This is a genomic window from Citrobacter sp. RHBSTW-00944, from assembly GCF_013615435.1.
Taxonomy (GTDB): domain Bacteria; phylum Pseudomonadota; class Gammaproteobacteria; order Enterobacterales; family Enterobacteriaceae; genus Citrobacter; species Citrobacter braakii.
Genome location: NZ_CP055418.1, coordinates 2,241,755 through 2,472,440 on the forward strand (window position 1 = coordinate 2,241,755; position 230,686 = coordinate 2,472,440).

The 230,686-nt window shown below is 51.6% G+C and carries 213 protein-coding genes, 2 tRNA genes, 3 other RNA genes, 10 pseudogenes and 1 other annotated feature (2 of these 229 cut by a window edge); of the genes and pseudogenes, 124 read left to right on the forward strand and 104 right to left on the reverse strand.

The window, feature by feature from the left end; translation table 11 throughout:
- The 21 genes from HV334_RS10775 to HV334_RS10875 form a co-directional block, all read left to right on the forward strand.
- Window positions 1-1,176 carry the 3' portion of a phage terminase large subunit family protein gene (locus HV334_RS10775; protein ID WP_181221682.1) on the forward strand. It extends 927 nt beyond the left edge of the window, so the window shows 1,176 of its 2,103 coding nt (coding positions 928-2,103); the start codon falls outside the window, past its left edge; it ends in the stop codon at window positions 1,174-1,176.
- Window positions 1,173-1,388: a hypothetical protein gene (locus HV334_RS10780; protein WP_181221448.1), complete on the forward strand. Its 216-nt coding sequence runs from the start codon at window positions 1,173-1,175 to the stop codon at window positions 1,386-1,388. Before HV334_RS10775 ends, HV334_RS10780 begins: the two co-directional genes overlap by 4 nt.
- On the forward strand, window positions 1,385-2,893 hold the full coding sequence (locus HV334_RS10785; protein WP_181221451.1) for a phage portal protein: 1,509 nt from the start codon (window positions 1,385-1,387) through the stop codon (window positions 2,891-2,893). The genes HV334_RS10780 and HV334_RS10785 overlap by 4 nt, the downstream gene beginning before the upstream one ends.
- Window positions 2,820-4,862, forward strand: coding sequence for a ClpP-like prohead protease/major capsid protein fusion protein (locus HV334_RS10790; protein WP_181221684.1), 2,043 nt, complete (start codon window positions 2,820-2,822; stop codon window positions 4,860-4,862). The genes HV334_RS10785 and HV334_RS10790 overlap by 74 nt, the downstream gene beginning before the upstream one ends.
- A 91-nt stretch (window positions 4,863-4,953) precedes the next feature.
- Window positions 4,954-5,280: a capsid cement protein gene (locus tag HV334_RS10795; protein ID WP_181221686.1), complete on the forward strand. Its 327-nt coding sequence runs from the start codon at window positions 4,954-4,956 to the stop codon at window positions 5,278-5,280.
- Window positions 5,273-5,548 (forward strand): ATP-binding protein, encoded by a 276-nt coding sequence (locus HV334_RS10800; RefSeq protein ID WP_049016073.1) that lies wholly within the window; start codon window positions 5,273-5,275, stop codon window positions 5,546-5,548. The genes HV334_RS10795 and HV334_RS10800 overlap by 8 nt, the downstream gene beginning before the upstream one ends.
- Window positions 5,549-5,560: 12 nt before the next feature.
- A complete protein-coding gene (locus tag HV334_RS10805; RefSeq protein ID WP_148977610.1) occupies window positions 5,561-6,115 on the forward strand; it encodes a phage tail protein in 555 nt (184 codons plus the stop codon).
- Window positions 6,112-6,510: a phage tail terminator protein gene (gene gpU, locus HV334_RS10810; protein ID WP_008784478.1), complete on the forward strand. Its 399-nt coding sequence runs from the start codon at window positions 6,112-6,114 to the stop codon at window positions 6,508-6,510. Before HV334_RS10805 ends, gpU begins: the two co-directional genes overlap by 4 nt.
- 7 nt (window positions 6,511-6,517) lie before the next feature.
- On the forward strand, window positions 6,518-7,255 hold the full coding sequence (locus tag HV334_RS10815) for a phage tail tube protein (RefSeq protein WP_181221688.1): 738 nt from the start codon (window positions 6,518-6,520) through the stop codon (window positions 7,253-7,255).
- 36 nt (window positions 7,256-7,291) lie between these two features.
- Window positions 7,292-7,699 (forward strand): phage minor tail protein G, encoded by a 408-nt coding sequence (locus tag HV334_RS10820; RefSeq protein WP_181221690.1) that lies wholly within the window; start codon window positions 7,292-7,294, stop codon window positions 7,697-7,699.
- A gap of 50 nt (window positions 7,700-7,749) precedes the next feature.
- Window positions 7,750-8,028 (forward strand): phage tail assembly protein T, encoded by a 279-nt coding sequence (locus HV334_RS10825; protein WP_003034817.1) that lies wholly within the window; start codon window positions 7,750-7,752, stop codon window positions 8,026-8,028.
- On the forward strand, window positions 8,006-10,522 hold the full coding sequence (locus tag HV334_RS10830; RefSeq protein WP_181221692.1) for a phage tail tape measure protein: 2,517 nt from the start codon (window positions 8,006-8,008) through the stop codon (window positions 10,520-10,522). The genes HV334_RS10825 and HV334_RS10830 overlap by 23 nt, the downstream gene beginning before the upstream one ends.
- 3 nt (window positions 10,523-10,525) lie before the next feature.
- Window positions 10,526-10,873, forward strand: a complete 348-nt coding sequence (locus tag HV334_RS10835) for a phage tail protein (RefSeq protein ID WP_181221693.1) — start codon at window positions 10,526-10,528, stop codon at window positions 10,871-10,873.
- Entirely contained in the window at window positions 10,870-11,625 is a 756-nt protein-coding gene (locus HV334_RS10840; protein ID WP_181221694.1) for a phage minor tail protein L, read from the forward strand. The genes HV334_RS10835 and HV334_RS10840 overlap by 4 nt, the downstream gene beginning before the upstream one ends.
- A gap of 1 nt (window position 11,626) precedes the next feature.
- Complete coding sequence (locus HV334_RS10845) at window positions 11,627-12,340, forward strand: C40 family peptidase (protein ID WP_181221695.1); 714 nt, start codon at window positions 11,627-11,629, stop codon at window positions 12,338-12,340.
- A gap of 97 nt (window positions 12,341-12,437) precedes the next feature.
- Complete coding sequence (locus HV334_RS10850) at window positions 12,438-12,944, forward strand: hypothetical protein (RefSeq protein WP_181221696.1); 507 nt, start codon at window positions 12,438-12,440, stop codon at window positions 12,942-12,944.
- A gap of 15 nt (window positions 12,945-12,959) precedes the next feature.
- Window positions 12,960-13,295: a hypothetical protein gene (locus HV334_RS10855; RefSeq protein WP_181221697.1), complete on the forward strand. Its 336-nt coding sequence runs from the start codon at window positions 12,960-12,962 to the stop codon at window positions 13,293-13,295.
- 48 nt (window positions 13,296-13,343) lie between these two features.
- The gene (locus HV334_RS10860) at window positions 13,344-13,943 is read left to right on the forward strand and encodes a tail assembly protein (RefSeq protein WP_181221699.1); all 600 of its coding nucleotides are present in this window, start codon (window positions 13,344-13,346) and stop codon (window positions 13,941-13,943) included.
- Window positions 13,944-13,997: 54 nt separating this feature from the next.
- The gene (locus HV334_RS10865) at window positions 13,998-17,201 is read left to right on the forward strand and encodes a host specificity protein J (protein WP_181221701.1); all 3,204 of its coding nucleotides are present in this window, start codon (window positions 13,998-14,000) and stop codon (window positions 17,199-17,201) included.
- 1 nt (window position 17,202) lies between these two features.
- Window positions 17,203-18,147, forward strand: a complete 945-nt coding sequence (locus HV334_RS10870; protein WP_181221377.1) for a DUF6453 family protein — start codon at window positions 17,203-17,205, stop codon at window positions 18,145-18,147.
- Between the two features lie 9 nt (window positions 18,148-18,156).
- On the forward strand, window positions 18,157-19,713 hold the full coding sequence (locus HV334_RS10875; protein ID WP_181221378.1) for a tail fiber domain-containing protein: 1,557 nt from the start codon (window positions 18,157-18,159) through the stop codon (window positions 19,711-19,713).
- Between the two features lie 128 nt (window positions 19,714-19,841).
- Here the strand turns inward: HV334_RS10875 and HV334_RS10880 are convergent, their stop codons facing one another.
- Entirely contained in the window at window positions 19,842-20,084 is a 243-nt protein-coding gene (locus tag HV334_RS10880) for a DinI family protein (RefSeq protein ID WP_038642073.1), read from the reverse strand.
- Window positions 20,085-20,105: 21 nt separating this feature from the next.
- Here HV334_RS10880 and HV334_RS10885 point away from each other — a divergent pair, with 21 nt between their 5' ends.
- Window positions 20,106-20,552, forward strand: coding sequence for a S24 family peptidase (locus HV334_RS10885; RefSeq protein ID WP_247754269.1), 447 nt, complete (start codon window positions 20,106-20,108; stop codon window positions 20,550-20,552).
- 232 nt (window positions 20,553-20,784) lie between these two features.
- On the opposite strand, the gene HV334_RS10890 is transcribed toward HV334_RS10885, so the two are convergent.
- Window positions 20,785-22,605 (reverse strand): DUF4209 domain-containing protein, encoded by a 1,821-nt coding sequence (locus HV334_RS10890; protein WP_181221703.1) that lies wholly within the window; start codon window positions 22,603-22,605, stop codon window positions 20,785-20,787.
- A 596-nt stretch (window positions 22,606-23,201) separates the two neighbouring features.
- Between HV334_RS10890 and HV334_RS10895 the strand changes: the two are divergent.
- A pseudogene (locus HV334_RS10895) lies at window positions 23,202-23,369 on the forward strand (isocitrate/isopropylmalate family dehydrogenase); the annotation flags it as partial.
- A gap of 49 nt (window positions 23,370-23,418) precedes the next feature.
- On the opposite strand, the gene HV334_RS10900 reads toward HV334_RS10895, so the two are convergent.
- Window positions 23,419-24,792 carry an MFS transporter gene (locus tag HV334_RS10900; protein WP_181221705.1) on the reverse strand — a complete coding sequence of 458 codons (1,374 nt, stop codon included), beginning with the start codon at window positions 24,790-24,792 and terminating at the stop codon, window positions 23,419-23,421.
- A 174-nt stretch (window positions 24,793-24,966) separates the two neighbouring features.
- Between HV334_RS10900 and kdgR the strand changes: the two genes are divergently transcribed.
- Complete coding sequence (gene kdgR, locus HV334_RS10905) at window positions 24,967-25,758, forward strand: DNA-binding transcriptional regulator KdgR (RefSeq protein ID WP_016156798.1); 792 nt, start codon at window positions 24,967-24,969, stop codon at window positions 25,756-25,758.
- Window positions 25,759-25,869: 111 nt separating this feature from the next.
- Here kdgR and HV334_RS10910 read toward each other — a convergent pair whose 3' ends face one another.
- A complete protein-coding gene (locus tag HV334_RS10910; RefSeq protein WP_047500606.1) occupies window positions 25,870-26,109 on the reverse strand; it encodes a YobH family protein in 240 nt (79 codons plus the stop codon).
- Between the two features lie 164 nt (window positions 26,110-26,273).
- Here HV334_RS10910 and mgrB point away from each other — a divergent pair, with 164 nt between their 5' ends.
- From mgrB to rlmA, 6 genes are all read left to right on the forward strand, one after another.
- On the forward strand, window positions 26,274-26,417 hold the full coding sequence (gene mgrB / locus HV334_RS10915) for a PhoP/PhoQ regulator MgrB (protein ID WP_016153402.1): 144 nt from the start codon (window positions 26,274-26,276) through the stop codon (window positions 26,415-26,417).
- Between the two features lie 74 nt (window positions 26,418-26,491).
- Entirely contained in the window at window positions 26,492-26,776 is a 285-nt protein-coding gene (locus tag HV334_RS10920) for a YebO family protein (RefSeq protein WP_016156797.1), read from the forward strand.
- Window positions 26,777-27,412: 636 nt separating this feature from the next.
- Window positions 27,413-27,556: a DUF2627 domain-containing protein gene (locus tag HV334_RS10925; protein ID WP_006684179.1), complete on the forward strand. Its 144-nt coding sequence runs from the start codon at window positions 27,413-27,415 to the stop codon at window positions 27,554-27,556.
- A gap of 12 nt (window positions 27,557-27,568) precedes the next feature.
- Window positions 27,569-27,778, forward strand: coding sequence for a transcription antiterminator/RNA stability regulator CspE (cspE, locus tag HV334_RS10930; protein WP_001062678.1), 210 nt, complete (start codon window positions 27,569-27,571; stop codon window positions 27,776-27,778).
- 219 nt (window positions 27,779-27,997) lie between these two features.
- On the forward strand, window positions 27,998-29,743 hold the full coding sequence (ftsI, locus tag HV334_RS10935) for a peptidoglycan glycosyltransferase FtsI (RefSeq protein WP_181221707.1): 1,746 nt from the start codon (window positions 27,998-28,000) through the stop codon (window positions 29,741-29,743).
- 63 nt (window positions 29,744-29,806) lie between these two features.
- Window positions 29,807-30,616 (forward strand): 23S rRNA (guanine(745)-N(1))-methyltransferase, encoded by an 810-nt coding sequence (gene rlmA / locus HV334_RS10940; protein WP_151222589.1) that lies wholly within the window; start codon window positions 29,807-29,809, stop codon window positions 30,614-30,616.
- Here rlmA and mntP read toward each other — a convergent pair.
- From mntP to manX, 5 genes are all read right to left on the reverse strand, one after another.
- The gene (mntP, locus tag HV334_RS10945; protein ID WP_181221708.1) at window positions 30,613-31,179 is read right to left on the reverse strand and encodes a manganese efflux pump MntP; all 567 of its coding nucleotides are present in this window, start codon (window positions 31,177-31,179) and stop codon (window positions 30,613-30,615) included. The two genes, rlmA and mntP, sit on opposite strands and share 4 nt — an antisense overlap.
- Window positions 31,180-31,612: 433 nt before the next feature.
- Complete coding sequence (locus HV334_RS10950) at window positions 31,613-32,071, reverse strand: DUF986 family protein (protein WP_016153397.1); 459 nt, start codon at window positions 32,069-32,071, stop codon at window positions 31,613-31,615.
- 60 nt (window positions 32,072-32,131) lie between these two features.
- Window positions 32,132-32,983 carry a PTS mannose transporter subunit IID gene (locus tag HV334_RS10955; RefSeq protein ID WP_016153396.1) on the reverse strand — a complete coding sequence of 284 codons (852 nt, stop codon included), beginning with the start codon at window positions 32,981-32,983 and terminating at the stop codon, window positions 32,132-32,134.
- A 12-nt stretch (window positions 32,984-32,995) separates the two neighbouring features.
- Window positions 32,996-33,796: a PTS mannose transporter subunit IIC gene (gene manY, locus HV334_RS10960; RefSeq protein ID WP_016153395.1), complete on the reverse strand. Its 801-nt coding sequence runs from the start codon at window positions 33,794-33,796 to the stop codon at window positions 32,996-32,998.
- A gap of 58 nt (window positions 33,797-33,854) precedes the next feature.
- On the reverse strand, window positions 33,855-34,817 hold the full coding sequence (gene manX / locus HV334_RS10965) for a PTS mannose transporter subunit IIAB (protein WP_047416602.1): 963 nt from the start codon (window positions 34,815-34,817) through the stop codon (window positions 33,855-33,857).
- A gap of 459 nt (window positions 34,818-35,276) precedes the next feature.
- Here manX and yoaE point away from each other — a divergent pair, with 459 nt between their 5' ends.
- Window positions 35,277-36,836 carry a CNNM family cation transport protein YoaE gene (gene yoaE, locus HV334_RS10970; protein WP_016153393.1) on the forward strand — a complete coding sequence of 520 codons (1,560 nt, stop codon included), beginning with the start codon at window positions 35,277-35,279 and terminating at the stop codon, window positions 36,834-36,836.
- A 6-nt stretch (window positions 36,837-36,842) separates the two neighbouring features.
- Here the strand turns inward: yoaE and HV334_RS10975 are convergent, their stop codons facing one another.
- The 4 genes from HV334_RS10975 to pabB form a co-directional block, all read right to left on the reverse strand.
- A complete protein-coding gene (locus tag HV334_RS10975; protein WP_019076975.1) occupies window positions 36,843-38,444 on the reverse strand; it encodes an EAL domain-containing protein in 1,602 nt (533 codons plus the stop codon).
- A 130-nt stretch (window positions 38,445-38,574) separates the two neighbouring features.
- The gene (sdaA, locus tag HV334_RS10980; protein ID WP_016153391.1) at window positions 38,575-39,939 is read right to left on the reverse strand and encodes an L-serine ammonia-lyase; all 1,365 of its coding nucleotides are present in this window, start codon (window positions 39,937-39,939) and stop codon (window positions 38,575-38,577) included.
- A gap of 183 nt (window positions 39,940-40,122) precedes the next feature.
- Window positions 40,123-40,701 carry a CoA pyrophosphatase gene (locus HV334_RS10985; protein WP_016153390.1) on the reverse strand — a complete coding sequence of 193 codons (579 nt, stop codon included), beginning with the start codon at window positions 40,699-40,701 and terminating at the stop codon, window positions 40,123-40,125.
- A 3-nt stretch (window positions 40,702-40,704) separates the two neighbouring features.
- Window positions 40,705-42,066 carry an aminodeoxychorismate synthase component 1 gene (pabB, locus tag HV334_RS10990; RefSeq protein WP_181221710.1) on the reverse strand — a complete coding sequence of 454 codons (1,362 nt, stop codon included), beginning with the start codon at window positions 42,064-42,066 and terminating at the stop codon, window positions 40,705-40,707.
- An 83-nt stretch (window positions 42,067-42,149) separates the two neighbouring features.
- Here pabB and HV334_RS10995 point away from each other — a divergent pair, with 83 nt between their 5' ends.
- Complete coding sequence (locus tag HV334_RS10995) at window positions 42,150-42,329, forward strand: YoaH family protein (RefSeq protein WP_016153388.1); 180 nt, start codon at window positions 42,150-42,152, stop codon at window positions 42,327-42,329.
- Window positions 42,330-42,335: 6 nt separating this feature from the next.
- On the opposite strand, the gene HV334_RS11000 is transcribed toward HV334_RS10995, so the two are convergent.
- Window positions 42,336-42,680, reverse strand: a complete 345-nt coding sequence (locus tag HV334_RS11000; RefSeq protein WP_016153387.1) for a RidA family protein — start codon at window positions 42,678-42,680, stop codon at window positions 42,336-42,338.
- A gap of 141 nt (window positions 42,681-42,821) precedes the next feature.
- Between HV334_RS11000 and HV334_RS11005 the strand changes: the two genes are divergently transcribed.
- From HV334_RS11005 to rnd, 5 genes are all read left to right on the forward strand, one after another.
- Window positions 42,822-44,732, forward strand: a complete 1,911-nt coding sequence (locus HV334_RS11005; RefSeq protein WP_016156792.1) for an ATP-dependent DNA helicase — start codon at window positions 42,822-42,824, stop codon at window positions 44,730-44,732.
- A gap of 58 nt (window positions 44,733-44,790) precedes the next feature.
- Window positions 44,791-45,486 (forward strand): tRNA (adenosine(37)-N6)-threonylcarbamoyltransferase complex dimerization subunit type 1 TsaB, encoded by a 696-nt coding sequence (gene tsaB / locus HV334_RS11010; protein WP_047500618.1) that lies wholly within the window; start codon window positions 44,791-44,793, stop codon window positions 45,484-45,486.
- A gap of 94 nt (window positions 45,487-45,580) precedes the next feature.
- On the forward strand, window positions 45,581-46,165 hold the full coding sequence (locus tag HV334_RS11015; RefSeq protein WP_053389065.1) for a Slp family lipoprotein: 585 nt from the start codon (window positions 45,581-45,583) through the stop codon (window positions 46,163-46,165).
- A gap of 204 nt (window positions 46,166-46,369) precedes the next feature.
- A complete protein-coding gene (fadD, locus tag HV334_RS11020; protein ID WP_141875278.1) occupies window positions 46,370-48,055 on the forward strand; it encodes a long-chain-fatty-acid--CoA ligase FadD in 1,686 nt (561 codons plus the stop codon).
- An 84-nt stretch (window positions 48,056-48,139) separates the two neighbouring features.
- On the forward strand, window positions 48,140-49,255 hold the full coding sequence (rnd, locus tag HV334_RS11025) for a ribonuclease D (protein ID WP_047416608.1): 1,116 nt from the start codon (window positions 48,140-48,142) through the stop codon (window positions 49,253-49,255).
- A 49-nt stretch (window positions 49,256-49,304) separates the two neighbouring features.
- On the opposite strand, the gene HV334_RS11030 is transcribed toward rnd, so the two are convergent.
- The 4 genes from HV334_RS11030 to HV334_RS11045 form a co-directional block, all read right to left on the reverse strand.
- Entirely contained in the window at window positions 49,305-50,270 is a 966-nt protein-coding gene (locus HV334_RS11030; RefSeq protein ID WP_131405059.1) for a PDR/VanB family oxidoreductase, read from the reverse strand.
- 70 nt (window positions 50,271-50,340) lie between these two features.
- Window positions 50,341-51,465 carry a carnitine monooxygenase, oxygenase subunit YeaW gene (gene yeaW / locus HV334_RS11035; RefSeq protein ID WP_003833746.1) on the reverse strand — a complete coding sequence of 375 codons (1,125 nt, stop codon included), beginning with the start codon at window positions 51,463-51,465 and terminating at the stop codon, window positions 50,341-50,343.
- A 45-nt stretch (window positions 51,466-51,510) separates the two neighbouring features.
- Window positions 51,511-53,112 carry a BCCT family transporter gene (locus HV334_RS11040; protein ID WP_181221712.1) on the reverse strand — a complete coding sequence of 534 codons (1,602 nt, stop codon included), beginning with the start codon at window positions 53,110-53,112 and terminating at the stop codon, window positions 51,511-51,513.
- Window positions 53,113-53,367: 255 nt separating this feature from the next.
- A complete protein-coding gene (locus HV334_RS11045) occupies window positions 53,368-54,450 on the reverse strand; it encodes a tartrate dehydrogenase (RefSeq protein WP_065554710.1) in 1,083 nt (360 codons plus the stop codon).
- A 103-nt stretch (window positions 54,451-54,553) separates the two neighbouring features.
- Between HV334_RS11045 and HV334_RS11050 the strand changes: the two genes are divergently transcribed.
- Window positions 54,554-55,471 (forward strand): LysR family transcriptional regulator, encoded by a 918-nt coding sequence (locus HV334_RS11050; protein WP_016153377.1) that lies wholly within the window; start codon window positions 54,554-54,556, stop codon window positions 55,469-55,471.
- Window positions 55,472-55,557: 86 nt separating this feature from the next.
- Here the strand turns inward: HV334_RS11050 and minE are convergent, their stop codons facing one another.
- The 3 genes from minE to minC are packed head-to-tail and all read right to left on the reverse strand — an operon-like array spanning window position 55,558 to window position 57,371.
- The gene (minE, locus tag HV334_RS11055) at window positions 55,558-55,824 is read right to left on the reverse strand and encodes a cell division topological specificity factor MinE (RefSeq protein WP_001185666.1); all 267 of its coding nucleotides are present in this window, start codon (window positions 55,822-55,824) and stop codon (window positions 55,558-55,560) included.
- A gap of 3 nt (window positions 55,825-55,827) precedes the next feature.
- Window positions 55,828-56,640, reverse strand: coding sequence for a septum site-determining protein MinD (gene minD, locus HV334_RS11060; protein WP_003020956.1), 813 nt, complete (start codon window positions 56,638-56,640; stop codon window positions 55,828-55,830).
- 23 nt (window positions 56,641-56,663) lie between these two features.
- Complete coding sequence (gene minC, locus HV334_RS11065) at window positions 56,664-57,371, reverse strand: septum site-determining protein MinC (protein WP_049282151.1); 708 nt, start codon at window positions 57,369-57,371, stop codon at window positions 56,664-56,666.
- A 126-nt stretch (window positions 57,372-57,497) separates the two neighbouring features.
- On the opposite strand from minC, the gene HV334_RS11070 reads away from it, so the two are divergent.
- The 3 genes from HV334_RS11070 to HV334_RS11080 all read left to right on the forward strand — a co-directional run bounded on the left by HV334_RS11070 (window position 57,498) and on the right by HV334_RS11080 (window position 59,059).
- On the forward strand, window positions 57,498-57,791 hold the full coding sequence (locus HV334_RS11070) for a YcgL domain-containing protein (protein WP_016153375.1): 294 nt from the start codon (window positions 57,498-57,500) through the stop codon (window positions 57,789-57,791).
- Between the two features lie 69 nt (window positions 57,792-57,860).
- Entirely contained in the window at window positions 57,861-58,520 is a 660-nt protein-coding gene (locus tag HV334_RS11075; RefSeq protein ID WP_016156786.1) for a fumarylacetoacetate hydrolase family protein, read from the forward strand.
- 92 nt (window positions 58,521-58,612) lie between these two features.
- Window positions 58,613-59,059: a YcgN family cysteine cluster protein gene (locus HV334_RS11080; protein ID WP_016153373.1), complete on the forward strand. Its 447-nt coding sequence runs from the start codon at window positions 58,613-58,615 to the stop codon at window positions 59,057-59,059.
- Window positions 59,060-59,088: 29 nt separating this feature from the next.
- Here the strand turns inward: HV334_RS11080 and HV334_RS11085 are convergent, their stop codons facing one another.
- From HV334_RS11085 to nhaB, 3 genes are all read right to left on the reverse strand, one after another.
- Window positions 59,089-59,430 carry a DUF1971 domain-containing protein gene (locus HV334_RS11085; RefSeq protein WP_016153372.1) on the reverse strand — a complete coding sequence of 114 codons (342 nt, stop codon included), beginning with the start codon at window positions 59,428-59,430 and terminating at the stop codon, window positions 59,089-59,091.
- A gap of 110 nt (window positions 59,431-59,540) precedes the next feature.
- A complete protein-coding gene (gene dsbB / locus HV334_RS11090; protein ID WP_049282152.1) occupies window positions 59,541-60,071 on the reverse strand; it encodes a disulfide bond formation protein DsbB in 531 nt (176 codons plus the stop codon).
- Between the two features lie 141 nt (window positions 60,072-60,212).
- Window positions 60,213-61,757, reverse strand: coding sequence for a Na(+)/H(+) antiporter NhaB (nhaB, locus tag HV334_RS11095; protein WP_181221714.1), 1,545 nt, complete (start codon window positions 61,755-61,757; stop codon window positions 60,213-60,215).
- 236 nt (window positions 61,758-61,993) lie between these two features.
- Here nhaB and fadR point away from each other — a divergent pair, with 236 nt between their 5' ends.
- Window positions 61,994-62,713 (forward strand): fatty acid metabolism transcriptional regulator FadR, encoded by a 720-nt coding sequence (gene fadR / locus HV334_RS11100; RefSeq protein ID WP_016153370.1) that lies wholly within the window; start codon window positions 61,994-61,996, stop codon window positions 62,711-62,713.
- A gap of 75 nt (window positions 62,714-62,788) precedes the next feature.
- On the opposite strand, the gene HV334_RS11105 is transcribed toward fadR, so the two are convergent.
- A complete protein-coding gene (locus tag HV334_RS11105) occupies window positions 62,789-64,321 on the reverse strand; it encodes a SpoVR family protein (RefSeq protein ID WP_003833557.1) in 1,533 nt (510 codons plus the stop codon).
- A 322-nt stretch (window positions 64,322-64,643) separates the two neighbouring features.
- Here HV334_RS11105 and HV334_RS11110 point away from each other — a divergent pair, with 322 nt between their 5' ends.
- On the forward strand, window positions 64,644-65,942 hold the full coding sequence (locus tag HV334_RS11110) for a D-amino acid dehydrogenase (protein WP_046275019.1): 1,299 nt from the start codon (window positions 64,644-64,646) through the stop codon (window positions 65,940-65,942).
- Between the two features lie 12 nt (window positions 65,943-65,954).
- A complete protein-coding gene (dadX, locus tag HV334_RS11115; protein ID WP_181221716.1) occupies window positions 65,955-67,025 on the forward strand; it encodes a catabolic alanine racemase DadX in 1,071 nt (356 codons plus the stop codon).
- 107 nt (window positions 67,026-67,132) lie between these two features.
- Here dadX and HV334_RS11120 read toward each other — a convergent pair whose 3' ends face one another.
- Together HV334_RS11120 and ldcA are read right to left on the reverse strand one after the other, a co-directional pair.
- Window positions 67,133-68,872: a potassium/proton antiporter gene (locus HV334_RS11120; RefSeq protein WP_016153367.1), complete on the reverse strand. Its 1,740-nt coding sequence runs from the start codon at window positions 68,870-68,872 to the stop codon at window positions 67,133-67,135.
- A 97-nt stretch (window positions 68,873-68,969) separates the two neighbouring features.
- On the reverse strand, window positions 68,970-69,884 hold the full coding sequence (gene ldcA, locus HV334_RS11125; protein ID WP_181221718.1) for a muramoyltetrapeptide carboxypeptidase: 915 nt from the start codon (window positions 69,882-69,884) through the stop codon (window positions 68,970-68,972).
- A gap of 98 nt (window positions 69,885-69,982) precedes the next feature.
- Here ldcA and emtA point away from each other — a divergent pair, with 98 nt between their 5' ends.
- Window positions 69,983-70,594 (forward strand): membrane-bound lytic murein transglycosylase EmtA, encoded by a 612-nt coding sequence (emtA, locus tag HV334_RS11130; protein ID WP_047502176.1) that lies wholly within the window; start codon window positions 69,983-69,985, stop codon window positions 70,592-70,594.
- 11 nt (window positions 70,595-70,605) lie between these two features.
- Here emtA and ycgR read toward each other — a convergent pair whose 3' ends face one another.
- A complete protein-coding gene (gene ycgR / locus HV334_RS11135; RefSeq protein WP_016153364.1) occupies window positions 70,606-71,340 on the reverse strand; it encodes a flagellar brake protein YcgR in 735 nt (244 codons plus the stop codon).
- Window positions 71,341-71,541: 201 nt separating this feature from the next.
- On the opposite strand from ycgR, the gene HV334_RS11140 reads away from it, so the two are divergent.
- Entirely contained in the window at window positions 71,542-71,796 is a 255-nt protein-coding gene (locus HV334_RS11140) for a GlsB/YeaQ/YmgE family stress response membrane protein (protein WP_181221881.1), read from the forward strand.
- 332 nt (window positions 71,797-72,128) lie between these two features.
- Here the strand turns inward: HV334_RS11140 and HV334_RS11145 are convergent, their stop codons facing one another.
- The 9 genes from HV334_RS11145 to HV334_RS11185 all read right to left on the reverse strand — a co-directional run bounded on the left by HV334_RS11145 (window position 72,129) and on the right by HV334_RS11185 (window position 83,680).
- On the reverse strand, window positions 72,129-73,841 hold the full coding sequence (locus HV334_RS11145; protein ID WP_181221720.1) for an alpha,alpha-trehalase: 1,713 nt from the start codon (window positions 73,839-73,841) through the stop codon (window positions 72,129-72,131).
- A 171-nt stretch (window positions 73,842-74,012) separates the two neighbouring features.
- The gene (gene dhaM / locus HV334_RS11150; protein WP_181221722.1) at window positions 74,013-75,443 is read right to left on the reverse strand and encodes a dihydroxyacetone kinase phosphoryl donor subunit DhaM; all 1,431 of its coding nucleotides are present in this window, start codon (window positions 75,441-75,443) and stop codon (window positions 74,013-74,015) included.
- 10 nt (window positions 75,444-75,453) lie between these two features.
- Window positions 75,454-76,086, reverse strand: coding sequence for a dihydroxyacetone kinase subunit DhaL (dhaL, locus tag HV334_RS11155; protein WP_016153354.1), 633 nt, complete (start codon window positions 76,084-76,086; stop codon window positions 75,454-75,456).
- 11 nt (window positions 76,087-76,097) lie between these two features.
- Window positions 76,098-77,168 carry a dihydroxyacetone kinase subunit DhaK gene (gene dhaK, locus HV334_RS11160; protein WP_103766401.1) on the reverse strand — a complete coding sequence of 357 codons (1,071 nt, stop codon included), beginning with the start codon at window positions 77,166-77,168 and terminating at the stop codon, window positions 76,098-76,100.
- A gap of 325 nt (window positions 77,169-77,493) precedes the next feature.
- Window positions 77,494-78,768: a Glu/Leu/Phe/Val dehydrogenase gene (locus HV334_RS11165; RefSeq protein ID WP_016153352.1), complete on the reverse strand. Its 1,275-nt coding sequence runs from the start codon at window positions 78,766-78,768 to the stop codon at window positions 77,494-77,496.
- 321 nt (window positions 78,769-79,089) lie between these two features.
- Window positions 79,090-80,058 (reverse strand): spore coat protein U domain-containing protein, encoded by a 969-nt coding sequence (locus tag HV334_RS11170; RefSeq protein WP_181221724.1) that lies wholly within the window; start codon window positions 80,056-80,058, stop codon window positions 79,090-79,092.
- Window positions 80,059-80,071: 13 nt separating this feature from the next.
- Window positions 80,072-82,357 (reverse strand): fimbria/pilus outer membrane usher protein, encoded by a 2,286-nt coding sequence (locus HV334_RS11175; protein WP_181221726.1) that lies wholly within the window; start codon window positions 82,355-82,357, stop codon window positions 80,072-80,074.
- A 55-nt stretch (window positions 82,358-82,412) separates the two neighbouring features.
- Window positions 82,413-83,135 carry a molecular chaperone gene (locus HV334_RS11180; protein ID WP_016153349.1) on the reverse strand — a complete coding sequence of 241 codons (723 nt, stop codon included), beginning with the start codon at window positions 83,133-83,135 and terminating at the stop codon, window positions 82,413-82,415.
- Between the two features lie 14 nt (window positions 83,136-83,149).
- Window positions 83,150-83,680, reverse strand: coding sequence for a spore coat protein U domain-containing protein (locus HV334_RS11185; RefSeq protein ID WP_016153348.1), 531 nt, complete (start codon window positions 83,678-83,680; stop codon window positions 83,150-83,152).
- Between the two features lie 105 nt (window positions 83,681-83,785).
- On the opposite strand from HV334_RS11185, the gene HV334_RS11190 reads away from it, so the two are divergent.
- Window positions 83,786-84,933 (forward strand): IS3 family transposase gene (locus tag HV334_RS11190; RefSeq protein ID WP_131020090.1). Its coding sequence is split into 2 segments (ribosomal slippage): window positions 83,786-84,035 and window positions 84,035-84,933, totalling 1,149 coding nucleotides; the frame shifts between segments, so codons are not numbered across the junction.
- A 487-nt stretch (window positions 84,934-85,420) separates the two neighbouring features.
- On the opposite strand, the pseudogene HV334_RS11195 reads toward HV334_RS11190, so the two are convergent.
- The 7 genes and pseudogenes from HV334_RS11195 to HV334_RS11225 form a co-directional block, all read right to left on the reverse strand.
- A pseudogene (locus tag HV334_RS11195) lies at window positions 85,421-85,729 on the reverse strand (integrase core domain-containing protein); the annotation flags it as partial.
- 16 nt (window positions 85,730-85,745) lie between these two features.
- Window positions 85,746-86,822, reverse strand: coding sequence for an IS110 family transposase (locus HV334_RS11200; protein ID WP_000227969.1), 1,077 nt, complete (start codon window positions 86,820-86,822; stop codon window positions 85,746-85,748).
- Window positions 86,823-87,103: 281 nt separating this feature from the next.
- Window positions 87,104-87,712, reverse strand: a pseudogene (locus HV334_RS11205) (IS3-like element ISEc52 family transposase); the annotation flags it as partial.
- A gap of 13 nt (window positions 87,713-87,725) precedes the next feature.
- Window positions 87,726-89,066, reverse strand: a complete 1,341-nt coding sequence (locus HV334_RS11210; protein WP_008786676.1) for an IS110 family transposase — start codon at window positions 89,064-89,066, stop codon at window positions 87,726-87,728.
- A 230-nt stretch (window positions 89,067-89,296) separates the two neighbouring features.
- A pseudogene (locus tag HV334_RS11215) lies at window positions 89,297-89,551 on the reverse strand (IS3 family transposase); the annotation flags it as partial.
- Window positions 89,552-89,620: 69 nt separating this feature from the next.
- A complete protein-coding gene (locus HV334_RS11220; protein ID WP_249415064.1) occupies window positions 89,621-90,841 on the reverse strand; it encodes an FAD/NAD(P)-binding protein in 1,221 nt (406 codons plus the stop codon).
- Window positions 90,838-91,401, reverse strand: a pseudogene (locus HV334_RS11225) (YbfB/YjiJ family MFS transporter); the annotation flags it as partial. The pseudogene HV334_RS11225 and the gene HV334_RS11220, both read right to left, overlap by 4 nt.
- A 98-nt stretch (window positions 91,402-91,499) precedes the next feature.
- Here HV334_RS11225 and HV334_RS11230 point away from each other — a divergent pair.
- Window positions 91,500-92,197 (forward strand): IS1-like element IS1B family transposase gene (locus tag HV334_RS11230; protein ID WP_095033700.1). Its coding sequence is split into 2 segments (ribosomal slippage): window positions 91,500-91,749 and window positions 91,749-92,197, totalling 699 coding nucleotides; the frame shifts between segments, so codons are not numbered across the junction.
- Window positions 92,198-92,213: 16 nt separating this feature from the next.
- Here the strand turns inward: HV334_RS11230 and HV334_RS11235 are convergent.
- Window positions 92,214-92,804, reverse strand: a pseudogene (locus HV334_RS11235) (YbfB/YjiJ family MFS transporter); the annotation flags it as partial.
- A gap of 108 nt (window positions 92,805-92,912) precedes the next feature.
- On the opposite strand from HV334_RS11235, the gene HV334_RS11240 reads away from it, so the two are divergent.
- A complete protein-coding gene (locus tag HV334_RS11240; RefSeq protein ID WP_016152964.1) occupies window positions 92,913-93,785 on the forward strand; it encodes a LysR family transcriptional regulator in 873 nt (290 codons plus the stop codon).
- Window positions 93,786-94,063: 278 nt separating this feature from the next.
- On the opposite strand, the pseudogene HV334_RS11245 reads toward HV334_RS11240, so the two are convergent.
- The 3 genes and pseudogenes from HV334_RS11245 to pth all read right to left on the reverse strand — a co-directional run.
- Window positions 94,064-95,224: pseudogene (locus tag HV334_RS11245) on the reverse strand (integrase arm-type DNA-binding domain-containing protein); the annotation flags it as partial.
- Window positions 95,225-95,452: 228 nt separating this feature from the next.
- The gene (gene ychF, locus HV334_RS11250) at window positions 95,453-96,547 is read right to left on the reverse strand and encodes a redox-regulated ATPase YchF (RefSeq protein WP_016153303.1); all 1,095 of its coding nucleotides are present in this window, start codon (window positions 96,545-96,547) and stop codon (window positions 95,453-95,455) included.
- 115 nt (window positions 96,548-96,662) lie between these two features.
- A complete protein-coding gene (pth, locus tag HV334_RS11255) occupies window positions 96,663-97,247 on the reverse strand; it encodes an aminoacyl-tRNA hydrolase (RefSeq protein ID WP_181221728.1) in 585 nt (194 codons plus the stop codon).
- 274 nt (window positions 97,248-97,521) lie between these two features.
- Between pth and ychH the strand changes: the two genes are divergently transcribed.
- A complete protein-coding gene (ychH, locus tag HV334_RS11260) occupies window positions 97,522-97,803 on the forward strand; it encodes a stress-induced protein YchH (protein WP_016153301.1) in 282 nt (93 codons plus the stop codon).
- Window positions 97,804-97,927: 124 nt separating this feature from the next.
- On the opposite strand, the gene lysC is transcribed toward ychH, so the two are convergent.
- Complete coding sequence (gene lysC / locus HV334_RS11265; RefSeq protein WP_181221730.1) at window positions 97,928-99,289, reverse strand: lysine-sensitive aspartokinase 3; 1,362 nt, start codon at window positions 99,287-99,289, stop codon at window positions 97,928-97,930.
- Between the two features lie 611 nt (window positions 99,290-99,900).
- On the opposite strand from lysC, the gene HV334_RS11270 reads away from it, so the two are divergent.
- A complete protein-coding gene (locus tag HV334_RS11270; protein WP_181221732.1) occupies window positions 99,901-101,286 on the forward strand; it encodes a diaminobutyrate--2-oxoglutarate transaminase in 1,386 nt (461 codons plus the stop codon).
- A 15-nt stretch (window positions 101,287-101,301) separates the two neighbouring features.
- Complete coding sequence (locus tag HV334_RS11275) at window positions 101,302-102,765, forward strand: aspartate aminotransferase family protein (protein ID WP_137367334.1); 1,464 nt, start codon at window positions 101,302-101,304, stop codon at window positions 102,763-102,765.
- A gap of 97 nt (window positions 102,766-102,862) precedes the next feature.
- Here the strand turns inward: HV334_RS11275 and dauA are convergent, their stop codons facing one another.
- The 4 genes from dauA to lolB all read right to left on the reverse strand — a co-directional run bounded on the left by dauA (window position 102,863) and on the right by lolB (window position 107,306).
- Complete coding sequence (dauA, locus tag HV334_RS11280) at window positions 102,863-104,518, reverse strand: C4-dicarboxylic acid transporter DauA (RefSeq protein ID WP_249415069.1); 1,656 nt, start codon at window positions 104,516-104,518, stop codon at window positions 102,863-102,865.
- A gap of 151 nt (window positions 104,519-104,669) precedes the next feature.
- A complete protein-coding gene (gene prs / locus HV334_RS11285) occupies window positions 104,670-105,617 on the reverse strand; it encodes a ribose-phosphate diphosphokinase (protein WP_001518537.1) in 948 nt (315 codons plus the stop codon).
- 217 nt (window positions 105,618-105,834) lie between these two features.
- Complete coding sequence (gene ispE / locus HV334_RS11290) at window positions 105,835-106,686, reverse strand: 4-(cytidine 5'-diphospho)-2-C-methyl-D-erythritol kinase (RefSeq protein ID WP_047498056.1); 852 nt, start codon at window positions 106,684-106,686, stop codon at window positions 105,835-105,837.
- On the reverse strand, window positions 106,683-107,306 hold the full coding sequence (gene lolB, locus HV334_RS11295; protein WP_047358971.1) for a lipoprotein insertase outer membrane protein LolB: 624 nt from the start codon (window positions 107,304-107,306) through the stop codon (window positions 106,683-106,685). The genes ispE and lolB overlap by 4 nt, the downstream gene beginning before the upstream one ends.
- A 211-nt stretch (window positions 107,307-107,517) precedes the next feature.
- Here lolB and hemA point away from each other — a divergent pair, with 211 nt between their 5' ends.
- From hemA to kdsA, 6 genes are read left to right on the forward strand one after another with little or no spacing between them, the layout of a single operon-like run.
- Window positions 107,518-108,774: a glutamyl-tRNA reductase gene (hemA, locus tag HV334_RS11300; protein WP_016153294.1), complete on the forward strand. Its 1,257-nt coding sequence runs from the start codon at window positions 107,518-107,520 to the stop codon at window positions 108,772-108,774.
- A gap of 41 nt (window positions 108,775-108,815) precedes the next feature.
- Window positions 108,816-109,898, forward strand: coding sequence for a peptide chain release factor 1 (gene prfA / locus HV334_RS11305; protein ID WP_016153293.1), 1,083 nt, complete (start codon window positions 108,816-108,818; stop codon window positions 109,896-109,898).
- On the forward strand, window positions 109,898-110,731 hold the full coding sequence (gene prmC / locus HV334_RS11310; protein WP_016156740.1) for a peptide chain release factor N(5)-glutamine methyltransferase: 834 nt from the start codon (window positions 109,898-109,900) through the stop codon (window positions 110,729-110,731). Before prfA ends, prmC begins: the two co-directional genes overlap by 1 nt.
- A complete protein-coding gene (gene sirB2, locus HV334_RS11315; RefSeq protein ID WP_016153291.1) occupies window positions 110,728-111,120 on the forward strand; it encodes an invasion regulator SirB2 in 393 nt (130 codons plus the stop codon). Before prmC ends, sirB2 begins: the two co-directional genes overlap by 4 nt.
- Window positions 111,121-111,122: 2 nt before the next feature.
- The gene (sirB1, locus tag HV334_RS11320; RefSeq protein ID WP_003020775.1) at window positions 111,123-111,932 is read left to right on the forward strand and encodes an invasion regulator SirB1; all 810 of its coding nucleotides are present in this window, start codon (window positions 111,123-111,125) and stop codon (window positions 111,930-111,932) included.
- Between the two features lie 35 nt (window positions 111,933-111,967).
- Window positions 111,968-112,822 carry a 3-deoxy-8-phosphooctulonate synthase gene (gene kdsA, locus HV334_RS11325; RefSeq protein WP_016156739.1) on the forward strand — a complete coding sequence of 285 codons (855 nt, stop codon included), beginning with the start codon at window positions 111,968-111,970 and terminating at the stop codon, window positions 112,820-112,822.
- Between the two features lie 152 nt (window positions 112,823-112,974).
- Here the strand turns inward: kdsA and chaA are convergent, their stop codons facing one another.
- Complete coding sequence (chaA, locus tag HV334_RS11330) at window positions 112,975-114,075, reverse strand: sodium-potassium/proton antiporter ChaA (protein ID WP_016153289.1); 1,101 nt, start codon at window positions 114,073-114,075, stop codon at window positions 112,975-112,977.
- Between the two features lie 275 nt (window positions 114,076-114,350).
- Between chaA and chaB the strand changes: the two genes are divergently transcribed.
- Complete coding sequence (chaB, locus tag HV334_RS11335; protein ID WP_016153288.1) at window positions 114,351-114,581, forward strand: putative cation transport regulator ChaB; 231 nt, start codon at window positions 114,351-114,353, stop codon at window positions 114,579-114,581.
- A 196-nt stretch (window positions 114,582-114,777) separates the two neighbouring features.
- Window positions 114,778-115,473 (forward strand): gamma-glutamylcyclotransferase, encoded by a 696-nt coding sequence (locus HV334_RS11340; protein WP_016156738.1) that lies wholly within the window; start codon window positions 114,778-114,780, stop codon window positions 115,471-115,473.
- A 54-nt stretch (window positions 115,474-115,527) separates the two neighbouring features.
- Here HV334_RS11340 and HV334_RS11345 read toward each other — a convergent pair whose 3' ends face one another.
- Together HV334_RS11345 and HV334_RS11350 are read right to left on the reverse strand one after the other, a co-directional pair.
- Window positions 115,528-115,773 (reverse strand): DUF1883 domain-containing protein, encoded by a 246-nt coding sequence (locus HV334_RS11345; RefSeq protein ID WP_003833405.1) that lies wholly within the window; start codon window positions 115,771-115,773, stop codon window positions 115,528-115,530.
- 262 nt (window positions 115,774-116,035) lie between these two features.
- Window positions 116,036-116,389, reverse strand: a complete 354-nt coding sequence (locus HV334_RS11350; RefSeq protein ID WP_049042858.1) for a DsrE/DsrF/TusD sulfur relay family protein — start codon at window positions 116,387-116,389, stop codon at window positions 116,036-116,038.
- A gap of 175 nt (window positions 116,390-116,564) precedes the next feature.
- Here HV334_RS11350 and HV334_RS11355 point away from each other — a divergent pair, with 175 nt between their 5' ends.
- The gene (locus HV334_RS11355) at window positions 116,565-117,950 is read left to right on the forward strand and encodes a YchO/YchP family invasin (protein WP_181221736.1); all 1,386 of its coding nucleotides are present in this window, start codon (window positions 116,565-116,567) and stop codon (window positions 117,948-117,950) included.
- A 21-nt stretch (window positions 117,951-117,971) separates the two neighbouring features.
- Here HV334_RS11355 and narL read toward each other — a convergent pair whose 3' ends face one another.
- Together narL and narX are read right to left on the reverse strand one after the other, a co-directional pair.
- The gene (gene narL / locus HV334_RS11360) at window positions 117,972-118,622 is read right to left on the reverse strand and encodes a two-component system response regulator NarL (RefSeq protein WP_003020756.1); all 651 of its coding nucleotides are present in this window, start codon (window positions 118,620-118,622) and stop codon (window positions 117,972-117,974) included.
- On the reverse strand, window positions 118,615-120,411 hold the full coding sequence (gene narX, locus HV334_RS11365) for a nitrate/nitrite two-component system sensor histidine kinase NarX (protein WP_016156734.1): 1,797 nt from the start codon (window positions 120,409-120,411) through the stop codon (window positions 118,615-118,617). Before narX ends, narL begins: the two co-directional genes overlap by 8 nt.
- A 340-nt stretch (window positions 120,412-120,751) precedes the next feature.
- Here narX and HV334_RS11370 point away from each other — a divergent pair, with 340 nt between their 5' ends.
- The 5 genes from HV334_RS11370 (at window position 120,752) to narI (ending at window position 129,202) form a co-directional block, all read left to right on the forward strand.
- A complete protein-coding gene (locus tag HV334_RS11370) occupies window positions 120,752-122,143 on the forward strand; it encodes a NarK family nitrate/nitrite MFS transporter (protein WP_016153284.1) in 1,392 nt (463 codons plus the stop codon).
- A gap of 396 nt (window positions 122,144-122,539) precedes the next feature.
- On the forward strand, window positions 122,540-126,283 hold the full coding sequence (locus tag HV334_RS11375) for a nitrate reductase subunit alpha (RefSeq protein ID WP_181221738.1): 3,744 nt from the start codon (window positions 122,540-122,542) through the stop codon (window positions 126,281-126,283).
- Window positions 126,280-127,818: a nitrate reductase subunit beta gene (narH, locus tag HV334_RS11380; protein ID WP_181221739.1), complete on the forward strand. Its 1,539-nt coding sequence runs from the start codon at window positions 126,280-126,282 to the stop codon at window positions 127,816-127,818. Before HV334_RS11375 ends, narH begins: the two co-directional genes overlap by 4 nt.
- Entirely contained in the window at window positions 127,815-128,525 is a 711-nt protein-coding gene (narJ, locus tag HV334_RS11385) for a nitrate reductase molybdenum cofactor assembly chaperone (protein WP_016153282.1), read from the forward strand. Before narH ends, narJ begins: the two co-directional genes overlap by 4 nt.
- Entirely contained in the window at window positions 128,525-129,202 is a 678-nt protein-coding gene (gene narI, locus HV334_RS11390; protein ID WP_181221741.1) for a respiratory nitrate reductase subunit gamma, read from the forward strand. The genes narJ and narI overlap by 1 nt, the downstream gene beginning before the upstream one ends.
- Window positions 129,203-129,368: 166 nt before the next feature.
- Here the strand turns inward: narI and HV334_RS11395 are convergent.
- The 7 genes from HV334_RS11395 to HV334_RS11425 form a co-directional block, all read right to left on the reverse strand.
- Window positions 129,369-129,500, reverse strand: a non-coding RNA gene (locus HV334_RS11395) — RtT sRNA.
- Between the two features lie 44 nt (window positions 129,501-129,544).
- Window positions 129,545-129,676, reverse strand: a non-coding RNA gene (locus HV334_RS11400) — RtT sRNA.
- A 44-nt stretch (window positions 129,677-129,720) separates the two neighbouring features.
- Window positions 129,721-129,852: non-coding RNA, RtT sRNA (locus HV334_RS11405), on the reverse strand.
- 44 nt (window positions 129,853-129,896) lie between these two features.
- A tRNA-Tyr gene (locus tag HV334_RS11410) sits at window positions 129,897-129,981 on the reverse strand.
- A gap of 36 nt (window positions 129,982-130,017) precedes the next feature.
- Window positions 130,018-130,102, reverse strand: a tRNA-Tyr gene (locus HV334_RS11415).
- A 156-nt stretch (window positions 130,103-130,258) separates the two neighbouring features.
- Entirely contained in the window at window positions 130,259-131,101 is an 843-nt protein-coding gene (gene purU, locus HV334_RS11420; RefSeq protein WP_016153278.1) for a formyltetrahydrofolate deformylase, read from the reverse strand.
- Window positions 131,102-131,156: 55 nt separating this feature from the next.
- On the reverse strand, window positions 131,157-131,612 hold the full coding sequence (locus HV334_RS11425; RefSeq protein ID WP_141875235.1) for a YchJ family protein: 456 nt from the start codon (window positions 131,610-131,612) through the stop codon (window positions 131,157-131,159).
- 111 nt (window positions 131,613-131,723) lie between these two features.
- Between HV334_RS11425 and rssA the strand changes: the two genes are divergently transcribed.
- The 3 genes from rssA to galU all read left to right on the forward strand — a co-directional run bounded on the left by rssA (window position 131,724) and on the right by galU (window position 134,852).
- Complete coding sequence (gene rssA / locus HV334_RS11430; protein WP_181221743.1) at window positions 131,724-132,635, forward strand: patatin-like phospholipase RssA; 912 nt, start codon at window positions 131,724-131,726, stop codon at window positions 132,633-132,635.
- 90 nt (window positions 132,636-132,725) lie between these two features.
- Window positions 132,726-133,739 carry a two-component system response regulator RssB gene (gene rssB, locus HV334_RS11435; protein ID WP_016153275.1) on the forward strand — a complete coding sequence of 338 codons (1,014 nt, stop codon included), beginning with the start codon at window positions 132,726-132,728 and terminating at the stop codon, window positions 133,737-133,739.
- A 204-nt stretch (window positions 133,740-133,943) separates the two neighbouring features.
- Window positions 133,944-134,852: a UTP--glucose-1-phosphate uridylyltransferase GalU gene (gene galU / locus HV334_RS11440; protein WP_016153274.1), complete on the forward strand. Its 909-nt coding sequence runs from the start codon at window positions 133,944-133,946 to the stop codon at window positions 134,850-134,852.
- A 137-nt stretch (window positions 134,853-134,989) separates the two neighbouring features.
- On the opposite strand, the gene hns is transcribed toward galU, so the two are convergent.
- A complete protein-coding gene (gene hns / locus HV334_RS11445) occupies window positions 134,990-135,403 on the reverse strand; it encodes a histone-like nucleoid-structuring protein H-NS (protein WP_003020723.1) in 414 nt (137 codons plus the stop codon).
- A 623-nt stretch (window positions 135,404-136,026) separates the two neighbouring features.
- On the opposite strand from hns, the gene tdk reads away from it, so the two are divergent.
- Window positions 136,027-136,644 (forward strand): thymidine kinase, encoded by a 618-nt coding sequence (gene tdk / locus HV334_RS11450; protein WP_181221745.1) that lies wholly within the window; start codon window positions 136,027-136,029, stop codon window positions 136,642-136,644.
- Window positions 136,645-136,881: 237 nt separating this feature from the next.
- On the opposite strand, the gene adhE is transcribed toward tdk, so the two are convergent.
- Complete coding sequence (gene adhE / locus HV334_RS11455) at window positions 136,882-139,560, reverse strand: bifunctional acetaldehyde-CoA/alcohol dehydrogenase (RefSeq protein WP_016153272.1); 2,679 nt, start codon at window positions 139,558-139,560, stop codon at window positions 136,882-136,884.
- A gap of 487 nt (window positions 139,561-140,047) precedes the next feature.
- Here adhE and ychE point away from each other — a divergent pair, with 487 nt between their 5' ends.
- The 7 genes from ychE to HV334_RS11490 all read left to right on the forward strand — a co-directional run bounded on the left by ychE (window position 140,048) and on the right by HV334_RS11490 (window position 147,971).
- On the forward strand, window positions 140,048-140,695 hold the full coding sequence (ychE, locus tag HV334_RS11460; RefSeq protein ID WP_003020714.1) for an NAAT family transporter YchE: 648 nt from the start codon (window positions 140,048-140,050) through the stop codon (window positions 140,693-140,695).
- 771 nt (window positions 140,696-141,466) lie between these two features.
- On the forward strand, window positions 141,467-143,098 hold the full coding sequence (gene oppA, locus HV334_RS11465) for an oligopeptide ABC transporter substrate-binding protein OppA (protein ID WP_016153271.1): 1,632 nt from the start codon (window positions 141,467-141,469) through the stop codon (window positions 143,096-143,098).
- Between the two features lie 120 nt (window positions 143,099-143,218).
- A complete protein-coding gene (gene oppB / locus HV334_RS11470; protein ID WP_003020708.1) occupies window positions 143,219-144,139 on the forward strand; it encodes an oligopeptide ABC transporter permease OppB in 921 nt (306 codons plus the stop codon).
- 14 nt (window positions 144,140-144,153) lie between these two features.
- Window positions 144,154-145,062: an oligopeptide ABC transporter permease OppC gene (oppC, locus tag HV334_RS11475; RefSeq protein WP_003020701.1), complete on the forward strand. Its 909-nt coding sequence runs from the start codon at window positions 144,154-144,156 to the stop codon at window positions 145,060-145,062.
- Window positions 145,063-145,073: 11 nt separating this feature from the next.
- The gene (gene oppD, locus HV334_RS11480; protein ID WP_181221747.1) at window positions 145,074-146,087 is read left to right on the forward strand and encodes a murein tripeptide/oligopeptide ABC transporter ATP-binding protein OppD; all 1,014 of its coding nucleotides are present in this window, start codon (window positions 145,074-145,076) and stop codon (window positions 146,085-146,087) included.
- The gene (gene oppF / locus HV334_RS11485; RefSeq protein WP_016156729.1) at window positions 146,084-147,088 is read left to right on the forward strand and encodes a murein tripeptide/oligopeptide ABC transporter ATP-binding protein OppF; all 1,005 of its coding nucleotides are present in this window, start codon (window positions 146,084-146,086) and stop codon (window positions 147,086-147,088) included. The genes oppD and oppF overlap by 4 nt, the downstream gene beginning before the upstream one ends.
- A gap of 46 nt (window positions 147,089-147,134) precedes the next feature.
- Window positions 147,135-147,971, forward strand: a complete 837-nt coding sequence (locus HV334_RS11490) for an ion transporter (RefSeq protein WP_049269434.1) — start codon at window positions 147,135-147,137, stop codon at window positions 147,969-147,971.
- Between the two features lie 36 nt (window positions 147,972-148,007).
- Here HV334_RS11490 and HV334_RS11495 read toward each other — a convergent pair whose 3' ends face one another.
- Both HV334_RS11495 and cls read right to left on the reverse strand, forming a co-directional pair.
- Complete coding sequence (locus HV334_RS11495) at window positions 148,008-148,337, reverse strand: HI1450 family dsDNA-mimic protein (protein ID WP_003020691.1); 330 nt, start codon at window positions 148,335-148,337, stop codon at window positions 148,008-148,010.
- Between the two features lie 34 nt (window positions 148,338-148,371).
- Entirely contained in the window at window positions 148,372-149,832 is a 1,461-nt protein-coding gene (gene cls / locus HV334_RS11500; protein WP_181221749.1) for a cardiolipin synthase, read from the reverse strand.
- A 142-nt stretch (window positions 149,833-149,974) separates the two neighbouring features.
- Between cls and HV334_RS11505 the strand changes: the two genes are divergently transcribed.
- Window positions 149,975-150,148 carry a YciY family protein gene (locus tag HV334_RS11505; RefSeq protein WP_016153268.1) on the forward strand — a complete coding sequence of 58 codons (174 nt, stop codon included), beginning with the start codon at window positions 149,975-149,977 and terminating at the stop codon, window positions 150,146-150,148.
- 51 nt (window positions 150,149-150,199) lie between these two features.
- Here HV334_RS11505 and HV334_RS11510 read toward each other — a convergent pair whose 3' ends face one another.
- On the reverse strand, window positions 150,200-150,496 hold the full coding sequence (locus HV334_RS11510; RefSeq protein WP_003020675.1) for a YciI family protein: 297 nt from the start codon (window positions 150,494-150,496) through the stop codon (window positions 150,200-150,202).
- Window positions 150,497-150,720: 224 nt separating this feature from the next.
- Between HV334_RS11510 and tonB the strand changes: the two genes are divergently transcribed.
- Window positions 150,721-151,437, forward strand: coding sequence for a TonB system transport protein TonB (tonB, locus tag HV334_RS11515; protein WP_181221883.1), 717 nt, complete (start codon window positions 150,721-150,723; stop codon window positions 151,435-151,437).
- Between the two features lie 75 nt (window positions 151,438-151,512).
- On the opposite strand, the gene yciA is transcribed toward tonB, so the two are convergent.
- The 4 genes and pseudogenes from yciA to HV334_RS25290 all read right to left on the reverse strand — a co-directional run.
- Complete coding sequence (yciA, locus tag HV334_RS11520; RefSeq protein WP_016153266.1) at window positions 151,513-151,914, reverse strand: acyl-CoA thioester hydrolase YciA; 402 nt, start codon at window positions 151,912-151,914, stop codon at window positions 151,513-151,515.
- Window positions 151,915-152,079: 165 nt separating this feature from the next.
- The gene (locus tag HV334_RS11525; protein WP_016153265.1) at window positions 152,080-152,619 is read right to left on the reverse strand and encodes a septation protein A; all 540 of its coding nucleotides are present in this window, start codon (window positions 152,617-152,619) and stop codon (window positions 152,080-152,082) included.
- Between the two features lie 54 nt (window positions 152,620-152,673).
- Complete coding sequence (locus HV334_RS11530) at window positions 152,674-153,417, reverse strand: YciC family protein (RefSeq protein ID WP_016153264.1); 744 nt, start codon at window positions 153,415-153,417, stop codon at window positions 152,674-152,676.
- Window positions 153,418-153,445: 28 nt separating this feature from the next.
- Window positions 153,446-153,532, reverse strand: a pseudogene (locus HV334_RS25290) (YkgJ family cysteine cluster protein); the annotation flags it as partial.
- Between the two features lie 283 nt (window positions 153,533-153,815).
- Between HV334_RS25290 and ompW the strand changes: the two are divergent.
- From ompW to tnpA, 4 genes are all read left to right on the forward strand, one after another.
- Window positions 153,816-154,454 carry an outer membrane protein OmpW gene (ompW, locus tag HV334_RS11535; protein WP_016153263.1) on the forward strand — a complete coding sequence of 213 codons (639 nt, stop codon included), beginning with the start codon at window positions 153,816-153,818 and terminating at the stop codon, window positions 154,452-154,454.
- A 132-nt stretch (window positions 154,455-154,586) separates the two neighbouring features.
- Window positions 154,587-154,862 (forward strand): hypothetical protein, encoded by a 276-nt coding sequence (locus HV334_RS11540; protein WP_103766364.1) that lies wholly within the window; start codon window positions 154,587-154,589, stop codon window positions 154,860-154,862.
- A 185-nt stretch (window positions 154,863-155,047) separates the two neighbouring features.
- Window positions 155,048-156,520, forward strand: a complete 1,473-nt coding sequence (locus tag HV334_RS11545; RefSeq protein ID WP_016153261.1) for a GGDEF domain-containing protein — start codon at window positions 155,048-155,050, stop codon at window positions 156,518-156,520.
- Between the two features lie 171 nt (window positions 156,521-156,691).
- A complete protein-coding gene (gene tnpA / locus HV334_RS11550) occupies window positions 156,692-157,150 on the forward strand; it encodes an IS200/IS605 family transposase (RefSeq protein WP_131381019.1) in 459 nt (152 codons plus the stop codon).
- Between the two features lie 113 nt (window positions 157,151-157,263).
- Here tnpA and trpA read toward each other — a convergent pair whose 3' ends face one another.
- The 6 genes from trpA to trpL form a co-directional block, all read right to left on the reverse strand.
- Window positions 157,264-158,070, reverse strand: coding sequence for a tryptophan synthase subunit alpha (trpA, locus tag HV334_RS11555; RefSeq protein ID WP_016156657.1), 807 nt, complete (start codon window positions 158,068-158,070; stop codon window positions 157,264-157,266).
- Window positions 158,070-159,263, reverse strand: coding sequence for a tryptophan synthase subunit beta (trpB, locus tag HV334_RS11560; RefSeq protein ID WP_103766363.1), 1,194 nt, complete (start codon window positions 159,261-159,263; stop codon window positions 158,070-158,072). The genes trpA and trpB overlap by 1 nt, the downstream gene beginning before the upstream one ends.
- Window positions 159,264-159,273: 10 nt before the next feature.
- Window positions 159,274-160,632 carry a bifunctional indole-3-glycerol-phosphate synthase TrpC/phosphoribosylanthranilate isomerase TrpF gene (gene trpCF / locus HV334_RS11565; RefSeq protein WP_181221885.1) on the reverse strand — a complete coding sequence of 453 codons (1,359 nt, stop codon included), beginning with the start codon at window positions 160,630-160,632 and terminating at the stop codon, window positions 159,274-159,276.
- A gap of 3 nt (window positions 160,633-160,635) precedes the next feature.
- Complete coding sequence (gene trpD, locus HV334_RS11570; protein WP_003020639.1) at window positions 160,636-162,231, reverse strand: bifunctional anthranilate synthase glutamate amidotransferase component TrpG/anthranilate phosphoribosyltransferase TrpD; 1,596 nt, start codon at window positions 162,229-162,231, stop codon at window positions 160,636-160,638.
- On the reverse strand, window positions 162,231-163,793 hold the full coding sequence (locus HV334_RS11575) for an anthranilate synthase component 1 (RefSeq protein ID WP_181221751.1): 1,563 nt from the start codon (window positions 163,791-163,793) through the stop codon (window positions 162,231-162,233). Before HV334_RS11575 ends, trpD begins: the two co-directional genes overlap by 1 nt.
- Window positions 163,794-163,816: 23 nt before the next feature.
- Window positions 163,817-163,911 (reverse strand) — a sequence feature (Trp leader region).
- Window positions 163,888-163,932 carry a trp operon leader peptide gene (gene trpL / locus HV334_RS11580; RefSeq protein WP_012905981.1) on the reverse strand — a complete coding sequence of 15 codons (45 nt, stop codon included), beginning with the start codon at window positions 163,930-163,932 and terminating at the stop codon, window positions 163,888-163,890. It overlaps the preceding feature by 24 nt.
- Window positions 163,933-164,067: 135 nt before the next feature.
- Between trpL and rnm the strand changes: the two genes are divergently transcribed.
- The 3 genes from rnm (at window position 164,068) to rluB (ending at window position 166,539) form a co-directional block, all read left to right on the forward strand.
- Window positions 164,068-164,946 (forward strand): RNase AM, encoded by an 879-nt coding sequence (rnm, locus tag HV334_RS11585; protein WP_029139558.1) that lies wholly within the window; start codon window positions 164,068-164,070, stop codon window positions 164,944-164,946.
- The gene (locus tag HV334_RS11590; RefSeq protein ID WP_016153256.1) at window positions 164,943-165,563 is read left to right on the forward strand and encodes an L-threonylcarbamoyladenylate synthase; all 621 of its coding nucleotides are present in this window, start codon (window positions 164,943-164,945) and stop codon (window positions 165,561-165,563) included. Before rnm ends, HV334_RS11590 begins: the two co-directional genes overlap by 4 nt.
- A 100-nt stretch (window positions 165,564-165,663) precedes the next feature.
- Entirely contained in the window at window positions 165,664-166,539 is an 876-nt protein-coding gene (rluB, locus tag HV334_RS11595) for a 23S rRNA pseudouridine(2605) synthase RluB (protein ID WP_006684306.1), read from the forward strand.
- Window positions 166,540-166,622: 83 nt separating this feature from the next.
- Here rluB and cobO read toward each other — a convergent pair whose 3' ends face one another.
- Both cobO and HV334_RS11605 read right to left on the reverse strand, forming a co-directional pair.
- The gene (gene cobO / locus HV334_RS11600; RefSeq protein WP_016156652.1) at window positions 166,623-167,213 is read right to left on the reverse strand and encodes a cob(I)yrinic acid a,c-diamide adenosyltransferase; all 591 of its coding nucleotides are present in this window, start codon (window positions 167,211-167,213) and stop codon (window positions 166,623-166,625) included.
- A complete protein-coding gene (locus HV334_RS11605; protein ID WP_181221753.1) occupies window positions 167,210-167,971 on the reverse strand; it encodes a YciK family oxidoreductase in 762 nt (253 codons plus the stop codon). Before HV334_RS11605 ends, cobO begins: the two co-directional genes overlap by 4 nt.
- A 210-nt stretch (window positions 167,972-168,181) precedes the next feature.
- On the opposite strand from HV334_RS11605, the gene sohB reads away from it, so the two are divergent.
- A complete protein-coding gene (gene sohB, locus HV334_RS11610) occupies window positions 168,182-169,228 on the forward strand; it encodes a protease SohB (protein WP_016153253.1) in 1,047 nt (348 codons plus the stop codon).
- Window positions 169,229-169,281: 53 nt separating this feature from the next.
- Here sohB and HV334_RS11615 read toward each other — a convergent pair whose 3' ends face one another.
- Window positions 169,282-169,533 carry a YciN family protein gene (locus HV334_RS11615; protein ID WP_003020616.1) on the reverse strand — a complete coding sequence of 84 codons (252 nt, stop codon included), beginning with the start codon at window positions 169,531-169,533 and terminating at the stop codon, window positions 169,282-169,284.
- Window positions 169,534-169,930: 397 nt separating this feature from the next.
- Between HV334_RS11615 and topA the strand changes: the two genes are divergently transcribed.
- From topA to acnA, 5 genes are all read left to right on the forward strand, one after another.
- Window positions 169,931-172,528 carry a type I DNA topoisomerase gene (topA, locus tag HV334_RS11620; protein WP_016153252.1) on the forward strand — a complete coding sequence of 866 codons (2,598 nt, stop codon included), beginning with the start codon at window positions 169,931-169,933 and terminating at the stop codon, window positions 172,526-172,528.
- Between the two features lie 208 nt (window positions 172,529-172,736).
- Entirely contained in the window at window positions 172,737-173,711 is a 975-nt protein-coding gene (gene cysB, locus HV334_RS11625) for an HTH-type transcriptional regulator CysB (RefSeq protein ID WP_016153251.1), read from the forward strand.
- A gap of 314 nt (window positions 173,712-174,025) precedes the next feature.
- Complete coding sequence (locus HV334_RS11630) at window positions 174,026-174,166, forward strand: YmiA family putative membrane protein (RefSeq protein WP_213238933.1); 141 nt, start codon at window positions 174,026-174,028, stop codon at window positions 174,164-174,166.
- A gap of 3 nt (window positions 174,167-174,169) precedes the next feature.
- Window positions 174,170-174,340 carry a hypothetical protein gene (locus HV334_RS11635; RefSeq protein ID WP_016156649.1) on the forward strand — a complete coding sequence of 57 codons (171 nt, stop codon included), beginning with the start codon at window positions 174,170-174,172 and terminating at the stop codon, window positions 174,338-174,340.
- A 267-nt stretch (window positions 174,341-174,607) separates the two neighbouring features.
- Window positions 174,608-177,283 carry an aconitate hydratase AcnA gene (gene acnA, locus HV334_RS11640; RefSeq protein ID WP_181221755.1) on the forward strand — a complete coding sequence of 892 codons (2,676 nt, stop codon included), beginning with the start codon at window positions 174,608-174,610 and terminating at the stop codon, window positions 177,281-177,283.
- A 50-nt stretch (window positions 177,284-177,333) separates the two neighbouring features.
- Here the strand turns inward: acnA and ribA are convergent, their stop codons facing one another.
- Window positions 177,334-177,924 carry a GTP cyclohydrolase II gene (gene ribA, locus HV334_RS11645; protein WP_016153247.1) on the reverse strand — a complete coding sequence of 197 codons (591 nt, stop codon included), beginning with the start codon at window positions 177,922-177,924 and terminating at the stop codon, window positions 177,334-177,336.
- A gap of 202 nt (window positions 177,925-178,126) precedes the next feature.
- Between ribA and pgpB the strand changes: the two genes are divergently transcribed.
- The 5 genes from pgpB (at window position 178,127) to yciH (ending at window position 181,779) form a co-directional block, all read left to right on the forward strand.
- Window positions 178,127-178,891 carry a phosphatidylglycerophosphatase B gene (gene pgpB / locus HV334_RS11650; protein WP_046275276.1) on the forward strand — a complete coding sequence of 255 codons (765 nt, stop codon included), beginning with the start codon at window positions 178,127-178,129 and terminating at the stop codon, window positions 178,889-178,891.
- A 149-nt stretch (window positions 178,892-179,040) separates the two neighbouring features.
- Window positions 179,041-179,349, forward strand: coding sequence for a LapA family protein (locus HV334_RS11655; RefSeq protein ID WP_006684318.1), 309 nt, complete (start codon window positions 179,041-179,043; stop codon window positions 179,347-179,349).
- A gap of 6 nt (window positions 179,350-179,355) precedes the next feature.
- Window positions 179,356-180,525 (forward strand): lipopolysaccharide assembly protein LapB, encoded by a 1,170-nt coding sequence (gene lapB, locus HV334_RS11660; RefSeq protein ID WP_047417273.1) that lies wholly within the window; start codon window positions 179,356-179,358, stop codon window positions 180,523-180,525.
- Window positions 180,526-180,714: 189 nt separating this feature from the next.
- Window positions 180,715-181,452 carry an orotidine-5'-phosphate decarboxylase gene (gene pyrF, locus HV334_RS11665; RefSeq protein ID WP_181221887.1) on the forward strand — a complete coding sequence of 246 codons (738 nt, stop codon included), beginning with the start codon at window positions 180,715-180,717 and terminating at the stop codon, window positions 181,450-181,452.
- On the forward strand, window positions 181,453-181,779 hold the full coding sequence (gene yciH, locus HV334_RS11670; protein ID WP_016153243.1) for a stress response translation initiation inhibitor YciH: 327 nt from the start codon (window positions 181,453-181,455) through the stop codon (window positions 181,777-181,779).
- Between the two features lie 90 nt (window positions 181,780-181,869).
- Here yciH and osmB read toward each other — a convergent pair whose 3' ends face one another.
- The 7 genes from osmB to fabI all read right to left on the reverse strand — a co-directional run bounded on the left by osmB (window position 181,870) and on the right by fabI (window position 189,984).
- Window positions 181,870-182,088: an osmotically-inducible lipoprotein OsmB gene (gene osmB / locus HV334_RS11675; protein ID WP_003020583.1), complete on the reverse strand. Its 219-nt coding sequence runs from the start codon at window positions 182,086-182,088 to the stop codon at window positions 181,870-181,872.
- A 268-nt stretch (window positions 182,089-182,356) separates the two neighbouring features.
- The gene (locus tag HV334_RS11680) at window positions 182,357-183,109 is read right to left on the reverse strand and encodes a DNA-binding transcriptional regulator YciT (RefSeq protein WP_016153242.1); all 753 of its coding nucleotides are present in this window, start codon (window positions 183,107-183,109) and stop codon (window positions 182,357-182,359) included.
- Between the two features lie 95 nt (window positions 183,110-183,204).
- Entirely contained in the window at window positions 183,205-183,387 is a 183-nt protein-coding gene (locus tag HV334_RS11685; protein ID WP_181221757.1) for a hypothetical protein, read from the reverse strand.
- 182 nt (window positions 183,388-183,569) lie between these two features.
- Entirely contained in the window at window positions 183,570-185,561 is a 1,992-nt protein-coding gene (gene pdeR, locus HV334_RS11690; RefSeq protein ID WP_181221888.1) for a cyclic di-GMP phosphodiesterase, read from the reverse strand.
- Between the two features lie 265 nt (window positions 185,562-185,826).
- Window positions 185,827-187,761: an exoribonuclease II gene (locus HV334_RS11695; RefSeq protein ID WP_181221758.1), complete on the reverse strand. Its 1,935-nt coding sequence runs from the start codon at window positions 187,759-187,761 to the stop codon at window positions 185,827-185,829.
- An 89-nt stretch (window positions 187,762-187,850) separates the two neighbouring features.
- Window positions 187,851-188,996, reverse strand: a complete 1,146-nt coding sequence (locus HV334_RS11700; protein ID WP_181221760.1) for a carboxymuconolactone decarboxylase family protein — start codon at window positions 188,994-188,996, stop codon at window positions 187,851-187,853.
- 199 nt (window positions 188,997-189,195) lie between these two features.
- Window positions 189,196-189,984 (reverse strand): enoyl-ACP reductase FabI, encoded by a 789-nt coding sequence (fabI, locus tag HV334_RS11705; protein ID WP_016156642.1) that lies wholly within the window; start codon window positions 189,982-189,984, stop codon window positions 189,196-189,198.
- 440 nt (window positions 189,985-190,424) lie between these two features.
- Between fabI and HV334_RS11710 the strand changes: the two genes are divergently transcribed.
- A complete protein-coding gene (locus tag HV334_RS11710) occupies window positions 190,425-191,114 on the forward strand; it encodes an EAL domain-containing protein (protein WP_047500365.1) in 690 nt (229 codons plus the stop codon).
- Between the two features lie 38 nt (window positions 191,115-191,152).
- Here the strand turns inward: HV334_RS11710 and sapF are convergent, their stop codons facing one another.
- From sapF to sapA, 5 genes are read right to left on the reverse strand one after another with little or no spacing between them, the layout of a single operon-like run.
- Window positions 191,153-191,959, reverse strand: coding sequence for a peptide ABC transporter ATP-binding protein SapF (sapF, locus tag HV334_RS11715; RefSeq protein WP_181221762.1), 807 nt, complete (start codon window positions 191,957-191,959; stop codon window positions 191,153-191,155).
- Between the two features lies 1 nt (window position 191,960).
- A complete protein-coding gene (sapD, locus tag HV334_RS11720; RefSeq protein WP_016153234.1) occupies window positions 191,961-192,953 on the reverse strand; it encodes a peptide ABC transporter ATP-binding protein SapD in 993 nt (330 codons plus the stop codon).
- Complete coding sequence (gene sapC / locus HV334_RS11725; RefSeq protein ID WP_053388556.1) at window positions 192,953-193,843, reverse strand: peptide ABC transporter permease SapC; 891 nt, start codon at window positions 193,841-193,843, stop codon at window positions 192,953-192,955. Before sapC ends, sapD begins: the two co-directional genes overlap by 1 nt.
- Window positions 193,830-194,795: a peptide ABC transporter permease SapB gene (sapB, locus tag HV334_RS11730; RefSeq protein WP_003020545.1), complete on the reverse strand. Its 966-nt coding sequence runs from the start codon at window positions 194,793-194,795 to the stop codon at window positions 193,830-193,832. Before sapB ends, sapC begins: the two co-directional genes overlap by 14 nt.
- Entirely contained in the window at window positions 194,792-196,435 is a 1,644-nt protein-coding gene (gene sapA / locus HV334_RS11735) for an ABC transporter substrate-binding protein SapA (protein ID WP_153690317.1), read from the reverse strand. The genes sapB and sapA overlap by 4 nt, the downstream gene beginning before the upstream one ends.
- 474 nt (window positions 196,436-196,909) lie before the next feature.
- Here sapA and HV334_RS11740 point away from each other — a divergent pair, with 474 nt between their 5' ends.
- On the forward strand, window positions 196,910-197,890 hold the full coding sequence (locus HV334_RS11740; RefSeq protein ID WP_000019450.1) for an IS5-like element ISKpn26 family transposase: 981 nt from the start codon (window positions 196,910-196,912) through the stop codon (window positions 197,888-197,890).
- Between the two features lie 530 nt (window positions 197,891-198,420).
- The gene (locus HV334_RS11745) at window positions 198,421-199,329 is read left to right on the forward strand and encodes an SDR family oxidoreductase (protein ID WP_016156638.1); all 909 of its coding nucleotides are present in this window, start codon (window positions 198,421-198,423) and stop codon (window positions 199,327-199,329) included.
- Window positions 199,330-199,434: 105 nt separating this feature from the next.
- Here the strand turns inward: HV334_RS11745 and pspF are convergent, their stop codons facing one another.
- Complete coding sequence (gene pspF, locus HV334_RS11750; RefSeq protein WP_029139556.1) at window positions 199,435-200,424, reverse strand: phage shock protein operon transcriptional activator; 990 nt, start codon at window positions 200,422-200,424, stop codon at window positions 199,435-199,437.
- 155 nt (window positions 200,425-200,579) lie between these two features.
- On the opposite strand from pspF, the gene pspA reads away from it, so the two are divergent.
- The 15 genes and pseudogenes from pspA to HV334_RS11825 all read left to right on the forward strand — a co-directional run bounded on the left by pspA (window position 200,580) and on the right by HV334_RS11825 (window position 215,002).
- The gene (gene pspA / locus HV334_RS11755; RefSeq protein WP_016153228.1) at window positions 200,580-201,248 is read left to right on the forward strand and encodes a phage shock protein PspA; all 669 of its coding nucleotides are present in this window, start codon (window positions 200,580-200,582) and stop codon (window positions 201,246-201,248) included.
- A 54-nt stretch (window positions 201,249-201,302) separates the two neighbouring features.
- Entirely contained in the window at window positions 201,303-201,527 is a 225-nt protein-coding gene (pspB, locus tag HV334_RS11760; RefSeq protein ID WP_016153227.1) for an envelope stress response membrane protein PspB, read from the forward strand.
- Entirely contained in the window at window positions 201,527-201,886 is a 360-nt protein-coding gene (gene pspC / locus HV334_RS11765; RefSeq protein ID WP_003020497.1) for an envelope stress response membrane protein PspC, read from the forward strand. Before pspB ends, pspC begins: the two co-directional genes overlap by 1 nt.
- Before the next feature lie 8 nt (window positions 201,887-201,894).
- Entirely contained in the window at window positions 201,895-202,125 is a 231-nt protein-coding gene (pspD, locus tag HV334_RS11770; protein ID WP_047500373.1) for a phage shock protein PspD, read from the forward strand.
- A gap of 164 nt (window positions 202,126-202,289) precedes the next feature.
- Entirely contained in the window at window positions 202,290-203,996 is a 1,707-nt protein-coding gene (locus tag HV334_RS11775) for a sugar phosphorylase (RefSeq protein WP_047500375.1), read from the forward strand.
- 16 nt (window positions 203,997-204,012) lie between these two features.
- Window positions 204,013-205,305: an ABC transporter substrate-binding protein gene (locus tag HV334_RS11780; RefSeq protein WP_019076863.1), complete on the forward strand. Its 1,293-nt coding sequence runs from the start codon at window positions 204,013-204,015 to the stop codon at window positions 205,303-205,305.
- A 20-nt stretch (window positions 205,306-205,325) separates the two neighbouring features.
- Window positions 205,326-206,207 (forward strand): sugar ABC transporter permease, encoded by an 882-nt coding sequence (locus HV334_RS11785; protein ID WP_049282553.1) that lies wholly within the window; start codon window positions 205,326-205,328, stop codon window positions 206,205-206,207.
- Window positions 206,194-207,036: a carbohydrate ABC transporter permease gene (locus HV334_RS11790; protein WP_003020474.1), complete on the forward strand. Its 843-nt coding sequence runs from the start codon at window positions 206,194-206,196 to the stop codon at window positions 207,034-207,036. Before HV334_RS11785 ends, HV334_RS11790 begins: the two co-directional genes overlap by 14 nt.
- A gap of 27 nt (window positions 207,037-207,063) precedes the next feature.
- Entirely contained in the window at window positions 207,064-208,116 is a 1,053-nt protein-coding gene (locus tag HV334_RS11795) for a zinc-binding alcohol dehydrogenase (RefSeq protein WP_016153224.1), read from the forward strand.
- Between the two features lie 16 nt (window positions 208,117-208,132).
- A pseudogene (locus tag HV334_RS11800) lies at window positions 208,133-208,922 on the forward strand (sugar phosphate isomerase/epimerase).
- A 10-nt stretch (window positions 208,923-208,932) separates the two neighbouring features.
- Window positions 208,933-209,988 (forward strand): Gfo/Idh/MocA family oxidoreductase, encoded by a 1,056-nt coding sequence (locus tag HV334_RS11805; RefSeq protein WP_016156633.1) that lies wholly within the window; start codon window positions 208,933-208,935, stop codon window positions 209,986-209,988.
- Complete coding sequence (locus tag HV334_RS11810; protein ID WP_181221766.1) at window positions 209,985-212,261, forward strand: glycoside hydrolase family 65 protein; 2,277 nt, start codon at window positions 209,985-209,987, stop codon at window positions 212,259-212,261. The genes HV334_RS11805 and HV334_RS11810 overlap by 4 nt, the downstream gene beginning before the upstream one ends.
- Window positions 212,258-212,926 (forward strand): beta-phosphoglucomutase, encoded by a 669-nt coding sequence (pgmB, locus tag HV334_RS11815; RefSeq protein WP_047500384.1) that lies wholly within the window; start codon window positions 212,258-212,260, stop codon window positions 212,924-212,926. Before HV334_RS11810 ends, pgmB begins: the two co-directional genes overlap by 4 nt.
- Before the next feature lie 10 nt (window positions 212,927-212,936).
- A complete protein-coding gene (locus tag HV334_RS11820; protein ID WP_016153219.1) occupies window positions 212,937-214,019 on the forward strand; it encodes an ABC transporter ATP-binding protein in 1,083 nt (360 codons plus the stop codon).
- A 68-nt stretch (window positions 214,020-214,087) separates the two neighbouring features.
- Window positions 214,088-215,002: an OmpG family monomeric porin gene (locus HV334_RS11825; RefSeq protein ID WP_181221768.1), complete on the forward strand. Its 915-nt coding sequence runs from the start codon at window positions 214,088-214,090 to the stop codon at window positions 215,000-215,002.
- 29 nt (window positions 215,003-215,031) lie between these two features.
- On the opposite strand, the gene HV334_RS11830 is transcribed toward HV334_RS11825, so the two are convergent.
- Complete coding sequence (locus HV334_RS11830) at window positions 215,032-216,042, reverse strand: LacI family DNA-binding transcriptional regulator (RefSeq protein ID WP_181221769.1); 1,011 nt, start codon at window positions 216,040-216,042, stop codon at window positions 215,032-215,034.
- Between the two features lie 228 nt (window positions 216,043-216,270).
- On the opposite strand from HV334_RS11830, the gene pspE reads away from it, so the two are divergent.
- The 4 genes from pspE to tyrR all read left to right on the forward strand — a co-directional run bounded on the left by pspE (window position 216,271) and on the right by tyrR (window position 220,878).
- Window positions 216,271-216,588, forward strand: coding sequence for a thiosulfate sulfurtransferase PspE (gene pspE, locus HV334_RS11835; RefSeq protein WP_016153216.1), 318 nt, complete (start codon window positions 216,271-216,273; stop codon window positions 216,586-216,588).
- A gap of 142 nt (window positions 216,589-216,730) precedes the next feature.
- On the forward strand, window positions 216,731-218,128 hold the full coding sequence (locus HV334_RS11840) for a YcjX family protein (protein ID WP_016153215.1): 1,398 nt from the start codon (window positions 216,731-216,733) through the stop codon (window positions 218,126-218,128).
- Complete coding sequence (locus HV334_RS11845; RefSeq protein WP_047500386.1) at window positions 218,125-219,186, forward strand: YcjF family protein; 1,062 nt, start codon at window positions 218,125-218,127, stop codon at window positions 219,184-219,186. Before HV334_RS11840 ends, HV334_RS11845 begins: the two co-directional genes overlap by 4 nt.
- 147 nt (window positions 219,187-219,333) lie before the next feature.
- Window positions 219,334-220,878 carry a transcriptional regulator TyrR gene (gene tyrR / locus HV334_RS11850; RefSeq protein WP_016153213.1) on the forward strand — a complete coding sequence of 515 codons (1,545 nt, stop codon included), beginning with the start codon at window positions 219,334-219,336 and terminating at the stop codon, window positions 220,876-220,878.
- A gap of 720 nt (window positions 220,879-221,598) precedes the next feature.
- Here tyrR and tpx read toward each other — a convergent pair.
- A complete protein-coding gene (tpx, locus tag HV334_RS11855) occupies window positions 221,599-222,105 on the reverse strand; it encodes a thiol peroxidase (protein ID WP_016153212.1) in 507 nt (168 codons plus the stop codon).
- A 115-nt stretch (window positions 222,106-222,220) separates the two neighbouring features.
- On the opposite strand from tpx, the gene ycjG reads away from it, so the two are divergent.
- Entirely contained in the window at window positions 222,221-223,186 is a 966-nt protein-coding gene (ycjG, locus tag HV334_RS11860) for an L-Ala-D/L-Glu epimerase (protein WP_181221771.1), read from the forward strand.
- Here the strand turns inward: ycjG and mpaA are convergent.
- Window positions 223,161-223,889: a murein tripeptide amidase MpaA gene (gene mpaA, locus HV334_RS11865; protein WP_016153210.1), complete on the reverse strand. Its 729-nt coding sequence runs from the start codon at window positions 223,887-223,889 to the stop codon at window positions 223,161-223,163. The genes ycjG and mpaA overlap by 26 nt on opposite strands.
- Window positions 223,890-224,073: 184 nt before the next feature.
- On the opposite strand from mpaA, the gene mppA reads away from it, so the two are divergent.
- Window positions 224,074-225,687 carry a murein tripeptide ABC transporter substrate-binding protein MppA gene (gene mppA, locus HV334_RS11870; RefSeq protein ID WP_016153209.1) on the forward strand — a complete coding sequence of 538 codons (1,614 nt, stop codon included), beginning with the start codon at window positions 224,074-224,076 and terminating at the stop codon, window positions 225,685-225,687.
- A gap of 108 nt (window positions 225,688-225,795) precedes the next feature.
- Here mppA and HV334_RS11875 read toward each other — a convergent pair whose 3' ends face one another.
- Window positions 225,796-226,566: a DeoR/GlpR family DNA-binding transcription regulator gene (locus HV334_RS11875; RefSeq protein WP_016153208.1), complete on the reverse strand. Its 771-nt coding sequence runs from the start codon at window positions 226,564-226,566 to the stop codon at window positions 225,796-225,798.
- Window positions 226,567-226,683: 117 nt separating this feature from the next.
- Between HV334_RS11875 and HV334_RS11880 the strand changes: the two genes are divergently transcribed.
- Both HV334_RS11880 and HV334_RS11885 read left to right on the forward strand, forming a co-directional pair.
- The gene (locus tag HV334_RS11880) at window positions 226,684-227,067 is read left to right on the forward strand and encodes a VOC family protein (protein ID WP_181221773.1); all 384 of its coding nucleotides are present in this window, start codon (window positions 226,684-226,686) and stop codon (window positions 227,065-227,067) included.
- 216 nt (window positions 227,068-227,283) lie between these two features.
- The gene (locus HV334_RS11885; protein WP_181221890.1) at window positions 227,284-227,691 is read left to right on the forward strand and encodes a cupin domain-containing protein; all 408 of its coding nucleotides are present in this window, start codon (window positions 227,284-227,286) and stop codon (window positions 227,689-227,691) included.
- Window positions 227,692-227,892: 201 nt separating this feature from the next.
- On the opposite strand, the gene HV334_RS11890 is transcribed toward HV334_RS11885, so the two are convergent.
- Entirely contained in the window at window positions 227,893-228,924 is a 1,032-nt protein-coding gene (locus tag HV334_RS11890) for a mechanosensitive ion channel family protein (protein ID WP_181221775.1), read from the reverse strand.
- A 243-nt stretch (window positions 228,925-229,167) separates the two neighbouring features.
- Here HV334_RS11890 and HV334_RS11895 point away from each other — a divergent pair, with 243 nt between their 5' ends.
- Entirely contained in the window at window positions 229,168-229,428 is a 261-nt protein-coding gene (locus tag HV334_RS11895; protein ID WP_003020403.1) for a DUF2534 family protein, read from the forward strand.
- Window positions 229,429-229,476: 48 nt separating this feature from the next.
- Here the strand turns inward: HV334_RS11895 and uspE are convergent, their stop codons facing one another.
- Together uspE and HV334_RS25295 are read right to left on the reverse strand one after the other, a co-directional pair.
- Window positions 229,477-230,427 carry a universal stress protein UspE gene (gene uspE / locus HV334_RS11900; protein WP_181221777.1) on the reverse strand — a complete coding sequence of 317 codons (951 nt, stop codon included), beginning with the start codon at window positions 230,425-230,427 and terminating at the stop codon, window positions 229,477-229,479.
- Between the two features lie 137 nt (window positions 230,428-230,564).
- A pseudogene (locus tag HV334_RS25295) lies at window positions 230,565-230,686 on the reverse strand (site-specific integrase); its annotated part runs 263 nt beyond the window's last position; the annotation flags it as partial.

Below are 230,686 nucleotides of genomic sequence, written 5' to 3' on the forward strand. Positions count from 1 at the left end.
ACCATCGGCAGCGATGGTGTTATCACTGGAGAAGGGCGCCGCTCGCGCATTGCCTCCTTCTGGATGGAAGGACCCGCCGCCGCGTACCAGACCTGGGCGCAGCTCATCTATAAATTTCTTACTGCCGAGCAGGACTATCAGGCCACCGGCAGCGAGGAAGCGCTGAAGACGGTAATCAACACAGACTTTGGGCGTCCGTACCTTCCCCGATCCAGCATGGAGCAGCGTAAAAGTGAATTGCTTGAGCAGCGTGCAGAGGATGTACCAAAACGCTCTGTTCCGGACGGGGTTTGTTTTCTTATGGCGACCGTCGACGTTCAGGCGGGGCGCAACCGGCGTTTTGTTGTTCAGATTACTGGTTACGGCAGCATGGGAGAGCGCTGGCTGGTGGACCGCTACAACATCCGGCAGTCGATGCGCCATGACGCCAATGGTGAGAGCCAGCAGATTGACCCGGCAAGCTATCCGGAAGACTGGGATTTATTGCTGACCGATGCGTTTAACAAAGCCTGGCCATTGGCATCGGATCCGACCCGGTGTATGCGGCTGATGGCGATGGCCGTTGACTCCGGCGGTGAGGATGGTGTGACCGACAACGCTTATAAATTCTGGCGTAAGTGCCGTCGGGAGGGACTAGGAAAACAGGTTTATCTGTTCAAAGGCGACAGTGTCCGCCGGTCAAAACTCATCTCCAGAACCTTTCCTGATAATACCGGACGCTCAAGTCGACGAGCACAGGCTTCTGGTGATGTCCCGCTTTACCTGCTCCAGACCGATGCTCTGAAAGACAGGGTGAACAACGCTTTGTGGCGTGATTCACCTGGCCCTGGCTATGTGCATTTCCCTGACTGGCTCGGCAGCTGGTTTTACGATGAACTGACCTATGAGGAGCGTTCGACCGATGGTAAATGGAGTAAGCCGGGACGTGGTGCAAATGAAGCATTTGACCTGCTGGTCTACGCTGATGCGCTCGCCATCCTCCACGGCTACGAGAAAATCAAATGGCCCGCTGCTCCTGAGTGGGCGAGGCGGGAAACCTGGCTGGAGAACGCGCCGCCGGAAGCTGGCGAAGCGTCATCCCAGGCACCAGAACCAGTACCCGCCAAAAAACGGAAGCGGAAAAAGCCCGTAACCGATGATGCTAACCCTTGGAGTACTTCAGGAGGATGGTTGTGAACCGTGTTGATATTGAAGCCATGATCCAGCGTTATACCGAAGCCGAAATGGCGGTGTTGGATGGCAAAACTATCCGTTTCAATGGGCAGGAAATGACGATGGAGAACCTGTCGGAAATCCGTAAAGGGCGGCAGGAGTGGGAGCGTCGTCTCTCATCTCTTATTTCTCATCGCCGAGGGCGACCCGGTTACCGACTGGCGAGGTTTAAATGAGCCTTTTAGATGATGCGATTGGTGTCTTTTCGCCTGGCTGGAAAGCTGCCCGTCTGCAGGCGCGCGCGAAAATCAGGGCATATGAAGCCGTTACCCCGACCAGAACGCACAAAGGGCGCCGTGAAAACCGTTCGGCAGATCAGCTCAGCAAAATGGGGGCTGTATCACTGCGGGAGCAGGCCCGGTGGCTCGATAACAACCATGATCTGGTGATTGGGGTGTTCGATAAGCTTGAAGAACGGGTGGTGGGTAAAGCCGGAATTATTGTTGAACCCCATCCCAAACTGATGAACGGTCAAATCGCCAAAAAGCTGGCCGATCAGATCCGTAATAAATGGGCAGAATGGTCTGTCAGGCCAGATGTCACAAACCAGTTTACCCGTCCGATGCTTGAGCGCCTGATGTTGCGTACCTGGCTGCGGGATGGCGAAGTGTTTGCCCAGCTTGTCAGTGGAACCGGGAATGGTCTTACGCCAGCAGCCGGTATTCCTTTCTGGCTTGAAGCGCTTGAACCCGATTTTATTCCCATGAATAGCGATGCTGCCAGCCAGCTTAATCAGGGAGTATTTGTCGACAACTGGGGCAGACCAAGGAAATATCAGGTTTATAAAAGCCTGCCCGTTTCAGGCCGTCAGCTTGATACCAAAGAAGTGGATGCGGAAAACATGCTGCATCTTAAATTTGTCCGCCGTCTGCACCAGACCCGGGGCGTATCGATGCTGTCTGGCGTACTGATGCGCCTCAGCGCACTCAAAGAATATGAAGACGCCGAGCTCACCGCCGCACGTATTGCTGCCGCGCTGGGCATGTACATCAAAAAGGGGGACGGGCAAAGCTTCGAAGAGAGTAACAGTTCTTCCGACGATGATGATCGGGAAGTGATGATTCAGCCAGGCATCATTTATGACGATCTTAAGCCTGGTGAAGATATCGGCATGGTGAAATCTGACCGACCCAATCCTAACCTTGAAACCTTCCGTAATGGGCAACTTCGCGCTGTCGCAGCCGGCAGTCGACTCAGCTTTTCAAGCACAGCCAGAAACTACAACGGCACCTATAGCGCGCAGCGGCAGGAACTGGTGGAATCAACAGACGGTTATCTCATTTTGCAGGACTGGTTTATTGGCGCGGTGACCCGGCCAATGTACCGCGCCTGGCTGAAAATGGCGGTGGCCGCCGGCGAGATTAAATTGCCCCGCGGTCTGGATATGGAGTCGCTGTACTCGGCAGTTTATTCCGGCCCTGTTATGCCGTGGATCGATCCGGTTAAAGAGGCCAACGCCTGGAAGTTACAGATCCGGGGCGGAGCGGCAACGGAATCCGACTGGGTCCGCGCCAGCGGACGTAACCCGAACGATGTGAAGGCGCGACGGAAGGCAGAAATCGACGAAAACAAAGAGATGGGGCTGGTGTTTGACACTGACCCTGCCAATGACAAAGGAGGCACAAGTGCCGAAGCCAAAGAACCGGGCGCATCACCGTCCGAAAGCCAGCGCAAAAAGTAATTCCTGGTTCCGTATGCAGGCCAGCGCCGACAACGAAGCGGATATTTATATCTACGACGAGATCGGCTACTGGGGGGTGACGGCGCGCCAGTTTGTGAATGACCTGAAGGCGCTGGGCGACATTACCCATATCAACCTTCATATCAATTCGCCCGGTGGTGATGTCTTTGATGGCATCGCCATTTTTAATGCCCTGAAGCATCACGGCGCAGCGATCACCGTTCACATCGATGGTCTGGCAGCTTCAATGGCTTCGGTGATTGCGATGGTTGGCAACCCGGTCATTATGCCGGAAAACACCATGATGATGATCCACAAACCATGGGGATTCGCAGGTGGTGATGCCAACGATATGCGGGATTATGCCGATCTGCTGGATAAGGTTGAGTCTGTCCTGATCCCGGCGTACGCGGAGAAAACAGGAAAAACGACCGAGGAAATCGCCGCCATGCTGGACGATGAAACCTGGATGGATGGTAAAGAATGCCTGGCGCATGGCTTTGCCGATCAGGTCACTACATCTCTGCAGGCGATGGCCTGTATTCAATCAAAACGTATCGAGGACTTTGAAAAGATGCCAAACAGCATTCGTAACATGATCACCCCGCCGCGCAATACTACCCAGCGCGAACCGCAGCAACCGCAACCACAGATGGCGACAACGACGATCCCTGCGCCAGCGTCAACTTCTGATGAAGCCACTATCCGTGCACAGGTGCTTGCCGAGCAAAAGAACCGTGTTACCGCGATTAACGATCTCTTTGCGATGTTCGGCGGCAAGCATCATGAGTTGCAGAATAAATGCATCGCGGATCCGGAATGCACCGTTGCACAGGCTAAAGATGAACTGCTGGCAGCGCTGGGCAAAAATGCAACCCCGTCGAATAAAACCACGGATGCGCATATTTACGCCGGGAACGGTAACTTTGTTGGCGATGGAGTTCGCCAGGCACTGATGGCGCGCGCGGGCTTTGAGAGCCTGGAGCGTGACAACGTCTATAACGGCATGACGCTGCGCGAATATGCCCGTATGGCGTTGACCGAGCGCGGCATCGGCGTTTCCAGCTATAACCCGATGCAGATGGTCGGTATGGCACTGACGCACAGCACGTCTGACTTCGGCAATATCCTGCTCGACGTTGCTAATAAAGCGTTGCTTCAGGGCTGGGAGGAAGCGGCAGAAACTTTTGAGCAGTGGACCAAGAAAGGCCAGTTGTCTGACTTTAAAACGGCGCATCGTGTCGGTCTGGGTGGTTTCTCCTCCCTGCGCCAGGTACGCGAGGGGGCTGAATATAAGTATGTGACCACCAAAGATAAAGGTGAAAGCATCGCGCTGGCCACCTACGGTGAAATCTTCTCTATTACCCGTCAGGTTATCATCAACGACGATCTGAATCAGTTAACCGATGTACCTATGAAGATGGGGCGCGCGGCAAAAGGGACGATTGGCGATCTGGTATATGCCGTTCTTACCGAAAACGCGAAATTGGCTGATGGCAAGCCGCTGTTCCATGCTGATCACGGCAATATTTCCGCAGGCGCGATTTCTGTAGCCAGCCTTGATGAAGCGCGCAAGATGATGCGCCTTCAGAAAGAGGGAGAGCGTCCCCTGAATATTCGCCCGGCATTCATGCTGGTGCCAGTCGCCCTCGAAACCCTGGCAAACCAGACGATCAAGTCTGCCAGTGTGAAAGGGGCAGATATCAACGCCGGTATCATGAACCCAATTCAGAACTTTGCTGAAGTTATCGCGGAGCCGCGTCTTGACGCTAAAGACACCAGTGCCTGGTATCTGGCCGCCGCTAAGGGCACGGACACCATCGAAGTGGCTTACCTGAACGGCGTTGATACTCCGTATATCGATCAGCAGGAAGGCTTCACGACCGATGGTATTGCGACCAAGGTGCGCATCGATGCTGGTGTTTCCCCTCTGGATTATCGTGGACTGGCGAAATCTACCGGGAAATAATTCCTTCCACCCAAGCAGCACATCACAGCCCATCAGGGCTTTTTTTGTATCTGAATTCGGCCCCAACAGGGGCTGGATGGAGACTGAATTTATGGCGAATAATTTTGTACAGCATGGCAAAACTATTGAGATTGCTAACACGGGCAGCGTTGCGATCCTGAGTGGTTCGCCGGTGCTGGTGGGGAAAGTCGTGGCGATTGCCATTACTGATATTCCGGCAGGCCAGGCGGGGGACGGTTTTGCCGAAGGGGTTTTCCTGCTGCCCAAGCTGACTACCGATGCGATCACCATCGGTGAGCAGGTTCATATCAAAGATGGCAAAGTGCAGAACGACGCGACAGGTGCCGAGCTGGCCGGGGTAGCCTGGGAAGATGCTGCTGCCAGTTCCGCAATTGTAGCTGTGAAAATCAATGCCTAATCCCTTTGACAGACTTGTCAGCCGCATGGATGCGGTCACGGTAAACAAAATGGGCAAGCCAGCGACCATCAACGGGGAGCCCATGATTGTTATTCCGGCTGAGTTTCTGGAAGAAATGGGGCCTTTGAGCGGAACAGGGCGGTCACTGGTGGTGTTTACTGCAGGATACAGGCCGCGCCGTAATGACGTGGTGATTTTTGAAGGGGAGGAATTTCATCTTACCCGCCACGAACGCTTTAACAGCAAGCCACGCATCTTTATCGAATAAGCAGGGGGGAATATGTCGATTAAGGGGCTGGAGCAGGCCATTGCTAACCTGAACAGCATCAGTAAAAAAGCTGTACCGCGCGCTTCCGCCCAGACGGTGAATCGTATCGCCACACAGGCGGTCAATCGCAGTGTGTCCGCTGTCGCGAAATCAACCCGCGTCCCCCGAAAACTGGTCAGGCAGCGTGCGCGGGTACGCCGGGCAACGGTGGCGAAGCCGCGCGCTCTGATTCGCATAAACCGCGGTAATCTTCCTGCTATCAAACTGGGACCATCCAGCATGCGTCTGTCCCGGCGTAAACGGGATAAGTCTGGTACGAACAGTGAGCTACGTGTAGGGCGTTTCCGTTTCCCAGGGGCCTTTATTCAGCAACTGGCAAACGGCCGCTGGCATATTTTGCGGCGTACCACGAAGAGCCGGTATCCAATTGAAGTGGTCAGTATTCCCCTGGCCATTCCCCTGACCGAGACATTCCGGGCTGAAGTGCCAAAACTTATGGACGAACGTATGCCGCAAATTATGCGACAAAACCTGTCTAACCAACTGAGGTTGATCCTTAAACGATGAAAAACAGTGATATCCGCAAAGCCGTACTAACCGCGCTCCAGCGCAATATCTCAGATGCAGTGACATGGTTCGACGGTCGTCCTGGGTTTCTGGATGAGCAGGATCTTCCGGCGGTAGCGGTTTACCTTTCTGACGCCCGGGCCTCGGATGAAAGTGTTGATGAAGATATGTGGACAGCCGTGCTGCATGTTGAGGTGTTTCTGAAAGCCACGGCTACAGACAGTGCTCTGGATTCCTGGATGGAGGACCGCATCTATCCGGCAATGGCTGATGTTCCCGAACTGGCAAATCTTCTCGAATTGATGGCGGCTCAGGGATATGACTATCAGCGCGATGAAGAGGCCATGACGTGGGGATCTGCCGACCTCAGTTACTCCATCAGCTACATTATGTGAGGACGTAATGACTACACCAAACCCACTGGCGCCAGTAAAGGGTGCCACCACCACGCTCTGGATTTATTCCGGATCGGGTAACCCGTTCGCCAACCCGGTATCGGATGTTGACTGGACGCGGCTGGCAAAGATTAAAGACCTGCAGCCCGGCGAACTGACTGCCGAATCAAACGACGATACCTACCTGGACGACGATGATGCCGACTGGACTGCTACCTCGCAGGGGCAGAAATCGGCGGGGGAGGCCAGTTTTACGCTGGCCTGGAAACCTGCCGAGAGCGGGCAGCAGGATCTGGTTCGCTGGTTTGATGACGGTACCGTACTGGCGTACAAAATCAAATACCCGAATGGCGCCATCGATGTGTTCCGTGGCTGGGTGAGCAGCCTGGGTAAAACGGTGACGGCAAAAGACACCATTACCCGTTCTGTCAAAATCAGCAACAACGGCAAACCAGGCCTTGCGGAAGACACTGCTGTTGCAGTGATCGACGTAACCGGCGTCAGCCTGGATAAAGCGACCACCACCGTTGCAGTTGCTGCCACCACCACGCTGAATGTCACCGTGGCGCCAGCCAGCGCGAGCGATCCATCTTTCCGGGCCACCACCACGGATGCAGGTAAAGCCACGGTGGCTGTCGCCGGTACGGTGCTGACGGTCACCGGTATTGCCGCCGGAACCGCTGACATTATCGTAATGACCAACGACGGGCTGTTTGTTGCGACCTGTAAAGTCACCGTTTCCTGACCTCCGGGGCTGTGGCCCCGCTTTCTGGAGTAACCCATGTTTTTAAAAAGTGAACCGTTCGAACGTAACGGTAATACAGTCACGCTCTACGAACTGTCGGCACTGCAGCGTATTGAGCATCTTGAACACCTGAAGGCGCTGGAAAGTATCACCGATGCCGACATGCAGGCGGCGATGGATATGACGATTAAATCCGGCGCACTGCTGGTGGCCATGTCGTTATGGCATGGCCACCCCCTGAAAGGGACGCACAAAACGCCGAAAGAAGATGTTGAGCAGATCCAGAATGAGGTGCTGATGACCTGGCCACTGGAGATTGTTTCCGCAGCAGAGTACAGCGTGAAGCTGTTATCCGGCATGGTGCCGCTGCAGGAAGCGGATGATCCAGAGGATATCGCTGTGACTGAGCCGGTCAGTCTGGAAAAGTCCTCGCCAGCGAGCTGACATTCGTCCTGAAACTGGCGCGTGAATTTCGCCGCCCGGACTGGCGCGCCATGCTTGCTGGTATGTCGTCAACGGAATACGCCGACTGGCGAACGTTCTACCAGGACAATTTTTTTAATGATGCGCAACTGGATGCACATTTTTCCTCGCTGATGCATATCGTCATTACCGCGCTTGACCCCAAAACCACATCAACCCCTGCCAGCTTCAGCCTGCTTTCACCTTCTGCGGAGGATATTGCCGATGATGAACCTGGTGACGCTGTGTTGATGGCAAAGGCCGAGGGCATTTCAGGAGGTGTTCGCTATGGCCCAGACGGCAGTGGGTGACCTGGTCGTTAACCTTGACGTTAATTCGTCAAAGTTCAACGAGCAGATGGAGTATGTAAAACGGCAGTTTAAGCAGACGGGTGACGCAGCGAATGACTCAGCGCTGAAGGTCCAGCAGTCATTTACCCGTCAGGAGAGCGCCGCGAAGAAGGTCGGTATTTCTGTAGGGCAGTACAACGCGGCGATGCGTATGCTGCCTGCGCAGTTTACGGATATCGCCACTCAACTGGCCGGTGGGCAGAGCCCATGGCTCATCCTGCTGCAGCAGGGCGGGCAGGTGAAAGACTCCTTCGGCGGTATTATGCCGACCTTCAGGGCGCTGCTGGGCACCATATCGCCGGTGATGGTGGGGGTTGGCGCGCTGGCAGCCGCTACCGGCGCGATGGTTTACGCCTGGTATCAGGGCTCGTCCACGCTGTCTGATTTCAACAAAACGCTGGTCCTGTCCGGTAACACTGCCGGGCTGACCTCAAACCGCATGCTGGTGCTGGCGAAATCCGGCGAGCAGGCGGGACTCACGTTTAACCAGACCAGCGGCGCGTTGACGGAGCTGGTCAACGCCGGAGTGCGTGCCGGTGCCAGGTTCGATGAGATGAGTCAGGCGGTAGCGAAATTTACCGATGCGTCGGGTGTGCCGGTCGATAAGGTGGCGGCGGCATTCGGCAAACTGACGAACGATCCGACCTCTGGTCTGATTGCCATGGCGCAGCAGTTCCACAACGTTACCGCGGAACAGATTGCTTATGTGGCGCAACTGCAACGCGCCGGTGATGAAGCAGGGGCGCTGCAGGCGGCTAATGATGCGGCGACGAACGGTTTTCGTGAGCAGACAAAGAGCCTGCGCGAAAATATGGGGTCGATTGAGTCTGCTGCCGACAGCCTGAAGCGCGCCTTTAAATCGATGTGGGATGCGGCACTCGATATCGGGCGGCCTGACACCACGCAGGAGATGGTTGCCAAAGCTGAAGCGGCCTTTAAGCGGGCGGATGAAATCTGGAATCTGCGTAAAGGTGATGGTTATGTCAATGATGATGCGCGCGCCAGCTACTGGAACGATCGGGAATCTGCACGACTTGCACTGGAAATGGCGCAACAGCAGGCCAGTGTGGCAAAGGCAACTGAGGATAACGCAGCCCGCGAGGCGGTGATTGAATCTGACCGCCAGAAGTATGCCGCACAGGCGCAGTCGAATTATGCAAAGACGCAGACTGCGCTGGAGAAGTACACGGCCCGTCAGAATGAACTGAACAAGGCGCTGAAAGACGGACGGATCCTCCAGGCTGACTACAACATCAATCTGGAAGCTGCGAAAAAAGAATACGACGACTCGCTGAAGAAACCCAAAGCCCCTTCAGCGGTAAAAACACCTGCAGGTGTAAAAAGTGTCGATACTGCCAGCGCACAGACGCTGGAGCTGGAGGCGCAGTTACGCACTCTGCAGGAGCATAAGAGCATCACGGATACCATCAGCCAGCAGCGGCAGGAATTGTGGAAACAACAATCCCGCTTTTCGGTGCTGGAAGAAGCCGCCAAAAAACGCGCGTTGACCGCCGATGAAAAATCGGTGCTGGCGAATAAAGACGAGGTACTGGCGCGGGCCGAAGTGAATGCCCGGCTTGGCGATCAGATTGTTGCCCAGGAGCGGTTAAACCGCCTTCAGGACAGCTCGCAGAAGTACGTTACCCAGATCGGGGAGAAAACCAGAGCGCTGGTGGCCGGGGGCAGCATGAGCAGTCGCGGCTCGCAGCGGCAAAACGAAGAGGCACAGCTGCGGCAGGGCTGGATGAATGCCGGCGGTACGGACACCGATCAGGATTATCAGAACGAACTGGACGCACTGAAGAAATATTATGCTGCACAGGACGAGCTCCGTGGTAACTGGCAGGCTGGGGCGAAATCAGCGTGGGCTGACTATGCCGATTCAGCAGCTGATGCCTATGGTTCGATGAAGTCCGCTGCTTCAGCCACATTCGATGGTATCAGCCAGAATATGGCCGATATGCTGACGACAGGGAAAGCAAACTGGGCAGATTTCACCCGTTCCACGTTGTCGATGCTGACGCAGATCCTGATGAAGCAGGCCATGGCCGGCCTGGTCAGTTCCGCCACGTCAGCGCTGGGTTTCGCTGGCGGTGGTTATACCGGATCCGGCGGTAAGTATGAGCCTGCAGGTGTGGTGCACCGTGGAGAGTTTGTCTTTACGCAGGAAGCCACCAACCGAATAGGTGTCGGCAACCTTTATCGCATGATGCGCGGCTATGCGACTGGTGGTCTGGTCGGGGGGAGTGGCGGTGGCGTTGCTTCTCCTTTTGGTGTCAGCGTGTATGCACCGGTTTCGGTTACAACAGGCCAGGGGGATTCCGGTCAGCAGAAAGGAAACGGCGATGCGCTGGGGAAAGCTTATCAGCAGGTGATCAACAATTCCATCAGAGAAGGTATCACCAGAGAGGTCCGACCCGGAGGCATTATCTGGAATGCAACAAAACAGAGGTAAGCAATGGCGATTGAGCATTTTGCGTGGCGGATTAAAGCATCCAGCCAGCCGACCCTGAAAAGTAAGGATACCGTCCGTACGGCGCAGTTTGGTGATGGCTATAAGCAGGTGTCAGGTGCCGGGCTGAATGATGAAACGCTCAGTTATGAGTTTTCATTTACCGGCGAACCGCAAACCGTCCGGGATATTTATGCTTTCCTGCGGCGCCATAAGACGAAATCATTTTCCTTTACCCCGCCAGGCGGTGATCTTGCGCTGTGGCGCGTTGAGGCAGAGAGCCTGCAGCGCATCACCAAAAGTAAAACGGTGGAAACCGTATCAGCCACCTTTGAACAGGCGTTTGCACCATGAGCTTAAATAGTGATTATCAGAAACTTGAGCCGGGCAATGTTGTCCGGCTTTTTGATGTCGATGGCACCGCATTTGGTGTTTCCGACGTTCTCCGCTTCCACGCCCACAATATTGCCCACACTGCCGATGAAATCGCCGCTGCTGGTGGAGATGAAAATAAGCTACCGGCGAAATCGATCTGGTGGCAGGGGCATGAATATAGAGCCTGGCCCTGCCAGATCGAGGGTATTGAGACGGCGACCGACGGGACCAGCGCGCAGCCGACGCTGTCGGTCGCTAACCTGGACAGTTCCATTACGGCGCTGTGTCTTGCTTATGATGACCTGCTGCAGGCAAAGGTCACGATTCATGACACGCTGACGCAGTATCTGGATGCGAAAAATTATCCGGAGGGCAACCCGTCTGCGGATCCTCAGCAGGAAAAGCTGAAGGTGTTTTATATAGACGCCAAGAGCACTGAAACCAACGAAGTGGTGGCGTTTACGTTGTCCAGCCCGATGGATCTGCAGGGTCTGATGATCCCGACACGCCAGCTACATTCGCTTTGTACCTGGTGTATCCGTAACAAATACCGCTCCGGTGATGGATGCGACTATGCCGGGACGCGTTATTTCGACAAGCACAACAACCCGGTTGATGATCCCTCGCTGGATGAATGCTCGGGCACACTGACGGCGTGCAAACTTCGCTTCGGCGACGGAAACGAGCTGCCGTTTGGTGGTTTTCCGGGCACTTCCCTTATCAGGAGCTGATATGCGACAGAAAATTATCGATGCCATCATGGCGCATGCCGCCGCCGAATACCCGCGGGAGTGCTGTGGTGTGGTGGTGCAAAAAAGCAGGGTGCAGCGGTACATTCCCTGCCGCAATCTGGCAACCGATCCGACAGAGCATTTCCACCTGTCGCCGGAGGATTACGCTGCTGCTGAAGACAGGGGAACAGTGATTGCCATTGTCCACAGCCACCCGGATGCCACGACGCAGCCAAGTGAACTGGATAAGGCACAGTGCGACGCTACACTGCTTCCGTGGCATATCGTCAGCTGGCCAGAAGGGGATTTACGCACCATTCAGCCGCGGGGCGAGTTGCCGCTGCTGGAACGACCGTTTGTTCTTGGTCATTTTGACTGCTGGGGACTGGTAATGAGTTACTTCCGGCAGACGCATGCTATTGAACTGAAGGACTATCGCGTCGATTACCCCTGGTGGGAAGACAGTTACCCCGAAAACTTCTACCACGATTGCTGGTATGAATGCGGATTCCGTGAATTCAGTGGCGTACCGCAGCCTGGTGATATGGTGATCATGCAGGTCCAGGCCAATAAGTGGAATCACGCGGGAATTCTGCTGGAAGGTAACATGCTGTTGCATCACCTGTATGGGCACCTCAGCCAGCGTGTGCCATACGGCGGCTACTGGCAAGAAAGAACAATGAAGATTCTAAGGTATCGTGATTTCGCAAGTTAAAAAGCTGTATAGCGCATTGATTTATGAATGTTTGGTGTTGTCTTCTATTCATTCAAGATGGTTTAATTACCTCGTTGCATGTTAACAAGGGAAAGACATGAAAAACCATCTACTTGCACTGGCTTTATTATTTTTTTCTTCATTATCAATGGCATATGATAGCGTCAAAGGGTATGGAAACACTTCTTGGGGGATGAGCCCAGAAGCGGTAATTGGTGCTGAAAATGGTAAGGTTCATAAAATCACTCCCCCATTGGAATACTATGAAACATTAGGACTCGTTGGAGTTGATAAAGTTGAAATCGGTGGTGGGAATTTCAAAGTCGTATATCAATTTAAGGAAAGTAAGCTTGTACAGGTTATAGTGCAGTCTATCGATAATAAATTTGTAAATATCAATAAAGGGTTATTTCAATCTGTTGATTCACTTTTGACACAAAAATATGGCACCCCTATTTATAAAGAGCCATATAAAGAGATAGTTTGGAATGTTTCTGGTATGAACGTAAATCTTAGCCATACTATTATTGACGGTATATCTAATTTTGTTACTGTTACGTATAGACCAGAGTCAGAACAGGCTAAAAAAAGTGATAATCTGTAATGCATGAGGTTAATTTTGAAAAAGCTACTTTCTTTAATTTTTTGCGCTCTTCTAACCGCCTGTAGTACCGGGTCTCTCGAAGCGCAGAAACCAATATTTGAAATGCACACCGATAAAGACATTGATACGGTTAACAGATGTATTGCTCCAAAATGGCTTGAATTACGTGCATCTAGTACAAGTATACCGACTGCATCAGGGTATAAAATAACTGCATCAGATGATATCTTTGGCGCTTTATCTATTGTTAATATTGATAAGTCTTCAGGTAGTGGCAGTGATGTTAAAGTTTACGCTGTTGCTAGAGGATGGAATGACCACTGGGCAAATGCAGCAAAATCATGTATGTGATTTTAATTAAAAAGGCCACTTGCGAGTGGCCTTTTTTATGGGGTAAATATGCAAGAAATAATGACTAGGATTGAGCTAGGTGGCGCGTTAGGTAAAACATTTGGTAGAACCCATAACAGACTAATACGTACAACAGCAGAGGCTATCAATGCATTATCAAAAACAATTTGTGGATTTGAGCAATATTTAAATACGAGTAAAAATCGTGGTCTAACGTATGCTGTATTTAAAGGTAAAAGAAATATTGGAAAAGATGATTTATGTTTTCCAGTTACAGGAGAGGTGATAAGAATTATCCCTGTTGTAATTGGCAGTAAAAAGGCTGGCCTACTTCAAACAGTTTTAGGGGCTGTCCTTGTTGTCGTTGGTGTTGCAGTCGGATATTTATCGGGCGGAACTTTATCAGCAGTAGGCTATGGCGCTGCAAAACTAGGCGCTGCAATGATGCTTGGTGGTGTTGTTCAGATGCTTTCGCCACAGCCAGCAGGACTTGCCAGCAAACAGGATGCCGAAAATCGGGCATCATGTGCATTCGGTGGTGTAACTAACACTGCTGCTCAGGGTAATCCAGTTCCGCTTCTATACGGACGCAGGCGTATTGGTGGGGCGATCATCTCTGCCGGTATATACGTCGAAGACCAGCAGTAACAAAATAATCTTCCTTTCAGGCTACCAGATGGTGGCTTTTTTTATGGGCGCAATATGGCTACAACAACCCAGATTAAAGGCCGCAAGGGCGGCAGTTCCAGTTCCCGAACCCCTACCGAACAGCCTGATGATCTGCAATCTGTAGCGAAGGCTAAAATCCTCGTTGCGCTTGGGGAAGGGGAATTTGCAGGGCAATTAACCGGAAAAAATATCTACCTGGACGGCACTGCGTTGGAAAACTTCGACGGCTCCCAAAACTTTAGCGGCGTAACGTGGGAGTTTCGCGCGGGAACGCAGGCACAAAATTACATTCAGGGCATTCCCGGTACCGAAAACGAAATCAATGTTGGAACTGAAGTATCAAGCGCTACTGCCTGGACGCGCACCTTCACCAACACCCAACTATCAGCCGTTCGCCTCCGACTGAAATGGCCTTCACTGTTTAAGCAGGAGGACAACGGCGATCTGGTAGGGTATTCCATCAATTATGCGATAGACCTGCAGACTGATGGTGGGACCTGGCAAACCGTTCTTAATACCAGCGTAACCGGCAAAACGACGTCTGGTTATGAGCGCAGCCACCGTATTGATTTACCGCAGACTGGCAGCACCTGGACAATCCGACTGCGTAAGATCACCACTGATGCAAACAGCGCGAAGATCGGTGACACGATGACGCTGCAGAGTTTTACCGAGGTGATTGACGCCAAGCTGCGCTACCCGAATACCGCGCTGCTGTACATCGAATTCGACTCGAGTCAGTTTAATGGTTCAATACCGCAGATCTCCTGTGAGCCTCGCGGGCGCGTGATCCGTGTTCCTGATAATTACGACCCTGAAACGAGGGCTTACAGCGGTACATGGCAGGGCGCGTTTAAGTGGGCGTGGACTGATAACCCTGCGTGGATATTTTACGATCTGGTGATTACCGATCGCTTTGGTCTGGGTAATCGCCTGACTGCAGCCAACATCGATAAATGGACGTTGTACCAGGTGTCGCAGTATTGCGATCAGTCGGTACCGGATGGAAAGGGTGGAAACGGGACCGAACCACGCTATACCTGTAACGTCTATGTTCAGGACAGGAATGACGCTTACACTGTGCTGCGTGACTTTGCGGCTATATTCCGGGGTATGACGTACTGGGGCGGTGATCAGATTGTTGCGCTTGCCGATATGCCGAGAGATGTGGATTACGCTTACACCCGCGCTAACGTTATCGACGGACGCTTTACCTATTCCAGCAGCACGACAAAAACGCGCTATACAACAGCGCTGGTTTCCTGGTCTGATCCGGGTAACGCCTATGCTGATGCGATGGAGCCAGTGTTTGAGCAGCCTCTGGTGGCCCGGTACGGATTTAATCAGCTGGAAATGACAGCCATCGGCTGTACCCGGCAGTCAGAAGCGAACCGAAAGGGTCGCTGGGGTATTCTCACCAACAACAAGGATCGCGTTGTTTCGTTTGATGTTGGCCTGGACGGAAACATTCCGCAGCCGGGATACATCATCGCCGTGTCAGACGAGCTTCTGTCCGGCAAAGTTATGGGCGGCCGCATCAGTGCTGTTAACGGTCGCGTGATTAAACTTGACCGCGTAGCTGATGCAGCAGCAGGCGATCGCCTTATTCTCAATCTTCCTTCCGGTGCGTCACAGAGCAGGACTATTCAGGCGGTTAACGGGGAATCAGTCACAGTCACCACGGCATACAGTGAGACACCACAGGCCGAAGCTGTATGGGTGGTTGAGTCAGATGAACTCTACGCCCAGCAGTATCGTGTTGTCAGTGTCTCCGATAACAATGATGGTACCTTCTCGATTACCGGCGCATGGCACGACCCTGATAAATATGCCCGTATCGATACCGGAGCCATCATTGACCAGCGGCCGGTGAGTGTGATCCCGCCGGGTAACCAGTCGCCGCCGGCTAACATTGTGATCAGCTCGTTTTCAGTGGTGCAGCAGAATATCAGCGTCGAAACCATGCGTGTGAGCTGGGATCAGGCGCAGAATGCTATCGCCTACGAGGCACAGTGGCGCCGCAATGATGGTAACTGGGTAAACGTGCCGCGCAGCTCCACCACCTCATTTGATGTATCGGGTATTTATGCAGGGCGCTACCTCGTGCGTGTGCGTGCCATTAATGCCGCTGAAATTTCCTCTGGCTGGGGCTACTCCGAAGAGAAAACGCTGACGGGCAAGGTGGGAAATCCACCGAAACCTGTCGGCTTTGCGACAACTCCGATCAACTGGGGGATTCGCCTGAACTGGGGATTCCCGGCTAACACCGGGGACACGCTGAAAACGGAAATTCAGTACACCGCGAACAGTGATTTCTCGAATCCTCTGTTGCTGTCGGATGTGCCTTATCCGTCTGCCGAATACACCCAACTGGGTTTAAAAGCGGGGCAGGAATTCTGGTACCGCGCGCAACTGGTAGACAGAACGGGTAATGAATCAGGCTGGACCGACTGGGTTCGTGGAGAATCTAATGCGAATGCTGACGACTACCTGGGCGATATTGCAGATGACTTTCTCACATCTGCCGACGGTGACCGCCTGACAGGCGACATTGATACCAACCTCGAAGCCGCATTGCAGAATGCGCTGGCCAACCATGGAACAGTTGAGCACCAGTGGGCGCAGTACGGTGAAGTACGTGCGGATATTCTGGTGGTCAAAACGACCATTGCACAGGTCGATAAGGCCATGGCTGAAATGTCCACGCAGGTGCAGGCGCAGTTCAATGATGTGACTGCCGCGCTGGAAGATAAGCTCACCGCCGTGGTTGATGCGACCGGGGCATCTGCAATTTACACCCTTAAAACCGGAGTTCGAATAAACGGTGTGATGTATAACGCCGGGATGTCGATCGCGGTGCTGGCGGAAGCGGGTAAGCCGGTAGTCACCCGCGTCGGATTTAACGCTAATCAGTTCGTCCTGATGAGTGGTAGTGGCAACACGCAATATTCACCGTTTGCGGTGGTCAATGGTCAGGTATTTATCAGCGATGCGTTTATTCAGGATGGCAGCATTACCAATGCCAAAATTGGTAATTTTATCCAGTCGAATAACTTCGTTGCGGGTTCAGCAGGCTGGCGCATTGATAAAAATGGAAACGCTGAATTACATGGCAAACTTTACGCTGACAGTGGCCAGTTTGCATTTAATGGCACCAATAACACTGTCGTCATCAACGGGAATGGGCTGACGGTCAATTTGTCCGGTGGTGGTCGGGTTGTAGTCGGGAGGTGGTGATATGCCGGAGGGGATATTAATCGACTATAACGATGGACGTCCGGTGATGGCAATTACTGCGGGGCTGCGAGCCCCGAGTTTTTGTACATCGTTCTCGGGCTGGTCATCCCAGTTCATGCAGTATCCGGTCAATACGCCACTTGTTGCAGGTTCACAGGTTATCGTGGTGCCAACCAACCCCATTTACATCTATTCCTATGCTGAATTTGATGTGGCCATTATGACCGGCGTCACCCGCAACGGTAATTCCGGGGTAATCATCGGGGCTGAGACAATCGGAGGGAAAAGCATTGTCCCCGACTGGTCAGGCTACGTTATGGAGCTGCTCCCTGCGGCGACGTATAACGAAGGATTACTGGTTTCAAACTCGACTGACTTCACCGCCATATCTAATCAGGCTGCGCTGATGACCTGCGCCTGGTCGGGACGCATTATGGTTAACGGCAGCGCGCCGCTTCCGGTCAGCGGTATTCCTTTTGGCAAATGGGATAACCCGAATGTGTCGGTGGGGTTTGACGGCGGCAGTATCATCGTGCGCGACATTTCCTACACAGGGCGGGATGACGTGGCCGGCACGGCGACGATTGACCTGGTGATATTCAATCAGACCGCACCTGTCGGTGGCGACGGTATCACGATGACCAACGCCGCAGGCCAGGTGACATTCTCCACGCTGAAACGCCCCTTTGTATATGACCGACAAATCCAGATCACCGATGCCTTCCAGGATATAGGCGGCGGGTTCTGCCAGATAGTCTATACCGGCGTGCAGGTGCGTATGAGTGGTGGATGGGGAAATATCAGAACCAAAGGCGTGGTCATGTCTGGCGGCAGCGTCAGGTCAGCCTACAACAAAGTGTTTGCAAACCGTAATTCCGGTTCATGGGATATGACCCGAAACAGAAATATCGCCATGCCCATTCTTATTATTCCTAACATGTACTGAGGAAAAACTATGTCAGCAGGAACCTTAACCCTGACGAATAACTCTGCTGCGGTCGCTGGCAGCGGGACCGCGTTTACCACCGAGGTGGCGGCCGGAGATTTTATTGTTGTTACGGTCGGTGGTGTTCCCTATACGCTTCCGGTTAAGTCCGTGGAAAGTGGTACAGCGTTGATGCTGGTCAGCAATTACACCGGGCCAACCCAATCTGGCGCGGCCTGGTCAGCTGTTCCTCGTATTGCGCTGAATATGGTTACCGCGGCGCTGGTGGCTCAAAGCGCGGAGGCACTGCGCGGACTGAACTACGACAAACAGAACTGGCAACTGTTATTCTCTGCGAACGGCAATATTACTGTCAGGCTTCCTGACAATTCGGAGTTTACCGGACCATCATGGAAAAGCATTATTGAGCAGGTCAATAATGCGTTGTTGAAAAGCCAGGCCCTGGCCGATCTGCCTGATAAAAATGCGGCCCGCGATAATCTCACTTTGGGAAACTCTCAGGATGTTACATTCGGTAGTGTTCTTGGCTCCCGTGGCGTCAATTCGGTGGCGGGTGGGTCAGGTACAGGCGTCAAAAGCACTGAAGGCGTCAAGAAGGATATTTTACTGACGTCGAATAACGTTGATGGTGAACAGGGCTGGATGATGAACCAGTTGCAGGGATGGATGGGGAATTCGTTCTACCAGTTTGGCGGGATACGAGGCGCGGGAAATTATCTTGATGCCATTGCTTTAATCGCAAGTAGTTTTGGCTCAGGTGCAGTCACATACCGTTTCAACTTTCTTTCTGGTTATGGCGGAGTTGTACAATCACCACGCGGTTTTTGGGGTTCGTGCCAACATGGGGGCTGGGGGGATGTTGACGGCCCCTGGACCACACCTTACTGGTCGTCCATTATTGGTGGAAACGATGAGGGTTGGGCACCAATTGTTTCTGGGGGGTCTTCATCAACAGGAGGATATAGCACCCGATTGTCGCTTGGTATCATTGCCACGGGGGCCAACTCTTGGCCCCACGGAGTCTTACATTTTATGGGCGATGCCAGATTTCACAGGATGTTCAGATTCAATCCTCAGTCTGGTGATATCACTACTGATGTATGGAACGAATCCGGGTCAGGCTGGCAGGGATCGTTCGTGTTCGCCAAGAATGCGACGTCAGACCGCGATCTCAAAGAAGATATTCAATATCGGGACGGGAAAGACAGTTTCGACCGTGTCATGCAGTGGTTGCCGACCATGTTTAAGTATAAGGGGTCGGATACACAGCGTTTTGGCCTTATTGCCCAGGATCTGACTAAAGTTGATCCGCAGTACGTAAAGATAGTGCCTGGTGGACCTGTTTTTGAGGACGTTGTTGGTGTGGATGAGTCCGGTAACGAATATGTTGACCATCAGATTGAGGTTGGTCTCAAAGACGATACCCTTGCCCTTGATAATAATGTCATTATGGCCGATATGGCCTGCGCTATGGTTTATATGGGCAGAGCGATGAAGGAACAGATGTCTGAACTCAATTCCCTGAAGAATGTGATTGAGACGCTGAAAGGTAGCCAGCAAAATTGACGGTTGCCGCAACCACGCCGTATGCAAGAGCATGATTGCGGCCGACTGGCGAACGTTCGATAGTGCGAGTATTGAATGATTGCCAGTCACGGCGGATTGTACTTAAGTAATATGACGGTTCAAGGCGTTTAATCTGAAACCAGCCACATATCAGCCTCTTCAAACATTTCCTGAACAGTACGGCTTATCTGTTCCTTTTCATGCTTGCTGGCGTCAGTGTTGATCGCCGGCAATGTCATCATCGGTTTTACCCGGACATCAGCATCCGGAAAAATCCGGTGAACCCTCTTACTCAATTCGCCCAGAATGATATCTTTTGCACCAGGCAGACCATCAAAATTCCTTTTGTCATAAACGAGTTCCACGAACATTGATTATTACTCCTTTACTGGATGGATATACAGTATTTATACTGTGTTTTTACCCGGTATTCAAGAGAGGGCATAAACATGGGCTTTCCTTCACCTGCGGCAGATTATGTTGAAACACGAATCTCCCTCGATCAGCAACTAATCAGCCAGCCCGCAGCGACTTATTTCATGCGGGCATCGCGTTCACATTTCAGGGAAGGAATACTCCAGGGGGCGTTGCTTGTTGTGGATGCATCACTTACTGCCTGCGATGGTTCACTACTGATATGTGCAATAGACGGGGAATTCAGGATCAAGCGATACCGAACTCACCCTCAGCCCCACCTGATAAATCTGGAAAACGGGAGAAGGGAGGCGCTGCCAGTAGATGATGGCGGTTACAGTTCTGCACCCGCTATATTCGGGGTGATCACGTACATCATTAATGATGCCAGGAACGCGGAGTTTGATGACTGCCCGGTTATGTGAATAGCTGAAACTTTACGGTAAAGCCGATGTTTTGTGTCGGGGTTTTTCCCCGATTATTCCCCATAGCTTCCCCGTTCAGAAAACAGGCACAAAAAACCAGCCGTAACAGGCTGGTTCTTAGAGGATTTTTGGTCGGCACGAGAGGATTTGAACCTCCGACCCCCGACACCCCATGACGACGAGTTGCCGTCTTGAGGGTTGCTATGTGGCATAAACGGACTTCGAATAATTATTAGGGCGTTTTAACTTCGTTAATATGCTCGCTGTGAGCCTGAACTTTACTCTCTTTTCCGTAAATAGCTTGCCAGTATTTAACTGTAGGAAGCATGAGGATACGCAGTACAAGCCACCAAGTAAAAATGCAGGAAGATTGGTTGTAATAATTGGCAGGCATATAACCGTGTGCAAGCTGATTTCGTAAGTCACCATAGATTTTATCTACGAGTAAGGCCTGCAGATTGCCAATCAAATCCACACCTAAAGCTTCAATGATCAGTGGATTATCCAGTAATCCCTTGAGACCATTTCTTTCCTGTGAGCCATCCCCATGAAGTTGAGAGGGCTCTTCACCTTTGATCTTCGCCACATATCGTAGACTGTTTTCAATCTGAGGTATTAGCACATGGCAAGCCGTTAGAAAGTCTCCATTGAAACCGTAAACGACCCCTTTGATGAAAAACTCTTCATGCCCAAACGGGATAAAGGGGTGATCGATAAACAAATCGCGAAAAAACACCTCCGAGATTGTATACGTCATTGTTATCTCATCCGTAGCCGGGATAATTTGCCCGACGACGGCTAACTCATGATCTATTCGCATTCCCTGCATCATCATAGGCCAGATAACTTCTCCATCTGCATCATCAATCCCTATTCCTGCGGGTATACGGGCAACGGTCATTCCTTCATGATCAACATGAGTGGTTCCAAACATCCAGGCTATGCTTTTGGCCTTTTGTTCTATAGCTTGAGCCTTTAGTCCCTCAATGCTAGTGGGCCGACTGACCAGCATCGCCAGTCTGAAAACCATATCAAACAAATCTCTTCCTACGACTCGGTTTCTGGCCTGATGAACAATCTGACTGATGTCCTGAGGCTGAGACTGAAGAATGGCCATCTGGTGACGGGTCTCGATTTGGTAATCTCGCATCTCTTCATACAATGCAAGACGTTCTGCTCGGGTTCCTGGAATATTAGCCAGTGCTTCAATTGCATTCTGCACGCAGGCGGCAGAAATCATGCCACCATCTTGGAATTCTGATTCTTTCAGATACGTATCTGCAAGGAGGCGCCAGAACTCAGACTGTGTATCCCTGTCGCTGCAACTATTTGCAATCGGGATTGCTGTTTTACAGGCATCAACTGCAAATGAAAAAAGTTTTTGCTCCAAATAGCTTTTTGACAGATATAGGAGTTCTTGAACAATAAAAGAGGACTCACTCACTCTACAATCGAATGCGAGTCGCATGAGTCGTAATGGGTAGGGTGAGTCCGCTTGTAGTTTGGTACGGCCGTACTCTGCCAGAAGATATGTCGATAGTTGATCTAATTCAGCACTGAAATCAGCATTCTTTCGGAAAAAACAACAAAGCCGTAGTGCACGCTCTAAACGCTCAATAGCATTAACCCATCCCCCTTGCGATGTCATAATGGCCTGACATGACGCGTAATAAGCGCGAACTGCCAGCAAAGGAAAATGGATACCTCCCCCAACTTTACGGACCCAAAGCATGTCAGCAATTCGTGCCTGAAGCTCGGGTAAAGCTATCGTCGGGCAAAACTGAGAAAGTACCTCTAGTGTCAACTCATTAAAGTCTTCTGGAACTGCCGATCTACCTAGACTGCTTTGAAATTTTGGACCAAATGGGGCCTGTGGATTATCAGGCCGAAAGTGAAAATCGCAAATATGGATTAGCAGTCTCACCCCGGAATTCCTATCCAGTCTCGAAAGATATTCGGTGATATCAAAACAGGTAACTGCCAGTTTGCTATGAATTAAGGGGGATAAATCAATAGCGTTAAGTTCGTCAAGATTTGTATCAATGTCGTCCATTTCATCACCTTGAAATTTTAAAAAGCGACTATATCGCAATAAACCCAACTGAGCCTGCGAGACCGTGTACTGGCGAGCAAGAAAGTACTGTATTGCTATGTGTTTCTACCCGCAACATTTATTCATGTATTTTGGGTACTGGCAGTTTACCTGGTCCAGAACTTACATCTTTTTAACTACGATCAGCACAATGCCAATGCCTTTGTGAAACAGACAGCTTTTCGATTAAGTAAAGGGATTCTGAAGAAAATGGTTCTGATTCCTCTGCTATCTTCATGGTGATGCCCTACAAAGAAAGAATGGCCACCATAAAGGACCCTGGCTGCAAAAGTATCATCTCGAAACGGGTAAATGGGCAACATTGTCTCTTGGTTTTATCGAGGATTCGTGTCTGCTTCCAGCTCAAACGGACCTCAGCGGCAGTGTGATGGATATGCAGGTGTGAAAAACTTGGATTCTTGGCGAAAACTCTTCCCCAAAACTAAAATCAAAGTTTAGATAATCAATGAGTTGTAAAAAGTAGCTACTGGCTGTTTTTGAAAGTGGATAGCATGATAATTTCAAATTTATCAAATGGTTGCTATGTTTTTAGCAATGTAATGCTGCGCCACATGGGTTGGACCGAAGCGGCTGATTTAATTGTTAAAGGTATGGAAGGCGCAATCAACGCGAAAACCGTAACTTATGACTTCGAACGTCTGATGGAAGGCGCTAAATTGCTGAAATGTTCAGAGTTTGGCGACGCAATCATCGAAAACATGTAATCCAGATTCTGGGTTGTGTGAGAACGGGAGCCGAGAGGTTCCCGTTTTTTTATGCCTGAACTCGCGGTTGCGTAATGCGTAATCCACTCACAATTGCTGCCAGCGAGGCCAGAATGCCTGCGGCTATCAGCGAGACGTGCGTTCCACTGTCGCCAAACTGGTTTAGCATCAGCGCGACCAGTGCAGCCCCGGTACTCTGACCCAGCAAGCGCGCCGTCCCCAGCATTCCGCTCGCCCCACCGCTGCGTTCACGCGGCGCGGAGGTGATGATGGTGTGATTATTTGGGGACTGGAACAAGCCAAAGCCCGCGCCGCACAGAATCATCGGCCAGATGATATTAAAATCGGAGGGGGAAACGGGCAGCAGCACCAGCGAAAACAACCCGCTGGCCATCAACGCCATGCCCAGTGCGCCCAACAGCCCGGCGTGAATGCGTTCAATCAGATATCCCGCCAGCGGCGCCATCACCATGGTTGCCAGCGGCCATGGCGTCAACAGCAGGCCTGTTTCGACCTCGCTGCGTCCGAGCACCGTTTGCATAAAGAAGGGCAGGGAAACCAATGCCAGCATTTGTGCGCAGAATGAACATATCGAGGTACAAATCGAGAGTGAAAACAGTGGAATGCGTAACAGGTCAACCGGCAGTAACGGCACCTCCAGCGCGAGCTGGCGTCGGATAAAGAAAAAACCCACCACCATAAGCGCCACAAGCTCGGCACCAATCAGTTTTAGCGACTGTCCTTGTGCAAAGCCGCTGAGCGCCGTAATTAACAAGCCAAACGTTAAGGCATTCATTACCGCACTGGGCAGGTCAAAGCGTGGTTTAGTGCCGCGAGACGCATTGGGCGGCAAAAAGCGCATCGCCAGCAACAGGGCGACTATTCCCAGCGGGACGTTAATCAGAAACAGCCATTTCCAGGAGGCAATAGAAAGAATAGCTGCGGCAATGGTCGGACCCGCAGCCGAGGAGACCGCGACGATAAAGGAGTTAATCCCCATCCCTCGCCCGAGCTGACGCTGGGGATAAATAAGTCGGATCAATGCCGTATTCACGCTCATTAGCGCCGCACCGCCAAAACCCTGGGCGACGCGAGCCAGCGTCAGCATGTGCAACGAATCTGACAAGGCACAAAATAGCGATGCAAGCAGGAACACGACCAGGCCACACTTATAAATGCGCCGGTAACCGAACATATCGCCTAAAAAAGAGAGGGACAGGAGCGAAACGACGATCGCGATTTGATAGGCGTTCACAATCCAGATTGAGCTGGCAGGTGAGGCCTGAAGATCGGCGGCGATAGTTGGCAGGGCAACGTTCGCTATTGCACCGTCGAGTACTGCCATAGAAATGCCAATAACAATGGTTAAAATTGCGCCATATCGCTGGGGCAATGGCAGACCATCGGCCTGAATTTTTTCCATAGAAAGTCGATATTTGTGGAATTTATGATGAGAGTAATAATTTTAGCATTGATATTCAGGTGTTAGGTCGCAGATTTGTAACTAAGTGAGCAAAGAGCGATTGCGAGGGTTGGTACGTGAAATTATAATAAAAACCGGTTCTGATTTTTATAAAACACTCGAAAGGGGTGATAAATGGCAATCGCAGATCTGGATAAGCAACCCGATTCTGTATCTTCCGTGCTGAAAGTTTTTGGCATTCTGCAGGCGCTGGGTGAAGAGCGCGAAATTGGTATTACCGAGTTGTCGCAACGCGTCATGATGTCGAAAAGCACCGTTTATCGCTTTTTGCAGACCATGAAAACGCTGGGTTATGTGGCACAGGAAGGGGAGTCTGAGAAATACTCACTGACCCTGAAATTATTCGAGCTGGGCGCGCGCGCGTTGCAAAACGTCGATCTTATCCGTAGCGCTGACATTCAGATGCGCGAACTTTCGCGCCTGACCAAAGAGACTGTACACCTCGGTGCGTTGGATGAAGACAGCATTGTCTACATTCACAAAATCGACTCTATGTACAATCTGCGCATGTATTCCCGCGTTGGTCGTCGTAATCCGCTGTACAGTACGGCTATCGGTAAAGTTCTGCTGGCATGGCGTGACCGCGATGAAGTGAAGCAGATTCTGGATGGCATTGAGTACAAACGCAGCACCGATCGTACCATTACGAATACTGATGAATTACTGCTACTGCTGGATAAAGTACGTGAGCAGGGTTACGGCGAAGATAACGAAGAACAGGAAGAAGGCCTGCGCTGCATCGGCGTACCGGTGTTTGACCGTTTCGGCGTGGTTATTGCGGGGTTGAGTATTTCATTCCCAACGCTGCGTTTCTCAGAAGAGCGTTTACACGAGTATGTGGCAATGCTGCATACGGCAGCGCGCAAGATTTCAGAACAAATGGGTTATAACGACTATCCGTTCTAATCTGACGTAATTGCGAATGTTAAAAACCCCAGGTATTTTGTACCTGGGGTTTTTATGAACAGTCATAACGTTACCTGGCGTAAATAACGTATCGAATGTAATGTTGCATTATTAGCCGTTATCGATAATGACCGTGCTTTTCCTTAACAGGGGACAATCCGACAGGCCAATGATACCGCTACTGGTGTGGACGTACTGTGCCGTGCTGGTTCCACGGGCAGTCAGATATTGGCATTGCAGACCCAGACCGGCAGCATTCTCCTTACTTCCAATCAAAATTCCATAGCCGCTCAATAATAAACCGATCCAAACCAGAGCTAACAACACAAAAGCGCGGATAATCAGACGCATTACAACCTCTTATCTTTTCTCATTGTTATTAGATTAGCCTGTACACGGTATGAAACAAGTCAATCATTCCTAAAAAGATTGAATGCCTATACAGTTAACGCTGGGTTTAGGTAACGCATGATAATTTATAGACATAAGATGTGGAGTTGAAGAGTGGAGCTGGAGTGAAAAAAATTCGCTGGGTAGTGCTGATTGTTGTTGTACTGGTATGCATACTGATGTGGGCGCAGGTGTTCAACATCATGTGCGATCAGGACGTACAATTTTTCAGCGGTATTTGTGCCTTCAATAAATTTATTCCCTGGTAAGCGCATTTTCGCAACAGTTGATTACCTTCTTGTGCGGCAGTGGTAAACTACACTGTCTACATTGAGGTGGTAAAATGAACGAAGTTTTGAATTCTGGCGCGTTGAGTTTTGCGTCTTTAGCGGTATCGGTGGTGGTTCTGATTGTTGGGCTTGTTCTTTGGTTTTTTATCAATCGGGCAAGTTCGCGTACTAACGAGCAGATTGAGCTGCTTGAGGCATTGTTAGATCAGCAAAAAAGACAGAACGCTTTGTTACGTCGCCTTTGCGAAGCTAACGAACCCGAGAAAGCAGCAGAGCCTACTGCACTGCCCATTAAGGATGAAGACGATGACATCATCCGCCTGGTAGCTGAGCGGTAAAAAAGGTATGGCAGGATGAGGAACGGCTGTTGTTGTTCTCAGTTGCTTCATCCTGTCGTCAGCGCGTCAGATTATTTTCTTCTGTCCCCGTCGTGTAATTGGCGGCCGGGCAGTCATCTATTCTCAGTATTTTCAGATGCTCCGACTAATTAATATCTTATCCCCAGTCTGATATAAATATAATCTTCCATACGTAAAAAATATGATTATGTCATTTTTGTGATAACGATCGTTTTATTAACAGCGAAACGTTTCTCTTACTTTTTTTGTGCCTTGTCATCATTCTTTCATTATTTTGGTGCAAAACCAGAAGGCGGATCTCATTTTTACGCTTGTGACATTTTATGCATTACTAAGCATAAAAAATGATATCTGGCAGAACCCGTAACAGATAACCTGGAACAACTGAAGCTATTGAGCTATGGTAGAAATATCCCGGCTATGGCGCAAGTCAGGCGGGGATAGGGGAGAGAGGCGAGAATATAATTCTACTCGACCTGGCGCATAACTGTGCAGTTGCTGTTTGATGGACGACGGGATTTGTGCGACCGATCGAGACACGTTTAAAAATGGCTTGCCATTATTAACGTTGTATGTGATAACACGTTTTGGGTTAAACGAGGTACAGTTCTGTTTATGTGTGGCATTTTCAGTAAAGAAGTCCTGAGTAAACACGTTGACGTTGAATACCGCTTCTCTGCCGAACCTTATATTAGTGCCTCAAGCAGTAATGTCTCAGTTTTATCTATGTTATGCCCGCGGGCGAAGAAAATACTCTAAGGAATTTTGCAAATGGCAAAGATTAAAGGTCAAGTTAAGTGGTTCAACGAGTCTAAAGGTTTTGGTTTCATTACTCCGGCTGATGGCAGCAAAGACGTGTTCGTACACTTCTCCGCTATCCAGGGTAACGGCTTCAAAACTCTGGCTGAAGGCCAGAACGTTGAGTTCGAAATTCAGGACGGCCAGAAAGGTCCGGCTGCTGTTAACGTAACAGCTATCTGATCGACACCACTGATTTGAAGCGCTTTTGCGCATCTATCTCAGATATAAAGCCTCGCTTATGCGGGGCTTTTTAATTCAAATTACGTCAAAATATTACTGAATGCCCATCCATTAGCGCTTTGTTGCAAAGGCGTGATGTTCGTAGCATAGTTTTCCCCGCTTTCTTGCGGCATTTCCCGTTAAATCAGACACCTGAAAAACTATCTTGTTGGAGATCGGGTGAAAAAGAAAAACGACGGCGATGCGCGCAATTTTACTCCCGTACGTTTTGCCCTGCTTTGTGTGGCAATATTATTGAGCCTTGGATTGCTGCTGGGGCGGGTTGCATGGTTGCAAATTGTCACGCCGACGAATCTGGTAAAACAGGAAGACATGCGTTCCTTACGCGAGGTGTCCATCGCTTCGCCACGCGGAATGATAACCGACAGAGAAGGGCGACCGCTGGCGGTAAGCGTTCCGGTTAACGCCGTCTGGGCCGATCCGAAGACGATTATCAGCAAGGGTGGCGTTGGCTATAACGAACGTTGGCAGGCGTTAGCGAAGACGCTGCATATTTCGCTTAGCACGCTGGCTGAACGCGTTAACAGCAATCCCGCCGGGCGGTTTATCTATCTGGCGCGCCAGATCTCTCCTCAACAGGCAGAATGGGTGGATAAACTGGATCTGCCGGGAATCAACCTGCGTGAAGAGTCCCGCCGCTTTTATCCTGCCGGACATGTTGCGGCCAATCTGATTGGTTTCACCAACATTGACGGTCAGGGGATTGAAGGGCTGGAGAAAAGCTTCAATAGCCAGTTGATGGGCAAACCTGGCTCCCGCCTGGTACGGAAAGACAAATTTGGCCATGTCATCGAAAATATTACGGAAGTGATGCCGGTGCCTGCGCATGAATTACAGCTCAGCATTGATGAGCGCTTGCAGACGGTTACTGAAGACGCGCTGGACAATGCCGTGACATGGAATAAAGCGGAATCAGGGGCCGCAGTGCTGGTCAACATTGCCACCGGCGAAATACTCTCCATGGCAAGCTTTCCCGATTTCAATCCCAATAACCGTGATGGCGCGGTACTGGATGATTTTCGTAATCGTGCAATTAGCGATACCTTTGAACCCGGTTCAACCGTAAAACCCCTGGTGATTATGACCGCTCTGCAGCAGGGGATAGTACAGCCTGACAGCGTGATTGATACTCATCCTTTTATTGTTGATGGGCATCGCATCCGCGACGTCGGATTTTACCCGGAGCTATCGCTGACCGGGATTTTGCAGAAATCGAGCGATACCGGCGTGTCACACCTTTCGCTGGCGATGCCGGTACAGAAATTACTGAATACCTATAAAAGCTTTGGCTTTGGCGATCCAACCGGACTGGGTTTAACCGGGGAAAGTCGCGGATTAATGCCTCAACGCCGCTACTGGAGCGATCTGGACCGGGCAACCTTCGCATTTGGTTATGGATTAATGGTGACGCCGCTCCAGTTGGCGCATGTCTATGCCACCATCGGCAGTTTTGGTATCTATCGACCCCTTTCTATTACACGTATCGATCCGCCGGTAATAGGTACGCGGGTGATGCCGGAGGCGCTGGTTCACCAGGTTGAACATATGATGGAAAGCGTCGCGCTACCCGGCGGCGGGGGAACCAAGGCCGCGGTCAGAGATTATCGCGTCGCGGTTAAGACCGGAACGGCAAAGAAAATTGGCGATGACGGCAAATATGTCGATAAATATGTGGCCTATACGGCGGGCGTTGCACCAGCAAGCGACCCAAAGTTCGCGCTGGTTGTGGTTATAAATAACCCGCAAAACGGTGCTTATTATGGGGGGGCAGTCTCCGCGCCGGTATTCAGCCAGATAATGGGCGATGTCCTGCGTCTGGAAAACGTAAAGCCGGACGGTATGCCTCCCGGCTCCGATCATCTGCTGGTATTGCACGGCAGCAACGTATCCTTGCCGTCGCTGTAAGTTATTTTCCCTGGGCGCAATTCGCGTTACACTTGCGCCCTTAAGTCACCTGCCGGAGTTGTCATGTCGTTTTCCTGTCCTCTTTGCCACCAGCCTCTTACTCAAGCGAATAACAGTTTTGTCTGCCCTGGGCGGCACCAGTTTGACGTGGCGAAAGAAGGGTATGTCAACTTACTGCCGGTTCAGCACAAACGCTCGCGCGATCCGGGTGATAGCGCGGAGATGATGCAGGCGCGCCGGGCATTTCTCGATGCCGGACACTATCAGCCGCTGCGCGATGCAATTGTGGATGCGCTCACCCAGAGGTTGAGTTCAGAAGATGCGGCGATCCTGGATATTGGCTGTGGGGAAGGGTATTACACCCATGCGTTTGCCGATGCGCTGACGGGCTGTACAACCTTTGGTCTTGACGTCTCTAAAGTGGCGATTAAGTCCGCAGCCCGACGTTATCCGCAGGTGACCTTTTGCGTTGCCTCCAGCCATCGTCTGCCGTTTGCCGACGAGTCAATGGATGCCATCATCCGGATCTATGCGCCCTGTAAAGCGCCGGAGCTGGCTCGCGTGGTCAAACCGGGTGGCTGGGTTATTACCGCCACGCCGGGTCCGCGTCATTTAATGGAGCTGAAAGGGCTGATTTATGATGAGGTGCGTTTGCATGCGCCACACACTGAGCAACTGGACGGTTTTGTTCTGCAAGAGAGTCTTGCGCTGGGGTATCAGATGCAGCTCAAAGGTAGCGAGGCCGTTGCGTTACTGCAAATGACGCCGTTCGCCTGGCGGGCAAAGCCGGAAGTGTGGGAAACGTTAGCCGGAAAAACGACGTTTGACTGCCAGACAGACTTTAGTATTCATATCTGGCAGCGCCTGAATTAACCGTGGAAGTGTGCCCAGAGGATCTGGGCGCCAATACCTATCAGTACCACCCCGCCCAAAATTTCAGCTCGCTTGCCCAGCATCGGGCCAATGAAACGACCGATCATCATGCCGAGCGTAGACATAATCAACGTAGCGCAGCCGATGGCCAGCGCTGTGGCAATAATGTTGACCTGCAGGAAAGCCAGACCCACCCCGACGGCCATTGCGTCGAGACTGGTTGCAATGGCGGTGGTGAGCAGCAGCCAGAAGCCATGGCGGCGCTGTGGCTCTTCATCTTCATCCCCGTCGTCGCGAAAGCCTTCTATTATCATTCGTCCGCCTAAAAAGATCAGCAGAATGAAGGCGATCCAATGGTTCCACTCCAGTACAAATTTGCTGGCGAGCATACCCATGCCCCAGCCAATGAGCGGCGTAAGCGTTTCAACGGCGCCGAAAATAAGGCCGGTGCGCAGTGCTTCAGAAAATTTGGGTTTATGCAGGGTGGCGCCTTTGCCAATTGATGCAGCGAAAGCATCCATCGACATGCCGAAAGCAAGAAGAACAGTAGCGGTGAGATTCATAACAGCGTCCTGACCGGGGTATCCATAACACACATCACTGCCCCCAGTAACCATGCATACAGGCTGGAATCACTGTAAATACAGCGCCATTCAGGTATGCATTGCAGTTGATGTGCCTATGGTCTCGCCTGACTGAACCTGTAAGATCAGTCCGTACGCGCCACGTTTTTCAACGAGTATGTTGACACGTACATTTCCGGAGTCTGGAAATCGGCTACTCCCCAACGACGGGCGCAACCTTAACATATTTTGAGAATATAAAACAAGAAACGCAGAAATAATATTTGGCCTCTAATTGAAAACGATTTTCATTTAGATTTATTTATAAATAAAACGTTAAAATAAATAACATTATGAGCAGTGGGATATAGCCTTAGCTATGTTTATTTTTGAATGGATATATAAAAAACATAGTTCAGGCTATATTTGTAACTTACTGATTTGAAATTAAAAGTTTATATATGTTTTCGAGATCGTCTATATTACGTACGCGAATCAGTAATCTTCGATGTTCTAATTGCATCACCAGGACACCGTCTTCAGATAAATTCATCTCTTTAATCCGGTTATATTCAATCCAGACATTGGCGAAAAAAAAGCCTTTCTGTTTGAAGATGATTTTTGGCGTACGGATCCAAAACAGATACAGTCCCATCAATACCAGTGCACATAATAACCATGTGGTAAATTGCGCGCCGTGGCTGGTGATGTTGTTGTAGATAAGAATAGCAATCAAGCCAAGGAAGATAACGCTGTCGACTCTGCTACGAGGAAGCAGGGCGACAGACAGCAGAGTAGGGCCATTACGGCGGGGCATGATGAACTGATCGTAAATGGCATACGCCAGCAGCGAAAAGATAAAAAGAACCAGCACCAGGTCCGTGATAGTCATGAATCCTCAACCCTCTAAATAGAAAAACCGGGGGCAAGCCCCCGGCGGTGTACAACAGTCTTACAGGCCGAGCAGTCCGACAGCGTAGCCCGCGATACCGATGACGAAGAAGCCAACGATGATCCACAGCGGGTTCACTTTTTTACGCAGCAGCCACATACAGGCGAAAGTCAACAGCAGAGGAACCAGACCCGGCATCAGCTGGTCAAGGATAGTCTGCACAGTGGTGACGCGAGTCTGACCATCCTGACCGGTGATGGTGGAAACCACCAGCGGGATGTTTACATGCGTCCACTTGTTAACCAATGCCCCCATGACAAACAGGCCGAGGATTGACGCCCCCTCAGTCAGTTTCTGCAGGAAGCCGCCGCCCATATCTTTAACGATATCGATACCTTTACGGTAGCCGTATGCCACACCGTAGTAACGGGTTGCCAGACGAACCAGGTTAAACAGGATGAAGAACAGCAGTGGTCCAAGCAGACTGCCGCTCATCGCGATACCTGCGCCAAGTGCGGCGAATACCGGACGTACGGTACCCCAGAAGATCGGGTCGCCCACGCCTGCAAGCGGTCCCATCAGACCAACTTTGATACCGTTGATGGCACCATCGTCAATCTCTGCGCCGTTTGCACGCTGCTCTTCCATCGCCAGCGTAACGCCCAATACGGGGGCCGCTACGTACGGATGGGTATTAAAGAATTCCAGGTGACGCTTAATAGCCTGCTTACGTGCGTCGTTGTTTTCCGGGTACAAGCGGCGGATAGCCGGCACCATGGAGAAACAGAAACCCAGCGCCTGCATACGTTCGAAGTTCCAGGAACCCTGAAACAGGTTAGAACGAAGGAACACGCCACGAATGTCACTCGGAGTGAGTTTTTTCTCGGTGGTAGTTTTAGTCATATCAACCATTTCGCTCACCTGCTAGTCCAGTTCGTTATCGAGATCGTTATTGCCAGCCGCAGCAGCAGGTGCACCGGCTACGCGGTTATATTTCGGGCTCAGCTGAATGTAGAGGATAGCCATTACTGCGCCAATCACACCCAGAGCAACCAGGTTGAAGTTAGTAAATGCCGCGGTGACGAAGCCGAGGTAGAAAAATGGCATCAGGTAGCCTGCGCGCATCATGTTGATGACCATCGCATAACCAACCACTACGATCATACCCCCTGCGATGTTCAGACCGCCGGTCACTACTTCCGGAATGGCATTAAGCATGCTCTGAACTTCACTGGTACCAACAGAAATCGCCACGATTACCGCCGGGATAGCGATACGCATAGCCTGCAGGAACAGGGAGGATACGTGCAGCCAGGAGATCGCCGTCAGGTTACCGTTTTCTGCCGCCTTATCCGCTGCGTGCTGGAATGCTACGGTGATAGTACGGACGATGATGGTCAGTACCTGGCCTGCTGCTGCCAGTGGGATAGCCAGCGCGATACCTGCACCAATGCTTTGGTGACCCGCGATAACCAGAACGGTAGAGATAATTGAGGCCAGTGCGGCATCAGGTGCAACCGCAGCACCGATGTTCATCCAGCCCAGGGCGATCATTTCCAGGGTACCACCGATGATGATACCGGTTTTCATATCACCGAGAACGGCACCAATCAGCGTACAGGCCACCAACGGACGGTGGAACTGAAATTCATCGAGTACCGACTCCATACCCGCGATACATGCGACGATGAACACCAGCACAATCTGAAGAGTGGTAATCTCCATTGTACTTCTCCTATTGCTATACAGACTTAAGTGTGAAAACTAAGTAAATGCCAGGGCGTTATTTCACCTTGGCAATCAAATCCATCATTTTCAGTTTCTGATCGGTAGAAACCTTACGAGCCTCGAGCTCAATACCGCGTTCGTTGAGTTTCTTGAAGGCTTCGATGTCTTTTTCATCGACAGAAATTGCGTTGTTTACCTGCGTTTTACCCTGACGGAAAGCCATACCGCCAATGTTTACAGAGGTAATTTTCACACCACCTTCAACGATACGTTCTACGTCGGTCGGGTTGGTAAACAACAGCATCACACGCTCACCTGCATATTTCGGGTTGTTGTAGACGCGGATCATTTTCGCGACATCAACCACATGCGCCGTCACACCCGGAGGTGCAACCTGGGTCAGCAGCGTTTTACGCACGGTATCGGCGGCAACTTCATCACTGACGACGATAATGCGTGTTACGTTGGTTTCTTTGGTCCAGCGAGTTGCCACTTGACCATGGATTAAGCGGTCATCAATACGCGCCAGGCCGATCTGCATATAATCGTTCGGACCCATCGGTTTGGCGGGAACTGCTGCTTTTGGCGCCGCGACTGGTGCTGGAGCGGCTTTCTCCACCGGTTTTGCTTTCAGCGCTTTCACGCCTTCGCTACCGGTTTCAACGGCCAGTGCTACTAATTCATCGAAGCTGGGGTTGTCATCACGCGCCATGAAGGTTTCAACCAGCATGGGAATGTTTACACCGGCGATGACTTCGTAATGCTCTTTATCGACGACAATGCGGCTCGCAGCGTTAAACGGGCTGCCTCCCCATGTGTCAACGAGAAACAGCACGCCTTTACTGGTATCGAGTTTTGCCAACTGAGCGTTGTACTTTTCAATCAGCGTTTCGGCATTTTCGCCTGGAACGAAATCGATCCAGCCGACGTTTTCCTGCTCGCCTAACAGCATTTCTGCTGTCTTAAGTAACTGCTCTGCAGCCCAACCATGTGTGCCTATAACAATAGCAATGGTCACTTGCTACCTCCTTTATTATCGTTAACACATCAACGTGAAGATGTATTTGAATCGTCGTCCGCAATCGAATCGATTCAGATAAGGGTTACAAAGAAAAACCTATTATTTTCGTGAATTATTTTAGATATCGAAAAAAATATTTTATGTGATGAAGATCCGTAATTTAACTTCCGATGAAAAGAAATTTCGAAGGGTAAAATATCTCCGAAACAACTTATTGCAAAGGAAGGTAAATCTTTGCTAAAAAACAGTTGTCTCTGTTATGTTTAGCATCGGTTTAATTACTCAGGAGTATAGGGCAGTAGCTCACCATATGGATCGTCACCGACGTCATTTCACTATCAGGCCGAATCAAGCCTGTCAGATTGGCACTTTTTGCCACAAATTTTCTCTGCATATCGCTTCAACGCCTGAGATCCTCAGCGCGCAGTTTGGTCATTTCTTAAGCAGGAGCTTGTCATGGAATTATTAATGGACCCGCAGATTTGGGTGGGTTTGCTCACGCTTGTCGTTCTCGAAATTGTTCTGGGTATTGATAACCTGGTCTTCATTGCGATCCTGGCTGATAAGCTGCCGCCAAAACAGCGAGATAAAGCGCGTTTAATCGGTTTGTCATTGGCACTGGTTATGCGCCTGGGCTTGTTGTCCGTGATTTCGTGGATGGTGACGCTAACTAAGCCGCTATTTACGGTAATGGACTACTCGTTCTCGGGGCGCGATCTGATCATGCTGCTGGGGGGGATCTTCCTCTTGTTCAAGGCCACGACAGAGCTGCATGAGCGGCTGGAAAACCGTGAACATGATACCGGCCAGGCAAAAGGGTATGCGAGTTTTTGGGTTGTTGTGACGCAGATTGTCATCCTCGATGCGGTGTTCTCGCTGGATGCCGTTATTACGGCGGTCGGTATGGTCAACCATCTGCCGGTGATGATGGCGGCGGTCGTGATTGCTATGGCCGTGATGCTGCTGGCTTCTAAGCCGCTAACACGATTTGTGAACCAACATCCGACGGTGGTGGTGCTGTGTCTGAGCTTCCTGTTAATGATCGGTCTGAGCCTGGTTGCCGAAGGGTTTGGCTTCCATATTCCGAAAGGCTATCTGTATGCGGCGATTGGCTTCTCAATCATCATTGAGTTGTTTAACCAGATTGCCCGTCGGAACTTTATTCGCCACCAGTCGACGCTGCCGCTGCGTGCGCGCACTGCCGATGCAATCCTGCGTCTGATGGGGGGTAAAAGTCAGGCCAGCGCGCAGATGGAATCCGACAACCCGGTGCCGGTTCCCGTCCCGGAAGGCGCATTTGTGGAAGAAGAACGCTATATGATCAACGGCGTCCTGTCTCTGGCGTCGCGTTCATTACGTGGCATTATGACGCCTCGTGGCGAAATTAGCTGGGTTGATGCAGACCTGAGCGTGGAGGAAATTCGCGAGCAATTGCTCTCGTCACCACACAGCCTGTTCCCGGTGTGTCGTGGCGAACTGGATGAAATCATCGGTATTGTGCGTGCTAAAGAGCTGCTGGTCGCGCTGGAAGACGGTGTGGATGTGGCGGCCATTGCCTCTGCGTCTCCGGCTATTATTGTCCCGGAAACGCTGGATCCTATCAATCTGTTAGGTGTTCTGCGACGCGCCCGCGGCAGCTTTGTTATCGTCACTAACGAGTTTGGTGTAGTCCAGGGTCTGGTCACGCCGTTGGACGTATTAGAAGCTATTGCCGGTGAATTCCCGGATGCCGATGAAACGCCTGAAATTATTGCTGATGCAGGCGGTTGGTTGGTGAAAGGTGGTACCGATCTGCATGCGTTGCAACAGGCGCTGGACGTGGATACGTTAGTGAATGAAGATGAAGACATCGCCACGGTGGCAGGTTTAGTCATTGCCGCTAACGGCCATATTCCACGCGTAGGTGATGTTATCGATGTTGCACCGTTGAGCATTACGATTGTCGAAGCCAATGACTATCGTGTGGATTTAGTTCGCATTGTTAAAGAACAACCCGCTCACGACGAAGACGAGTAAGCGGGGTTAGCGAAACGGCATAACGTGCATACTGTGTCGCCCGTTATGCCGGGCGGGCGGCGGCGTGCTGCCCGCCAGCCATTTGGGAAAATCGCGCAGCGGCATCGGCTTTGCGTACAAAAAGCCTTGCAATAAATGTACGCCGTGTCGGCGTAAATGCTGTGCCTGCGCCTGTGTTTCAACGCCTTCCGCCACCAGTTCGATATTCAGTTTTTTCCCCAGAGCGATAATGATGTCTGTGACGGTTGAGTTCACGGCGTCTGTCCCGATTGCCGAGGTAAATGATTTATCAATCTTCAGCACATCCGGGCGAAGCTTTTCCAGCCAGGAGAGCGAGCTGTTGCCGGTGCCGAAATCGTCAATTGCCAGCTTTACGCCAAGCCGATTTAACTCGCGCACGACCCGATAATCCACATCCAGTAACGCATCGCGCTCGGTGAGTTCGATAACCAACTGCTGAATAGGGTGCTGGCTGAACCAGTACTGGTTGAGATCTTTTAGCAGCGTACCGTTACGAAAATGGCTGGCGGCAACATTAATCCCAATATGAAACTGGCTGCTCATCGGAAATACGTGCCGTTGCTGAATGGTTTCTGCGATGACATGACGGGTAAGCGGCACAATCAGGTTGTGCTCCTCTGCGATGGGAATAAACACTTCGGGAGAGATCCAACCCTGGCGCGGGTTATTCCAGCGTAAAAGGATTTCCACTCCCATACATTGCTGGGTTTGCGCATTAAGTAGCGGCTGGCAAAACAGCTCGAATTCCCGTGCAGCAAGGGCCAGATTTATCTCCCAGGAGAAGCTCATTCTGCTGGCGGTCGCCAGCCATGCCAGGTAGCCCACTAAAAAACTTAGGATCACCGCCAGCGGCAGTTGTGTTGGTAGATGTTTTATAGCCAGTTCGCTGGCACCCGGACCGGTGACGCTGATAGTAAAGGGGAAATGTTGCGATGAGAGCTGGTAGCGTTTTTCATTATCCAGTTCAGGTAGCGTATCGACAACACCCTGTCCATATAGCAAATGGCGATTACCGACGGTTAAGCTGGCATGGGTAATTTGCGGTGGCTGGGGTTCAAGCAACATGGACGATAATAAATCAATATTCACGATTTCCAGCACGCCATCTGAGCCATCGGCAGATGCTGGATACCATTGCGTCAGAATCGGACTGCCCTTAATCAACGAATGGTCGGTAGACAGCAGCAATTGCGGCTCCCGACTGGGTAATTCAGGCTCCAGTTGGCGAATAGGCACATTGCGATAGCCAAAAATGCTGGAACAATAAAGGACCCCGCTCTGAATCAGGCTGATAGAACGTACCGTTTGCAGTCTGGCTGCATGCTTACTCAGAGGTAAACGCGCGACTGAGCAGGGAAGCCCAATCAGCGGTAGCAGTACATCGCGTCCGGTCTGTAGGGGCAAAAGCACGTCATCCAACTCTTCAACGGCGTGGTTGGCAAAGGTAACGGTATTGCGATGATTTAAATTACGCTCCGAAATAAATCGGACAGTTAATGTGAGAATGAGCGTCAGTAGTGCACATAGTGTGCAGACGATTAAGCGATTCCGGCGATAGTTCTTGATGATCCTTTGCGCTGTTTGCATGCGGGCCGCCCGATAAGCCGTTGGTCACAGTAGCCAACAGCAACAGAGCAAGTGTAGTGGGGAAAATTACGCCAGACGAGGGAGAGGGGGCAAATTCGCCCATCCGTCGCAGATGGGCGAAAAATAAGTATTAGTCACATTGAACTTTGATTGCCAGGCCACCGCGTGACGTTTCACGGTACTTGGCGTTCATGTCTTTACCTGTTTCGTACATGGTCTCAATGACTTTATCCAGCGAGACGCGCGGAGCGCTGGTACGGCGCATTGCCATACGCGCAGCGTTGATCGCCTTCACTGACGCAATGGCATTACGTTCGATGCACGGAACCTGTACCTGTCCCGCCACCGGATCGCAGGTTAAGCCGAGGTTATGTTCCATGCCGATTTCAGCAGCAACACACACCTGCTCAGGGCTCGCGCCTAACAGTTCAGCCAGACCCGCGGCAGCCATGGAACAGGCTACGCCCACTTCACCCTGACAACCCACTTCTGCACCAGAGATAGACGCGTTCATTTTATACAACGCGCCAATCGCGCCGGCCGCCAGGAAATAACGGGTATAGATATCCGGGCTGACGGACTCGATGAAATGATCGTAATAGGCCAGTACCGCAGGCACGATACCGCAGGCACCGTTGGTTGGCGCAGTGACTACGCGACCACCCGCGGCATTTTCTTCGTTAACGGCCAGCGCGAACATGTTCACCCAGTCGATCACGTTCATCGGATCGTTGGACAGCTTGTCGCTGGAAACCAGCATACGACGCAGGGCTGAAGCACGACGAGGAACGCGCAGCGGACCCGGCAGCACGCCTTCGGTGTTCATACCACGATCGATACAAGCCTGCATGGTTTGCCAGACGTTACCAAAGTACTCTTCAATCTCTTTCTTACTGTGCAGAGCAAGTTCGTTCTGCATCGCCATGCCAGAGAGAGACAGGCCGGTGCTGTTGCAGTATTCCAGCATTTCGGTGGCGGATTTGAACGGATAAGGCACACTGACCTCGCCCGCGGCATCCTGACCAAAATGTTCTTCATCAACGATGAATCCACCGCCGATAGAGTAGTAGGTTTTGCTGTAAATGACGGTTTCGCCACTGTACGCGTGGATCTGCATTCCGTTTTCATGCAGCGGCAGGTTGCCGTTGTGAAAACGCATTCCGTCATTCTGCGGGAAATCCACTTCGTGCTGGCCCTGCGCAAGCAGCAGGCGTCCACGCGTTTCTACGTCGCGGATAAATCCGGGGATGCTGTCAATATCTACGGTAGCAGGCTCATTGCCCGCCAGACCCATAATAATGGCGATATCGGTATGGTGACCTTTACCCGTGAGCGACAGTGAACCATACACGTCGACGGCGACACGAGTAACGCTGTCCAGTAATCCTTTTTCGACCAGGTCATCGACGAACTGTTTACCCGCCTTCATAGGCCCTACGGTATGGGAAGATGAGGGACCAATCCCCACCTTAAACATGTCGAATAGACTAATCACGATAATACTCCTACAGGGCGACTGGGGTTTCCAGTAACGATGTTATAACTGCGCATAGTGTAAGAGGGAACGCGGCGATCGGCTTAACTATTCACATGAATTAAACTAATAGATAACCGCGGTTTTACTAATGTTGTGACCTGAGTTTCAAGTTGTCTATGGTGTGCGTAAAGATAAGTATAGTCAGGGCTTGACGCCAATTTGCAGCGCCAGCTCACGAATTATTCCGGCGGTCATTCCCCAGACGAAATATTGCTCATACCAGGAAAGCCATACACGATGTGAATCGCCGCGACGGTAGATATCCAGCGGATGATAACGACCTAAATGCAGGGCTTGTGCCAGCGGCATTTCGAACACGGCGGAAACTTCATCAACACTTGCGCGATACGGCAAATTTGGCGGGATAATGCCTACCACCGGCGTGACCTGGAAACCGGTCACGCTGTCCACCGGCGGCAGAACGCCAATCACCTCCACGCAGGATGGTGGGATCGCCACTTCTTCCTGCGCTTCGCGAAGGGCGGCGGCAATTAACGAGGCATCGCTGCTATCCACCGCGCCGCCGGGAAAGGCGACCTGTCCGGCATGCTTGCGCAGATGAACGGAACGCTGAGTTAATAGTAACCCCGGCTGTGCACGACGCACGACGGGGATCAGTACGGCGGCCTGACGCTGGTTTAACGCAGTATGATTAACCTGCGGGCGCAGGAGTTGAAAGCGCGATAAAAAATCATCAAGCGTCAGGCTGCTGTATTCCACGTGTCAGTTCTCCAGTTGGTGCAAAATACGATTCACTTTATCAAACGTTTCCTGATACTCCGCATCTTCCTGGCTGTCCGCCACAATGCCACCGCCAGCGGAACAATAAATGCGTCCGTTGGTGGCTGTCAGCGTGCGAATGGTGATGCTGGTATCCATATTGCCGCAAAAGCTCAGATAGCCAATGCTACCGCACCAGGCGTTGCGTCTTTGCGGTTCCAGTTCGTCAATAATTTCCATTGCCCGCACTTTTGGCGCGCCGGTAATAGAGCCGCCGGGGAAGGCGGCACGCAGCAGGTCAGTGGCGTGCAATGACTCTGGCAGACGCGCGGTAATGGTGCTGACCAAATGATGAACGGCAGGGAACGGTTCGACAACGAACAGTTCCGGAACCTGTACCGAACCGGGTTCGGCAACGCGGCCGATATCATTACGCATTAAATCGACGATCATCAGGTTTTCCGCCTGATCCTTTGGGGAGTTCGCCAGTGATTGAGCCTGCAGACGATCGGCATCGGCATCTTCAAGTCTGGGCAGCGTGCCTTTAATCGGACGCGTCTGGATGTGCTGGTTTTCCAGCAGAATAAAACGCTCAGGTGAAAGGCTGAGAATCGCCCCTTCCTCAAGACGTAAAAATGCACTGAACGGGGCGCGGTTCTCATTGTTGAGACGTACAAACGCCAACCACTCATCGCCTTGATAATGCGCCTGAAAACGCTGGGCAAGATTGACCTGATAGCAATCGCCGCTGTGCAGATAACGCTGCACCTGACGGAACCTTTCACCATACTGCTCGCGGGTCATGTTTGACTGCCACGAGGATGTTAACGAAAACGGTTCGCGCACGGGTATCTGTTGATTTTCCAGCCAACGGCGTCGTGCCTGTACATCGGAGTGGCTAAGTAGCGACACCCTTTGCAACTGATGATCGACAATCAGCGCCCAATCGTAAATGCCAACCGCCATGTCCGGTAGCGTGATATCCTGTTCGGCTTCCGTTGGCAGAGATTCAAAACGACGGCCTAAGTCATAACCGAACAGACCCAATGCGCCTCCCTGGAAGGGAAAATCGGGATTATAATCGGGCTGAATAGTCAGCGATGTCAGCGCCGAACGTAAAACCGTCATCGGATCATCAACCGTTTGCATAGTGCCGTGATGGTCATGCACAACGGTCTCTTCTGCATGTGTGACCAGCGTGGTAATGGGGTCGGCGACCAGAATATCAAAGCGATTATGCGGATGGTCGGCATGGCCCGAATGCAAAAGCATTGCCCAGGGCTGGTGGCTTAATGTGGCAAAATAGTGCTCAGCGGCGTCCAGACGCCAGGGGAGTGTGATTACAGCGGGAGATAACGTCTTCATCAGTCCTGACTCGTTGCTACTTCACTGGCTATGTGCCGGGTAGCATGAAATAATTAGCGCTAATAATTTAGCAGGAGTTCACCATGATTGCAGGTTTACCTTCACTCACGCACGATCAGCAGCAACAGGCGGTTGAACGCATTCATGAACTGATATCCCAGGGGATGAGCAGTGGCGAGGCGATTACGAAAGTGGCTGCTGAATTACGCGCCAGTCATACCGGCGAGCGGATCGTGGCGCGTTTTGAAGATGAAGACGAATAACGCCGCTTATACCGCAGCGATAATCTTAATTTCAACTTTGTATTTCGGGTTCATTAACCCGGCCTGAACGGTACAACGTACCGGCGCGTGACCAGCAACAACCCATGCGTCCCAGGCTTTGTTCATGGCGGCAAAATCATTTTTGTCCGCCAGGAACAGGGTGGCATCAAGAATACGTGACTTGCTGCTGCCCTGTTTTTCCAGCACCGCATCAATTTGCGCCAGCGTATTTGCCGTTTGCTCAAAGGCGTCGGCATCCAGATTTTCCGGTACGCCGGTGTAATACAACGTGTTGTTGTGGATAACCACGTCGGACCAACGCGCTTCGGCATCAATGCGCACAATCGTCATAAATCATTCCTCATTTACGTTTTTTCATAATGGCTTCGGGTTGCGCCAAGACTGCCATAATGTTGTGTCCACGTCACCTCTTCAACTGGCGAAAGAGACGCTGGCCTGACATAATCCCTGTTCAAATGAACAGGGGGCAGTGTGACGGACGATTTTGCAGCAGACGGTCAGTTGGCTAAAGCGATACCCGGTTTTAAACCGCGTGAACCACAGCGGCAGATGGCCTTCGCCGTCAGTCATGCTATCGAAAAATCACAGCCGCTTGTTGTCGAAGCCGGAACAGGAACGGGTAAAACCTACGCTTATCTTGCCCCCGCGCTGCGTGCCGGAAAGAAAGTGATCGTCTCCACGGGCTCGAAGGCGTTGCAGGATCAGCTATACAGCCGCGATTTACCCACAGTAGCGAAGGCTCTGGAATTCACGGGTAAACTGGCGCTACTGAAAGGGCGTTCAAACTATCTGTGTCTTGAGCGTCTCGAACAACAGGCGCTGGCGGGCGGTGACCTGCCGGTACAGACTTTAAGTGACGTCATTCTGCTACGCTCCTGGTCAAATCAAACCCTTGATGGTGACATCAGCACCTGCGTCAGCGTGGCGGAAGACTCTCAGGCCTGGCCGCTGGTGACGAGCACAAATGATAATTGCCTTGGGAGCGACTGCCCGCTGTACAAAGAGTGCTTTGTCGTTAAAGCGCGCAAGAAGGCGATGGATGCAGATGTCGTCGTGGTAAACCACCATCTGTTTCTCGCTGATATGGTGGTGAAAGAGAGTGGGTTTGGCGAGCTGATCCCGGAAGCTGAAGTGATGATCTTCGATGAAGCGCATCAGTTACCGGATATCGCCAGCCAGTATTTTGGTCAATCGCTCTCCAGTCGCCAACTGCTGGATCTGGCGAAAGACATCACCATTGCCTATCGCACCGAGCTGAAAGACACTCAGCAGCTTCAAAAATGCGCCGACCGACTGGCGCAAAGCGCGCAGGACTTCCGCCTGCAGCTGGGCGAGCCGGGCTATCGAGGAAACTTGCGGGAACTGCTGGCCGACCCGCGCGTGCAGCGCGCGTTTTTGTTGCTCGATGACACGCTGGAGCTGTGTTACGACGTGGCGAAACTGTCTCTCGGACGTTCCGCCTTGCTGGATGCCGCGTTTGAACGTGCCACGCTTTACCGTACTCGTCTGAAGCGCCTGAAAGAGATCAACCAGCCAGGTTTCAGCTACTGGTATGAATGCACCTCGCGCCATTTCACCCTTGCGCTGACGCCGCTCACGGTGGCGGATAAATTCAAAGAAGTGATGGAACAGAAGCCGGGCTGCTGGATTTTTACCTCCGCGACGCTGTCGGTAAACGATGATCTTCATCATTTCACCGCGCGGCTGGGTATTGAAGATGCCGAGTCGATGCTGCTGCCAAGCCCATTTGATTACACCCGCCAGGCGCTGCTGTGCGTGCCGCGTAATCTCCCGCAAACCAACCAACCGGGAGCGGCGCGTCAGCTGGCATCCATGCTGCGTCCCATTATCGAAGCGAACAACGGTCGCTGCTTTATGCTGTGTACCTCGCACGCGATGATGCGCGATCTGGCGGAACAATTCCGCGCCACCATGACCCTTCCCGTGCTGCTGCAGGGCGAAACCAGTAAAGGGCAACTGTTACAGCAGTTTGTCAGCGCAGGTAATGCGTTACTGGTTGCCACCAGCAGCTTCTGGGAAGGGGTGGACGTGCGTGGCGATACGTTGTCGCTGGTGATTATTGATAAACTGCCGTTCACCTCGCCCGACGATCCGCTGTTAAAAGCACGGATGGAGGACTGCCGTTTGCGCGGCGGCGATCCGTTTGAAGACGTTCAGTTGCCGGATGCGGTAATCACCCTGAAACAGGGCGTGGGGCGTCTGATTCGTGACGCCGACGACCGCGGGGTGCTGGTGATTTGCGACAACCGTCTGGTGATGCGACCTTATGGTGCCACTTTCCTGGCAAGCCTTCCGCCTGCGCCGCGGACGCGTGATATTGCTCGCGCTGTTCGTTTTCTTGCCATACCAACGACTGAGTAATTTGTTACGGAGTGTGGTAAGATGCGCGCCAAATTTATTGACCTGATCACAAACACCCATGCGAATTCTGGCTATCGATACCGCCACAGAGGCGTGCTCTGTTGCCCTGTGGAATGACGGTACTACCAAGGCTCATTTCGAGCTTTGCCCACGAGAACACACCCAACGAATTTTACCAATGGTCGAGGAAATCCTGGCCGCTGGCGATCTCACGTTAACCGATATCGACGCTCTGGCGTTTGGTCGCGGTCCTGGCAGTTTCACCGGTGTACGTATTGGGATTGGCATTGCTCAGGGGCTGGCGTTAGGCGCGAATTTACCGATGATCGGCATTTCCACCCTGGCAACAATGGCGCAGGGAGCCTGGCGTAAGTCGGGCGCGACCCGCGTACTGGCCGCGATCGACGCGCGAATGGGCGAAGTCTATTGGGCCGAATACCTGCGTGATGAGAACGGCAACTGGCACGGTGAAGAAACCGAAGCGGTGCTAACCCCCGAGCAGGTGCATGCGCGTTTACTGCAACTGTCTGGCGAGTGGGTAACGGTCGGAACGGGCTGGCCTGCCTGGCCTGAGCTCGGTAAAGACAGCGGTCTGACGCTGAGCGATGGCGACGTTTTGCTTCCGGCGGCTGAAGATATGCTGCCTGTTGCCACGCAAATGCTGGCTGCCGGTAAGACCGTGGCGGTTGAACATGCGGAACCGGTTTATTTACGTAACACCGTGGCATGGAAGAAACTTCCCGGTAAAGAATGAATCTTAGTAGTACATCCCCGGTTAATTCGCACAGCCGTCAGTGCGCAGCATTGTGAATTGGTCGGGGCAGAAGCTAAGAAAAGGGAGTCGCAATATGGCGGTGCAAAAGCAGTTATTGAAAGGTCTGTTGGCGGGCGCATTCGCGTTAATGCTTAGCGGTTGTGTCACCATCCCGGACGCGATTAAAGGTTCGAGCCCTACGCCGCAGCAGGATCTGGTCCGGGTGATGAATGCGCCACAGCTGTATGTCGGACAGGAAGCGCGTTTCGGCGGTAAAGTGGTGGATATTCAGAACCAGCAGGGGAAATCCCGTCTGGAAATTGCCACTGTTCCTCTTGATAGCGGGGCGCGACCGGTGCTGGGCGAAGCCTCCCGCGGGCGAATTTATGCTGATGTAAATGGTTTCCTCGACCCGGTGGACTTCCGCGGTCAACTGGTTACCGTCGTCGGTCCGATTAGCGGTACTGTGGATGGAAAAATCGGTAATACACCATATAAATTCATGCTGATGCAGGTAACTGGCTATAAACGCTGGCATATTACTCAGCAAATTGTTATGCCGCCTCAGCCGATCGACCCCTGGTTCTACGGTGCGCGTGGCTGGCCTTACGGTGGCTACGGCGGATGGGGATGGTACAATCCCGGCCCGGCACAGGTTCAGACCATAGTAACTGAGTAACTCTTTGTTTTATGAGTAAAAGAAACAGCGGCTCGTCCGCTGTTTCTGCATTAACGTGGATATAAGAAAAATAAATAGTGACGTGCTTCGCAACCTTGTCGTTGTGTAATAAACAAACTGGTACGCTGAGTTAATATTATGTTAACAGTTTGTTTATTGCCTGGGGTTGTGATGACGACGAATACGCATTTTAGAGGTGATGTATTGAAAAAGGTTTGGCTTAACCGTTATCCCGCTGGTGTTCCTGCGGAGATCAATCCTGACCGTTATCAATCCCTGGTGGAACTCTTTGAACACTCAGTAAGACGGTATGCCGATCAGCCCGCGTTTGTAAACATGGGGGAGGTGATGACCTTCCGCAAGCTTGAAGAGCGTAGCCGGGCATTTGCGGCCTATTTGCAACAGGGACTCGGGCTGAAGAAGGGCGATCGCGTCGCGCTGATGATGCCGAACCTGCTGCAATATCCGGTCGCACTGTTTGGGATTTTACGTGCCGGCATGATCGTCGTGAACGTGAACCCGCTGTACACGCCTCGCGAGCTGGAACATCAGCTCAACGACAGCGGCGCGTCGGCGATTGTCATCGTGTCTAACTTTGCCCACACGCTGGAAAAAGTCGTCGACAAAACGTCGGTGCAACACGTGATCCTGACGCGTATGGGCGATCAGCTGTCGACCGCCAAAGGGACGTTGGTTAACTTTGTCGTCAAGTATATCAAGCGTCTGGTGCCGAAATATCACCTGCCGGATGCCATCTCTTTTCGTAGCGCGCTGCAAAACGGTTATCGCATGCAGTATGTGAAACCCGAAGTGGTGTCGGAAGATCTGGCGTTCCTGCAATATACCGGGGGGACTACCGGTGTGGCGAAGGGCGCGATGCTTACGCACCGTAACATGCTGGCTAACCTTGAGCAGGTTAACGCCACGTATGGCCCGTTGCTGCATCCGGGTAAAGAACTGGTGGTGACGGCCCTACCGCTGTATCACATTTTTGCACTGACGATGAACTGCCTGCTGTTTATTGAGCTGGGCGGTCAAAACCTGCTGATTACCAACCCGCGTGATATTCCGGGACTGGTAAAAGAGCTGGCGAAGTATCCGTTCACCGCCATGACCGGCGTCAACACGCTGTTTAACGCGCTGCTGAATAACAAAGAGTTCCAACAACTGGACTTCTCGTCACTGCACCTTTCGGCTGGCGGCGGGATGCCGGTTCAACAGGCGGTAGCTGAACGTTGGGTAAAGCTGACCGGTCAGTATCTGCTGGAAGGCTATGGCCTGACGGAGTGTGCCCCTCTGGTGAGCGTCAACCCTCATGATATCGACTACCACAGCGGCAGTATCGGGTTACCGGTTCCTTCCACCGAGGTCAAACTGGTGGATGACGACGATAACGAAGTGCCGCCGGGAGAACCGGGCGAACTGTGCGTGAAAGGTCCGCAAGTGATGCTGGGCTACTGGCAGCGACCAGACGCCACCGACGAAATCGTTAAAGACGGCTGGCTGCACACCGGCGATATTGCGGTGATGGATGATGAAGGCTTCCTGCGTATTGTCGATCGTAAGAAAGATATGATCCTGGTGTCCGGCTTCAACGTCTATCCAAATGAAATTGAAGACGTGGTTATGCAACATCCTGGCGTACAGGAAGTGGCTGCGGTCGGCGTTCCGTCGGGCAGCAGCGGTGAAGCGGTGAAAATTTTCGTGGTGAAGAAAGATGCCTCGTTAACTGATGAGGTGCTTATCACTTTCTGCCGTCGTCACCTGACGGGCTATAAAGTACCGAAGCTGGTGGAGTTTCGCGACGAATTGCCGAAATCTAACGTCGGTAAAATTTTGCGACGAGAATTACGTGACGAAGCGCGCGCCAAAGTGGACAATAAAGGCTGAGCGTTAAGTCAGCCAGCAGAAAACGCCGGGTAAACCGGCGTTTTTTTTGGCGCAAACCTAAGAGAGCACGATTTGAATTATCAAATGATCACCACGGACGACGCGTTAGCCACGCTGTGCGAAGCCGTCCGTGAATTTCCGGCGATAGCCCTGGATACCGAATTTGTTCGCACACGTACCTATTATCCGCAGTTGGGGCTGATCCAACTCTTTGATGGCAAACACGTTGCTCTGATTGATCCACTAGGGATCACCGACTGGTCGCCCCTGCGCGATATTCTGCGTGATACCACCATCACCAAATTCCTGCATGCGGGAAGTGAAGACCTGGAAGTGTTTCTCAACGCTTTTGGCGAACTTCCGCAGCCGTTAATTGACACACAAATCCTGGCTGCGTTTTGCGGTCGTCCGCTGTCGTGGGGCTTCGCCTCGATGGTGGAAGAGTTTACGGGTGTGGCGCTCGACAAAAGCGAATCGCGTACCGACTGGCTGGCCAGACCGCTGACCGAGCGTCAGTGCGAATACGCGGCGGCTGACGTCTGGTATCTGTTACCGATCACCACAAAACTGATGGCTGAAACCGAAGCCAGCGGCTGGCTGCCAGCCGCGCTGGACGAATGCCGCTTAATGCAACAGCGTCGCCAGGAGATTCTGGCGCCAGAAGACGCCTGGCGTGACATCACCAACGCATGGCAACTGCGCACCCGTCAGCTAGCCTGCCTGCAATTGCTTGCCGACTGGCGACTGCGTAAAGCACGCGAGCGCGATCTGGCGGTAAACTTCGTGGTGCGTGAAGAGCACCTGTGGGCGGTGGCGCGTTATATGCCGGGCAGCCTGGGTGAACTGGATAGCCTGGGTCTTTCCGGGAGCGAAATTCGTTTCCACGGTAAAACGCTGATCGCCCTGGTGGAAAAGGCCCAGGCTTTACCGGAAGAGTCGCTACCGCAGCCGCTGCTGAATTTGATGGATATGCCAGGGTATCGCAAGGCGTTCAAAGCCATCAAAGCGCTGGTTGCCGAGGTGAGTGCGGAACATAATCTCAGCGTCGAACTGCTTGCTTCGCGTCGCCAGATCAACCAGTTGCTCAACTGGCACTGGAAATTAAAGCCGCAGCAATCCCTGCCAGAGCTGGTTTCCGGCTGGCGTGGCGAATTGATGTCCGATCGCCTCAACGCGCTGCTGCAGGAATACCCGCAGTAAGTCACCAGGCTCGCCGGGTCGCGCGTTTGCTGACCCGGCCTGCGCAACGCTACAGATCGAGCACCAGGCGCTTACCTTTGGCGCGCGAGCAGCAGATGAGCATGCTTTGCTGGCTGGCTTTTTCGTCGTCGCTGAAATACTGATCGCGGTGATCCGCTTCCCCTTCGAGAATCGTCGTTTCGCAGGTGCCGCAAACACCTTCCCGGCACAGGCACTCAACCCGGGCGGCTTTGTTATTTTCGATAACCTGCAAAATGGTCATCTCTTCCGGGACCACAAACTCGCGCCCGGAACGCGCCAGCACCAGGGTGAAGGCGTCGCCGCCTTTCTCTTCCACGGCAAATTGTTCGAAATGTAGCGTATTGCTGTCCAGCCCAAGGCGGGAAGCCGCTTCTCTGACAGCATCGTTGAGCACCGCAGGGCCACAGGTGTAGATATGCGTGCCGGGTTCAACATCTGCCAGCAGACGGGCTAAATCGAGGCGGGTGCCTGCGTTCGACAGGTGCAGATGAATGCGATCGGCGCTGGGGTGTTGCATGAGTTCGTCATGAAACGCGCAGGTCTCCTGGCTGGGAGAGCAATAGTGCAGTTGCCATTGCGTCTGAGATTGTTCCAGCTCCGGGAGTTGCGATAAAAACGGTGTGATGCCGATACCTCCGGCAATCAACAGATGTTTTTGTGCCTGAGGGGCGAGGGCGAAGAGATTATTTGGTGTGGAGATCGTGAGCGTGTCGCCGGGCTTCACGTTTTGATGCAGGTATCGTGAGCCGCCTTTGGACGCTTCCTCCAGGCGTACGGCGATTTTATAGGCGCGCGTATCGCGTGGTGAACTCATCAGCGAGTACGCATTGCTGTACAGGTTCTCGCCATCGCGCATCTGCACGATAATATGGCTGCCACCCTGAAACGCAGGCAGCGACTCGCCTGAGGTCGCCGTTAAGGTGAAGCATTTTACCTGCGCGGTAATCGTCTCAATCCGGCTGACCCGGACTTCTTGCATTTGATAATCAGACATTGCGGCCTCCCTAAAAAATCTGTCCGACGCGCCTCAGCGACGCGCCGGAACCTGTCGTAACAGCCCCGGGTTATTCCTGAAAAACCTGGGCGACCAGATTATGGAAATGGGCAATGCCATGCTCGGAGATGCCGCTGCCGCTGGTGTCCGCCATAATGCGTCCCTGGCCGCGATACCCGCGCGATTTCAGCCCTTTTTGTACGCTTTCAACCAGACGTAAATCTTCAGGACGAAAGACGTTGCGATACCATTCGATCAGTTGTTTCTGCTCTTCGGTCAGCTCTTCGTTGGTGAAGTAGATGTCATAGTTTTGCAGCGTGGTTTCCGCATCTACCGGGAATTCGTAGATAACGGTCATCATGCCTTTGATTGGCGTCACGTTGAGCATGGTACACGGCCACAGCCAGAAACCGTGGAAGGCGGCATCAACCCCTTCTTCGAACTTAAATGACTGCTCTGAAGGTTTGGCGAAACCGTATTGCAGCGTCCAGTTGCCGTGCATGGTATGCCAGTAACGGTCAACCTGGACCGAGTCGGAAAAACCTGGATGGGCCGGACCGCAGTGGTAGCACTCCAGATAGTTATCGACAATATTCTTCCAGTTGGCTGGGGTACGAGTCGTAAAGCGCGCAGCAAGTTTCAGGTCATGCACGTCTGGGCAGGCTTCGATAACTTTGTCCGCAAGACCAGGGAGTTGTTCTTCCACGCTGCCCGCATTCGGATCCATGTTTATAAACACGAATCCGGCATATTCTTCCAGGCGTACCGGTGTAAGGTGCGCTTTTTCGCTGTCGAAGTTGGCGACGTTTTCGCAGTTACGCGCATGCGCCAGATTACCGTCAAGTTTGAATGCCCATGCGTGGTAAGGGCAGGTAATCACATTTTTCGCTTTCCCCTCGCCGCTCAACAGCTGATGACCGCGATGCGGGCAGACGTTGTAGAATGCCCGCAGCACGTTATCGCGCCCACGTACCAGCACGATATTCTCGCCAATCACTTCTCGGGTAACATAATCATTGGGTTTCGCCAGTTCGCTACTGTGGGCGACGCAAATCCAGCTTTTAGCGAACACCTTTTCTTGTTCGTGTTCGAAAGCCTGATGGTCGGTATAAAACCGGGCCGGGATAGTCCAGGCATCCTGCGGGTTGGCACAGAAATTTTGCGGCAGAATAAACTCAGGGCTCAGATTGCTCATTGGAATACCTTTAATTTGTGAGTAAGAGGATTTTTGTACTGGCGCTTAATTGTCGCCTTTGAGTAGTGTCCCGGCCGGTGGCGCGACCGGGACGTCAACTGGCGCTTCGGGAAGATGACTTTCAATTTGATGCGCAGGAACGTGGGCGTAGTCCTGCCGTACCCAGCGCAGAAAACCGCCAACCTTCACCAACAGGATGGCGAGGAATGGAAGAGCGGTCAGAACCACCGTGGTCTTCATGGTTTCCAGGGACGCGCCGGTGAACAAAATCGATAATGGGATCAGGGTGATAACCACGCACCAGAACAGACGAAGACTGCGCTGCGGATCTTCCCCTTCCTGCAGGTTGCGCGTGCTGGTGGCCGCCATGGTGAAGGCCACAGCATCCATGTGTGAGGCGAGGAATATAATCATGATCGCCAGATACGCCACCAGAAACAGTTTCCCGGCAGGCAACGACATCAACACTTGCTGTACGGCCGTCTCACCGCCCAGCGTCGCCATAACCTGCGGTACGTCGATCACGCCGTTCACAAACTGGTGAATGGAGTAGCTTTCCATCACGCCAAAGAAGAACCAGCAACCAACAGTGCTACCGAGGATTAATGCCCAGATAACCTCTTTGATTTTGCGACCACGGGATACGCGAGTGACAAACATTGCCACGCCCGGCGTGTAGGAGATCCACCACAGCCAGTAGAACACCGTCCAGTTACGGGTGAACTCACCGTTGCCAAGCGGGTCGGTGAAGAGGCTCATTTGCAAAAAATTTTGTGTCGTCAGGCCGATGGCGTTGATGATGTTGTTGGTGATGAACTCGGTCGGGCCGACGATCAGCACCAGCAGCGGCAGTAAAAACGCCCCCCAGCCGACCATTTTGCTCAGACGTTGCAAACCGTTATTGATGCCAATCCAGGAGCTCAGGCAGAAAATGCCGCCAGAGAACAGGATCACAAACGCCTGCACCGTGAAGTTATCCGGTAACCCCGTCAGGGCAGACAAACCGCGGGTAAAGGTGGCAGCGGTGACGACCAGAGAGATAGTTAACGCGCCAACTGTCGCGATCAGGAACATCAGGTCAACCAGGCGACCCCAGACACCCTGCGGATGCACGCCGGTAATAGCGGCGATAATCCCGGACAGGCTCAGTCCTTTGTTTTTACGCACATGGAAGTGGTAGGCCATGGTTAATGAGGCCAACGTGTAGGTCGCCCATGCGCTGATCCCCCAATGGAAAAAGGAATAGGGCAGGCTGTATTCCAGCGCTTTTTGCGAGTGCGGCGCGATATTCAGACCCGGGGTCTGGTAATAATAGGCCCACTCAGCAACGCCCCAGTAGAGCGTGGAGGAGCCTAATCCGGCGCATATAAACATAAACAGCCAGGAGAGCGTGCTGTATTCCGTTTTACCTTCTCCCAGACGGATGTTGCCGTATTTGCTGGTAGCCAGCCAGACGACCAGACCCATAGCCATCAGAACGAGGATCTGCACGGCGGAACCCAGCATCCGGGTAACGCCGTTAAAAAGGGTATTTGCGACTTGTGCAGACTGCTGAGGGAAGAGACTAAGTGTGGCGGCGATGAAAAGAATAGCCACCAGGCTGATGGCTATCAGCGGCATGTCTTTTTTCTTGACGTTGCTCAACATGGGATCTCCTGGGCACAGTTGCCCGCGTATGGCATTAGCCTGTCGTTGTTATCATGCTGTAGGGGTAGAATGAGTTACTTTGTATTTAACAATTTTATTATTTGTTCTTTACATGAATTAAACAATTGCCCGATGCGTGAAGCAATAAAACACGGAACGGAAATAATAAAAGGTGAATTAGCGCAGGTTATTGGCTCCACAAAACGCATAAAAAAGCCGCGTCAGTGACGCGGCTCATATTTCGTGGTTTGACCTCTAACGTAGTGCCTGACAGATGGCTTCTCCCACCTGTTGCGTGGTGGCGCAGCCTTTCATATCCGGCGTTTTCGGGCCACTGGCAATAACGTGCTCAATTGCCGCCAGAATACCGTCGTGGGCAGCCTTATAGTTGGCATCACCCTTGCCAAGGAAGTCCAGCATCATGGCGCCAGCCCAGATAGTGGCAATCGGGTTGGCGATGTTTTTTCCGTAAATATCGGGGGCCGAACCATGCACCGGCTCGAACAGGGACGGGAAGGTGCGTTCCGGGTTTAAGTTGGCAGAAGGCGCGATGCCAATCGTCCCGGTACAGGCCGGACCCAGATCGGAGAGGATGTCGCCGAACAGGTTGGAAGCAACCACAACGTCAAAGCGCTCCGGCTGCATCACAAAGCGGGCGCACAATATATCGATATGCTGTTTATCCCAACGGATCTCAGGATAGTTAGCCGCCATTGCTTCAACACGCTCGTCCCAGTAAGGCATGCTGATGGCCAGACCATTGGATTTGGTCGCCGAGGTCAGGGTTTTGCGCGGGCGGTTTTGCGCCAGCTCGAAAGCGTAACGCAATATACGATCCACGCCGCGACGGGTGAAGACCGACTCCTGGATAACCACCTCGTGTTCCGTCCCTTCACTCACGCGTCCGCCGAGAGAAGAGTATTCTCCCTCGGTGTTCTCGCGTACGACGTAGAAATCAATGTCGCCTGGCTGCTTGCCCGCCAGTGGGCAAGGGACTCCCGGAAACAGGCGTACCGGACGCAGGTTGACGTACTGGTCGAATTCACGGCGAAACTTAAGCAGTGAGCCCCATAAAGAGATGTGGTCCGGTACGGTGTCCGGCCAGCCAACGGCGCCAAAATAGATAGCATCAAAGGATTGCAACTGCTCATGCCAGTCATCCGGCATCATTTTGCCGTGATGGGTGTAGTACTCGCAGCTGGCCCATTCCATTTGCTCAAAGCTGAGCGACAACCCCCAACGCTCGGCGGCTGCCTGTAACACATGAATGCCTTCAGGCAGCACTTCTTTACCAATGCCATCTCCGGGGATAGCGGCAATACGACAGGTTTTCTTCATAGCAGCTCTCACTTGTACGCCATCAAAATTGACTTTCCCCTTATCCTATAATTGACTGATTAAGAGTTAATCCCCCTAACTGGTGAAACATAAAACACAGATCATGAATAATCTGCCGCTGCTAAATGATTTACGCGTCTTTATGCTGGTTGCCCGTCGGGCAGGATTTGCCGCCGTTGCCGAGGAACTGGGTGTATCACCGGCTTTTATCAGTAAGCGAGTAGCCCTGCTGGAGCAGACACTGAACGTGGTGCTGCTGCACCGGACAACGCGGCGTGTAACCATCACGGAAGAGGGGGAGCGGATCTACGAATGGGCGCAGCGGATCCTGCAGGATGTCGATCAGATGATGGACGAGTTGTCGGATGCCAGGCAGATCCCGCAGGGGATGCTACGCATTATTAGTAGCTTTGGCTTTGGCCGTCGGGTGGTGGCTCCGGCGCTGTCTGCGCTGGCAAAAGCGTACCCGCAGTTAGAACTGAGGTTCGATGTTGAAGACCGCCTGGTGGATATGGTGAATGAGGGCGTCGATCTTGATATTCGTATCGGGGATGATATCGCGCCGAACCTGATTGCCCGCAAGCTGGCGACTAACTACCGTATTCTGTGCGCTTCGCCGGAATTTGTGGCGCAGCACGGGACGCCGAAGCAACTCAACGATCTCTCCACTTTTCCTTGTCTGGTTATCAAAGAGCGCGACCATCCGTTTGGCATCTGGCAAATGCGTAATAAAGAGGGCGCTCACTCAATTAAAGTTACGGGGCCTCTGTCGTCTAATCATGGCGAAGTGGTACATCAGTGGTGTCTTGATGGGCAGGGAATTGCCCTGCGTTCGTGGTGGGACGTTTGCGACAACATTGCCGGTGGACATCTGGTACACGTATTACCCGAGTATTATCAACCAGCAAATATATGGGCGGTTTATGTTTCTCGGCTGGCGACGTCGGCAAAAATCCGTATTACGGTTGAGTATTTGCGCCGCTATTTTGCCGAAAACTATCCAAAGTTTACTTTGGAATAAATCCGCAACAGCCTGGCAAGAAACTGAAAATAAAAAAGGCAGAATAATCTGCCTTTTTTGCAACTATAACTCACTGAGCAAAGCCGTTATTTAGACTCTTCAGCTTCAGGTAATGTCACGTTAAGTTCGAGGATAGAAATATCGCCGTCTTTTTGTTCAAGCTGTACGGTGACCATTTCGGGATCAATTTGTACATACTTGCAGATAACCTCGAGAATATCTTTCCTCAGTTGCGGTAAATAATGTGGCTCGGCGTCACTACGACGACGTTCCGCAACAATAATCTGCAGTCGCTCTTTAGCGATGTTCGCTGTGCTCTTTTTCCGCGAGAGAAAAAAATCCAGTAATGCCATAACTTATCCTCCGAACAGGCGTTTGAGGAAACCTTTCTTCTCTTCTTCAATGAAGCGGAAAGGACGTTCTTCTCCCAACAGACGGTCTACGGTATCAGCATAGGCTTTACCGGCATCAGCATTGATGTCGAGAATAACCGGCTCACCCTGGTTAGACGCGCGCAGGACTGACTGATCTTCAGGAATCACGCCAACCAGCTTGATTCGCAGAATTTCCAGTACGTCTTCCATGCTCAGCATGTCACCTTTATTTACGCGGCCAGGGTTGTAGCGCGTCAGCAACAAATGCTCTTTAATCGGATCTTCACCGTTTTCCGCACGACGAGATTTCGACGCCAGAATACCCAGAATACGGTCAGAGTCACGTACAGAGGAAACTTCCGGGTTAGTGGTGATAATCGCTTCATCGGCAAAATACAGGGCCATCAGCGCGCCGGTTTCAATACCCGCTGGGGAGTCGCAGACGATGAAATCGAATTCCATCGTTTTCAGGTCGTCCAGAACTTTCGCGACGCCTTCACGCGTCAGCGCGTCTTTATCGCGAGTCTGTGAGGCCGGAAGAATAAAGAGATTTTCGGTACGCTTATCTTTGATTAACGCCTGATTTAACGACGCATCGCCCTGAATAACGTTGACGAAGTCGTAAACGACGCGGCGTTCACAACCCATAATCAGATCGAGGTTACGCAGGCCGATATCAAAATCAATAACGACAGTTTTCTTTCCCTTCTGGGCCAAACCTGTAGCGATGGCCGCGCTGGAGGTGGTTTTGCCAACGCCCCCTTTACCCGAAGTAACAACAATAATGCGTGCCATAGAAATTCCTTGTTAAAAAGGGATCAATTCAACGGTTGAACTGTCAAAGCGTTCTCTGCTAATTGCAGACGGGCCGCTTTGCCATAAAATTCTGCTGGGATTTTATCACTCAGCCAATAAACACCTGCGATAGACACCAGTTCTGCCGTCAGATGGGTACAAAAAATTTGCGCTTCACGATCGCCGCTTGCACCTGCCAGCGCACGGCCTCTCATCATTCCATAAACATGAATATTGCCATCAGCGATAAGCTCTGCGCCCGCACTGACGTGGCTTGTAACAATCAGATCACATTGTGGAGCATAAATGCGCTGACCGGAACGAACCGGCACATTTATTAATCGTGTTTTTGTGATGGGAGTAACGTTTTGCGGCAAAGCGACGGGAGCCGGGACCTCAACAGGCGCAGGACGAATAGCTTTTTCTTTACCTTCAGTCAGTAAAGGAAGACCCATTTCGTCGATTTCTGCCTTTAGTCTGGCGTCTTTGCATCCGCTAACGCCAATAATGCGCAATCCGGTAGACGCGACAACTTTCTGCAGCGCTGACCAGTTTACCGGGCTTTCAAGACCACTCACGTTAACCACCACGGGAGCATGTTTTAAAAAAGCCGGTGCCTGCGCGATTTTGTCTTCCAACGCCTGACGAATAACCTCGGGTTCTGCTTCATGTAAATGAACCACTGATAAGGTGAAGCTACTGCCTTTAAGCTCGATTGGCGTGTTTGACATCCTGGCCTTACTCAATTTGCTATTTATCATCCCCAGCGCGGGGTGATATTCCGAAGACTATAAGGCATGTTATAGTCAGTATTATATTGAGGCAAGCCACCATTCCGTGAATTCAGAGTAAAAGATATGTTTTGTGTGATCTACCGAAGCAGCAAACGTGACCAGACCTATTTATATGTCGAAAAAAAAGACGATTTCTCGCGCGTTCCTGAAGAACTGATGAGAGGATTTGGTCAGCCGACGCTGGCAATGATGTTACCGCTTGATGGGCGTAAAAAATTAGTTAATGCCGATCTTGAAAAAGTAAAACAGGCCCTGACCGAGCAGGGCTATTATTTACAAATACCCCCGCCGCCAGAAGATTTACTTAAACAGCATCTGGCAGCGGCAAAACAAAATACACCAGACGCTAAACGTTAAACTGCATCCGGCAGCAGCACGTTCCATCGATGCAGTACCTGAAATCTATGACTACGTTAGGGGAAAGTAATGTATCAACATCACAACTGGCATGGTGCTCTGCTGGATTATCCGGTGAGTAAGGTGGTTTGCGTAGGGAGTAACTATGCCAACCATATTAAAGAGATGGGTGGAACTACCCCGGAAGAACCGGTTCTGTTTATTAAACCGGAAACCGCGCTGTGCGATTTGCGCCAGCCGCTGGTGATCCCATCTGATATGGGGTCTGTCCACCATGAAGTTGAGCTGGCTGTGCTGATTGGCGCGACCCTGCGGCAAGCGACAGAAGATCATGTGCGCAAAGCCATCGCCGGTTATGGTGTCGCGCTGGATCTGACCCTGCGCGATATTCAGGGCAAAATGAAGAAGGCGGGGCAGCCATGGGAAAAAGCGAAGGGTTTTGATAATTCTTGCCCGCTGTCTGGATTTATTCCGGTGGCGGAATTTAATGGCGATCCGCAGGATACGATGCTTGGATTAACGGTCAACGGTGAAACTCGCCAGCACGGCTCCACGGCGGACATGATCCATCACATCGTTCCCTTGATTGCTTATATGAGCCGTTTCTTTACCCTCAAAGCGGGCGATGTGGTGCTAACGGGAACGCCAGCAGGCGTGGGACCTTTAAGCAGCGGCGACGAACTGGCCATCAGTTTTCACGGTCAAACGCTAACAACCCGCGTGCTGTAATCTCTGCTTGCCGCCTTTTCGGGCGGCAAAACTTGCATCAGCGTGCCAGACTGGTTATAAGGTGCAGCTTTATTGCAATAGCGGAAACCCTGATGAGCGACATACCTTTCTGGCAAAGTAAAACCCTTGATGAAATGACCGATGCCGAGTGGGAGTCATTATGTGACGGGTGCGGTCAATGCTGCCTGCATAAGCTGATGGATGAAGACACTGACGAAATCTACTTTACCAACGTCGCCTGTCGTCAGCTCAACATTAAAACCTGCCAGTGTCGTAATTACGAACGTCGATTCGAGTACGAGCCTGACTGCATCAAACTGACGCGTGATAATCTGCCGACTTTTGAATGGTTGCCGATGACCTGCGCCTATCGTCTGCTCGCAGAAGGAAAAGGGCTACCGGAGTGGCACCCGTTGCTGACAGGATCAAAAGCGGCGATGCACGGTGAACGTATCTCAGTTCGTCATATTGCGGTGAAAGAGTCGGAAGTGCGTGACTGGCAGGATCATATCCTGAACAAACCTTCATGGGCGGACTGAGCCGCCCATCGATTAGCAGGCGTTAAGGGTTAAGACTTTTTCGCCTGATACATCTCATCGGAGTGGTTGTCATCTTCCACCCAGAAGTTAATGTTGAATTGCGCATCGTCGCTTAATTCAACGCGATGCCAGTACTGCGGTGGGCTGGTCGCGAACTGACCGGCATTAATCACCACTTTCACTTCAGGTTCTTTTGCGTCTTCATTGGCAAAGCCATAATACGTTACCGTACCTTCCATCACGCAGAGCTGTCCAAACACGCCTGCTGCGGTGTTATGGTGAGAAAGAAGTGCTGCCGGGACGTTGTCTTTGGTAAAGAAGGGAGTAGAGCGTTTTACTTTCCAGTTTGCCGGGATGCGTAAATGGGACATCAGACATCTCCTTGGTGTGGCATCTATAAGGTGTATTTAATATACATCTTATAGATGCCAGCAGGCAATGAATTTAAGGCAAAAAAAACGCTCCCGAAGGAGCGTCTCTGTTAGCGACCGAAGAGGTCACGTTTTTTCGGTTTAAACGGCTGTGCTAGGACTACCAGCACGGCGACCACCAGGTAAGCGGCGAAGATCCCCAACAGCCACTGTGGCATTTCCAGGGTTAAAAAAGACCACTGGCGTTCAGCACAGTCACCGGATGCTAAAAACACCTGCGGCAGCCATTTGTCCAGCGGTAGCCAGCTCGGGAAGCGTGCGGCAAAATCACAGGTCATAAACGGTGATGGGTGCAACTGAATCATGGTGTGCTCATACGCTAACTGCAGTCCGCGCCAGGCACTGTAAATCCAGATAATCATCGCCACATAGCGCAGCGGCGTTTTTGGTGCGATAGCCCCCACCAGCCCCGCGCCCATCACGCCAAATAATGCGCTACGTTCGTAAATACACAACACGCAAGGTTTTAGCAGCATGACGTGCTGGAACCACAGCGCGACAAGCTCCAGCGCAAAGGCGGTTAACGCCAACAATAACCATGCACCACGACCTCGGGAGCACTGGTTTAAAAATCGCAACATAATAATTTCCCTGCAACATGCGTAGAGAGCGCAGTTTAAACCAATTCAATTTATGCGCCACTAGCAGGAATTGAAAATTTGAGTAATCGGATAATTATCATGCAAAAAGTCAAACCGGGCAGTGATTTGCCCGGTAAATTGTTATGAAAGTGTAGCTAACCAGCCCGCTTGGGTCATCCACTCAGTCACCGGAACAAGCGTGAACTCGACGCAAAGCAGACCAACCAGCGTCAGGACGAGAGTATAAGGCAGAGCCATCCACACCATGCGGCCATAAGAGAGTCGAATTAATGGCGCCAGCGCAGAGGTCAGCAGGAACAGGAATGCCGCCTGGCCGTTTGGTGTAGCAACGGAAGGCAGGTTAGTCCCGGTATTGATCGCCACCGCTAACAGCTCAAATTGGTTAAGGCTGATGGTCCCATGTTCCAACGCGGCTTTGGCTTCGTTAATGTAAATGGTGCCGACAAACACGTTATCAGAGATAGAAGACAGCAGGCCGTTAAAGAGATAGAACAGCGTCAGTTGAGCATGTTCAGAGGACTGCAAAACAAACTGAATAATCGGTGAAAAGAGCTGTTGATCGATAATCACCGCAACGATAGAGAAGAACACGGTTAGCAGGGCGGTGAAAGGCAGCGACTCGGTAAACGCTTTACCAATCGCGTGTTCGTCAGTAACGCCGGTCAACGACGTGGCCAGGATAATGACGGACAGACCGATTAATCCGACTTCCGCCAGATGCAGGGCCAGGGCAACCACCAGCCAGATACCGATAATCGCCTGGACAATCAGTTTGATTTTTTCCTGACGAGTACGCTGCTGACGGCTTTGATCGTCAAACTGTTGCAGGACATCGCGGACGGTCTCCGGCAGCGTTTCGCCATAGCCAAACCAGCGCAATTTCTCAACCAGCATGCAGGTTAACAGGCCGCAAATCAGCACCGGGACGGTAACCGGCGACATGCGCAGGAAAAAGTCACCAAAATGCCAGCCAGCCGCTTTGGCGATAATCAGGTTTTGCGGTTCGCCGACCATAGTCATTACGCCGCCTAACGCCGTACCGACACCCGCATGCATCATCAGGCTGCGTAGAAAACCACGGAACTGCTCCAGTACGATCTTATTGTGCTGATCGATATGGCTATCATCGAGCATATTGTTGTCTTCCGTGCGGGAAGAGGCGAAGCGATGGTAGATACCATAAAAACCAACCGCTACGCTGATTACCACGGCAACGACGGTCAGCGCATCCAGGAATGCAGAAAGGAAGGCGGCGGCAACGCAAAATGCCAGCGACAGCAGCATCTTGGAGCGAATCGTAAGCAGTAGGCGGGTGAAAATAAACAGCAGCAACTGCTTCATAAAGTAGATGCCAGCCACCATAAACATCAGCAGCAACAGCACCTCAAGGTTAGCGGCAACCTCTTCACGCACATGTGTGGCGCTGGTCATGCCGATGATGACCGCCTCGATGGCTAGCAGCCCGCCTGGTAGCAGCGGGTAACATTTTAACGCCATCGCCAGCGTAAAAATGAACTCGGCCACCAACAGCCAGCCCGCAATAAAGGGATTGATGAAAAATATAACCGGGTTAACGACTAAGAATACGAGTAGTGCAAGTTTGTACCAGTCAGGTGATTGACCTAAAAAATTGCGCCACATAGCGCGGCCCCATGATAGCTCCATGGTGATTTCCCTACCTTTAAAAATGAAATCATGTTTTTATGTTTGACCGCAAAGCTTAGCGGGAGGAGGGAGTACAGGCAAGCTATTCACGCGACGGACAAGGCTGGCTGTGCTTCAGCGTAATCTGGAAAATGAAGCCTTGATCCACTTTTTCTTCATTGCGTCAGCTATCAGCCATGTAGCCCGTCTGGTATGATAACTGTAACTATGTTTTGCTGTGTAATGGAATTATCACTATGGTCATTAAGGCGCAAAGCCCGGCTGGGTTCGCGGAAGAGTACATCATTGAAAGTATCTGGAATAACCGCTTCCCACCTGGCACTATTTTGCCTGCTGAACGTGAACTCTCTGAACTGATTGGAGTGACACGTACCACGTTACGCGAGGTATTACAGCGTCTGGCGCGGGACGGCTGGTTGACCATTCAACACGGCAAGCCGACGAAGGTGAATAACTTCTGGGAAACCTCCGGGCTAAATATCCTTGAAACGCTGGCGCGTCTCGATCACGAGAGCGTGCCGCAGCTTATTGATAATCTGCTGTCCGTGCGTACCAACATCTCGACGATCTTTGTTCGTACCGCATTTCGCCAGCATCCTGATAAAGCGCAGGAGGTTCTGGCAACGGCAAATCAGGTGGCCGACCATGCTGATGCGTTCGCCGATCTGGACTATAACATTTTCCGCGGTCTGGCATTTGCCTCTGGCAATCCGATTTACGGTTTGATCCTCAATGGAATGAAGGGATTATATACCCGCATTGGCCGCCATTATTTCGCCAATCCGGAAGCCCGCGCACTGGCGCTGAGCTTTTACCGTAAGCTATCAGAACTTTGTGATCAGGGTGCTCATGAGCAGGTATATGAAACGGTGCGTCGCTATGGTCACGACAGCGGCGAGATTTGGCATCGTATGCAGAAAAACCTGCCGGGCGATTTAGCTATTCAGGGGCGCTAATCGCAGCTTATCCGGCCTACGAAATGCATTGTAGGCCGGATAAGACGTTTTCGCGTCGCCATCCGGCAATAAGATTTACAGACCGTTCATCCTCGGCGGGCAACGCTCCAGCAGTTCCACACTGCCGTCTTCATTCTGCTGCTCCAGCATCACGTCAAAACCCCAGAGCCGGTGCACATGCTTGAGCACCTCTTTGCGTCCTTTATCCAGCGGAGCGCGGTTATGCGGAATATAGCGCAAGGTGAGCGAGCGGTCGCCGCGCAGATCGACATTCCAGATTTGAATATTCGGCTCAAGGTTGCTCAGGTTATACTGCGACGACAGCCTGTTGCGGATCTCACGATATCCTTCCTCGTTGTGAATCGCGGAAATCTCCAGATAATTATGACGATCGTCATCCAGCACGGTGAACAGGCGAAAATCACGCATAACCTTCGGTGACAGAAACTGGCTGATGAAGCTCTCATCTTTGAAATCGCGCATCGCGAAATGCAGGGTTTCCAGCCAGTCAGAACCCGCTATATCCGGGAACCAGTATTTGTCCTCTTCGGTAGGCGACTGACAAATTCGTTTAATATCCTGGAACATGGCAAAACCCAGGGCATAGGGGTTTATGCCGCTATACCACGGGCTGTTGTACGGCGGCTGGAATACCACGTTGGTATGGCTATGTAAAAACTCCAGCATAAACCGTTCGGTGACTTTACCTTCGTCATAAAGGTGATTAAGGATGGTGTAATGCCAGAAAGTGGCCCACCCTTCGTTCATCACCTGCGTCTGTTTCTGCGGATAAAAATACTGGCTGACCTTGCGCACAATGCGCAGCACTTCGCGTTGCCAGGATTCCAGCAGCGGGGCGTTCTTCTCCATGAAGTACAGAAGGTTCTCCTGCGGTTCAGAAGGATAACGTCGGGCTTCCGCAACGGTTTTCTCTTCCTCTTTCTTCGGCAGCGTACGCCACAACATATTTACCTGGCTTTGCAGATACTCTTCACGGCTTTTCTGTCGGGCTTTCTCTTCCTGTAGGGAGATTTTTTGCGGGCGTTTGTAACGATCCACGCCGTAGTTCATCAGCGCGTGACAGGAGTCGAGGAGCTTTTCGACTTCATCCACGCCGTAACGCTCTTCACACTGGGTAATATAGTTTCGCGCGAAGATCAGGTAATCGACGATGGAGCTGGCATCCGTCCAGCTACGGAACAAATAGTTGTTTTTAAAGAAGGAGTTATGTCCGTAGCAGGCATGCGCCATCACCAACGCCTGCATGGTGATGGTGTTCTCCTCCATCAGATACGCGATACACGGATTGGAATTGATAACAATCTCATAGGCCAGCCCCTGCTGACCATGCTTATACAAACGCTCGGTTTCAATAAATTTTTTACCAAACGACCAGTGCGGATAGTTGATTGGCATCCCGACGCTGGAGTAAGCGTCCATCATTTGTTCGGAGGTGATCACCTCGATTTGGTGCGGGTAGGTATCCAGTCTGTAGAGTTTCGCCACGCGGTCTATTTCCGCCAGATAGACATCCAGCAGATCAAACGTCCAGTCGGGTCCATCGCTTAACCGTGTGCTGTCCTTGTTCATGGAATCAATCGTAGCCATTCGCGCACCCTCATTGTTGGCGGCACTCTCTGTCTGGAGTACCTCATTTCAAGCATAGATCATGGTGTTAAAAAACGTGCTGCGGCTGAATTTTTTTCTTTGCGATTTCTTGTTAGCGAGGCGTCGAAAAACGGTATGGCCGCAAAATTTTATGCTGGATAAAAATAACGCACAGCAGGAGATACCAAAGCAGGGAGTTCCCCGCCATCACCGCCATATGTGAGATAAGTCACCATAAAAAAGCCATATGTTGAATAATATTTTCAACTGAGTTATCAAGATGTAATTAGATGATTGTTCTTTTACTGTTAACGGAGTGGCTATGCGAGTTGTCATACTGGGAAGTGGTGTCGTTGGCGTGACCAGCGCCTGGTACTTAAGTCAGGCTGGACACGATGTCACCGTCATTGATCGTGAGCCCGGTCCGGCACTGGAAACCAGTGCGGCGAACGCGGGGCAAATCTCTCCAGGTTATGCAGCACCCTGGGCGGCGCCAGGCGTACCGCTTAAAGCAATTAAATGGATGTTTCAGCGCCATGCGCCGCTGGCCGTTCGCCTCGACGGGACGCAGTTCCAGTTGAAATGGATGTGGCAGATGCTACGCAACTGCGACACCAGCCATTACATGGAAAACAAGGGCCGGATGGTGCGACTGGCGGAATACAGCCGTGATTGCCTGAAAGCGCTACGCGCCTCTACCGGTATCGAGTACGAAGGACGCCAGGGCGGAACGTTGCAACTGTTCCGTACCGCTCAACAGTATGAGAACGCGACCCGCGACATCGCCGTCCTCGAAGACGCCGGCGTGCCGTATCAGCTCCTGGAAGCAAGCCGTCTGGCGGAAGTTGAACCGGCGCTGGCGGAAGTGGCACACAAGCTGACCGGCGGTCTGCGTTTACCGAATGACGAAACGGGTGACTGCCAGCTGTTTACCCAGCGTCTGGCGCTGATGGCGGAGCAGGCGGGTGTGAAATTTCGCTTTAATACTCCGGTCGATAAGCTGCTGAGCGATGGTGAGCAGATTTATGGCGTTCAGTGTGGCGAGGAGATAGTCAAAGCCGATGCCTATGTGATGGCGTTCGGCTCGTACTCTACGGCGATGCTAAAAGGGATCGTTGATATTCCGGTCTATCCGCTCAAAGGCTATTCATTGACCATTCCGGTGGCGCAAGATGACGGCGCGCCGGTTTCAACGATCCTTGATGAAACCTACAAAATCGCCATTACCCGCTTTGATAACCGTATTCGCGTTGGCGGCATGGCGGAGATTGTCGGCTTCAATACGGAATTGCTGCAACCCCGTCGTGAGACGCTGGAGATGGTCGTCCGCGATCTCTTCCCACGCGGTGGGCATGTGGAGCAGGCAACCTTCTGGACCGGGCTGCGTCCGATGACGCCGGACGGTACGCCAGTGATCGGGCGAACGCGCTTTAAGAATCTACTGCTTAATACCGGCCACGGCACGCTGGGCTGGACCATGGCCTGCGGTTCGGGTCAGTTGCTGAGCGACATTCTGTCTGGCCGCACACCAGCCATTCCTTACGACGATCTGAGCGTGGCGCGTTACAGCCCGGGGTTTACCCCATCTCGTCCACGGCATTTACATGGCGCACATAACTGATAAGGACGTGAGATGACTCGCCCGATACTGGCCAGCATTGACCTGCAGGCGTTGAAACAAAACCTGACCATTACTCGCCAGGCCGCGCCGGACGCCCGCGTCTGGTCGGTGGTGAAAGCCAATGCCTACGGACACGGCATTGAACGTGTCTGGAATGCGCTGGGCACAACCGACGGTTTTGCCATGCTCAATCTTGAAGAAGCGATAACCCTGCGTGAGCGCGGGTGGAAAGGCCCGATACTCATGCTGGAGGGATTTTTCCACGCCGAAGACCTGATGGTGTATGACAAATATCGTCTGACCACCTGTGTACACAGTAACTGGCAATTAAAAGCGCTGCAAAATGCGCGCCTCAACGCGCCGCTGGATGTTTACCTGAAGGTGAACAGCGGTATGAACCGGCTGGGTTTCTTACCGGAAAGAGTATCAACGGTCTGGCAACAGCTGCGGGCAATGCCCAACGTCGGTGAAATGACGCTGATGTCCCACTTTGCAGATGCGGAGCACCCGGAAGGTATTCAGGACGCCATGGCGCGGATTGCACAGGCGACAGAAGGGCTGGAGTGCAGACGGTCGCTGTCCAATTCGGCCGCCACACTGTGGCACCCTGAAGCACATTATGACTGGGTGCGCCCGGGCATTATTTTGTATGGCGCATCACCTTCGGGACAGTGGCGGGACATCGCCAATACTGGCCTGAAACCGGTCATGACCCTGAGCAGCGAGATAATCGGCATACAGACGCTGAAAGCAGGAGAACGGGTGGGCTACGGGGGACGCTATACCGCCAGCGGCGAGCAGCGCATTGGCATTGTGGCGACCGGGTATGCAGACGGTTACCCGCGCCATGCGCCAAGCGGAACGCCGGTGCTGGTGGACGGCGTACGCACTACAACGGTAGGGACGGTCTCAATGGATATGCTGGCGGTAGATCTGACACCGTGTCCGCAGGCGGGGATCGGGACGCCGGTAGAGCTGTGGGGCAAAGAGATTAAAATTGACGATGTGGCCAGCGCAGCGGGTACGGTGGGCTACGAGTTGATGTGTTCTCTGGCGCTGCGCGTGCCGGTTGTGACGGTGTAACGTATCTGAAGCCGGATGTCGACGCTGATGTGTTTCATCCGGCTACACCGTTTATGCGACGCAGAGCGCAAACCGGGCAAAGCGCTGCCGCCGCCCGGCAAAAAGCATCAACGCGCTTCATCCTCATCTTCAGCAACGCGAACACCGACCTTCAGCACCGCATTATCTTCTTTTTCAGCAACCGTCCAGATCATGCCAGCAAATTCAACCTGGTCACCGACGACCGGCGCGGCGCCAAGCAGATGCTGGACAATTTCACCCAGCGTTTGCTGTTTATCACGATACTCTGTGCCATCTTCCAGGCCATAAATCAGTGCCACATCGGCGTATTTTGCGCTGGCCTCGAGAATAAAATCACCGAAGAAGCGCTGGTCTAAAGACACCGGCGGCGACTGGCTAAACAGCTTGCCGAGAGCAGGGAGATCGCGCTCGCGGCCAATGACGCACAAAACGTCGCCTTCGCGCAGCCGCGTACTGCCGGATGGGTGAAACAGCACGTTGTCACGAAACAGGGCGGCAATTCGCGTCTCTTCCGGCATATGCAAGTCGCGCAGTGCGGCTCCTACACACCACTTATCCGCGCTGAGCTGATAAACAAACTGCTCCCAGGGGTTTTCCGGATGAATATCCAGACCAATGCGCGAAACGGGCCAGCCGACGGGAGGAACCACCACTTTGGCTTTTTTGGCGGCCCAGGAAAGCGACGTTCCCTGAAACAGCAGCGAGATCAGAACCACGAAGAACGCGACGTTAAAGAACAGGCGCGCATTCTCCAGACCCGCCATCATTGGGAACACGGCGAGGATGATGGGGACTGCACCGCGCAGGCCCACCCAACTGATGAAAATGCGCTCGCGCAGATTGAAGCCACGAAACGGCAACAGTCCGGCGAAGACCGAAAGCGGACGGGCAATGAATATCATCCATGCAGACAAAATCAGCGCAGGGATCGCGATAGGCAGCAGGTCGGACGGCGTAACCAGCAGTCCCAGCACCAGGAACATGGCGATTTGCGCCAGCCATGCCAGACCGTCGAAGTTTTGCAGAATGCCAAATCGGTTGCGGATGGGGCGATTACCCAGCAGGAAACCACACAGATAGACCGCCAGAATACCGCTGCCTTCCAGTGCAGTGGTCAGGGCAAAAATCAGGATCCCACCACTTAAGGCCAGTAGCGGATAAAGCCCGGCAGGCAGTGAAATGCGGTTAATCATTTGCTGAAGCAGGTAGCCCCCACCGAGCCCCAGTATGATCCCTAAGCCGAACTGCTGGATAATATGCACCGCAAACATCCAGCTTAAACCGGTCTCGTGATTTTGAATCATGGCGATAAGCGTGATGGTTAAAAACACCGCCATCGGGTCATTACTCCCGGATTCAATTTCCAGCGTAGAGCCAACACGTTCGTTAAGCCCCTTGCCGCCGAGCAGGGAAAAAACCGCCGCGGCATCGGTTGAACCGACAATCGCGCCAATCAGGAGTCCTTCGATAAGATCCAGATGAAACAGCCACGCGGCCATCATGCCGGTGAGTCCGGAGGTAATCAGCACCCCGACGGTCGCCAGCGACAGCGCCGGGCCTAACGCGACACGAAATGAGCTGGCCTGGGTGCGCATCCCGCCGTCGAGCAGGATAACCGCCAGCGCCAGGTTACTCACCATATAGGCGAAAGGGTAGTTATCGAAAGGAATACCGCCCACGCCGTCGACTCCCGCTAACATACCGATAGCGAGAAATATCACCAGAATAGGGATACCAAGACGTGATGAGAATGAACTGAGTAAGATACTGCAGGTGACGAGTACGGAACCCAAAATAAAAAGGCTAATTATTGCTGCGGCATCCAACGTTCGGTTACTCCTGAATTACGCTGTTTCGTATTTATAAACCCTAACATAATAACGACAGAAACAGCGTTTTACTTAGCCCTGTTAACCGCTTTTTTTACGATTTAAGTACCGGATGCCCACTTAAGGTGAGCTGAGCGCCGTTTTTATCATTTTTCAGTACCGCTCTTGCCCCCAACGGCAAGGTGACGGTGCGTTGTTCATGACCAAAATCGAGGCCGTCGATCACCGGAACCGATAACCTGGCGCGTAGAAAATCACAAACTGAGTCAAGACTGTAACCCGCGTCGTAATCATTAGGTGCGCTGCCGCTAAAACTGCCGAGGATAATGGCGTTTTGTTGGGCCAGTATTCCTGCGTGATACAGTTGCAGCAGCATGCGTTCAATGCGAAAAGGATGCTCGTTAATGTCTTCCAGCACCAAAATGCCGTTTTCGATAGCGGGCATCCACGGCGTGCCCATCAGAGAAATGAGCATCGCCAGATTTCCGCCCCATAGCGTACCTTCGGTCGCACATGCCGGACCGTTACCTTGCCACTCGAGGGTAAATTGGGCATTGCGAACAGCCTGCCAGAAATGGTGCTCGGTAAATGCGTTCATCTCCTCGGCGCCAAAGTTAGCCGCCAGCATCGGGCCGCTGAAGCTAATCACATTCCCCTGCGCCAGCAGACCACACTGGATTGCGGTAAAATCGCTGTGTCCGCACAGCAGCAGTGGGTTGTGTTGCTGACGGTTCGCCAGCGCCTGCCAGTCAATATCTGCCAGTAAACGGCTCGCGCCATAGCCGCCGCGTACTGCCATCACAATGGTATCGGGCGTGTTCAGATTTACGAGCGCGTTCACATCAGCAAGCCGTTCTGCTTCGGTACCCGCAAAACGCTGGCAGCGGCGCGCAATGACCGCTGAATTGTCGACCTGATGACCGGCCTCAGTAAGACGCGCCAGCCCGCGTAAGGCAGCCTGCTGGTTGATACAGTAGCCCGACGGGGCAATTAAGTGAAACCGGGACATGGCATTTCCTTGCTACAACTAAAACCAAATGTATATCATGCCGCGTAGGTATGTCGTTGTCACCTCAGCGACAGGTTCCGGCTATAAGGATAGATGACGTGAAATTGAGATGGTTTGCTTTTTTGGTTGTATTACTTGCGGGCTGTAGTTCAAAACAGGATTACAAAAATCCGCCGTGGAATGCTGAAGTTCCGGTTAAACGCGCAATGCAATGGATGCCGATCAGCGAAAAAGCCGGTGCGGCCTGGGGTGTCAGTCCACAATTGATTACCGCTATCATCGCCATTGAATCAGGTGGAAACCCGAATGCGGTCAGTAAGTCTAATGCGATTGGCCTGATGCAGTTAAAAGCCTCTACGTCAGGGCGTGATGTTTATCGTCGCATGGGGTGGAGTGGCGAGCCGTCGACCAGCGAGCTGAAAAATCCTGAGCGCAATATCTCGATGGGGGCCGCATACCTGAGCATTCTTGAGACCGGGCCGCTGGCCGGGATCGAAGATCCGCAGGTGATGCAATATGCGCTGGTGGTATCGTACGCCAACGGTGCGGGCGCGCTGCTGCGAACGTTCTCCTCCGACAGGAAAAAAGCCATTAATAAGATAAACGATCTCAGCCCGGCTGAATTTATTGAACATGTTGCGGATAATCATCCGGCGCCGCAGGCTCCGCGCTATATCTGGAAGCTTCAACAAGCGCTGGATGTGATGTAATTCAGGTGATGCTAATCGCGCACCTTATTCGACTTTTCCCGGGCCTCGCGCTCGAGGGAAAAAATAATCCGCTGTAGGTTACGCTCCACCGCCGGGCCGACGTTGAGAAAACGAAAGCTCAGGCGGGGAGTGGTAATTGTTTCGTTTTTCCCGTCGATAACTTTGCGTTCGCTAATGGAAATTAGCTGGGCGTCCACCTGATACACTCCCCATTGCTCCATGTTCAGTTCAACCTGTGAAAAGCGCATGCCTTCTACCAGTCCCTCTGGTTTTGCCGTTTCTAACAGCCCGCCCATACCGCCAAGAGACAAATCGAATAAGCGAAAACACAGCGTGCTGTTATCCGGCATTTTTACCGTGCAGCGATAGGGGGGATGCAGCGGAGCACCGATACGGAAATATTCCCGACGCTGGACGAACCACAGAGATGGCGGCAATGATGAGATAAATGCGGGTAGCCGCTGGTATTCGCCTTTTTTCAGCTGTGGCAGGGTGAACTCCACTTTGGCTCCCTGCGTTTCGGCGATAATCGTAATTTGATTGGCTCGCTGCACGGCCTGGTTTTCATATTCCTGACTACCAAAATCCATGATCAGTTCGTCCGGGCTGACCGCCAGTATTTTGCTGATGAACTGGCCACCTGACCAGGAGATACGCAGCGGAACCTGCTGCGAATTTAAGTCCCGGAGTACGCCTAACACCGCTAACGGATTTTGCTTCAGGAACTGCTCATTGTAGTTACTCACACCTAATGACTCCTGGATGCCTGGTTTATCGTTGGATTATCGGCATCAATCAACGGAACTTAATACAAATGGATGAAATTTTTTACCAAACCCAATGAAATTAAGTCTGAGGGAAAAAGCACGTAGCGATGGCTTGCCTATACTTAACGTGCTGGCGCAAGAATGTCTTGCGCGTGCGTTCACTGGAAAGAGGGCCTGGAAATGGGAATTATTACCTGGATTATTTTTGGTCTGATTGCGGGGGTTATCGCCAAACTGATTATGCCGGGGCGCGATGGCGGTGGATTTATCCTGACCTGCATTCTCGGTATTATCGGTGCTGTGGTCGGTGGATGGCTGGCTACGATGTTCGGTATCGGCGGCGATATCAGCGGGTTTAATCTCAACAGCTTCCTGGTGGCCGTGGTCGGCGCGATTGTTGTGCTGGGTGTCTTTCGGCTTGTGCGACGAGATTAATCGAACGGCCCCTGACGGGGTAATGCTTGTCAGGTAACGATGAGTGGCCGTAGCGACAACGTAGAGTGGCACATTCGGAGGTAACGAATCTGTTGCCTCCGGCATATTGCTACGTTCACCTTATGTTTGTCACTTCTCTGAGGCAATACGACCTGTGAACGTGTTAAGGGTACTATCACCGTACCCTTGCGAATCAATTTCTCACGGATGAAAACCCGGAATACCCCATAAGGGCTAGATGGCATAGAGACATCAGGAATGGCGAAATATAAGCCAGAAAAAATCCGCGACGCAGCGCGGATTCGGGGAGTTAAACGCTTCAGGTAACGGCATTAAGACGTCGGCTGAGCCTGTTTTTTAGGCTCGACTGGCGTGGTACTTGCCGGGGCCGGGCGCGATGCGGGCACGCTGTCACAGGGCTTTTCTTTGGCGCAGATCAGGTCGAGCATTTTTAGCGTTACGCCGTTGGTCCAGCCAAAACCATCCTGCAACGGATATTCGCCGCCGCCTCCGCCAGTGCCTGTGCTACTCACGTCATACTTTTCAACCAGCTTTTTCTCACGATCGTAGGTGTGCTGCACGTTGGTGAGGAATCGCCAGGTCACGTCCATGGCGACGTTATCCTGACCGTAATTCTGTAATCCCGATGCGGCGACCCACTGGAGCGGGGCCCAGCCGTTGGGAGCATCCCACTGCTGGCCGCTTTTCACCGACGTGGTGGCCAGGCCGCCGGGTTGCAGCAAATGCGCCTGGGTTGCCGCGGCCACTTTGCTGGCGCGATCTTTTGCTGCTGCATTGACATACAACGGGAACAAGGCGGCGGCCGTGAGTTGGTTACGTACTTTGTGGCTCTTCAGATCGTAATCGGCATACCAGCCTTCTTTGTCGTTCCACAGGTGCTTTTCGATCCCTTTTTGTCGGGCATTAGCGAAGCCTTCATATTGTGCAGCTTTGGCATTATCCCCGGCGGCCTTGCTGGCGAGGGCGATCATCTTTTCCATTTTGTACATCAACGCATTGAGATCGACCGGAACGATGCTGGTGGTGCGTAGGGTGCCTAGTTGATTGGGGTTATCCATCCAGCGGGAACTAAAGTCCCAACCCGACGCGGCGGCAGAACGCAGGTCGCGGTAGATTTCTGTGGCCGGTCGGTTCGGATTGCTTTTAGCTGTGGCGATATCCTCCACCCAGGACTCTGGCCGCGGCGTATCGCGGTCATCCCAGTAGCGATTCAAAATGGTGCCGTCATCCAGTTTAACCACGCGCTTATTCTGCTGGCCGGGCTGGAGCGTTTCGACGCCTTCCATCCAGTAGGTGTATTCTTTGAGCATCTGCGGGAGGTATTTTTTCAGCGCGTCATCCCCGTCATGCTGCGCCAGCAGTTCCACCATAAAGGCAAAGAATGGCGGTTGAGAACGGCTCAGATAGTAGGTGCGGTTGCCGTTAGGAATGTGCCCCCAGGAATCAATCTCGTAAGCGAAGTTTGCCACCATGTCGGAGACCTTATCCCAGTGATTACTCTCGGCAAGCCCCAGCATGGTGAAATAGCTGTCCCAATAATATATTTCGCGAAAACGCCCGCCAGGCACGACATACGGTTCCGGGAGCGGCAGCAGAGAGTCCCATTTTTCAGCGTCGGTTGTCGAACGGGTGAGTACCGGCCACAGTCCGTCAATATGCTCGCGCAGCGATTGCCCGGCTGGGGGGACGTATTTCTCGCCAGCTTTCGGCAAGGTGAAATTCACTTCCACAAAATGACGTAAGTCGAATCCGGACTGGTTTTTCTGCATCCGGTAATCGGCAAGGATCATTAATGGATCGCTGTTAGGGACGGCGTCAGCAAAGGTTTTCTGGTCAGGAAACAGTTTGGCCGTTTGTACATCATTAAACAGAGGGCCAAGCAAAATATCAGGCGGCTGAGGCGTAGCGGTTGGTGCGTCCTCGGCGTTGACGGCAAAAGAGGAAAGGGCAAAAAAGGTGCTTGCGAGCGTCAGTTTTATTGCAATAGAGAGCAGGCCTGGATGGCGAGTTGCAGGCGTTATCATCGGTTAATCTCCTTAGGGTGTGCCGAAGCAGCGGCATTTACCATGAGAAAACCTTAGTTCAGGATCGACCGTTGCGCGTGATCGACGCCCCATTTTGCGAATAAACAGACATTTCCCGACGCGAATCGAAAAGATGCACACCCTTTGTCGGGAAAGGGCGTGCAACCGACATCAGTCCGCGCGGGTTATCCGCTGGGCCACGCAGTCAAGGGTCAGGGTGTCACCCATCGTGATACTCTCGATGGCCTCGCCTTGCTGACACAACCAACATAACCCCATTGCACGGGCGATAATCGCCGGGTGAGACGCTTCGCTCCCGTCTCGCAGGCAGATGCCTTTGATGGTCTTCGGATCGAGTTGCAGCACCGTAGATGGATAGATGACCTCCGCGACCAAAATAGTGGGACGGATGAAGGCGGGAATTTGTGCAGTCTCTCCCGTCAAATACTGCAGTGAACGAGACAACAAATCTTCAATATCGATGTATCGCGCCTGCAGGTAAGGATCGTCGAGCTGTAAATACTGCTGGCTGAGATCGCTCAGCACCTGATGCCAGGCCCAGGCCGCGCTGCACTGCGTTTCACGCATTAGATCACAGGCCATATCGAACAGATCCGGATCGTCCAACAGTGTGTGGTGACCGGAGAAAATAGCGGCGATATCTGCGGAATATCTCTCTTCTGCAAGCGCGGTTAGCTCGCTTAAGTCGTTCAGCGTGCTTTGGATAGCGACCCGTAACCGTTGCTGCTCAATCTGGAGTGAGGCTATAGGCTGTTGGCTTACCTGCGGTGAGAACGGTGTGTAACAGAATGCCGTCCCCGTGACCTGTGAGGGAACCTTCGTCACCACGGTATCAGCATGCGCGGGCTCGAGCGATTCACCAAAATTCTCAGCTGCCAGCTGTTTGAATGCGGCCAGCGCATCCTCTGCCTGTTCGCCCTTGGCAATCAGGCGCAGCGTGTCGTTACAGCGTACCTGCAGCAGGGCAATCTGATTCAGGCTATCAGGGACGACGCACTTGCCATTTTTCTCCAGCCACATATCGGCGTTAAAGCCAGACAGCGCGGAAACCAGCCGTGAAGCCGGACGCACATGAATGCCGTTTGGGTTTTTCACCACAATGGCCACTGAATGAGCATCTGCATCAGGCGCGAATTCGGCAGATGTCGGCTTTGCTGCAGATGGCGAAGGTAAACCCAGTTGCTCACATTTGGCATCGAGGGCGTTCATGGCATCACAGATGACCCGCTCAATGTCAGCACCTGCGGCAGCGCTAACCGTTGCGGCGAGCGTGCCTTCGACCAGCGGCGCGGCGCACAGACGTACTTTGGCGGCAATGGCCGGATCGAGCAGTTCCAGCGCGGTTTCCGCACTCAGTAGCGCACTACCGATATCCATCATCACCAGCACGTGATCCGTATCGGCCACGGACTCAATGGCTTCCATCACCTTGATAGGATCGGTGCCAATCGGATTCTCAGGATCGTCAATGCCTGCGGCAATAGCGATTTTGCAACCATCACCCATTAACATCTGCCGGGCTAGCGCGCCGACGCCTTCGCCCAACTGGGCGCTGTGAGAAACAATAACCAGGTTTACCATCGCTTTATCCTTACTCTCTGGACGCCTGAGCCAGCATTTGCATCATAAACATTACGGACGTTGCGCCGGGATCCTGATGCCCAATGCTGCGCTCACCGAGATAGCTGGCGCGGCCTTTGCGGGCCTGCATGGTGATGGTGCTTTGCGCTGCTGCTTCCGCTTGTTGGCTTGCCGCTTCCAGCGCCGCCTGTACGCTCAGCTTTTGCTCGCAGGATTGGCGTAAAGATTCCACTACCGGCAGCCAGACATCGCACATGGTTTTGTCGCCAGGTTCAGCTTTACCGCGGCTAATCACACCTTCCGCGCCATCACGAATCATTTGATACAACTCCTCAAGCGTCAGGCTTTGATGAGCCTGGGTCACCTGGGCGGCACGGATAAAAAAGGTACCAAACAGTGGACCGCTGGCCCCCCCGACGCTTGAGAGCAGCACCATGCCGGTGTTTTTCAAAATAAAACCAATGTCTTTATCGGCGATGGACGGCAACTTTTCGACGACTTTGCTAAAGCCGCGGTGCATGTTCAGACCGTGGTCGGCATCACCAATTTCCCGATCAAGACCGGTGAGAAAATCACTTTCGGTGGTGAAGATCTCACCGCAGCGATAGAGCCAGTTAACAATTTGTGTTCTGTTGAGGGACATCATGTATCTCCTTATTTACCCCAGTTGAGAGCAGGGGTGTGAACCGGTGCATCCCATAAGCTCAGCGTGTCGTCATCCACCTGTAACAGGGTGATTGAGAAGCCAGTCATATCCAGAGAGGTACAGTAAGAACCGATCAGGTTGCGCTCAATGACGATGCCGGCGTCCTGGCAACGGCTTTCGAGGCGGTTATACACGCCGTAGAGTTCTGACAGCGGCGTCGCACCGAGATTATTGACCAGCGCAATGACACGATCGCCGCTTTGCAACGCGCGCTTGCTTTCTTTGCCTTCCTGCCACGCGCCCTGAACGTTGTCCCAGTGGCGGAGCGTACGGCTGTAGTTGCCGTTTTCCAGCAGGGTATCGAACATTTCATCAACGGTCTGATCGAGGGAAGTGAAGGTGCGGCGGTCAATGCCGGGTTCCCCGTGGATACCCACGCCAAACTCCATTTCGTTATCCTGCAACGTGAACGACGGTTGTCCGGCGGCCGGAACGGTACAGGCGCCAATGGCTATCCCAATGGAGTGGCCCTGATTATTCAGTTTACGACCCAGCGCTGCACAAACTTCCAGTGAGTCACCGCGTTCAGCGGCAGCGCCGACCAGTTTTTCGATCAATACGGTATTCGCCACACCACGACGACCGGCGGTATACAGACTGTCTTTCACCGCCACGTCGTCATCCACTACCATGGTGGTGACTTTGACGCCGCTTTCATGCAACAGCTCGGTGGCGGTTTCGAAATTAAGAATATCGCCGGTGTAATTTTTGATGATCAGCAGTACGCCTTCGCCGCCATCAATTTGCATGGCGCATTCGAACATTTTATCCGGCGTGGGTGAGGTAAAAATTTCACCCGGGCAGGCACCAGAGAGCATGCCCTGACCAATGTAGCCGCAGTGCATAGGCTCGTGTCCGCTGCCACCGCCGGAAAGCAGCGCCACTTTGCCCATTACCGGCGCATCTGCGCGGGTGACATATACCGGATCCTGATGCAGTGCCAGGGAAGGATACGCTTTCGCCAGTCCGGCGAGTTGTTCAGTCAGTACGTCTTCAACACGGTTAATCAATTTTTTCATTATTTATGCTCCGCAGACAGTCCTGGATGGCTGCCAGATTCGGGCAGGCATCTGATGTAGGGTATCGGGTTATACAACGCCACGGCGACTGCTCGCTGCCGATAAGGTAATTTTGCACACGGGTTGGCAAAAGAAAATTGCTGCAATGGGCGTTTCAATACGAAACGTAGCAACATAATAATGTTCCGTATTGGAACGTCATGGTGCATAAAACAGCGAAAATGAGAGGTTGGGCCGTATTTGGCCGGGAAGCTGATTAACGGGTGTTTATGGAAAACAAACCACCTGCAGAGCAGGTGGTTTGTAGGCAAGGTCGATTTCGGCGTTAGCCCGGATAAATTCCGCGATCTTTACGTGCCAGTAGAATGCGTTCGCAGGCAACAATGTAGGCTGCCGTACGCAGTGAGCAGGATTTCTCTGCCGCTTTTTCCCACACGTGTACCATCGCATCGGTCATGATTTTGTCCATGCGATTGTTAATCTCTTCTTCGCTCCAGAAGAAGCTAGCCATGTCCTGAACCCATTCGAAGTAGCTGACGGTTACGCCGCCGGCGTTACAAACAACATCTGGGACAACCACGATACCGCGGCTTGCCAGAACGTCGTCGGCGTCCGGATAGGTTGGGCCGTTAGCGCCTTCGAGTACCAGTTTACAGGTCAGCGTTTCCGCGCGGTGACGGGTGATCTGGCCTTCGAGCGCGGCCGGGATCAGAATATCCATCTCCAGGCTCCAGAAGGCTTCGCTGGCAATGGTTTCAGCGCCCGGGAAACCGGCAATCTGTTTGTGCTCCAACTGCCAGGCAGACAACGCGGCCATGTCGATACCCGTTGAGTTAAACAGCGTTGCTGTGTGATCCTGAATCGCGACCACGCGTGCTCCTGCTGCCGCGAACAGGCGGGCGGCTTCGCTGCCGACGTTACCAAAACCTTGCACCGCTACGCGAGCGCCTTCAACGTCGATGTTGGCACGACGCGCCACTTCCAGACCGCTGACGAAAACACCACGACCGGTGGCTTTATCACGGCCTAACGAGCCGCCGAGGTGAATAGGTTTACCGGTGACCACGCTGGTCACGGTGGTGCCGTGGTTCATGGAGTAGGTATCCATCATCCAGGCCATTACTTTTCCGTTAGTCCCCACATCCGGCGCAGGAATGTCTTTCTGCGGCCCGATGATAATGCCGATTTCGCTGGTATAACGGCGGGTTAAACGCTCCAGTTCACCTTCGGAAAGCGAGAACGGATCGACGCGCACGCCACCTTTCGCACCGCCGTACGGCAGGTTCAACGCTGCGCATTTGATGGTCATCCATGCGGACAGGGCCATCACTTCATTAAGATCAACATCAGGATGATAACGCACACCGCCTTTGCCCGGCCCGCGGGAGAGGTTATGTTGCACGCGATACCCTTCAAAATGACGGATAGTACCGTCATCCATCTGCACCGGGATATCGACAATCAGCGCGCGTTTTGGGTGGCGCAGGGTATCCACCCAATGGGAAAGTTCGCCCAGGTAAGGGGCCACACGCTCGATTTGTTGCAGGTAGGTATTCCAGGCAGATGTGCTGCTATCTGAAGCGTAAGATAACTTATCCATGATAAACCTTAGTTATAAAAGTAATATGTTCTTAATTTGGCCGTGGTATACAGTGAATCACACCATATGAACCTAAATTTAACATTTATTTCATAGAATGGCCTGTCCGGCTAACACGGTTTATCGGCATGAAGCGTGTGGGCTTTAGCTGAGAAGTGAATAGTTATTCTTTGATTGTGCTGATATTTCGGTAATTTTGCTGGCTGGGTAATTTAATATGCATGATTTATAAAAATCGCAATTTGTCAGATTTATGACGCACCTCTAAAAGTAAATAATATGATAATAAAATGTATTTGCTTTATTGCGATTAAGCTGGGGTCAGTAGGTCACGGCGATGGTAACGGTATCAGCATAGTTGTCAGGCGTGTAGTTCGCGCTGGGAACGGTGGCGTAAACCGGGTAGGTGGTGGTGGTTCCCGTACCGTTGCCCGCGACGGTATTGAGCGATGAATTGCCCCAAACCGTTTCGGACGGCCCCGGCGTCGAGCTAAGCTGGTAGGGGACCTTGTCCGTATTTGACCCCGTGCCGGCCATCACGCCGCTGCCTGCCGTATTGCCGTTAGAGGGCTGAAGTCCGATGGTGTAAGGCGTGTTATTGGAACATGCTACGCCCACGGTATTTGAAGCCGTTAGGTTACGCCCGGTCGCCCTGGCGGGCGCAAAGCTAATATTGGTTGCAGAGGTGATATAGCACTGTTTGCTGACCGTCGCCGATACGGTGAAGGGAAGCCTGGCGGCAACGGTATCGCCACAGGTGGTCGGCGGGAAAAGCAATCCAGGATTGAGGGTGACAAGGGCTGTCGCCGCCGTATAGCTATCCTGATAGCTTCCGGGGACGGCTGAAGTTTGTGGCGTGACAATCTGCGCTGATACCGTGAGTGAGCCAGTCACTGGCGTCAGATTCAGCAGGTTAAGCTGTACCATTGGAAAAGTTGTTCCCGACTGATACTGACTCCCCCAGACTTTGGTGTGTCCGGCATCCTGGTAAAGCTGGTATGCCAGCGTTCTGGCAGGTGTTCCGTTTAATGACATATTTCGGGGTGTCACCTGGCCACTGACGGCTGAGGCGCCAATATTAAAACAGAGGTTGATCCCTGCCAGCACGTCGCCAAGCTCTTTGGTGCAGGTGTAGTTGAACGTCATTGATGACGTTGCGCCTGTCGCAGACAGCGGATTAACTGAGCCCAAATTTATGGGTTGCACATTGCTCACCGAACAGGTTACGGCATGGCTAATCGCCGGACAAAAGAGTACGGCTGCGATGAGTAACAGATGCCTTAACCTCATGAGCGCACTCCTGTTAGTGTGGCCGGCAAACCAGTGGACCTATTTGCACAATCCCCTTTGCAGAAGAGGGATAGTCAAATTGCACGCGACAACTGCCGGTGTCTGTCTCAACGCGCAGCGCGTTGTGCTGTTCCAGCATGTCGAACCAGGTCATCCCATCAAAACCAACGACAGACGATTGTCCTGTTTCGTTGATAGCGTATGCCATGCTGCCTTCGGGAATGGGTTTACCCTGATTGTCGACGAGGATGACCTGCGCAGCGCGTACGGGGGTAATGCCAAAGCTAACCAATGTACCGGAACGATCGGCAGGCGTTGCATTCGCCTCAACGCGCGCGATCCGCATATTGGTGGGGAGATCCATTGGGTCAATACTGATCAGGTTTTTTTGATAACTGTTCAGTGGCGTGACCAGCAATAGCCCCTGGTCGTCGCTGCGACCAATCAGGTTATTTTGTAATTTAATCGGGACGTCAGGAACGCCGTCAGTTGATACGACGGCAAAGCCATTGTTGATTTCTCGTGCTGCAAACAGGCCGCCTCCCATGGTAACAAGCGATCCGGTGGCGCCTGCGTAGCCGTAGTGGTTATCCGGTAAACGGCTGAATCCCGCGTACGCTTTACCATAACGCCCCAGATATCCCACTTCTCCCTGACCGCTTTGCCGGGAAGCCTGCTGACTGGCGGCCAGATTCCAGCCCCAACCGCCGTCGGCAGGAGGCGTCAGGCTGGCGTTGAGCTGGTAGCCGGTTTCATCATTGGTGCGTTGTAGGGTGCTGCTGGCACTGAGATTGTTATCAGTGGTCATTGTCACCATCAAATAGAGACTGCGATCGCGGTTATCGTCGATGTTTTGGTTGAATCCGGCATTCAGTGAAATGTTGTCGGTAATCGATTTGAACCAGCTGGCGTTGGCGTAGCGCACCGCATTTTCGTGCGGATAACGAAACTGCAGGTAACTCAGGCTGACATTACCGGCAGCTCCCAGCGAATAGCCAATGACCGTATTGCTGTTAAGCGTCGGTGGCGGCTCGCCATAATGGGTGGCGACATCACGATAATCGCCGGAAGTGGCCGTCGTACTGGTACTGAAATTAAACCGTTCGCCGGACCAACGGTAACCAAAACTGTACAGAAAACCGTTCTTTCCTGCGTCGGTACTTGCGGCAACTGAGGTCGAAAACGTGCCGCTGCGGGTGCCTGGGATCCAGTCGTTACTGAAGCCTGCGTTAATCAGTCCATCGCTGGTTTCAGCGTGAGTCCCGGCGGTGAACGTATTGCTAAACCCACGACGCCATGTACCGCTCAGTACCGGTGCGCTGGCATAATCAAAAGAGGAGTAACCATAGTTTTCGCGTACCGTACCCAGTTCTGCTGACCAGGCAGTTAATCCTTCCCGCAGGAGTTGCTGATCGTTGTAGAACGAAAAATTTTGTACGCTCGTTCTGCCCAGCGCATCCGTCATCATCACCTGACCCGTTCCCGCGCCGCTGATGTTCGGCATTGTGTTGATCTGAAAGCTACCCGCGGGGACTTCTCCGTTGTAGTACCTGACGCCGTCGACGTACAGCTCAACGTTTGACGGTAACGTCGCGGAGCCAAGATATGCAGGGAGCGGGGTGGTTGGCATATAGGGCCGCAAACCAAAATCGGTTCCTATCTGAATGCCGCCAATACGCGTCGGTCGGGACCAGATAAGTGAACTGGTCAGGGTATCGCCAACGGTTACCGCCAGCATCGTTTCGGGAAATGACGTACGCCAGCTGGTATCGAGTCGCTCAACGCTGTTATCCGCATTTTCCTCGGTGGAATACTGCGTCAACTGGGTGGTGCTGAGCACGCCTGCAGCATTGAAAGCGCGGAGTTCGCTGAAGGTATTTATTGCGCTTTCATCCCCCTGCTGGGTATAGATATCGTAATTGAGCAGCGCTCCGCGTGATGTTGTCGCCGTCGGCGCGGTCTCTACGGGGGAATTAAGCTGCGTGGTCGCAAGATCGAGTGAACTGAGTGGCGCAGTAAGCGAAAGCGTTTGCAACTGAACGTTATAGTCAATGGTTAGCTCGGGGATATCGTTCAGGCAGACGGCGTGAGTGGCGTCAGGCGCAAAGCGAAAGCCCATTTTTCGCAGGGTATCTGCCCCTGCATAGAGCTTTCCATTATCGTAACCCAAATGCACCAGCCCAACGGGATTCCCATTTAAGGTGACGTCGAGATACAAATTGACCCCCACGAGCTGGGCTGCGCCATTAATAACACCATCTTCGTTCTGGTTATTATTCAGCGTTTGTGCGCAAACCATTCCCGATATTAATACTCCATTGAGAAAGCAATATTTCACCAGAAGCCAGGATCTGTTACAGATCTTGTACTGTTTTTTGGCCATTGATTGTGACTTCAACTTTCCCGCCATCATGAGTATTACTGGCCGACGGGGAGACTATCCAGCGCATTGTTGAGCCGGGTAAAACGTAGCCTAACAGTCCGGGCGTAATAACTTTTTTAGCACCGTCAGGGCTTATAAATGTTGCAGCAGATAATTGTGCATGCCCATTTCCCTGGTTACTCACTTCAATAAATTTTTTGCCATCAAGCTGTTGTAATTTCCATTGCAATTTTGCCTGCGTTTGCGCCGCTGATGTTGGTTGAATGAAAACGGGGACGGAATAATGCAGCACAAACTGAAGCTTATTTTTTTCTACTTTTGCAGGCGGTAACTCATCTATCGATAACCGATAAGCGTCTTCAGCATGTGCCGAAGGTGGGCCGGTCCGAATAACGCGAATCAACTGACGTTCTCCGGGGGCTAATGCCAGCATCGGCGGGCTAATGACCAGCCCCTGAGAGGGGGAAAGTTTGTCGCCGTAAGCGCTCTGGCTCCAGCGAAAAACCCGAACCTGGGCATTGAGCACATTTTCACCCGCATTACTAAGCCAGATACCATCGGCATTTTGCGTCGCGAGCAAAGTTAATGTGACCGGGGCGATTTGCAGTCCGCTGGCGGCAGCAGGGTTGAGGCTCGCAACCATCCCTAACAGGCATGCGCAGGCACACTGCTGAACAGGCAGTTTTACTCTCATGTGGCTTCCTGAAGTTAGTAGTTAACGTTAACCGTTACCGTGTCGGCATAGTCGTCAGGAGTGAAGTTGGCGCTCGGTGCGGTGGCATAAACAGTAAACGTTTGCACCAGCCCGGTCCCCGTCGCCGCTACGCCGTTTCCAGGCGCGGTGTCGGTGGCGGTGTTCCCCCACACCGGACCTGTTGCTGATGTTCGATTTAGCTGGTAGGGCACTTTATCGGTATTGGTGGCTGCGTTAGCCACGGAGGACATGGCGCCTGAGCCCGTCGTCGTCCCCCCATTGGCGGCCGACGGCGCCAGGCCGATAAAATAGGGCGTGGTTTTTGAGCAATTAATCGAAATCGTGTTGCTTGCATTGGTATTTGTTGCCGTGGTATTCACCGGCCCAAGCGTGATATTTGAAGCCGAACCGGCAGTTACGGTACAGGCCTTTTGAATCGTCATCAGTACCTGAAATGTTCCGTTAACGGTTGCTGCATTTGCCACGGGAATAATGGAAAAGGCGCAGCAACAAAGAATTAAGCGTTTGTCTAAGACCAGAGCCATATCCTTTACCTTTTTCAAATAACCACATTTATTACTTTAGAATGAATCGCCACGGGTTTAACAGACACCTCAGAGTCATTTAAGATGGCTTAAAGAGAGGTGCCCATGAGCGGTAAGCGTTATCCCGAAGAGTTTAAAACTGAAGCAGTCAAACAGGTTGTTGATCGCGGTTATTCTGTTGCCAGCGTTGCAACACGTCTCGATATCACCACCCACAGCCTTTATGCCTGGATAAAGAAGTACGGTCCGGATTCTTCCACTAATAAAGAACAGTCAGATGCTCAGGCCGAGATCCGCCGTCTCCAGAAAGAGCTGAAACGGGTTACCGACGAACGGGACATATTAAAAAAAGCTGCGGCGTACTTCGCAAAGCTGTCCGACTGAGGTACGCCTTTATCCGTGACAACTCCTGTTGCTGGCCTGTTCGCCTGCTCTGTCGGGTGCTGGATGTTCATCCCAGTGGTTTTTACGCCTGGCTTCAGCAGCCGCATTCACAACGCCATCAGGCAGACCTGAGACTGACAGGACAGATTAAACAGTTCTGGCTGGAATCGGGATGCGTCTATGGTTATCGCAAAATCCATCTGGATCTGCGTGACAGCGGGCAACAGTGCGGAGTAAACAGAGTCTGGAGACTGATGAAACGTGTCGGAATAAAGGCTCAGGTCGGATACCGAAGCCCGCGGGCACGTAAAGGCGAGGCCAGTATCGTGTCACCCAACAGGCTCCAGCGACAGTTCAATCCGGATGCTCCTGATGAGCGTTGGGTAACGGACATAACCTACATCAGGACCCACGAAGGCTGGCTGTATCTTGCCGTTGTTGTTGATCTGTTCTCACGCAAAATTATCGGCTGGTCCATGCAATCCCGGATGACAAAGGACATTGTCCTGAACGCACTGCTGATGGCTGTATGGCGGCGTAATCCCGAAAAACAGGTGCTGGTTCATTCGGATCAGGGCAGTCAGTACACAAGCCATGAGTGGCAGTCGTTCCTGAAATCACACGGCCTGGAGGGTAGCATGAGCCGTCGCGGTAACTGCCATGATAATGCGGTTGCAGAAAGTTTTTTCCAGTTGTTGAAACGTGAACGGATAAAGAAAAAGATCTACGGAACGCGAGAAGAAGCCCGCAGTGATATTTTTGATTACATCGAAATGTTTTATAACAGTAAGCGTCGGCATGGTTCTAGCGAACAGATGTCACCGACAGAATATGAAAAACAGTATTATCAACGGCTCGGAAGTGTCTAGATTATCCGTGGCGATTCAGAGAGTGGTTCATCTGTACGATCCGGAGGAAAACTTGATTGAGTTATTTACGCCGCTTGGAGGCTAACAGGGGGGTCATTACTTGAGGCATAACACCCGACTGTTGATACACGTTTATCCGGACCAACACTAAACTCGTTGGGGACTGCAGACGTTTTGGCTATCGCCATATATGACACCTCTGTATGGCTGAGGTCAGCATGCCTGCAACTGCTCCGTCATGCGCCCCCTAACTTCTCGTTCGTACTTCCTATTTCAAGCAGATTCCCCTCTGGATCGGAAATATAAAAATTTCGGATGCCAAAAGAAAGCATCATTGGTCTACCTGCAGAAAGTTGCAATTTCAACTTTAACTCTTTACTTGCAAATAATGGTTATTATCACCTGATAATATGACTGAGCTAATTTACTTATTACTTAACCACCTTTAGCTAAATTCGCAAAATCCCTTTTATTTCTACTGTTGTGGTCAACTAAAACTGGCCACCGCGTTAGAGTTTTTCCAGTATCGGTTTTCTGATTCGTTTGGTGGTAACCCACCATTATATTCGTGCGGTCTTAGTGCGCTGTAATATCCAACGATATAGTCCGTTATTGCGTGAGCTGCATCGCTGAAGCTTACATAGCCCGTCGCTGGCACCCATTCGTTCTTCAGACTCCTGAAGAAGCGCTCCATTGGGCTGTTATCCCAGCAGTTTCCACGCCGACTCATACTCTGCCTGATCCGGTATCGCCACAGTAACTGCCGGAACTGCCTGCTCGTATAATGACTGCCTTGGACGCCCTTCTAAGAGTCAAGCTGTTATCGGGATACTGTTGATCCGCCTGTTTTGATTGCGCAGTAACGTGTAAACTTCGCGGGAGATATATCGCTTTAGACAGCGTATCGCTTCCATTTTTGTATGTCCTTCGGCTACACGCCTGGCGACATATTCCTTTGTTTTTGCGTCAGTTCGTAAGCGTCCGATGGCGATGATGTGAAGTGCACTATTTGCAGCACGATCTCCACCACGATTAAGTCGGTAACGGTTCGTTTTTCCAGAAGAAACGGGGACCGGGCTGACACCACACAGTGCCGCAAATCCTGATTCTGATCTTAACCGTTGAGGATTGTCTCCGGCAGTGATCAGCAACTGTGAAGCGCTTTCGTATCCGATAGCATTACGTTTAATCAGCTCAGGTGCCAACTCGTCGACAATTGCCGCAATCATGACATCCAGATCAGCGATTTCGTCATGTAACTCGAGATAGCGTCGGGCAAGGGACTTTAATGAAATGCGATAAACGTTGGTTACATTGCGGTATTCACTGGCATCAGGTCTCCAGGAACCCAGGGTCCTGATGAGCTGCATGCGCGTCATATTTCTGAGCTGTTCACGTAATTCATCCGGGGCAGAGATAATATTTGAATGGATAATCTGGAGAGCGACTCTGCGGGCTGATATTGCTGTTTTTCGGCAAGTTTTTAATACCCGCAGGGACTCAATCATGCCATCACGCGTTTTGGGAGTAACTGTCCTGATGCCTGAGAATGCTGCATGAGCGGCACATTCAGCATCAATTGTGTCACTTTTACCCCGTTTGCGTCGCTCCATCCGGTCTGGAGCAGTCACCTCAAGAACTTCTAACCCGGCGTTCTGAAAATAACGAAGCAAACCGGAACCATAGGTACCTGTGCACTCAACACCAATTCGCTTTAATGTCCCAAACGAGGTCATCCATGCCAGCATCTGCCGGTAACCTTGTCGTGTTGTGGAGAAATACTGAGTCCCAAGGACTTTATTGTTCTGATCTACGACAGCGGCAACGTGCAAATCTTTATGTGTATCCACGCCACCCACAACGGCAGCTTCGGTAACTTTATCAACCATGACAGAGCTCCTGTGAGGAAACAGAGTTGAATCTCCAGACAGATAACCCGGACAGGACAGTAACGAGACAAGCCGTCAGGCCCTTCTTGAGTCACGCGCATCGGTGAGGAGATGCCTCGCATGAAGGCGCTTCCGGCAACCGACGGGTCCAGGGCAGGACACAAAAGGTCGATCGCTGTGTGAGTCAGGATGCGGGAAGGTCTTCACTGCATCAGTAATCACACCAATCTGGTTAAACGGCAAACTAAGTGGTGGTAAAGACTGACATCGGCATTATTACTATCGCTGTGGAACATCACCCCGACGGGCTTACCACGGGTTTCCCATGCCATTTCCAGTGCTTTCATGGTAAGCCTGCTGTCCGGCGAGAACGACATGGCCCAGCCCACTGGTTTTCTTGCGAACAGGTCGAGAACAACGGCGAGGTACGCCCAGCGCTTACCCGTCCAGATATAGGTCACATCACCGCACCACACCTGATTTGGTTCCGTTACGGCGAACTGTCGCTCAAGATGATTCGGGATAGCAACGTGCTCATGGCCGCCACGCTTATACCGGTGAGTCGGCTGCTGGCAACTGACCAGCCCCAGCTCTTTCATGAGTCTGCCAGCAAGCCAGCGCCCCATCTGGTAGCCTCTCTGGGTTGCCATTGTGGCGATGCTTCTTGCTCCGGCAGAGCCGTGGCTGATGCCATGCAGTTCAAGTACCTGGCTGCGTAATACAGCCCGTCTGCCGTCTGGCTTTTCAGGACGGTTTTTCCAGTATTTGTAGCTGCTGCGATGGACCCCGAACACATGGCAGAGAGTGGCCACAGGATAACGCGCCCTGAGTTTCCCGATTATCGAGAACTGTTCAGGGAGTCTGACATCAAGAGCGCGGTAGCCTTCCTGAGAAACTCCCGGTTCACACGCATAACTCGGGATCTTGCTGGAGAGAGTAACCCAGTGATTTTGCCCTTCGTTTAAGCCCGTCGAGTACGCGATTACGGTAGCGCTCTTCATAATAATCCGCGCCAGGATCGACATATTTCTGACCGTATTTAAGGGCATTGTAGAACAGTATTGCCAGTTTTCTTGCCGTTGCAGTGACTGCTTTTGCTTTCCCGATACGGGATGATAATCGACGATAAAAAGCACCCAGCGCTGTATCGCTCCGGCCAATTGTTGTGGCTGCCAGTCTTAGTGCAGCAGCAATTCGACTGGATGAACGCCGTGTTTTCGAGGACAGTACTTTTCCACCGGAGATCTTATTCCCCGGGGACAAACACAGCCACGAGGTAAAATGGCTCGCATCCGGCCAGCGATTCATGTCAGTACCGCATTCGGCAACGAATTTTAGTGCCAGATAAGGTCCGAACCCATGTATCTGTGTCAGGTCTGCTCCGGTAATTTTCCAGAGTAATGGCCTGACATCAAAGGAAAGCTGATTGGGCTGTTTTGTACGATGTCTGGCGGAGGGCAATACTCCTTCAGGCTCTTCAGTTCCGGTGCTGAGCTGCAATAATGAAGTTTCGATTTGATCATCACACTCACGGATTTTTTCCTGGTAAAAATCGAAAAATGCCACCGACTGTTCAAGTGCAAAAAGATGTTCAGGCTGCCAGTTCCCTGTCAGTGCCTGTTGAAGAACCTCTGGCGTCTTTTTACATCTGACATCACGATACTGGATCAATACTGAAGGATCGCGCTCACCACTGACAATAGCTCTGACGATTGAAAGACCGGTAACGCCAGTAATATCCGATACGGCATGATGCAATTGAACATTCATCTGCATCAACGCCTTCTGCATATGTTGGATATGAGCAGCCCGGTATTCAGTCAGGCGTTCCCGTTGTCTCAAATAAGACCTGAGTACGGAAATGTCGTGTTCAGGTCTGAAACTGGCCCGAAGAAGGCCAAATGAATGCAGCTTCTGCAGCCACTGTGCGTCATTGACATCAGTCTTGCGACCGGGAACATTTTTTGCGTCTCTGGCATTAACAAGGATCACATTGAAACCCGCAGCCTCAAGGATCTCAAAAGCAGGCAACCAGTAAACGCCAGTGGACTCCATGGCAATGGTCGTAATGTGACAGGTTTTGAGCCAGTCGGACATCCGATGAAGGTCGCCAGTGAAACTTTGAAAAGTTCTGACCGGCTCGGCGTCAGCATCCGGTGGAACGGCGACTACGTGGAATTCAGCGCCAATATCAACGCCCGCAGCATGAGGATGGATAACAGACATTCGGGAGGATTTTTTCATGGAAATCTCCTTGCTCATTTTTCGATGAACGAAGGAGGGGACGACGGAGAAATCACCTTCCTGAACGGGATCAAAGTCACCACTGCCGGATCCGCCACAGTCCCTGAACCATGTTTTTTTACGGGGTCATACCACCAAAAGGCCGACGGCTGCTTCCTTCGCTAAATTAGCCTGCCAACTTTTCCGGGGAGTTTCTGAGACTCAGGACGGGGTTTCACCCATGGACAGTTTTTTAATATTTCATTTTCCATTTCAATACGTTGTAGCTTTTTCCTGAGCTCACGGATTTCAATTTGTTCCGGGGTAATGGGAGAGGCTTTTGGTGTTTTTCCCTGCCGCTCATCACGTAATTGTTTCACCCATCGCGTCATTGTGGAAAGGCCGACATCCATAGCGCTGGCTGCATCTGCCACGGTGTAATTCTGGTCAACGACCAGTTGAGCGGATTCGCGTTTAAACTCTGCGCTGAAATTTCTTTTTTTCATTATGGCACCTGTGTTGTTCTGAGGTGAGCATATCACCTCTGTTCAGGTGGCCAAATTCAGTAAACCACTTCAGATCGGGCCATGGACATTGCCCTCCTCAGACTCCTGGAGATCTTTACGCAGGAAATACATAAACCATTGAGTATAATCCTTTAAACTCAGATGTTCCTGCGATTGATGTGGATAAAGCACACTGTCAATTACCGCGATGTCTTCAGCGCTCGGTTCATAAGAGCCAGCATCTAACCACTGCCCATTTAGGGTTGAACGATAGGCATAACACATTTCTTTATGCAGTAAGGGGAAAACTTGTTCAAGAAAATCGATTTTTGAAGATCCTTTCTCAAACACATTTTTCAACCGCAATTCTCTGATAGCCATTGCCGTTAAGAAGCGTGGGGAGTACTGCCCAGAAACGCCTTTTTGATTCGCGCCGCGACTGCTAAAAGGTAGAGCCTTACGTGAATAGATAAAAATACCCGGTTCTTTTCCGGAAGGATGATAGCGAAGCTCACCCTCTTCCCGGCTAAATTTTCCACCCCTGCCGATAGTGAGTTGCGAAATGACATCATAGGCAGTCAGACCAATACCCTGAACAATCACATTTGATTCCGCTGTTATTTTATTCAAATTATTTATTGGATAAGGAGTCGAATAGTAGTCCAGGCGTTCATTTTTCTTATAATTATTGGCAATAAATCGTTCAACAAGATGATCGTCAAACGTTTTGGCGTTGTCGCTGTGACCAGTGGTTAAATAGACGTAATCGGCCACCACACGCTGACTGTCTTCCAAGACAATAATAGACTTCGCATCGTCCTGAATCAGAATGTTGTTGGCCTGCTGATTTATCTGTGTAACCGAGATATTGTCAGGCAAACTTTTGATAATTTCGTGATAAAACCAATTTAAGTATTCACCTAATAATCGACGAGGTAAATAATCGTTGGCGTCAATTGGTTTGCCAGCCACGTCTTTTAAATAACGGCCATCAACATTTTTATAGCCCTGCTCATTAGCCCACTGATGAAAACATGGCCCTGAACGGAAAGATCCGGCATTTTTTACCGTCGCATCACCAAATAATGTTATCTGGCAAGCAACGGTGTTAACCAATAAATGGTCGGGCTGCGATAAACTGTGCGCACCTACACCCATCGCATTTTTATCAACGATAACAATATTAATATGTTCATTCTGTTTACGTTGTGCATGCTGAGCACAAATCCTTTCCAGAATACTAAGCCCCCGAGGCCCCATTCCTATAATAGCAACGGTTGTCTTTTTCATTCTTTGCTCCAACTTTGAGAGTACTTAACTTTGCTGTGTTGAACATAGCTAATCCCTGCTGCGATAAATAACGCACAAGCGCCAGATAATATTGAAATAGTCATCCCGTTTTTATTGTTCTGAAACGCACTCACGATTAATGGCCCGGCAATTTGCCCAATGCCATATGTTAACGTCACCAGACCCAGAAGATTAATTTTCTGTGGTGCAGAAATCTTTTTCGCGAGTGGCATAACGAGAGAACTGGTTCCCATGAAAGTTGCACCAAAGCCAATACAACTCAAGGTCAATAAAAGCGGGGAATGGATAAACGAGGCCATCACAACGCAGCTCGCCTGCACAATTAAGTTAACACTCAGGCAGGACAATATGCTCCACTTGCGTGCAGCCCATAACCAACCATAGCATCCTGGGATAACGGCAAGGCCAACAATAGACCAGATATGGTTGGCCAGAAATTCATTACCCACTCCCCGGGCCATTAAAGGGAGATAAGTAGCTACAATGATATAACCGAAGCCTGCCAGTCCATATAACAATGCTAAATTCCACCACTGGATGTTCGGCTCGGATGACGAAGCTTTTTTCTGAGGAGGTAGAACGGGTGATGCTGCCAACTTACTGATTTAGTGTATGATGGTGTTTTTGAGGTGCTCCAGTGGCTTCTGTTTCTATCAGCTGTCCCTCCTGTTCAGCTACTGACGGGGTGGTGCGTAACGGCAAAAGCACTGCCGGACATCAGCGCTATCTCTGCTCTCACTGCCGTAAAACATGGCAACTGCAGTTCACTTACACCGCTTCTCAACCCGGTACGCACCAGAAAATCATTGATATGGCCATGAATGGCGTTGGATGCCGGGCAACCGCCCGCATTATGGGCGTTGGCCTCAACACGATTTTCCGCCATTTAAAAAACTCAGGCCGCAGTCGGTAACCTCGCGCATACAGCCGGGCAGTGACGTCATCGTCTGCGCGGAAATGGACGAACAGTGGGGATACGTCGGGGCTAAATCGCGCCAGCGCTGGCTGTTTTACGCGTATGACAGGCTCCGGAAGACGGTTGTTGCGCACGTATTCGGTGAACGCACTATGGCGACGCTGGGGCGTCTTATGAGCCTGCTGTCACCCTTTGACGTGGTGATATGGATGACGGATGGCTGGCCGCTGTATGAATCCCGCCTGAAGGGAAAGCTGCACGTAATCAGCAAGCGATATACGCAGCGAATTGAGCGGCATAACCTGAATCTGAGGCAGCACCTGGCACGGCTGGGACGGAAGTCGCTGTCGTTCTCAAAATCGGTGGAGCTGCATGACAAAGTCATCGGGCATTATCTGAACATAAAACACTATCAATAAGTTGGAGTCATTACCGTAGAACGTGTTTATTTGCAGGCAGCAAGATAATCAGCGCGATGAAGAGTACAGCTGAAATGATTGACGCGCCGATCCATAGTAGCTTTGAATTTAATGCATATGCGATACCGGCTATAACATATTCATTGCCTATAAAAATACCCACCCCGACGCCGGCAAACAAAGAAGCAATGACAAACGGATTATGGGTATGCTGTAGCATAAGCATCGACCCGAATATCATCATGCCTGCGCTGGCAACACCGGCGATAAATCGAATAACAATTACTATATCAGGGTGCGTGACTACTGCCATCGCAAAAATAAGCAGGCCGGTGACTAATGCAGCACAAATTAACATCGTTTTGATATTCTTCAGGCCACCAAAAATACCAAACGAGAACAGGAGGCTGCCAACCAGGTATCCGGCGTAATTCGCGCTTGCGATTAACGATAATTGCGAAAAATTAAAAATGCTTTCATGCAACATGACCGGCAGCATCGGAGTATATAAAAACCGACCAATTCCCATCCCCAGCGTTAAAACAATCATACCGAAGACAGCCGTGCTCAACTGGCGGTGGCCAATAACATTGTGATCAAGATCCATTTTTCAGGCTCAATATGTCAATCAGATTTGATTGTTATGTTACATAAAGAAATGATAATAAAAAGTTAATAAAAATGACGAAAACCTTCACTTTGAGTGACAGACACGATGAACAGTACCTCATTAAATTTGTTTAAAACCGTCGCGGAAACCGGCTCTATCACCGCAGCAGCCCGTAATCTGCACTGCGTTTCTTCAAACGTCACGACGCGGCTCAAGCAACTGGAGTCCAGCCTGGATGTTTCGTTGTTTGTTCGCGAGAAGAATCGTCTTCACATCACCCCTGAAGGTGAACTGCTTCTGCGTTACGCTAACAAAATCCTCGCGCTTTTAGACGAAGCCGAGTTGTCTATGCAGGGAACGAAAGCGGCTGGCCCTCTGCGCATTGGCGCAATGGAAACCACTGCCGCCGTCCGACTTCCTGCTTTGCTGGCAAACTTCCACCGTGAAATGCCCTCCGTAGAATTAAACTTAAAAACGTCACCGACAGATGTGTTAGTTCGTCAGATCCAGAATAGTGAACTTGAAATTGCCTTCGTCGCTGACCACAAGGCGTTGCACGTAGACAATTCAAGGCTACAAACGCAGGTGCTGTGTCAGGAAACCCTGGTTCTGGTTACGGCCGCAGAGCATGGTGATGTCGTGACGGGAGCCGATCTGGAGGTGACAAGGCCGCTCGTCTTTGTGAAAGGATGTAATTATCGTTCCCGGCTTGGGCAATGGTTACGGCTACAAAATGTCGATTATGACGACCCGCTGGAGTTTGGTTCTTTTCAGGCAATACTTGGTTGCGTAAGTGCCGGAATGGGCATTGCATTATTGCCTGAGAGCGTCGTCAAACAGTATGAAACGAGCTTCCCCATACGGTGCCACTCTATTACTCCTCACATTGGTAATGTCAATACTATGATGATATGGCTTAAAAATCGTGAGGTTAGCCGGGTATTGAATTGCTTTGTTTCCTTTGTTTCATCCCACTGAGGTATTCCACAACCATATTGTGCCGTTAGGGCTTTTGGGCTGGTAAATACTCTATATGGATCTATTATCGATGCAGGCTTTCAGTTTCAGGATTGACTAATGCAATTTAATAGAGTTGCTGAAGATTTCTTTCCTGGGATTGGTCAAGAAATTTGACCACTGTTTTGTAGTAAGAACGGCATCTGCTCTCTGATTCGTTCGTTGCCAGTCTGCCATTGGCACAAAGTGGACCCTGAGGAATGAGTTCTATCCTCGTGGTTCAGTAAGTGCAGCAAGTTCTACTCGAATCCTGCTACCCATTTGTCCAACATATCAGCCCATTCCTGCATCATCACTTTACGCTCATCAAGATAAGTTGCATGGTTGTATGTGCGACGAACATTGTTGGTATCAGCGTGCGCAAGTTGGGCCTCAATAGCATCAGGTCGATAGCCCAACTCGTTTAAACGGGTACTTCCTGTGGTTCGGGTTGCATGTGGGCTATATGTACCACTCCAGCCGAGGCTTTTAAGTAGCTGGCGCAGCGAGTGCGATGTCATTGGACCTAGCGGATTGTCTCTCCCCGGGAAAAGGTGCTGCCGATGCCCGGTTAATCCCTGTAGTGTTCTGAGCATTTTGACAGCTTGGAAGGGTAGGGGAATAACGTGTTCTCTGCGGGCTTTCATCCGCGCTGCCGGAATGGTCCACAGGGCGTTATCAAGATCGAACTCTGTCCATTCGGCTTCGGTGGCTTCTGCAGGACGCGCTAATGTCCACCACATGAGCCACATGCAATAGTTAACCTGGTATGAGCCACGACTATTGTCAAAACAGTTTAATAACTTTCCGATTCGCTGAGGATTCAATGCCTGTTTGTGCTGCGTTTTGTTTGCCGGAAGAGCTTTGCGCACGGGCCAGACAGGATCACTATCAGCTCTAAGTGTCGCGACTGCCAACTCGAAAACTGATGAAATTGTTCGACGGGCTTCAGCGGCAACTGTCGGTGCTCTTCGTTTAGCAGTTTCTTGAAGAATTTTAAGAATGTGGTGCGGAGTGATTTCCCTGATAGGAAGTTTGCCGATGGCGGGGAAAACTACACGCTCAAGCATATCCAGTCGCCGCGTTTTGGTGATTTCGGCCCAGTCTTTCAGCTGCAACCACTCTTTGGCGATCAGCTCAAAGGTGTTAGATGCGTCATTGACCTTACGGATCTTATCTAACTGACGAGCCTGTGTCGGGCTAACTCCATCTGCGACTTGCTTACGCGCTTGCTCGCATTTCTCGCGAGCTTCGGCAAGTTTGACCGTCGGGTACTCACCCAGCGCAAACATGCTGGATTTACCGTTGAGTTTAAACCGATAGCGCCATGCCTTTTTACCATTGGGTTTCACTTCGAGGTAGAGACCATTGAAATCATTAAGTCGATAGAGTTTTTCTTTCGGCTTGGCAGTGCGGCATTCGTATCAGTGAACCTAACGGGGCCTTGTTTGTTTATTATACCGTTATCGTACCCACTAAAAATGAAGATGGCAGAATGTTGTGCTCATCCACGTACTCATTTTTGACTGTCTCGTTACGAGACAGATGCACACTCTCTGAAATAAAAAATCCACGCAATTGCGTGGATTTTGTAGACTTTTTCGATATTCATGAGATTTGATGAAACCTCATGAGGCAACAAATTTTATTTAGACGTTGAACAGGAAGTTCATCACATCGCCATCTTTAACGATGTAATCTTTACCTTCTGCACGCATCTTACCGGCTTCTTTCGCGCCTTGTTCACCTTTATAGGTGATGAAATCTTCAAACGCGATGGTTTGTGCGCGGATAAAGCCTTTCTCGAAGTCAGTATGAATTTTACCCGCCGCCTGCGGAGCCGTTGCGCCAACAGGAATGGTCCATGCACGAACTTCTTTCACGCCAGCGGTGAAGTAGGTCTGCAGGTTCAGCAGTTCGTAACCAGCGCGGATTACGCGGTTCAGACCTGGCTCTTCCAGACCCATTTCAGCCATGAATTCTTCACGGTCAGCATCATCGAGTTCTGCGATGTCAGCTTCAACGGCAGCGCAAACTGCAACCACCACGGAGCCTTCAGCTGCGGCGATTTCACGCACTTTATCGAGGTATGGGTTGTTTTCAAAACCGTCTTCGTTGACGTTGGCGATATACATGGTTGGCTTCAGCGTCAGGAAGCTCAGGTATTTGATAGCCGCTTTGTCTTCATCAGTCAGCGTTTTCAACGCACGCAGCATGCCAGCGTTTTCCAGTTGTGGCAGGCATTTTTCCAGTGCAGCCAGTTCCGCTTTAGCGTCTTTATCGCCGCCTTTGGCCTTCTTCTGTACGCGATGGATAGCGCGCTCACAGGTATCCAGGTCAGACAGCGCCAGTTCGGTATTGATAACCTCAATGTCGTCAGCCGGATCCACTTTGTTATTAACGTGGATGATGTTGTCGTTTTCAAAGCAGCGAACCACGTGGCCGATAGCTTCGGTTTCACGGATGTTCGTCAGGAACTGGTTACCCAGACCTTCGCCTTTGGACGCGCCTTTTACCAGACCGGCAATATCGACGAATTCCATCGTTGTTGGCAGGATACGCTGCGGTTTGACGATTTCGGCCAACTGATCCAGACGCGGATCGGGCATCGGGACAACACCTGTGTTCGGCTCGATAGTACAGAACGGGAAGTTTGCCGCTTCAATACCCGCTTTTGTGAGCGCGTTGAACAGGGTGGATTTGCCTACGTTTGGCAAACCGACGATACCGCATTTGAATCCCATGTTTAAATCACCTTAATCTTTTGATATTCAACCTGTTATGGAAAACAGATTGTAGAAAAGTAAATAACTCTGCCTATTATACACAGCACGCGAGAAAAATGCCGCACATCGCTGCTTATTGCGCTTTAAAGGTGTGTAACCGGCTCGTTGCCTTGGTCAGGCCATCTTTGAATAAAATCTCGGTACAACGTGCCGCTTCGTCAATTGCTTCATCAATTAACTTCTGTTCTGAAACAGGCGGTTTGCCTAAAACAAATCCGACAACTTTGTTTTTATCACCCGGATGACCAATTCCCACGCGTAAACGATGAAAGTTGGGGTTATTGCCCAACTTGCTGATGATGTCTTTCAGGCCATTATGTCCGCCATGACCGCCACCGAGCTTAAATTTTGCCACGCCAGGCGGCAGGTCTAATTCGTCGTGCGCGACCAAAATTTCATCGGGGTTGATACGATAAAAACTGGCCATCGCACCCACGGCCTTGCCGCTGAGATTCATAAATGTGGTCGGTACCAGCAAACGGATATCTTCCCCTTCGAGCGTTACTCTGGAGGTGTAGCCGAAGAATTTCGGCTCATCACGCAGGGGCGCGCGTAATCTCTCTGCCAGTAAATCGACATACCATGCGCCTGCGTTGTGTCGCGTTGCCGCATACTCTGCGCCGGGGTTCGCCAGGCCGACAATCAATTTAATCGTCACGTGTTTTGTCCTGAGTGTTTCCATAAACGACGTGTAGTTTACTGTCTGACGCTGCTCTTGACAAAAAACTGCGTACTAATCGCCAAAAGCTGAATAATTGCACAAATGGACTATTAGAAATTGAGTATGTTCAGTAGCTTATTTGTAAAGTTTTGTTGCGCGAGTGTTTGTAATTGTGATCGCTCCCGCACTTGCGAACGGCAGTGTTGTCTATACTTTACACATAAGGATTAGGGGTATTCCCTGTAGCAACCCAAAGTTCCGGAGGTGACACATGAAACGCAAAAACGCTTCGTTACTCGGTAACGTACTCATGGCTTTAGGGTTGGTGGTGATGGTGGGGGGTGTTGGTTACTCTATTTTAAACCAATTGCCGCAATTTAATCTGCCACAGTTTTTCGCACATGGTGCCGTGCTCAGTATTTTTGTAGGTGGTGTTCTGTGGTTGGCGGGAGCCAGAGTGGGCGGGCACGAGCAAATCAGTGACCGTTACTGGTGGGTACGCCATTATGACAAACGCTGTCGTCGCGGTGATACCACTCATCGTCATAACTAAATCGTTTCCCGGTAGAGAGGGCTGCGGTTTGAATACAAAGTCCTGGTTGAAAAACCAGGACTCTGCTTGTTCATTATCCTTGCATAGAACGCACTTTTATATTCGCTATGGAATATAAGAAACGTTATTCGAATAACCGATAATGTAACGTTTTAACCGCGCTATCCGCGTCTTCAGCGGGCAACAGGAAACACAGGTTGTCATTTGACGCGCCGTGGCAAATCATTCGCACCGTATGCCCTTCAAGCCAGGCAAAAACGTCTTTGCAAACACCCGCCGCCTGAGTCAGCCGATTCCCCACCAAAGTGACTAATGCCAGTCCGGTTTCCACTTCCACACGACAGTGGGAGGACAATGCGGTAAACAATGCGCTGGTCAGTATATGATCTTCACCTGAGGTAGCGTGAGTCGCGTCCAGCGCCAGTGCAATACTGTTCTCTGAGGTTGTAACCAAATCCACCGTGACCGCGTGGCGAGCTAAAATGGCGAAGGACTGCGCCAGGAAAGAACCGGACGGTTGTGTCTCCAGACTATGTAATCGCAACAGCGTCTGTTTACGGCGCACGGCAAGCGCACGATAGCGAGGTGGGTTGTCGGTGGTGTTATGCACCAGCGTACCACCGGCAGCCGTATCCTTACTTGAGCCAACAAAGACCGGAATGCTTTTGCGCATTGCCGGAAGCAGCGTAGCCGGGTGGAGGACCTTCGCACCAAAGGCGGCCATATCGCTGGCCTCGGAAAATGAGATGTGGTCAATCCGTTTGGCCCGCGGCGCAATGCGCGGATCGGTGGTGTAGATCCCTGCGACATCGGTCCAGATGTCCACGCGTGCGGCGTGAAGCGTCTCACCGAGAAGCGTCGCCGTGTAATCACTACCACCGCGTCCCAGCGTAGTGGTATGCCCTGCGGCATCCCGGCCGATAAACCCCTGGGTCACCATAATCGCTTGCTCAAGACGAGGGCGCAGGTGAGTCTCCACCAGGTGGTGCAAGGTACTGAGTTCGGGTTCGGCGCAGCCGAAACTGGAGTTGGTACGCATCACGCTGCGGGCGTCAAACCACCCGGCCTCGGCATGCCGTTCACGTAAGACTTCAGTAAACAGTAAAGAGGACATCAGCTCGCCGTGACTGACCAATTCATCGCTTAGCGCATCAGACGGTGAAACGGTCGCCGTTTGTGCAAGATGGCGGATGTTGTTGAGAAGATTATCGATTTCCGTGCTGATAACGGACGGCTGCTTCAGGCGGGAAATAATGTTGTATTGGATGGCGCGTAAGGTCTCAAGCTTATCTAATTGTTGATGCGTTTCCAGACCTTCAGAAAGCTCGACCAGTAAGTTTGTAACGCCTGCAGAAGCAGACAGTACGACTAAACGGACATCTTGATCAGCAAGGACAATGCTGGCGCTTCGGTTCATCGCATCAAAATCAGCGACGCTGGTGCCGCCAAATTTGGCAACGACGGATGGTGGATAAATGCGAGTCATAACAATCTCATATCAGGGCGCCATAAAAGTATGGCTAGAAAATTTTCATTCTCGGCATAAGGGGAAACGGTGTTCGCCTTACGAAATGTCCGCCCGCGAACATTTCTGCTGACAACCCAGGGAATTCCTGTTGTCGAAAACGCGTGTCGCCTGTACGCGTTACCGGGTGCTGCGCATTAATTTTATTTACATAGCCTGCAAATAAGCGCGCCATACTAAGTGATTTATATTTAGGGATCGACTTTTTTATTCGATTTATCGACAAATAATTGAAAAATCATGTCGTAACAAGAAAACGCGTACATTATTAATGGTAAAAACGTGTAAAAAAATAATAAAAACATGAAAATTACATGGTTTTTATAACATCGTATGCGTTGCAATTGGCTACGGTAATTGTTAATTAAATAGATATATTTCTTTAGGATTTCGTAATGAGGGGTGGCTGTTACACTTTGAATTATAAAGAAAAAACACCCGCTAAATGTGTTGAAAAATAAATGATTGAGTCCAGGGATAAAACAACATATATTAGCCGCGCTTTTTTACAGGTAACCCTTATAACCATTTATTCAATCAGGCGTTAATCTACACCTGGTTGTAGGAGTGATATGATGACGGATAAAGTCCGTATTGATACTTTAAGTGCTAATTCATTACCACAGAGCAATGATACCTTTTTAGCAAGACAGGCTGAGTTTGAATCTAATGTCCGCAGCTATCCACGTAAACTGCCATTAGCAATTGCTAAAGCGCAGGGCGTCTGGATTACTGACGTAGAAAATAATCAATATCTTGATTGCCTGGCAGGTGCCGGAACCCTGGCGCTTGGTCATAATCATCCTGAAGTGCTGCAGAGCATTCAAAGTGTCATCACAAGCGGCTTACCGTTACATACGCTTGACCTTACCACACCGTTAAAAGATGAATTCTCATCGTATTTACTTTCTTTATTACCGGGCCAGGGCAAAGAGTATTGCCTGCAGTTCACCGGGCCGTCCGGTGCCGATGCCGTTGAAGCGGCGCTGAAGCTGGCGAAGAAAGTTACCGGCCGTTCCAGCATCATCAGCTTCTCCGGTGGCTACCACGGGATGACCCACGGCGCGCTGTCCGTGACCGGCAACTTGTCGCCGAAAGAAGCCGTCAGCAACATGATGGCGGAAGTGCAGTTTATGCCGTATCCGCATCAGTACCGTTGCCCGCTGGGTATTGGCGGCGACGCTGGCGTCAAAGCATTGACCTACTACTTCGAAAACCTGATCAACGACGTTGAGAGCGGCGTGCGTAAACCGGCTGCCGTGATCCTCGAAGCGGTGCAGGGCGAGGGCGGGGTAAACCCGGCACCGATCGAGTGGCTGCAGCGTATTCGTAAAGTGACCCAGGAACACGGCATTCTGTTGATTATCGATGAAGTTCAGGCAGGCTTCGCGCGCACGGGTAAACTGTTCGCCTTCGAACACGCCGGTATTGAGCCGGATATCATCGTGATGTCCAAAGCGGTTGGCGGCGGTCTGCCACTGGCGGTACTGGGCATTAAAAAGCAGTTCGATGCGTGGGCTCCGGGCCATCACACCGGCACTTTCCGTGGCAACCAACTGGCGATGGCGACCGGTCTGACAACGCTGAAAATCCTCAAAGACGACAAGATTGCCGATAAAGTTGCCGCCCAGGGTGAGTGGCTGAAAGGCAAACTGGTCGAGCTGCAAAAACGTTACCCGGTTATCGGCCAGGTACGTGGTCTGGGCCTGATGATTGGTCTGGAAATCGTTAAGCCGAACGAAGCGCAGGATCACATGGGCTGCTACCCGGCCGATGGCGAGCTTTCCGCGCTGCTGCAGAAAAAATGTTTCGAAAACGGCCTGATTCTTGAGCGTGGCGGCCGTAACGGTTGCGTACTGCGTCTGCTGCCGTCTCTGTTGATCACCAACGCAGAACTGGAGATTTTCCTCGATAAATTCGAAAATGCCCTGCTGGGCGCTGGCGTGAAGCCGGTTTAAACGGAGTTGGATCGAATGTCAGACGTAAATCCGATTCTGTCCGGCTCGGCACAAAGCATCGCTGCCTACCAGGACGCTATCGAGCAGAGTACGCAAGCGGTCGTTGAATGGTTGAAGCAACCTGAGATGTATCAGGGCAAAACCGTTGAGCAACTGCGCGAACGTATCAACCTGAATTTTACGTCTCAGGGCCTGGGCAACCAGGCCGCTATTGAGCGTGCGGTTGAATACTTTCTGAAAGACAGCTTGTTGGTTCACCATGCGCAGTGCGTGGCGCACCTGCACTGCCCGAGCCTGGTGATTAGCCAGGCGGCAGAAGTGCTGATCAACGCCACCAACCAGAGTATGGACTCCTGGGATCAGAGCCCGTCGGCGACCATCATTGAGATCAAACTGATCGAATGGTTGCGTGAGCAGGTGGGCTATGCGGCAGGCGACGCGGGCGTGTTCACCAGCGGTGGCACCCAGAGCAACCTGATGGGCCTGATGCTGGCGCGCGACGCCTTTTTTGCCCGCCAGGGGCATTCCATTCAGCAGAATGGTCTGACCGGCGACCTGAGCAAAATCAAAGTATTTTGCTCTGAAAGCGCGCACTTCTCTGTGCAGAAGAACATGGCGCTGATGGGGCTGGGTTACCGTTCCGTCACCCAGGTGAAGACCGATGCGTTCTCACGCATGGATCTGGCTGACCTGAAAGACAAGCTGGCCCAGGCGAAAGCCAACGGCGAACAGGTGATGGCGATTGTCGCCACTGCGGGTACTACCGATGCGGGCGCAATCGATCCGTTAGCGGACATTGCGGCGCTGGCGGCAGAACACCAGATCTGGATGCATGTGGATGCAGCATGGGGCGGGGCGTTACTGCTTTCTGAGCAGTATCGTCACTTCCTGAACGGCCTTGAACTGGCGGATTCCGTGACGCTGGACTTCCACAAACAGTTCTTCCAGACCATCAGCTGCGGCGCGTTCCTGCTGAAAGACGCGCGTCATTACGAGCTGATGCGTTACCAGGCGGCGTACCTGAACTCTGATTTTGATGAAGAGGCGGGCGTACCGAATCTGGTGTCGAAATCGCTGCAGACCACGCGCCGTTTTGACGCGCTGAAGCTGTGGATGGGTCTCGAAGCGCTGGGCAAAAAGCAGTATGCCGAAATCATTGATAACGGCGTAACGCTGGCGCGTGATGTGGCTGCGTTTGTGAAAACTCAGCCGCATCTGGAACTGGTGATGGAGCCGCAGCTGGCAAGCGTGCTGTTCCGTTTCCGTCCGCACAGTGAGGACATGGCGTTCGTTGCGCTGTTGAACCAGCGTATTGGCGACGTTCTGCTGGCTTCTGGTAGCGCCAATGTGGGCGTGACCGAAGCAGATGGCGTAACCTGCCTGAAGCTGACGCTGCTGAACCCAACGGTGTGTCTGGAGGATGTCAAAGTCCTGCTGGCAAGCGTGAAAGCGACAGCTGAGCGACTGCTAAACGCGTAAGCAATAAGCTGATTATAAAAATGGCTCCCACACACGGGAGCCATTTTTTTGCCTGTCATTTGTAGTCTGGCGGCGCTTCGCCTGGCTGGGCTACACGTCAGCTGATATCTGCCAGCGCGGCGTCTTTATTCGGGAAGAACGTCAGGCGTCCGGCAATCGGCTGAATGCCCGCGCGCGCCATGGTACGTAACGGCTGGAATTCCAGATTACTGATCCGCAGTTCACACCCTTCCGGGAGGCGTTTTACAAAACGCTGGAAAGCGTCCAGACCACCTGCATCCAGTACCGGGACCGCGTCCCACTTTAAGACCACAATACGTTTACCTGCAATACGCGATTCGAGATCGGTAAATAATCCCTCCGCAGCGGCAAAGAAAAGTGGGCCAATAACGCGCAGCACCAGCACATCGTCAGGTACGTCTACGTTGACCGGCGCCAGACGCGTCATGCGCGCGATACGACTCATAAACAGCAGGGAGGCGAGAACGATACCAACGCTGATGGCGATCACCATGTCGAATAGCACCGTCAGCGACATACACATAAGCATGACAATGATGTCGTCTTTTGGCGCATGACGCAGCAGATCCACCACTTTATGCGCTTCACTCATGTTCCATGCCACCATCAGCAGCAGGGCGGCCATGGCGGAAAGCGGTAACCAGGAAAGCAGCGGCGCAAGCACCAGCAGGGCAAGGATCACCAGAATCGCGTGGATGACCGCTGAAATTGGTGAGGTCGCCCCGGCGCGGACGTTTGCCGCAGAACGGGCAATTGCCGCCGTGGCGGTGATACCACCGAAGAACGGTGCCACGATGTTACCCAGGCCCTGGCCAATCAGCTCACTGTTGGCTTTATGCTTGGTGCCAGTCATCCCATCAAGTACGACGGCGCACAGTAGAGATTCAATCGCCCCGAGCATCGCCATGGAGAAGGCGGCCGGTAACAGCGCCTGTAACGAACTCCAGCTCAGGGTAAAGTTTGACTCCGGCATGTCCCACGGTAATACCAGTTGCGGCAGCAACTGCGGGATACCGTTACCCTGCGAGCCGTCAGCCAGAATGTAGTGGAACTGAGAACCGATGGTGGCGACATGGCCGCCGGTCAGGTTCACAATCCCCATTACCGCACAGCCTGCCAGCAGCGCAGGAAGGTGGCCCGGCAGTCGGATCCCCAGACGCGGCCAGAAAATCAGGATCCCCAGCGTCACCACGCCAATTGCGGCATCGCCAACGTTGAGGGTTGGCAGGGCCATAAACAGCGCGCCGACCTTTTGCAGGTAGTGCTCCGGGACATGGGCCATTTGCAGACCGAGAAAATCTTTAATCTGCATGGTACCGATGGTGATACCAATACCCGATGTAAAACCTAACGTAACGGATACCGGGATATATTCGATCAGGCGACCAAAACGGGCGAGGCCGAAAAGGATCAGGAATATCCCGGACATTAGCGTTGCGACCAGCAGGCCTGCCAGCCCAAACTGTTGCGACACCGGATACAGAATCACCACGAAAGCGGCGGTTGGTCCAGATACGCTAAAACGTGAACCCCCGGTAAGGGCGATAACAATCCCAGCCACGGCTGAGGTATACAAGCCGTACTGCGGTGCCACGCCACTGCCTATCGCCAGGGCCATCGCCAGCGGAATGGCAATGATCCCAACGGTTATCCCGGCGATCAGGTCGCGGGTAAAGCGAGAAGCGGTATATTTTTCTTTCCAACAAGCGTCGATGAGGGCGCGGAAAGGCATCACATGTGAGGAAAATAATCTGTTCACAATAATGTTTCATCCATGAGCGCATCATCTGTCAACTAAATGGCAGGTGAAGGAGGCATAAGTCATACAAATAGATGTTGCAGATAAAAAAACCCGCCGCAGCGGGTTTTTGAGCCGGGCTCGATTAATGCTCGAACATAGCAGAGATGGATTCTTCGTTGCTGATACGACGAATCGCTTCGGCCAGCATACCCGACAGGGTCAATGTACGCACGTTTGGCAGTGCTTTGATTTCGTCAGTCAGTGGAATAGTGTCACAGACAACGACTTCATCAATCACTGAATTGCGCAGGTTGTTTGCCGCATTACCTGAGAAGATCGGGTGGGTAGCGTAAGCAAATACGCGTTTTGCACCACGTTCTTTCAGTGCTTCTGCTGCTTTACACAGCGTACCGCCAGTATCGATCATATCATCAACCAGCACGCAGTCACGACCTGCAACGTCACCAATAATATGCATCACCTGAGAAACGTTCGCGCGCGGGCGTCGTTTGTCGATGATAGCCATGTCGGTATCGTTCAGCAGTTTAGCGATAGCGCGGGCACGCACGACGCCACCGATGTCCGGAGAAACCACAATCGGGTTGTCCAGATTCAGCTGCAGCATGTCTTCTAACAGGATCGGGCTACCGAATACGTTATCAACCGGTACGTCAAAGAAGCCCTGGATCTGTTCAGCATGCAGGTCAACGGTGAGGACGCGGTCAACGCCAACGCTGGACAGGAAATCAGCGACGACTTTAGCAGTAATCGGTACACGAGCGGAACGTACGCGACGATCCTGACGTGCATAGCCGAAGTAAGGAATAACGGCGGTGATACGGCCTGCGGAAGCACGGCGCAGCGCATCAACCATAACGACCAATTCCATCAGGTTGTCGTTAGTAGGGGCACAAGTGGACTGGATGATGAAAATATCACCACCGCGTACATTTTCATTAATTTGTACGCTGACTTCGCCGTCGCTAAAGCGACCTACAGCGGCGTCGCCGAGTGAAGTGTACAGGCGGTTGGCAATACGTTGTGCTAGTTCCGGGGTGGCGTTACCAGCAAAAAGCTTCATATCAGGCACGAGAAGAACCTCAGGCATGCGTCCATTGGTGGAAAGAATCTGCCGAAAACTGTGCGGGCCAGGCAGTATCCTCTCCATGCGGTGTATTAAAGAGCGCGATGCAACGTCTGGAACAGGGTGACGTTGTCACCGCAACTCAGCTTGCCCGGCTTACTCGTCATCTTTCACGTTTCATGTGTGCTGGCATATTTCGCCATCTTCCTGAAACCCGAATGATTTAGAGTAACGCTCTGTGCAATGGGGAGAGGTTGACACCTTTCGCCACAAAGCCTTTGAGCCATTCCGGGGCTTGCTCAAGCACCTGGCGAGCACGAGACTCAGTGTCAAATTCAGCAAAGACACAAGCCCCTGTACCAGTCAGGCGCGACGGCGCGTATTCTAACAGCCAGGAAAGCGCCGCATCAACCTCGCGAAAACGTTTTCTTGCGATAACCTCGCAATCATTGCTGAATTCACATTTTAGTAACGTTTTTATTGACCTTTTTGGCGTGTTGCGCGGGAGGTCGGGATCTTTAAAAATCACCGGCGTCGGAATACTGACTCCCGGGTGGGCGACCAGATACCATTTTTCCTCTGGCTCGACCGGGGTCAGAATTTCACCTACGCCTTCAGCAAAGGCCGCATGGCCGCGCACGAATACGGGAACGTCCGCCCCCAGCGTTAAGCCGAGTCCTGCCAGTTCATCAACCGAAAGTCCGCACTGCCAAAGGTGATTCAGCGCCACCAGGACGGTAGCCGCATTCGACGAACCTCCGCCAAGACCGCCGCCCATCGGCAGGCGTTTTTCGATACTGATGTCGGCGCCGCTCCCTTTGGGAAGGCGATCGCTTTCAGACGCCGCCTTCATCAGCAAGCGCGCCGCACGGACAATGAGATTGTCTTCATGTGCAACGCCTTCCACCGGCGTTAACAGGCGGATTTCGCCGTCGCCACGCAGCGCAATACCTAACGTGTCGCCATAATCAAGAAACTGGAATAGCGTTTGCAAAGTGTGATAACCGTCCGCACGCTGCCCGGTGATGTATAAAAACAGATTCAGTTTTGCCGGAGAGGGCCAGTGGGTCATCATTTCACAATCCAGTTATCCATTTTCAGCTTAATACGCTGATCGCCGTCGGACAGTTCCATGTTTGCCGGCATCGCGGGCTTAATTTTGCTGTCGTAGGCGCTATAGACCACTTTCCAGTTTTTACCGTCTTTGCTGTAGTTCACTTCACTCAGACGATACTGATCGTCGAGTTTGTAATCGCTGGCGTCTCCCGGCAGGCCAAGGATCCACTGGCGCAGGCTATTCAATGGAATAGGCATGCCGGTCAGTTTACCAATCATCTCTTCGGCGTCGTCAGCGGTGTAGTGCTTGCCTTTGTTATCGACAAGTTCGACGTTGCCCGGCTGGGCATTGAGTTCCAGTTCAGTGCTGCCCAGGGGATTGGTCAGCAGGAGACGGTAGCGATCCTGTCCGGTTTGTTGCCAGAAAAAGCGGGCATAGACTTTCTGTTGATCGGAAATATACGCAAACGCACCGCGCGTCTGATATTGGTTCAGGGCGCGTACTTCCTGCTGGTGCTGGCGCCACTGTGGAGAGTCAGGGCTTTTGCCGGGACCTTTCGGCGCGTTGAGCGTACAGGCGGTAAGAGCCAGGGCCGCCAACGGCAGCAGGCGAATCAGGCGAAAATCAGGCAGGGTCATAATGATGACAAATCCTTGAGATACGTTGCAGTTATAACTCTTAATGCTAGCGCCGCCATCATACATCGTCTACGTTCAAGTTATCTTAAATCGCTCAAATTTGTGCACTAAGCTATTACTCCAAAAGGGGGCAGTCTCTTTTATTGACCGCACGCATCCTGTATGATGCACCCAGTCTAACCTTATCAACGCTGGTACTATTCCCGCACACATGACCCTTTTAGCGCTTGGTATTAACCATAAAACGGCACCTGTATCGCTGCGAGAACGCGTAACGTTTTCGCCGGATACGCTCGATCAGGCGCTGGACAGCCTGCTTGCGCAGCCAATGGTGCAGGGCGGGGTGGTGCTGTCGACGTGTAACCGTACAGAACTGTATCTCAGCGTTGAAGAGCAGGATAACCTGCAAGAAGCGCTGGTTCGCTGGCTGTGCGATTACCATAATCTTAATGAAGAAGACTTGCGCAATAGCTTGTACTGGCACCAGGACAACGACGCCGTCAGTCATTTGATGCGTGTTGCCAGCGGTCTGGATTCGCTGGTGCTTGGTGAACCGCAGATTCTGGGGCAGGTGAAAAAAGCTTTTGCGGATTCGCAAAAAGGTCACCTGAACGCCAGTGCGCTGGAGCGCATGTTCCAGAAATCATTCTCTGTCGCTAAACGTGTACGTACAGAAACAGACATCGGTGCCAGCGCCGTGTCCGTGGCTTTTGCCGCCTGTACGCTGGCGCGGCAAATATTTGAATCGCTCTCCACGGTGACCGTGCTGTTAGTGGGCGCAGGCGAAACCATTGAGCTGGTGGCGCGACACCTGCGTGAGCATCAAGTGAAGAAGATGATCATCGCCAACCGTACCCGCGAGCGGGCGCAGGTGCTGGCGGATGAAGTCGGCGCCGAAGTGATTTCGCTGAGTGATATCGACGCGCGTTTACAGGATGCCGATATTATTATCAGTTCTACCGCCAGCCCGCTGCCGATTATCGGCAAAGGAATGGTGGAGCGCGCGCTTAAAAATCGCCGTAATCAACCTATGCTGCTGGTGGATATCGCCGTACCGCGCGATGTCGAGCCGGAAGTGGGTAAGTTGTCCAACGCCTATCTGTACAGCGTTGACGACCTGCAAAGCATCATTTCGCATAACCTGGCCCAGCGCAAAGCGGCGGCCGTGGAAGCCGAAACCATTGTGGCGCAGGAAACCAGCGAATTTATGGCCTGGCTACGCGCTCAGGGCGCAAGTGAAACTATCCGCGAGTATCGCAGTCAGTCAGAACAGATTCGTGATGAACTGACTGCCAAAGCGTTGGCCGCTCTTCAACAGGGTGGTGATGCGCAAGCCATTATGCAGGATCTGGCCTGGAAACTGACCAACCGCTTGATCCATGCACCAACCAAATCACTTCAACAGGCCGCCCGTGACGGGGATAGTGAACGCCTGAATATTCTGCGCGACAGCCTCGGGCTGGAGTAGCAGCACACCAATCTTATTTTTTACAGGGTGCATTTACGCCTATGAAGCCTTCTATCGTTGCCAAACTGGAAGCCCTGCATGAACGCCATGAAGAAGTTCAGGCGCTGCTCGGGGATGCGGGTACTATCGCAGACCAGGAACGCTTTCGTGCACTGTCGCGCGAATATGCGCAATTAAGCGATGTATCTCGCTGTTTTACGGACTGGCAACAGGTTCAGGAAGATATCGAGACGGCTCAGATGATGCTCGACGATCCTGAAATGCGTGAAATGGCGCAGGATGAACTGCGTGAAGCAAAAGATAAATGCGAGCAGCTGGAGCAACATCTGCAGGTTCTGCTGTTGCCTAAAGATCCTGATGACGAACGTAACGCCTTCCTCGAAGTGCGTGCGGGAACCGGTGGTGATGAGGCCGCGCTGTTTGCCGGCGATCTGTTCCGCATGTACAGCCGTTACGCTGAATCGCGTCGCTGGCGGGTAGAGATCATGAGCGCCAGCGAAGGCGAACATGGCGGGTTTAAAGAAGTCATTGCCAAAATTAGCGGCGAAGGCGTGTACGGTCGACTGAAATTTGAGTCCGGTGGACATCGTGTGCAGCGCGTACCTGCGACGGAGTCACAGGGCCGTATTCACACTTCTGCCTGTACGGTCGCGGTCATGCCGGAACTACCAGATGCCGAACTGCCGGATATCAACCCGGCCGATCTGCGTATTGATACCTTCCGCTCATCAGGCGCAGGGGGTCAGCACGTTAACACCACCGACTCCGCAATCCGTATTACCCACTTGCCGACCGGTATCGTAGTGGAATGCCAGGACGAACGTTCGCAGCATAAAAACAAAGCGAAAGCGATGTCGGTGCTGGGGGCGCGAATTCGAGCCGCCGAAGTGGCAAGACGTCAACAGGCAGAAGCCTCTGAGCGTCGCAATCTGTTGGGCAGTGGTGATCGCAGCGATCGCAACCGTACCTATAACTTCCCGCAGGGTCGCGTGACCGATCACCGCATTAACCTGACGCTCTACCGTCTGGATGAAGCGATGGAAGGCAAACTGGATATGCTCATTGAGCCAATTGTCCAGGAATACCAGGCCGACCAATTGGCGGCGTTGTCCGAGCAGGATTAATGGATTATCAGCACTGGCTGCGTGAAGCGATAAGCCAATTACAGGCAAGTGAAAGCCCACGCCGTGACGCCGAGATTTTGCTCGAGTTTGTTACCGGTAAGGGACGCACCTTTATTTTGGCTTTCGGTGAAACGGTATTAACCGAGGCGCAGCGTCAACAGCTCGACACATTACTGGAGCGCCGTCAGCGGGGTGAGCCGGTGGCGCATTTAACCGGCGTGCGGGAGTTCTGGTCACTGCCGCTGTTTGTGTCTCCGGCTACGCTTATTCCTCGTCCGGATACAGAGTGTCTGGTGGAACAGGCGCTGGCTCGCCTGCCGGCCTCAGCATGCCGCATTCTCGATTTGGGAACCGGCACGGGTGCCATTGCGCTGGCGCTGGCAACCGAACGTCCGGATTGCGCGGTAACGGCGGTTGACCGCATGCCGGATGCCGTTGCGCTGGCCACTCGCAACAAACAGCATCTGGGCATCGACAATGTTTGCGTGCTGCAAAGCAACTGGTTCAGCGCTTTGCAGGGACAACAGTTTGACATGATTGTCAGCAATCCGCCGTATATCGACGAACAGGATCCGCACCTGGCGCAAGGCGATGTACGCTTTGAACCTCTGTCGGCACTGGTGGCGGGCGATCGGGGACTGGCGGATATCGTGCATATCATTGACCAGTCTCAGCGCGTGTTAACGCCCGGCGGCTATCTGTTGCTGGAACATGGCTGGCAGCAGGGGCAGGCCGTCCGGGACGTCTTTACTCGTGCGGGTTACCAGGCGGTTGAAACCTGCCGTGATTATGGCGGCAACGAGCGAATTACGCTTGGACGCATCCCATCATGAGTACCTTCAGTGTGTTACTCAACATTCATCTCATCAGTATTGCGCTTTCCGTTGGCTTGCTGACGCTGCGTTTTTGGTGGCGTTACACCGACTCGCGTCTTGCCTGCGCACGCTGGACGCGCATTGTGCCACCGGTTGTGGATACCGTTTTATTACTCAGCGGCGTGGCGCTAATGGTTAAAGCGCACATCCTGCCATTCACTGAGCACGGGACATGGCTGACTGAAAAGCTGTTTGGGGTTATCATTTACATCGTTTTGGGTTTTATTGCGCTCGATTATCGTCGGGCGCGCAGTCAGCAGGCGCGATTAGTCGCATTTCCGCTGGCGCTGGTGGTGCTGTACATCATCATTAAACTCGCCACCACAAAAATACCGTTACTGGGGTAAGCATGAGGTCGTTAGCTGATTTCGAATTTAATAAAGCGCCATTGTGTGATGGGATGATCCTGGCGTCGGAGTCTATCCGTCTGGATTTTCCAACACAAACTGTCTATGACGAACTGGAACGTCTGGTCAGTCTGGCGCAAGAAGAAATTAGCCAGCTCCTGTCTCAGGATGAGCAACTGGAAAAACTGCTGGCACTTTTTTACGGCGAATGGGGATTTACGGATACCCACGGCGTCTATCGTCTTTCTGATGCACTCTGGCTTGACCAGGTACTGAAAAATCGGCAGGGCAGCGCCGTGTCTCTGGGGGCGATCTTATTGTGGATTGCCAACAGACTGGAGCTGCCGCTGGTTCCGGTGATTTTCCCGACGCAACTGATCCTTCGTATTGAGTCGCTCGATGGTGAAATGTGGCTAATCAATCCATTCAATGGCGAAACGTTAAATGAGCACACGCTGGAAGTGTGGTTGAAGGGGAACATCAGCCCGGTCGCGGAGCTGTTTAACGAAGACCTGGATGAGGCGGATAACGCGGAAGTGATCCGCAAACTGCTCGACACGCTGAAATCATCACTGATGGAAGAGCGGCAAATGGAGCTGGCGCTGCGTGCCAGTGAAGCACTATTGCAGTTTAATCCTGAAGATCCGTATGAAATTCGCGATCGTGGTTTAATATACGCGCAACTCGAGTGCGAACATGTTGCGCTGACAGATTTAAGTTATTTCGTTGAACAGTGTCCGGAAGACCCGATCAGCGAAATGATTCGTGCGCAAATTAATACTATTTCGCACAAACAAATTGTATTGCATTGATTAATCACACTTTACCTACCGTTTAAGGCGATCCTATGAAACAAAAAGTGGTTAGCATTGGCGACATCAACGTGGCAAATGACCTGCCGTTCGTGCTGTTTGGCGGAATGAACGTGCTGGAATCCCGCGATCTGGCGATGCGCATTTGTGAGCACTACGTAACCGTTACTCAAAAGCTGGGTATCCCTTACGTGTTTAAAGCCTCCTTTGATAAAGCCAACCGTTCTTCCATCCACTCTTACCGTGGACCGGGCCTTGAAGAAGGGATGAAAATCTTCCAGGAACTGAAACAGACTTTTGGCGTAAAAGTGATCACCGACGTTCACGAAGCCAGCCAGGCACAGCCTGTTGCTGATGTGGTGGATGTGATTCAGCTTCCGGCATTCCTTGCTCGTCAGACCGATCTGGTGGAAGCGATGGCGAAAACCGGTGCCGTTATCAACGTGAAGAAACCGCAGTTCATCAGCCCGGCTCAGATGGGCAACATCGTGGATAAATTCCATGAAGGTGGCAACGATAAGGTTATTCTGTGCGACCGTGGTGCGAACTTTGGTTATGACAACCTGGTTGTGGACATGCTGGGCTTCAGCGTGATGAAGAAAGTCTCCGGCAACTCACCGGTGATTTTTGACGTTACCCATGCGCTGCAGTGCCGCGATCCGTTTGGCGCAGCAAGCGGTGGTCGTCGGGCGCAGGTTACCGAACTGGCGCGTGCCGGTATGGCGGTTGGTCTGGCAGGTCTGTTTATTGAAGCGCATCCGGATCCAGCCAATGCGAAATGCGATGGCCCATCCGCGCTGCCGCTGGCGAAGCTGGAACAGTTCCTGACGCAGATTAAAGCGATTGATGACCTGGTGAAAAGCTTCGACGAGCTGGATACCGAGAACTAAGAGAGTGTGACAGGCCGGAATTTCCCTCCGGCCTGCTATTTGAAAAGGGTATAAAGGTCGCCGTCAGGCACCAGACGCGCCATCGATTGTGTTATATCGGCAGAAAAGAAAACGGCCCTCAAGAGGACCGTGCGGTACGTCTAAAATAATAATCAGGCAAATATTGTCATCAGATAGGCGATAAACAGTGCCAGATGCGCTGCACCGTTAAGCACATTGGTGCGTCCGGTGGAGAAAGAGATCTGACACAGAACCAGTGATGAAACCATCACAATCATCTCTGGCGCACCCAGCGCAAACATCAAATCATTCCCGGTTGCCCATGCAATCAGCGTCACCACCGGTACGGTCAGCGAAATTGTGGCTAACACCGAACCGAAGAATAAATTCATTGCCCGCTGTACCTGATTGCTCAGAACCGCTTTCAGTGCGCCCAGTCCTTCAGGCGAGAGGATCAGTAACGCGACCAGGAAACCCGTAAATGCGACTGGCGCATTCAGTTCAGTCAGCAAGGTCTCAAGCGGGCTGGCGTTCATCTTGGTCACGGCGATAACAGCGATCAGATGAATGATAAGCCAGGCGGCGTGCCACAGATTGCTGTGCGCTGACGGCTTACCGTGATGCGGGTCGTCGTCGTCACCCTCGTCTTCATGCTCGTAAATGAACAGACTTTGGTGCGTTTTAGTTTGAATCAGCAAAAATACGCCGTACATCGCCGCAGAAATTAACGCCACCAACAGCGCCTGTGCGGTAGTGAAATTTGCCCCCGGCAACGCCATCGGGAATACCAGTACAATAATGGCCAGTGGGAACAGGGCGATTAAATACTGCTTAATACCAAATAGGTTCATATACTGAGTGGCAAATTTACGGCCACCTAACAGTAATGAAAAACCGACCAGACCCCCGGTTACGATCATAATGATTGAATACAGCGTATCGCGCATGAGCGTAGGTGCGGCATCGCCGGTTGCCATTAATGCGGAGATTAAGCTGACTTCAAGAATAACAACGGACAAACTGAGGATCAGCGACCCATAGGGTTCGCCAAGTCGATGCGCTAATACGTCCGCATGACGGACAACGCTGAATGCGCTGCTTAATATACCAATAAGGGCCAGCGCATTAATACCGATGACCACTGGTAGTGACTGACTGCTCCCCCAGAAGAACAGTACTACCAGCGCCAAAATCGGGAAGACGAGAGAGGTCTCCTTGTGGCGGGTTTTTACCGCCTCATGTGCTTGTGTCATTGCATTAATTCTCCATCTCTGCAGGTATTTATAATTATAAAAAGTATTAAAGATTGTAAAAAATAACAGAAAACGTGGTTTTGTAGGTGACATTTTACGAAATTTTACTACATCACCTGTTTTCCCTCTCAAAGCGGCCAAAAACCAATTTCTTGTTTATAGACTGTTTAATTAACAGAAGGTTAGGTAAAGAAAATTTCTAAAAATGTCCATTATTGGCGTCTCGCCGCATTGTTAACCACACTTAAGGTTTAGCCTAAAAAGAGGAGTTCACAATGCCCTATAAATCTAAAAGCGATCTGCCTGACAGCGTGCAGCACGTTCTGCCAGCCCATGCTCAGGACATTTATAAAGAAGCTTTCAACAGCGCCTGGGAACAGTATAAAGACAAATCTGACCGCCGTGACGATGCCACCCGAGAAGAGACGGCACATAAGGTGGCGTGGGCCGCGGTTAAAAATGATTACCAAAAAGGTGATGATGGTAAATGGCATAAAAAGACGTAACAGTATCAATTATAATGCCTTTATAAACTCGCTTGCATCAGGCGTTAGCGAATCGTGCTACGCCGCGCGGTTACTGGCTTGCAAGCGAGCGGTGAATTGCCTATTGTCCAGCTATTGGTTTCAAAATGAGCAGTAAAAAAGCCCGGAAGGCGTCAAAAAAGTAGTCGCAGGGAAGCAGCAGTGGCGGAGGTGTAAGGTGTTAACGCGTGATTTTTTATTGAATGCCGACTGTAAGACGGCATTTGGTGCTATTGAAGAATCACTACTCTGGTCAGCGGAACAACGTGCAGCCTCACTGGCCGCCACGCTCGCTTGTCGACCAGATGATGGACCGGTGTGGATCTTCGGTTATGGATCGTTGATGTGGAACCCGGCCTTAGAGTTTGAAGAGTCCTGTACCGGGACATTAGTCGGCTGGCACCGTGCATTTTGTCTGCGCCTGACGGCGGGGCGAGGAACGGCGTGTCAGCCAGGACGTATGCTGGCCCTGAAAGAGGGCGGACGTACCACCGGTGTGGCCTACCGTTTGCCGGACGCGTCGCTGGAACAAGAGCTTTCTCTGTTGTGGAAGCGAGAAATGATCACCGGATGCTATCTGCCGACCTGGTGCCAGCTGGCGCTTGATGACGGCCGAACGGTGAACGCGCTGGTGTTTATTATGGATCCGCGCCATCCGTTGTTTGAGTCAGACACGCGCGCGCAGGTGATCGCGCCGCTTATTGCCGCGGCCAGCGGACCTTTAGGCACTAATGCCCAGTATCTGTTCTCGCTGGAACAAGAGCTGGTCAAGCTGGGGATGCAGGATGATTGCCTTAATGATCTGGTGATCACGGTCAAACGATTGTTGGGAGAGAACCTGCCGGAAGGCGTTATGCGGCCAGGGTTTGCCTGAACCCGGCGTGGAATTGTATGCCCGAAAGCCAGGCGCTTTTCGGGCATGTCACGCTTAGGCTGCAATATAACTTATCGAATGCTCAAGCGACTGACTGTGGCTGTCGATCAGCACGTTCCAGACGCCGGTATAGGGCACGGTCAACCATGCGTTATCACGATCCTGCACGCTTAAGATGTCGGACTGCGTGTCTTTGACGTGATTTTTTTCGCTCATCAGGTGGATGTGACAGCGCTCGGAACAGCGCACAACCACCGTATCGCCACCAAATAACTTTAAACTTGCCTTCACTAATGCCATTTTTCCCCCCGTTCTTGAAAACAACGTACTTTCTCTCGAAAGTGCTGCGTGATGTTGTTCACATTTCACTCATTGCATAACACCAAAGGGGGAGCAACAGGATGCTGATTTTGATCAAAAAATGGCATAACGATTAAACAAAAGTGACAAAACACTTAAAAAGGGTTGAACGGGCGTGCTAACGTTCAACGAAACCGCGCCCATCAAATATTAAATCCGGAAATTATCGACACTTTCAGTGCGCTTGCCTGAAAACGGTATATCAGAAGGTCAACACTTTATCTGCAGCCAGCGTCCATTGAGCCAGTTCTACCAGCGTGCCGACGGCCACTCCGTCAATTAACGGCAGCGCCGTGATCCCACGACCATCGGTGCAGGTTTTGCACAGTTTTACCGGAACATTTTGCGCAGTCAGGATCTCCAGCATTTGCTGAATATTGTAGCCCTCCGCGGGTTTCTGACCACGTAATCCTGCGGTTACGGCATCAGACATTAAAAACAGACGCAGGTCGAGAGCGGCTTCCTGTTCGCGCAGGGCGATAGCCAGACGCAGGCTGTTAAATAACGATTCGCTTCCATAAGCCGCTCCGTTTGCGACGATCACTATCTTTTGCATTTTTACTCCTGTTACTGCATGTAAGCGTTAATAACCGACACGTATGTTACACCTATTTCTCAATGCCAGGATAATGCCGAAAAAAGGGGGAGGGGCTGAAAATCAACGCTGAAAACGTTATGGTTTAAGATAAGTATGCCACTGTGGCTAATTGATGTAAGAAACCACTAACGATTTGAGCCGTATTATCTGTTCTTCTCTTGCTGTATTCGCACTCTTGCCGCTGGCAGGCGGTACTGCTAACGCGCAGTCGTCCTTTGTGCACCAGGCTGAAAACCCTTTCGATAACAATAGTGATGGCTTGCCCGATCTTGGTATGGCCCCGGAGTCGCGGGCAGGCGAAAAGCATTTTGCCGAAATGGTCAAAGCGTTTGGTGAAGCCAGCATGACTGATAACGGGCTTGATACCGGTGAACAGGCGAAGCAGTTCGCGTTTGGCCAGGTGCGAGATACGGTCAGCGAACAGGTGAATCAGCAACTGGAATCCTGGCTTTCTCCCTGGGGAAACGCCAGCATCGGGTTGCAGGTGGATAACGAAGGCAGTTTTACCGGGAGTCGGGGAAGCTGGTTTGTGCCGTGGCAGGACAATCAACGTTATCTTACCTGGAGCCAGCTAGGAGTGACGCAACAGGACGACGGCTTAGTCAGTAATGCGGGGATTGGGCAACGTTGGGTACGCGACGGTTGGTTACTGGGTTACAACACCTTTTATGACAACTTACTGGATGAAAATCTGCCCCGCGGAGGCCTTGGCGCAGAGGCGTGGGGCGAATATTTGCGCTTATCCGCTAACTATTATCAACCGTTGTCTTCCTGGCAAGATCGTTTTGCAACCCAGCAACAACGGATGGCCCGCGGCTACGATCTGACCGCGCAAATGCGGATACCGTTCTATCAACACCTCAATACCAGCGTCAGCGTGGAACAGTATTTTGGCGACCGGGTGGATCTATTTCATTCGGGAATCGGGTATCACAATCCGGTGGCGGTGAACCTCGGGCTGAGCTATACACCGGTGCCGCTAATCACGGTGACAGCGCAGCATAAGCAGGGGGAAAGCGGCATCAGCCAGAATAACCTCGGCTTAACGCTTAGTTACCGTTTTGGCGTGCCGTTAAAAAAACAGTTGATGGTCAGTGAGGTGGCGAACAGCCGTTCACTGCGCGGCAGTCGTTATGACGATCCGCAGCGTAACAATTTACCGACGCTGGAGTATCGCCAGCGTAAAACGCTGTCGGTATTTTTGGCCACGCCGCCCTGGGATCTCAAACCGGGAGAGACGGTGGCGTTGAAGCTGCAGGTGCGTAGTTTGCATGGGATCCGCCACCTGACGTGGCAGGGCGATACTCAGGCGTTGAGCTTAACGGCTGGCAGCAATAACCGAAGCGCGCAGGGCTGGACGATTATTATGCCGAAGTGGGACAGCAGAGAAGGTGCGACGAACCGCTGGCGGTTGTCTGTGGTGGTAGAAGATGAGCAGGGCCAGCGTGTCTCTTCCAATGAGATCACGCTATCACTGACCGAACCGTTTACTACCGTTTCGGAAAATGATCCTCGTTAACAATGACGCATGCGCGCGTTATCAGAAAATACGTTCCTGGTGCACCCATACCGCGGCTTCAACACGTGATTTGAGCTTCATTTTCTTCAGCATATGCTTCACGTGAACTTTTACCGTGCTTTCGGTGATGTCCAGGCGGCGGGCGATCATCTTGTTAGGCAGACCCTGGGCGATGAGCTTAAGAATATCGCGTTCGCGCGGCGTCAGTTGGGTAACATCACGGTCGGACGTTGCGCGATTGGCGCGTAGGCTGGCGGCCAGAACCGGCGTTAAGGCTTCGCTCAGCACCATTTCACCGGCAGCCGCTTGCTGCAATGCTTTCAGCAAATCTTCCGGCTCCATATCTTTCAGCAGATAACCGTCGGCACCGCGCTTCAGTGCAGTAACCACGTCTTCTTCATGGTTGGATACGCTAAACACGACGATACGGCCTGACAGTGATTTCTCACGCAGCTTGTCGAGTGTTTCCAGACCGTTCATGCCAGGCATGTTGAGATCAAGAAGGATCAGATCGGGATCAAGGGATTCTGCCAGCTCGATACCCTGCTCACCATTGCTGGCTTCGCCGACAACGGTGATATCGGGCGCCATGCTGACAAGCTGTTTTACACCGGTTCGCAGCATCGGATGATCGTCGATCAACAGGATGGTTGCCGGTTCCAGATTACTCATGGGTATCTCCTTGGACTTCTGTGAAGTTTGTTTCGGGAATAAAAGTGACAGCAACTTCAGTACCGCCTGTCTCGCGACGGCGTACACGGCAATCGCCGCGCAAGCTCTGCGCACGGTCGCGCATGATTATCATGCCGTAGTGGTTACTGCGTTCGGCGTTTTCCGGTACGCCGCAGCCGTTATCTTGCACTGTAAGTTTGACCTGCTTACCATTTTGCACCACCGTCACGACTACTTCATCGGCCTGAGAGTGTTTGAGGGCGTTGCTCAGGGCTTCGCGCGCAATTTGTAGCAGGTGAATCGCCTGATGCGAAGGGACCAGACGCGGTGGCAGCTGATAATCCAGCTTAACCGTAAAGCCAAAACGCGCGCTGTATTCCTGACAGCTGGCTTCCAGCGCCGGTCTCAATCCAGGTTCCGTCAGCTGTAAACGGAAGGTCGTTAACAGCTCGCGCAGTTGCGCCCAGGAGGCGTTTAGCTCGTTACGAATCTGACTGAGCAGCTCGCGGCAGTTATCTGAAAGCGCATCGCCCTGCATCTGCAAACAGCTCACCTGCATCTTCATACAGGAGAGCGATTGTGCAATAGAATCATGAAGTTCGCGCGCAATGGTGGCACGCTCTTCCATCACGATCAACTGCTGCTGACGCTCCTGATGCCTGTCGAGTGCAAGCGTTGCGGTCAGTTGCTCAACCAGGGTATCAACCAGTTGCTGCTGATCGTGGCTGAGATGGCGTCCGTACGGCAAAGTCGCGAGCAGGATACCATACTGGGTATGGGCGTCGGTTAGCCGCCATTTCAGCGTGATACCGCCGTCAATGGCGGGTAGCGTACCGCGCGGACACAAATGGCAACCTTTCTCATCACAGCTAACATTGGACTGGCAGGTAAATTCCTGATGATTATCTTCATCTTCCAGATCATAGACCCGCAGTTCAATATCATGCAGCAGGGTCAAATTTTGCAGGCCGTTCAGTACCGGAGAGAGGCGTTCGCACAACGGCACCTGAGAGTGCAGGCGGCGGTTGGCTTGCCACAGGAAAGAGAGGATCTGATTTTTGTGCTCCAGACCCGCCGTTTTCTCCTGTACTCGCTGTTCCAGCACCGCGTAACTTTCGGCCAGTTCTTCCGACATATTATTCAGCGCCGAGCCCAGCGCTGCCATCTCATTACGCCCACTGATATGTGCGCGTTGGGTAAAATCACGTTGACTGACGGCTCGCGCCATCGCCAGCAGTTGTTTCCACGGCTGTAACAGGCGCACGCGTAGCCAGATAATGGTGAAGACCAGCAGCAATGCCATAAATACGGCCATCAGGCGATGCAGCAAGACGACGCGTTCAATGCGTAACTCGGTGGTATGGTCAAAGGCGGTGACCAGCTTATCCAGTCCGCCCACAAAGCGCCTGACATCCTGCGCTACCGCATCAGGCGTTTGCGCATGCGCAAGCCCCGGTGCCAGTTTGGTGTGCCAGTAATCCTGTAAGGCTTTTAACTGCGCCTGTTGTCCGTCACGCTGCGCGGCACGCGTCAATTCCGGGCTAAACGCCGTTTGCTCCATTTCATCCAGTAGTGGTTGATCGTTGGCGTCCAGCGGTATGGCCGCCAGCAGGCGATAGCTTTGCATGCGCAGCGATCCCGCTTTGTTGATTGCATGCGCGCTACCCTGAACGCCCTGAACCAGCCAGCCAGAGACTGCCATACCCGCCACGCCGATGGCAGTAGACAATAAAACAATCAGCGCCACCTGGTTGACCAGCGTAAGCGGGGAAAGACAACGTTTAAACATGGTGACTTGTTCCTTCGGGTTTTCGTAAAACCGAAAACCTTATTGAATGACGATTCTGCTGCAGGCAGTGGCGTTATTCTCGGCGATACACTGGAGTATACCCATACCTCAAACGGGCTACCCCTTAATTGCCGCCAGAGGGAGAGATCCTAAACGAGGGGGAGTAGGGGACGACAGAAGCGTGAAAAACCACATCTTTTTTACCGAAGTTATGTACTCATTTAGGATGATGATAAATTTCAGGCATCAATAATGACACCTTTTCCTTTGATTTATATCAACTTACCTCCAGCTGTAAACCCTAATGTGGCAGGCATCGAAACAAGTATCAGAGGTGTCTATGAGTCACTCATCTGCCCCGGAAAGGGCATCTGGAGCTGTAATTACTGAATGGCGGCCGGAAGATCCCGCCTTCTGGCAGCAGCGTGGTCATCGAATCGCCAGCCGTAACCTGTGGATTTCCGTCCCTTGCTTGCTGCTGGCGTTTTGCGTGTGGATGTTATTTAGCGCCGTGGCGGTGAACTTACCGAAAGTCGGATTTGATTTCACCACTGAACAACTGTTCATGCTGACGGCATTACCTTCGGTGTCCGGTGCGCTGCTGCGTGTACCGTACTCCTTTATGGTCCCCCTGTTTGGTGGACGTCGCTGGACGGCGTTCAGCACCGGTATCCTGATCATTCCTTGCGTATGGTTAGGTTTTGCGGTGCAGGATACCTCCACGCCATTTAGTACCTTTATCATTATCTCGCTGTTGTGCGGTTTTGCCGGTGCGAACTTTGCCTCCAGCATGGCAAACATCAGCTTCTTCTTTCCAAAACAGAAACAGGGCGGCGCGCTGGGTCTGAACGGTGGTTTGGGTAACATGGGCGTCAGCGTGATGCAGTTAGTCGCTCCGCTGGTGGTTTCACTGTCAATCTTTGCCGCATTTGGCAGCCAGGGTGTTGAACAACCGGATGGTACGCAGCTGTATCTGGCAAACGCCGCATGGATTTGGGTCCCGTTCCTGGCTGTTTTAACGCTGGCTGCATGGTTTGGTATGAATGAACTGGCAACCTCAAAAGCTTCGCTGAAAGAGCAACTGCCGGTGCTGAAACGCGGGCACCTGTGGATTATGAGCCTGCTGTATCTGGCAACCTTCGGTTCATTTATCGGTTTCTCTGCCGGTTTCGCGATGCTGTCAAAAACGCAGTTTCCTGAGGTACAGATCCTGCATTACGCCTTCTTTGGACCGTTGATTGGCGCCCTGGCTCGTTCAGCAGGCGGCGCAATCTCTGACCGGCTGGGGGGGACCCGCGTAACGCTGGTGAACTTCGTGCTGATGGCTATTTTCAGTGCCTTACTGTTCCTGACGCTGCCATCAAACGGTGTCGGTGGCAACTTTATCGCCTTCTTTGCGGTGTTCCTGGCGCTGTTCCTGACGGCTGGTCTGGGGAGTGGTTCAACCTTCCAGATGATCTCCGTTATCTTTCGCAAGCTGACGATGGACAGAGTGAAAGCTGAAGGCGGTTCAGAAGAGAAAGCGATGCGCGAGGCGGCGACCGACACCGCGGCAGCGCTGGGCTTTATCTCAGCTATTGGTGCGATCGGCGGCTTCTTTATCCCGAAAGCATTCGGTACGTCCCTGGCATTAACTGGCTCTCCGGTCGATGCGATGAAAGTATTCCTGATCTTCTATGTCGCCTGTGTGGTTATCACCTGGGCGGTGTACGGACGTCATTCTAAAAAATAAAAAAGTAGTAACTGTTGATTATCCATTGCGCGGTGTTAGACCGCGCTTTTTTTTTGCCCGCTATTAGTTACAACATACTTTTATATTGTGACGCGACAACAGCCTGTTAGAACGGTGCTCGTAATATGCTAAACAGGGGGGATACCCCTTAATACCCACTTATAAAGAATTTAACATTTGTATGATAAGTGAGTTTAAAAAACTCAATAAAATTCAATATGTTGATTGATTTATCGATATCCCACTAAGGGGGTATGTGAAAATCGACCCTTAATTTTCATCCCTGCCTGCCTTGATCGTTATCAATTCTCACGCCCTTTCAGAGCGTTACCTTCGCTCTCAATCAAGCAATGTCGATTTATCAGAGAGCCGTCAGGCTCCTACAGGAGAAAACCGATGAGTAAATTCCTGGACCGGTTTCGCTACTTCAAGCAGAAGGGCGAAACCTTTGCCGATGGGCATGGCCAGCTTCTCAATACCAACAGGGACTGGGAGGATGGATACCGCCAGCGTTGGCAGCATGACAAAATCGTGCGTTCAACCCACGGTGTAAACTGCACCGGCTCATGCAGCTGGAAAATCTATGTGAAAAATGGTCTGGTGACCTGGGAAACCCAGCAAACTGACTACCCACGCACTCGTCCAGATATGCCCAACCACGAGCCTCGCGGCTGCCCGCGTGGTGCAAGCTATTCATGGTATCTCTACAGTGCTAACCGTCTGAAATACCCGCTGATGCGCAAACGTCTGATGAAGATGTGGCGTGAAGCAAAAAGACTGCACAGCGATCCGGTAGATGCATGGGCATCCATTATCGAAGACGCCGATAAAGCAAAAAGCTTCAAACAAGCGCGTGGTCGTGGTGGATTCGTTCGTTCTTCCTGGCAGGAAGTGAATGAGCTGATTGCCGCATCTAACGTTTACACCATCAAAACCTATGGTCCTGACCGCGTCGCAGGCTTCTCGCCGATCCCGGCGATGTCGATGGTTTCTTATGCGTCCGGCGCACGTTATATGTCGCTGATTGGCGGGACCTGCCTGAGCTTCTATGACTGGTACTGTGACCTGCCGCCAGCTTCCCCGCAGACCTGGGGCGAGCAGACCGACGTACCGGAATCTGCCGACTGGTATAACTCCAGCTACATTCTGGCATGGGGCTCTAACGTACCGCAGACCCGTACTCCGGATGCGCACTTCTTTACTGAAGTTCGTTACAAAGGCACCAAAACAGTAGCAATTACCCCGGACTACGCAGAAATCGCCAAACTGTGCGACCTGTGGCTGGCTCCGAAGCAGGGAACCGATGCGGCGATGGCAATGGCGATGGGTCATGTCATGCTGCGCGAGTTCCACCTCGATAACCCGAGCCAATATTTCACCGACTACGTTCGTCGTTATACCGACATGCCAATGCTGGTGATGCTCGAAGAGCGCGACGGCTACTATGCTGCTGGTCGTATGCTGCGTGCTGCGGATCTGGTTGACTCTCTGGGCCAGGAAAATAACCCGGAATGGAAAACTGTCGCTATCAACAGCAACGGCGAAATGGTTGCGCCAAACGGTTCAATTGGTTTCCGTTGGGGCGAAAAAGGCAAATGGAACCTTGAGCAGCGCGACGGCACGTCCGGTGATGAAACCGAACTGCAGCTCAGCCTGCTGGGTAGCCAGGATGATATCGCAGAAGTGGGCTTCCCGTACTTTGGTGGCGAAGGCACCGAGCACTTCAGTAAAGTCGAACTGGAAAACATTCTGCTGCATAAATTGCCCGTTAAACGCCTGCAACTGGCCGATGGCTCTACGGCGCTGGTGACCACCGTTTACGATCTGACGATTGCCAACTACGGCCTGGAACGTGGTCTGAACGATGAAAACTGCGCGACCAGCTACGATGACGTGAAAGCGTACACGCCAGCGTGGGCAGAAAAAATTACAGGCGTATCACGTTCTCAGATTGTACGCATCGCCCGTGAATTTGCGGATAACGCAGATAAAACGCACGGTCGTTCGATGATTATCGTTGGCGCCGGTTTGAACCACTGGTACCACCTCGATATGAACTATCGTGGCCTGATCAATATGCTGGTGTTCTGTGGCTGTATCGGCCAGAGCGGCGGCGGCTGGGCCCACTACGTAGGGCAGGAAAAACTGCGTCCGCAAACCGGCTGGCAGCCGCTGGCGTTTGCTCTTGACTGGCAGCGTCCGCCTCGTCATATGAACAGTACCTCCTACTTCTATAACCACTCCAGCCAATGGCGCTATGAGACGGTGACTGCGCAGGAACTGCTGTCCCCGATGGCAGACAAATCCCGCTATAGCGGTCATTTGATTGACTTTAACGTTCGCGCTGAGCGTATGGGCTGGTTACCGTCTGCGCCGCAGTTAGGGACTAACCCGCTGTATATCGCGAAAGAAGCGCAGAAAGCAGGTATGACGCCGGTGGACTACACCGTTAAATCCCTGAAAGAAGGTTCTATTCGCTTTGCGGCAGAGCAGCCGGAAAACGGTAAAAACCATCCGCGTAACCTGTTTATCTGGCGTTCAAACCTGCTCGGTTCTTCTGGTAAAGGCCACGAGTACATGCTCAAGTATCTGCTGGGTACTGAACATGGTATTCAGGGCAAAGATCTCGGCCAGCAGAGCGGCGTGAAGCCAGAAGAAGTAGAATGGCAGGATAACGGACTGGACGGCAAACTGGATCTGGTCGTTACGCTGGACTTCCGCCTGTCGAGTACCTGTCTGTATTCCGATATCGTGCTGCCGACCGCTACCTGGTATGAAAAAGACGACATGAATACCTCGGATATGCATCCGTTTATTCATCCTCTGTCTGCGGCCGTTGACCCGGCCTGGGAATCGAAGAGCGACTGGGAAATCTATAAAGCCATCGCCAAGAAATTCTCTGAAGTTTGTGTGGGCCACCTCGGTAAAGAAACCGACGTCGTTACGCTGCCGATTCAGCACGACTCCGCCGCTGAACTGGCGCAGCCGCTGGACGTGAAGGACTGGAAAAAAGGGGAATGCGACCTGATTCCAGGTGTTACGGCACCGCACATCATGACCGTTGAGCGTGATTATCCGGCAACCTACGAGCGTTTCACCTCCATTGGTCCGCTGATGGAAAAAATTGGTAACGGCGGTAAAGGGATTGCCTGGAACACCCAGAGCGAAATGGATCTGCTGCGTAAGCTCAACTACACCAAGGCTGACGGTCCGGCGAAAGGCCAACCGATGCTGGATACCGCAATTGATGCTGCTGAGATGATCCTGACGCTGGCTCCGGAAACTAACGGTCAGGTTGCCGTTAAAGCCTGGGCGGCGCTGAGTGAATTTACCGGTCGTGACCATACGCATCTGGCGCTGAATAAAGAAGACGAAAAAATTCGTTTCCGCGACATCCAGGCGCAGCCGCGCAAAATTATCTCCAGTCCGACCTGGTCAGGTCTGGAAGATGAACATGTGTCTTATAACGCCGGTTATACCAACGTTCATGAGCTGATCCCATGGCGTACGCTGTCTGGTCGCCAGCAGTTGTATCAGGATCACCAGTGGATGCGTGACTTCGGTGAGAGCCTGCTGGTGTATCGTCCGCCAATCGACACCCGTTCGGTGAAAGCGGTGATCGGCGAGAAGTCTAACGGTAACCCTGAAAAAGCGCTCAACTTCCTGACGCCGCACCAGAAATGGGGTATCCACTCCACCTACAGCGACAACCTGCTGATGCTGACGCTGTCTCGCGGTGGTCCGATTGTGTGGATGAGTGAAGTTGATGCGAAGGATCTGGGTATCGAAGATAACGACTGGATCGAAGTCTTCAACAGCAACGGTGCGCTGACGGCGCGTGCAGTTGTCAGCCAGCGTGTGCCGGCCGGGATGACCATGATGTACCACGCGCAGGAACGTATCGTTAACCTGCCGGGTTCTGAAATCACCCAGCAGCGCGGCGGGATCCACAACTCGGTAACCCGTATTACGCCGAAACCAACTCACATGATCGGTGGTTATGCGCAACTGGCATACGGCTTTAACTACTACGGTACCGTCGGTTCAAACCGAGATGAGTTCGTAGTTGTACGTAAGATGAAGAACATTAACTGGTTGGATGGCGAAGGCAATGACCAGGTACAGGAGAGCGTAAAATGAAAATTCGTTCACAAGTCGGCATGGTGCTGAATCTCGATAAGTGCATCGGCTGCCACACCTGTTCAGTGACCTGCAAAAACGTCTGGACCAGCCGTGAAGGTATGGAGTACGCCTGGTTCAATAACGTCGAAAGTAAGCCTGGCGTTGGCTTCCCGAACGACTGGGAAAACCAGGAAAAATGGAAGGGCGGTTGGATCCGTAAAATCAACGGCAAACTGCAGCCGCGCATGGGTAACAAAGCACTGCTGCTGGGTAAAATCTTTGCTAACCCGCATCTGCCGGGCATGGATGATTACTATGAGCCGTTTGATTTTGACTACCAAACGTTGCACAACGCCCCAGCAAACAGTAAGGCGCAGCCGATTGCGCGTCCGCGTTCGCTGATCACCGGTCAGCGGATGGATAAAATCACCAGCGGTCCGAACTGGGAAGAAATTTTGGGGGGCGAGTTCGAAAAACGCGCCAAAGACCAGAACTTCGAAAACATGCAGAAGGCGATGTACGGTCAGTTCGAAAATACCTTCATGATGTATCTGCCGCGTTTGTGTGAGCATTGCCTTAACCCGGCGTGCGTGGCGACCTGCCCAAGCGGCGCTATCTACAAGCGTGAAGAAGATGGCATCGTGCTGATCGACCAGGACAAATGCCGCGGCTGGCGTATGTGTATCACTGGCTGCCCGTATAAGAAGATCTACTTCAACTGGAAGAGCGGGAAATCTGAGAAGTGCATTTTCTGCTACCCGCGTATCGAAGCCGGTCAGCCGACCGTTTGTTCCGAAACCTGCGTAGGCCGTATTCGTTACCTCGGCGTACTGCTGTATGACGCAGATGCGATTGAAAGTGCGGCAAGCACGGAGCACGAGAAAGATCTGTATCAGCGTCAACTGGACGTGTTCCTCGATCCGAACGATCCGGCTGTTATTGAACAAGCGCTGAAAGATGGTATTCCGCTGAGCGTCATTGATGCCGCACAGCAGTCGCCGGTTTACAAAATGGCGATGGACTGGAAGCTGGCGCTGCCGCTGCATCCGGAATACCGCACGCTACCGATGGTCTGGTACGTGCCGCCTTTGTCACCGATCCAGTCTGCCGCCGATGCGGGCGAGCTGGGCAGCAACGGTATTCTGCCGGACGTTGACAGTCTGCGTATCCCGGTTCAGTACCTGGCGAACCTGCTGACCGCAGGCGACACTCAGCCGGTACTGTTGGCGCTGAAACGTATGCTGGCGATGCGTCACTACAAACGTGCGGAAACCGTTGACGGTAAAGTTGATACCCGTGCGCTGGAAGAGGTGGGCTTAAGCGAAGCGCAGGCACAGGAAATGTATCGTTATCTGGCGATTGCTAACTACGAAGATCGTTTCGTGGTACCGAGCAGCCATCGTGAACTGGCGCGTGACGCGTTCCCGGAGAAAAGCGGTTGTGGCTTTACCTTCGGTGACGGTTGCCACGGTTCTGATACTAAATTCAATCTGTTCAACAGCCGCCGCATCGACGCTGTCGATGTGACCAGCAAAACGGAGCCGCACCAATGATTGAACTTGTCATTGTTTCGCGTCTGCTCGAGTACCCGGATGCTGCCTTGTGGCAGCATCAGCAGGAACTTTTCGATGCACTCGCGTCATCTGAGAACCTGGATAAAGAGGATGCCCAGACTCTGGGCATTTTCCTGCGCGATCTCACCGCGCAGGACATGCTGGATGTGCAGGCAAGCTATAGCGAACTGTTTGACCGTGGCCGCGCCACCTCGTTGCTGCTGTTTGAACATGTACACGGCGAGTCCCGCGATCGTGGTCAGGCTATGGTTGACCTGATGGCGCAGTATGAACAGCACGGTCTGCAGCTCGACAGCCGCGAACTTCCCGATCATCTGCCGCTGTATTTGGAATACCTTGCGCAGTTGCCGAAAAGCGAAGCATTAGGGGGGTTACAGGATATCGCGCCGATTCTGGCGCTGCTCAGCGCTCGCTTGCAACAGCGTGAAAGCCGTTATGCGGTGCTGTTCGATCTGCTGTTAAAACTGGCGAATACCGTTATCGACAGCGATAAAGTGGCTGAAAAAATTGCAGATGAAGCGCGTGACGATACCCCACAAGCGCTGGATGCGGTCTGGGAAGAAGAGCAGGTGAAATTCTTCGCCGATCAGGGGTGTGGTGAGTCGGAAATTTCCGCTCACCAGCGTCGTTTTGCCGGGGCCGTTGCGCCGCAGTATCTGAATATCACCACCGGAGGACAGCAATAATGCACTTCCTGAATACGTTCTTCTTTGACATCTATCCGTACATCGCGGGTTCTGTCTTTCTGATTGGCAGTTGGCTGCGTTATGACTATGGGCAGTATACCTGGCGCGCGGCTTCCAGTCAGATGCTGGATCGCAAAGGGATGAACCTGGCGTCAAACCTGTTCCACATCGGGATCCTGGGGATTTTTGCCGGGCACTTCCTTGGCATGCTGACACCACACTGGATGTATGAAGCGTGGCTGCCGCTTGAAGTGAAACAAAAGATGGCGATGTTCGCGGGTGGTGCCAGTGGTGTGATGTGTTTGATTGGTGGCGTCCTGCTGCTGAAACGCCGCCTGTTCAGCCCACGTGTGCGGGCGACCACTACCGGAGCGGACATTCTGATCCTCTCCCTGCTGGTGATCCAGTGTGCGCTGGGCCTGCTGACCATTCCGTTCTCCGCCCAGCATATGGACGGCAGAGAGATGATGAAGCTGGTGAACTGGGCGCAGACAGTGGTGACCTTCCAGGGGGGGGCGTCTCAATATCTGGATGGCGTTGCGTTCATTTTCCGTATGCACCTGGTGCTGGGTATGACGCTGTTCCTGTTGTTCCCGTTCTCGCGTCTGGTGCACATCTGGAGCGTTCCGGTCGAATATCTGACGCGCAAATACCAGATTGTTCGTGCGCGTCATTAATCGGTTATCTGTGTAAGACAAAACCCCGCTCCGGCGGGGTTTTTTTACGACTAATTGGCGGATAAGCATTGTGCATCAGGCAAATTGCCGACCCGAATTGAGGCTTGATCGAGGGCAAGGTATGGGGCATTACAGATGGATTGGATGCTGGTGCGTTATGAAGTGATGGTGGTGGGGGAAGGATTACTCAGCGCGGTGCGCTTCGCCCTTCGGGTCGTTGCCTGCGGCAACGCTTTCTCGCTAACGCTCGAATCGAACCTGAGTCGAAGCTTCTCATCCTTCCCGTCTGGGCAGAATATGAAGCATAACAGATGGATTTGATACAGGTGCTTTATGAGGTGATGGTGGTGGGGGAAGGATTACTCAGCGCGGTGCGCTTCGCCCTTCGGGTCGTTGCCTGCGGCAACGCTTTCTCGCTAACGCTCGAATCGAACCTTAGTCGAAGCTTCTCATCCTTCCCGCTGGGGCAGAATATGAGACATTACAGATGGATTTGATACAGGTGCGTTATGAAGTGATGGTGGTGGGGGAAGGATTACTCAGCGCGGTGCGCTTCGCCCTTCGGGTCGTTGCCTGCGGCAACGCTTTCTCGCTAACGCTCGAATCGAACCTTAGTCGAAGCTTCTCATCCTTCCCGCTGGGGCAGAATATGAGGCATAACAGATGGATTTGATACAGGTGCTTTATGAAGTGATGGTGGTGGGGGAAGGATTCGAACCTTCGAAGTCGATGACGGCAGATTTACAGTCTGCTCCCTTTGGCCGCTCGGGAACCCCACCAGGGGTATACTAATTTTATGAATCTATCGGAATGAATGGTGGTGGGGGAAGGATTCGAACCTTCGAAGTCGATGACGGCAGATTTACAGTCTGCTCCCTTTGGCCGCTCGGGAACCCCACCACGGGGTAATGCTAGTTACTGGCCTGCTTCTGTTGGAAGCGGGGCGCATCATATCAAATGATGCGCCCCTGTAAAGTATTCCGTTGATAAAAAAGAACTGGTTGCCTGATTTTTACGCGTAAAGATGTAAAGGTAACCAATTCAATTATCAATCGATTACAGAATAATCGTTCGGTTACCGTAAACAAAGACGCGTTGAGCCAGAACCTGATACAGCGCGCGGCTTAATACATTTTTCTCAACGTCGCGACCCGCACGCATCATATCTTCTGCGGTGTAGGTGTGATCCACATGAATTACGTCCTGCATAATGATTGGGCCTTCATCGAGGTTATCATTCACGTAGTGGGCTGTTGCACCGATGATCTTCACACCGCGCTCATAAGCCTGATGGTAAGGGCGAGCGCCAATAAACGCTGGCAGGAATGAATGGTGAATATTGATAATCTTATTCGGGAAGCGTGAAACAAATGTTGGTGTCAGAACGCGCATGTATTTTGCCAGCACGACATAGTCAGGTTGGTGCGCGTCGATAGCGTCGGCCATTTTCAGGTCATGTTCGTCACGCGTTAAACCTTCGTGGCTGACCAGCTCAAATGGGATATCAAACCGTTCAACCAAAGGTCGCAGCGTCTCGTGGTTGCCGATCACAGCGGCGATTTCAACATCCAGCCCGCCATAATTGGCCTTCATTAACAGGTCACCCAGACAATGTGCTTCCTTGGTGACCAAAATGACGATACGGCGGCGTCCTGCTGGTGTTAATTCACGAATGGAGCCATCTGGTAGGGCACTATCCAGATCGGCAAGCAGCGTGACGTCGTTAAAAATACCCTCCAGTTCGGTACGCATAAAAAAGCGCCCGGTACGGTGGTCCACGAACTCATTGTTCTGCACGATGTTCAGTTCATGCTTGTAACAGATATTCGTAATGCGCGCGATCAGACCTTTTTGGTCCGGGCAAATAGTACGCAGCACTTTTCGTTGTAATGAATGCATTTGCAGCGGTGATCCTGTTGAGAATGTTTGCAAAATTGATACTGTCGGGCGTTGATTAGCCGCAGCACTTTTTAAATTTTTTACCGGAGCCACAAGGGCAGGTATCGTTTCGTCCAATTTGAGGGCGTGTACCGTCTATATAGTACCACTGACCGTTTTCTTTTAAAAAACGAGAGCGCTCGATAATTGCACCTGTTTTACCTTGTTCAGAAAATCGCGCAACAAAGCTGACATAGCCGATATTTTCTGTGTCTGCCGTTTGTTGTTCAAAAATGGTCAGCCCGAGCCATTCGGTGTGGCTAAATCCTGCGATAATGTCGTCGCGAAACTCGGCTGCATGACAGTCCGGATGCCAGGTCTTGATAAGGTAATCTGCGTCTTTCATCACAAAAGCACAGTAACGAGAACGCATGAGGTGTGACGGCGTAGGTGCTACTTGCGCGCCGGACACATAACGGTAGCAACATAGGCTATACTCGACAGCGCTACCACAGGGACAAAGCTGAGACACAAAGTACTCCCTGGAATAAAAAAACGGCGTAAAAACGCCAGGGTAGCACTATGTTAACTGAGCGGTAGCGATGTTGCTACGTCTGCAAGCCAGGGGAAGTTTGTACGTACAATGAGAAAAATAAAAATTGGGCTGGCGCTAGGTTCCGGCGCGGCGCGAGGTTGGTCGCATATTGGCGTTATTAAAGCCCTAAAGCATATGGGCATTGATGTTGATATTGTGGCAGGGTGCTCCATTGGTTCGCTGGTTGGTGCAGCCTACGCATGCAATAAGTTACCTGCTCTCGAACAATGGGTTTGTTCTTTCAGCTATTGGGACGTCTTACGTCTGATGGATCTCTCGTGGCGCAGGGGCGGTTTACTGCGTGGTGAACGGGTATTCAATCAGTACCGTAATGTCATGCCGGTAGAAGCAATTGAGCAATGCACTCGCCGTTTTGCAACTGTGGCTACTAATCTGAGTACGGGTCGGGAGCTCTGGTTCACGGAAGGTGATTTGCACCTGGCTGTTCGGGCCTCCTGCAGTATTCCTGGTCTGATGTCCCCTGTAGCGCATAATGGTTACTGGCTGGTCGATGGCGCGGTGGTGAATCCCGTTCCTGTATCCTTAACTCGCGCGCTGGGCGCTGATATCGTTATTGCCGTCGATCTGCAACACGATGCGCATCTTATGCAGCAAGATTTACTCTCCTTCAACGTCAGCAGTGATGCCGAAACGGGTGATGATGTCGACGCGCTTTCATGGCGTGCCCGACTGAAAGAGCGCTTGAGCAACATAACGGCCAGGCGTGCGGTAACCGCGCCGACGGCGATGGAGATCATGACGACTTCTATTCAGGTTCTGGAAAACCGTCTGAAACGTAACCGCATGGCCGGTGACCCGCCAGATATCCTGATCCAGCCGTTTTGTCCGCAAATATCCACGCTGGATTTTCACCGCGCCAGCTCAGCAATTGCTGCTGGACAACTGGCGGTCGAGAAGAAAATGGATGAGCTTCTACCCCTGGTGAAAACCAACATCTAACGCATTTTTTATCAACACTTAAGCAAATTCTGACAGGCGTGAGTAGCAATAGCATGCCACTATTTACTAAAGCCAGTCAGGGGGGAGAATATGACGCAGCCATTGGTCGGAAAACAGATTCTTATCGTTGAGGATGAGCCGGTATTTCGCTCACTCATGGACTCATGGTTTTCCTCTTTGGGAGCGACAACGGCGGTAGCTGGCGATGGACTTGAAGCACTTGAATTACTCGGGCACTTTAACCCCGACCTGATTATCTGCGACCTGGCTATGCCACGAATGAACGGCCTTAAGCTAGTAGAGTATCTGCGTAATCGTGGCGATCAGACCCCCATCCTGGTGATATCAGCGACGGAAAACATGTCTGATATAGCCAAAGCACTGCGATTGGGTGTGGATGATGTGCTGCTAAAGCCGGTAAAGGACCTGAACCGCCTGCGCGAAACCGTCTTTGCGTGTCTGTATCCGAATATGTTTAATTCACGCGTGGAAGAAGAAGAGCGGCTGTTTCGCGACTGGGATGCGATGGTCGGGGATCCCGCCGCTGCAGCGAAGCTGTTACAAGAATTACAGCCTCCTGTGTCGCAAGTTATTTCACGATGTCGGATCAACTATCGTCAATTGGTAGCCGCCGATCAGCCGGGGCTGGTACTGGATATTGCACCGCTATCGGACCATGACCTTGCGTTTTATTGTCTGGATGTGACGCGGGCAGGGGATAATGGCGTTCTGGCAGCATTGTTACTGCGGGCGCTATTTAACGGTTTGCTGCAGGAACAGCTCGCGCATCAAAATCAACGATTGCCGGAGCTCGGTGCGTTATTGAAACAGGTTAACCATTTATTGCGCCAGGCTAATTTGCCCGGACAATTCCCTTTGCTGGTGGGTTATTACCACAGCGGATTAAAAAACCTGATTCTGGTATCAGCAGGGCTGAATGCGACATTAAATACAGGTTCCCACAATGTACAAATCAGCAATGGCGTTCCGTTGGGAACCTTAGGGAATGCGTATCTTAATCAACTGAGCCAACGTTGCGAATCCTGGCAATGCCAAATTTGGGGGGCCGGTGGTCGGCTGCGCCTGATGTTGTCTGCAGAATGAACAACCGAGTGGAGTGAGAATGAAATTGGCTCACCCACCTCATGCTGTGAGTGCTACTATCAGCGCCAGATTTATTCGTATTTATCTTAATTATACCGACGCGCGTCCTTTTCAGACCAGAAGCTTGTCGCGGTACTGATATACTTGGATGCGATACAGATTGATGAACACGTTCAATACATGAACAGTCCAGGAGAGTTTTAAATGGCTGCCCTTAATTCAAAAGTCAAAAAGGCCGTTATCCCGGTTGCGGGATTAGGAACCAGGATGTTACCGGCTACGAAAGCAATCCCGAAAGAGATGCTACCGTTGGTTGATAAGCCATTAATTCAGTACGTCGTAAACGAATGTATTGCTGCGGGCATCACTGAAATTGTACTTGTAACTCACTCGTCTAAAAATTCGATTGAAAACCACTTCGATACCAGCTTTGAACTTGAAGCTATGCTGGAAAAACGTGTAAAACGCCAGCTTCTGGAAGAAGTGCAATCTATTTGTCCGCCACATGTCACTATTATGCAGGTGCGTCAGGGACTGGCCAAAGGTCTGGGCCACGCGGTATTGTGCGCGCACCCGGTGGTTGGCGATGAGCCCGTTGCGGTTATCTTGCCGGACGTCATTCTTGACGAATACGAATCTGATTTATCACGCGACAACCTTGCCGAAATGATTCATCGTTTCGATGAAACAGGCAGCAGCCAGATTATGGTTGAGCCGGTAGAAGATGTTACCGCTTATGGTGTTGTTGATTGTAAAGGCGTTGAATTAGCGCCGGGCGAAAGCGTACCGATGGTTGGCGTTGTTGAAAAGCCGAAAGCGAATGTGGCGCCATCTAATCTGGCCGTCGTGGGGCGTTACGTCCTTAGCGCGGATATCTGGCCTCTGCTGGCAAAAACGCCTCCGGGAGCCGGTGACGAAATTCAGCTGACTGATGCTATCGATATGCTGATTGAAAAAGAAACGGTTGAAGCTTATCACATGAAGGGCAAAAGCCATGACTGTGGTAATAAGCTGGGCTATATGCAGGCGTTCGTTGAATATGGTATTCGCCATAATACTCTCGGCGCTGAATTTAAAGCCTGGCTGGAAGATGAGATGGGTATTAAGAAGTAACCTGCTGGTATTATCAGGTCTGAACGGTGCTGTTAATCCAGCACCGTTTTTTTATACCTGAACTGGGTAGGGACTGTGCGAAGTACAGGTAAAAAAAATCCCGCCAGTGGCGGGATTTTAAGCAAACTATTTCTGAATTATTCCTTGATTAAGAAATCGTCCAGTTGTTTACCTTGTTCTTCCATCGCTTTTTTGATCACTGCCGGTGTACGACCCTGACCAGTCCAGGTTTTAGTTTCACCGTTTTCGTCAACATAGCTATATTTAGCCGGACGTGCAGCGCGTTTAGCTTTGGTGCCAGATTTAACAGCAGCCATGCTATTCAGCAGTTCGTTCGGGTCAATGCCGTCAGCGATCAGCATTTCACGATATTGTTGCAGTTTACGAGTACGTTCTTCAACTTCGGCAGCTGCAGCGCTTTCTTCTTCACGGCGCTCGCTAACAACAACTTCTAATTTTTCCAGCATTTCTTCAAGCGTTTCCAGAGTACATTCTCTTGCCTGCGCACGAAGAGTACGGATGTTGTTCAGAATTTTAAGTGCTTCGCTCATTGTAGTAATCTCAAACTTATATTGGGGGTGGTTTGTTGAGCTAATAATAGAGCGATAAATTCAGTTGTGCAATAGCCAGGAATGTAAGGAATTCAAAATTGCGCTTTATTTAGTATCAGAATTAATTCATCTGTCTTAAATTCACCGCGACGTTGGGCATAAAAAAGGCTTATTGGTGAGGGGGCTTCTCAGCGGCTGAGAGTAAAAATTCAAGATTCAGGTCACATTTTATGGTGTACAAATAGTATCTCTTTGCAGTGATTTCAACCTTTTGTATTAGTTTTGCTTACATGAATTCGCTAATACATGGCGACAGTGGGTAGATTCAATAACAATAAGGGAAGGGTTTCTTTATTGCCGTAAGAAGATAAGAGGTATGGATAAATTTCATGAGCACTATTTGTGAAAGAGTGTGTATATACCCGTCCAGTTTCAGGCTGCCTGGGCTATGACTGGAGTGTACTAGTGCTCCCATGTCACTTAAAGGATCGGTTATTTAGGCGACACTGAGCGAGTCTGAACGCCTATTTATACGCCTATGCAGGCAACGCTACACCGACACGTTCGTGAAATATGCTACAATCCTGCCCATATTTATTTCCCCGAGTGAGGGCCTACGGTCAATGGCACAGCTATATTTTTACTATTCTGCAATGAATGCCGGTAAGTCGACTGCATTGCTGCAATCTTCGTACAATTATCAGGAACGTGGGATGCGTGCCGTGGTATATACAGCGGAAATTGATGACCGCTTTGGTGCTGGAAAAGTAAGTTCACGTATAGGTCTGTCGTCACCTGCAAAATTGTTTAACCAAAATTCATCATTGTTCGAAGAGATTCGGGCTGAGAATGAGCAGCAAAGAATTCACTGTGTACTGGTTGATGAGTCGCAGTTTCTGACTCGACAGCAGGTTTATGAATTATCTGAAGTTGTCGATCAACTGGATATTCCCGTGTTGTGCTACGGCTTGCGTACCGATTTTCGTGGTGAGTTATTTGGCGGCAGCGAATACCTGTTGGCATGGTCAGATAAACTGGTTGAATTAAAAACCATTTGTTTCTGTGGGCGTAAGGCCAGCATGGTGTTGCGTCTTGATCAGGCAGGACGACCTTATAACGAGGGCGAACAGGTGGTGATTGGCGGGAACGAACGCTATGTATCGGTATGCCGTAAACATTATAAGCAAGCACAGTCTGAGGGCTTTCTGACGGCGATACAAGAACGACACAACCACGACTAACTCTATGCGCTTCTGGGCGCTTATTAGCACAGGGTAGGCTGCGACATTCGCTAATGTTCGCTACCCTGTAAGACACTCTCCTGACGCTATTCTCGCATCCTCCTAAGCATCCTTTTACAGGTCCATCCTTTACACGTCGCTGAATTGGTCATGTATCGATTCTGATAACGAAAGATGTAAAAAAAACGGCCCCAATTTGGGACCGTTTATGGTGAAACTAAAACTTATCTGGATGAATTAAGCGGATTTCTTCGCTTTTTTCTCAGCTTTCGGCGCTGCTACTGCTTCAGTCTTAACTGCGGTTTGATCTTCGCTGTATTCACGACCGTAGTAGGTATCCATCAGGATCTGTTTCAGTTCAGAAATCAGCGGGTAACGCGGGTTAGCACCAGTACACTGGTCATCAAACGCATCTTCAGACAGTTTGTCCACGTGTGCCAGGAAGTCAGCTTCCTGAACGCCAGCTTCACGGATAGACTTAGGAATACCCAGTTCAGCTTTGATTTCGTCAAGCCAGCCCAGCAGTTTCTGGATTTTTGCAGCAGTACGGTCGCCCGGTGCGCTCAGACCCAGATGGTCTGCGATTTCAGCGTAGCGACGACGAGCCTGCGGACGGTCGTACTGGCTGAATGCAGTCTGTTTAGTCGGGTTGTCGTTCGCGTTATAACGAATAACGTTGCTGATCAGCAGGGCGTTCGCCAGACCGTGAGGAATGTGGAACTGAGAACCCAGCTTGTGCGCCATTGAGTGACATACACCCAGGAAGGCGTTAGCAAATGCAATACCGGCGATGGTTGCTGCACTGTGTACACGCTCACGCGCTACCGGGTTCTTAGAACCTTCGTGGTAGGACGCTGGCAGGTTTTCTTTCAGCAGTTTCAGCGCTTGCAGAGCCTGACCGTCGGAGAACTCAGAAGCCAGCACGGATACGTAAGCTTCCAGGGCGTGAGTAACGGCATCCAGACCACCGAACGCACACAGGGACTTAGGCATATCCATCACCAGGTTGGCGTCAACAATCGCCATATCCGGAGTCAGCGCATAGTCTGCCAGCGGGTATTTCTGACCAGTTGCATCGTCAGTAACAACCGCAAACGGAGTAACTTCAGAACCGGTACCGGAAGTGGTGGTGACGGCAACCATCTTCGCTTTTACGCCCATTTTCGGGAACTTGTAGATACGTTTACGGATGTCCATAAAGCGCAGTGCCAGTTCTTCGAAGTGGGTTTCTGGGTGTTCGTACATAACCCACATGATTTTCGCGGCGTCCATCGGGGAACCGCCACCCAGCGCGATGATCACGTCTGGTTTAAAGGAGTTAGCCAGCTCAGCACCTTTGCGTACAACGGTCAGAGTTGGGTCAGCTTCAACTTCAAAGAACACTTCGGTTTCAACGCCAGCAGCTTTCAGCACGGAGGTGATCTGGTCAGCATAGCCATTGTTAAACAGGAAGCGGTCGGTCACGATCAGCGCACGTTTGTGACCATCGGTAATCACTTCATCCAGTGCGATTGGCAGAGAGCCACGACGGAAGTAGATAGATTTCGGAAGTTTGTGCCACAACATGTTTTCAGCTCGCTTAGCAACGGTTTTCTTGTTGATCAGGTGCTTAGGACCAACGTTTTCAGAGATGGAGTTACCACCCCAGGAACCACAACCCAGAGTCAGGGAAGGCGCGAGTTTAAAGTTGTACAGGTCACCGATACCACCCTGAGAAGCTGGGGTGTTAATCAGGATACGTGCGGTTTTCATCATCTGACCGAAGTAAGCAACACGTTCTGGCTGGTTGTCCTGGTCGGTGTACAGGCAAGAGGTATGACCGATACCGCCCATCGCAACCAGTTTTTCAGCTTTAATAACGGCGTCTTCGAAGTCTTTCGCACGGTACATTGCCAGCGTCGGAGACAATTTTTCGTGAGCGAACGGTTCGCTTTCGTCAACAACTGTCACTTCACCGATCAGAATCTTAGTGGTTTCTGGTACGGAGAAGCCTGCCAGTTCAGCAATTTTGTATGCCGGCTGACCAACGATAGCCGCGTTCAGCGCGCCATTTTTCAGGATAACGTCCTGAACGGCTTTCAGCTCTTTGCCTTGCAGCATGTAGCCGCCGTGAGTCGCGAAACGCTCACGTACTGCGTCGTATACAGAGTCAACGACAACAACGGACTGTTCAGAAGCACAAATTACGCCGTTATCGAAGGTTTTAGACATCAGAACAGATGCAACAGCACGTTTGATATCAGCGGTTTCATCGATAACCACAGGGGTGTTACCTGCGCCTACACCGATTGCTGGTTTACCGGAGCTGTATGCTGCTTTAACCATGCCTGGACCACCGGTCGCAAGGATCAGGTTGATGTCCGGGTGGTGCATCAGCGCGTTTGACAGTTCTACGGAAGGTTGATCGATCCAGCCGATCAGATCTTTCGGTGCGCCAGCAGCAATTGCTGCCTGCAGAACGATATCAGCAGCTTTGTTAGTGGCATCTTTAGCACGCGGATGCGGAGAGAAGATGATGGCGTTACGCGTCTTCAGACTGATCAGTGATTTGAAGATTGCAGTAGAAGTCGGGTTAGTGGTTGGAACGATACCGCAGATGATACCAATCGGTTCAGCGATGGTAATGGTACCGAAGGTGTGGTCTTCAGCCAGTACACCACAGGTTTTTTCGTCTTTATATGCGTTATAAATGTATTCGGAAGCAAAGTGGTTTTTAATCACTTTATCTTCGACGATGCCCATGCCAGATTCGGCAACGGCCATTTTCGCGAGAGGGATTCGAGCGTCTGCGGCAGCCAGAGCGGCGGCACGGAAGATTTTGTCAACCTGTTCTTGAGTGAAACTGGCATATTCACGCTGGGCTTTTTTTACGCGCTCTACAAGTGCGTTAAGTTCAGCGACATTAGTAACAGCCATAATGCTCTCCTGATAATGTTAAACTTTTTTAGTAAATCATCTGCTCGATACGAGAGTATAGACAGATCGACGAAAATTTGTGTAACGTTTTGAAAATCAAACGGTTAATTAACGTCCACTTTACCTTGATTTACTAAAAGAGCTTATACGCTAGCGCCACTTAATTCTAACGCGCTACCTCCAGGTGGCGTAAGCAAGATTACTCACTTCTGAGTAGTAATTGCGTGATCTGGATCAAAATTTCGCAAAGCTGACACCTTTCAGCAGGCCCTTTTAGCGTTTATCGGTAAGTGTTAATGAATTGATGGGGTGAATGCTATTAACATTAGCATATTTAATACATATTAATAACACCAAGTATTGGAAGTGTATTTACGTAGATATACACAGATAGAAGGTGAAGTATGCTGACAAAAGGCGTATCTTCAGCGCGGATTTTATCAATTTTTATGACTCATTTTATCCGGCTAACGCTTCGGAGCTAACCGTGATCCAAACGCTATTTGATTTTCCTGTCTATTTTAAATTTTTCATTGGGTTATTCGCATTGGTTAACCCGGTCGGGATCATCCCAGTCTTTATCAGTATGACCAGCTATCAAACGGCTGCTGCGCGAAATAAAACCAACCTTACGGCAAACCTGTCGGTTGCCATCATCCTGTGGACCTCGCTGTTCCTTGGTGACGGTATTCTGCAGCTCTTCGGTATCTCGATAGATTCGTTCAGGATTGCCGGCGGCATTCTGGTGGTGACTATCGCAATGTCGATGATTAGCGGAAAACTGGGCGAAGATAAGCAAAACAAACAGGAAAAATCAGAAACAGCAATCCGCGAAAGTATCGGCGTAGTGCCGCTGGCATTGCCGTTAATGGCGGGGCCGGGGGCGATAAGCTCAACTATTGTTTGGGGTACGCGCTATCACAGTGCGATTAACCTGTTTGGTTTTTTTGTGGCGATTGCGTTGTTTGCCCTGTGCTGTTGGGGACTGTTCCGCATGGCACCGTGGCTGGTACGGCTGCTGGGCCAAACCGGTATCAACGTCATTACGCGTATTATGGGGTTGTTGTTAATGGCCTTAGGGATCGAATTCATTGTGACTGGAATCAAGTCCATTTTCCCCGGTTTACTTGCCTGATATTCCTCTTCGGCATCAACGGAGCCTCTTTCGGCTCCGTTTCCTTTCGTTATTAGTAAAACTTCTCACTAAAGTTGAAAATCAGCATAGAAATATAAAAAACTCTGATGGCCATTCATTAATTTATTCATTGATTTTATAGATATAACGCTCAGTAGGCCACCAGAGGGATCCCGACGTCACTGTTATTTTATTAACATCATACTCTGGGGCTTGCTGAAGGATTATCGAAATGTTATTAGTTATTTCAGCGTTTTTTTTAGATGAATGTGCTAATTAATAACCAATTGTTAAATTTATGTGCATTTTGGCGTGGTGTTGACACAGGACTGGAGGTTAACACTGCGTGTGATGCAATATATTGATTTTTATCGTTTTATTGTCACAATCTTTCATTCGTAAGACTTTTTTAGTGAGATTTATTTCCAATAAAAGAGAATTGGTTAACAAATTTGTAAAATGTATTGGCGGTTAAGAAACGCATTTGATACTTTCCGGCCAGGTATTATGCAGAAGAATTCACGTTGATGAGAATCATTTTCAATTAGTTTCTCTCAACAGGGTAATAACGTGTTTCCGGCAGGGGAGGCACGTAGACAATCGACGCAAGGCGGTCATACGAATCGCCAGAAATAAATAAAGTCGGTGATAGCAAGCAGTAAAACAAGAAACTACCTGACGGCAGAAAATCTCCGGTGCCGTACAGGGATCCTGACAGGATTAACAGTCTGGTTAAAAAACCAGCCATAATAATGAGGGAGTACAAACACAATGACTAACATCACTAAAAAAAGTTTAGTAGCTGCGGGGATCCTAACTGCGCTAATCGCTGGGAATGTTGCTACGGCGGCAGTTGTACCAGCCGGTGTGCAGCTTGCTGAAAAGCAGACTCTGGTGCGTAATAACGGTTCGGAAGTTCAGTCACTCGATCCACATAAAATCGAAGGTGTACCTGAATCCAATATCAACCGTGACCTGTTTGAAGGTTTATTAATCAGCGATGTCGATGGCAAACCATCGCCTGGCGTGGCTGAAAAGTGGGAAAATAAAGACTTTAAGGTGTGGACATTCCATCTGCGTAAAGACGCTAAATGGTCTGACGGCACGCCTGTTACCGCGCAAGATTTCGTGTATAGCTGGCAACGCCTGGCTAATCCAAATACCGCGTCACCGTACGCCAGTTATTTACAGTACGGTCACATTGTCAATATTGACGATATTATCGCCGGCAAAAAGCCGATCACCGATCTCGGTGTCAAAGCTCTCGACGATCATACATTTGAAGTCACCCTGAGCGAGCCTGTTCCTTATTTCTACAAATTGCTTGTGCACTCATCCGTTTCTCCGGTTCCTAAAGCAGCGGTTGAAAAATACGGTGAGAAATGGACCCAGCCCGCTAACATCGTCACTAACGGCGCCTATAAGCTGAAAGACTGGGTGGTCAACGAGCGCATTGTACTTGAGCGTAACACCAACTACTGGGACAACGCCAAAACGGTTATTAACCAGGTTACCTACCTGCCAATTTCTTCTGAAGTGACTGACGTTAACCGCTATCGCAGCGGTGAAATCGACATGACCTATAACAACATGCCGATCGAGTTATTCCAGAAACTGAAAAAAGAGATCCCGAACGAAGTTCACGTTGACCCGTATCTGTGCACCTATTATTACGAAATCAACAACCAGAAAGCACCGTTCAACGATGTTCGTGTTCGTACCGCCCTGAAACTGGCGTTGGATCGTGACATTATCGTCAACAAAGTTAAAAACCAGGGGGACCTGCCGGCGTATAGCTTTACCCCTCCTTACACCGATGGCGCGAAACTGGTTGAACCTGAGTGGTTCAAATGGTCTCAGGAAAAACGTAATGAAGAAGCGAAAAAACTGCTGGCTGAAGCCGGGTATACCGCTGAAAAACCGTTGACCTTTGACCTGCTGTATAACACCTCAGATCTGCATAAAAAGCTGGCCATCGCAGCGGCATCTATCTGGAAGAAAAATCTGGGCGCCAACGTGAAGCTGGAAAACCAGGAATGGAAAACATTCCTCGATACGCGCCATCAGGGTAACTATGATGTTTCGCGTGCAGGCTGGTGTGCGGATTACAACGAACCAACATCCTTCCTGAATATGGTGCTGTCTGACAGCTCCAACAACACCGTCCACTATAAGAGCCCGGCGTTTGATAAGCTGATTGCGGATACGCTGAAAGTGACTGATGAAGCGCAGCGCAGCGAACTTTATTCGAAAGCGGAACAGCAGCTGGATAAAGATTCTGCGATTGTACCGGTTTATTACTATGTTAACGCCCGCCTGGTGAAACCATGGGTTGGCGGATACTCCGGTAAAGACCCGATGGATAATATCCACGTTAAAGACTTGTATATTATCAAGCATTAATGGCAAGACGTGGGGCAATCATTTTGCCCCACAGTGTCTTTTTCTTCGAACTATTAACACCGCTTTACCTGAACGTCGGGGTAGAAGAGGTGTAAAGGCACACGCCAGAAGGTACGGGCAATGTTAAAATTTATATTACGTCGCTGTCTGGAAGCGATTCCGACGCTGTTTATACTTATTACGATTTCATTCTTTATGATGCGCCTTGCGCCGGGAAGCCCATTCACCGGGGAACGCGCGTTACCGCCAGAGGTACTGGCTAATATCGAAGCGAAATATCATCTTAACGATCCTATCTCGACGCAGTACTTCAGCTACCTCAAGCAACTGGCGCATGGCGATTTTGGGCCATCTTTTAAATATAAAGACTATACGGTAAACGACCTTGTGGCATCGAGCTTTCCGGTTTCTGCGAAGCTGGGAGCTGCGGCCTTTATTCTTGCGGTCCTCGTTGGCGTTAGCGCTGGGGTAATAGCCGCGCTGAAACAAAATACGCGTTGGGACTACACGGTGATGGGGGTGGCAATGACCGGGGTGGTTATCCCCAGTTTCGTGGTCGCTCCCTTATTGGTCATGATATTTGCCATAACCTTGAAATGGCTGCCCGGAGGCGGCTGGAATGGCGGGGCGTTGAAATTTATGATCCTGCCAATGGTGGCCTTGTCACTGGCTTATATCGCCAGTATCGCCCGTATTACCCGCGGTTCGATGATTGAAGTGCTGCACTCTAACTTTATTCGTACCGCACGCGCTAAAGGGTTGCCGATGCGGCGGATTATTTTCCGCCATGCGTTAAAACCTGCGCTGTTGCCTGTGCTGTCCTATATGGGACCAGCATTTGTCGGCATTATTACCGGTTCGATGGTTATTGAAACCATCTATGGTTTGCCGGGCATTGGCCAGCTGTTCGTCAATGGCGCGTTAAACCGCGACTATTCGCTGGTCCTGAGCCTCACCATACTGGTAGGGACGCTGACCATCGTGTTTAACGCGATTGTTGACGTGCTGTATGCCGTTATCGACCCGAAAATTCGTTACTGATACTGGAGCTCGCTATGATGTTAAGTAAGAAAAACAGCGAAGCGCTGGAGAATTTCAGTGAAAAGCTGGAGGTCGAGGGCCGCAGTCTGTGGCAGGACGCACGTCGACGCTTTATGCATAACCGCGCGGCGGTAGCAAGCCTGGTCGTGCTGGTGATTATTGCGCTGTTTGTGACGCTGGCGCCGATGCTGTCGCAGTTTACCTACTTCGATACCGACTGGGGCATGATGTCCAGCGCGCCGGATACAGAATCTGGACACTATTTCGGCACCGACTCGTCAGGTCGAGACCTGCTGGTTCGTGTGGCGATTGGCGGTCGCATCTCGTTGATGGTCGGCATTGCCGCGGCGTTGGTCGCGGTAGTTGTCGGCACGCTATACGGTTCTCTGTCGGGCTACCTCGGCGGTAAAATCGACTCGGTGATGATGCGTCTGCTGGAAATCCTCAACTCCTTCCCGTTCATGTTCTTCGTGATTCTGCTGGTCACCTTCTTTGGGCAAAATATCCTGCTGATTTTTGTCGCTATCGGGATGGTATCCTGGCTGGATATGGCGCGTATCGTGCGTGGGCAAACGCTGAGTCTTAAGCGCAAAGAGTTTATTGAAGCAGCGCAAGTGGGTGGGGTATCTACCGTGCGCATCGTTATCCGTCATATTGTGCCGAACGTGCTGGGCGTGGTGGTGGTGTACGCTTCGTTGCTGGTGCCCAGCATGATCCTGTTTGAATCCTTCCTGAGCTTTTTGGGATTAGGGACGCAGGAGCCGTTAAGTAGCTGGGGGGCGTTGCTGAGTGATGGTGCCAACTCGATGGAAGTCTCACCATGGCTGCTGCTGTTCCCGGCAGGATTCCTGGTGGTCACTTTGTTCTGTTTTAACTTTATTGGCGATGGCCTGCGTGATGCCCTCGACCCGAAAGACCGTTAAGGAGTGCAGCCATGAGCGTAATTGAAACCTCAACCGCGCCGCTCGCGCAACAACAGGCTAACGCACTGCTGAACGTTAAAGATCTGCGCGTGACGTTTGCCACCCCCGACGGCGATGTGACTGCGGTAAACGATTTAAACTTTTCTCTGCGAGCTGGAGAAACGCTGGGTATTGTTGGGGAATCCGGTTCAGGTAAATCGCAAACGGCCTTTGCCCTGATGGGCCTGCTGGCGGCAAATGGCCGTATCGGAGGTTCTGCAACCTTCAACGGACGTGAAATTCTGAATTTACCGGAACGAGAGTTGAACAAACTGCGCGCCGAGCAAATCTCGATGATTTTCCAGGACCCGATGACCTCTCTCAATCCGTACATGCGAGTCGGCGAGCAGTTGATGGAAGTTCTCATGCTGCATAAAGGCATGAGCAAAGCGGAAGCCTTTGAAGAATCGGTAAGAATGCTGGATGCGGTGAAAATGCCGGAAGCGCGTAAGCGTATGAAAATGTATCCGCATGAATTCTCCGGCGGGATGCGTCAGCGTGTAATGATCGCCATGGCGCTGTTGTGCAGGCCTAAATTACTGATAGCCGATGAGCCGACTACCGCGCTCGATGTTACGGTACAGGCGCAAATCATGACCCTGCTGAATGAACTGAAAAGCGAATTCAACACTGCGATTATCATGATCACCCACGATCTGGGAGTAGTTGCCGGTATTTGCGATAAAGTTTTGGTGATGTACGCCGGACGTACCATGGAATATGGCAGTGCACGAGATGTCTTTTATAAGCCCGTTCATCCGTATTCGATTGGTTTGCTAAATGCCGTACCTCGTCTGGATGCCGAAGGGGAAGAGATGCTGACTATCCCGGGCAACCCGCCGAACCTGTTGCGTCTACCAAAAGGTTGTCCATTCCAGCCGCGTTGCCCGCATGCGATGGAAATCTGTAGCAGTGCTCCGCCACTGGAAGAGTTTAGTCCGGGCCGCCTGCGCGCCTGCTTTAAATCGGTGGAGGAACTGGTATGAATGCGGTCACCGAACAACGAAAAGTGCTCCTTGAAATTGCCGATCTTAAAGTCCATTTCGACATTAAAGACGGCAAGCAGTGGTTCTGGCAGCCGTCTAAAACCCTGAAAGCGGTTGATGGCGTGACTCTGCGACTGTATGAAGGTGAAACCCTGGGCGTGGTCGGCGAATCAGGCTGTGGAAAATCGACTTTTGCCCGTGCGATTATTGGCCTGGTGAAAGCCACCGATGGAAAAGTCGCCTGGCTGGGTAAAGATTTGCTGGGCATGAAACCCGATGAGTGGCGGGAAGTGCGTAGCGATATTCAGATGATTTTCCAGGATCCGCTGGCATCACTGAACCCGCGCATGACCATCGGTGAAATCATTGCCGAACCGCTGCGGACTTATCATCCGAACCTGTCTGGTCAGGAAGTCCGCGACCGTGTGAAGGCGATGATGATGAAGGTGGGGTTGCTGCCAAATCTGATTAACCGCTACCCGCATGAGTTTTCCGGCGGTCAGTGTCAGCGTATTGGTATTGCCCGGGCGCTGATCCTCGAGCCGAAGCTGATTATTTGCGATGAACCGGTTTCGGCGCTGGACGTATCCATTCAGGCCCAGGTGGTGAACCTGTTACAACAGCTCCAGCGTGAAATGGGATTATCGTTAATCTTCATTGCTCACGACCTGGCGGTGGTGAAACATATCTCCGATCGCGTGCTGGTCATGTATCTCGGACACGCGGTGGAATTAGGGACTTATGATGAGGTGTACCATAATCCGCTGCACCCTTATACTAAAGCGTTGATGTCTGCAGTGCCGATTCCCGACCCGGATCAGGAAAGGAACAAGGTTATCCAGTTGCTGGAAGGCGAATTGCCGTCGCCGATTAATCCTCCTTCCGGCTGCGTGTTCCGTACGCGCTGCCCGATTGCCGGACCGGAATGCGCAAAAACCCGCCCGGTTCTCGAAGGAAGTTTCCGTCACGCAGTTTCCTGCCTGAAAGTAGACCCGCTATAATCCTGAGGGCTGACAAAGGTCAGCCCTTCTTTTTGGTGAGGTATATGTGTCAGGTTTAGTCTCTTCTGTCCGCCGCGCGCTCTATCGCAAATTATTCGATTTAAACACCCGTTCAGGGCGTCGCTTTGAAGGTATGTGTGCGCTGTTCGCCTTGCTCAGCGTTATTGTTATCTTCATTGAGTCAGGCGTCGGGACGCAATACCATTTAACCTTTGAGGAATGGCGCATTTTTGTCTGGCTGGAGATCTTTATTACTCTGGTCTTTACCCTCGAATATTTTCTTCGCTTATGCAGCTGGGCCAATCCCGCTAAATATGTGTTTAGCTTCTGGGGGATTATCGATCTGGCCACCATTCTACCGCTGTACGTGATGTGGCTATGGCCTGAAATCAGTTTGAGCTATGTCTTCGCCTGGCGAGCGATGCGTGTCCTGCGCGTCTTGCGTATTCTCAAGCTGCTGCGTTTTATGCCTTCTCTGCGAGTGTTCTGGAATGCGTTAAAAAGCGCCCGTCATCAACTGATGTTGTTCTATTCCTTTATTGCCATTCTGATGGTTGTTTTCGGCGCGATGATGTATCTGATAGAAGGGCCCAAATATGGCTTTACTACGCTGAATGCGTCTGTGTATTGGGCAATTGTTACGGTCACCACTGTCGGCTACGGTGACATTACACCGCACACGCCGTTGGGACGCATGGTGGCGTCAGTGCTTATCCTGATTGGATACTCTGTGATTGCGATACCGACCGGATTGATAACCACACACATGAGCAGTGCGTTCCAACAGCGAGGGTATCAGCGTAGATGCCCGCAGTGTCAGCAGGCGCAGCATGAACATAGTGCGCAGTTTTGTAACCGCTGCGGAAGTAAACTGCCGGGATAAAAATGAAAAAAGCTGCGAGAGCAGCTTTTTTGTTTGTTACTCGCGCCAAAGAATATGGCAGAGTTTGTGATCTTTTTCGCGACATAATAAAACGCGCGCAAAAATATCGTTAATCTCGCCGTCTTCTGTATCTGCCAGACCAATCACCACTTCGGCAAAGAAGTCAGGGTTCAGGTCAAAATCAACATGCTCCTGCCAGTCTTCTGCCGGGTCGAATAACTCGGCACCACCGCGCTCTTCAAACTGTAAATTAAACAGAATGATGTCGGCTGGATCCAGGTTGTCCGCAGCCAGTTCGAGAAAAATATCGTAAGCCTGCTCAAGCGTTTCGTCTTCAGTCAGGCGATTGTTCAAATCCATATCCATAATGACTACCTGTTTACTGTCTGATGGGCACGTTTTACAGCAACGGACTAAAGAAGTAAAACAGTCGCTCAGCGATCCGCTGCCAGAGTGGTCGTTTTACCCACAAACGGGCATCAAGCAGACGAGAACGCGAAATATAATCATCCTGTACTGCCGCGAGATCGCCACCGAATCCGGCATCATCAATGACCAGCGTGATTTCAAAATTGAGCCACAGACTGCGCATATCCAGGTTAACGGTACCGACCAGGCTCAGCTCGCCATCGACCAGTACGCTCTTGGTGTGCAGTAAGCCACCTTCGAACTGATAGATTTTAACGCCAGCCGCCAGCAACTCAGTGAAAAAGGCCCGGCTTGCCCAGCCAACCAGCAGGGAATCATTCTTGCGTGGAAGAATAATACTGACGTCGACCCCGCGCTGCGCCGCTGTACAGATCGCGTGCAGCAGATCGTCGCTGGGAACGAAGTAGGGCGTGGTCATAATTAAATATTCACGCGCCGAATAAGCTGCGGTTAACAGCGCCTGATGAATCAAATCTTCAGGGAAACCAGGTCCCGAAGCGATTGTGTGAATGGTGTGGCCGCTGGCCTGCTCAAACGGCATGATATTGACGTCTGGCGGCGGGGGCAGAATGCGCTTGCCGGTCTCAATTTCCCAGTCGCAGGAATAGACAATGCCCATAGCGGTGGCTACCGGGCCTTCCATTCTCGCCATCAAATCCACCCATTGCCCGACGCCTGCATCTTGTTTGAAGAAACGGGGATCGACCATGTTCATGCTGCCGGTATAAGCAATATAGTTATCGATCATGATCATTTTGCGGTGCTGACGCAGGTCCATACGGCGTAAAAATACACGCATCAGGTTTACTTTCAGCGCTTCAACAACCTCGATACCCGCGTTACGCATCATCGCCGCCCATGGGCTGCGAAAGAACGCCACGCTACCCGCGGAGTCCAGCATCAGGCGGCAGTGAATTCCACGCCTTGCGGCAGCCATTAATGACTCGGCGACCTGATCGGCCATACCGCCTGGTTGCCAGATGTAGAACACCATCTCGATGTTGTGACGCGCCAGTTGAATATCACGGATCAATGCCTGCATCACGTCCTCTGAACTGGTGAGCAACTGCAGTTGATTCCCTTTAACGCCAGCGATTCCCTGACGACGCTCGCACAGCTTAAATAAGGATGACGCGACGCTGCTGTTTTCCTGCGCAAAAATATGCTCACAGGCTTTTAGATCGTTCAGCCACTTGGCCGTTGACGGCCACATTGCCCGGGCGCGTTCGGCGCGACGTTTACCAAGGTGGAGCTCACCGAAGGACAGATAAGCAATGATCCCTACCAATGGCAGAATATAGATGATCAAAAGCCAGGCCATTGCGGAGGGCACTGCGCGTCGTTTCATTAGAATGCGTAATGTTACGCCAGCAATGAGTACCCAGTAACCCAGAATGACCAGCCAACTCACCACGGTGTAGAAGGTTGTCATAAATTTAAAAATCCTTTTGAAAGCGTATTGTTAAGAGTTTACGCATCAGGATTAATCTGGCAAATAAAAACACGGGAAAACCACTGGTCTGCATTCGGTGTGGCGTTATAATGGCCGCTCAGTGACTGAAAGAGTAGTAAACATGAAGCGTAGTAGAACGGAAGTGGGACGCTGGCGGATGCTGCGTCAGGCTAGCCGCCGTAAAGCACGTTGGCTTGAAGGACAATCGCGCCGTAATATGCGTATCCATACCATCAGAAAGTGTATTCTCAACCATCAACGTAACTCGTTGCTGTTTGCGATCCACAACATCTGATCTCAAAAGGGCACCGCTGTCGGTGCCCAATGTCTGCTTTTCGTTTTGTTTTTAAAAAACCTTTTTGTACGGTTTTACTGAAACCTGCGCATAAACACCTGCCGCTACGTAGGGATCGGCTTCCGCCCACGCCTGCGCGGCTTCTAAAGATTCAAATTCTGCGATCACCGTTGAGCCGGTAAAGCCTGCGGCGCCCGGATCGTTACTGTCAACCGCTGGCATGGGACCCGCCGTGAGCAAACGGCCTTCGTCATGAAGGAGTTGCAGACGAGCCAGATGAGCAGGGCGTACGGAAAGACGTTTTTCGAGAGAGTCTGCGATATCTTGAGCGTAAATAACGTACAGCACGGGTAGAGCTCCTTGAACGGTAAAAGGTCATATTTACGTTATTGGAAAGGCCTGGTAACTGCAACGGAAAGATAACTAATATGTTAAGGCCATACTTTGAAAATGGTTTTTTATCATAAAATCGCGTTTTAAATGCCAGTTAGCTTCACGGTCTTATTGAATATGATTGCTATTTGCATTTAAAATCAGGGCCTGGTTTTTTTACTGAAACGATTATGACTTCAATGACCCTTGATTTACCTCGTCGCTTTCCCTGGCCTACGTTACTTTCTGTCGGCATTCATGGTGCTGTAGTGGCAGGTTTGCTGTATACCTCGGTACATCAGGTTATTGAACTGCCTGCGCCAGCGCAGCCGATCTCCGTTACGATGGTTGCGCCTGCCGATCTTGAACCGCCTCAGGCCGTTCAGCCGCCGCCGGAACCTGTCGTCGAGCCTGAACCGGAGCCAGAACCGATCCCCGAACCGCCAAAAGAAGCGCCGGTAGTGATTGAGAAACCGAAGCCCAAACCTAAGCCGAAGCCAAAACCGGTGAAAAAGTTGGAAGAGCAGCCGAAGCGTGATGTTAAACCAGCAGAGCCTCGTCCGGCGTCCCCGTTTGAAAATACGGCGCCTGCGCGTCCAACAACCAGTACCGCTCCGGCAACCACTAAACCGGCGGTGAGTGCACCATCTGGTCCGCGAGCCTTAAGTCGTAATCAGCCTCAATATCCGGCACGTGCACAGGCGTTGCGCATTGAAGGCCGTGTGAAGGTCAAATTTGACGTGACCTCGGATGGCCGGGTTGAAAATGTGGAAGTTCTGTCCGCACAGCCTGCGAATATGTTTGAGCGTGAAGTGAAAAATGCGATGCGCAGATGGCGTTATGAAGCCGGTAAGCCTGGTTCCGGGCTGGTGGTGAATATTGTTTTCCGCCTGAACGGCACAACACAGATCGAGTAAGCATCAGGCCGGATTTGGCGTTACGCCGCCAAATCCGGCAGAATGATTGCCGGATGGCGATGCTTGCGCGTGCTATCAGGCCAGGGAGGGAATCGGCCGCGGTTTACCGTCTTTATCAACGGCAACGTAGATAAACAGGGCTTCGGTAGCTTTATAGCGCTGGCCGATAGGTTCTGAAGCGACTTTCTTCACCCAGACTTCAATATTAATGCTGATCGAGGTCGTCCCGCGTTTCACGCAGCGTGCATAGCAACAAACCACATCGCCCACGGCAACCGGGCGCAAAAAGCTCATTCCTTCAACCCGCACCGTGACCACGCGACCATGTGCGATCTCTTTGGCCTGAATAGCGCCACCTATATCCATTTGTGACATCAGCCAGCCGCCAAAAATATCACCGTTTGCGTTGGTATCGGCAGGCATAGCCAGAGTGCGTAAAACCAGTTCGCCCTGGGGAGTGTTATTCGTTGTTGTCATTGTAGAACCGACTATAGAGAAAGATTACAGGCGCGATGCTACTAGAATTTACGCGCTGAGAACAGAGGGGATGCGGCCTGCGGGGTGGAAGTAAGCCAGGTTGATGGCAACAAGGAACGCGAAGGGATAAAAATTCGCCAGATCCGGAGATCTGGCGAGCATTTATTACGATTTATCTTCCTGCGGAAGGTGGCGGTAAATATAGACTCCGCTCAGTAACGTAAATAGTAAAGTCAGGGCGGTCAGGCCGAACACTTTAAAGTTGACCCAAATATTCTGCGGTAGCCAAAACGCGATATAGATATTCGCCAGACCGCACAGGATAAAGAAGACGGCCCAGGCGAAGTTAAGTTTTGTCCAAACCGGCTGTGGCAAGCTCAGCTCTTTACCTAACATGCGCTGAATCAGCGGCTTTTTCATTACCCATTGGCTAACCAGCAGCGCACCGGCAAACAGCCCGTAAATCACCGTTACTTTCCACTTAATGAATTCATCATTGTGGAAGAAGATGGTCAGGCCACCGAACACGGCTACCAGAACAAAAGTGATCAATGCCATCTTCTCGACCTTGCGATAGCGGACCCAGCTGTAAATCAAAACCACAGCCGTCGCAACAATCAGCGCCGAGGTCGCCGCGTAGATGTCATAGAGCTTATAAAAAGCAAAAAAGACAACCAGCGGTAAAAAATCAAGAAACTGCTTCATTCTTCGATTCCGTCATCAAAAGCACCGGGTACAAGCCCGGAATGCGTTCAGGGTTTATTGGCGAATTAGCATGTACAGGCGGAACAAATAGATCAGCAATACGGCGGAGATCATATTGCTCAGCGTATTCGCCAATACCGCGCCTACATTTGGCGTAAGTACCGCAAAACTTGGCGCAAAAAGCAACAACAACGTTTTTGCCAGCAGCCAACCGATCACTGCTGGTGCAACCAGGCGCATATTCGACCACGCCAGACGCATACTGTTGCGCATCGCGGCAAAGACACCCATTTTGTCCTGTACTAACATCACCGGTGCAAGTGCCAGCAGGATAGCCAGCAGAATACCGGGTACCACCACCAGCATAATACCGATTTGCACCAGCAGAGTAGTCAGAAAAATCAGAATAAACAGCTTCGGCAAAACCGGCGCGCTGGCACCGATGGCGCGTAACGCGCTGACCCGATGACCGGCTGAAATCAGCTGAATCATCAGGATAATACCTCCGGCGAGGATGGCATTACCAATCAGACCGGAAAACGTCGACGCCGCGGAAGCGCGTAGCAAAATTTGCTGTTGCTCCGGGGTCATGTTTTGCACCAGATCGAACAATCCCACGCTGCTGGTTAACTGATCGCCTTCACTGAGTTGCGCAATTTGTGCGTCGGTGGGAGAAAAGGCATGCCCTAACACCACTGTGATAAACGCGCACAACAACGATACCAGCAAGATGGTAATGAATTGATTACGGAAAAAGTTTCCCGTGTCACGGTAAACGGATTTCGCCGTGATAGACATGCACTCTCCTTGAGTTTTGCAGGTGTTCATTTGTGGGCAATTGTACCCTGGATAACTCTACAGTGGCAGCATCGCGCAGTGTATGGAAAAGCATATCTTTGTAAAGCCCCGGTAATTTTTGACTATGACTTCAGCGTCATGCAAGAACGTTGGTTGTTCTCTGCGCATCACGAACAAATAACCATCGCTATTCTGCAACGGAGGTCAGGTACTTGCGTGGCGAAAATATATCGAAATTGATCTGAATTAGGTTAACCAGGATTTTGAATGCAAGTTCTAACTTAATCTGGATCAATAAATGTTAAATTATCAAAGTCAATGTGATCCAGGTTAGATCACTTATTACTCCAATGTGGGTATATTCGTTCCGCTTTTATAACCATAACGATGGAGCGGACATGAAAAAATTAACAGTTGCAGCAGTGGCTTTAACAACTCTTCTCTCTGGTAACGTATTTGCGCATGAGGCCGGAGAATTCTTTATTCGTGCAGGTTCTGCCACCGTCAGACCGACGGAAGGCGCGGGTGGTACGCTGGGAAGCCTGGGTGGCTTTGATGTCAGCAATAACACGCAGTTGGGTCTGACATTTACCTACATGGCAACCGACAATATCGGTGTTGAATTACTGGCAGCCACGCCGTTCCGCCATAAAATTGGCACTGCCACAACAGGTGATATTGCGACCGTTCACCATTTACCGCCGACCTTAATGGCGCAGTGGTATTTCGGCGATTCCAGCAGCAAACTGCGTCCGTACGTTGGTGTCGGTGTGAACTACACCACCTTCTTTGACGAAGGCTTTAACAATAACGGCAAAGAAACCGGTTTATCTGACCTGAGCCTGAAAGACTCCTGGGGTGCAGCAGGGCAAGTGGGTATGGACTATCTGATTAACCGCGACTGGCTGATTAACATGTCGGTCTGGTACATGGATATCGACACCACCGCGAGCTACAAACTGGCTGGCGCGCAGCAGCATGACAGCGTCCGCCTCGATCCGTGGGTGTTTATGTTCTCCGCGGGTTATCGCTTCTAAGTCCGTGATTAACATACTGAAAAGCTGATCGTTCCACGGTCAGCTTTTTTATTACCAGTTTATTTCTTCCTGCCTTTCTCCCCGTCGATGTAATGCTACTCTTTAAGCAAACTGGCTTTGAGGGCATTGACGATGATGTTGACTCGACTCCTGCTACAACAAAAAATCACACTTTTGGAACCATTCACCGGAGATGAAACGGCAGAGTTCGCCGTGAGTGCCGCGCGTGACTTATTGAATTTTATGGATAAAATTGAAGTGCTGGAGAAACGCATTGCGACTCCGGTTAAACTACCTTATTGCAGCGCCAGTCCTGTTTGTGAGATTGAAGCGGGCTATGCCGCAGGCGTGAGCGATTGTCGTGAGGCCATTCGTCGGGCGGGGTTTCCGATTGAGGGTGATGATTAGTTTGCATTTATGTTAACAAAAATGTGCTTTTATTGTATAAGTCTGTAACTTTAGCGCACACAACGGCGGGCTTCTAAGGCATCAGCTTAGGGACGGTTAACATTCTCAATCAACGTACAGCGCAGTTATGCAACGACATAAACGGGTAACCGGTTTGGCAATATGTTAACTATCAGGGTGAACTCGTGAAGATTGTGCAGGACAAGCTCAGAAACAGGCAGGCACTGCTGGTATCAGGGCTCATTACGTTGATATTTACGTCGTTGTTTCTGTTTATAATTTATGAGCAGCGGATGGCTGCAGTCAGTGACGGTGTTAACCGCATGCAAGCGCGCATGATGGACATTTTTAACGATAATGAGCTGATCGCCGATGCGATTGGTGAGCGCTATCACCATATTAAATCGGGTGAGCAATGTGGCGATATTTCACAATTTGTTCCCCGCAATGAGATTGAATGGGGAATTAACGCCGACCCAAAGCGTCTGCATTCGGTAACGGGGACAATTATTGCCCAGCAAGCCAGCCACAACGCGCTGTGTATGTATACGGCGGCGGAATTTATTCGTGGTATGGTTAATGAGCTAAATCCGGGCAGCTTCGATGCACATCGTTATATTATCGCCAAAAATTCAGATTATTTTTACTGGTTTATGGCTTCCGATTCGCGCAACTTCAGTTTCTCAAATTCTGAAATGGCGCGGGATCTCACCAACTTTTTCTATCCGCCGGTCGATTTCTATACCCGACTGTTGCAAAAAAACGTCAAAAACAAAGCCCTTAGTTCAACGAACTTCTATACCGATAAAATTACCGGTGAAAAAGCTTACAGCGTGGTGAGCTATATCTACGATCTGTCTGGCAAAGAGATATCAGACCAAATCGTGGCCTATCTGGTTTATGACCATTCAAAGCCCGAATTGCAGGAAGCGTTGGCTCAAGCATTTGACTACCAGCTCCCACCAGAGTTGAATGTGGAATTGGTAAATTTGACCAACAATGAAAGTCTTTGTTTATCCGGTAAATGTACAGGTCAATCCCGTTTTTTAGTGCGCAATTTTTCGGAGAAATATGCGCTGCACTATTCGCTTTCATTAGGCCGTTTTATGACGCGCGATACCCATGCCGGGATCGTGATCCTGCTGGCGCCGTTCTTTTTCATCATGATTAGTTTCTCGCTAAAATCATGGCTGAACGAAAGCGACCTGAAGGTTTATATAGACACCCTGACCGGTTGCTTTAATCGCCGAATACTCGACATCATCAAGCGCCGTGATTTATCCCACTGTTCGGTGGTGCTACTGGACTGCAATAAGTTCAAGGCCGTCAATGATACCTGGGGTCACGCGGCAGGCGATCGTGCGCTGCAAATTATCGCCAACAGGATGTTATCAAACACCCGCACCAGCCACGATATTGTGATTCGTACCGGCGGGGATGAATTTATGATCCTGCTGTTTCGCTCGCAGGCAACTGATGCCATCGCAATCGCTCAACGTATCAGCGGGCAGGTGACCAGCCATGTGTTTGTAGTGGACGGTCATACTGTGCCATTGTCAGTATCGTGGGGGATTGCAGAGGTGAACGGTGAACTGGATGTGGCTATTCAGAATGCAGATAGCGCCATGTATAAAATGAAGCACACGAAAGAAGCGTAAAACCGCCAGAAGTCTCTGGCGGTTGATTGTGCACAGAAAACCCCCAGCTAGGCTGGGGGTTCCGGAAAGCTTTCAGCTTTGGGCCAGTTATTAAAACCCCTTTTGATTTGTTAAAACACATTGCGGTCTGGCAACTGCAAATGTTTAACAAGAAATCAAAAGGGGGTCCCAATGGGGGACGAAAAGAGCTTAGCGCACACCCGATGGAACTGTAAATATCACATAGTTTTTGCGCCCAAATACCGAAGACAAGCATTCTACGGGGAGAAACGCAGGGCGATAGGCAGCATTTTAAGAAAGCTGTGTGAGTGGAAAAACGTGCGGATCCTGGAAGCGGAATGCTGTGCGGATCATATCCATATGCTTGTGGAAATCCCACCCAAAATGAGCGTATCCGGCTTTATGGGGTATCTGAAAGGGAAAAGCAGTCTGATGCTGTATGAACAGTTTGGGGATATGAAATTCAAGTACAGGAATAGAGAGTTCTGGTGCCGGGGATACTACGTAGATACGGTGGGTAAGAACACGGTGAAGATACAGGAATACATAAAGCACCAGCTTGCAGAAGATAAAATGGGTGAGCAGTTATCGATCGCTTATCCGGGTAGCCCGTTTACGGGCCGTAAGTAACGAAGTCTGATGCAAATGTCAGATCGTATGCGCCTGTTAGGGCGCGGCTGGTAACAGAGCCTTATAGGCGCATCCGAAAAACCTCCGGCTATGCCGGAGGATATTTATTTAGCTTACTGCCGTGTGGCGGCTTTCATCGCGCTGACAAAAGCTTTCAGCTCAGCCAGCATCTGTTCCGGTGCCGCAACATTTTTCTCAATGATTTTCACAATTGCCGAGCCGGAAATAGCGCCAGCAGCGCCAGCGTCAATCGCGCCGGTTACCTGTTCAGGCGCAGAGATACCAAACCCCTGTAAAGAAGGTGGAGCATCATATGCTTTCAACTTTTCGACCAGGTGATGCAGCGGTAACGCCGCTCGATTTTCTGCACCGGTCACGCCCGCACGCGAAAGCAAATAGGTATAGCCGCGGCCATGAGAGGCTATCTGGCGCAGCAGTTCTTCATCAGCGTTCGGTGGGCAGATAAAAATTGGCGCAATGTTGTGGCGGAGCGCCGCAGCTCTGAATGGCGCGGACTCCTCAACGGGAACATCGGCTACTAAAACGGAATCCACGCCCACTTTTTCACACTGGGCGTAAAACTCGTCAATGCCTTTGCTAAACACCAGGTTGGCATACATCAGCAAGCCAATGGGAATCGTAGGGTGCTTCTGGCGAATCAGCGCCAGCATTTCAAAGCATTGCGACGGTGTGACGCCGGCGGCAAACGCACGCAGGGTGGCTTCCTGAATGGTTGGACCGTCAGCCAGCGGATCGGAGAACGGAATACCGAGCTCAAGGGCATCGGCACCGGCTTCAATCAGCGTATCAATGATTTTCAGTGACTGCTCAACAGACGGATCGCCCAGAGTTACGAAGGGGACAAAAGCACCTTCTTTGCGGTCCTTCAGCTGTGCAAACAGGTTTTCGTAACGTTCCATCAGATTTCCCCTCGCGCTTTCAGAATATCGTGTACGGTGAAAATGTCTTTGTCGCCGCGACCGGAGAGATTAACCACCAGTAACTGCTCTTTTTCCGGGTTTTCACGCATCATTTTCAATGCGTGTGCCAGGGCATGGGAGGACTCCAGCGCCGGAATAATCCCCTCGTGCAGACACAGCGTTTTGAAGGCCTCAAGCGCTTCGTCGTCGGTGATCGAAACATAATCGGCGCGACCAATGCTGTTCAGATACGCATGCTGCGGCCCGACAGACGGGAAATCCAGCCCCGCGGAAATAGAGTAAGACTCTTCAATCTGTCCTTCTTCGGTCTGCATCATCGGGGACTTCATGCCGAAGTAAATCCCGACACGACCATGCTTCAACGGTGCGCCATGCTCCCCTGACTCAATCCCATGACCGCCAGGCTCGACGCCAATCAGACCGACGCTGGTTTCATTAATAAAGTCCGCGAACATACCGATGGCGTTAGAACCGCCGCCCACGCAGGCGATAACCGCGTCCGGCAGGCGACCTTCTTTTTCAAGGATCTGCGCTTTAGTTTCCTCGCCGATCATGCGCTGAAATTCACGAACAATGGTCGGGAAGGGATGTGGACCCGCCGCCGTACCGAGCATATAGTGCGCGGTATCGTAGCTGCCAGACCAGTCGCGCAGCGCTTCGTTACAGGCATCTTTCAGCGTTGCAGAACCACTGTGAACCGGGATAACTTCAGCCCCCATCAGACGCATACGGAAAACGTTTGGCGACTGGCGTTCAACGTCTTTTGCACCCATATAAATACGGCATTTCAGCCCCAGCAGTGCGCTGGCGAGAGCTGATGCAACACCGTGCTGGCCCGCGCCGGTTTCGGCGATGATCTCCGTTTTCCCCATACGCTTCGCCAACAACGCCTGGCCCAACACCTGGTTGGTTTTGTGCGCGCCGCCGTGCAGCAAATCTTCACGTTTGAGATACAGCGTAGTGTGGGTGCCTTGAGTAATGTTCTGGCATTTGGTCAGGGCAGTTGGACGACCAGCATAGTTTTTCAGCAGGTCTGTAAACTGCGCCTGAAATTCAGGATCCTTTTGCGCGCTGACAAAAGCTTCTTCCAGCTGGCGCAGGGCAGGCATCAGAATCTGTGGCACATACATACCGCCAAATTCACCAAAATACGGATTGAGTAATGTTGTCATGTCCTTTTCCTTAATATGCGCGCAGCGTCTGAAAGACCGAAGCCAAAAGACGTGCATCCTTGATGCCCGGCTGTGACTCTACGCCAGAATTGAAATCGAGACCGGCACAGCCGGTTTTTGCCGCGTCAACGCAGTTATCAGCGCCGAGTCCGCCAGCCAGTAAAACGTTATCCAGCGATTGTCCGCCTAAAAGTGACCAGTCGAAGCGTTGACCGCTGCCGCCCTGACCATTGTCGAATACGTATTTATCGACGTGCTGATAATCACGGGCTGGCAACGTTTCGCTGACGCTTAACGCCTTCCAGATTTGCACCTGTTCGGGGAGCGCGTCGCGCAGGGCGTCAACATAGGTCTGGTCTTCGCTACCATGCAATTGCACGGCTGTTAACCCCAGAGCCGCCGCTGTTTCGCGCACGTCGGTAATCTCTGCGTTGCGAAACACCCCGACATATTGCAGCGGTGCGCCGGTCATGACCTCGCGCGCGAGTTCAACGCTGACCGCGCGTGGCGATGTGGACACAAAAATCAACCCGCCGTATATGGCACCCGCTTCGTATGCCGTGTTTGCATCCTGAGCCCGGGTTAAACCGCAGACTTTATTTTCGCCGAGCAGAACGCGACGCACGGCACCATGCAGATCATCATGCGACATCAACGCAGAGCCAATCAGAAAACCGTTGGCGAAGTGGCTGAGTTCTCGCACTTGACCATAGGTATTGATACCGGACTCGCTGATGACGGTTACGCCATGACCCAGTCGCGGCGCCAGTTGGCGGGTGCGATTCAGATCAATCGACAGGTCGCGTAAGTCACGGTTGTTGATACCGACCACTTTGGCACCCAGTGCGATAGCACGCTCCAGCTCTTCATCGTTACTGACTTCGGTCAGTACGCCCATTTTCAAACTGTGGGCGACGGCGGCGAGTTGACGATATTGCTCATCATCAAGCACCGACAGCATCAGCAGACAGGCGTCCGCCTGATAGAAGCGCGCCAGGTAAATCTGGTAAGGATCGATAATAAAGTCCTTACACAGAATCGGTTGCGGTGCGATGCGGCTGACGATGGGCAGGAAATCAAAGCTCCCCTGGAAATATTTCTCATCGGTCAGTACGGAAATCGCGGAAGCATATTGTTTATATACGCCCGCAATCTGTGCCGGGTCGAAGTCATCACGGATCACGCCTTTTGACGGAGACGCTTTTTTGCACTCCAGAATAAAGGCGGTGCGTGCACCTTGCAGCGCATCGTAGAAATCACGAGAGCTGGGTTGAACATCATTCTGAAAGCTGGCCAGCGGTTGTTGCTGTTTGCGGGCTTCTACCCAAATCGCCTTGTCTGCGACAATTTTCGCTAAAACGGTTTGCATCATTTACCCTCTTGCTGCCAGTGCAGTGACACGGTCATAGGCCGCGCCGCTGCGCAGTACATTAATCACGGTTTGCGCATTGGCTTTTAAATCTTCTTCACCGTGCAGGCGCATTAACATGGCGACATTCGCGGCAACAGCAGCTTCATGAGCGGCTTCACCTTTACCTTGTAACAAGCGACTAAGAATGTCACGGTTTTCTTCCGGCGTGCCGCCAGCCAGCTGTTCCTGGTGGTAAGGCGTCAGGCCAAAGTCTTCCGCCGTCAGTTGATAGCTCTTGATTTCGCCATCATGCAACTCTGCCACAATGGTCGGTGCATGCAGGGAAACTTCATCCATGCCTCCGCTGTGCACCACGGCTGCCCGCTGATACCCCAACACGCGCAGCGTTTCGGCAATCGGCAGCACCAGTTCCGGACTGTAAACGCCGATCAGCGCCAGCGGCGGATGTGCCGGGTTAATCAACGGGCCGAGGACGTTAAAAAGCGTACGGGTTTTCAACTGTTGGCGTACCGGCATAGCATGGCGAAAACCGGTGTGGTATTTCGGCGCAAACAAGAAACACACACCGAGGTCGTCAAGTGCCTGACGGGATTTATCGGCGTTCATATCCAGATTGATGCCAAAAGCCGCTAACAGATCCGAAGAGCCCGACTTGCTGGAGACGCTGCGGTTGCCGTGTTTGGCGACTTTCAGTCCGCAAGCGGCCGCCACAAAGGCGCTGGCGGTGGAAATATTGATACTGTTGCTGCCATCACCGCCGGTACCGACAATATCGGCAAACAGATAATCAGGTCGCGGGAACGGGGCGGCGTTTTCCAGCAGCGCGGTTGCCGCACCGGCAATTTCATTCGGGTGCTCGCCACGAATTTTCATGCTCACCAGCGCCGCAGCCAGTTGTTCCGGCTTCAGTTCACCGCGTACCACGGCGGAGAACAGTTGGTGGCTTTCCTGCTGAGACAGCGTCTGGGCCTGATACAGTTTCTCCAGAATAGGTTGCAGGGTATTGGTCTGTTCGAGTTTCTGTTGCGCCCAGGCCAGCGTTTGCTCCAGCAGACGTGCGCCCTGGGTGGTCAGAATAGATTCTGGATGGAACTGGAAGCCACATACGCGATCGGTATCGTGACGTACCGCCATCACCATGCCGTTAAAGTGGGCGTTGATGGTCAATCCGGCCGGAACGTTGCTGCCAACCAGCGAGTGATAGCGCGCCACCGGCAGCGGATTTGCCAGACCGGCGAACATTGCCTGACCGTCGTGTTCAATGCTGGACGCTTTGCCGTGCAGGATTTCCCCAGCCTGTCCCACGTATCCACCATAGGCCTCGACAATGGCCTGATGCCCCAGACAAATGCCGATGATTGGCAGCTTGCCGCGCAGGCGGGTTAACAGCTCCGGCATGCAGCCCGCTTCGCTTGGCGCACCTGGACCTGGAGAGAGCATCAGCACCGGATTTTTCATGGTCGCTAAGCGGTCTATTAATGTCTGGGCCGGAATATGGTTGCGGTAAATCACCACGTTATGACCGTTAGTACGCAGCTGATCTGCCAGGTTATAGGTAAAAGAGTCGATATTATCGAGCAGCAGAATGTCAGCCATTAGAAGGTCTCCTGTGCGTGGTGTGCGGTGGCGATAGCACGCAGAACCGCACGCGCTTTATTACGGGTTTCATCGGCTTCTGACTGCCCAACGGAATCCAGAACAATTCCGGCGCCAGCCTGAACGGTGGCAATACCGTCTTCCACGAGGGCGGAACGAATCACAATACAGGTATCCAGATCGCCATGGGCCGTGAAGTAACCTACTGCACCGCCATAGCTGCCGCGACGACGGCCTTCGGCCTCGGCGATAAGCTGCATGGCGCGAACTTTCGGCGCTCCGCTTAGCGTACCCATGTTCATACAGGCGCGGTAAGCATGCAGCACATCCAGATCGCTACGCAGCTCGCCGACTACGCGGGAAACCAGGTGCATAACGAAGGAATAACGATCCACTTTGGTGAGGTCAGCAACGTAGCGGCTGCCGGGCGTGCAGATGCGCGCCAGGTCGTTACGCGCCAGGTCTACCAGCATCAGGTGCTCGGAAAGCTCTTTATGATCGGTACGCATCTCCAGCTCAATACGGCTGTCGAGATCGCGGTCCAGCGAACCGTCCGCACGACGACCGCGTGGGCGGGTCCCGGCAATCGGATAGATTTCAATCTGCCGGCTGGTGGCATCGTATTTCAGCGAGCTTTCCGGAGAGGCGCCGAACAGGGTGAAATCGTTGTCCTGCATAAAAAACATGTACGGGCTGGGGTTACTTTTCTTCAGCACATAGTAGGCCGCCAGCGGTGACGGGCAGGGCAGCGAGAAACGACGGGATGGAACCACCTGGAAAATTTCGCCAGCGCGAATGGCTTTTTGCATACCACGAACCACGGCGGCAAACTCTTCATCGCTCTGATTGCATTCGCAGCGCATGTGCGGGACTTCAGTGACGGGCAGCGGCGGCGCAGGTTCGGTAAGCTGCTGGCTCAGTTGCGCCAGACGGGCATTAAGACGCTGTTTTTCTGCATCGCTGGGGGTAAATATGCTGGCCTGAATGCGGGTGCTTTTCTTCTGATGGTCGATGACCATGAGCGTTTCTGCCAGATAGAAGCAGTAGTCAGGGCAACGGTTGCCCGCTTCAAGCTGAGGTAAATCTTCAAAACCGGCAACCAGGTCGTAGGAAAACAGACCGCCGAAGAACATCGCTTCACGTTCTTGCGCAGGAACATTAACCAGCTCCTGCAATAAACGGAAGGCATCAAATACGGACAGGGAACATAAGCGGGCATCTTCATCCAGCAGCGGGCTAACGGCAGGGAATCGCAGATGGCGACCATTCGGCTGTTGTGTGTTCTCAACACCCGCTGGCAAGGCAGCATCCAGCAGCGGCAGCAGCGATGCGCCGTTAGCGGATAATGCCTGAATGGTGACAGTGTCACCGATGGCGGTAATGCGTAATGCGCTGTCGACCAGCAGCAGGCTCTTCAGATCGTCTTTGCTGTCGATATCGGCAGATTCCAGCAGCAGCGTTGCCGGACGTGCGCCACACACCTGATGAAACAGCGCCGTCGGATTTTCACGGTAGGCGGCATCGCAGGCAAGCAGTTCGAGTGTCGGTTTTTGTGTTTGCATCGTTATTCTCATTAATTTTGTTCAAAAAAAAGCCCGCTCATTTGGCGGGCCGGGTATCTGGTTGCATATTGCAGACGTAAGACACTGCCCGAAATCAGGAAGTGCGCCACCAACCGTGCAGAACAAATGTTGCTTTCATCTCAGATACCTTCTTCATGTGAACTTGCGTACTAGTTAACTAGTTCAATGGAATAAAGTCAACACCTGATTTCAGTATATTTGTCTAAACCGCTATGATGGGCGGGTTAAGACATTTAGTGAAACGGGAGCCGCATTGAGCGACACGAATTACGCAGTGATTTATGACCTGCACAGTCATACTACAGCCTCCGATGGGCGATTAACGCCAGAAGCCTTAGTACACCGTGCGGTAGAGATGCGAGTCGGTACACTGGCTATCACCGATCATGACACCACGGCGGGTATTGCGGCGGCAAGAGAGGAAATTTCACGTGCGGGTTTAGCGTTAAATTTGATCCCTGGCGTCGAGATATCAACAGTCTGGGAAAACCATGAGATCCATATCGTGGGTCTGAACATTGATATCGCCCATCCAATGATGTGCGAATTTCTGGCGCAGCAAACGGAACGTCGTCAGCAGCGCGCGCGCCTGATTGCTGAACGACTCGACAAAGCGCATATTCCCGGCGCGTGGGAAGGGGCATTACGCCTGGCTGATGGCGGGGCGATCACTCGGGGGCATTTTGCGCGTTTTCTGGTGGAATGCGGAAAAGCCACAACCATGGCGGATGTCTTTAAAAAATATCTTGCTCGTGGGAAAACCGGTTACGTTCCGCCACAGTGGTGTACAATAGAACAAGCTATTGATGTCATTCATCATTCTGGCGGTAAGGCAGTTCTGGCTCATCCTGGGCGGTACGATCTTAGCGCTAAGTGGCTGAAAAGACTGGTTGCGCATTTTGCTGAACATCACGGCGACGCGATGGAAGTGGCACAGTGCCAGCAGTCTCCCAATGAACGTACCCATCTGGCGACGCTTGCGCGTCAGCATCAACTGTGGGCATCGCAAGGGTCTGATTTTCATCTACCCTGCCCATGGATTGAGCTGGGTCGTAAACTCTGGTTGCCCGCAGGCGTAGAAGGCGTCTGGCAACTTTGGGAACAGCCCGAGACCACAGAGAGGAAAGTATGAGCCAGTTTTTTTATATTCATCCCGAAAACCCACAGCAGCGCCTGATCAATCAGGCCGTTGAAATCGTGCGTAAAGGAGGGGTGATCGTCTATCCAACTGATTCCGGCTATGCGTTGGGTTGCAAAATTGAAGATAAAGGCGCCATGGAGCGCATTTGTCGCATCCGTCACCTGCCGGACGGACACAACTTTACGCTGATGTGTCGTGACCTGTCCGAACTGTCGACCTATTCGTTTGTCGACAACGTGGCCTTCCGTTTAATTAAAAACAACACGCCGGGTAACTACACGTTCATCCTGAAGGGGACGAAAGAAGTACCACGTCGACTGTTGCAGGAAAAACGTAAGACCATCGGCTTGCGTGTACCCTCGAATCCGATTGCGCTGGCGCTGCTGGAAGCGCTGGGCGAGCCTATGCTCTCTACATCACTGATGCTGCCGGGCAGCGAATTTACCGAGTCAGATCCGGAAGAAATCAAAGATCGTCTGGAGAAAGTGGTGGATTTGATTATCCACGGTGGATATCTCGGCCAGCAGCCAACCACGGTCATCGATTTAACCGATGATTCCCCGGTGGTATTGCGCGAAGGCGTCGGCGACGTTAAACCTTTCTTATAAGGGCGCGAACCGCTATACTACGCGGCCTTAAAATGGCGCTGACTAGCGCCGTTGATTCTCCTGTTCGACGCCTGTGAAGGCGACATCTAAAGGAAGCTCTATGAGCGAAAAGTTACAAAAAGTGCTGGCGCGCGCTGGCCACGGTTCTCGCCGTGAAATTGAATCCATAATTGCCGCGGGTCGCGTGAGCGTTGATGGCAAAATTGCCACGCTCGGCGATCGCGTTGAAGTTACGCCGGGTCTGAAAATCCGTATCGACGGTCATCTGATTTCGGTGAAAGAATCTGCGGAGCAAATCTGCCGTGTTCTGGCTTATTACAAGCCAGAAGGTGAACTGTGTACCCGTAACGACCCGGAAGGTCGTCCGACCGTGTTTGATCGTCTGCCAAAACTGCGCGATGCGCGCTGGATTGCCGTGGGACGTCTGGACGTGAATACCTGTGGTTTACTGCTGTTTACCACCGATGGCGAACTGGCGAACCGTCTGATGCACCCAAGCCGCGAAGTTGAACGTGAATATGCGGTGCGTGTGTTTGGTCAGGTTGATGACGCGAAACTGCGCGATCTGAGTCGTGGCGTGCAGCTGGAAGATGGTCCGGCTGCATTTAAAACGATCAAGTTCAGCGGCGGTGAAGGGATCAACCAGTGGTATAACGTCACGTTGACCGAAGGGCGTAACCGTGAAGTCCGTCGCCTGTGGGAAGCCGTGGGCGTGCAGGTAAGTCGTCTTATCCGTGTACGTTACGGTGATATCCCACTGCCGAAGGGCCTGCCGCGTGGCGGCTGGACGGAACTTGACCTCGCGCAGACCAACTATTTGCGTGAACTGGTGGAACTGAAGCCGGAAACCACCTCTAAAGTTGCCGTCGAGAAAGATCGTCGCCGTATGAAGGCAAACCAGATCCGCCGTGCGGTGAAGCGCCACTCTCAGGTTGGCGGCAGCCGTCGTCCGGGCGGTCGCAGCAACAACGGTTAATCATGAGTAGGCCTGATAAGCAACGCGCCATCAGGCGTTAGCGTGGAGCCGGATGCGGCGTAAGCGCCTTATCCGGCCTACTGTCAGTAATCGATCCCCATCTGGGCTTTCACACCCGCTTCAAAGGCGTGCTTAACCGGCCGCAGTTCGCTGACCGTATCCGCTAACTCCAGAATATCGCGATGACATCCACGACCGGTGATAATAACCGTTTGATGGGCAGGGCGCGCGTTTAGGGCATTGATGACCTCGTCGAGCGGCAGATAGTCGTATGCAACCATGTAGGTCAGCTCGTCCAGTATCACCATATCCAGCTCTGCGTCGGCCAGCATCCGCTTGCCGTGTTCCCATACGGCCATGCAGGCTGCGGTGTCGGACTCGCGGTTCTGCGTTTCCCAGGTAAATCCTGTCGCCATGACCTGAAACTCAACGCCGTGGGGTTCGAGTAAGTTACGTTCACCGTTTGGCCACGTCCCCTTAATAAATTGCACTACGCCGACTTTTTTACCGTGGCCTACTGCGCGCGTGGCGGTACCGAACGCGGCGGTGGTTTTACCCTTACCATTTCCGGTGAACACAATAATAATCCCGCGCTCGTCTATGGCGGCGGCAACACGGGCGTCAACCCGGTCTTTTACGCGCTGCTGGCGCTGCTGATAGCGTTCTTCACTCATTGGGCGATTCCTGGTTTACGGCCCGGCTGGGCATCGAAAGTCATACCGGTTTTACGGCGGCTGTCATCGCCCATCAGCCACAGGTACAGCGGCATAATATCGGCGGGGGTTTTCAATTTTTGCGGATCTTCCGTCGGGAACGCGCTGGCTCGCATGCCGGTACGCGTTCCACCTGGATTGATACAGTTTACGCGCAGGTGGCGGTTCTGATATTCATCAGCCAGAACCTGCATCATTCCTTCGGTAGCAAATTTGGAGGTGGCGTATGCCCCCCAGTTGGCGCGCCCCTGGCGACCGACGCTGGAGGAGGTAAAGACCAGCGATCCGGCATCGGATTTGAGCAACAACGGCAGCAATGCCTGAGTCAGCATAAAGGTGGCGTTCACGTTTACCTGCATCACGTCCTGCCATACCTGCGGGTTTTGCTCGCTCATCGGGCAAATGTCACCGAGCAATCCGGCATTATGCAGTACGCCATCCAGACGCGGGAAATGCGCGGCAATGCGCTGTGCGAGCTGGTGGCATTCGTCAGACGTACAGGTGAGCAGATCCAGCGTGAACCAGTGTGGTTGCGTACCTTTTTCTTCGGCGATGGAGTGGGCAACCTGACGCAGTTTTTCTTCGTTACGCCCTAACAGAATCACGGTCGCGCCGTAACGCGCGTAGGTCTGTGCGGCTTCACGCCCGATACCATCGCTGGCACCGGTGACCAGAATAATGCGGTCCTGTAGAAGATCTTGTTTCGGTTGATAATGCACGGCTACTCCTCGGCGACGTCCTGGCCATCTCGTTCGCGATAACTTTTGGGCTTTATGCCTTAAACCCTGTTCTTTTTCAATCAGCCAAAGGCAATAACACCGCAAAATGAACGCGTTGTCATGCTTTTTACTGAATGGATGAAGCAAGACGGGTTAACAAGGCTGTTGTACACTGAGCGAAAGTAGCGTTGTTTAACCAAGGTGGGTCACGTGGAATTGTTGTCTGAATATGGGTTGTTTTTGGCAAAAATTGTCACTGTCGTGGTGGCTATTGCGGTGGTAGTTATGCTGATCGTAAACGCGACACAACGCAAACGTCAGCGTGGGGAATTGCGGGTCATTAATCTCAGCGATCAATATAAAGAGATGAAAGAAGACCTGTCGCTGGCCTTATTGGATGGACATCAGCAAAAATTCTGGCATAAGGCGCAGAAAAAGAAACACAAGCTTGAGGCGAAGGCCGCTAAGGCAAAAGCGAAACTGGGAGACAGTACGTCATCTGATAAACCACGGGTATGGGTACTTGATTTTAAAGGCAGTATGGATGCCCATGAGGTCAGCGCATTACGCGAAGAGGTGACGGCAGTGCTGGCGGTCGTTAAACCCCAGGATCAGGTCGTGGTTCGTCTGGAAAGTCCGGGCGGTGTAGTACACGGCTATGGCCTGGCCGCGTCCCAGTTACAACGTCTGCGCGATAAGCAGATCCCGCTGACCGTTACGGTAGATAAAGTCGCTGCGAGCGGCGGATATATGATGGCTTGCGTGGCGGATAAAATTGTCTCGGCGCCGTTTGCTATTGTCGGCTCTATTGGCGTTGTGGCACAGATCCCGAACTTTCACCGCTTCCTGAAAGGGAAAGATATTGATATCGAACTGCACACCGCCGGACAGTACAAGCGTACGCTGACCTTACTTGGTGAAAACACGGAAGAAGGGCGGCAGAAATTCCGCGAAGACCTGAACGAAACCCATCATCTGTTTAAAGATTTTGTACAGCGCATGCGTCCGGCTCTGGACATTGAGCAGGTTGCCACGGGTGAACACTGGTTTGGTCAACAGGCGCTGGCCAACGGGCTGGTGGATGAGATCAATACCAGTGATGAGGTGATCCTCGGACTGATGGACGGTCGTGACGTATTGAACGTACGTTATCTGCAGCGTAAAAAACTGATGGACCGTTTTACCGGCAGTGCCGCCGAGAGCGCCGATCGTTTACTGATGCGCTGGTGGCAGCGGGGGCAAAAACCGCTGATGTAAAATTGCAATTGCCGGATGAGGCGCAGCCGTCATCCGGCAAATCATTTCTCGTGTTAATCGATCAAGTGATACTTTTCAGAAAGTACGTGCGCCAGATGTTTAAACATATTAAACACCGCCGTACTTTTGGGCGTCGGTAGCCCTTGCTCGTCTAAAAAGTAATCTCCGCTGAAAACCAGCACGCCATTTCGCTGCGTTACGCCGGTGGCGACAATCCCCGCCAGCGTGTCCTCATGCTCACGAATGATTTTGTTGGCTTCAATCAGCAGTGTTTCGCGATCGATGGGTTGAGTGTCTTTATGCATTATTTACTCCTTAAACAAGGACATTAGTCTACGCCGAGCCCGGCTTATGGGCAAATATTCCCTGACTTAAATGAAGGTCTTACGACAGTGTTGCAAGTGGCGAGATTTGTTTTTGCATGCTAATAAAGTTGCGTAACGCATTTTATCAGGTACAGTGTGACGCTTTCGTCAATCTGGCAACAGATTTGCTTGACATTCGACCAATACTCCGTCGTGCTATAGCGTTTGTGAGCGAAAAAGCCTGTTAACTCAGTTACATGAGAGTTACATTACAAGCGCGAATCAGTTTAAGGGTTGATATCCGCCGACGCAGAGACCATATCGATGTCTCGTCGCCAGTGGAAGGTGAATCAACGTGCGACGCATTCTGGAAGAATCAAATTAGGTAAAGGTGAATATGGGTAAAGCTCTTGTCATCGTTGAGTCCCCGGCAAAAGCCAAAACGATCAACAAGTATCTGGGTAATGACTACGTGGTGAAATCCAGCGTCGGTCATATCCGTGATTTGCCGACCAGTGGCTCAGCAACTAAAAAGAGCGCCGACTCAACCTCCACCAAAACGGCTAAAAAGCCCAAAAAGGATGAACGTGGCGCTCTCGTCAATCGTATGGGTGTTGACCCGTGGCACAACTGGGATGCGCGCTATGAAGTGCTGCCCGGGAAAGAAAAAGTTGTTTCTGAACTGAAGCAACTGGCTGAAAAAGCCGACCACATCTATCTCGCAACCGACCTTGACCGCGAAGGGGAAGCCATTGCGTGGCACCTGCGGGAAGTGATCGGCGGCGACGACACCCGCTACAGTCGCGTGGTGTTTAACGAAATTACCAAAAACGCTATTCGTCAGGCGTTTGAAAAGCCGGGCGAGCTGAACATCGACCGCGTCAATGCGCAACAGGCGCGCCGCTTTATGGACCGTGTTGTGGGCTATATGGTGTCGCCGCTGCTGTGGAAAAAAATTGCGCGAGGCCTGTCAGCAGGCCGCGTACAGTCGGTTGCCGTGCGTCTGGTGGTTGAGCGTGAACGCGAAATCAAAGCATTCGTTCCTGAAGAGTTCTGGGAAATTGATGCTAACACGACGACGCCAGGCGGTGACGCGTTACCGCTTGAGGTGACGCATCAGAATGATAAACCGTTCCGTCCGGTCAACCGGGAACAAACGCTTGCCGCCGTTAGCCTGTTGGAAAAAGCGCGCTACAGCGTTCTGGAACGTGAAGATAAGCCGACCAGCAGCAAGCCGGGTGCGCCGTTCATCACCTCCACGCTACAGCAGGCCGCCAGCACGCGTCTGGGCTTCGGCGTGAAGAAAACCATGATGATGGCGCAGCGCTTGTATGAAGCGGGCTACATCACTTATATGCGTACTGACTCAACCAACCTGAGCCAGGATGCGGTGAACATGGTTCGCGATTACATCAGCGATAATTTCGGCAAAAAGTATCTGCCGGAGAGCGCGAACCAGTACGCCAGCAAAGAGAACTCGCAGGAAGCGCACGAAGCTATCCGTCCTTCCGATGTCGCCGTGCAGGCGGAATCGCTGAAAGATATGGAAGCCGATGCGCAAAAACTGTATCAGCTGATCTGGCGCCAGTTTGTTGCCTGTCAGATGACGCCTGCTAAATATGATTCCACCACGCTGACGGTGGGCGCGGGTGATTTCCGTCTGAAGGCGCGTGGTCGTATTCTGCGCTTCGATGGCTGGACGAAAGTGATGCCTGCGCTGCGTAAGGGCGATGAAGACCGCATTTTACCTGCGGTGGATAAAGGCGATACGTTGACGCTCATCGAACTGACACCTGCTCAGCACTTTACCAAACCGCCTGCGCGATTCAGTGAAGCTTCGCTGGTTAAAGAGCTTGAAAAACGTGGTATTGGTCGTCCATCCACGTATGCGTCGATCATTTCTACGATTCAGGATCGCGGTTATGTTCGCGTTGAGAACCGTCGCTTCTACGCTGAAAAAATGGGTGAAATCGTCACCGATCGTCTGGAAGAAAACTTCCGCGAACTGATGAACTACGACTTTACCGCGCAGATGGAAGACAGTCTCGACCAGGTGGCAAATCACGAAGCCGAATGGAAGGGCGTACTCGACAACTTCTTCACTGATTTTACTCAGCAACTGGATAAAGCCGAGAAAGATCCTGAAGAGGGCGGTATGCGTCCGAACCAGATGGTGCTGACCAGCATTGATTGCCCAACCTGCGGGCGCAAGATGGGTATTCGTACCGCCAGCACTGGCGTTTTCCTGGGTTGTTCTGGCTATGCGCTTTCCCCGAAAGAGCGTTGCAAAACCACCATTAACCTGGTGCCGGAAAACGAAGTGCTGAACGTGCTGGAAGGCGACGATGCGGAAACCAACGCTTTGCGCGCCAAACGTCGCTGCCAGAAGTGCGGCACGGCGATGGACAGCTACCTTATCGATCCTAAGCGCAAGCTGCATGTATGTGGTAATAACCCTACCTGCGACGGCTATGAGATCGAAGAAGGCGAATTCCGCATCAAGGGTTATGACGGTCCTATCGTTGAGTGCGAGAAATGTGGCTCTGAAATGCACCTGAAAATGGGACGTTTCGGCAAGTACATGGCGTGTACCAACGACGAGTGCAAAAATACCCGTAAGATCCTGCGTAACGGTGAAGTTGCTCCACCGAAAGAGGATCCGGTTCCGTTGCCAGAACTGCCGTGTGAAAAATCTGATGCGTATTTCGTGTTACGTGATGGTGCTGCAGGTATCTTCCTGGCGGCAAATACGTTCCCGAAATCACGTGAGACACGTGCGCCGCTGGTTGAAGAGTTGTACCGCTTCCGCGATCGTCTGCCGGAAAAACTGCGCTATTTGGCAGATGCGCCGCAGACTGACCCGGACGGCAACAAGTCGATGGTTCGTTTCAGCCGTAAAACCAAGCAGCAATACGTTGCTGCGGAGAAAGACGGTAAGGCGACCGGCTGGTCCGCGTTCTTCGTTGACGGTAAATGGGTAGAAGGGAAGAAATAACAGCATTCCGGCTGAATTTCTCCTCAAAGGGTCGCGTAAGCGGCCCTTTTTGTTTCTGGCGTATTATTTTTTGTCATCCCTATACAGCTCACATAGAAATGATATAGTGGTTATAGTTAACACACTTTTTATTATTAAATCGTATTAGCAGCGCCAACGAGCCTGCTCTGAAACGATGATTTGATGGCGCAAATCGGGATGGCTTAACATGAAATTACAGCAGCTTCGCTACATTGTTGAGGTGGTGAACCACAACCTTAATGTCTCCTCAACGGCGGAAGGGCTTTATACCTCGCAGCCAGGTATCAGTAAGCAAGTTCGTATGCTGGAAGATGAACTTGGCATCCAGATTTTTGCCCGTAGCGGTAAGCACCTGACCCAGGTTACGCCAGCGGGGCAGGAAGTCATTCGAATCGCGCGAGAAGTTTTGTCGAAGGTGGACGCCATTAAGTCCGTTGCTGGCGAACATACCTGGCCGGACAAAGGCTCACTGTATATCGCCACCACGCACACTCAGGCGCGTTACGCTTTGCCGAACGTCATTAAAGGCTTTATTGAGCGTTATCCTCGCGTCTCATTGCATATGCACCAGGGATCGCCGACGCAAATCGCCGAAGCCGTCTCGAAAGGGAATGCAGATTTTGCTATCGCGACGGAAGCCCTGCACCTGTATGACGATCTGGTGATGCTGCCTTGCTACCACTGGAACCGTTCGATTGTCGTTACGCCAGACCATCCGTTGGCGGGCAAATCCGCCGTATCCATTGAAGAACTGGCGCAGTATCCGCTGGTGACCTACACGTTTGGATTTACCGGACGTTCGGAACTGGACACCGCGTTCAACCGTGCGGGTCTGGAGCCGCGTATAGTTTTTACCGCGACCGATGCCGATGTCATTAAGACCTATGTACGCCTGGGCCTCGGCGTGGGGGTAATTGCCAGTATGGCGGTTGATCCTGTCTCCGACCCTGACCTGGTGCGCGTTGATGCCCATGATATCTTCAGCCATAGCACCACCAAGATTGGTTTTCGTCGCAGCACTTTTTTACGCAGTTACATGTATGATTTTATTCAACGTTTCGCGCCGCATCTGACGCGTGATGTGGTGGATACGGCGGTGGCGCTACGTTCCAACGACGATATTGAAGCCATGTTTAAAGATATTAAATTGCCCGAGAAATAATAACGGCTGTTACCTCGTCGGTATCCTCAAACATAAAGCGATACCGACGGCAGAGTCTGAATCTATTCAATATTTTTCATCTATATATTAACCATATATTGTTTATGGTAAACACTTGCTAAAGTAGTTTCAAATTAGTAAGGTCGCCAAAAATCCCTCTCAAATATTTATAACCGATCAAATAATTAATTTATTTATCAGGTCGAGTATGAAAATTAACTGGCTTTTTTTGACCTTTTTTATTAGGATTCCTCCTATCTGATGATTAATTGTACCGATTGTTTGGTGCTTAAATGATAAGTGATTTCGATAGTATGAGGTTAGCGATGCCTTCAGGAAACCAGCCAGCACGCCGGGATCCCGTCATGAAACGTAAAGCCTGGTTCGCTGTGTTTCTTGGCTCTGCCGTGTTCTGGATTATTGTCGCGCTCGTGGCCTGGAATGTGTGGGGGTAGGTCATGTCCACACTGGAACAACGCTCCACCGTGATGCCATCTCCGGATGACCATGAACAAGAGGGTCAACGCAGCGCAGAGAATAAGCCGAATATTCCAGCGACCTGGAAACTCTCTCCTGAACAACGGGCGTTTATCGATCTGTTTGCGGATGATGATGAACAGAAACAATAATTGATACGAATTTTATAATTATTATTAGTCCGTTGTCTTGTACTGCAAATATTTTATTCCGGGCAATCGTGATGAGCGATGTTTATCACCGTATTAACCTTGACCGCTTAAACCTTTCTCCTCGCCAGATACTTCAGTTGCCCCTTTTGTAGCCCTCCACTTTTATCAATTTGAGTTGTTATCAAAGCGTTACATTTTGTTTGTGTTATCTTTAATACTAACCCTGAGGAAAATCAGGGGATCCAACCCTGTCATTAAGGAGGAGCTATGTCGTCGACCCTACGAGAAGCCAGTAAGGACACATTGCAGGTTAAAGATAAAACCTACCGTTACTACAGTCTGCCGCTGGCCGCTAAATCACTGGGTGATATCACCCGTTTACCGAAATCGCTAAAAGTTTTGCTGGAAAACCTGCTTCGCTGGCAGGACGGTAATTCCGTTACCGAAGATGATATTCATGCGCTTGCGCATTGGCTGAAGACCGCTCATGCCGATCGAGAAATTGCCTATCGACCTGCTCGTGTTCTGATGCAGGATTTTACCGGCGTGCCGGCGGTGGTCGATCTCGCCGCCATGCGCGAAGCGGTGAAACGTCTGGGTGGGGATACGGCAAAAGTGAATCCGCTTTCGCCAGTGGATCTTGTCATTGACCACTCGGTAACGGTGGATCGTTTCGGTGATGATGATGCTTTCGAAGAAAACGTGCGCCTGGAAATGGAACGTAACCATGAACGTTATGTGTTCCTGAAATGGGGACAGCAGGCATTTAGTCGCTTCAGCGTTGTACCGCCGGGTACGGGGATTTGCCACCAGGTTAACCTTGAATATCTTGGCAAAGCTGTCTGGAGCGAGTTACAGGACGGTGAGTGGGTGGCTTATCCCGATACACTGGTCGGTACCGATTCCCATACCACGATGATTAATGGTCTCGGTGTGCTGGGCTGGGGCGTTGGAGGCATTGAAGCTGAAGCGGCAATGCTGGGTCAACCGGTCTCAATGCTGATCCCGGATGTTGTGGGCTTTAAACTGGTGGGTAAACTGCAGGAAGGCATCACTGCCACCGACCTGGTTCTGACCGTCACCCAGATGCTGCGTAAGCACGGTGTCGTCGGTAAATTCGTTGAATTCTACGGTGATGGGCTGGACACCCTACCTCTGGCCGATCGAGCAACCATTGCGAACATGGCACCGGAATACGGCGCAACCTGCGGTTTCTTCCCGATCGATGACATTACCCTTGAGTATATGCGTCTGAGCGGGCGCAGTGAGGAACAGGTTGAGTTGGTCAATGCCTATGCCAAAGCGCAGGGAATGTGGCGTAACCCAGGGGATGAACCTGTGTTTACCAGTTCGTTGGCGCTGGATATGGGCAGCGTAGAGGCAAGCCTTGCTGGACCGAAGCGTCCGCAGGATCGGGTGGCGCTGGCTGATGTGCCGAAAGCCTTTTCGGCGAGTAATGAACTCGAGGTGAATAGCTCGCTGAAAGACCGTCAGCCAGTGGACTATACCATGAGCGGTCAGCAGTATAAGCTGCCGGACGGTGCGGTGGTGATAGCCGCTATCACCTCTTGTACCAACACCTCAAACCCAAGCGTATTGATGGCGGCGGGGCTGCTGGCGAAAAAAGCCGTAACGCTTGGTTTGAAACGTCAGCCATGGGTGAAAGCCTCGTTGGCGCCAGGATCGAAGGTGGTTTCCGATTATCTGGCAAAGGCTGGGTTCACTCCGTACCTTGATGAGCTGGGATTTAATCTTGTGGGTTATGGCTGTACCACCTGTATTGGCAACTCTGGACCCTTACCCGATCCTATCGAAACAGCCATCAAAAAAGGCGATCTTACGGTTGGGGCAGTGCTTTCAGGAAACCGTAACTTTGAAGGTCGTATCCATCCGCTCGTGAAGACCAACTGGCTGGCGTCTCCGCCGCTGGTGGTGGCCTACGCGCTGGCGGGGAATATGAATATCAATCTGACGAAAGATCCGTTAGGCCATGACAGAAAAGGCGATCCCGTTTATCTGAAAGATATTTGGCCGACAGCCAAGGAAATTGCCCGCGCCGTTGAGCAGGTCTCTACAGCCATGTTCCATAAAGAGTATGCTGAAGTCTTTGAAGGCACGCCAGAATGGAAAGCAATCCAGGTTGATCGCGCTGATACCTATGGCTGGCAGTCTGACTCGACTTATATCCGTTTGTCACCGTTCTTCGATGGTATGCAGGCTACGCCGGATCCGGTTCAGGACATTCACGGTGCGCGTATTCTGGCGATGCTCGGAGATTCTGTTACCACCGACCATATTTCTCCTGCCGGCAGTATTAAGCCAGACAGCCCGGCGGGGCGCTATCTGCAAAGCCATGGCGTTGAGCGTAAAGATTTTAACTCTTACGGTTCACGACGCGGGAATCATGAAGTGATGATGCGTGGTACCTTTGCCAATATTCGTATTCGCAATGAGATGGTACCCGGCGTGGAAGGTGGTATGACGCGTCATTTGCCGGGAACCGAAGTGGTGGCTATTTATGATGCGGCCATGCAATACCAGCAGGAGAACGTGCCTCTGGCAGTGATTGCCGGGAAAGAGTATGGATCCGGCTCCAGCCGCGACTGGGCGGCGAAAGGCCCACGTTTGCTGGGCGTTCGCGTGGTTATCGCAGAGTCTTTTGAGCGAATTCACCGTTCTAACCTGATTGGCATGGGCATTTTACCGCTGGAATTCCCGCAGGGCGTCACGCGTAAAACGCTGGGATTAACCGGTGAGGAGGCGATCGATATTACGGACCTACAACACATTAAACCGGGGGCGACAGTTCCGGTGAGTATGGTACGCGCAGATGGGCGTAAAGAGGTGATTCTATGCCGCTGTCGCATTGATACCGCGACGGAGCTAACGTATTACCAAAACGACGGCATTCTGCACTACGTGATTCGTAATATGTTGAATTAAAATTAAAAAAAGCCTGCGAGAGCAGGCTTTTTGATAGGCGGTGACAACGATTATTTGCCCAGCAAATGTCCCATCTTGGCGGCTTTGGTGTCCAGATAATGTTCATTTTTTGGATTACGGCCCACGATCAGCGGCACGCGTTCAACAATATTGATTCCCGCTTCGGTCAGGATTTCTACTTTCTTCGGGTTATTGGTCAGCAAACGTACCGCATCCACGCCCAGCAGCTTGAACATATCGGCACACAGCGTGAAATCGCGCTCGTCTGCCGCAAATCCCAACTGATGATTCGCTTCAACGGTATCATAACCCTGGTCTTGCAACGCGTAAGCGCGGATTTTGTTGAGCAGGCCAATGTTGCGTCCTTCCTGACGGTGATAAAGCAGAATGCCACGCCCTTCTTCAGCAATGTGGGTGAGGGCCGCTTCAAGCTGGAAACCGCAATCGCAACGCAGGCTAAACAGCGCATCGCCAGTCAGACATTCGGAGTGGACGCGCGCCAGGACAGGTGTTTGGCCTGTGATATCGCCAAAAACCAGTGCGACATGATCGTGTCCGGTTGCCAGTTCTTCAAATCCCACCATCAGGAAATCACCCCAGGGGGTTGGCAGTTTGGCTTCTGCCACACGTTTAAGCTGCATGTAATTCTCCAGATTATGCTGGCACTCGTCGTGCCTTCGCCTGTCGGCTTCTGTTCTGTATTACACTATTTTGCCATAAGGCAACGACGTTCACCTAATCGCGACCACGGATTCGCTTTTGGAATGGCACAAAATTGTCAATTTTCCCGACGTGTGAATTTTTCAGTTATGATTGTGATACTTATCGACGAAAGGAGAGGAAATGCTGTCTATTGCAAAGCGCACCGCAGTGGGGACCGGACTGCTACTTATCATGCCGGTTGCCGTATGGGTATCAGGCTGGAGCTGGCAGCCGGGGCACAATGTCTGGTGGTTAAAGTCCTTGTACTGGGTAACGGAAACGGTGACGCAGCCGTGGGGAATTATCACTCACGTTGCGCTTTGTGCGTGGTTTCTGTGGTGCCTGCGTTTTCGTCTTAAAGCCGCGGTAATGCTGTTTGCTATTCTGGCAGCGGCGATTTTAGTGGGACAGGGCGTGAAGTCCTGGGTAAAAGACAGGGTGCAAGAACCGCGACCTTTTGTCGTGTGGCTGGAAAAAACGCACCATATTCCGGTTGATGAGTTCTACACTTTAAAACGTAAAGATCGTGGGCATTTAGTCAAAGAACAATTGGCTGAACAGCAGGATATTCCAACGTTTTTACGCAAGCACTGGCAAAAAGAAACGGGGTTTGCCTTTCCGTCCGGACATACGATGTTTGCCGCCAGTTGGGCTTTACTGGGCGTAGGGCTGTTATGGCCGCGCAGACGTACGCTGACGATTGTGTTTTTGCTGATCTGGGCGACCGGCGTGATGGGCAGCCGCTTGCTGTTAGGCATGCACTGGCCCCGTGATTTGGTGGTGGCAACGCTGATTTCGTGGCTGTTGGTGACGCTGGCAACCTGGCTTGCACAGCGGGTATGCGGACCATTAACCCCACCAGTGCAGGAGGAAAAAGAAATCGCGCAGCGAGAACAAGAAAGCTAGCGATGATTGATTTTTCAAATTTTGCCCTTAAATCATAAAGTGGAAAGCGCTTTTCCGTTTCGCACTCGTTGTGAAAATGGTAATTTAAAGGGCTCAACGCGGTAAGTTGGACACGATTTATTCGCTCAAACCACATAACGGGAAGTAATGTGAAATATTTACTCATTTTCTTACTGGTGTTGGCGATTTTTGTTATTTCGGTGACATTGGGTGCGCAAAACGATCAACAGGTTACGTTTAATTACCTGCTGGCTCAGGGTGAGTATCGTATCTCTACGCTGCTTGCTGTATTGTTTGCCGCAGGGTTTGCGATTGGTTGGCTAATTTGCGGCCTTTTCTGGCTGAAGGTTCGTGTGTCTCTTGCGCGCGCCGAACGTAAAATCAAACGACTGGAAAACCAGCTTGCGCCTGCGACCGACGTTGCGGTATCTGCCGATTCGTCGGTTGTGAAGGAATAATTATTTATGTTGGAGTTGTTGTTTCTGCTTTTACCTGTAGCCGCTGCCTATGGGTGGTATATGGGTCGCAGAAGTGCGCAACAAACCAAGCAGGATGAAGCTAACCGTCTTTCTCGTGACTATGTCGCCGGGGTTAACTTCCTCCTGAGCAATCAACAAGATAAAGCGGTGGATCTGTTCCTTGATATGCTAAAAGAGGACACAGGCACCGTTGAGGCTCATCTCACCCTCGGAAACCTGTTCCGCTCTCGCGGTGAAGTCGATCGCGCAATCCGCATCCATCAAACGTTAATGGAAAGTGCCTCGCTGACCTACGAGCAGCGTTTGCTGGCCGTGCAACAACTGGGGCGCGACTACATGGCCGCGGGACTGTACGACCGCGCGGAAGACATGTTCAATCAGCTTACCGATGAAACTGATTTTCGGGTTGGCGCATTACAGCAACTGTTGCAAATTTATCAGGCCACCAGCGAATGGCAAAAAGCCATTGATGTAGCAGAGCGTCTGGTAAAACTCGGCAAAGACAAACAGCGTAATGAGATAGCCCACTTCTACTGCGAACTGGCCTTACAGCAAATGGGTAGCGACGATATGGATCGCGCCATGACGCTGTTGAAAAAAGGCGCCGCGGCAGATAAAAACAGTGCACGGGTATCCATCATGATGGGTCGCGTGTACATGGAAAAAGGTGATTACGCGAAGGCGGTTGAAAGCCTGCAACGGGTCATTTCCCAGGATAAAGAGCTGGTCAGCGAAACGCTGGAAATGCTGCAAAGCTGCTACCAGCATCTGGGGAAAAACGATGAGTGGGCGGAGTTTTTACGTCGGGCCGTTGAGGAAAATACAGGTGCCGCCGCCGAACTGATGCTGGCGGATATTCTTGAGGCGCGTGAGGGGGCTGATACCGCTCAGGTCTATATCACTCGTCAGCTGCAACGTCATCCTACGATGCGCGTGTTCCACAAGCTGATGGATTATCATCTCCACGAAGCAGAAGAAGGGCGTGCCAAAGAGAGCCTGATGGTTCTGCGCGATATGGTCGGAGAGCAGGTACGCAGTAAACCTCGTTACAGCTGCCAGAAGTGCGGTTTTACGGCGTATACGCTGTACTGGCACTGTCCATCCTGCCGTTCATGGTCAACCATTAAGCCCATTCGCGGACTTGATGGGCTGTAATTTTTAAAAAAACCTCATTTTAGTTACAACATACTGTTGGTGTGTAATCGATCCATCCACAACCTCCGCTGCCGGTTCGCCTGGCAGAAATGTAATCGCGCCTGTTAATTTTCTATTACCGCAGGTAGAATGCACGCCGTTTACCCATTTCGCGCCGCCGTGGGCGCCCATCCTCAAGAAGGTCTGGTCATGACGTTTACTGCTTCATCTTCTTCTCGTGCTGTTACCGATTCTCCTGTCGTTGTCGCTCTCGATTATTCTAATCGTGATAAAGCATTAGCTTTTGTCGACAGAATTGATCCTCGTGATTGCCGTTTGAAAGTGGGCAAAGAGATGTTCACGCTTTTTGGACCTCAGTTGGTTCGCGATCTACAACAGCGTGGTTTTGACATCTTTCTTGATTTGAAATTTCATGATATTCCCAATACCACCGCACATGCAGTTGCCGCTGCTGCCGAACTTGGCGTCTGGATGGTTAACGTTCACGCTTCTGGCGGGGCGCGTATGATGACTGCAGCCCGTGAAGCCTTAGTGCCTTTTGGCCAGGACGCGCCGCTACTGATTGCCGTGACGGTTCTGACCAGTATGGAAGCCAGCGACCTCGCCGATCTCGGCGTGACGTTGTCACCTGCGGATTATGCTGAAAGACTGGCGCGCTTAACCCAGAATTGTGGTCTGGACGGTGTCGTATGCTCAGCTCAGGAAGCGGTGCGATTTAAGCAGGCGTTGGGCCAGGCATTTAAGCTGGTAACGCCGGGGATTCGTCCAGAAGGCAGCGAGGCGGGCGATCAGCGTCGTATTATGACACCGGAACAGGCGCAGTCAGCAGGTGTGGATTACATGGTGATTGGTCGCCCGGTTACCCAGTCGGCCGATCCCGCGCAGACGCTGAAGATGATCAATGCTTCCCTGAAACGAGGTGCGTAAATGAACGACTCAAACTCTCGTCTGGTCTACTCTACCGACTCCGGGCGTATTGATGAACCGAAAACAGCGCCTGAGCGTCCAAAAGGCGATGGCATTGTTCGTATCCAGCGCCAGACCAGTGGTCGCAAAGGGAAGGGCGTGTGCCTGATTACCGGTATTGATCAAGACGATGCCGAACTGACCAAATTAGCCGCAGAACTGAAGAAAAAGTGTGGTTGCGGTGGAGCAGTGAAAGATGGCGTGATTGAAATTCAGGGGGATAAACGCGACCTGATTAAATCGCTGCTGGAAGCTAAAGGAATGAAAGTTAAACTGGCTGGCGGTTAATAAAAAAGCCACGGAAAATTTCCGTGGCTTTTTAATAATACAGACCTGAAAAAGTAAACGTATTATTATATCGAGCCGTTTAACCGTAGATTATTTACCCACCTGGTGGCCAATAATACCACCTACTGCAGCACCACCCAGCGTACCCAGCGTGCTGCCGTCAGTCAGGACTGCACCACCTATTGCTCCTGCACCAGCACCGATTGCGGTGTTACGATCTCGTTTGGACCAGTTAGAGCAGGCACTCAGCGACATTGCCAGAGTAATCGCCAGAATGGCAGCGGTCATTTTTTTGCTCGTTACTAACATAATACTTTCTCCTGAATTATTGATTCACGGAATCCAGTGTTCTTTAAGGATAGCGTCAAATTAAGACTATCGAAGATATTTCCGTGAAACCGTTTAGCGAAGTCATTACAAACACTATCCTGAAGTTGGAGGTTCGTTCCTGTTATATCGCTAACATTAATTTTACGACTTTATCCTGTTAACGACAGGTAAAAAGTCTTAATTGGATTGTCAGATAACTCTCAGAGAGCAGATGATTTGTCTGCTGACAAACCATCTACTGAAGATTTTATGCGTGGGCATCAATGATATTGACGATTAATCCTGAATGTTCGAGCTGCATTTGTACGCTGGCGCTGAGTCTGGAGTCCGTTACTACGCGGCTGAATCGCTCTAATGGACCCAGCGTGTAAGGGTGAATGGCGTCGAATTTTGAGCTGTCGGTCAACACAATAACTTCTGCGCCTTTTTCCAGCACCGCGTTAACCACGTCAGAACGCATCATATCGCGTCCGGTAAAACCGGTATCAGCCTGCCAGCCGTCAATGCCGATAAAGGCCTTACTGAAGTGTACCTGCTGGATAAACTGGCGAGTTAAGGGGCCGACCATGCTCTCACTTTTTTTCTGGTAAATTCCACCGAGAAGAATCACTTCACAGGGCGTTTCTTTGAGCAGATGAGCAATGTAGCTGCTCACGGTGATGATGGTGACATCTTTTTGCTCTGCCAGCGTTCTGGCCAGAAGTGCATTGCTGCTGCCATTCTCAATGAATACGGATTCGCCTGGACTGACCAGAGATGCAGCGAATTCAGCCAGTTCACGTTTCAGAGTGAAATTGGTCATCATGCGCGTTTCAACATCATCGCTGTTCAATGAAACAGCAAAACCGTGGGCTCGGCGTAAGTAACTCTGTTTTTCCAGCGTGTTCAGATCCTGTCGAATCGTCACTTCGGAGACACCGGTGACTTTTGCCAGATCGGCGACGCTCATCTGACCTTTATCGGTCACCATCTGCAAAATAGATTGTTGTCGGGAATTCATAGTATTAATTTTATTGCGATATCGTATCGGAAATTAAACGGAAACTGCATTATCTGCAGTTTGCTGATAGCAGCGACATCAAAAGATCACTGTCATCAGATCTCCCATGGCGCCTTCTGCTTTTTCGCCAAAGATACGGCATCTTCTTTGACCGTATCTAACAGTTCAGCTTTCAGAATTTCAAGATTGTGGATGGCTGAGTGGTAATCACCTGCAACGAGGATATCCAGCACAGTATCAATACGTTCGGCCAGACGCTGAGCGTCGATATCAGACATGGTCGTCATCCTAATGGCAAAAGAGTTTGAATTTCATGATGCAGAATTTCATGGCAAAAGAGAAGGGAAAAATAGTATTAACCTGAACGATTGAAGAATATTATATATTCTGTGATTACATGCGGATAGCGTCGTCATGTAATGTCCATTTATGGCTATTTATCACCTTCATTCTCTCTGCATTAGCGCATTTTTTTACTCAGATGGCGGCGATACCAACGTTCAAATGCGGCTGCTGGCATTGGTTTGGCGAATAAAAACCCCTGACGTTCATTGACGCCATTTTTGGTCAGAAACGCATCCTCTTTCGCGCTTTCCACACCTTCGGCGATGACCTGCAGGTTGAGCGCCTGCGCTACCGCAACTATGGCCCGTACCAGCGATTGTGAAATGGATTGTTTGTGGATCTCTCTGACAAAGGTCTGATCCAGTTTAATGGCATCTAGCGGGAAGCGGGCCAGTTGAGACAGCGACGAATAACCGGTACCAAAATCATCCAAATGGATTTGCGCTCCTAACTGGCTAAACTGCTGAATGACTGACAACGCCAGTTGCTCATTTTCTATCAAACTGCTTTCCGTTAATTCAACATCGATGGGGCAATACTCAAAGTTGAGCTCGTGAAGTACCTGCTTAAGTGCGGTAAACAGCGTCTGGTCGGCGAGCTGGCGGGCAGAAACGTTTACCGCCACGCGCAGGTTTATTCCCTTGTCGCGCAATTTCGCGACCTGGCGCACAACGTCGAGAATAACCCAACGCCCCAGCGGGACGATGAGCCCCGATTCTTCGGCGTAGGATATAAACTCCAGCGGTGGAATGAGGCCGCGTTCCGGAGATTGCCAGCGAACCAGCGCCTCCAGGCTGCGCACTTCACCGCGCCAGGTTATCTTTGGCTGATAATGGATAACCAGTTGATCGTTATCCAGTGCCTTACGCAGATTAGTATCCAGCCACAGATATTCAAATACCCGCTGATTCATTTCCGGAGAAAAAACACAAAACTGCCCACGGCCGCCTTCTTTCGCGGTGTACATGGCTGTATCCGCGTTACGAATGACGCTCTCGCAGTCCTGACCATGCTGAGGTGCGAGGGATATACCAATAGAGCATCCGGTATAGACTTCAATCAGACCGATGCGGAAGGGCTGGCGCAGGCGTGTCAGAATGCGCGATGCGGTGGCTTCCAGTGTGCCCTGGGATGTTTCGGTGGCAAGAACAATGAATTCATCGCCGCCAAACCGCGCCAGGATCTGGTTGTCTTCGAGGCAACTGAGGATTGCCAGCGACACGCTTTGTAGTAGCTGATCGCCAAACATATGCCCGTAGGCATCGTTTACCTTTTTGAAGTTATCCAGATCGAGGTACGCAATACCGACCTGCGTATCGCCCGCGTTCTCAATCGCATTACTGATCAGTTCATGAATTGCGTTGCGGTTTGGTAATCCAGTGATGGAGTCGGTATTCGCCAACACCCGCAGTCGTTCCTGCGCGCGGCGTTCTTCAGTGATATCGGTCCCGGAACAGATCAGAAAAATTTCGTTCTTGCCGCTACCGTTATGCACAAATTTATTGCGAAACAGAAACAGACGCTGGCCTTTGCAGGTCTTGACCCAGCGTTCAACCTCATACGAGTTACCTTCGCGAAAAAAGACCTCAATATTGCGCCGTGAAGCAGCTGCTTCACGACGGCTCATAAATAATGTGAATACACTTTGACCAATGACTTCACGTTCTTTGAGGCCGGTGTACTCTTCGCACAGGCGATTAAACCGCTGAATGTTGCCCATGCGGTCAAGAATGACAATAACGGAATTGGCTTCGGAAACGACTTGTTCGGCAAAAGAGAGGCCGTGGGCCAGATCGCGGGCGACGGAGGGGGTGTCATCCCAGGCTGATGCGCTACCGGCCCATTCGCGCTTATTGATTTTTCGACCGACCAGATGCACGGGAATGTCGTCATCTTCAATGGGCAACGTCATTAGCAGACTTGACGTGATCACCGTCATCTCGCGAATGCGATCGGCTTGTTCAGGTAATAATTCGATGGTCTGATCAGCTTCTGACGCTTCGTCGATAGAGAAATGCAGGATGTTGCAATCCTCTGACAAACGCCAGTAGGGGTTATGAGTGCCCACATAGCTATACAACGTAATCAGCTCCCGGACGTCTTTCATCATGTGTACTATCCCGTTTAAAGCGCATAGAGCCTCAAAAGTATGGGTAGCCATGATTCATTCGTGGTGATTATGGCTGAACGTATTGTTTTTTTTATATATTTATGTTTAATCCAGAATCCGTAAAAAGCAAAGCCAGCGGAACTGAAAAAAGTAAAAAAATAAAATTGACCGAATGAAAGAAGTGTAGTGCGGTGGTGGGAATTTGGGCGGGGAAAAGAAACGACCTTTCACAAAATGAGAAAGGTCGCTGGATTGATACGTGTTACGCGGCTGGACGCGCGATAACGCTGCGGGTTTCCATGCGAACTTCGGCGATGGTTACGTCAATCACATCCGTGACTTTGTAAACCACTTCACCTTTAATTTGCACCGTGCCGCTTTCCTGGCTGCATACCAGCTCGTCCCGAACGGCGTGCAGGAATGGGGCAGGAATAAATGCGACTGCACCATTATCAACTAAACGTACGCGCATACCGCCGCGGCTAACGTCAATTATCTCGGCCGCAAAGCGGGTATCGGTCCCGGCTTTGTCACTCAGGAAACGGGCGTATAACCAGTCGCCCACATCACGTTCAGCCATCCGGTTCAGGCGACGACGTTCCGCCATTTGCACCGTGGTATCATCCCCAGGGCGGGCGATGGTTTCACCTTTGATGACGGCCTTAAGCAGGCGGTGGTTAATCATATCGCCATATTTACGAATAGGAGAGGTCCAGGTGGCATAAGCCTCCAGACCCAGCCCAAAGTGCGGCCCTGGCTCGATACTGATTTCAGCGTAAGACTGGAAGCGGCGAATTCGGCTGTCGAGGAAACCAGAAGGCTGCGCATCCAGCTCGCGGCGCAGTTTGCAGAAACCTTCCAGCGTCAGGACTTCCTCGGCATCAACGTGCATACCATGGGTTTTTAGCAGCGCGGCCAGAGCGTCGGCGTTGGCCGGGTCGAATCCCATATGGACGTTATAAATACCGAAGCCGAGCTTGTCGCGAAGCACGCGGGCGGCGCAAATGTTTGCCGCAATCATGGATTCTTCCACGATACGGTTTGCGATGCGGCGCGGCTCAGCGACGATGTCCAGGACTTCACCTTTTTCACCAAGAACAAAACGGTAATCCGGGCGATCTTTAAATACCAGAGCATGGTTATGACGCCATTCACCGCGGCTCAGGCAAATACGGTGTAGCAGACGGATTTGTTCAGCAATCGCGTCGTTTGCAGGCTGCCAGTCACCGGTATCTTCCAGCCAGTCGGAGACGTTGTCGTAGACCAGCTTCGCTTTCGACTCAATCGTCGCTGCGAAGAAGGTGATGTTGTCTTCAATCGCGCCATCTGCGGTGATGGTCATACGACAAGCCAGAACCGGACGCACTTCGTTCGCGCGTAAAGAGCACAGATCGTCAGACAGTTCGCGTGGTAGCATCGGGATATTGAACCCCGGCAGATAGTTAGTAAACGCGCGAATTTTTGCCGTTTTATCCAGCTTGCTGCCTTCTGCAATCCAGGCCGTAGGGTCAGCAATGGCGACAGTTAATTGCAGTTTGCCGTCGGCCAGCTCTTCAGCATACAGCGCATCGTCCATATCTTCGGTGCTGGCGCTGTCGATGGTGACAAAGTTGAGGGCGGTTAAGTCCTGACGAACCAGACCTTCATCCAGCATCTCAGTTGCCACACCGTCCGGCGCTTCTTTTTCGAGATTATGGCGTGCCAGCGTGACCCACCACGGGACAAAGTGGTCATCAGCAAAAGTGATAAATTGGGTTAACTCGGCATAGAAGGTGCGATCGCCTTTCAGCGGGTGGCGGCGCATTTCAGCGACGGCCCAGTCACCTTCTTTAAAGTCGTGCTCAACGCCGCGGGCGGCACGGCAAGGGATCGCTTCTTTCAGTAACGGATGATCCGGCACAATGGACAGACGATCATTTTTGCCCTGAACTTTACCCACGAAGCGCGTCAGGAAGGGTTCGATCAGTTCTTCCGGCTCGGCAGATTCACGATCTTTTTCTGTATGGATAACCGCAACAATGCGGTCGCCATGCATCACTTTTTTCATCTGCGGCGGTGGAATGAAATAGCTTTTTTGTGCATCGACTTCCAGGAAGCCAAAGCCTTTTTCCGTGGCTTTTACCACCCCTTCAGCACGTGGCGTCTGGGAATGCAGTTGCTGTTTAAGCTGCGCTAGCAGCGGGTTGTCCTGAAGCATAATTGTCTATTTTCGTGGCTAAAAGAGCGGCTGACAGTTTTACGCGATTCTCTCAGTTGCGGCAAGCGCTCTTTCAGTAAGTGGATCGGTTAATAAGTCTCGCCCAGCGCGATTTTCAAGCGATTCAACCATCCGCACAATCCGCTCCAGGCCAGCAGGTTAATCGCTTGTTCAGAAGAGATGCCCTGATCGAACAAAGGGGTTAACAGCGCGGCGCTAAAACGGTCGGGCGCTCGGGTTAGCCATTGTACCGCCTGCAGGGTGACGCGCTCAACCGGATGTCGCTGTTCCCAACGCTGTAATTCACGTTCCTCCTGGCGAAGCAGGGCGATAACGTTGGCTAATTCATTGGCTGTATGTGCCTGTTCATTAAAGCAGGCCACGCTGCCGTTAATCCGTGAGGTCATTAGCGCCGCCAGTGAAAATGCCTGCGCATGTACTGCGCTGCGCCGGGTACTGGAAATCAGTGTCGTGAATAAATCTAAAATGACCGGTGAATGAATCAGTAATGGCACCAACGCTTGCAGTTCAGCGGGAAAATGTCTGGCCGTCGTCTCGTCCTGAGCAGGATATTTTTCGATTGGGAATGGCGCAGCGTGCCAGGTAGCGTTTGTTGCACTAAATGGCGAAGCGTGAGCGAATTGCTGTATATCCAGCCCCGGTATTCGGCGCACCGGATGTCCAAACCAGGCCTGAAACAGAGCCACGGTCCGGGCCTGAAAACCGACGAAGCCGATGATTTGATTCATCAAAATACTATCGCTGGTAGTCAGCCCGACCGCATCCAGATGCTGGCGATCGCGTGCGCCTATCACGTAAGGAGAGCTGGCAAGTTGGCGAGCATATTGGGTGATTTGCGCCAGCCGATGGTTACTTTCCCGTGACGAGTCAGGACCAGGAAGCGGTGTTAACCGCGCGGCATAGTGATTGCACAATCGCTGGACGCCATACACCTGAGCGACGGTTAGCGCCGTACTCATCCGCTCATAGGCGCTGAATGTGTGCATCTGATTCAGGTTTACGTGAACCGGGAAGAGAACCTGGGCAAGTTTACGGGCAGGGGTTAACCAGGATTGAAAAGGCAAAAGGGCGTCATCAGGTATCGCCAGATCCAGTAAAAAGCAGTCGTCGACATGAGCGGCTTCCGGCACCAGCGGCAGAATATCTTGCGGATGCTTGCTGGATTGCGTCTCATGATACCAGTGGCTTTTGCCTTCAATTCGGCGTTGTTCCATGGGCGGTCCTTGGTCTAAAAAGTGGCGACCCGGACACGTCGTCTACTACTACGCCGGATCGTTTGCGCTGCAATATCCTGACGTAAGCAGAAGAGGGGATGAAAGATTGTTCCGTGATAATAAATATCAGAAAAGCATATATGGCGGCGGGCAGAGGAGAGTCATGGGCGGGGCAAGACCGCCCATAGAAGACTTACGATTATTTCAGTTCCAGCTCGTTCATTGCCGCGATACTGAAGCCACCATCGACGTGAACGACTTCACCAGAGATGCCGGCAGCAAGATCGGAGCACAAAAATGCTGCGGAGTTGCCCACATCTTCAATGGTTACAGTGCGGCGAATCGGCGTAACCGCTTCACAATGCGCCAGCATTTTACGGAAATCTTTAATGCCGGAAGCGGCGAGTGTACGGATAGGACCGGCAGAAATAGCGTTCACACGCACACCTTCAGGACCCATCGCATTAGCCATATAGCGGACGTTCGCTTCCAGTGAGGCTTTTGCCAGGCCCATCACGTTGTAGTTAGGGATGGCGCGCTCTGCGCCCAGATAGGATAGCGTCAGCAGCGCCGAGCCTGGGTTCAGCATGGAACGGCAGGCTTTTGCCATCGCCACAAAGCTGTAAGCACTGATGTCATGAGCAATTTTGAAGCCTTCGCGGGTGACTGCATTCACATAGTCGCCATCCAGTTGGTCTGCGGGCGCAAAACCAATCGAGTGCACGAAACCGTCGAATTTCGGCCAGGCTTTGCCCAGTTCGGTAAACAGTGCATCAATGCTGGCGTCTTCTGCCACATCACACTGCAGTACGATGCTGGAACCCAGTTGAGCTGCAAATTCTTCGACGCGGCCTTTTAGTTTGTCATTCTGGTAGGTGAACGCCAGTTCAGCCCCTTCGCGATGCATGGCCTGAGCGATACCCCAGGCGATGGACAGTTTGCTGGCAAGACCCGTTACCAGAATGCGCTTACCGGAAAGAAAACCCATAGCTTTAATCCTTATGGTCATTGCTTATTTTTAGCAATCAATGAGTTATGATCACAATTTGAAGGTGTTCCGAAATGGGGCAGCAATTATATCCCACTCTTTGTGCCTTGTAGAATAGTTATCATCCCTTACGGATAATCACTTTTCATTACACATGAGGGTTATAACTCTTTCCTGGTTAAGTCTCATTCATTCTGCGAAGCGCGGGGGGATGGAGAAAATACAAGGCTTTAAAGGCATCTCAATGGTATTATTAACTGCTAGCTTATGTTTTAAAACATAGCAATGTAGGAACTTTCTTAAAACAAAAAATATGGCCGTATTCAGTTCGTTATGATATATTGTTTTTATCGATCGATATTGATACATTGATCGTTATTATTGATTGATTGTGATTAAAAGTGCATTATCAGGAAGTTATGATCAATTGGAGTGGTCTTATGCACTATCATTTCATCGCGGAACCGATGAGAGACACAACTGATACGTTACTGGGTGTTGAGATGAGCGTCCGGTTTGCTTCAGATACGGTTTCGCCGATACATCCAGAGTTCATCATTTCAGCGTGGAATAGCGAACAAAAACGTAATTTCATGCTCGAGCAAATTCGATTAATTGCCGAAAAGCGTAATTGGTTTGAGAGCCACAACCTTTTCTGTACTCTGAACCTCATTGATGAAATGGCGCTGCTGGCAATTGGCGACCCGAGCGTCAAATCGGCGCTACATGCCATGCCTTTTGTCGCCCTGGAACTTTCAGAGCGTTTTCTGACGAATACCGTATGTCTGAATAATCTGCTGATTAATTCACTTTGCGACGGTCCAAACGCATTATGGCTGGGCGATCTGGGCTCCGGCAGCATTGGGGCCAGTCCGCTGGTTTGCGGTCGTTTTGATGTTGTGAAGTTGGATCGTGGTTTTTTCCTGGATCAGGCTGAAAAACCGATGTTCCCGGTGCTAATTAAAAACATCCGCGAATATTGCGACCGCATTGCGGTGGAGGGTGTGGAAACCAAACAGCTTATCGACGAAGTAGGCGCGGCTGGTGTTTGGGTGATGCAGGGATCCCTTTTCCCTTCGGTCGCGTTTAGCGAGGTTGATACACTGCTCTTACCAAATGTTTGTCACTGATTGCAAAATTGCCCTCCGGTTGAGGAGGGCTGCATCTGCTAGCGATCTTTACGCCACGCGTCAGCGGTAAGCGCTTCGCCGAAATGACCGGCGATCAGGCGACGGGTCAGCTCATGCAACGGCGAGGCCAGAACATCTGCTGTACTGCCGCGTTCAACCACTTCACCCTGGTGCATGACTAATACCTGATCGCTGATGTGCTTCATCATGCCGATGTGCTGAGTCACATAGATATATGAAATCCCCTGTTTTTCCTGTAGTTCCAGCATCAGATTGATGAGCTGCGAACGCATCGACATGTCCAGAGAGGCCAGGGCTTCGTCGGCGATAATGACTTTGGGTCGCAAAATGAGCGCTCGGGCAAGGCCCAGACGCTGTTTTTGTCCCGGAGCCAGCATATGCGGGTAATAACTCACATGGTCAGGCAACAGACCGACCATGCGCATGGTCTCGATGATCTGTTTGCGACGCTGTTCAGGCTCGAGGTCGGTGTTCAGACGTAGCGGAAAATCGAGGATCTGCGAAATACGTTGCCGTGGGTTAAGCGACGTTGATGGATCCTGGAAAATCATACGGATACGCTGACTACGGAATGAATAATCACCATATTTTAACGGGTGATCGTCAATCAGCAGCTCACCGCTGGTAGGCTCAATCATACCGGCCAGCATCTTCGCCAGCGTAGATTTACCGGAACCATTTTCACCTATGACGGCGAGCGTCTGACGCTCGCGCAGGGTTAAGCTCAGGGGCTTAACGGCCTCAACGGTCTGACGGCGGAATAATCCCGTCCGGTAGCGAAAGGTTTTGCTCAGATTACGAACTTCGAGCAGGGTTTCTACCATCTCACTCTCTCTCCATGTTCAACGGGAAATGACAGGCGTAGAGATGATTCTTTGCTCCGGTCAGTCTTGGGGTTTCGATACATTCGCGCTGAGCATAAGGGCAGCGCGGCCCCAGACGACAGCCGATAGGTAATTGTTCCAGCAATGGAATGGCTCCTGGCATGGTATTCAGGCGGCTTTTGTGCGGCATTGCGCTACCAAAATCAGGAATGGCGCGAATCAACGCTTGGGTATAAGGATGATGCGGAATAGTCACCAGCTCTTTACTGGGCGCAGTTTCCACCGTTTGCCCACAGTACATCACGTTAATTTTGTCAGCCCACTGGCTGAGCATTTGCAGGTCATGGCTGATCAACAAAATGGTGGTATTGCTGTTTTGGTTCAGCCGGGTCAGCAGGCGGAAAATTTGCGCCTGAGTGGTTGGCTCCATCGCGTTCGTTGGTTCGTCGGCAATCAGTAAACGCGGCTGATTAGCCAGGGCGATTGCGATCATCACCTTCTGGCATTCGCCGTCGGTCAGTTCATACGGGAAGCTGCGCATCGCATCTTTATGATCTTTTATCCCGACGCGGTGCAGGAGTTCAATCGCGCGGCGTTTACGCCAGCCGATGCGCTGCCACCAGCGGCCTTTATAAGTCCATGCCGGAATATTTTGCATCAGTTGTCGTCCAATGCGCTCAGACGGATCGAGACACGATTGCGGTTCCTGAAAGATCATGGAAACGTTATGGCCGACCAGCTTGCGTCGTTCACGCGCGGAAAGGCGCAACAGATCGATATCATCAAAGCGCATGCGGTCTGCGGTTACGCGCCAGTTATCTTTAGCGACGCCGCAAATGGCCTTGGCGATCAGGCTCTTGCCCGATCCAGACTCGCCAACCAGTCCGCGGATTTCACCTTCATTGAGGGTCATGCTGACGCGGTCAACCGCCTTCACCCAGTCGTCGCCGGTTCTGAATTCAATGGTCAGGTTGCGGATATCCAGTAATGGCATTATTCCACCCCCGCAATAATTGCCCGGCGCACGCCATCTCCCAGCAGGTTAACCAGCAGCACGCTTATCATAATCGCCGCACCTGGCAGCATAACCGTCCAGGGTGCGACATAAATCAGCTCCAGCGCGTCGCCAAGCATGGCTCCCCATTCTGGTGACGGCAACTGTGCGCCAAGGTCGAGAAAACCCAGCGCAGCGATGTCCAGAATCGCCATTGACAGCGCACGGGTGATTTCAGTGATAAGTCCGGCGGTAATATTGGGCAGAACGGCAAACCACAGGATATTGAGCGTGGTTGCACCGTCCAGGCGAGCGGCGATAACGTACTCTTTTTCCAGCTCGTCATGCACCATGCTGTAGACGGAGCGTACCATGCGCGGCAGCAGCGCCAGCCAGACGGCAAACATCGCGTGTGTCAGATGCGGTCCGGCAAAGGCCACCACAATAATCGCCAACAGCAGCGAAGGGATCGAGAGCAGGGTGTCCAGAATGTGGTTCAGCACCGCGGAGCGCAAACCGTGCGTTGCGCCGGCAACCACGCCCAGCAACAGGCCACATAGTGTGGCGGCGAGGGTGACGACAAACGCGCCGCCAACGGTCGGGGCCGCGCCGCTGAGCAGGCGACTTAACACGTCACGCCCGAGATCGTCAGTTCCGAGGAAAAATGAGACTTCGCCATAGCGCGACCATGACGGCGGTAAAAGCTGATAGCCGAGAAATTGCTGGTCGATGCCATAAGGGGCAAACCAACCACCAAAAATACACAGAATCGCCAATCCTGCGCAGCCATACAGGCCGATCATCGCAGTCGCATCGCCGTAAAAATTGTGCCATGCGGTGCGCAGCGTACCCGGCGGGCGCTTTTCGCTGTAGACGCTATCGTAAGGCATACCATTCCTTATGTTTCAGAGGGTTAGCCATAGCACCCAAAATATCAGAGATGACGTTAACGATGATAACCAGTGAGCCAATCACCATGACGCCCGCCGAAATTGCCGCGTAATCCTGCTGGCGAATTGCGTTAATCAGCCAACGGCCAAGACCTGGCCAGCTAAAGACCATCTCGGTGATCATCGCCAGCGTCAGCATGGTGGAAAACTGTAAGCCCAGACGCGGGATCACCGGCGGAAGGGCGTTGTGCAGAACGTGACGGCGCAGAATGGTTAAGCGTGACAGACCGCGCGTGGCGGCCGCTTTAACATAGTTTTGATCAAAGACCTCAATGGTGCTGATTCGCATCAGGCGAATAACTTCCGTGGTAGGGGCGACGGAAAGCGTCAACACCGGAAGCACCATGTGACGGATTGCGCTGACCAGCATTTCATCGCGCCAGGGCGAGTCGGAGATCCACGCATCAATAATGGCAAATCCGGTAACGGGCTTCACTTCATAGAGAAGATCAAAGCGTCCCGAAACGGGAAGCCAGCCGAGAGTCAGTGAGAAGAGCAACGTCAGCAACAGCGCCAGCCAAAAAACCGGAATGGAAAAGCCCATCAACGCTAAGGCGCTGATGCAGCGGTCCTGCCATTTGTTCCGCGTGATCCCTGCCAGCATACCAACGGGGATCCCAACCATCAGCGCAAAACCAAAGGCCAGAATGCACAGTTCCATCGTCGCCGGGAACACCTCCTTCAACTGTTCTGAAATCAACTGGCCGTTAATACTGGATACACCAAAATCCCAGTGAATGAGGCCATTGAACCAGAATACCCAGGCGTTCCACAGCGATGCACCCTGTAACGGCGCATGAGGCGTGAAGTAGCTCAGGCTGAATCCAATAAAGGTCAGGAAGAAGAGGGTGACCAGCAGCAATAAAAAACGACGCAGGGTGAAGATAATCATGGCTTTTTCACCTCATCTTTCTTTTCCCTGGAAACCCCGGCAAAAGATGCATTGCCGAACGGACTCAGCACCAGTCCTTTGATATCGTAACGATAAGCCTGTAGACGCAGTGAAGAGGCCAGCGGCAGGATCGGTAACTCTTTCGCGAGAATATTTTGCGCTTCGTCATAGGCATCAATTCGCGATGAGAGTTGCTGCGAAGAGAGGGCCTTGCGCAGAACGCTGTCAAATTCCGGATTACACCAGTGGGCGAAGTTAGTCTGCGAGTTGATGGCGGCGCAGCTTAGCAACGGTCGGAAAAAACTGTCAGGATCGTTACTGTCCGTCGCCCAACCGGATAACGTTAGATCATGGTTCATATCCATTAATCGCGCCTCCTGAAAACGACCTTCTACCGGAATGATTTTAACTTTCACACCCACCTGAGCCATGTCAGCCTGAATCAGCTCGGCGGTTTTCAGTGGACTGGGGTTCCAGGCCTGAGAACTGGTGGGTACCCAAAGCTGTAATGTCAGGTTCTCCAGCCCCAGTGCTTTTAACTGCTCGCGCGATTTTGCCGGATTGTACTCTGTAATTTTAGCTTCGTTGTCATAAGCCCACGAGGCGCGAGGCAAAATAGATGCTGCGGTTTCCGCCGTCCCGTAGTAGATGGACTGCATCAGCCGTTGGTTATTGATGGCCAGCGCCAGCGCATGCCGCACGGCGGGATTATCCATCGGTGGTTTATTGGTGTTGAATGCCAGATAGGCGATGTTCATCCCCGGGCGCAGGGTCAGACGCAGGCGCGGGTCATCACGCAAAATGCTGAGCTGACTGGCGGCAGGCCAGGCCAGAACATCACACTCACCGGTCAGGAGTTTCGATAGACGTCCGGTGCCGCCAGAGCCGAGGTCCACAACCACCTGCGGCATCAGAGGAGTACCACGCCAGAATTTTTCATGGCGCTGCAGTCGAACATATTGCCCTGCGCGATTCTCCGAAAGCTGGTACGGTCCGGTGCCGACGGGTTGTCTGTCGAGCAGTTCCTGACGATCCTGTTTTGCCAATTTAGCCGCATATTCTGCTGACATCACGGAGGCATAGTGCGTGGCAAGGTGCCACATGAAGGAGGCGTCGGGCTGAGTTAAGCGGAACTCAACGGTGTTGTTGTCCAGCTTGCGTACGCTTTGGACGTTATCGGCGAACTGAAGGCTGTCGAAGTAGGGGAAACTGCTACCGTTTACATTGTGCCACGGATGCCGGCGATCAAAGATGCGCTCGAAGGTAAACACCACGTCGTCCGCATTCAGTTTGCGAGTGGGGGTGAACCAGGCCGTCTTCTGAAACTGGACGTCACGACGCAGATGGAAGCGGTAGGTTGCGCCGTTATCCAGCACCTCCCAGCTTTCAGCCAGCTCAGGCACCAGTCGATAGGTGTACGGATCGACATCGAGCAGTCGGTCATACAGCTGGGCTGCCAGGGTGTCGACGATAAGACCGCTGCTCGCTTTTTGCGGGTTGAACGTATTGACCTGCCCGCTAACGCAATAGACAAAGCCGCTGTCACGAATATCAGCATGCGAAGCCTGTTCAGGCGCGGCAGCAGCCTGACCACTCAGAAATCCAGCCATCACGATCAGAGATGATAAAACCAGGCGCATAATTTTAAAGGATTATAAATAAAGAGGCTATCTTACTAATATTTAATGACATTTGCCATTACCGTTTGTGTTTGGGGGCCGCAGAGGTGATAACCGCGAATTCAACATCGCGACAGGGTCACCCTTCATACCCGCTATCCACTTTGAATTTACTCTGTTAACTATCTTAGCATTTTCATGACCCATCTGACTCGCTAAAACGCGGGATTCGCTGGCTGACAGAAAAATGTGAGGGGACGTGGGGGAAAATGACCATGACCGCCAGGAGAGAGCATCAGCAATATCGCGGGGAGAATGAAATATAAAAATAACCTCATAATGGCGCTATGGATAATTTCATTCGTTCTCCATTTCGAGAGGGTTGAGATGTTAAATTTGGTTGCTATTTATTCATGCTGAGCATTAGGGAAGGTGCGAACAAGTTCCTGATATGAGATCATCATATTCATCCGGAGCGCATCCCAGAGGGACATCATGAGCCATCAACTCACCTTCGCCGATAGTGAATTCAGCACTAAGCGCCGTCAGACCCGAAAAGAGATTTTCCTCTCCCGCATGGAGCAGATTCTGCCATGGCAGAATATGACCGCTGTCATCGAGCCGTTTTATCCCAAGGCGGGCAATGGCCGACGGCCCTATCCGCTGGAGACCATGCTGCGTATTCACTGCATGCAGCATTGGTACAACCTGAGCGACGGTGCCATGGAAGATGCCCTGTACGAAATCGCCTCCATGCGCCTGTTTGCCCGATTATCCCTGGATAGCGCCCTGCCGGATCGCACCACCATCATGAATTTCCGCCACCTGCTCGAGCAGCATCAACTGGCCCGTCAATTGTTCAAGACCATCAATCGCTGGCTGGCCGAAGCAGGCGTCATGATGACCCAAGGCACTTTGGTGGATGCCACCATCATTGAGGCACCCAGCTCTACCAAGAACAAAGAGCAGCAACGCGATCCGGAGATGCATCAGACCAAGAAAGGCAATCAGTGGCACTTTGGCATGAAGGCCCACATTGGTGTCGATGCCAAGAGTGGCCTGACCCACAGCCTGGTCACCACCGCGGCCAACGAGCATGACCTCAATCAGCTGGGTAATCTGCTTCATGGAGAGGAGCAATTTGTCTCAGCCGATGCCGGCTACCAGGGAGCGCCACAGCGCGAGGAGCTGGCCGAGGTGGATGTGGACTGGCTGATCGCCGAGCGTCCCGGCAGGGTAAAAACCTTGAAGCAGCATCCGCGCAAGAACAAAACGGCCATCAACATCGAATACATGAAAGCCAGCATCCGTGCCAGGGTGGAGCACCCGTTTCGCATCATCAAGCGGCAGTTCGGCTTCGTGAAAGCCAGATACAAGGGGCTGCTGAAAAACGATAACCAACTGGCGATGTTATTCACCCTGGCCAACCTGTTTCGGGTGGACCAAATGATACGTCAGTGGGAGAGATCTCAGTAAAAACCGGAAATAACGCCAGAAATGGTGGAAAAAATAGCCTAAATAGGCTGATTCGATGTGTTTGCGGGAAAAAAATCGGCCCAGATCCGCGAAATTTTAATCAGCGAGTCAGCTTGGGAAGAAATGACCTACTTATTCGCACCTTCCTTAGATAATTCTTAAATGATAACGATTAATGAATCATAGCGTTGGTAAAATATAAGCGAGGCGACGTAGGTAGATGAATACAGGAAAAACAGTTGCATAGGGCTTTATTAACCTCTCGCTTCTGAGTGGTATCTCGTTACTCAATAAAATTGTCTGGTCTGTTAAGGTTTTCTTTATATAGCTCATTGATATATATAGATTTAAGTGCCATGGGTTAAGCGGGTATTAATCTCATTAAATACTCGAAAGCGCGATACGGTGATTAGTGTATCGGTAGAGGTGATATTACGCGAAATATTAAATTGCGGTGAATTATAAAGGTCATGCCACTCATTTTGGTCTACGCTTAATAATCTTTGTGATAAAAAATGAGAGGTATTTAAATGGCTGACTTAAACAATGAAAAAAAGACCATCAATAAAACTCATTCTGCGCGTTTTCCGGCACCGCCTTTTCCACAGCAGAAGCAACCCTTCCCAGGGCTGGCCGGAAAAATGCAACCGCGTCCCGATCATGGGGAGGAGAGCTATCAGGGAAGCGGTCGATTGAATGGGCGCAAGGTATTAATTACCGGGGGGGATTCAGGGATTGGCCGTGCTGTTGCCATCGCTTATGCCCGTGAAGGCGCTGATGTTGCGATCAACTATTTACCTGATGAAGAAGACGATGCGCGTGAAGTGGTCGACTTGATAAAAAAAGCAGGCAGAAATGTCGTGGCTATCCCCGGAGATATTCGAGATGAAACTTTTTGCGGCCAGCTGGTTAAACAGGCGGTAAAAGGGTTGGGTGGGTTGGATATCCTCGTCAATAATGCGGGTCGTCAGCAATTTTGCGAGTCTATTGAGGCGCTCACCACAGAAGATTTCGATGCCACATTCAAGACTAATGTCTACGCTATGTTTTGGATCACCAAAGCGGCTATCCCCCATCTTTCACGAGACAGCGTGATAATTAATACCTCCTCGGTACAGGCTTATGAGCCTAGTGAAATCCTGCTTGACTATGCTCAGACCAAAGCGGCGATCGTGGCATTTACTAAATCGCTGGCGAAACAGCTGGCACCGAAAGGAATACGGGTTAATGCCGTAGCGCCAGGCCCATACTGGACTGTACTGCAATGCTGTGGCGGTCAACCACAGGAAAAAGTGGAGAAATTTGGGGCAAATGCACCGCTGGGCCGTCCGGGCCAACCGGTGGAAATTGCGCCGCTTTATGTCACTTTGGCCGCTGAAGAGAACAGCTATACATCCGGTCAGGTCTGGTGCTCTGATGGGGGGACAGGAACCCTCTGACGTTTATGCTCCGTGAGTCGAAAAGTCAGAGGGGAAAGTGACTTTAATGGACGAGTGCTGACAATAAAGCGTCAAACCCTCCAATATAACGTTGGCAAAGGCGTGCTAGATCTGATGTTTCTTAAGCAACGCGCGTAGCTGATGGTAAGTCAGACCCAGTAATTCAGCGGCTTTTTTCTGATTAAATTTCGCCTGCTGCAAGCTGGTTTGTAGAAAGTCTTTCTCTTGTTGCTGCTGGAATTCACGCAGATCCAGCGGTAATGCTACAGATGTCTGCTTTGGTGGTGCTGCCTGTGGCTGCGCAACATGGCGGCGGAAGGGGTCAATGATGATCTCATCCAGCGGATAATCGCTGGTACCGTGCCGGTAAACGGAGCGCTCCACGACGTTTTTCAGTTCACGAATATTACCCGGCCAACGGTAATGGAGGAGGGTTTCTCTGGCCTCGGCGCTAAATCCCGGAAAAAGTGGTAACCCGATCTCGCGGCACATCTGAATGGCAAAGTGTTCGGCCATTAACATGATGTCGCTTTGACGCTCGCGTAGTGGGGGAAGTTGCACCACGTCAAAGGCCAGACGATCCAGCAGGTCTGCGCGAAAAGTGCCTTCGCTGACCATACGTGGCAGGTCGGCATTGGTCGCGCAGACCAGTCGCACGTTAACCTGCAAGGGCTGGCTGCCGCCGACGCGTTCCAGCTCGCCATACTCAATTACGCGCAGCAGTTTTTCCTGTACCAACATTGGCGCGGTCGCCAGTTCATCAAGAAACAGCGTGCCACCGTCCGCGCGTTCGAAACGTCCTGGATGGCGTTTTTGCGCACCGGTAAACGCACCGGCTTCGTGACCAAACAGTTCGGAATCAAGTAAGTTCTCGTTGAGAGCTGCGCAGTTAAGCGAAATAAATGGGCCCTGCCAACGGCTGGAGAGGTAGTGCAGGCGGTTGGCAATAAGCTCTTTCCCCGTACCTCGCTCACCGATAACCAGTACAGGTTTATCCAGCGGCGCCAGATGAGAAACCTGTTCCAGAACTTCAATAAAGCTGTTCGCTTCGCCCAGAATATTGTCTTTGTATCCTGCCATGATGAAATTCACCACTTGTTAGTGTTATTCACCAATTTACCCTAATTCTCCCGTCAGGTAAAATTAGATATTTACATTAAAATCAATCGATTAAAAAGTTGGCACGCCAAGTGCATTACGAAAACAGCAGGGCATAGCCCGATATCAGAACAGTAAGTGAGGATTACATTATGGGTATTTTTTCTCGTTTTGCCGACATCGTGAACGCCAACATTAATGCGTTGCTGGAAAAGGCTGAAGATCCGCAGAAACTGGTGCGGTTAATGATCCAGGAAATGGAAGATACGCTGGTTGAGGTGCGCTCAAACTCCGCACGCGCTCTGGCAGAAAAGAAACAATTATCTCGCCGTATCGAACTGGCCAGCGCACAACAGGCAGAGTGGCAAGAAAAAGCCGAGCTGGCGCTGCGTAAAGAGAAAGAAGATTTGGCGCGTTCTGCCTTAATCGAAAAACAGAAACTGACTGACCTGATTGCTTCTCTGGAGCATGAGGTGACGCTGGTTGACGATACGCTGGCGCGAATGAAAAAAGAGATCGGTGAGCTGGAAAATAAACTCAGTGAAACCCGTGCTCGTCAGCAGGCATTGATGCTGCGCCATCAGGCTGCGAGCTCTTCGCGTGATGTTCGTCGTCAACTGGACAGCGGTAAGCTGGATGAAGCGATGGCACGCTTTGAATCTTTCGAGCGTCGTATCGATCAGATGGAAGCTGAGGCCGAAAGCCATAACTTCGGTAAACAGCAGTCTCTGGATCAGCAATTTGCTGACCTGAAAGCAGATGATGAAATCAGCGAGCAGCTGGCGCAACTTAAAGCCAAAATGCAGCAAGATAAGCAATAATAACATCTGGCGGCGCCCGAACGCGCCGCCGCTCATCACCTGTAAGGAGTACTCATGAGCGCGCTATTTCTGGCTATCCCATTAACCATCTTTGTGTTGTTCGTTTTACCGATTTGGCTCTGGCTGCATTACAGCAACCGTTCCAGTCGTGGCGAACTGGCGCAAAGTGAACAGCAACGTCTGGTAGAACTCAACGATGACGCACAGCGGATGCGCGAGCGCATTCAGGCGCTGGAAGACATCCTTGATGCTGAACATCCAAACTGGAGGGACCGCTAATGGGAGGCGTTAATCTGAACAAAAAACTGTGGCGTATTCCGCAACAGGGCATGGTGAAGGGGGTTTGCGCAGGTATAGCGCATTATCTCGATGTGCCTGTGAAGCTGGTGCGGATCCTGGTGGTGTTGTCCGTCTTTTTTGGTCTGGCCTTTTTCACCTTCGTCGCTTACATCGTGCTGACGTTTGTGTTGGACCCGATGCCGGACAATGTGGTTTCCGGTGAGCAGCAGCCATCAAGCGGCGAGCTGTTGGATGCCGTCGATCGCGAGCTGGCGGCAAGTGAAAAGCGTTTGCGTGAAATGGAGCGTTATGTCACCTCTGATACCTTTTCATTGCGCAGCCGTTTCCGCCAATTGTGAGGATAGAAATGAACAATCGCTGGCAACGTGCCGGGCAAAGGGTTAAGCCGGGCTTTAAAATAGCAGGTAAGCTGGTGCTTTTAACTGCGCTTCGTTACGGCCCGGCGGGGGTAGCAGGGTGGGCGGTGAAGTCCGTCGCCCGACGCCCGCTTAAAATGCTGCTGGCGTTGGTCCTGGAGCCGGTTTTGAGTCGGGCAGCGGCAAAATTATCGAAACGCTATTCAGGTAATCAACGCTGATATCCGATTCAGCAAAAGCAAGCAACAATTAATCAACATTCCCACTGTTAATTTGCGGCAGCTCACAAATACGATTTTTTGGCTGCCAAAATTCTTTTATTATCCCCCTCCTGGCCACCTCAGCCGATTGACAGCTTATTTCCCGCAGAGTAGTCTCTTGATTCATGGGACCGCTACCACGAGAATTGAAGGTGAACCAAAAAATCCAAAAATGCCTGGCAGAAGTTTATGGTGATACGTTTACTTCATGCCACTATGAAGCGCTGATTGCACGTTTAGAGAAATCACAGGGATTAATTAAAAAAATCCGTAAAGCGCATTGGGACGAGGGCGATGTGGTTCTTATTACCTACGCCGATCAATTCCACGGGGCAGGCAAAAAACCACTGCCGATGTTTAATCAGTTTTATAATGAATGGCTTAAGTCGACATTTTCTCATGTGCATCTTTTGCCGTTTTATCCGTGGTCATCGGATGATGGTTTTTCCGTAATTAATTACCATCAGGTTGCCGAAGAAACCGGTGACTGGAATGATATTAAGCAATTGGGTAAATCCAGTCGACTGATGTTTGATTTTGTTTGTAACCATATGTCAGCGAAAAGCGAATGGTTTAATAACTATTTGCAACAGCTTGACGGTTATGAAGATTTCTTTATTGCGATGGATCCTGATACGGACCTGAGCAACGTAACGCGTCCACGCGCATTACCGTTACTGACGCCTTTTACGCTGAAAGATAACACCGTACGCTATTTATGGACGACGTTCAGCGACGACCAGATCGATCTCAACTATGCCAACCCGATAGTGTTACTGGCGATGGTCGATGTGCTATTGAGTTATCTTGAGCAGGGCGCTGATTATGTCCGCCTGGATGCGGTTGGCTTTATGTGGAAAGAGCCAGGAACGACCTGTATTCACCTGGAAAAAACGCATCAGCTTATCAAACTATTTCGCGCTATTGCTGACTGCGTGGCGCCTGGTACGGCGATTATTACTGAAACAAACGTTCCGCATAAGGATAATGTGTCCTACTACGGAAATGGCCGTGATGAAGCGCATATGGTGTACCAGTTCTCGTTACCTCCGCTGGTGCTGCATGCGGTACAACGCCAGGATACCTCAACCTTGTGCCAGTGGGCGCAATCACTGGAACTGCCGTCCAGTGAGACCACCTGGTTTAATTTCCTCGCATCGCATGACGGTATTGGTCTCAACCCATTACGTGGTTTGTTACCTGAAGACGAGATCGTGCGCCTGGTGACGGAATTACAACAGGAAGGCGCGCTGGTTAACTGGAAAAATAACCCTGATGGTAGTCGCAGTCCGTATGAAATTAACGTGACATATATGGACGCACTAACGCCAGGCAATTGTAGTGATGCCGAACGTTTTTCCCGCTTTATTCTCGCACATGCCATTTTGCTGAGTTTTCCGGGGGTACCTGCGGTTTACATTCAAAGCATTCTTGGGTCACGCAATGATTATAAAGGTGTTGAGGCGTTAGGTTATAATCGCGCGATCAACCGCAAAAAATATCAAATAAGCCAAATCGAAACGGAGCTGGCAGATGAAACCAGTTTGCGCCACGCTATTTATCATGAATTATCCCGATTAATTGTAATACGTCGTAGTAATAAAGCATTTCACCCTGATAGTGATTTTCAGATTAGCAGTGTTACACCGGCTGTAATGCAAATTAAACGTACGGCGGAAACAGGCGAAAAAATTACCGGATTATTTAATGTCAGCGGTCATACGCAAACCATTAGTATTGATGTTGAAAATGGATTTGATTTGATTAGCGGTGAAACTATTTCAGGTAAAGAATTAACGTTGAACGCCTGGCAGGTCATGTGGGTTAAGTAATAAAAAGGAACATTTCATGCTTAAAACTAAAATTGTGCTGATTTCAGCACTGGTTTCCTGCGCCCTGGTTTCCGGGTGTAAGGATGATAAAACGTCCTCTGTTGCGATTGAATTTATGCACTCTTCTGTTGAACAGGAGCGGCAGGCGGTTATTGCAAAACTGATTGAGCGTTTTGAAAAAGAGAACCCGGGGATCAGTGTCAAACAGGTTCCTGTAGAAGAAGATGCGTACAACACCAAGGTCATTACCCTGGCGCGGAGCGGTTCACTGCCTGAAGTCATTGAAACCAGCCATGACTACGCGAAAGTTATGGATAAAGAATCACTTATCGATCGTAAAGCCGTAGCGCAGGTCATCAACGCTGTAGGTGAAGGTACTTTTTATGATGGCGTGCTGCGTATTGTGCGCACTGAAGACGGTACCGCCTGGACCGGGGTTCCGGTTAGCGCTTGGATTGGCGGGATCTGGTATCGCAAAGATGTGCTGGCAAAAGCTGGGCTGGAAGAGCCAAAAGACTGGCAACAACTGCTGAGCGTGGCGCAGAAGCTAAACAATCCTGGTAGTAAGAAATATGGTATTGCGCTGCCCACGGCGGAAAGCGTTTTGACTGAACAGTCATTTTCCCAGTTCGCGCTCTCAAACCAGGCCAACGTTTTTGATGCGCAAGGAAAGATAACGCTCAACACACCTGAAATGGCGCAGGCGCTGCAGTATTACCGCCAATTGGCAATGAACACCATGCCGGGCTCAAACGACATCATGGAAGTCAAAGACGCGTTCATGAATGGCACGGCGCCGATGGCGATTTATTCCACCTATATCCTCCCGGCGGTGATTAAAGAGGGCGATCCTAAAAATGTGGGCTTTATGGTGCCGACGGAAAAAAACTCTGCTGTTTACGGCATGCTGACGTCGTTAACCATTACCGCGGGTCAAAAGTCTGAAGAGACAGAAGCGGCAGAGAAATTTGTCACCTTTATGGAGCAGGCCGACAACATCGCGGACTGGGTCATGATGTCGCCAGGGGCGGCGCTGCCGGTCAACAAAGCGGTGGTGAATACCCCGACGTGGAAAGATAACACGGTCATCAAAGCGCTGGGTGAATTACCCGATCAGCTGATTGCCGAACTGCCGAATATCCAGGTGTTTGGTGCCGTCGGCGATAAGAACTTCACCCGCATGGGCGACGTCACAGGCTCCGGTGTTGTGAGCTCAATGGTGCACAACGTGACGGTAGGCAAAGCCGACCTCGTCACCACGATTGAAGCGAGCCAGAAAAAACTGGATGACCTCGTTGAACAGCGCTAATGGGGAAATGGAAAGCCGTGATGAATAAGTTCTTTTCAGGTCGATCTGATATGCCATTCGCCATGCTGCTGCTGGCGCCCAGCTTGCTGTTGCTGGGCGGTTTAGTGGCGTGGCCGATGATATCTAACATCGAAATCAGCTTTATGCGACTGCCGCTGAATCCGCAAATTGAGTCTACGTTTGTCGGGGTGAGCAACTATATCCGTATCTTATCCGATCCCGGATTCTGGCATTCGCTGTGGATGACGGTCTGGTATACCGCGCTGGTTGTGGCAGGAAGCACGGTACTGGGGCTGGGCGTGGCGATGTTTTTTAACCGTGAGTTTCGTCTGCGGAAAACGGCGCGCTCACTGGTCATCCTCTCTTACGTGACGCCATCAATTTCGCTGGTGTTTGCCTGGAAATACATGTTCAACAACGGCTACGGCATTGTGAACTACCTCGGCGTGGATCTGTTGCATCTCTACGATCAGGCACCGCTGTGGTTCGACAATCCCGGCAGCAGCTTCGCGCTGGTCGTGCTGTTCGCCATCTGGCGCTACTTTCCGTATGCCTTTATCTCGTTTCTGGCGATTTTACAGACGATTGATAAATCGTTGTATGAGGCGGCAGAAATGGACGGCGCGAATGCCTGGCAACGGTTTCGTATCGTCACGCTGCCAGCGATTATGCCGGTGCTGGCAACCGTGGTCACGCTGCGCACGATCTGGATGTTTTACATGTTCGCCGATGTTTATCTGCTGACCACGAAAGTCGATATTCTCGGGGTCTATCTCTATAAAACAGCGTTTGCATTTAACGACTTAGGCAAAGCGGCCGCTATTTCTGTCGTCCTCTTCGTCATTATTTTCGCTGTTATCCTGCTGACCAGAAAACGGGTGAACCTCAATGGCAACAAATAAGCGCACACTTGGCCGCATCGGCTTTTACTGTGGATTAATTGTCTTCCTGGGCATCACGCTATTCCCATTTTTTGTGATGCTGATGACCTCATTTAAAAGCGCCAAAGAGGCGATCTCGCTGCATCCGACGTTGTTACCGCAGCAATGGACGCTGGAACATTACATCGACATCTTCAACCCGATGATTTTCCCGTTTGTTGACTACTTCCGTAATAGCCTGGTGGTATCGGTTACTTCTTCGGTGGTGGCGGTGTTTCTCGGCGTGCTCGGGGCGTATGCGCTTTCACGCCTGCGTTTTAAAGGGCGAATGACCATCAATGCCAGCTTTTACACGGTGTACATGTTTTCGGGGATCCTGCTGGTGGTGCCGCTATTCAAAATCATTACGGCACTTGGCATCTATGACACCGAAATGGCGTTGATTATCACCATGGTCACCCAGACGCTGCCGACCGCAGTGTTCATGCTGAAAAGCTACTTCGACACCATTCCGGATGAAATAGAAGAAGCCGCGATGATGGATGGATTGAACCGTCTGCAGATCATCTTTCGCATTACCGTGCCGTTGGCGATGTCCGGTCTGGTTTCGGTCTTTGTGTACTGCTTTATGGTGGCGTGGAATGACTATCTGTTTGCCTCGATTTTCCTCTCCAGCGCCAGCAATTTTACCTTACCGGTCGGTCTGAACGCGCTGTTCAGTACGCCTGACTATATCTGGGGACGCATGATGGCGGCATCGTTAGTCACCGCATTGCCGGTCGTCATTATGTATGCGCTTTCCGAACGTTTTATTAAAAGTGGTTTGACCGCAGGCGGCGTGAAAGGCTAAGCGGCTAGTTTAATTAAGGAGTTGTAAATGAAGAAGTTAGTTGCCACAGAACCGCGTGTTGCGGCGCTGGTGGAATATGAAGACAGAGCTGTATCCGCCAATGAAGTGAAAGTTCGCGTTCGCTTTGGTGCACCAAAACATGGCACGGAAGTGGTCGATTTTCGCGCTGCCAGTCCGTTTATTGACGAAGATTTTAACGGCGAATGGCAAATGTTCATGCCGCGTCCGGAAGGGGCGCCGCGCGGGATTGAATTCGGCAAGTTCCAGCTTGGCAACATGGTGGTGGGCGATGTTATTGAGTGTGGCAGCGATGTGACCGAATACGCCGTTGGCGATTCAGTTTGCGGCTACGGCCCACTGGCAGAAACGGTTTTCTTTAATGCGGTAAACAACTACAAACTGCGCAAAATGCCGGAAGGTAGTTCGTGGAAAAATGCCGTGTGCTATGACCCGGCACAGTTCGCCATGAGTGGCGTGCGCGACGCCAATGTGCGCGTCGGCGACTTTGTTGTCATCGTCGGCTTAGGGGCGATTGGCCAGATTGCCGTCCAACTGGCTAAGAAAGCGGGAGCCTCGGTGGTCATTGGCGTGGATCCGATTGCTCATCGTTGCGATATCGCGCGTCGCCATGGCGCGGATTTCTGTCTGAATCCTATTGGCACCGATGTCGGCATGGAAATTAAGAAGCTGACCGGCAAGCAGGGCGCGGATGTGATTATCGAAACCAGCGGCTATGCGGATGCGTTGCAATCGGCGTTACGCGGTCTGGCCTATGGTGGAACCATCTCCTATGTCGCTTTCGCGAAACCTTTTGCTGAAGGCTTCAACCTGGGGCGTGAAGCGCACTTCAACAACGCCAAAATTGTCTTCTCTCGTGCCTGCAGTGAGCCAAATCCGGATTATCCGCGCTGGAGCCGCAAGCGTATTGAGGAGACCTGTTGGGAACTGTTGATGAACGGTTACCTGAACTGTGAAGAACTTATTGACCCGGTAGTGACGTTTGCCAGCAGCCCGGAAAGCTATATGCAGTATGTCGATCGCCATCCGGAAAAGAGCATCAAAATGGGCGTGACGTTTTAATTAAGGAATGCAGAAGATGAAAATTGGAACACAGAACCAGGCTTTTTTTTCCGGAAGATATTCTCGAGAAATTCCGTTACATCAAAGAGATGGGGTTTGACGGTTTTGAAATTGACGGCAAGCTGCTGGTTAACAACCTGGCAGAAGTGAAAGCAGCAATCAAAGAAACAGGCCTGCCCGTCACCACCGCCTGTGGAGGATATGACGGTTGGATCGGTGATTTTATCGAAGAGCGTCGTTTGAATGGCTTACAGCAGATTACCCGCATTCTCGAAGCGCTGGCCGAAGTCGGTGGGCAGGGCATTATTGTACCCGCTGCATGGGGCATGTTTACCTTCCGCTTACCGCCGATGACCTCTCCGCGCAGCCTGGCGGGCGATCGTAAAGCAGTAAGTGATTCATTGATTTATCTCGATAAAGTTGCCGAGCGTACGGGGACGGTGGTGTATCTGGAGCCGCTTAATCGCTATCAGGATCATATGATCAACACCCTGGCGGATGCCCGTCGCTATATCGTGGAAAACAACCTGAAGCATGTGCAAATCATTGGTGATTTTTACCATATGAATATCGAAGAAGACGATATGGCTCAGGCGCTGCATGACAATCGCGATCTGCTGGGACACGTCCATATTGCGGATAACCACCGTTATCAGCCGGGGAGCGGTACGCTGGATTTCACTGCGCTGTTTGACCAGTTGCGTGAAGATAATTATCAGGGTTACGTCGTGTACGAAGGACGTGTACGGGCAGAGAACCTGCCGGAAGCGTACCGTCAGTCACTGGCCTGGCTGCGTACCTGCTAAGAGGATTTCTGTGAAAAGTGCACTGACAAGCTCTCCGCTACGCATCGCCATTATCGGCGCCGGGCAGGTGGCGGATAAAGTTCATGCTTCGTACTACTGCACCCGCAACGATCTGGAACTGGTGGCTGTCTGTGACAGCCGCCTGTCACAGGCGCAGGCGTTGGCAGAGAAATACGGCAATCCGCAGGTTTGGGACGATCCTCAGACGATGCTACGCGAGGCTAAGCCAGATATCGTCAGCATCTGTTCACCCAATCGTTTTCATTATGAACACACCATGTTGGCGCTGAACGCCGGATGCCATGTGATGTGTGAGAAACCTCCGGCGATGACGCCAGCCGAGGCGCTGGAAATGTGTAACACAGCGCGTCGAATGGGGAAAGTTCTGGCTTATGATTTTCATCATCGTTTCGCACTGGATACGCAGTTGCTTCGTGAGCAGGTGATGGCCGGCGTGCTGGGTGAAATCTATGTCACCAATGTCCGCGCTTTGCGCCGCTGCGGCGTGCCCGGCTGGGGGGTATTTACCAACAAAGAACTGCAGGGCGGCGGGCCGCTGATTGATCTCGGCATCCATATGCTTGATGCCGCCATGTATGTGCTGGGGTTTCCGGCAGTAAAGCGTGTTAACGCACACAGTTATCAACGCATTGGCACGCGTAAAAACAGCGGCCAGTTTGGGAAATGGGATCCCGAGACGTATACCGTGGAGGATTCTTTGTTCGGGACGATTGAATTTCATAACGGCGGTATCCTGCGACTGGAAACCTCTTTCGCGCTGAATATCCCGGAACAATCGATTATGAACGTAAATTTCTGCGGCGATCTGGCAGGGGCGACGTTATTCCCAGCCCAGGTTTATACCGATCGTGAGGGTACGCTTGACGTACTGCTTCAGCGTGAAATGGCCGATGACAATCGACATTATCGCAGCATGGAAGCTTTTGTGAATCATGTCCAGGGCGAGCCTGTCACTATTGCTGACGCAGAGCAAGGCGTCGTTATTCAACAACTGGTTGCCGCACTGTATCAATCGGCTGAAACAGGGACCTACGTAGACTTATGACGAGGCCAGTAATGCTAACTGAACCGGCTTTTTGCCCACACAACCCGAATAAATATGCGTCCCTCATGACGACCGGTAACGGTTATATTGGGATTCGCGCCAGCCACGAGGAAGCCTACACCTTACAAACTCGCGGCATGTACCTTGCAGGACTGTATCACCGGGCAGGGAAAGGCGAGATTAATGAACTGGTTAATCTGCCTGATGTGGTGGGGGTGGAGATTTCACTCAATGGTGAGATTTTCTCGCTCACCAGCGGCGTTATCGAAAGCTGGCAACGTGAACTGGATTTTGCCAGTGGGGAATTACGCCGTGCGCTTACCTGGCGTGCGTCTGGCGGGGCGCGTTTTGCCATTGAGAGCCGGCGATTTGTCTCGGCACAAAAACTGCCGCTGTTTGCTATGGAAGTTGTCGTCACGCCACTGGATGGCGATGCCAGCATTGGTATCTCGACCGGAATTGACGCCACGATGACCAATCATGGTCGTCAGCATTTGGATGAAACGCAGGTCCGGGTCTTTGGCCAGCATCTTATGCAAGGGATTTACACCACCCAGGACAACCGCAATGATATTGCTATCACCACGTATTGCGATGTAGACGGTGCAGCGCAGCGCTGCTTCACCGCGAAAGAACGTCGGCTGTTACAACACAACAGCGTGCAGGCGAAAGCCGGACAGCGCGTCACGCTGACAAAAATTAGCTGGGTAGACTGGGCGAGCGAACGCAGCCTGTCGCTTGAGACCTGGGGACGCCAGTCGCTGCGCAACCTGGAAGTATGCGCGCAGCAAGGCTATGACGTTCTGCTTGCTGAGTCGGCTGCTAACTGGCATGCCTGGTGGCAAAATCGTCGCGTTCAGGTCACCAGCACTGATGCCAGCGATCAGCGAGCGCTGGACTATGCGCTCTATCATCTGCGTGTGATGACTCCTGACCACGATGAGCGCAGCAGTATTGCTGCCAAAGGTTTGACGGGGGAAGGGTATAAAGGCCACATATTCTGGGATACCGAGGTCTTTCTGTTACCGTTTCATCTCTTTACCGAGCCGAAAACCGCGAGAAGTTTGTTGCGTTACCGCTGGCATAATCTGTCGGGGGCGCGTGAGAAAGCCCGCCGTAACGGTTGGCAGGGAGCGCTTTTTCCTTGGGAAAGCGCTCGCAGCGGTGATGAGGAAACGCCTGAATTTGCGGCGATCAACATCCGTACCGGACTGCGTCAGAAAGTGGCCTCCGCGCAGGCTGAACATCACCTCGTGGCGGATATTGCCTGGGCGGTAATCAATTACTGGCATGCCTCAGGGGATCTAAACTTCATGTCCCGTGAGGGAATGACGTTGCTGCTGGAAACGGCGAAGTTCTGGATCAGCAGGGCGGTCATGGTTAATGATCGTTTAGAGATCCACGATGTGATTGGCCCGGATGAATACACTGAGCATGTGAACAACAACGCGTTCACCAACTACATGGCCTGGTACAACGTGGAACAGGCGCTGGGTTTTGCCCGTCGGTTGGGCTGCGGTGATGAGACGTTTATTCACCGCGCAGAGTATTTTTTACAGCATCTCTGGCGACCGGAAGTTCAGCCCGATGGCGTGCTACCTCAGGACGATACCTTCCTGAGCAAACCGGCTATCGATCTGTCACAGTACAAAGCCAAAGCGGGCAAGCAGACGATTTTGCTCGATTTCTCCCGTGCAGAAGTCAATGAGATGCAAATTCTCAAACAGGCCGATGTGGTGATGCTGACCTACATGTTACCGGAGCAATTTTGCCCGCAAACCTGTCTGGCAAACCTGCGCTTTTACGAGCCGCGCACAATTCATGACTCCTCGTTGAGTAAAGCGATCCACGGGATTGTGGCAGCGCGTTGCGGTGATCCGGCACAGGCCTATCGGTTCTGGCGTGAAGGGTCGCTTATCGATCTCGGGGAGGACCCACATAGCTGCGATGACGGCATTCATGCTGCGGCAACGGGCGCCATCTGGCTGGGCGCAATCCAGGGATTTGCCGGCGTGAATATTCGCCACGGGGAGTTACACCTTGCTCCTGCCTTACCGGCTCATTGGCAAACGCTGTCTTTCCCGCTGCGCTGGCAGGGCATCGATATGCAGGTAATCATTAATGCGGCTGAAATCCGTATTAACAGTACTGAGCAGATTGTCCTTTGGGTCAATGGTGAAAAGGTCTCCGTGCAGGGGGAAACCGTTATCCGCAATGACGCCATTATTTCGCCCACTTATGGGACCGCTACCACAGAAAGGGGCGATGAATGATACTCAAACCACAGGCCATCATTTTTGATTTGGATGGCGTGATTACCGATACCGCGCATCTACATTTTCTGGCCTGGCGGCAGGTAGCCGATGAAATAGGGATTGCGATCGACGAAGCATTTAATGACAGCCTGAAAGGGATTAGTCGCGGCGAATCACTACAGCGTATTTTGCACCATGGTGGGAAGGCGGGGGCGTTTTCTCCCGAGGCCTGCGCACAATTGGCCGAGAGAAAAAACAGACTGTATGTCCATTCTTTGCGCCAGCTGACGGTTAACTCGGTATTACCGGGAATACGTGAGCTGTTGATGACGTTGCGGGAAGAACGGATTCCGGTGGGGTTGGCCTCTGTGTCGCGCAATGCCCCGGCTATTTTACAAGCGCTTAATCTTAGCTCTTGCTTTGATTTTTGTGCGGATGCGGCATTGATCACCCGCTCGAAACCGGATCCGGAAATTTTCCTGGCAGCCTGCGCGGGTCTTGGCGTTGACCCGCAACAATGTATTGGCATAGAAGATGCACAAGCGGGAATTGATGCAATCAACGCCTGCGGCATGCTTTCTGTCGGCATCGGTAAAGGGCTGAATGGGGCAGACTTGCTGCTTCCGGCAACCGAATTTCTGACGTGGCCGTGCTTATCGGCTTTCTGGCAACACGACAAGTAAAGGATTCAACATGGCACAGCTTTCGTTGCAACACATTCAAAAAATTTACGACAACCAGGTACACGTCGTTAAAGACTTCAATCTGGAAATTGAAGATAAAGAGTTTATTGTTTTTGTTGGACCTTCCGGCTGCGGGAAGTCAACTACGTTACGCATGATCGCCGGTCTGGAGGAGATCAGCGGCGGCGATCTGCTGATTGACGGTAAACGGATGAACGATGTGCCGGCGAAATCACGCAACATTGCGATGGTTTTTCAGAACTACGCGTTGTACCCACACATGACCGTCTATGACAACATGGCGTTTGGTCTGAAAATGCAGAAAATTGCGCCTGCTGTGATTGAGGAGCGCGTCAACTGGGCGGCGCAGATCCTTGGTCTGCGCGATTATCTGCAGCGTAAACCCGGCGCGTTATCCGGTGGTCAGCGTCAGCGTGTGGCGCTGGGGCGTGCGATTGTACGTGAAGCGGGGGTCTTCCTGATGGATGAACCCTTATCGAATCTCGATGCCAAACTTCGCGTTCAGATGCGGGCTGAAATTAGCAAACTGCATCAGAAACTCAATACCACCATGATCTATGTTACCCACGATCAAACCGAAGCCATGACTATGGCGACGCGTATTGTGATTATGAAGGATGGCATTGTTCAGCAGGTTGGTGCGCCGAAAACGGTTTATAACCACCCGGCTAATATGTTTGTCGCCGGATTTATTGGTTCACCGGCCATGAACTTTATTCGTGGCGCGATTGATGGTGATAAGTTTGTTACTGAAACACTGAAATTAACGATTCCACAAAATAAATTAGCACAATTAAAAGCGCAGGGTTATGAACATCAGGCGGTCACTCTGGGAATTCGTCCTGAAGATATACACCCGCAGCTTAATAATGAAAATAGTATATCGGCAAAAATTAGCGTTGCAGAATTAACCGGCGCTGAATTTATGCTTTATACCATTGTTGGGGGGCATGAGTTGGTGGTCCGTGCTGGGGCTGTGAATGATTATCATGCAGGAGAAAATATCACTATTCATTTTGATATGGCGAAATGCCATTTCTTTGATGCTGAAACTGAAGTGGCTATTCAATAAAATTCCGGGGGGATAAATCCCCCCCAAGCCTTGGGGCATTTTTGCGAGTATTTTAACAAGGAATAATAATGAAAACCCTACTGTCCGCTACTGCGCTGATTATGAGTGCAGGAATGGCCTGCGCGCAGGCTGCTGAAAATAATGACTGGCACTTTAACATTGGTGCTATGTACGAAATAGAAAACGTTGAAGGTCAGGGCGAAGATATGGATGGACTGGCTGAGCCGTCCGTCTATTTCAACGCCTCTAATGGACCGTGGAAAATATCGCTGGCTTATTATCAGGAAGGACCGGTTGATTACAGCGATGGTAAGCGTGGTACCTGGTTTGATCGCCCAGAACTGGAAGTCCGCTATCAATTCCTGGAAAGTGAAGATGTTAATTTCGGTTTGACCGGTGGCTTCCGTAATTACGGTTATCACTATGTCAATGAACCAGGAAACGACACCGCTAATATGCAGCGCTGGAAAGTTCAGCCGGACTGGGATGTTAAACTGACCGACGACCTGCGCTTTAGCGGTTGGCTGTCGATGTATCAATTCGTTAATGATTTGAATACTTTGAATACTACTGGCTACTCCGATAGTCGTGTCGAAAGCGAGACCGGTCTGAATTACAGGTTTAACGAAACGGTGGGCTTAACGGTCAACTATTACCTTGAACGCGGCTTTAATCTGGCTGATTCGCGCAATAATGGTGAGTTCTCAACCCAGGAAATTCGTGCATATTTACCGTTGTCTTTAGGCAATACCACCCTGACGCCGTATACCCGTCTGGGGCTTGATCGCTGGTCAAACTGGGACTGGCGAGATGATCCGGAACGTGAAGGCCATAATTTCAATCGTCTCGGTTTACTGTATGCATATGATTTCCAGAATGGTTTATCAATGTCACTGGAGTATGCCTATGAGTGGGAAGATCACGACGAAGGCGAAAGCGACAGATTCCATTATGCTGGTATAGGCGTGAACTACGCATTCTAAAATATACTGGGGCATTTATGCCCCAGTTTTTACACCAGTGAGTCGGCCAGCGATATTTGCGTGCTCACCGTGATATTTTGTAATCCTTTCTCGCCCGCAATCAGGTTAAATAATAAATTACAGCTTTGTTCACCCAACTGCTGGGTAGGCACATCAATTCCCCCTGGAACGGGCGTGAGCATAAAAGACAACAGCTCATTACTGTAGCCCACAACGGCAAGTTGTTGTGGGATGGTTATATTTTTCTCAGCCGCCACGCGATATAAGCTCATTAATTTCAAGCTGTCGGTGGCAAATACGGCATCGGGTAACGGCTGCTGACTCAGTAATTTTCGTGAAGCAAGCAGGGCTGTTTCATGGGTATAGCCCCCGTCAACAATCCATTCATCGCGCATTTTAATGTTATGCGCCAGAAGGCTGGCTTTATATCCGTTAACGCGATCGATAGAAACATGAACATCAAGCGGCGCGTGCAAACAGGCTATATTACGGTGTCCACTCTCAATCAGCGCATCAGTTAGCGTAATGCTGTCGCGATAATTATCTGTGTCTACAGAATAGACATTGGCGTAGTCGCCTTCAACCTTTCCAATAACCACGACCGGTACGTTGTATTTATCCAGCCTCGCAAAAAAAGATTCATCGGCGGGAGAGCTCAGCATAATGATACCTTTGATCAATTTCTGCTTAATTTTGCTCTCACATTTTTGTAAATCATCTTCAGTGCTTCGCGACGTCTGTAATATGACATCAAAACCGACCTCTTCAGCCTTGGCAGTAATAGCATGCAGCACTTCAGAGAAAAACGGATTACCGGCGGTTGTTTTTGCTGAACGGGTAGATATCACCATTATTGCATCAAACCCGGAAGAGGTGAGTGCGCGAGCAAGTTTATTGGGCTGGTACTGTAACTCATCAATAGCACGCAGCACTTTTTCAAGCGCTTCCGGCGAGATATTGGTTTGCTTATTAAGCACGCGCGATACCGTGGATTTTGATACGCCAGCGGCTCGTGCAATATCATAAATGGTAGGAGACATAGATCCCAAGCTCCGTCCGAGAGTCAATGGCGAACATATTATGGAGTTAATTGGCGAATGACAACAATATCGGAATGCGGGCAGAAAAATCAAAAAACTAACCGCAGTATGCGCAACCAGAGGAAGTCTCGTCCACGGGTGCAGAGGGTGATAATGCGATCGCAATATTTTCTTAAGAACTGGCGTATAGTGTGTTGGTTAAATCCAACCATCAGTCAGGAAGATATTATGTTGAAAAAAGGCGTATTAGCGTTGGCACTGGTCATCGGCATGCCGGTTTTTGCAGCCGAGCACTGGATTGATGTTCGCGTTCCTGAACAGTATCAACAGCAGCATATTCAGGGAGCGGTCAACATTCCATTAAAAGAGATGAAGGCGCGTATCGCTGCTGAAGTTCCTGATAAGACCGACACCGTGAAGCTTTACTGCAACTCCGGGCGTCAATCGGGGCAGGCGAAGGATATGTTGACGGAAATGGGCTACACGCAGGTGACCAACGAAGGTGGCATCAATCAGATAGCGCTTCCTAAAGTAGAGAATCAATAAACCGCCCGCTTTCCTTCTGCTCCAGGCGGTAAGAATAATGCCGCCTGTTACAGCTCAGGTAGTTGATAAGTAAGAATTGACCCCTATCTTTACTTCCTGTTTGTTATAATTTCTTCGGTTCCTTCAGCAAAACGGGATGGCGATGAAGCGACTTAAAAATGAACTCAATTCGCTGGTTAATCGCGGCGTAGACCGGCATTTGCGCCTGGCTGTCACCGGACTTAGCCGTAGCGGTAAGACGGCGTTTATCACCGCGATGGTAAACCAGTTACTCAATATTCATGCCGGTGCGCGTCTGCCGTTGCTCAGTTGCGTGCGCGAAGAGCGTCTGCTCGGCGTTAAACGGGTTCCACAACGCGATTTTGGTATTCCGCGTTTTACCTATGATGAGGGACTGGCGCAGCTGTATGGCTCTCCGCCGACCTGGCCGACACCTACGCGCGGTGTGAGTGAAATACGCCTCGCGCTGCGCTACAAATCCAATGATTCTTTACTGCGCCACTTTAAAGACACCTCCACGCTGTACCTGGAAATCGTCGATTATCCGGGGGAGTGGCTGCTCGATTTACCGATGCTGGCCCAGGATTATCTCAGCTGGTCGCGGCAAATGACCGGATTATTACAGGGACAGCGGGGCGAATGGTCGGCAAGATGGCGGCAGTTATGCCAGGGGTTGGATCCGCTGGCGCCTGCTGATGAAAACCGTCTGGCGGAAATCGCTGCCGCCTGGACGGAGTATCTGCACCAGTGCAAGCAGCAGGGACTGCATTTTATTCAGCCGGGCCGTTTTGTTCTGCCCGGAGATATGGCGGGCGCGCCTGCGCTGCAGTTCTTCCCGTGGCCGGACGTTGATGCCTGGGGGGAATCGAAGCTGGCGCAGGCAGACAAACACACCAATGCGGGCATGCTACGCGACAGGTTTAATTATTACTGTGAAAAAGTCGTGAAGGGATTTTATAAGAATCACTTCCTGCGCTTTGACCGTCAGATTGTGCTGGTCGATTGTCTGCAACCGCTCAACAGCGGGCCACAGGCGTTTAACGACATGCGTCTGGCGCTCACCCAACTGATGCAAAGCTTCCATTACGGACAGCGTACGCTGTTTCGTCGGCTGTTTTCTCCGGTTATCGACAAACTGCTGTTTGCCGCCACCAAAGCCGACCATGTAACGGTCGATCAGCACGCCAATATGGTGTCGTTATTGCAGCAGTTGATCCAGGACGCCTGGCAAAACGCTGCGTTCGAAGGTATCAGCATGGATTGTCTGGGATTGGCATCAGTACAGGCAACCACCAGCGGCCTGATCGATGTGAAAGGCGAAAAGATCCCGGCGCTGCGTGGTCATCGTCTGAGCGATGGTGAACCGCTAACCGTTTATCCGGGGGAAGTGCCCGCGCGTTTACCTGGACAAGCATTCTGGGACAGTCAGGGCTTTCAGTTTGAGGCGTTTCGCCCGCAGGTTATGGATGTCGATAAACCCTTACCGCATATTCGTCTTGATGCCGCGATGGAGTTTTTAATAGGAGATAAATTGCGATGAGCGAGCCGTTAAAACCGCGTATCGATTTCTCAGGTCCGCTGGACGTGGAACAAAACGCGGCGTTTAAAGCGCAGCAGATGTTCAACGAAACGGAGGCGCAGACTTTTTCTCCGGCGACAGTGGATGAACCTCTGCAAGACGAAGGTCAGGCAGAAGCCGTCATTGATGCGGCCCTACGCCCCAAACGCAGTTTGTGGCGCAAAATGGTGATGGGCGGGTTGGCGCTGTTTGGCGCGAGCGTTGTCGCTCAGGGCGTACAATGGACCATGAACGCCTGGCAGACTCAGGACTGGGTAGCGCTGGGAGGATGTGCCGCTGGCGCATTGATTATCGGCGCAGGTGTCGGATCGGTCGCGACCGAGTGGCGTCGGCTATGGCGTTTGCGCCAGCGTGCGCACGAGCGTGATGAAGCGCGAGATCTGCTCCACAGCCATGGAACCGGAAAAGGTCGTGCATTTTGTGAAAAGCTGGCGCAGCAGGCGGGTATCGATCAGTCCCATCCGGCGCTACAGCGCTGGTATGCCTCAATTCATGAAACGCAGAACGATCGCGAAGTCGTCAGCCTGTATGCCCATGTTGTGCAGCCGGTGCTGGACGCGCAGGCCCGACGTGAGATTAGCCGTTCAGCGGCGGAGTCCACGCTGATGATTGCCGTCAGTCCGCTGGCATTGGTGGATATGGCGTTTATTGCCTGGCGAAACCTGCGGCTGATTAATCGCATCGCCTCGCTGTATGGCATTGAACTCGGTTATTACAGCCGCCTGCGTTTGTTCCGCCTGGTGCTGCTAAATATCGCTTTTGCCGGGGCCAGTGAGCTGGTGCGGGAAGTGGGAATGGACTGGATGTCGCAGGATTTAGCCGCTCGCTTATCGACGCGTGCCGCGCAGGGTATTGGCGCGGGATTATTAACGGCGCGTCTGGGTATTAAAGCCATGGAACTTTGCCGACCGCTGCCGTGGATCGATGACGATAAGCCACGACTGGGCGATTTTCGCCGTCAACTGATTGGTCAGGTGAAAGAAACCTTACAAAAGAACAAATCTCCGCGCGAAAGTTAGCTAAAAATTGGGCGCCAGTCGTTTAACTTTACGTCCCGGCGCCTGATTTTCCAGCGAGCTGTCAATATTTGTTGACAGAGTTCTTCCTGCAAACCCAATACTGTCTTATCATTTAATACATAATCCCTTGTCCAGGTGAAGGTTCCTATGCGTTTGGAAGTCTTTTGTGAAGACCGACTTGGTCTGACCCGCGAACTGCTCGATTTACTGGTGCTGAGAAGCATTGATTTACGCGGTATCGAGATTGACCCCATCGGGCGAATTTACCTCAATTTTGCGGAACTGGAGTTCACCAACTTCAGTAGCCTGATGGCTGAAATCCGCCGTATTTCAGGGGTTACGGATGTGCGTACCGTGCCCTGGATGCCTTCCGAACGAGAACATCTTGCGTTGAGTGCGCTGCTTGAGGCGTTACCAGAACCGGTCCTTTCTCTGGATATGAAAAGCAAAATCGAGATGGCGAACCCTGCGAGCTGCCAGCTTTTCGCGCACACTCAGGATCGGATGCGCAATCATACCGCCGCCCAGTTAATCAATGGGTTTAACTTCCAGCGCTGGCTCGAAAGCAATCCGCAGGATTCTCATAGCGAGCATGTCGTAATTAACGGACAGAACTTCCTGATGGAGATTACGCCTGTCCATTTGCAGGGTGAAAATCAAGAGCAGATGCTGACCGGTGCTGTTGTCATGCTGCGCTCCACCATCCGGATGGGGCGTCAGCTGCAAAATATGACTACGCAGGATCTGAGCGCGTTTAGCCAGATTATTGCCGTCAGCGCCAAAATGAAACACGTAGTGGAACAGGCGCGTAAGCTGGCGACTCTGAGTGCGCCGCTGCTGATTACTGGTAATACCGGCACCGGCAAAGATCTCTTTGCCCATGCCTGCCACCTGGCAAGCCCGCGTGCGTCGAAGCCGTATCTGGCGCTGAACTGCGCGTCAATTCCTGAGGATGCGGTCGAAAGTGAGCTGTTTGGCCATGCCCCGGAAGGCAAAAAAGGCTTCTTTGAGCAGGCGAATGGCGGCTCGGTTCTGTTAGATGAAATTGGTGAAATGTCGCCGCGTATGCAGACCAAATTGCTGCGTTTTCTCAATGACGGCACGTTCCGCCGCGTGGGAGAAGATCACGAAGTTCATGTTGATGTCCGCGTGATTTGCGCGACGCAAAAGAACCTTGTGGAAATGGTGCAGAAAGGGCTTTTCCGTGAAGATCTCTATTATCGTCTGAATGTACTGACGCTAAATCTGCCGCCGCTACGCGATTGCCCGCAGGATATTATGCCGCTTACCGAACTGTTTGTGGCGCGCTTCGCCGACGAGCAGGGCGTGCCGCGTCCGAAGCTGTCTGCCGATCTCAGCACGGTGTTAACCCGCTACGGTTGGCCGGGCAACGTGCGTCAGCTTAAAAATGCCATCTACCGGGCGCTGACCCAGCTTGAAGGCTATGAGCTGCGGCCGCAGGATATTTTACTGCCGGATTACGATGCGGCAACGGTTGCGGTCGGAGAAGAGGTGATGGAAGGATCGCTGGATGAAATTACCAGCCGCTTTGAACGCTCTGTGCTGACGCAGCTTTATATGAATTATCCCAGCACGCGCAAACTGGCCAAGCGCCTCGGCGTTTCGCACACCGCGATTGCCAACAAATTGCGTGAATACGGCCTGAGCCAGCAGAAAAAAAGCGAAGAGTAACGCGGTAAATGAAAATGCCTCCTGGCCGGAGTAATGCTTGTCAGTTAAGCATTATGGAGAACATGTGATTTCGGCTCAGGGTTCCGTTCACCTCAGTGGTATCACTTTTCTGAAGCGCAGATATCTGTGAACGTGCAAGGGAGGCTCACCGCCGCCTCTCTTGCAACCCAGGCTCCCGGCGGGAAAATCGTCGCTGTGCGATTCATTCGTCTTATGCCGTCTGCCTGTCGGGGCCGGGCCTGCGTCCCTGCAGGCCGCCCCCTCTGCCCGCATCCCTGCGGGCAGACCCGGTCAGCCGTCAACGCCTCATCGATTTTCAGCCGGACCGGGGTCATCGCTGCTGCGCACTGACTTCCAGTTAAATCTGTTTTGCTGTTCAGATATATTCCAATAAAAGTGCAGGAGGTCAGGTGTGGGCTGGTCCGGCTGAAAATTGCCGACGTGTTTCCGTAAGGCCGGGAGAACCCGCAGGGATGCGGGTTCAGGGCGCGTTTTGCAGGGATGCTACCTCGCGCCCGGCCCGGTAGCCTGGAGGAATAAACGGAGGGAACCGCGGAGCGGCAATTTTCCAGCCGGGAGCCGGGATTGTTAAGGGTACGGCGATAGTACCCTTAACGCGTTCACAGGTTGTATTGCCTCAGAGAAGTGACAAACATAAGGTGAACGTAGCAATACGCCGGAGGCAACAGATTCATTACCTCCGTATGTGCAAGACGTGGCTTAAGCTTTCAGTACGTCCAGCGCAGCAGTGTAGTCTGGCTCGTTGGTGATTTCATTGACCAGTTGGCTGAAAACGACGTTGTCATTTTCATCAATAACGACCACGGCACGTGCGGCCAGACCTTTCAGTGGGCCTTCAGCGATTTCTACGCCGTAGTTTTTCAGAAATTCTGCGTTGCGCAGGGTGGACAGCGTGATAACGTTGCTCAGACCTTCCGCGCCGCAAAAACGTGAATGGGCGAATGGCAGGTCGGCCGAAATGCACAGTACGACGGTATTGTCGATTTCTGTCGCCAGTTGGTTAAACTTACGTACCGATGCCGCACAAACGCCGGTATCGATGCTTGGGAAAATATTCAGCACTTTGCGCTTGCCTGCGAACTGGCCCAGCGTAACGTCAGACAGGTCTTTAGCCACAAGGGTAAAAGCCTGAGCTTTGCTTCCAGCCTGAGGAATTGAGCCGGCAACTGTAACCGGGTTGCCCTGGAAATGAACGGTTTGTGACATGGTTATCTTCCTGTTTACATATAGTTAACGTCGAGGCTAGTTTATGCCATCAGCAGTTAACACGGCAAACGCTATTTGCGGATATCCGCTTCAGGGACTGCATTAAGGAAAGCAAATGAGAACAGTTAAGGTGTATGAGGAAGCCTGGCCGCTGCACACTCCCTTTGTTATTGCCCGTGGGAGCAGAACCGAAGCGCATGTGGTAGTGGTTGAAGTGGCAGAAAACGGCGTCACGGGTATCGCCGAGTGCACACCGTATCCGCGCTATGGTGAAAGCGATGCCTCAGTGCTGGCGCAAATTATGAGCATTGCCCCACAACTGGAAAATGGACTGACGCGTGAAGAGCTGCAAAAGCTGCTGCCAGCGGGAGCCGCGCGTAATGCTGTGGACTGCGCGTTGTGGGATCTGAGTGCGCGTCAACAGCAATTGTCACTGGCAGAGTTGGTGGGAAGTGAGCTGGCGGAAGTGGTGACGACGGCGCAAACCGTGGTGATTGGCACGCCGGAACAAATGGCGGTGAGTGCGGCTGCACTGTGGGAAAATGGCGCGAAACTGCTAAAAGTTAAACTGGATGCGCGCTTGATTAGCGAGCGGATGGTTGCTATTCGTGCCGCAGTCCCTGATGCAACGATTATTGTCGACGCCAATGAATCCTGGCGGGCAGAAGGTCTGGCGGCGCGCTGCCAGCTGCTGGCTGATTTAGGGGTGGCGATGCTGGAGCAGCCGCTGCCAGCGCAGGACGATGCCGCATTGGAAAATTTTGTGCATCCGCTGCCGATCTGCGCAGATGAAAGCTGCCACACCCGCAGCAGCCTGAAAGCGCTGCACGGGCGCTATGAAATGGTCAATATCAAACTGGATAAAACAGGCGGCCTGACGGAGGCGCTGGCGCTGGCAACCGAAGCCCGCGAGCAGGGATTTACGCTAATGCTGGGCTGCATGTTGTGTACTTCCCGGGCGATTGGCGCGGCGTTACCCCTTACGCCGCAGGTTAAATTTGCCGATCTTGATGGCCCGACCTGGCTTGCCAGCGACGCGGAGCCGGCCCTGCATTTTACGACCGGACAACTTCATCTCTAGGGTGCCAGCGCAGGAGATTGGACATGGCCAGCAGGTATTTCTCGCTCGCTTCATCTGAAGAGATGGGCGGAAATTCGGCGGTTATACAGTGTAAGTTCAGGTCTGCGCACCAGCTTCCAAATGAGCCGGGCGTTTCATAACCTACGCTGGTGACGAGGGGTAATTCAAACGACTGCGCCAGCCACGCGCCTAATTCGCTGCGTCTGGGATCTTCAATACAGGCCAGCGGATCGTGAAAAGAGACCACCCACGCAGGATGAATTCGGTGAATAAGCTGGCACAGCGCCTGGGTTTCTGGTTCTGAGCCCGGATTTTCGCCGGTCAACAACACCACATCGCGTTCTTCTGCGCTGCTGTTCCAGCGATACACCGTTTCACCCGCTTTCCAGTTGGCAGCGGGAAAGTTACGGTTTAGATCCACTCCGTTCGCATTTGCGCGCAGCCCGAGCTGGCAACCGTCAGGGTTAACCGCCAGCACCACATGGTGACGACGTAAGGAAGGATTAAGCGTACGCAATGCGCAGGAAAGGGTGACAACCGATGCGTTTTCGTCGCCGTGCGTTCCTGCCAGTATTAGACCGCTTTCACGATCGGCCGCCATTGCGGGAAACCAGATTAGCGGCGCGCCTAATAATGAACGTCCGTAATGTTCGGTTCCAGGTGGGAATGCGCCGCGCTCGGCACGGGGTCGGGTAACGGTCATAGTCATCTCTGAATGCGTGGATTGTTACTCGCAGTGTTGTGCAAAATGTATGGATAATCAAATCGTTTTCACACACTTATCTTTTCAGATGTAATATTATTTCCTTGTCGAAAGTTAATTGCATTTCCTGCTGGCGATACAAATAATTACACATTCACTTAGTAGCCGGAATTGAGGGTATTTTATGCAGCATTCTGTTTCAGTAACCTGTTGTGCGCTATTGGTAAGCAGCATTTCATTATCCTGGGCTGCTGATGTTCCCAGCGGAACGGTACTGGCAGAAAAGCAAGAACTGGTGCGTCATATCAAAGACGAACCGGCGTCATTGGATCCGGCAAAGGCCGTCGGGCTTCCTGAAATTCAGGTTATTCGTGATTTATTTGAAGGGCTGGTCAACCAGAATGAGAAGGGCGAGATTGTGCCCGGTGTTGCCACTCAGTGGAAAAGTAACGATAACCGTATCTGGACGTTTACGCTGCGCGACAATGCGCAATGGGCAGATGGTACGCCGGTAACGGCGCAGGATTTTGTCTATAGCTGGCAGCGTCTGGTTGACCCGAAAACGCTGTCGCCGTTTGCCTGGTTTGCTGCGCTGGCGGGTATTAACAACGCGCAGGCGATCATCGATGGAAAAGCCTCGCCAGATAAGCTCGGCGTTAGCGCGATCGATGCGCGTACATTGAAGGTCCAACTGGATAAACCTCTGCCATGGTTTGCCAATCTGACGGCGAGTTTTGCTTTCTATCCGGTACAAAAAGCTAACGTTGAGAGCGGTAAAGATTGGACCAAACCGGGCAATCTAATTGGTAACGGCGCCTATGTGCTCAAAGATCGTGTGGTGAACGAAAAACTGGACGTTGTGCCGAACACGCATTATTGGGACAACGCCAAAACGGTGCTGCAAAAAGTCACCTTCCTGCCTATTAACCAGGAATCGGCAGCGACCAAGCGCTATCTTGCTGGTGATATCGATATTACCGAGTCTTTCCCGAAAAACATGTATCAGAAACTGTTGAAGGACATCCCGGGCCAGGTTTATACCCCGCCGCAGCTTGGCACTTACTACTATGCCTTTAATACCCAGAAGGGACCGACTGCCGACTCACGCGTGCGCCTGGCGCTCAGCATGACTATCGATCGTCGCCTGATGGCGGAGAAAGTTCTGGGTACCGGCGAAAAGCCCGCATGGCATTTTACGCCGGATGTAACGGCAGGGTTTGTGCCGGAACCTTCACCGTTTGAGCAAATGAGTCAGGAAGAGCTGAACGCGCAGGCGAAAACGCTGCTGCGTGCGGCGGGCTATGGTCCACAGAAACCACTTAAACTGACGTTGCTGTATAACACCTCTGAAAATCATCAGAAGATTGCTATTGCTGTCGCGTCTATGTGGAAGAAAAATCTCGGCGTTGACGTGAAACTGCAAAACCAGGAGTGGAAAACTTATATCGATAGCCGCAATACCGGCAATTTTGATGTGATCCGCGCCTCGTGGGTGGGCGATTACAATGAACCATCTACGTTCCTGTCGCTATTAACATCAACCCATACGGGCAATATCTCCCGCTTTAATAATCCGGCGTACGATAAAGTGTTGACCCAGGCAACCCTGGAGAATACGCAGAAAGCGCGCAATGCTGATTATAACGCCGCGGAGAACATTCTGATGGAACAGGCTCCCATTGCGCCGATTTATCAGTACACCAACGGGCGTTTAATTAAACCGTGGCTGAAAGGGTATCCGATTACTAACCCTGAAGATGTGGCTTATAGCCGCACAATGTATATTGTGAAGCACTGATATAGCTGGCCTGTTCGGGACGTTGCATTGGCGATTTCCCGAACAGGCAAGGCTGTGGGGAAGGTGAGTCATGAAAGCAATGGAAAAGGTATCACCCAATAGAATGGGTTACACTGTATAAATACGAATGTCGTGCGCCTGAAACGCCGTGGCATACTCTTTGCTGATATTTTCCTCGACGACAATTACATCGATATTGCTGCTTTCGGTAACGACATAACGGGCGACGGCCGGGATCTTTTCAGCCGTCAGCGCGACAATGGTTTCATTACACTGTTTGATCACCGCTTTTTTGAACTCACAATCCGCGTAATCAAATCCGGTTAAGCCGGATTCAGGCGACATCGCGCAGCCGCCAATAAATCCCTGATCGAATAAAATGCCCTGCACCTGCGAGATAGCGGTGGCACCCACGCACCCTCCAGAAGATCGTTGCACCGTGCCGCCCAGCATAATGACATCAAACAGTGGTTTTTTTAGTAAAACGGCGGCAATCTCCGGGGAATTTGTTACCACGGTTAACGCCAGCTCGGCGGGTAGGGCTTCAGCCATCGCCAGATTAGTACTGCCCGTGTCGATAAAAATGCAGCTTCCGGATTTGACCATCCGGGCGCATCTCTGCGCGATGTTGCTCTTTTTCGCCACATTAATACTCTTGCGCACGGTGATGTCTTCGGATTCAGGGAGTGCAATGACTGCGCCGCCATAGACTTTTTTACACACGCCATCTTTACTCAGTTCATGCAGATCGCGACGGATTGTATGTTCCGAAACGCCTAACCTACTGGCGAGTTCGGAACAGATGACTCTGCCGTTTTCCTGCAAGATCTGATAGATAAGCGCCTGGCGCTGTTCAGGGAATGCTGCGTAATCGAGCATCAATACTCCAGTGAAATAAACATCGAGCAATAACAAGCATAATTGTGCATTATGGTTCACGATGTCAACATCCCTTTAGGGAACCTATTGTTTGGATACAACAAGAAGAGGTTAGCTATGAAGGTTGCGCATATGGCGTTATGGACACGGGATCTTGAGCAACAAGCTCAATTCTGGGTCACGTTTTTTGACGCAAAAATCAACGAAAAATACTGCAGTAAAACCAATCCAGGATTTGAATCCTATTTTGTCAAAATTGGTGAGGATATCGCGATTGAGTTAATGACTAAGCCTGGACTGACAAACCATGCTCCCGACAATAACACCTCAGGCTGGGTGCATCTCGCCATTTCAGTTGGCGGCAGTGAAAACGTTGATGCCATGGCGATGCGTGCAAAAGAACAGGGGATATTAGTTTCTGACCCGCGCACCACCGGTGATGGCTATTACGAAGCGGTGATACGCGATCCTGACGGCAATTTGATTGAAATTGTGGCCTAAGGCTTCACGCCATCTCCAGTAGAAATGTTGTACCTGTTACCGACTATTGATGAGCATGATTCATAAGGTTGTCCTTCTTTTCACCTCTAATCACCCGCCTGTCGAGTCTCTATAATTTTTATAGTTTTCAGCATCCGGTGGCGCGTGCTGCCACCGTTTTGGAGAGTCTAAATGCAAAATCAACGGAATACCGTCTCCAGCGCCGGCGCGGAGATTATGAATCAACAATTTGATGGTAACAGCGTCTTTCCTCGCGGAGAGAAAAATGAAGCGTATGCGAAATATTTCACTGGCGACAGCTATCTGACCATGCTCTCCATGGAAGGCGTGGTCATTGGTAACGTAGCATTTGAGCCGGGCTGTCGTAACTTCTGGCATATCCATCATCAAGGGGGACAAATCTTGCTGGTGACCGGCGGCAGAGGCTGGTATCAGGCGTGGAATCAACCGGCGCGTGAACTGAAAACTGGTGATGTCGTACACATCCCGGCGGGAATGAAACACTGGCACGGCGCCGCGCGTGATAGCTGGTTTGCCCATATCGCTGTGGAAATCCCGGCCGCTGGCGCATCGAACGAGTGGCTTGAACCGGTAAACGACGCTGAGTACAACCTGCTCCCCTGAGCTGTGCGGGGCACGCGTTCTGCAGGTAAAGAATCCGATGCCCGAAGTGAATCAGTTTGACCTGATTATTGATACAGTCCCGTATCTACATGACCTGAATCCGTATATTCCAACGCTGGCGCTGGTACTGCTTTGTCATTGATATTGCCTCATTGAAATAAGTGCAGAAAAAAGACGCGGATATCCGCGCCTTTTCTTTTGTTAATGTGTCGATGGCGATGCTTCAGGATTATCCATATACAGCGTCTGGCTGGGGAACGCAAAGTCGGCGTCGTTTGCCTTGACTATCGAAATAATCTTTAAATAAACGTCCTGCTGTACCGCAAGCCATTTCTCCCACACTGTGGTTTTCGTGAAGCAATACACCATGATATTCAGCGATGAATCGGCGAATTCATTAAAATAAACCAGCAGGGTTTGTTTCTGGTCTATTCCCGGATGGTTTTGCAGCATTTCTCTGACCGACTCGACAACGGCACTGACTTTATCAGCATCTTCATATCGTAACCCGATCACCGTTTTGATGCGGCGATTCGTCATCCTTCCTGGGTTTTCTACGCTGATAGAGGAGAAAATCGAGTTTGGGACATATAACGGACGATGATCGAAGGTGTTTATTTTGGTCATTCGCCAGCCGATTTCCGTAACTGTACCTTCAATATTGCGGTCCGGGGAGCGGATCCAGTCGCCGATGCTAAAGGGTCTGTCGAAGTAGAGCATAATCCCTGAGAAAAAGTTGCTCAGAATGTCTTTGCCTGCCATACCTACAGCGATACCGCCGATGCCGCCGAAGGTTAACAGGCCGGATAAGCTCATTCCGAAATGTTCGCCATACAGCAAAATGATGGCAACCACGATGGTAATCTTGATGATTCGCGACAGGATCCTCGCGCTGGTGATATCTCTGCCTTTATTAATCTGCGTCTTTTCAAACTGATTAATTACCAGAAAAAGTTTGATGGTAAGGATCAGCGCAATCAACGAGGTGCAGATAAAGTCGACCACGCTGGAGGAGATAAATTTCAGGCTGTAATTTTCGATAACGTTATTAGCAATACTGCCTAACGTCCCGATGATAATGGCATAGACAAAAAATTGCGCGGCATGAAATATAAATCCTTTGCAGCGACGCTCTCCACGATGATACCAGACGCTCATCAGAACCAGCGCGGCACAGCAGCTGAGAATTACCGTCAAATTAAACGCATTATTTATAAACAGTTCAGCGATCATGATTCTTCCAACAGCTCCGTGGTAGTGAAATATCTTCTGATATCCTAATCCTCGAATATTTTACTCAGTTCTGGCGGTCAGATCATTAATCCATAGGGGAGATATATAATGCAATTAGCGCTATTTTCGGCGAAATAGCGCTGGTATCGACCCTGAAAGCGGTTTATGTAGCAGACAGTCAGTTGATGTCATGGTATTGTTAGCGCAAAGTAACAAGGTTTTCATCTGCAAAAGGACAGTACTATGATCATGGCTAAGCTGAAGACAGCGAAGGGACGGAAGTTTCTGTTGTGCCTGCTTGGGGTGTTTATTATCGCAGCGTCGGTCGTGACGCGAGCGACGATCGGTGGTGTGATTGAACAGTATGACATTCCGCTATCCGACTGGACCGCTTCAATGTACGCCATTCAATCGGCAATGATTTGTGTCTACAGCATGGTGTTTACGATTCTGTTGGCTATCCCGCTGGGAATCTATTTCCTCGGCGGCGAGGAGCAACACTAAGCGTTTGTTATGCCGGATGAGATCGCCATCCGGCATTGAGTTGTGTGGTTAATCGTCTTCTTCATCATCCAGTTCAACTGGTGTCTGATATTCATCCGGCTTGATGACCAGCAGGTCGCAGCGTAGGTGATCGATAACCTGTTCAGCGGTGTTACCAAGAAACGCGGCAGAAATACCGGTACGACCGACGGTACCCAGTACCACAATACCCGCCTGCAAGTGCTCGGCTAAATCAGGAATGACCTCTTCAGGCAATCCTTTTTCAACGTGCGTCACTTTCTCATCGATACTGAATTTCTGGCGCAACGCCTTCATGGCCAGCAGATGCTGTCCACGGATCGCGTCGTTATAAACGCTGGGGTCAAACTCAGGTAGTTCAATTGCGATATTGATTGGCGTAACAGGGTAGGCGCCAACCAGATGCACTTCAGTATGGTTAACCTGTTCTGCTAGTTGCAGCGTCTCTTTGACCAGTTTTTCATTGAGCGCGTTGTGATAAGGCTCTTCACTGGCGAGGTTCACCGCAACCAGCGCTTTACTCTCTTCAGGCCATGGCTGGTCTTTAACCATCCATACCGGGCTTGGACATTTGCGCAATAAATGCCAGTCGGTAGGCGTGAAAATTACGGCTTCGAGGCGGTCGTGTTGGTGTGCCATTTTGAGGACCAGGTCATGCTGAGCGCTAATGACTTCCTGGATGATGGCTTCAAAGGGACGGTTGTGCCATACCACTTTAATTTCAAGAGGGATCCCTGCTTCGATGTAGTATTTTGCTTGTTCACGGATCCATGCTGTTCGCTGGCTGATGACCCCCTGACGCATTGCCGTACGCTCATCGGGCGACAGCAGGGTAGTCATCTCGTAGGAAAAGTCATAGATTGGCAAAAAGGCTTTAATTTTGCCACCAATCCGTTGATGCAAATAAACAGCTCGCCGTAATGCTGGTTGATCGTCCTGGTTTGGATCGATGACGACCAGCATATTTTTATACATAGCCATACAGGGTCTCCTTACAACTGCCATCGCAGTTTGTAATTAAAAGAGTAACCCAATAATGTGGATTGAAACAGGGGAGAACCTCCTGCCAGATCAATAAATCGGGAAAATCTATAGATTTCGTTCACATCTCGCTAAAACTAAACGACTTTTCTCATTATTTGTGCCCCTTTGGGAACCCCTGGGGGCAACGCTGTCGGCATGCGGTTATTTAGCATACTGATCTGATCCTGGTTCATATCACCAATCCATTTTGAATAGA

Bases quoted from the DNA above. Each gene is read 5' to 3' on its own strand.
- lysC (WP_181221730.1), bottom strand. From the start codon at position 99,289: ATGACTCGCATTTATCCACCATCCGTCGTTGCCAAATTTGGCGGCACC.
- narH (WP_181221739.1), top strand. From the start codon at position 126,280: ATGAAAATTCGTTCACAAGTCGGCATGGTGCTGAATCTCGATAAGTGC.
- HV334_RS10800 (WP_049016073.1), top strand. From the start codon at position 5,273: ATGCCTAATCCCTTTGACAGACTTGTCAGCCGCATGGATGCGGTCACG.
- HV334_RS11170 (WP_181221724.1), bottom strand. From the start codon at position 80,058: ATGAGGTTAAGGCATCTGTTACTCATCGCAGCCGTACTCTTTTGTCCG.
- HV334_RS11175 (WP_181221726.1), bottom strand. From the start codon at position 82,357: ATGGTTTGCGCACAAACGCTGAATAATAACCAGAACGAAGATGGTGTT.
- HV334_RS10795 (WP_181221686.1), top strand. From the start codon at position 4,954: ATGGCGAATAATTTTGTACAGCATGGCAAAACTATTGAGATTGCTAAC.
- cls (WP_181221749.1), bottom strand. From the start codon at position 149,832: ATGACAACCTTCTACACCGTGGTGAGTTGGCTGGTCATTCTGGGTTAC.
- narI (WP_181221741.1), top strand. From the start codon at position 128,525: ATGCACTTCCTGAATACGTTCTTCTTTGACATCTATCCGTACATCGCG.
- HV334_RS11275 (WP_137367334.1), top strand. From the start codon at position 101,302: ATGTCAGACGTAAATCCGATTCTGTCCGGCTCGGCACAAAGCATCGCT.
- HV334_RS11075 (WP_016156786.1), top strand. From the start codon at position 57,861: ATGTATCAACATCACAACTGGCATGGTGCTCTGCTGGATTATCCGGTG.
- HV334_RS10845 (WP_181221695.1), top strand. From the start codon at position 11,627: ATGCGACAGAAAATTATCGATGCCATCATGGCGCATGCCGCCGCCGAA.
- trpCF (WP_181221885.1), bottom strand. From the start codon at position 160,632: ATGCAAACCGTTTTAGCGAAAATTGTCGCAGACAAGGCGATTTGGGTA.
- cobO (WP_016156652.1), bottom strand. From the start codon at position 167,213: ATGAGTGAAGAACGCTATCAGCAGCGCCAGCAGCGCGTAAAAGACCGG.
- kdgR (WP_016156798.1), top strand. From the start codon at position 24,967: ATGGCAATCGCAGATCTGGATAAGCAACCCGATTCTGTATCTTCCGTG.
- HV334_RS11210 (WP_008786676.1), bottom strand. From the start codon at position 89,066: ATGAAAAAATCCTCCCGAATGTCTGTTATCCATCCTCATGCTGCGGGC.
- HV334_RS11795 (WP_016153224.1), top strand. From the start codon at position 207,064: ATGAAGAAGTTAGTTGCCACAGAACCGCGTGTTGCGGCGCTGGTGGAA.
- minD (WP_003020956.1), bottom strand. From the start codon at position 56,640: ATGGCACGCATTATTGTTGTTACTTCGGGTAAAGGGGGCGTTGGCAAA.
- hns (WP_003020723.1), bottom strand. From the start codon at position 135,403: ATGAGCGAAGCACTTAAAATTCTGAACAACATCCGTACTCTTCGTGCG.
- tpx (WP_016153212.1), bottom strand. From the start codon at position 222,105: ATGTCACAAACCGTTCATTTCCAGGGCAACCCGGTTACAGTTGCCGGC.
- HV334_RS11350 (WP_049042858.1), bottom strand. From the start codon at position 116,389: ATGCAAAAGATAGTGATCGTCGCAAACGGAGCGGCTTATGGAAGCGAA.
- oppB (WP_003020708.1), top strand. From the start codon at position 143,219: ATGTTAAAATTTATATTACGTCGCTGTCTGGAAGCGATTCCGACGCTG.
- dhaK (WP_103766401.1), bottom strand. From the start codon at position 77,168: ATGAAAAAATTGATTAACCGTGTTGAAGACGTACTGACTGAACAACTC.
- HV334_RS11630 (WP_213238933.1), top strand. From the start codon at position 174,026: ATGAGGTTAGCGATGCCTTCAGGAAACCAGCCAGCACGCCGGGATCCC.
- HV334_RS10995 (WP_016153388.1), top strand. From the start codon at position 42,150: ATGATTGCAGGTTTACCTTCACTCACGCACGATCAGCAGCAACAGGCG.
- pspD (WP_047500373.1), top strand. From the start codon at position 201,895: ATGAACAATCGCTGGCAACGTGCCGGGCAAAGGGTTAAGCCGGGCTTT.
- HV334_RS11370 (WP_016153284.1), top strand. From the start codon at position 120,752: ATGAGTCACTCATCTGCCCCGGAAAGGGCATCTGGAGCTGTAATTACT.
- HV334_RS10830 (WP_181221692.1), top strand. From the start codon at position 8,006: ATGGCCCAGACGGCAGTGGGTGACCTGGTCGTTAACCTTGACGTTAAT.
- tnpA (WP_131381019.1), top strand. From the start codon at position 156,692: ATGGGGGACGAAAAGAGCTTAGCGCACACCCGATGGAACTGTAAATAT.
- minC (WP_049282151.1), bottom strand. From the start codon at position 57,371: ATGTCAAACACGCCAATCGAGCTTAAAGGCAGTAGCTTCACCTTATCA.
- HV334_RS11540 (WP_103766364.1), top strand. From the start codon at position 154,587: ATGATGTTGACTCGACTCCTGCTACAACAAAAAATCACACTTTTGGAA.
- dhaL (WP_016153354.1), bottom strand. From the start codon at position 76,086: ATGTCCCTCAACAGAACACAAATTGTTAACTGGCTCTATCGCTGCGGT.
- sapB (WP_003020545.1), bottom strand. From the start codon at position 194,795: ATGATTATCTTCACCCTGCGTCGTTTTTTATTGCTGCTGGTCACCCTC.
- HV334_RS11825 (WP_181221768.1), top strand. From the start codon at position 214,088: ATGAAAACCCTACTGTCCGCTACTGCGCTGATTATGAGTGCAGGAATG.
- HV334_RS11810 (WP_181221766.1), top strand. From the start codon at position 209,985: ATGACGAGGCCAGTAATGCTAACTGAACCGGCTTTTTGCCCACACAAC.
- HV334_RS11270 (WP_181221732.1), top strand. From the start codon at position 99,901: ATGATGACGGATAAAGTCCGTATTGATACTTTAAGTGCTAATTCATTA.
- HV334_RS10950 (WP_016153397.1), bottom strand. From the start codon at position 32,071: ATGACTATCACGGACCTGGTGCTGGTTCTTTTTATCTTTTCGCTGCTG.
- pabB (WP_181221710.1), bottom strand. From the start codon at position 42,066: ATGAAGACGTTATCTCCCGCTGTAATCACACTCCCCTGGCGTCTGGAC.
- HV334_RS11875 (WP_016153208.1), bottom strand. From the start codon at position 226,566: ATGCTCGATTACGCAGCATTCCCTGAACAGCGCCAGGCGCTTATCTAT.
- HV334_RS11845 (WP_047500386.1), top strand. From the start codon at position 218,125: ATGAGCGAGCCGTTAAAACCGCGTATCGATTTCTCAGGTCCGCTGGAC.
- HV334_RS11590 (WP_016153256.1), top strand. From the start codon at position 164,943: ATGAGCCAGTTTTTTTATATTCATCCCGAAAACCCACAGCAGCGCCTG.
- HV334_RS10880 (WP_038642073.1), bottom strand. From the start codon at position 20,084: ATGTTCGTGGAACTCGTTTATGACAAAAGGAATTTTGATGGTCTGCCT.
- sapA (WP_153690317.1), bottom strand. From the start codon at position 196,435: ATGCGCCTGGTTTTATCATCTCTGATCGTGATGGCTGGATTTCTGAGT.
- rnd (WP_047416608.1), top strand. From the start codon at position 48,140: ATGATCACCACGGACGACGCGTTAGCCACGCTGTGCGAAGCCGTCCGT.
- dauA (WP_249415069.1), bottom strand. From the start codon at position 104,518: ATGCCTTTCCGCGCCCTCATCGACGCTTGTTGGAAAGAAAAATATACC.
- prmC (WP_016156740.1), top strand. From the start codon at position 109,898: ATGGATTATCAGCACTGGCTGCGTGAAGCGATAAGCCAATTACAGGCA.
- HV334_RS10835 (WP_181221693.1), top strand. From the start codon at position 10,526: ATGGCGATTGAGCATTTTGCGTGGCGGATTAAAGCATCCAGCCAGCCG.
- HV334_RS11110 (WP_046275019.1), top strand. From the start codon at position 64,644: ATGCGAGTTGTCATACTGGGAAGTGGTGTCGTTGGCGTGACCAGCGCC.
- HV334_RS11775 (WP_047500375.1), top strand. From the start codon at position 202,290: ATGGGACCGCTACCACGAGAATTGAAGGTGAACCAAAAAATCCAAAAA.
- HV334_RS11780 (WP_019076863.1), top strand. From the start codon at position 204,013: ATGCTTAAAACTAAAATTGTGCTGATTTCAGCACTGGTTTCCTGCGCC.
- ychH (WP_016153301.1), top strand. From the start codon at position 97,522: ATGAAACGCAAAAACGCTTCGTTACTCGGTAACGTACTCATGGCTTTA.
- tsaB (WP_047500618.1), top strand. From the start codon at position 44,791: ATGCGAATTCTGGCTATCGATACCGCCACAGAGGCGTGCTCTGTTGCC.
- rssA (WP_181221743.1), top strand. From the start codon at position 131,724: ATGAGAAAAATAAAAATTGGGCTGGCGCTAGGTTCCGGCGCGGCGCGA.
- HV334_RS11820 (WP_016153219.1), top strand. From the start codon at position 212,937: ATGGCACAGCTTTCGTTGCAACACATTCAAAAAATTTACGACAACCAG.
- galU (WP_016153274.1), top strand. From the start codon at position 133,944: ATGGCTGCCCTTAATTCAAAAGTCAAAAAGGCCGTTATCCCGGTTGCG.
- yciH (WP_016153243.1), top strand. From the start codon at position 181,453: ATGAACGACTCAAACTCTCGTCTGGTCTACTCTACCGACTCCGGGCGT.
- HV334_RS11145 (WP_181221720.1), bottom strand. From the start codon at position 73,841: ATGATAACGCCTGCAACTCGCCATCCAGGCCTGCTCTCTATTGCAATA.
- HV334_RS10870 (WP_181221377.1), top strand. From the start codon at position 17,203: ATGCCGGAGGGGATATTAATCGACTATAACGATGGACGTCCGGTGATG.
- pspB (WP_016153227.1), top strand. From the start codon at position 201,303: ATGAGCGCGCTATTTCTGGCTATCCCATTAACCATCTTTGTGTTGTTC.
- chaB (WP_016153288.1), top strand. From the start codon at position 114,351: ATGCCCTATAAATCTAAAAGCGATCTGCCTGACAGCGTGCAGCACGTT.
- ychF (WP_016153303.1), bottom strand. From the start codon at position 96,547: ATGGGATTCAAATGCGGTATCGTCGGTTTGCCAAACGTAGGCAAATCC.
- purU (WP_016153278.1), bottom strand. From the start codon at position 131,101: ATGCATTCATTACAACGAAAAGTGCTGCGTACTATTTGCCCGGACCAA.
- sapC (WP_053388556.1), bottom strand. From the start codon at position 193,843: ATGCCTTACGATAGCGTCTACAGCGAAAAGCGCCCGCCGGGTACGCTG.
- yciA (WP_016153266.1), bottom strand. From the start codon at position 151,914: ATGACAACAACGAATAACACTCCCCAGGGCGAACTGGTTTTACGCACT.
- dsbB (WP_049282152.1), bottom strand. From the start codon at position 60,071: ATGTTGCGATTTTTAAACCAGTGCTCCCGAGGTCGTGGTGCATGGTTA.
- HV334_RS11505 (WP_016153268.1), top strand. From the start codon at position 149,975: ATGAAGCGTAGTAGAACGGAAGTGGGACGCTGGCGGATGCTGCGTCAG.
- HV334_RS11785 (WP_049282553.1), top strand. From the start codon at position 205,326: ATGAATAAGTTCTTTTCAGGTCGATCTGATATGCCATTCGCCATGCTG.
- HV334_RS11745 (WP_016156638.1), top strand. From the start codon at position 198,421: ATGGCTGACTTAAACAATGAAAAAAAGACCATCAATAAAACTCATTCT.
- HV334_RS10900 (WP_181221705.1), bottom strand. From the start codon at position 24,792: ATGGAAAAAATTCAGGCCGATGGTCTGCCATTGCCCCAGCGATATGGC.
- HV334_RS11885 (WP_181221890.1), top strand. From the start codon at position 227,284: ATGAATCAACAATTTGATGGTAACAGCGTCTTTCCTCGCGGAGAGAAA.
- gpU (WP_008784478.1), top strand. From the start codon at position 6,112: ATGAAAAACAGTGATATCCGCAAAGCCGTACTAACCGCGCTCCAGCGC.
- dadX (WP_181221716.1), top strand. From the start codon at position 65,955: ATGACTCGCCCGATACTGGCCAGCATTGACCTGCAGGCGTTGAAACAA.
- kdsA (WP_016156739.1), top strand. From the start codon at position 111,968: ATGAAACAAAAAGTGGTTAGCATTGGCGACATCAACGTGGCAAATGAC.
- HV334_RS11240 (WP_016152964.1), top strand. From the start codon at position 92,913: ATGAACAGTACCTCATTAAATTTGTTTAAAACCGTCGCGGAAACCGGC.
- HV334_RS11740 (WP_000019450.1), top strand. From the start codon at position 196,910: ATGAGCCATCAACTCACCTTCGCCGATAGTGAATTCAGCACTAAGCGC.
- HV334_RS11790 (WP_003020474.1), top strand. From the start codon at position 206,194: ATGGCAACAAATAAGCGCACACTTGGCCGCATCGGCTTTTACTGTGGA.
- HV334_RS11700 (WP_181221760.1), bottom strand. From the start codon at position 188,996: ATGGAACAACGCCGAATTGAAGGCAAAAGCCACTGGTATCATGAGACG.
- fadR (WP_016153370.1), top strand. From the start codon at position 61,994: ATGGTCATTAAGGCGCAAAGCCCGGCTGGGTTCGCGGAAGAGTACATC.
- HV334_RS11045 (WP_065554710.1), bottom strand. From the start codon at position 54,450: ATGAAGAAAACCTGTCGTATTGCCGCTATCCCCGGAGATGGCATTGGT.
- HV334_RS11525 (WP_016153265.1), bottom strand. From the start codon at position 152,619: ATGAAGCAGTTTCTTGATTTTTTACCGCTGGTTGTCTTTTTTGCTTTT.
- ldcA (WP_181221718.1), bottom strand. From the start codon at position 69,884: ATGTCCCGGTTTCACTTAATTGCCCCGTCGGGCTACTGTATCAACCAG.
- lolB (WP_047358971.1), bottom strand. From the start codon at position 107,306: ATGACCCTGCCTGATTTTCGCCTGATTCGCCTGCTGCCGTTGGCGGCC.
- HV334_RS10850 (WP_181221696.1), top strand. From the start codon at position 12,438: ATGAAAAACCATCTACTTGCACTGGCTTTATTATTTTTTTCTTCATTA.
- HV334_RS11530 (WP_016153264.1), bottom strand. From the start codon at position 153,417: ATGTCTATCACGGCGAAATCCGTTTACCGTGACACGGGAAACTTTTTC.
- tonB (WP_181221883.1), top strand. From the start codon at position 150,721: ATGACCCTTGATTTACCTCGTCGCTTTCCCTGGCCTACGTTACTTTCT.
- pgpB (WP_046275276.1), top strand. From the start codon at position 178,127: ATGCTGTCTATTGCAAAGCGCACCGCAGTGGGGACCGGACTGCTACTT.
- rluB (WP_006684306.1), top strand. From the start codon at position 165,664: ATGAGCGAAAAGTTACAAAAAGTGCTGGCGCGCGCTGGCCACGGTTCT.
- HV334_RS10975 (WP_019076975.1), bottom strand. From the start codon at position 38,444: ATGCAAACAGCGCAAAGGATCATCAAGAACTATCGCCGGAATCGCTTA.
- narX (WP_016156734.1), bottom strand. From the start codon at position 120,411: ATGTTTAAACGTTGTCTTTCCCCGCTTACGCTGGTCAACCAGGTGGCG.
- cspE (WP_001062678.1), top strand. From the start codon at position 27,569: ATGGCAAAGATTAAAGGTCAAGTTAAGTGGTTCAACGAGTCTAAAGGT.
- prfA (WP_016153293.1), top strand. From the start codon at position 108,816: ATGAAGCCTTCTATCGTTGCCAAACTGGAAGCCCTGCATGAACGCCAT.
- minE (WP_001185666.1), bottom strand. From the start codon at position 55,824: ATGGCATTACTGGATTTTTTTCTCTCGCGGAAAAAGAGCACAGCGAAC.
- pgmB (WP_047500384.1), top strand. From the start codon at position 212,258: ATGATACTCAAACCACAGGCCATCATTTTTGATTTGGATGGCGTGATT.
- oppD (WP_181221747.1), top strand. From the start codon at position 145,074: ATGAGCGTAATTGAAACCTCAACCGCGCCGCTCGCGCAACAACAGGCT.
- mntP (WP_181221708.1), bottom strand. From the start codon at position 31,179: ATGAATCTCACCGCTACTGTTCTTCTTGCTTTCGGCATGTCGATGGAT.
- HV334_RS11685 (WP_181221757.1), bottom strand. From the start codon at position 183,387: ATGTCTGATATCGACGCTCAGCGTCTGGCCGAACGTATTGATACTGTG.
- pyrF (WP_181221887.1), top strand. From the start codon at position 180,715: ATGACGTTTACTGCTTCATCTTCTTCTCGTGCTGTTACCGATTCTCCT.
- oppC (WP_003020701.1), top strand. From the start codon at position 144,154: ATGATGTTAAGTAAGAAAAACAGCGAAGCGCTGGAGAATTTCAGTGAA.
- HV334_RS11030 (WP_131405059.1), bottom strand. From the start codon at position 50,270: ATGTCTGATTATCAAATGCAAGAAGTCCGGGTCAGCCGGATTGAGACG.
- rssB (WP_016153275.1), top strand. From the start codon at position 132,726: ATGACGCAGCCATTGGTCGGAAAACAGATTCTTATCGTTGAGGATGAG.
- nhaB (WP_181221714.1), bottom strand. From the start codon at position 61,757: ATGGAGCTATCATGGGGCCGCGCTATGTGGCGCAATTTTTTAGGTCAA.
- HV334_RS11830 (WP_181221769.1), bottom strand. From the start codon at position 216,042: ATGTCTCCTACCATTTATGATATTGCACGAGCCGCTGGCGTATCAAAA.
- HV334_RS11615 (WP_003020616.1), bottom strand. From the start codon at position 169,533: ATGCATAAAGACACTCAACCCATCGATCGCGAAACACTGCTGATTGAA.
- ycjG (WP_181221771.1), top strand. From the start codon at position 222,221: ATGAGAACAGTTAAGGTGTATGAGGAAGCCTGGCCGCTGCACACTCCC.
- hemA (WP_016153294.1), top strand. From the start codon at position 107,518: ATGACCCTTTTAGCGCTTGGTATTAACCATAAAACGGCACCTGTATCG.
- HV334_RS10865 (WP_181221701.1), top strand. From the start codon at position 13,998: ATGGCTACAACAACCCAGATTAAAGGCCGCAAGGGCGGCAGTTCCAGT.
- HV334_RS11345 (WP_003833405.1), bottom strand. From the start codon at position 115,773: ATGGCATTAGTGAAGGCAAGTTTAAAGTTATTTGGTGGCGATACGGTG.
- HV334_RS11375 (WP_181221738.1), top strand. From the start codon at position 122,540: ATGAGTAAATTCCTGGACCGGTTTCGCTACTTCAAGCAGAAGGGCGAA.
- rlmA (WP_151222589.1), top strand. From the start codon at position 29,807: ATGTCGTTTTCCTGTCCTCTTTGCCACCAGCCTCTTACTCAAGCGAAT.
- HV334_RS10910 (WP_047500606.1), bottom strand. From the start codon at position 26,109: ATGCGTCTGATTATCCGCGCTTTTGTGTTGTTAGCTCTGGTTTGGATC.
- HV334_RS11015 (WP_053389065.1), top strand. From the start codon at position 45,581: ATGGCGGTGCAAAAGCAGTTATTGAAAGGTCTGTTGGCGGGCGCATTC.
- sapF (WP_181221762.1), bottom strand. From the start codon at position 191,959: ATGGTAGAAACCCTGCTCGAAGTTCGTAATCTGAGCAAAACCTTTCGC.
- HV334_RS11200 (WP_000227969.1), bottom strand. From the start codon at position 86,822: ATGGTTGATAAAGTTACCGAAGCTGCCGTTGTGGGTGGCGTGGATACA.
- mppA (WP_016153209.1), top strand. From the start codon at position 224,074: ATGCAGCATTCTGTTTCAGTAACCTGTTGTGCGCTATTGGTAAGCAGC.
- HV334_RS10860 (WP_181221699.1), top strand. From the start codon at position 13,344: ATGCAAGAAATAATGACTAGGATTGAGCTAGGTGGCGCGTTAGGTAAA.
- HV334_RS11140 (WP_181221881.1), top strand. From the start codon at position 71,542: ATGGGAATTATTACCTGGATTATTTTTGGTCTGATTGCGGGGGTTATC.
- HV334_RS10840 (WP_181221694.1), top strand. From the start codon at position 10,870: ATGAGCTTAAATAGTGATTATCAGAAACTTGAGCCGGGCAATGTTGTC.
- HV334_RS11880 (WP_181221773.1), top strand. From the start codon at position 226,684: ATGAAGGTTGCGCATATGGCGTTATGGACACGGGATCTTGAGCAACAA.
- HV334_RS11575 (WP_181221751.1), bottom strand. From the start codon at position 163,793: ATGCAAACACAAAAACCGACACTCGAACTGCTTGCCTGCGATGCCGCC.
- sirB1 (WP_003020775.1), top strand. From the start codon at position 111,123: ATGAGGTCGTTAGCTGATTTCGAATTTAATAAAGCGCCATTGTGTGAT.
- HV334_RS10785 (WP_181221451.1), top strand. From the start codon at position 1,385: ATGAGCCTTTTAGATGATGCGATTGGTGTCTTTTCGCCTGGCTGGAAA.
- HV334_RS10875 (WP_181221378.1), top strand. From the start codon at position 18,157: ATGTCAGCAGGAACCTTAACCCTGACGAATAACTCTGCTGCGGTCGCT.
- HV334_RS10805 (WP_148977610.1), top strand. From the start codon at position 5,561: ATGTCGATTAAGGGGCTGGAGCAGGCCATTGCTAACCTGAACAGCATC.
- HV334_RS11085 (WP_016153372.1), bottom strand. From the start codon at position 59,430: ATGTCCCATTTACGCATCCCGGCAAACTGGAAAGTAAAACGCTCTACT.
- lapB (WP_047417273.1), top strand. From the start codon at position 179,356: ATGTTGGAGTTGTTGTTTCTGCTTTTACCTGTAGCCGCTGCCTATGGG.
- topA (WP_016153252.1), top strand. From the start codon at position 169,931: ATGGGTAAAGCTCTTGTCATCGTTGAGTCCCCGGCAAAAGCCAAAACG.
- HV334_RS11895 (WP_003020403.1), top strand. From the start codon at position 229,168: ATGATCATGGCTAAGCTGAAGACAGCGAAGGGACGGAAGTTTCTGTTG.
- yoaE (WP_016153393.1), top strand. From the start codon at position 35,277: ATGGAATTATTAATGGACCCGCAGATTTGGGTGGGTTTGCTCACGCTT.
- sapD (WP_016153234.1), bottom strand. From the start codon at position 192,953: ATGCCATTACTGGATATCCGCAACCTGACCATTGAATTCAGAACCGGC.
- HV334_RS10890 (WP_181221703.1), bottom strand. From the start codon at position 22,605: ATGGACGACATTGATACAAATCTTGACGAACTTAACGCTATTGATTTA.
- HV334_RS11000 (WP_016153387.1), bottom strand. From the start codon at position 42,680: ATGACGATTGTGCGCATTGATGCCGAAGCGCGTTGGTCCGACGTGGTT.
- manY (WP_016153395.1), bottom strand. From the start codon at position 33,796: ATGGAGATTACCACTCTTCAGATTGTGCTGGTGTTCATCGTCGCATGT.
- cysB (WP_016153251.1), top strand. From the start codon at position 172,737: ATGAAATTACAGCAGCTTCGCTACATTGTTGAGGTGGTGAACCACAAC.
- mpaA (WP_016153210.1), bottom strand. From the start codon at position 223,889: ATGACCGTTACCCGACCCCGTGCCGAGCGCGGCGCATTCCCACCTGGA.
- HV334_RS11185 (WP_016153348.1), bottom strand. From the start codon at position 83,680: ATGGCTCTGGTCTTAGACAAACGCTTAATTCTTTGTTGCTGCGCCTTT.
- HV334_RS11070 (WP_016153375.1), top strand. From the start codon at position 57,498: ATGTTTTGTGTGATCTACCGAAGCAGCAAACGTGACCAGACCTATTTA.
- HV334_RS11105 (WP_003833557.1), bottom strand. From the start codon at position 64,321: ATGGCTACGATTGATTCCATGAACAAGGACAGCACACGGTTAAGCGAT.
- HV334_RS10885 (WP_247754269.1), top strand. From the start codon at position 20,106: ATGGATATACAGTATTTATACTGTGTTTTTACCCGGTATTCAAGAGAG.
- HV334_RS11710 (WP_047500365.1), top strand. From the start codon at position 190,425: ATGCACTATCATTTCATCGCGGAACCGATGAGAGACACAACTGATACG.
- acnA (WP_181221755.1), top strand. From the start codon at position 174,608: ATGTCGTCGACCCTACGAGAAGCCAGTAAGGACACATTGCAGGTTAAA.
- ispE (WP_047498056.1), bottom strand. From the start codon at position 106,686: ATGATGACCCACTGGCCCTCTCCGGCAAAACTGAATCTGTTTTTATAC.
- oppF (WP_016156729.1), top strand. From the start codon at position 146,084: ATGAATGCGGTCACCGAACAACGAAAAGTGCTCCTTGAAATTGCCGAT.
- ribA (WP_016153247.1), bottom strand. From the start codon at position 177,924: ATGCAGCTTAAACGTGTGGCAGAAGCCAAACTGCCAACCCCCTGGGGT.
- HV334_RS11040 (WP_181221712.1), bottom strand. From the start codon at position 53,112: ATGTTGAGCAACGTCAAGAAAAAAGACATGCCGCTGATAGCCATCAGC.
- adhE (WP_016153272.1), bottom strand. From the start codon at position 139,560: ATGGCTGTTACTAATGTCGCTGAACTTAACGCACTTGTAGAGCGCGTA.
- HV334_RS11050 (WP_016153377.1), top strand. From the start codon at position 54,554: ATGAATAATCTGCCGCTGCTAAATGATTTACGCGTCTTTATGCTGGTT.
- HV334_RS11180 (WP_016153349.1), bottom strand. From the start codon at position 83,135: ATGAGAGTAAAACTGCCTGTTCAGCAGTGTGCCTGCGCATGCCTGTTA.
- ompW (WP_016153263.1), top strand. From the start codon at position 153,816: ATGAAAAAATTAACAGTTGCAGCAGTGGCTTTAACAACTCTTCTCTCT.
- trpD (WP_003020639.1), bottom strand. From the start codon at position 162,231: ATGGCTGACATTCTGCTGCTCGATAATATCGACTCTTTTACCTATAAC.
- HV334_RS10925 (WP_006684179.1), top strand. From the start codon at position 27,413: ATGTGTGGCATTTTCAGTAAAGAAGTCCTGAGTAAACACGTTGACGTT.
- HV334_RS10820 (WP_181221690.1), top strand. From the start codon at position 7,292: ATGTTTTTAAAAAGTGAACCGTTCGAACGTAACGGTAATACAGTCACG.
- HV334_RS11080 (WP_016153373.1), top strand. From the start codon at position 58,613: ATGAGCGACATACCTTTCTGGCAAAGTAAAACCCTTGATGAAATGACC.
- HV334_RS10825 (WP_003034817.1), top strand. From the start codon at position 7,750: ATGCTTGCTGGTATGTCGTCAACGGAATACGCCGACTGGCGAACGTTC.
- narL (WP_003020756.1), bottom strand. From the start codon at position 118,622: ATGAGTAATCTGGAACCGGCAACCATCCTGTTGATCGACGATCATCCG.
- HV334_RS10955 (WP_016153396.1), bottom strand. From the start codon at position 32,983: ATGGTTGATATGACTAAAACTACCACCGAGAAAAAACTCACTCCGAGT.
- HV334_RS11840 (WP_016153215.1), top strand. From the start codon at position 216,731: ATGAAGCGACTTAAAAATGAACTCAATTCGCTGGTTAATCGCGGCGTA.
- HV334_RS11495 (WP_003020691.1), bottom strand. From the start codon at position 148,337: ATGGATATGGATTTGAACAATCGCCTGACTGAAGACGAAACGCTTGAG.
- HV334_RS11680 (WP_016153242.1), bottom strand. From the start codon at position 183,109: ATGAATTCCCGACAACAATCTATTTTGCAGATGGTGACCGATAAAGGT.
- pspC (WP_003020497.1), top strand. From the start codon at position 201,527: ATGGGAGGCGTTAATCTGAACAAAAAACTGTGGCGTATTCCGCAACAG.
- HV334_RS11890 (WP_181221775.1), bottom strand. From the start codon at position 228,924: ATGATCGCTGAACTGTTTATAAATAATGCGTTTAATTTGACGGTAATT.
- tyrR (WP_016153213.1), top strand. From the start codon at position 219,334: ATGCGTTTGGAAGTCTTTTGTGAAGACCGACTTGGTCTGACCCGCGAA.
- sirB2 (WP_016153291.1), top strand. From the start codon at position 110,728: ATGAGTACCTTCAGTGTGTTACTCAACATTCATCTCATCAGTATTGCG.
- HV334_RS10790 (WP_181221684.1), top strand. From the start codon at position 2,820: ATGACAAAGGAGGCACAAGTGCCGAAGCCAAAGAACCGGGCGCATCAC.
- yeaW (WP_003833746.1), bottom strand. From the start codon at position 51,465: ATGAGCAATCTGAGCCCTGAGTTTATTCTGCCGCAAAATTTCTGTGCC.
- HV334_RS10920 (WP_016156797.1), top strand. From the start codon at position 26,492: ATGAACGAAGTTTTGAATTCTGGCGCGTTGAGTTTTGCGTCTTTAGCG.
- osmB (WP_003020583.1), bottom strand. From the start codon at position 182,088: ATGTTAGTAACGAGCAAAAAAATGACCGCTGCCATTCTGGCGATTACT.
- chaA (WP_016153289.1), bottom strand. From the start codon at position 114,075: ATGACACAAGCACATGAGGCGGTAAAAACCCGCCACAAGGAGACCTCT.
- HV334_RS11635 (WP_016156649.1), top strand. From the start codon at position 174,170: ATGTCCACACTGGAACAACGCTCCACCGTGATGCCATCTCCGGATGAC.
- HV334_RS11695 (WP_181221758.1), bottom strand. From the start codon at position 187,761: ATGCTTCAGGACAACCCGCTGCTAGCGCAGCTTAAACAGCAACTGCAT.
- pdeR (WP_181221888.1), bottom strand. From the start codon at position 185,561: ATGAAAGACGTCCGGGAGCTGATTACGTTGTATAGCTATGTGGGCACT.
- trpB (WP_103766363.1), bottom strand. From the start codon at position 159,263: ATGACAACATTACTCAATCCGTATTTTGGTGAATTTGGCGGTATGTAT.
- pspA (WP_016153228.1), top strand. From the start codon at position 200,580: ATGGGTATTTTTTCTCGTTTTGCCGACATCGTGAACGCCAACATTAAT.
- oppA (WP_016153271.1), top strand. From the start codon at position 141,467: ATGACTAACATCACTAAAAAAAGTTTAGTAGCTGCGGGGATCCTAACT.
- uspE (WP_181221777.1), bottom strand. From the start codon at position 230,427: ATGGCTATGTATAAAAATATGCTGGTCGTCATCGATCCAAACCAGGAC.
- HV334_RS11165 (WP_016153352.1), bottom strand. From the start codon at position 78,768: ATGGATAAGTTATCTTACGCTTCAGATAGCAGCACATCTGCCTGGAAT.
- HV334_RS10815 (WP_181221688.1), top strand. From the start codon at position 6,518: ATGACTACACCAAACCCACTGGCGCCAGTAAAGGGTGCCACCACCACG.
- fabI (WP_016156642.1), bottom strand. From the start codon at position 189,984: ATGGGTTTTCTTTCCGGTAAGCGCATTCTGGTAACGGGTCTTGCCAGC.
- tdk (WP_181221745.1), top strand. From the start codon at position 136,027: ATGGCACAGCTATATTTTTACTATTCTGCAATGAATGCCGGTAAGTCG.
- narJ (WP_016153282.1), top strand. From the start codon at position 127,815: ATGATTGAACTTGTCATTGTTTCGCGTCTGCTCGAGTACCCGGATGCT.
- dhaM (WP_181221722.1), bottom strand. From the start codon at position 75,443: ATGGTAAACCTGGTTATTGTTTCTCACAGCGCCCAGTTGGGCGAAGGC.
- pspE (WP_016153216.1), top strand. From the start codon at position 216,271: ATGTTGAAAAAAGGCGTATTAGCGTTGGCACTGGTCATCGGCATGCCG.
- trpA (WP_016156657.1), bottom strand. From the start codon at position 158,070: ATGGAACGTTACGAAAACCTGTTTGCACAGCTGAAGGACCGCAAAGAA.
- HV334_RS11220 (WP_249415064.1), bottom strand. From the start codon at position 90,841: ATGAAAAAGACAACCGTTGCTATTATAGGAATGGGGCCTCGGGGGCTT.